Origin of the sequence: Pseudomonas sp. A2 (assembly GCF_023100865.1) — a bacterium.
GTDB lineage: Bacteria > Pseudomonadota > Gammaproteobacteria > Pseudomonadales > Pseudomonadaceae > Aquipseudomonas > Aquipseudomonas asiatica.
On record NZ_CP039127.1, the window covers coordinates 2741286 to 2968726 of the forward strand.

Genomic DNA, 227441 nt, shown 5'->3' on the forward strand with positions numbered 1-227441 from the left:
CGCTCGCCTCGGTATCTCCATCAAGACAGTGGAAAAGCACCTGCGCCTGGGGTTGGCTGCGTGCAGGCAACGGCTTGGGCGCGATGAGGTGCATCCATGACCAAGCAGCCCGAACAGGCGCCGCTGGACGAGGCACTGGGGCGACATCGTGAAGAGCTCAAGCAGCTGTTCCCCATGCCGCCGTCCAGGCCAGCGCCCTCCAAAGCGGTGAAGTCGGCCGGTATCACACTAGCGGTTGCGATCGCCTTTGCGGCCCTGGCGTGGCTGAACCCTGCCTACAAGAGCGAGCGTTTCGCTACCGCCATTGGTGAGCGGCGCGCTGTGCTGCTGAGCGATGGAAGCAAGCTGCTGCTCGACAGTGGCACGCATGTCGATATCAGTTGGCGTCTGCTCAGCCGCGAAGTCGACCTGCGCGCAGGGCAGGCGCTTTTCGATGTGTCCTCGGCCGTGTACCGCCCCTTCGTAGTGTCCGCTGGCCTGGCGAAAGTCGAGGTGCTCGGTACGCTGTTCAATGTCCGCCGGCTGGATAACGACGTGGTGCGTGTGACCCTGGCCCGTGGGCGCGTGGACGTCACCGCTGCTGCTGCAGCACAGGCGCCTGTCACCCTGAGGCCAGGGCAACAGGTCGACTCGATTGGCGGGCAACTGATGCCGGTTGCAAAGGCTGACGCCTCCAAGGCGATGGCATGGAAAGATGATCGCATCGTGTTCGAGCAGACGCCGCTGGATGAAGCGGTGTCGTTGTTGCGCCACTATCGCAAGGCCCCCATCGAGCTGAGCGACCCAAGCCTGGCCGCACTCAAGGTGACGGGGGTGTTCGAAGCGCGCAATGTCGACCTGCTACTGGATCTGCTGCCCAGCATCCTGCCTGTCGCCGTGCTGCAGGTAGGGGACGGCAGCGTCCGGATTCAACGCAAACCGACAAGAAAATAATTCTCAGGCGCAGGTAGGGTTTCTCGATCCCCATGGCGGCTACTGAAAAAGCCCAACCACAAAAAGGAACTCGAGAAGTGCATTTTCCCCTCCGCAGTCGCCAGCTACGCCTGTCATTGCTTGCCAGTAGCCTGCTCATCGCAATGTCGGCCCAGGGCCGGGAAAAGGTGAACGTGGATCTCCCCGCCGCACCGCTGGGCGATGCCATCAACGCGCTCGCACAGCAATCTTCGGTACAGATCATCTTCGCCAGCGATCTTGGTGCAGGCCGAAACGCGCCTGCGGTGAAGGGGCGGTTCACACCCGAGGAAGCACTTCAAACACTGCTAAAGGACAGTGACTTGCAGGTACAGGCCAAGGATGAGCGCACGTTCGTCATCGTCGCGCAGGGTGCCCCTGCATCAAGTGCTGGAATCCAGAGCGGACCCGTGGAAATGGCCCAGACGGAAATCACCGCCTCGCGCACCAGCAGCAGCCTGGTTTCCGCGACGCGGCAATCCACCATTCTCGAGCATGAACAACTGCAGGAGCTGCGCCAGGGGTCAGAGAGCCTGGCTACGGTACTGGCCAAGGCGGTTCCCGGCATGTCGGACTCCAGCCGCACCGTCACCGAGTATGGCCAGACCCTGCGCGGGCGCAGCATGCTGGTCATGGTCGACGGGGTGCCGCTCAATACCAACCGCGACTCCTCGCGCAACCTGGCCAACATCGACCCGGCACTGATCGAACGGGTCGAAGTCATTCGTGGCAGCAGCGCCATCTACGGCAGCGGCGCCACGGGGGGCATCATCTCCATTACCACACGGCCCGCGGGTGGTGAAAACCGCGCCGAAACCAGCCTCAGCGCGACCTCGCCGCTGACCCGCCTTGGCAGCGATGGCCTGGGGGGGCAGTTCCAGCAATATTTCGCGGGCTCTCAGGGTGCGGTGGACTACTCGTTCGACTTCGGTACCCGCCATATCGGTGCCTCGTATGATGCGCACGGTGACCGGATCGCCCCGGAGCCAAGCCAAGGCGACCTGTTCGATTCGAACATCTACAACATTGGCGGCAAGCTGGGGCTGCACATTGACGAGAACCAGCGAGTGCAGCTTGCAGTCAGCCACTACGATGCCCGCCAGGACACCGATTACGCTACCGACCCAAGCGTCGCGAAACTCCCTGCTGGCTCTGTGCCGGCCAATACGATCAAGGGCCTGGATCTTGACGAGCAGAACCGCATTCGCAACACGCTGGTGAACCTGGAGTATGAAAATCTCGACATCCTCGGGAGCCGGCTTTCTGCCCAGATGTACTACCGGGACTACTTCACACGCTTCACCCCGTTCGATGCCCGTGCCGTTGCTACCCGCGGCGGCAATGTTGACCAGATCATGCAAAACAGTGAAGTCTTCGGAAGCCGCCTGACCCTGCGCACGCCGATTGGCGACAGCGGCAGTACCGAACTGGTGTGGGGTGGTGACTATAACCAGGAGCGCAGCGACATGCCGCTCGATGTCTTCGACCCGGCGGCTTATGACGCCAGTGGCGGCCTGGTTTTCGACAAGACTGGCAAGCTCACGTACATGCTCCCGTTGAGGACGCGGAGCGCCGGTGCCTTCGCCCAGCTGCAGCATCGCTTCGATGAGCATTGGTCGGTCGACGGCGGCCTGCGCTACGAATACTCCACCGCCGAATTCGATGACTTCGTTCCGTTGTCCGAATCCACGTCTGCCTCCCCGGTGGCGGTGAAGGGTGGCGACATTCATTACGATGCGGTGCTGTCGAACCTGGGCATCGTCTACTCGCCGGTACTCGGCCAGGAAATCTACGCCTCCTTCAGCCAGGGCTTCCAGTTGCCCGACGTGGGCATCCAGCTGCGCAATGCGCGCCGTGGCTTCGACATCGGCGCATCGAACCTGGAGCCGGTCAAGACCAACAACTATGAGCTTGGCTGGCGAGGAGACCTGGGCAGCAACACCCTCGGCACCCTGGCGCTGTTCTACACCACCTCCAAATTGGGGGATGTGCAAAGTTTCAACAATGGCCTGATTCTGACCCGCACCAAGGAGCGTATCTACGGTGCTGAAGCCAGTGCCGATTGGCTGTCGGACGATGCTGTGTGGGGCGCAGGGGGGAGTGCGACCTGGATGCGCGGACGAGAAAAACCGGACGGTAAAGACTGGCAAGACATGACCGGCTATCGCGTTCCGCCGCTGAAGCTGACCGCCTACGTGCAATACAAGCCGACCCTGGATTGGAGCAACCGCTTGCAAGCCACGTTCTTCGATGCCAAGGACTACAGGCTCGATGGGGTGGACAGCTTTGGTCGACATCAGGTGAGCAGTTATACGACAGTCGACCTGGTCAGCCAGTACCAGATCTCCGCAGACGACAAGGTGAGCGTTGGCATCCAGAACCTGTTCAACCGCGACTACTACCCGCTCTACAGCCAGTTGCTGCGCAATAACAACAACACCAGCCACTTGCCGGCACCCGGCACGGTATTGACTGCCAGTTACACGCACAATTGGTAAGGTAGTGAAAAACCACCGGGCTCGATGTCGGCCCCGGTGGTCATTGTCATGTTTCACACCAATAGCTGGCCTGTAGGGTAGGGAGTCTACGATGGAACGGTCTTGCACCACTTATTATCTGGAAATGGTCTCGGCATCCGAGCTGAAGGAAAAAACACAGCCTCACGAACTCCGGATCATTGAATGTGAAGTGCCTCAGGCGGAATTCAATCGGTTTCTGTACAAGCTGGTAGGCACACCTTGGGAGTGGGGCGATCTTGACACCTGGGGGATTTCTGACTGGCAGGCACTCGTCGAACAGGATTGCCACCGTACCTGGGTTGCCTATTACCGTGGTGCGATAGCCGGCTATTACGAGCTCTATCGCCCCGATGGCAGTAACGCAGAGATACGCTACTTCGGGCTGGCACCTCAATTCCTGGGGTGTGGCTTCGGCGGAGCGCTCCTGAGTCACGCTGTTCGAGCAGCGTGGGAGTGGAGCGGTACAGAGCGGGTGTGGGTACATACCTGCACCTTCGACCATCCTGCCGCGCTTCTAAATTATCAGGCGCGAGGGTTCCGTATTTTCAAGCAGGAGGAGGTGGTGGAGGCAAGCCAATAAGCTCTTTGCGAGTGGCGTGATGGCGCTCTCGCTGCTTGCACAAACGAACTGGGTTGCCTGAATACCGATGACGCCGTCCACGCCATTGGCTCAGGCTGCAGCACGAGCTGAGCGATGCTGGGTGCCGGTACAGCGTTGGGGTTTTTCGCTGGCAATGGCAATCGAAGTGATGCAGCGAGGCGAGGCTGAATAGGGTCAGTGGTTGCCAAACTGCGCACGATACCTCATGGGCGCCAACCCCACGGTCTTGCGAAATGCTGCCCGGAAACTTTCCGCCGAGGCGAACCCGCAGCGTTCGGCGATTTGCTCATTGCTCAATGGGCTGCTTTCCAGCAACTCACGCGCCACGTTCATGCGCACCTGAAGCAGCCAGGTTTTCGGCGTGATGCCTGTCGCTTCGATGAAGCGTCGCAGGAAGGTACGTTCGCTCATCAGTGCCTTCGCTGCCAGCTGCTTGACCGTAAGCGGCCTGCCCACATGCAAGGTCGCCCACTCCAGCACCGCGGCAAGATCATCGCGAGGCTTCTGGGCAACGGGTGCGGGGAAGAACTGTGTTTGCCCTCCGGAACGCTGGGGTGCCATAACCAGGCGGCGGGCAACGGTGTTGGCAACCTGGGTACCAAAGTCTCGACTCACCAGGTGCAGGCAGGCATCTATACCGGCAGCGCTGCCTGCCGAGGTAATCAGCTGGCCGCAGTCTACGTAAAGCACGCCAGGGTCAACTTCAATGAGTGGATAGCGTGCCGCGAGTTCGTCCGTATAGCGCCAATGGGTGGTGGCACGCTTGCCGTCCAGAAGGCCCGCAGCCGCGAGCACGAACACCCCCGAACAGATGGAAAGCAGCCGCGCCCCGCGTTGATACGCTACGCGCAAGGCGTCCAGCAGCACCTGCGGCGGGCGCTCATCGCGGCTACGCCATCCCGGAATGATAATGGTATGGGCATCAACGAGCGACTCCAAGCCGAACTCGGCAATGACCTGCATGCCACCTGCCGCGTGCATTGGTGCGGGATCGACGGCGACGATGCGATGCGTGTACCAGGCGAATTCGAACTCCGGGCGTGGCAGCCCGAAGATCTCCACGGCAATGCCGAACTCGAAGGTGCACAGCCCGTCATAGGCCAGCACGGCGACCAAACCAGGGTTCGTGAGCATTGGCGGAAAACTACCGGTGACTGTCGAGTGCGCCACTGTAGCGATACAGGCGGGCTTCCTACAATGGGCGCACTTTCAACCGAGGAGTGAAATCCATGCCAAGCCTGGTCAGCGAATATCCTGCCGCAAGCCCATCCGATGCCGTGCTTCATTTCAGCCGCCATCTGGCGTTCGAGACGGATTGTTCGGATGTTGAACGTAGCCAGCGGTCGGGTGATGTCGACTATGTGCTGGTAGATGTAAGGAGCAGCGAGGCGTTTGCGCAGGGCCATGTGCCGGGCGCGATCAATATTCCTGGCCGCACCATCAGCGCAGAACGCATGGCTGACTATGCGCGCCAGACGCTTTTCGTTGTTTATTGCGCGGGGCCGCATTGCAATGGCGTACATCGGGCGGCGGTTCGCTTGGCTGAGCTGGGTTTCCCGGTGAAAGAAATGATTGGCGGGGTTACCGGCTGGCTTGACGAGGGTTTTTCGTTGGTGGGGGTGGACGTCGCTGCACAGGGTAACGGCGTTTCCTGTGCATGTTGAGTCGAGAGGGCACAGTTCGAGCGGCATCACCCGAGGACGCACCCAGCGTGATCGAGAAAAGGCGGCCCGAATGCAGCCGCATCGCCAAGATTTCCATCCACCATGAGGGTCTTATCCGAGCAGGACCAGGGCGACAACGCCCCGGTCCTGATTGCCGCTGTCACTGGAGGTGTTGCCTGATCGCCTGTGCAGCCTGGTCCATCGCACTTCGGGTGCCAGGGACTTCGCCGAGGACATTCAGCAGGCCGAAGTCGTGAATCATCCCGTTGTAGCGTACGGCGGTTACCGGAACACCGGCGGCATTCAACTTGCGGGCATAGGCTTCACCTTCATCACGCAGCACGTCCATTTCAGCAGTTTGTACCAGTGCCGGCGGTAAACCTTTCAGCTGATCCAGGCTGGCACGTAGCGGCGATGCGTGAATGTCGTCGCGCTGCTTCGAATCAGTGGTGTAATTGTCCCAGAACCACTGCATCATGTTGCGTGTCAGGAAGTGCCCTTCGGCGAATTGGTTGTAGGAACTGCTGTTGAAGTTGGCATCAGTCACGGGCCACAGCAGTGCCTGGAAGCGCAGCTTCGGAGTTCCGGCTTCCTTCGCCTTGATGGCTACCACTGCAGCCATGTTGCCGCCGACGCTGTTGCCAGCCACAGCGAGGCGGCTGCCGTCGACACCAATCTCCTTGCCATGCTCGGCGACCCAGCGGGTGGCGGCGTAAGCCTGGTTGATCGCTGTGGGGAACTTGGCCTCGGGCGATGGCGTGTAATCGACGTAGACCGCTGCCGCACGAGAGCCCACTACCAGGTCGTGGATCAGTCGCTCGTGGGTCGGATAATCGCCCAACACCCATCCACCACCATGGAAGAACATGAACACCGGCAGGTCACCCTTAGCGCCCTCCGGCCGCACTACCCGGATTTCCAGCGGCTGGCCATCGGCCTGGATGGTACGGCGCTCGACCTGAATACCGGACAAGTCGACCTTCACGCTTGCCTGGGCGCCTGTCAGCACTGACCGGGCGTCTTTCGGCGACAAGGTCTCAAGCGGCTTGCCGCCGCCTGCAGCCAGAGCCTGAAGGAAACCTTGGGTGGTGTGTTCCACGCCCGGGCTACCAGCGGCGAAGGCACTGTTGACAGCCAGAGCCAGCAGGCCGGCGGTGAGGGTACGGGGCAGTTTCATGATTGTGCTCCTAGGGTGTGGGCGGGTGTTCAGTTCTGGTTGGCTGCAAAGTCCGGACGGATGTAGCTCACCTTCTGCTCCTCGCCGTGGCTGTCACGGTAGGTCAGAGTTGCAATGCTGTTTGGGCCGCCGTTGCTGGGTGTGGCCTCCACAGAGACGATTTTGTCGATATCCAGATCCATTCCGTAGTGATACGGAGTTGCGGTCTGCGCAAAAGCACCAACATTGGCGCCGAGCGTAAGGGTGACGATGGCGAATGCTTTGGTAATGGTCATGATCGTTCTCCGGTGTCTCGTAGGTGTGAGCGGTTGCTTCGTACTTGGGGTTAACTTTGCGCGATAATAATTAGTGCGCAAAGTATATTTCCGCTATGGTCACGATTGAGTCAGTGCATCAGCGTCGGATAACCGCAGGCTCCGACAGCCAATGATGGGCGCCGTGCTTTGTCCTGGTAGCGCCATCAGAGAGCTCTCGCTGTCCGCCTGGTCGCGCTCGCACCCCGACGCGGCCGTCGAATGTGCACCTGAGCAGTACCAAAGGCTCTCCTCACCACCTGGCGTCATCAGCCATGGGCTGGGATAGGGTCCTACAACAGGAAGTCAAACGCTGAGGCCGCCCAGGAATTCATTCCAGGTACCACTGGGGCGCGCGCCTTTAATCGAAGAAATCACCTGATGGTGCTTGACCGGAGAGAACGATCGTTCTACATTGAATCCATGAGCAGACCAACGATAGATCACAGAGCCCAAATCCTGGCCACCGCCGAGAAACTCATCTACGAAAACGGGATTCATGCCACGGGCATGGACCTACTGGTGAAGACCTCTGGCGTGTCAAGGAAGGGTATCTACAACCATTTCGCTACCAAAGATGATGTCGCAGCTGCGGCCTTGAGCGCTCGCGACGTACGCTGGATGCAATGGTTCAGGACCGAATGCGACAAAGCGGCTACACCGTACGATCGAATACTGAGCATGTTTACTGTTTTGAAGGGCTGGTTCGAGACGGATGGTTTCCGCGGCTGTGCGTTCATTAACACGGCAGGCGAGGTAGGGGATCCCGATGACCCCATCCGCCAGATCGCAAAACTGCACAAGCAAAAGCTCTTGGACTATACGCTTGAACTGACTGAACAATTGAACACCGAGCAACCGTTGGTCTTAGCCAGGCAGTTATTTATTTTGATGGAAGGCGCAATCACCACGGCTCGTGTTATGGGTGATTATTACGCTGCTGATAATGCAAAGGAAGTTGCGCAGATGTTGCTGAAAGAGCTTGTGCCCTAAAGCTTGAGCGTCAGAGACGCTACTCACACTTTTCTATCCAACTAGGCTGGAGTCACCACCATGTCCAATGCCCAAACTCTCCCGCCACTTCCTCCGTTCACTCGCGAAACAGCGATTGAAAAAGTTCGACTTGCTGAAGACGGTTGGAACAGCCGCGACGCGGAAAAAGTCTCACTCGCCTACACGCTGGATACCAAATGGCGTAACCGCGCTGAGTTTGCTATCAACCGTGAAGAGGCCAAAGGTTTCCTCACCCGCAAGTGGAAAAAAGAGCTGGATTACCGTCTGGTCAAAGAGCTTTGGGCCTTTACCGATAACCGCATCGCCGTCCGTTACGCGTACGAGTGGCATGATGATTCCGGTAACTGGTTCCGCTCCTACGGTAACGAGAACTGGGAATTTGAAGCTGATGGTCTGATGCACCGTCGCTTCGCCTGCGTAAACGACATGCCTATCAAGGAAAGCGAGCGCAAATTCCACTGGCCGCTGGGCCGCCGCCCAGATGATCATCCCGGGCTGACTGAGTTGGGGCTGTAACTCCGGCACCACTGTAAATTCTTTCAAACACAGGGTGCTCGGCTAGGCAGAACGAAATTTAAATTCGATTGCCTACACTGCAGGTAGAGTACGAACGCTTTTAGCATAAGTATAGTTCTTATGATATTCCCCGGAAACATAGTTCCGAGGATACGTGCGCCTGCACCTATAGCATCTTTATTAATTGCGGCCACCTCCATCAAGGCGCGGCAATAGAGTTTAATTTAATGCTGTCGTTAGCAGTGCGATTCAACGTTCACAAATTGATAATTCAAGCGGCCTTGCTATAGGCCTGCGATTCACTGGCACTGGTTTACTCAATTATCCAATTAATCTGGAGGCACCACCATGTCCAATATCCACACTCGCCCACCACTTCCTCCTTTCACTCGCGAAACGGCGATTGAAAAAGTCCGACTGGCAGAAGATGGTTGGAACAGCCGCGACGCGGAGAAAGTTTCGCTCGCCTATACGCTGGATACCAAATGGCGTAACCGCGCTGAGTTTGCTACCAACCGCGAAGAAGCTAAAGGGTTCCTTACCCGCAAGTGGAAAAAAGAGCTGGATTATCGCCTGATCAAAGAGCTCTGGGCCTTTACCGATAACCGTATCGCCGTCCGTTACGCATACGAATGGCATGATGATTCCGGTAACTGGTTCCGCTCCTACGGCAACGAGAATTGGGAATTTGAAGCTGATGGCCTGATGCATCGTCGCTTCGCCTGCGTAAACGACATGCCTATCAAGGAAAGCGAGCGTAAGTTTCACTGGCCACTGGGTCGCCGTCCGGATGACCACCCAGGTCTGACCGAGCTCGGCCTGTAAGTCACCGTCAACCTGATCCTTTTGTCTTAAAGGATCAGGTTTTTTTCGTTCAGAAGCGATTCGTCATCCCTATTGCGGTTTGTGATACACATCAGTGCGCCGTCGGCGGCTAGAAAGCCAATAGAGGGCTTTCCTCTCCTTCCAGTCTCCGCTTCGTCGGTCAGGCAAAGCGTCATCGTTGCACTTTTCCTCTACCTTGGGCCCTGTTGCACACGCGCATCCTGCGGTCACGCAAAACCTCACTGATCAAGATCGCTGGATACTTCTTTAGCCAGTTCGAGGAAGACGCGCACCGCCGCGCTCAGAAAGGCGTCTTTGCGCCGCATTAGAACGGCTCGTCGCTCCAAGCGCTCCGGCTCCAACGTGATGGCCACCAGGTCGTCATGGGCCAACGCAATTCTGGCAGGCAATAAGGTCGAAAGATTCGTTCGGCGAACGATCTCGATCACTGCGCCTAGGGCATTGGCCTCCATCTGCACCTTAGGGTTAATCTCATATTTGCGGCAGTAGCGGTCGATTTGCTCGCGAGTGGCAAACTCTGTGCTGAGCAAGACTAAAGACTCAGCATTCAGGCCGTGCGAGGTAATGGAGCGTTCCTCGGCCAGGCGGTGTCTGCGGTTCATAACCAAAGCGAGCGTTTCGTTCAGCAAGGGGATGGCTTCGATGTCCGATGAATGTATTTCATCGAATGCGATCCCTACGTCCAACTCTCCCGCCAACAGCAGCTCCTCGATCCGTTCCTGGGAGATCTCTTTCAGGTTGACGGTGATCTTGGGGTATCTGAGGTGAAATGCCTCGATGAGTGGCCCCACCAGATAGCTCGTAAACGTCGGCGTTACGGCAACACGCAATGAGCCACGGCTGAGGTCGATGACATCATGTATAGCCCTTTTGGCTTCCTGCAATTCCTGATGCGCACGGCGCGCATAGAGAAGATAGACATCCCCCGCGTCAGTCAAACGCGTCGTGCGGCCTGATCGGTCAAACAACTGGGCTCCCAGGCTCTCTTCCAAGTGCCTTACTTGCTGCGAAAGGGCCGGCTGAGAGACATGCAGCGCCGCTGCAGCTTTCGTGAAACTGAGGTGCTCCGCAACGGCTAGAAAGTACTGGATATGTCGAGCGAGCATGTCTAAGCCCATAAGATAATCGAATCCGGCTCATAATAAATGAGACTTTTACCTTATGTCATGCACTGCTTAATCTTTGTCTCACACCCAGCGACATTGAGACAGCAACCATGAAAGCGATCATTGACGGATTTCTGAAGTTTCAAAAAAACGCTTTTCCTGAGCGGGTCAAACTGTTCAAGGACCTTGCCAATCAGCAGGCGCCGAAGGCTCTCTTCATCTCCTGCTCTGATAGCCGGCTGGTGCCTGAATTGGTCACCCAACGCGAGCCAGGCGATCTGTTTGTAATCCGCAACGCCGGCAATATCGTGCCGTCTTATGGGCCAGAGCCGGGTGGCGTTTCGGCTTCGGTCGAATACGCGGTCGCCGGACTTAACGTTGCAGACATCGTGATCTGCGGCCACTCCGACTGCGGCGCGATGACCGCCATCGCCACCTGCAAATGTCTGGATCACATGCCCGCTGTGGCCGGCTGGTTGCGGTACGCCGACTCGGCCAAGGTAGTTAATGAGGCCCGTCATCACCTGGATAAGCGCAGCAAAGTCGCCTCCATGGTGCGCGAGAACGTGATCGCGCAACTGGCCAACATACAGACCCACCCATCCGTTCGCCTGGCTCTCGAAGAAGGCCGCGTGACCCTGCATGGCTGGATCTATGACATCGAGACCGGACGTATCGACGCCTTTGATGGCAGTACCGGCACCTTCGTGTCTCTCGCGGAAAACCCGGAAGTCCACGCCGTTTCCCAGCAAGCCAGGCACGTCGCCTGAAACCTGTACCTGCACCTTTACTTACCCAGGAGATTCACCATGATCCAGACTCAAGCCACCCGCACCGCCCGCCAGGAACTGACCGAAGTTATCATTCTGGCCAAGGCTCGCAAGGACCTGTCCTTTGCGCAGATCGTTGACGGTACCGGCCTGTCCGAGGCCTTTGTCACCGCTGCCTTGCTTGGCCAACATCCGCTGCCTGAAAGCGCCGCGAAGGTCGTAGGCGATAAGCTCGACCTCGATGCTGATCAAGTTGCACTGCTGCAATCGATGCCGATCCGCGGCAGCTTCTTCGACGGAGTGCCGAGCGACCCTACCATCTACCGCTTTTACGAAATGATCTCGGTGTATGGAACCACCCTCAAAGCTCTGGTCCACGAGAAGTTCGGCGACGGCATCATCAGTGCCATCAACTTCAAGCTGGACATCAAGAAGGTCGAAGATCCGGACGGTGGCCATCGCGCTGTGATCACTCTGGACGGCAAGTACCTGCCTACCAAGCCCTTCTGATGTAGCTCAGCCCGGCGCCTGACTGCGCCGGGCCACACCCAATCGTTTATGACGACCGAGCACCGATTGGATGCTCAGGCCTTCTTACGCCCTCAGTACAGGTGATTACCATGAAACTGTTACTCGTTTTGTTCCTAGGCTGCCTTGGTTCTGTTGCTATGGCCGATGACCAAGGTACTCAAACTGCACAAATTACGGTTGAACCCTATCGCTACTCCCAGAACCTGGATATCGCGCACGTTGTGGCTGTTACGCCGGTGCCCGATGTCTGCGATGTTGTGCCGATGCAACTGACTTACGACGACTCCAAAGGCGAACGGCATATCATGGAGTACCGCATTGGGGGGAATGGGTGTTCTGACAACTGATGCGCGGTCCATACCTCCGCCTGACAGTGAGCTCCTGGGCATTAGGGGCGCTGCGATCGAAGCTTAATATTCTGCATGGAAGGGAGCCCACTCCGAAGATCGCTGTGGGCTCTCTGGCTTTCGACAGATGGAGATCCGCCCAAGCAAGCTACGAGCCTGCAATCTGACCAAGCTTCGCGTACGCGACATTGCTCATGGGGAGCACTGGCCTTGCAAACTGCTACGCGGAACCCTCGCTCGGCGTCCATGCTGATCGATACGTCGCAGCGAACATCCCGATGGTATTCGCGCGATGTCGCAAGATGATCAGTTTTTGATCTGGCGCAAAGTATTTACCCTCCATGGGCGTACTTTTTTTATTACCAAGACCTTTCGTTGCCACGCCGGAAATTTGCGCTCACCTTCACGTGTGTCAGTGTGTTTTTGATGAGTTTTTGTCTTTTTCATGCTTTCAAGGGAGCCCTATGAAAACCTCATATTTCGTGGCAGCGACAATCCTGGCCGCTTCTGCCATCGCATTTCATGCCAACGCGCAGACCCTCGAAAAGGTTGCCGATAGTAACAAAATCACCGTGTCTTACCGGGAGGCGTCGGTACCTTTCAGCTACTTGATTAGTCCCGGCAAAGCGGTCGGTTTCTCCGTCGATTTGACCGATGCCATCGTTGCTGATGTGCGTAGAAAGCTCAAGAAGCCGAACTTGGAAGTGGTTTACATTCCTGTGTCTTCGCAAACCCGCATTCCGTTACTGGTCAACGGCACATACGATCTGGAGTGCGGTTCCACCACTAACAACGCCGTGCGTGGGAAGGACGTGGCTTTTGCAATCAGCCATTTCTACACCGGCACACGCCTATTAACCAAGAAGACCTCCGGCATAAAGAGCTACGCCGATCTTGCAAGGAAGACTGTTGCCAGCACCGCCGGTAGCACGAACGAGAAGGTCCTCCGTCAATACAGTGCCGACCACAATCTAGACGTACAGGTCGTCCTGGGCAAAGACTATGATGACTCCTTGGCGCTGGTTGAGAATGATCGTGCCGTGGCGCTTGCCCTGGACGATGTCCTCCTGTTTGGCCTCATGGCGAACTCCAAAAATCCCGACTCGCTCGAAGTCGTGGGTGATGCGCTGCAAGTAGAACCCTATGGCTGCATGCTTCGAAAAGATGATCCTGAATTCAAGGAATTGGTCGATGGCACCATAACCCGTCTCATGAAGTCGGGTGAATTCGCAAGGCTATACACCAAATGGTTTCAATCACCGATTCCTCCAAAAGGGATGAATTTGAACATGCCGATGAGCGAACAGCTCAAAGCCAATCTCGAGGCGCGGAGTGACAAACCAGCGCTGTAAAGTTTGAGTGGTTGCAAACGTCTTCTTTGAAGCGCCTACAAGCATTTTGATGCGCGGGATGATGGCTGGACGAAGGTGGTGCTCAAGCCTGCTGCTTGATCCGTACACCGATGCTTCCAGGGAAGGAAGCTCGGCGAGCGAAGGTTTCGCCGTGTGTATTAACCGGCCCCTGTTTGAAACAAGCCCCGCACCATCTCCCTGATCCAGCGATTCCCGCTGTCTTGCTGGTACCGTGCGTGCCAGTGCTGCTTGACCGTGAAACCATCCACTGCAAACGGGCAATCGTGCACGTGCAAACCATGCATGTCGGCGAGTGTCTGGCCGATGTGCCGTGGCAACGTAGCCACCAGGTCGGTCGACCCGACAATCATCCCCAACCCCAGAAACGCCGGCAGCTCCAGCATGATCCTGCGTTCGATGCCGGCCCGCGCCAGGCCGGCCTCCAGTAACTTCTGCCCGGTCCCGGCACTGATTTGTACATGCCCCTCGGCCTGGTAACCCGCCACGCTCATGCCGTTGCTCAAACGCGGGTGTAGCGGGTTGCTCAGGCAGACCCAGTCCTGCTCGAACAACACTTGCTGATACATCCCCGCACCCAGCCAGGGCACGAAGCCGATGGCCAGGTCCGCCTCGCCCGACTCCAGCGCGCTCTCGGTATTGCCATCGATGCGTGCAGCTTCCAGGCGAATACCCGGCGCGTGGGTGCGCAGGTGGTTGAGGATGCTGGGCAGCAGGGTGATATGGCTGGCATCACTGACGCACAGGCGAAAGCGCCGCTGCGCCGTGGCCGGAACGAACTGCGGCTCCCAGGTAGTCAGGCGACGCAGCGATTCCAGCACCTCGCGGCATGGCCCGATCAGCTGGTCTGCCCGCGGGGTTGGCGCCATGCCCCCTGGCGTACGCACGAACAGTGGGTCGTTCAACTCTTCACGCAAGCGCCCCAACCAGATGCTCACGGTAGGTTGGCTCTGGCCGAGCTGTTCAGCACTGCGGGTGACGCTGCGGCATTGGTACAGCACATCGAACAGCTGCAGCAGCTTGGGGTCGGGCAAAGCGTCGAGCGCACTCATTATTGCGAAATCCAATAAGTGTATTGAGTCCATTGTATAGCCGAAATAAGGCTCGCTGCATAAGGTAGTCGCAAACCACAGGAGGTCAGCGATTTGAAAATCTGCATTCTGGGCGCCGGCGCCCTGGGTTGTGCCATCGGTGCGGCCTTGAGCGAAGCGGGGCACGAAACCTGGCTGTTGAACCGTGGCCATGCACATGTCGAGGCGATGAACCTGCACGGGCTGCGGGTGCAGGACGAACGCGGCGAGCGGCAGGTCCGGGTGAAGGCAGCCTGCGCCGCGGCAACCGTGGGCGTGGCCGACCTGGTGGTGGTGCTGGTCAAGTCATTCCACACCGGCGAGGCGATTGCCGGGGCCAAGGCGCTGATCGGGCCGCAGACGCTGGTGCTGTCACTGCAGAACGGTCTTGGCCATGAAGACATCCTGGCCGAGGCCGTGGGCCGTGAGCGGGTGCTGGCTGGCAAGACCTACGTCGGTGGCGTGCTGCTGGCGCCGGGTTCGATCCGCGCCGGCGTTGCGGGCAAGCAGACTTTCATCGGCGAGCTCGACGGCCAGAGGACGCTGCGTGTGCAGGCCATCGCCGAGGTCTTCAATGGTGCCGGGCTCGCCACCACGGTCAGTGACAACATTCTCGGCACCATGTGGGACAAGCTGCTGGTCAACGTCGCGACAGGCGCGCTCAGCGGCATCACCAGGCTCGGTTATGGCCAGTTGTACAGCGAGCCGCTGCTGGAAAGCACCGCCAAGGCAGCGGTGGCTGAAGCCATTGCCGTCGCTGAACGAGCAGGCATCCGCCTGAGCCTCACCAGCCCGGATTCTGCATGGCGGCTGGCCGCCGAAGGCCTGCCGGCAAGCTTCCGTACCTCGATGCTGCAAAGCCTGGAAAAGGGTTCGGTCACCGAGATCGATTTCATCAATGGCTCCGTCGTGCGCTGGGGCCAGCGCCATGGCGTGGCCACGCCGGTCAACGCGACCCTGGTGGCCTGCATCAAGGGCATCGAACGCGCCATGGCCGATCAGCAGAAGGGGAGTAATCCATGAGCCAGCCGAAAGCCTACCTTGAACACGTTGCGTTCTGGGTGCGCGACATCCAGTGGCACATCCGCTTTTTCAGCGAGGTGTGTGGCATGACCATGCGTGAAATACAGGGTGACGTCGAGCAGCCTGCACAGTACTGGACCCTTGGTGGCCTGCAGTTCATCCACCAGCCCGACTTTGCCGGCCCGGAAGGGCGCATGGCGCACCTGGGCATCATGTGCGAGGACCTCGAAGCTACCCTGGCCGCCGCACAGCGTTTCGGCGTGAGCGAAATGCCCCAAGGCCGCAACTGGCTGCGCCTGCCTGACGGCCTTGCGGTCGAGTTCATTCAGGCATCGCCGGCGAAATGCGTCGCCCAGGCACTGGCCATCGACCCACGTGCAGAGGTGGTGGCATGAGCGTAGTGGAAAGATACTGGGACGATGCCCGCGAAGGCGATGAATGCATCAGCCCCACCTACACGGTGACCCGCGAACGTATCCTGGCCTACGCAGACCTCACCGGCGACCACACCCCGGTGCATGTCGACGAGGCCTACGCCAACGCCAGTCATTTCGGCTGCCTGGTTGCCCACGGCCTGTTCGGCCTGTCGATCGCCGACGGCCTGAAGACCCAGTGCGAATACCGCTTTGTACCGGGCATGTCGCTGGGCTGGACCTGGGACTTCGTGCTGCCGATCAAGGTCGACGATGTGCTGCACGTGCGCATGCGCGTGGGGGCGATGCGCCCGAGCAACAGCCGACCGGGCTGGGGTATCGTGGTCTTGCCGTCGGAGCTGATCAACCAGCACGGCGAAGTCGTGCAGCGTGGCGAGCACCGGCTGATGGTGCCCCGGAGGGTGCAGGCATGAGCCAGGCATTGCCATTGGCAGGTATCCGCGTCATCGACTACAGCCACTTCCTCGCCGGGCCCTATGTGGGCCGCTGCCTGGCAGCACTCGGCGCCGAGGTGATCAAGGTCGAACGGCCGGGCAGCGGCGATGCCGGGCGCCAGCATGCATTTACCCTTGATGAGCAGCAGAGCGGTTACTTCCTGCAGCTGAACATGGGCAAGCAGGGCGTCAGCGTGAACATGAAGGACCCGCGTGGCAAAGCGTTCATGCAACGCCTGACCGACTCGGCCGATGTGTTCATCGAAAACTATCGCCCCGGCGCCCTGGACAAGCTTGGCCTGGGCTATGCCGAGCTGTCGGCGCGCAACCCGCGTCTGGTGTACTGCTCCATCTCCGCCTATGGCCATACCGGGCCGGATGCCCACCGCGCCGGTTTCGGGCTGATCGCCGAGGCCAAAAGCGGGATCATGCAGATGGTCGGCGTGCCGGGCGAAGCGCCGCCGTTGCTGCGCATTTCCCTTGGCGACATGTACACCGGCATTCATGCCGTTGCGGCGATCAATGCGGCATTGCTGGGCCGGGTGAACAGTGGTCGCGGCCAGCACATCGACATGGCCCTGTACGACACGCTGGTGTCGATGCATGAATATGCGGTGCAGTGCTACACCTTGTCCGATGGCACCGTCCTGCCCGAGCAGACCGGCCATGACATGCCCACCTCCACCCTGTACGGCGTGTTTCGCGCGGCCGATGGCGACCTGGTAATCGCCGCCCAGGTCGACGATGCCTGGCAGCGCTTTGCCGCAATGCTGGAAGCCAACGGTGGCCCGGCCGGGTTCGGCAGCGACAGCCGCTACCACAGCCTCAATGGCCGCAACGCCCATCGCCAGGCGATTCTGGCCGTGGTTCGCGACTGGGTCGGCGCGCGCCAGGTGGCGGATATCCTGCAGTTGCTCGATAACATCGACATCCCCAGCGCCAAGGTGCAGCGCATCGACGAGGTGGTGGCCGACCCGCAGATCCAGGCGCGCAACATGGTCATCGAGCAGCAGCACCCGCGCTACGGTACCTTGCGCCTGCCCAACCTGCCGTTCCGCTTTTCCGACTGCGACACCACGATCCACCAGGTGGCCCCGGACCTCGGTCAGCACAATGCCGAAGTGGCCGCCGGCCTAGGTTTCACCCCTGAAGAAATCACCGCCATGCAGGCAGACGGTGTGCTGTTCACCCACGGAGATGCACGATGAGCGACCGCTATGCAGTGATCGGCCGGCCGATCAACCACACCAAGTCCCCGTTGATTCATGGCCTGTTCGCCCAGGTTGCCGGCCAGTGCCTGGAGTATGGCGCGCTGGAGGGCGAGCTCGAGGGCTTCGAGGCTCAGGTACTGCAGTTTCGCAGTGATGGCGGGTTGGGCATGAACATCACCGCGCCGTTCAAGCTGCGAGCCTTCGAGCTGGCCGACCAGCGCAGCGAGCGCGCCCAGTTGGCGCGGGCGGCCAATGCGTTGAAGTTCGAGGATGGCCGTATCTTTGCCGAAAACTTCGACGGCATCGGCTTGCTGCGGGATATCGAGGAAAACCTCGGTGAGCCGCTGGCCAATCGACGGGTACTGTTGCTCGGCGCCGGTGGCGCGGTACGCGGTGCATTGCTGCCGTTCCTGCAGGCGGGGCCGAGCGAGCTGGTGCTTGCCAACCGTGACATGGCCAAGGCGCTCGCCCTGCGCAACGAACTGGATCATCCAAGGCTGCGCATCAGCCGTTATGAGGAGCTGGAGGGACAGTCCTTCGACATCGTGGTCAACGCCACCTCTGCCAGCCTCACCGGCGAGCTGCCGCCACTGCCTGAAGGCGTGCTGGGCGCGACGCAGCTGGCTTACGAGCTGGCGTATGGCAAAGGCCTTACGCCGTTCCTGCGCATGGCCCAGGCGCAGGGGGTGGTGCGCCTGGCCGACGGTGTCGGCATGTTGGTCGAGCAGGCGGCGGAGGCTTTCGCCTGGTGGCGCGGGGTACGGCCAGAAACCCGCGCCGTCATCGATCGCCTGACTATTCCGCTGGAGTAGGACCAAGGCCACTGTGGGAACGGGCATGCCCGCTTCCACAGTGGCCCTGCCTATCAGTACGGCGGCGCTGGCAGTTCGGCCAACAGTCTTTTGAGCCCGTCGCTCCACTGCCTGCGTATCTGCTCGTAATACACATCGTCGCTGGCGATACGCTGGCGTTTCGGTGTTTCCAGGCTGTCCTTCTGATACACCAGCAGGTCCAACGGCATGCCCACCGACAAGTTGCTGCGAATGGTCGAGTCGAACGAAATCAGGCCGCAGCGCAACGCTTCATCGAGTGGCATATGGTAGCCGAGGTTGCGGTCGAGAATCGGCCGCCCGTACTTGCTTTCGCCCAGTTGCAGGAACGGGGTGTCCGGCGTGGCCTGGAAGAAATTGCCCTGCGCATAGACGTTGTATATGCCCATGGGGCCGCCGGCAATCTGGCCGCCGACGATGAACGAACTGCTCAGGTCGATTCCGGCCGACAGCTTGCTGCGATCACGGCTGACCACCTCGCGCAAGGTGTCGGCGACCAGTACCGTTGCATCGTAGAGCGTCGCAACGTTCAACAGGTGGGGGCCGGGGCCCTTCGTACGTTGCTGGAGCAGGTTCACCACCGATTGCGAGGTCGCCAGGTTGCCGGCGGTCTGCAGGACGATCAGGCGCTCCCCCGGCACGCCGAACACGAACAGCTTGGCAAAGCTGGCGATCTGGTCGATGCCCGCATTGGTGCGTGAGTCGCTGATGAAGACAAGCCCGTCCGCCAGGTGCATGGCGACACAATAGGTCATGCTGTTTCCCTTGTTTTTTTCATGAACGGATGCCGCACCTGTCATTGGCGGTGCACGTGTACGCTGGCCTGCATCGATTCGGCGCCGCCCCCGCGGCGCACGCCCCTGACCGGGCAGGCATCGAGGTAGTCCAGGCCCACTGCCAGCTTCAGGTGGCGTTCTGGCCGGGTCAGGCGGTTGGTGATGTCGAAGCTGTACCAGGCGTCATCGACCCAGGCTTCCGCCCAGGCATGGCTGGCCAGGTGCTGCTCGTCTTCGGTACATAGGTAACCGGACACATAGCGTGCCGGAATACCCAGGCTGCGCGCGCAGGCGAGAAACGCATGGGTATGGTCCTGGCACACCCCGGCAGCGCCGCTGAACGCTTCGATGGCAGTGGTGCCCACCGATGTGGCACCGGGGCTGTATGGCATGTGCTCGGCCAGACCTTGCATCAGCCCGATCAGCGCGGCCCGGTCACGGTGCTCGCCACAATGTCGGCTGGCGAAGGCCTTGAGTGTGTCATCGGCCTGGGTCAGGTGGCTGCCGCGCAGGAAGGGCAGGGGTGAATGTTCGCCGGCCTCTTGCTCGCGATCCGGGTCGATTTCTACCTGGCCGCTGGCGGTCAGTGCCAGGTGGCCATGGGGTTTGTCCAGGGTCAATACATGCAGGATGTTGCCATACGGGTCGATCTGGCCGTTGACCTTGCAGGGCAGGTCGAGTTGCCATTCAGTGATGCGCTGGCGCTCGCTGCTGCGTGGCGTCAGGCGCAGGAACTGGATGCTGTTGCACACATCGCTTGCATAGCTGTAGGTAGTGTCGTGGCGAATGGACAGTTTCATACGACCTCCAGATAGGAGTGGTGGACCGCCTGGCCCAGTTGATTGATGCGCCCGATGAAGTCGCTCAACCACGGGTGCAACCCTGCTTCGAGTATTTCGTCGATCGCGGTGTAGCGAAGGCGAGCGTTGAGTTCGGCGGCCATGCGCTGGGCGGCGCGCCCGGTGCTGCCCGGCAGGCTGGCAAGGATCTGGTCCAGCTCCTCGATGCAGGCATGCAGCGAGCGGGGCACATCGACCCGCAGCAATAGCAGCTCGGACACCGGTCGTGCACTGGGTGCGGCACGATACAGTTCGTTGAAGGCTTCGTAGGAGGTCAGCGCGCGCAGCAAGGCGCTCCATTGGTAATAGCCGCGGGCAGAATCATCGCTGACTTCCTCGGAGGCCTCCCCGAACATTTCATAGCGTGCATCGAGCAGGCGCAGGGTGTTGTCAGCCCGCTCCAGGAAGGTCCCCAGGCGGATGAAACTGTAAGCGTCGTTGCGCATGATGGTGCCTGAAGTAGCACCGCGGAACAGGTGCGAGCGTTCCTTGACCCAGTCGCAGAACTGGCTGATGCCATAACGGCCGAGGCCATTGCTGGCAATGTTGCGCATCTCGATCCAGGTAGCGTTGATGTTCTCCCACATGTCGGCAGTGATGCGGCCACGTACTGCGTGGGCATTGGTCCTCGCCGCCTGCAGGCAGCAATAGATGCTGCCGGGGTTGGTCGCATCGAGGGCGAAGAAGTGCAGCATGCGCTCGGTGTCCAGCTCGGTGTGCCGGCGGCGGTAGTCGTCCAGCGTTCCGGATGCCAGCAGTGACATGGCCAGCTCGGCATGGCCGTCGCTGCGGCCAGCCTGGGGCATCAGCGACAGCGAATAACTGACCTCGAGCATGCGCGCAAGGTTCTCTGCACGCTCCAGGTAGCGCGACATCCAGTAAAGGTCGGAAGCAGTTCTCGAAAGCATGGTTCAGTCCTCCACCACCCAGGTGTCCTTGGTACCGCCGCCTTGCGACGAGTTGACCACCAGCGAACCTTCCTGAAGGGCCACGCGGGTAAGGCCGCCTGGCACCAGTCGGGTTTCACTGCCGGACAGCACGAACGGGCGCAGGTCGATGTGGCGCGGCGCGATGCCGCTGTCGACGAAGGTCGGGCATGTGGAAAGGCACAGGGTAGGTTGAGCGATGTAGGCGTGCGGGCGGGCCTTGATGCGGGCGCGGAAGTCCTCGATCTGTGCGCTGGTCGCCGCAGGCCCGACCAACATGCCGTAGCCACCGGAGCCCTGGGTTTCCTTGACCACCAGCTCGGGCAGGTGGGCCAGGACATGGGAAAGCTCTGCAGGCCTGCGGCACTGCCAGGTCGGGACGTTGTTCAGGACCGGCTCTTCGCTCAGATAGAAGCGGATCATGTCGTCGACATAGGGGTAGATCGACTTGTCGTCTGCCACCCCGGTGCCTACCGCATTGGCCAGCACCACGTTGCCAGCGCGGTACACCGAAATCAGCCCCGGCACGCCCAGCATCGAGTCAGGGTTGAACGACAGCGGGTCGAGGTAGTCGTCGTCCAGGCGGCGATAGATCACATCCACCTGTTTTGGACCAGCGGTAGTACGCATGTAGACGTGCTCGTCACGGATGAACAGGTCCGCACCCTCGACCAGTTCGATGCCCATTTCCCGGGCCAGGAAGGCGTGCTCGAAATAGGCACTGTTGAAGCGGCCAGGGGTGAGCAACACGGCAGTGGGGTTGTCCAGTGGGCTTGCGCTCTTGAGCGTGTCCAGCAGCAGGTTGGGGTAGTGGTCGATGGGAGCGATACGCTGTGCGGCGAACAGCTCGGGGAACAGCCGCATCATCATCTTGCGGTCTTCGAGCATGTAGCTGACCCCGCTGGGGGTGCGCAGGTTGTCCTCCAGCACGAAGTAGCTGCCATCCCCGTCACGGACCAGGTCGACGCCAGCGATATGGGCATAGAGCCCGCGGTGCAGGCCCAGGCCCTGCATGGCGATCTGGTAGCCTTCGTTGGCCAGCACTTGTTCCGGCGGGATGATGCCGGCCTTTAGGATGCGCTGGTCGTGGTAGATGTCCTGCAGGAACAGGTTCAACGCCTGAACCCGCTGGATACAGCCGCGCTCGACCATGCGCCATTCGCTGGCGCGAATGCTGCGCGGGATGATGTCAAAGGGGATCAGGCGCTCGGTATCCTCTTTGTCACCGTACAAGGTGAAGGTGATACCGGCGCGGTGAAACAGCAGGTCAGCTTCGCGTCGGCGTTGCTCCAGCAATTCCAGCGGGGTGTTTGCCAACCAGCGGGCGAACTCCTGGTAATGCGGGCGGCAACTTCCGTTCGTATCATACATTTCATTGAAAAATGCCCGGGACATACCCACTCCTTGCCACCGTTGCCGGCAGCTTCATTGCGGTTCATCTACGTGTTTCAGGGTGCGGCCTTGCGGGTCGGTGGGTGTTTTGTCTGCGGTGAGCCTCGAATCCGATCAATTGCTGTGCGTTGTGCACGCAAGAGGCCATTGCAATGAAGGTGCCGAAAGCCAGGCACAGCTCTGGAGTGGCAACGGGCTGGCGGTAACACCTTGAAAATTTTGGGTTTTATTGCTGAATTCGATGACTGCGCCGCATGCAGCCGTGCGGGAACGTCGGGAGGGGGGGCAGGCGCGCCTCAAAAAAAGGCGCGTTATGCACCGAGCTGCAGCTTTTGCTCCGAATTGGAGCGAGTCCATGGCGAGGCGACACTCCGGCCGCGCAAGCAAGGAGTAGTGCGTTTCGTTCCGAGTGTCAGGTTATGACGCAGTCACCGACGCAGAATACTCTGGACGTCGCTTGCAGATCGAAAACGGTCACTATCAATCAATGGATTTGGCCATTTCCGAGGTTCCAGCCGCGTCGTTCCAGGATGAAAATGCATTTCGTCGAGTGGGCGGAGGAGGAGTCGGCATGATGGACGACTCCTCCTGTAAACCGTGACGACGATCAGGCTTGTACCGCGTCGGCCCCGCCAGAGAGCACGGATTTTTTGCGTACCGCTTGATAGAGAAGGCTGGACACCATGAAGCCTGCAATGGCCAGCACGCTCATCAGAATGAACACATAGTTGTAGCCCTGTTGACCAGGGAAGTGGTCGAGGATCGCGCCATAGATGACGTAGGCAAACATGCCGGGGGCATAGCCGATCAGGCAACCGATGCCGAAGGCCGAGCCGGTGATGTGCTGGGGAATGCCGACTTCGCCCATGGGTGCCCAGAACACGCCGCGCATCGAGAAAACAATCAGCGCGAAGGATAGGGTGGCCGCCATCCCCGCATAGATGAAGCCCGGGCTTTTAGGAATCAGCATGATCACGGCCATCAGCGGCAATAGCGCCAGAAATGCCCACTTCAGGTAACGGCTGGTGCTCTTGAACTGCTTGTCGGCAATGAAACCGCCGGCAGGCCCGCCGAGGATTTTCAGGAAGTATTGATTGATGATGCCGTAGGCGCCTACCAACGCTACTGGCAACCCGTACATTTCCTTGAGGTAGGGGATGAAATAGGTCAGGCCGCAGTAGACGATGTAGACCATGAACACATTGAGGCTGACCAACCAGATACCGGGTACCTTGATAGCCTCCATCAGGTTTGCCAGACCGTTTTTCGGCTTGGTGGCCGATTGCGCGTTACCGCCCTTGAGCAGGACCCAGGTCAGGGTGCCAGCCAGAATGTCGATGACCGAGTAGAACAGGATCGCCGATTTCAGGCCGGCTTCCCCCGAGCCCATGGCGACGAACACGCCCAGTGCGGAAAAGGCCACCAGCGTATCAACCACGCCGCGCCCGCCTTCCAGCAGGCCGAACAACCGGCCTTGCTCCTGATCGTCACCCAGATTGCGGATGGCCTTGAGCAGCGATGGCCAGAACAGGCAGTCGGCACAGACGGCCAACAGACTGAACACGATCAGCAAACTGCTGAAGGGCGGAAAGGTCGCCAGGTACAACCCGAGGCTTCCGGTCCCGATCAGGCCGAGGGGTATCAGTTTGCGCGTGTCGTAGCGATCGGCGAGCAGGCCACCAACCACGAACAGTGCAGTCGCGATGATCGCGTTGGCACTCAACAGCATGCCGATTTCAGTGTGGCTCAGGCCCATGAATTCCTGCATGGGGACATAGAAGGCGTCCTTGAGATTCGCCAGCTTGTAAATGGTGCCGCCACCAAGGATGAGAATCAGGAATCTGAGCCATTTGGCCTTGTTTTGAGTTGTCATTATTGTTCTCCGGGCGTAATCGGGTCTTCAGGTTCAGGCGTTGGAAGGAGCGGCCAGGGTCAGTTCAGCCAAGGTGCGCAGTTCGCCCAGCAAACCTCGGACATAGGCCACCTGATTGTTCGCCCAGCGGTGTTCGTCGGCCAGCATGCGCTCGAGCGAGTAGCCTTTCGGGAGCGGCGTTTCGCTCATCTCCCGGTAAGCAATGAATGGATCGGCTGCTTCGAGGCTCTGGCGGAAGGCCGGGGCCACGTAGTGATTTTCCTGCTCGAGAATGAACGCGATCACTTGCGGGGTTGCTTCGCCCAGCATCAACAGTTCGAACAGCATGCGGGCGCTGGGCAGATCGTCTTCGTCGCTGCCTTGCAACACGCCGTAATGGCCGAAGCCGTTTTGTTCGGGGACGATGCGTACGCCCTTGAGGTGAGCCTGGCGGATGTGCGGCGCCAGGTTGTGCAGGGCCTGCAGGGGCTGTTCGCAGGCATTGATCATGTTGCCGAAGTCGAACAGGGCATGCAGGCGAGGGTGGTTGACACGGTTGAGCAGCTGCGCAATTTCGCTGCTCTTGAGTTCTTCATGCTGCTCGAAGTCAAAGTACAGATCGTTGGCATCGGCCTGTTGTGCGAGGTAGTGCAGGTCGGTCTCGATCACGTCCATGACCCGCGACAGCGGACCCTCGTAACGTGAGTAGACACGGATGTTGCGCACCCCCAGTTGCTTGGCGATGGCGATCACCTGGTCGACATCCTTTTTCAGCGTGCTGCTGATTTCCAGGTGCACATCCAGCCCCAGCGCCTTGGCCTTGCTGGCAAACGCCTGGAGCTGCTCTGGCGACATCTGGCTCAGGCTGTTTTCCTCGCCGTCGAGCAAATGCAGGCTCAGGCCTTGCAGCTCGTGGCGATAGGCGAAGTCCAGCATGTCCGCGGGTGTGACACGACCGTGGGTGAGGTTGGTCAGTAGCGGGTAGGCGTGGGCAAACAGGCGCAATTGCCCGAGACGCTCAAGCAGCCGCTGGGCCAGTGCCGCTGTCAGCACTGGAGCAGCCACGTGTTCGACCACCTTGTGGCTCAGCAAGGCGTTGAATCGTTCCTGGATCTTGTTGTTCATTAGAGTTGTTCCTGGTTCAGGCACCGGTCTACCGGCGCAGCCTTTATCGCGCCAGCCAGGAACTCTCGATAGATCCATTATCAATTAATTGATAAGGCCACTTTCCACGCATCAAGTGGTCGGCGGAAGATAACCCAGCGTGCGCAAAGCCTGGGCCAGCTCCTCGACACGCTCCCGGGCCTGCTTTTCAGGCGTGCCGGCAAAACCGATCAACAGGGCAGGCGGCAGGTCACGCTTGATGCGGTAGTCGCTCAAGGCGTAGGTGTGGATGTTGTGTCGGGCCAGTTGCCGGGCGATTTCAGTGTCACTGAGTTCGGGGGGCAGCCAGGCGATCAGGTGCATGCCGGCATCCGTCGGAGTGATCCTGAAAAAGCTGCCGATCTGCTTTTCAAGTTGTTCGATCAACGCCTGCTGGCGCGCCTTGTACAGTGCACGCATGCGGCGGATGTGCCCCAGGAAGTGGCCTTCGCTCATGAAGTCGGCCGTTGTGGCCTGAAGCAGTGTGGGCGGGCTGCGATCCATGACCGCGCGCAGGGTGCAGAAGGGCTCGACCAGAGCCTGCGGCAGAATCACGTAACCCAGTCGCAGTGACGGAAAGAGCACTTTGCTGAACGTGCCGACGTAGATCACCCGGGCCATCTGGTCCAAGGCATACAGTGCCGGGAGAAGTCGACCACTGTAGCGAAACTCGCTGTCGCAATCGTCCTCGATGATCCAGCTCTGATGCTGCGCAGCCCAGTCGATGAGTGCCTGGCGCCGCAGATAACTCAGGGTGACACCCAAAGGATGCTGACGCGAAGGCGTACAAAACACCAGGCGTGCATCAGGGCACTCGGCAAGGCCTTGCTGGACATCGATCCCCTGCTCATCAATACGCAACGGAATGATCTTGGCCCCCTGGGCTTGCAACGCAATTCGCGCGGCGATGTGCCCAGGGTCTTCCATCCAGACACTGTCCTGCGGATTGAGCAGCAGCATGCCCAGCAGGTTGAACGCTTGCTGCGCGCCGGAAACGATCACCACTTGCTCGGCATTGCAGTCGATACCCCGCGCATCGAAGACGTATTCGGCAATCGCTGTGCGAAACGCCTGCAAGCCTTGCAACTCGCCATAACCCAGAATCGCCTTGGTCGGCTTGAGCAAATGACGGTTCATCAGGCGCCGCCAGATGGCTTGCGGAAATTCTTCATAGGTGCTGTGACTGGGCAGGAAGGAGGTCGGCGTCGCCGGATCCCAGTCGGCATAGGACACCCCGCGAAAATGATCGCTGCGCAGCGACAGCATCGACTGGCTCAGTTCGGACAGGCGCGGCGGCTGGCGCGGTTGCTCGTCCTCGATACTCCGGTTTTCCCACTCAGTACCGACATACGTACCTGCACCCGTGCGCGAGGCCAGGAAACCTTCGGCAATCAACTGATCGAAAGCATTGAGGATGGTGATTCGCGACAGCCCCAGCTCGATGCTCAAGGTCCGCGTCGACGGCAGGCGCACGCCCCCCTGAATTCTGCCGTTGAGAATCTGTTTGCGAATTTGCAGATACAGTTGACGGTACAGAGGTATGGCACTGGCACGGTCCAGTTCGATAGCCGACAGCAGCAAACCTGTGGGGGATTTCATGACATGCTCGTCTGGGTGAAACGGGATTTGACCCGGGAACCGTCAGGCGACGGGATTTCAGGGTAGCGAGCGATACCCGATAAGTCATCTGTGCGGTGTCGATGTCCGGTACAGTCCGGGGCTGGATAATGAAAAGGACCGATTCACGTCAACTGGAAAGCGTCTGCTTTGGGCCAACAAACAGCGGGTTACGGCTGACCGCTATCGACCCAAGGCGGACACTGATCCAAAGCTCTGTAGTCAGTACCGGCCTCATCGCCGGCAAGCCGGCTCCCACAGGAATATCACCAGCCTTCAGGCATGCGCTGTACTTGTGGGAGCCGCGCTTGCCGGCGATGGGCCGCGAAGCGGCCCCGGTTACAGATGTCCGCTTTGGGTCGAAAGCGGTCATCCCGACCGGCAGCTTTCGACCCATTGCGGACACTGAGGCCCTTTGCTGAAGTCTAGACAGCTTGTCGCCCCCTAAACGCTCAGCCTAGTTATCAGCGTCCACTGTCGAGCCTAGGAGTTTCTCGGCAAGTCAGCTATCTGTCGTCGCCCTCACTTGCCCCCAAGGTTCGCCCGAGCCCATTGCTCAGCGGTGGTTACTGGAATCGACTGCTGTTCGTTGAAGGTTCCCGATTTAGGCCATGCCACACCTCTGCCCTGTGCGAACACAGCACGGTACTTTTTGATGTGATGGGTAGGGTCTTTTCTCAGCTCATCCATCAGGAACGGAACAGTCCACACGTTAGTTTTGAACGGGCGACCCAGCGCATGTTCGAGGATGTTCGCGACTTGTCCATACGACACCGTGTCGCCTGAGAGATAGACAATCTCGTTGCGGAAGCGAGGTTCGAAGAAGACGATTTCCGCCGTGAGAGCGCCGATGTCGTCTGGTGTAGTGAGCGTCACGCTGTTCTCAAGACTGCCGAGAGCGTTAACGGTGTCATTGTCGAAGTCGACGACCTCAAATACGGGCTCGAAAAGGAAGCTGGTGAACATGCCCGTCGAGATAATGACCCATTCAGTTTTGTCTTGCGCACGAAGCGCCTCGCGTACATCGAGTTGAGAATCGAAAAGATCTTGAGGGCTGCCCCGACCGATCACTTCGAAATCCACGCCAAACTGCCACGGGAAGTAGCGCTTCACCCCCGACCTTAGCGCTGCTGTTGCCAGTTTCATGGGGGTTTCTCGACCCGCGACCATGCCGGCACAGCCTATGACGGTATCGAACCGGGCGAACACTTCAGCTAACTGTTCAATTGAATCGTTCACCAGGTCCGCTGCGACCATCTGAATGCCCAGCCCGCGAAGCTCATCGATTTCGGCCTTTTTCTCCGGTATCTGGGTGTTGATGGTCGACTCTCGGAGAAGAACGCTAATTTGGGAACCGGGTGCGCGTTTTGCCACTCGCACGAGATTGCGCAAAACCGGGAGACCAAGCTCCCCGGCGCCGAGAACAAGAATGGATTGAGGGGAAAGTGGGGTTGCTTCGGTCATGATTCCTCCTGAGGCGTGATGCCTATAACATGAGCAAATGCTGGCATGATCAGGCAGTACTCGTAAGAAGGCACACGCGTGATACCTAGGAGGAACAAATGACCAATCAGGACGCTCTGAGCCAGGCAGAAGCCATCTGCCAAACGCTCCGAGAAGATGATGATGGCGTCAGGCGGGAAGTCCTCGCTCACGCAGGTAGCCGATGGTCATTGGGCATCCTGCATGCCTTGGGCGTGTACGGCACGATGCGCCACGCCGAGATAAAAAGGCAGATGACTGGGGTGACCCAGCGAATGCTCACCAAGACGCTACGCGCCATGGAGCGGGATGGATTACTGCTTCGACGGGAGTTCGAGGAAATTCCGCCGCGCGTCGAATACGAGCTGACGCCGCTGGGTATGGAGCTGTTGGTTCGGATGTCCCCCGTTTGGATGTGGGTGGTCGAAAACGCTGAGGAATTCCGCGAGGCGCGTCGCGCTTTCGACAATCAAGGTGAAAAGAAGCCCGCCTGGCAAATCCCCACCCCGGCACTCTTTGATCCAGAGTAATCGATAGCGTGCACCCTCATTCAGATAAGTAGCACTCGATTTGACCTAGCAAAAATCGAACGCATGCCTTTGGCCTACAGCCGCCCTTCGCGAAGGGCAGCTATGGGTCGGTAGCTGCCTTACGTGATATACAGCTCCATACCGAGACAAACCTGTTCTGATTCCGGCAATCCCGTCATGGAAGCACAGGTCGCCCCGCTTTTCGCCTCAGCAACTCCTGCAACTGCACGATCGATTCCCAGGCATGCGCCTTTGTTCGGCCACGTGCCTCCAAGCATGGGACGGCGTCGCACGCCGTGCTGACAGTGTTCGCCCAGAGCATGATGGGAACCGCTAAACCTGCTTACCCTGCCACCCTGTCAAAGGCGTAATCCTTGAAAACTAACCACCCGATCCCATGGGAGCACTGTAAATGTCTGTCGACTTCAGACCCGCTCAAGCCTCGGACGCGCACGATATTGCGCGCTTTTTTCAACTGACATCGGAAGGTATGGCCGATTACATATGGAGCAAGCTTGCCGCACCTGGAGAAGCATTGCTGAGTGTCGGCGCGTCTCGCTATGCCAGGGAGCAGGGAGACTTTTCCTATAAGAACTGCCTGATGGCCACTTTCGAAGGGCGCGTCATCGGCATGATGCATAGCTATGCCTTGCGCGAGACCCCTGACAGGCCTGTCGAGACAGACCCGGTGCTGGCGCCTTATTCCGACATGGAAATACCCGATACCTTGTACATATCCAGCCTGGCCCTGGACGAAGCCTGGCGCAGCCAGGGGCTGGGCGTCCAGTTTCTTCGCCACGCCCAGCAGCGCGCCGAGGAGTCTGGCCTGAATGGGCTATGCCTGATCGATTATGCAGAAAACCACGGTGCACGCCGCTTCTACGAGCGTCACGGTTTTCAAATTGTAAAAACCTGCCAGATCGTCCCGCACCCGATGCTGGGCGTGACCGGTGAAGCCTATTTGATGTACCGCCCTAACCACAACGTGCTCGAGAAAAAACCATGAACAAGAAACTGACCGTGTTCCGCGAACTGGATATTCAGCCGGTACGTGACCTTCCTTTTTTTGAAGAGGTCCTTGAAGGCACCCCTCATACGCTGACGTCCAAGTACTATCACGACGAACAGCAAGGTCGCATTTCCGGAGAATGGGAAGCCAGCACCGGGGCGTGGCGCATCGACTACAAGGTTTGGGAGTTCTGCCATGTCCTGAATGGACGCTGCGTCATCGAGCTTGAGGGATGCGCTCCCATCACACTGGCCGCTGGCGACACGTTCATTATCGAACCGGGCGCCAAGGGCAAATGGACCGTGCTGGAAGACATGAAAAAGAACTTCGTGATCCTCTTGCCCGCGAACTAAGGCTTGCGTTTCATCGAGCGCAGCGCAGGGTCAGTTAGCATGCTTGCCTGCTGGCGGCGCTCGAATGTTCTTTGGCAGGGAACAACAGTCCTCTGAACCTCATGTCTGCGCTGTCGCGCAGGGAACTGAGCCTTTGTGGGGACGGCCTTGTGTCGCGAAAGGGGCTCAGCACGGCCTCAGGATCTTGAGTCCGCCTCAAACTGCCAACCACCGATCGTCAGCTCCATCGACCTCCAGTCCTGCTGCCCGGTCAACCGGGAGACCCTAGGCCGCGATGGTGAACCAATGGACGTCCTTGCTGACAATGAAATGTCGACCCGTAGTCATGTGGTCGGGCAACTGATCGTGGTGTTTTCCTTGATTCTGCTGCTGGCCTTGTTATTGGGGCTGTTCTCCCTCTACCGCCTCGCCGAGGCGCTGGATGCCCGGCAAGTGCAGCAAAGCCGCTTCTATGCTGAATCCGCCATGGCCCAGTTGCAGAAAAACGACAAGACGTTCCTGCTGACCCATGCCAACTGGCAGGCCGCCTATGATCACTTGGGCGGGCAGGTCGATGCACATTGGGCATACGACGAGGACAACGTCGGCGCCACGCTCTATACCTCCGATGGGTACGAAGGCGTATATGTGCTCGATGACGACGGCACTCGGTACGCAATACTGGACGGTAAGCTCAGCCAGCAGGGCCTGGAGCATCATACTGTCAGTGCTGGCAAGATCCTGCAGGAGGCTCGGCAAGCAGCGCAGCACGATCAGGCGTCGTCAGGCTACCTGGTCTTTCGTGGCCAGCCGGCGGTGTACGTCGCTGCACTGATCCGCCCGCAGACCCAGCCGGCCCGCCCGCCGGGACCAACTGCGGTGTTGGTGTTCATTCGGGTACTATCGCCACAGGTGCTTTTGCCGCTGGGCCAGGCGGCGGGGTTGTCCGGCCTGGCCGTGGACGATTCGGCCGATCAGCGCCAAGGGCGCGGTGCCCTGCCACTCGAAGGCAGCGGCCACGCCTTGACATGGGGTATACCGCAGCCTGGCACCGAATTGATCCACACGGTAATCGCGCCCTTGGCTATCGCCGTTCTATTCATCGCGTTGAGCATGGCATTGTTTGCACGCTATGCGATTCGGGCCAGCACCAGGATCGATCGTAGCCACCGTGCTCTTATGACTTCCCGGGTTGCCCTGCAATCGAGTGAAGAGCGCTTCAAGGCAGTGGCCGAAGCCGCGTCGGACTGGATATGGGAAACTGATGTACTCCTTCGGCTGACCTACCTTTCGGACCGGTTCACCGAACTCACCGGGCACCCCGTCGAAGCGTGGCGACAGCGCCCGATTACCGAGTTGCTGTCGTGTGACACCAGTAACCTGCGGACCTCGCTGCACAGCCTGGCCGCGACAGGCTCTTCCGGCACGCTGCGCTGCCAGTACCAGGACCATCTCGGTCAACAGCGTATCTGCAGGATCGCATCTCGTGCGATCGTGGCCGAGGGCGTCTGTACCGGCTTTCGTGGCACGTGCAGCGACATCACCGACGAAGTGGCCGCCCATGCCCAGATTCAGCACCTGTCTTTGCACGACGCCCTGACCGGCCTGCCTAATCGCAACAAGCTGTTCCGTTTTCTCGAACAATCAACGCCTGGCGCCCAGCTGGCGCTGTTGATGCTGGACCTGGACAACTTCAAGCCCATCAACGACAGCCTTGGGCATCCAGCCGGCGACGCTGTGCTGCTCGAGGTAGCGAGCCGCCTCGGTCAAGCTACCCGTGACAGTGATCTGGTCGCCCGTCTGGGAGGTGATGAATTCATCGTCGTACTTACCCGGCCGGGCGATCACGAAGACATGGACCGGTTCTGCATGCGCGTGATCGAGGCGATCAAGCGCCCCATTCAGGTCGAAGGGCATGTCGTGCAAGTGGGGGTGAGCCTGGGTGTAGTCCTGTCGGCCGAATACCCCGGTACACCGAGCGACCTGATCCGGCACGCCGACGTGGCCCTTTACAGCGCCAAGCAGGCGGGCAAGAACACCTGGCGCTTCTTTTCGGCACAGATGAACGCAGCATTGATGGAGAAACGTGTGCTGGAAAGCGAGTTGCGCGAGGGTATACCGCGTGGCGAACTGGTGCTGCATTTTCAGCCGCGCTTCAAGGTCGATGGGGTCTCGATCGCATCGGCCGAGGCCCTGGTGCGCTGGCAACACCCTCGCTTGGGCCTGCTGCGCCCGGACCGTTTCATTCCACTTGCCGAAGAGTCCGACCTTATCGTGCTGCTTGGCAACTGGGTGCTGCATGACGCCTGCATCAAGGCGCGGGGCTGGCCGCAGGCGGTGATGGTCTCGGTCAACATGTCGCCGGCCCAGTTCAGCCGCAGCGATGTGGTCCGCGACGTCGGTAACGCGTTGCGCGCCACCGGGCTGCCAGCCCACCGCCTGGAGCTGGAAATTACCGAAAACGTCATGCTCAACGATGTCGAAGGCGCACTGCACACCATGCTTGCACTGAAGGAGCTGGGCGTGCGCCTGAACATGGACGACTTCGGGACCGGTTACTCCTCGCTGGGTTACCTGCGTACCTACCCGTTCGACAGCATCAAGATCGACAAGCGCTTCGTGCAGCACCTGGGCAAGAGCGGCAGCGACCGAAGCGTGGTCCAGGCCATCATCAACCTTGGCAATGCAATGGGCATGACGGTGACTGCCGAAGGTGTCGAGACCGCCGAGCAACTGGCCTTGCTCAGCGATGACCAATGCCATGAAGTACAAGGCTTTTTGCTCAGCAAACCGCTGGAAAACGAGGCACTGATGGGGATGATGAAAGACCAGGTGTCGTTAGCGCAATGACGCTTCGCAGAGGAGGGCAGTTTCATTCGGATGCAAACGACGGCCGTTCCGCGAACCATGCCACCGCCAGCTCCTTGAATGCCTCAGCCGAAGGCGTCAGCGGATAGCGCTGATCATGCGCCAGCACGATGCTGTGCGTTGGCAATTTCTCCTCGGTCGGCCGACATACCAGCGCTTGACCATCATAACTGCGGTCACCAAATGGCCGGGTGTAGATCAGCGCCACGCCAAACCCGTTGGCGACCAGGCTACGCTGCATCTCGAAGGTGCGCACACGGTGTACAGCGGCGGGCGAAAGATCGTAGAAGCTGAACAGGTCCAGCACATGCTGCCAGCTGTGGACCTGATCGGTGACTACCAGGGTGTATTCGGATAGCGCCTTGAGGCTGACGCGCGACTCCCTGGCCAAAGGGTGATCGGCAGCCAGCAGTACCTGAGCGGTCAGCTGACACAGCTGGGTGCATTGAGTGTTCGGCGGCAGACCCAGATCGTAGGTGATCGCCAGCTCTATCGCACCCTCACTCAGCCGCTTGCCAACATAATCGAAGCTGCCTTCGCGCATATCGACCGTGACCCTCGGGCAGGACTCCTGCATCCGTCGCACGATCTGTGGCAGGCAATAGGGCGCCAGGTCTTCAAAACATCCGACCACCAACTCTCCGACACACTCTCCTGCATTGGCATTGATCTCGGCAAAGGTCCGAGCCTCGCTCAGAACGCGGCGGGCCTGGACCATGACGGTACGCCCGAACGGGGTCAGCGATATGCCGAGGCCACGTTGGCGCACGAAAATAGATTGGCCCAGCACCTCTTCCAGTTCGCTGATGGCCGCCGAAATGGAGGGCTGCGAAACATGAAGCTCCATGGCGGCAGTCGTGAGGTTCCCGTGCTTGGCCGCTGCGAGCGCGTAGCGCAGTTGTCGCAGTGTGAACTTCATAGGTTTTTCCGTTGTGATACATCAGGACATATTATTTTATCCTTTTTTGAGGTTGTGAAATATTTCCTCTGTGCAGTGGCAACCGATCACAGGTGCCACGCCGATGCCGATTGCAAGGCTGATCAGCCAGTTTGGCGACCCTCTTTGGGCCGGATGCCCTCGACTACTGCAATCCATGTTCTTGTTTGGGAGCGTCACAATGAAAATTACAAAGGCTCTGCTGACCACCACACTATCTTTCGGGCTGCTGGCGGCCGCTGGTGCCAGCCAGGCGGCCGGCTGGTGCGAGTCTGGCAAACCGGTGAAATTCGCCGGATTGAACTGGGAAAGCGGGATGCTGCTCACCGACGTGATGCAGTTCGTGCTGAAAAATGGTTATGGCTGTGAAACCGACAGCCTGCCGGGTAACTCCATCTCCATGGAAAACGCCCTGAGCAGCAACGACATTCAGGTGTTTGCCGAAGAGTGGGTAGGGCGCAGCGAGGTCTGGAACAAGGCTGCGGCCGCCGGCAAGGTCGTTGGCGTCGGCGCGCCGGTCGTTGGCGCAGTCGAAGGCTGGTATGTGCCGCGTTACGTGATCGAAGGCGACCCCAAGCGCAAACTCGAAGCCAAGGCACCGAACCTCAAGACCATCGCCGATCTTGGGCAATACGCCCAGGTATTCAAGGACCCGGAAGAACCGGACAAGGGGCGCTTCTACAATTGCCCGGCCGGCTGGACCTGCGAGCTGGACAACAGCGAGATGCTCAAGCACTACGGCCTGGAAAGCAGCTACACCAACTTCCGCCCGGGCACCGGCCCGGCACTGGATGCCGCCGTGCTGTCGAGCTACAAGCGTGGCGAGCCGATCCTGTTCTACTACTGGTCGCCGACGCCGCTGATGGGCCTGGTCGACCTGGTCAAGCTGGACGAGAAGCCAGGCGTGGATAAATCCCTGACCATCAAAGTGGGCCTGTCGAAGGCCTTCCACGAGCAGGCGCCGGAACTGGTGGCGGTGCTGGAAAAGGTCAATCTGCCGATCGACCTGCTGAACCAGAACCTGGCGCGCATGAGCAAAGATCGCATCGAGTCGCCGGAACTGGCCAAGTTGTTCCTCAAGGAGCACCCCGAGGTCTGGCACAGCTGGGTCAGCGAAGACGCAGCCAAAAAGGTGGACGCGGCACTCTGAGCGTGTGGGCTCGTCCGGCTCCTGCCGGACAAGGCACGCGACAGTCCGTTTCATGCACTTGCTCGAGAGAATTCCATGTTTCCCAAGAACTTCACGTTTTCCATTGCCGACTGGGTCAATGGCTGGGTCGATGCGCTTGTAACCAACTACGGTGACGTGTTCCGGCACATCTCCGACACCCTGCTGTGGGCCATCGTCAACCTCGAAGGCCTGCTGCGCGCAGTACCCTGGTGGCTGATGCTGGCCATCGTCGCCGGTATCGCCTGGCACGCCACCCGTAAAGTCGTGACCACTGCCGTGATCGTCGGCTTGCTGTTCCTGGTCGGCGCGGTCGGCCTCTGGGACAAGCTGATGCAGACCCTGGCGCTGATGCTGGTCGCAACGCTGATATCGGTCCTGGTCGGCATTCCGCTGGGTGTGCTGTCGGCGCGCAACGATCGTCTTCGGGCGGTGTTGATGCCGCTGCTCGACATCATGCAGACCATGCCCAGCTTCGTGTACCTGATCCCGGTACTGATGCTGTTCGGCCTGGGCAAGGTGCCGGCGATCTTCGCCACCGTCATCTATGCCGCGCCGCCGTTGATTCGCCTGACCGACCTGGGCATTCGCCAGGTGGATGGCGAGGTCATGGAGGCGATCAACGCTTTCGGTGCCAATCGCATGCAACAACTGTTCGGCGTGCAGCTGCCACTGGCGTTGCCGAGCATCATGGCCGGCATCAACCAGACCACCATGATGGCACTGTCGATGGTGGTCATTGCCTCGATGATCGGTGCCCGTGGCCTGGGTGAAGACGTCCTGGTCGGCATCCAGACCCTGAATGTGGGCCGCGGCCTCGAAGCGGGCCTGGCCATCGTGATTCTGGCGGTCGTGATCGACCGTATTACCCAGGCCTATGGCCGACCACGGCATGGGGTGGGCAAATGAGCGCCAAACAGACAATGAACAAGATCGAAGTCAAGAATGTCTTCAAGATATTCGGTGCTCGCGCCGAAGATGCCCTGAAACTGATCCGCCAGCAAAAAGCCAAGGATCAGGTCCTGGCCGAAACCGGCTGCGTGGTCGGGGTCAACGATCTCTCGTTGTCCATCGGCAGCGGCGAGATCTTCGTGATCATGGGGCTGTCGGGCTCGGGCAAGTCGACCCTGGTGCGCCACTTCAACCGCCTGATCGACCCGACCAGCGGCCAGATCCTGGTCGATGGCGAAGACATTCTGCAGTACGACATGGACGCCCTGCGCGAATTCCGCCGGCACAAGATCAGCATGGTATTCCAGAGCTTCGGCCTGTTGCCGCACCGCACCGTGCTGGACAACGTCGCCTACGGCCTGAAAGTCCGTGGCGAGAGCAAGGCCAGGTGTGCAGAGCGTGCCCTGCACTGGATCAACACCGTGGGCCTCAAGGGTTACGAAAAGTCGTACCCGCACCAGTTGTCGGGCGGCATGCGTCAGCGCGTCGGCCTGGCCCGCGCCCTGGCAGCCGACACCGACATCATCCTGATGGACGAAGCCTTCAGTGCGCTCGACCCACTGAATCGCGCCGAAATGCAGGACCAGTTGCTGGAGCTGCAGAAGACACTGCACAAGACCATCGTCTTCATCACCCACGACCTGGACGAGGCGGTGCGCATCGGCAACCGGATTGCCATTCTCAAGGACGGTCGCCTGGTGCAGGTCGGCACGCCGAAAGAAATCCTCTACCAGCCTGCGGACGAATATGTAGATCGTTTCGTGCAGCGTCGCGTAGCTTCGCTTTAAGGAACCGGGTGTATGTCGTTTGCCGAAAGAATCATCATCGCCGACGCGCCAGTGCGTTGGCAGGACGTGGTGGCAGTGGCCCGGCATGGCGCGAAGCTTGAGCTGGCCCCATCGGCCTGGGCACGGATCGAGAACGCCCAGGCGATTGTCCAGCGCATCGTTTCCAGCGGTGACCGCGCCTATGGCGTCAACACCGGGCTTGGCGCCTTGTGCAATGTCTCGTTGCAGGACGAACAACTCAGCCAGCTGTCGCACAACACCTTGCTCAGCCATGCCTGTGGCGTGGGTACGGCGCTGTCGGACGAACAGACCCGGGCGATAATGTGCGCAGCGATCATCAATTTCTGCCAGGGCCGTTCCGGCCTGCAGCGCAAGGTGGTCGAGGCGCTGCTGACCTTGCTCAACCAGCGCATCACGCCGCAGGTGCCGAAGCAGGGGTCGGTGGGGTACCTGACCCACATGGCGCATATCAGCATCAGCTTGCTGGGCGTCGGCCAGGTCAGCTATCGCGGCCAGATCATGCCGGCGCAGCAGGCCTTGGCCGAGGTCGGCCTGGCGCCGGTCAAACTGGGTGCCAAGGATGGCCTGTGCCTGGTCAACGGTACCCCTTGCATGACCGGCCTGAGCTGCCTGTCCCTGGACGATGCCACGCGGTTGAGCCAATGGGCGGACGTTATCAGCGCCATGAGCTTCGAGGCACTGCGCGGCCAGCTCGATGCCTTCGACCCTGAAATCATCGCGATGAAACCGCACCCCGGCATGCAGCGCGTGGGCAGTAACCTGCGGCGCCTGCTCGACGGCAGCGAAATCATCGCCAGCAGCCAAGGCATTCGCACCCAGGACGCGTTGAGCATTCGCTCGATTCCGCAGGTTCATGGCGCCGCGCGCGATCAGCTGGAACACGCTGCGCGGCAGATCGAAACCGAACTCAACTCCACCACCGACAACCCTATGCTGCTGGGTACGCCCGAGTCGTATCGGGTAGTTTCCCAGGCGAATCCGCACGGCCAGTCGGTGGCCATGGCGGCTGACTTGCTGGCCATCGCGGTGGCCGAGATCGGGGCGATTGCCGAGCGTCGTCTCGATCGCCTGATCAACCCGTTGGTCAGCGGCTTGCCGGCTTTCCTGGTCAGCCAGCCGGGAGTTAATTCGGGGATGATGATTGTCCAGTACGTGGCTGCTTCACTGTGTGCAGAAAACCGTCAGCTGGCACAACCGGCAGTCGTCGACAACTACGTCACCTCCGGCCTGCAGGAGGACCATCTGAGCATGGGCACCAATGCCGGGTTGAAGCTGCACCGCGCCCTGGAGAACTGCACGCAGATACTCGCCATCGAATACCTGTTGGCGGCCCAGGCATTCGAGTTCCTCAAGGAGCAGCGCTTTGGCGCGGGTACCAGCGTTGCCTGGCGGTTGCTGCGCGAACGGGTCCCGGCGTACGCCCAGGACCGTTGGTTGGCCCCGGATATCGCCAGCAGTGCATCGATCCTGAAGGATCCGGGCCTGCTTGGCGCTGCATTCCCCGAGCTGCTATGACCGATGCAAGGGCCACTCATGGCTTCGGCTCGTGAGGGGCAGGACCTGTGCAATCGGGGGGGGCAAATGCCCCCTTGATTGTGAACGACCAATATTCAGAAAAAAGGCCAGGGTGCCATGCACCCTGGCCGAGCTCATTTCAAGTTAGCGATTTTCGCTGCCACGACCGCCGCCGTGGCTGTTCTGTCCGCCTTTACGTCCAGCCTCGGAGGCGCGTTCTCTGTCGTTGGCAAAATTGCCCCCAGAGCTTTGTCCGCCTTTGCGACCTGCCTCCGACGCCTTCTCACGGTCATTGGCAAAATTGCCTGGATTGTTCTGGGCGGTACCACCTTGGTGGCCACGATTGCTTTGGTTGTCAGCCATGATCTTTCACCTCATGTCGTCACACAGGAAAGTCTGTGTTCAACTCTGACGTCAGGCAGAGGGGCGTTTGCTCTACTGCATTTTGCTCGGCCCGACGGGTTGCGCGAAAGAACCCGTGCGGGCGCCTGTGGTGCAGCAGAGCTTTGTTCGCCAACCTTTGGGAAGGATCGGGCTTGCATCGACTTTGACGGCACGGTCGTTCAGCTCCTGCGTCGTGAATGGGTGATTGCAAAACCTACGATCATTCCAAGCGCCGCTGCGCCGATCAGTAGTGGCGTCTTGTCTTTTGACTTCCTCCAACCCCCGTCGATACTCCTCCTGCCACTCGGCGGCTCAAAGAGGTTGCCTGATGATGTTTCGGCTTTCGGGCTGCGGTTTATCCCGCGACGCGTCAGCCACCCCGATAACAGAGGCAGGCCTGGTACCAGGTAACTGGCCAGATGCGCCAGGCGGGCCGTGGCACCGACCGTGGTGTGAGCGCGTGGTGAGATTGCACAGGCCACCATGGCCTTCGCCACAAGTTCGGGATCATATACAGGGCCCGGAGGCGTCAGCGCATGGCCTGTGTAGTTGCCGCCGTCTCGGAAGCCCGGTGTGTCCATGACGGCCGGATAGATATCGCAAACATGGATATCGGGAAACTCCGTCAATTCCCCCCGCAGCGCCTCGGTCAGGCCACGCAAGCCGAACTTGCTCGCCGAGTACGCGGCTGCATAGGGTTGGGCCACCCAGCTGCCCAGTGACAGCGTGTTGATCAGGATGCCGCTGCCCTGGGCTTTGAAGAGGGGGAGGGCTACGAACGCACCGCGCAGGTAACCCATCAGGTCGGTCTGAATGACCTGCTCGTGGGCCTCCAGCGGTGTTTCCTCGAAATTGCCGACCGCCCCAACGCCTGCGTTGTTGATCCAGATATCGATTCGCCCGTGGCCGAACTCTGCTGCCTGTGCGGCCAGCGCTTGCACCTGGTCGTTGTGGGTGACGTCGGTCGTGATTGCTATGGCATCGGTACCGCAGTCGGTGCATTCATCCAGTACCTCGAACAACGCCTCTTCATCGCGCGCAGCGAGCACCAGGCGAGCACCCTTGCAGGCAAATGCGTGCGCGGCGGCCCGGCCGATACCGCTGGAAGCACCAGTGATCACCACGACTTTGCCGCGCAGTGGCCCTCTGCTCTGAACGCCCCCGCGGGGCGCTTCCTGTTCTGTGCCAGATTTCTTGTGGTCGTCAAGTGGCGCGATCGTTTCGCTGGCCTCGATCCGAGAAAGCTCAAGAGCGGTGCCATCGACCAGGGTCAACCTCAGCCCTTCAATCGTGCCAGCCTCACGGTTCGGAAACACGGGTTCACCCTCGGCATCCACGCTGTCGTAGATGAAGCGCGTGCCTTCGATCCACCCCACGGCGGTCAAAAGCTCAGGGCCGAGATAATACTTCCCGTCTTGAAAGAAGCCAGGGAATTGATGAGCCCGCTCCACGTTTTCCACGCGATAGCGTTCACCTGGTTTCATACCTGTCGCTTGATCGATCATTTTGCGAACCCCTGTAGTTGGACCTCGGAAATGCCAGCCTTTGCTGTGCTAGTCAGAAGCAGGCCCGGTGCGCTTGACGCCGCGCGGGCCAGCCACGCTCCGGATACCAAAGCGCTCGTTGGCACCTGCCCGGCAGGCGCATCTTTGCGTGTTGGATATTCAGGGGAAGCCAGGGCGGACGGCAAAGTTCAGACCAACAAGTCCGGTGGTACCAAACGGTGCTTCGCTGCATCCGTGTGTCACTGGATGATGTCCTGAACCGCCGCGCCCGTATTTCCGCTGGTTCCTCGGCCCTGGGCAGTAAACGCTGTGCTATCACTACCTGCATGGTTTTCGCCATAGGGGCCCGGGGATTTCATGATGAAGCGCCTTTATTGCCTGCTGTTGATTCTTTTCACCCTGCAGCCCTTGGCCGGGCACGGTATCGACGTTGCAGGCAGTGCCACAGATGGCGTACCCGGTGAACCGGCCGAGCTGACCATCGCCAATCGCAGCATCTTCATCTTCCACGCCACCTTGCTGGGGGAAACGCCGGCGGCGCGGGTGCAACGGGCCACAGCCGTGATCGAAGAGGCATTGCGCGGGACTGATGAGCTGAAGGTCAGCGTCGACCCCATCCTGAATAGCCACCTGGTGCTATTGGGAGAGCGGCGTGCCTTCATCATTGCGCCGCAGGACCTGGGCCTGGCCGGTGGCGATACTCGCGAAGCCGCCGAGCAGGCAGCCGCTATGCTGCGCCTGGTGGTCGACGAGACCGGTCAGGCCCGCAGCCTGCGCTTTCTGCTCAAGGCAGCAGGCTACTCGGTGGTGGCCACGTTGATCTACGTGGTGCTCATCAAGGGCACCAACCTGGCTCGGCGCAGGCTCCAAGGCCTGTTGCCGCAGCTGATGCGCGAGCGCGCCCGGCAGATACGGCTCGGGCAGATGCCACTGTTGGACATGCAGCTGGTCTACACCGTGATCGAACGCCTGTTGCGGCTGCTGCACTGGGGCGTAGTACTGTTGCTGAGCTACCAGTGGCTGAGCTTCGTGCTGTCGCAATTCCCCTACACCCGGCCTTGGGGGGAAAGCCTCAACGTCCACTTGATCGACCTGTTACGTTATATGCTCGACGGCATTTTGCAGGCAATTCCCGGCATCGCCGTGGCCATCATCATTTTTTTCATCGCCCGCGGTATCAGTGGCTTCAGTCGGCGCCTGCTGGAGCGCATGGCCCGGCCGGGCACCCTCAAGTGGCTGACCGAGGAAACCCTGCAGCCAACCACACGCCTGACCTCGCTTGCCATCTGGCTGTTCGCCCTGGTGATGGCGTACCCGTACCTGCCGGGTTCCGGCACCGACGCCTTCAAGGGGCTGTCGGTGCTGCTTGGGCTGATGATTTCTCTCGGCGCCTCCAGCATTGTCGGGCAGGCGGCAGCGGGCCTGATCCTGACCTATTCACGCACCTTGAAGGCTGGCGAGTATGTGCGGGTAGGTGACCACGAGGGCACGGTGACCGAAGTCGGCATGTTCAACACCACGATCCGCACTGGACTGGGCGAAGTGTTGACCTTGCCCAACTCGATGATCACCGGCTCGGTGACACGCAATTTTTCACGTGTTGTACAGGGGCAGGGCTACATCGTCGATACTGTGGTCACCATCGGTTACGACACGCCGTGGCGCCAAGTGGAGGCGATGCTGGTGGAGGCGGCCAAGCGTACCGACGGCATACTGGAAAAACCCAGGCCGCAGGTGTTTCAGACCGGGCTTTCGGATTTCTACCCCGAGTATCGCCTGGTGGCGCAGGCGGTGCCGAGTGAGCCACGGCCTCGGGCAGAACTGCTGAGCCTGTTGCACGGCAACATTCAGGATGTGTTCAACGAGTACGGGGTGCAGATCATGTCGCCGCATTACCTGGGCGACCCCGCGCAGGAAAAGTGGGTGCCGCACGAGCGCTGGTTCACGGCACCTGCGCGGAAACCTGATGTTGGCCAGCAGGGGGAATAGCGTCATAACCGGCGATCACGGGGTCGCCATGCTGCCGACGGTGCTCCCGAACCCGCGTTGGCCAGGCCGTTGCCTTCCTGGCCGGCTTCGTTGCGGGCACGCCTCTTCAGGTTGCTGATACAACCTCATATCAAAAGCCCCAGCCACATTGCGCCGAGGATGACCAGTTGGCCGGGAACAAGGTATCTCCCGAAGCTGCAGCCGCCGCTACCGAGGGACAGAATACATTTGGTCAATGTATTGCCGGTCAATGCCAGTAAACCGGGTACTACCAGGCCATCTACACCGAGTCTACCGGCAACGACCAGTGAGGCGACCGACGCTGTCGCTACGTGAGCATCGGCCAATCCGCTGATGAAGGCCGCGATACTGACCCCGTTGTGGCCCAGATGGTGAAGTAGAAATGCACAGAACAAGGCGATTCCGGTCAGCGCGACGGTGATGATCAGGGCTGTGAAGAGATCGAAGGCACCATCGCCCTGATGCGCTGTTGACGTGCCTTGGTCGCTGCGCCAGGGCGCAAGCAACAAAGTGCCGTAAACCACCGTACCCACGGTACCGAGCCCGATCGAGGCCACGAAAGGCTTCAACAGGTGTCGGTCGACGATGCCTAGCACCAGGGCGAATTGCGCGATGCTGGCGAGGTTCGACAGTATGGCAGCGGCGGCCAAGGGCCTCACGGCTGTGACTTGCCGACGTGCCTCATGGGCAAGCAGCGCAATGGTTGCCGTGCCGGAGGCGAAACCTGAGGCGATCGCGCTCAGGGGCAAGCCGTAGCGTGGGCCCACCAGACGCAAGGCGATATGCCCCAGTGCACCGACGGTCATCAGCAGGACGACCAGCGTACAGATGGTGCGAGGGTTGAGTGCGCCATACGGCCCCATGAACCTGTCCGGTGTCAACGGTAGCACCACCAGCGCTACCGTCAGCAGCATCAAACCATCGCGCAGCTCTTCCTCGCTCAGCTGCTGGAGCACGAAATGGTGCAGCTCGCGGCGCAGTGCCAGCAGCACGGTCAGCACCACGCCGACCGCCGTGGCAAGTTCTGGCTCGTCAAGGCTCAGTGCGCCCAGCGTCAGCACCAGTAGCAGGGCGATTTCGCTGGTGACTTCAGGGTCTTTGTCGGCGTGTTTGCGGTAATGCATACACAACATCAGAACCAGGCCCAGGCTGGCGACCCCGACCAGCACCGGCCCGGCCAGCAACATGCTGACGTAGCCCAGCAGGGCGGTGATGGCGAAGGTCCTAAGGCCAGCAGCGGCATGATCTTCATTGCGGCCTTTCTTGCGCTCGCGCTCAAGCCCCACCAGCATGCCGATGCCCAGCGCGACGGCACCGTGGCTGACATTCACCGCGTCGAGCATGGCGCCTTCGGGGTGTCCTTGGGGGTGACTTCCGCGCTGCCTTGCTCGAGGGCTATCAAGGCTGGCAAATCGAGTATCTCGACAAGCCTGCCACGCATGCTGACGATGCCCAGCGCGCGCAAGCGGGCGACCGAGCGACACACGGTTTCCAGGCGCAGGCCCAGGTACGAAGCCATGTCTTCCCGGGACATGCGCAGCATGAAACCGTGGGCAGAGTAACCGCGGCTGACGAAGCGCTGTGACAACCCAACCAGGAAGCTTGCCAGGCGCTGTTCGGCGGTGAGGTTGCACAGCATCAGCACCCGCTCATGCTCACGCACGATTTCTCGGCTCATCAAACGGTTCAGGCTTTGCTGCAGGACGGGAAAGTCACGCGCCAATGCCTGCAGCCGGCGATAGGGGACAGGGCACACCTCGCTGTCTTCCAGGGCAATGGCATCGCATACGTGATGTTCGGTGGCGATGGCGTCGAGCCCAAGTACATCGCCCGGCATCCAGAAATTGATCACCACTCCCTGGCCTTCGGCGCTGTTCAGGCTGGTCTTGAAGCTGCCACAGCGCACGGCATAAAGCGTCGTCAGCGGATCGTTGGCGTTGAACAGCGCGGCGCCTTTGCGAATTCGCATGCGCGGGCCGATCAGTGCGCCCAGGCAACTGTTGTCATGCACGGGCAGACCGGTGGGCAGGCACAGCCCGCTGACACGGCACTCTGTGCAAAGGGTCGTCAGCGGTTTCAGGTGAATCGGTGTTGCCGGGCTCGACGCTGCAGGTTGGTCGAGCAAGGTCACTTTCAGTAGGCCAGTCATTTTCAGGCCTCCTTCGCGCATCGGAGACCTGCCTGGGCTACCATCCCTGCATTGGTTTTGCCAACGCTGCCCATACCTGGGCGTGGTGACCAGTCGGCGAGCATGTCCCGCGAGTGGGGCGCGTTGAGGCGCGCATTCAACCGGTCGACAAAGGCTTGCGCTTCGGCGGACGTAACGAAGCTCACCCGGCAGTCGTCCATGCGGACCCACCAGCGGTTCTGCTGAGGGCTATTTTCGACGTAGATGTTCATGGAAGCCTCCAAAAGCATGCATGAGCAAACCAACTGCAAATCCATGCGAAAACGAAGGCATCCCTGCCGGCAACAGGGGTGTTCAGGGCGTGATGGCGATTTTCATCGCACTATCGCGCTGGTTGGCGAACGACCATAGGCGACGTTCGATGGTTTTCATGAGCGCCATGGCACGCCTCCGGGGCATTCGATGATTGTTGTTGGTGTGGGGTCAGATTGCTCCGTTAACGGCCAGGAGCTTTGACCAGCATCAAATTTCCGCGCAGCGGGCGTTGCCGTTTGTCCGCCCAGTGGTTCAGTTGATAAACATCAAATCCGCCAGGTGCGGGTGATGGATGATCCAGGAACACTTCCCAACCGCTGAGGTGCGCCATGGACAACCCGCAAAGACTCCTGCTGATCGCCTCGCCGCTGATGCGGCGCACCCCGGTCTACGACCGTGCGGCTGCGCTGGCCAAGGCCAAGGGCATGGCCCTGCATATCGTTGCTTTCGACTATCTCGAAGGCCTTGCCACGGCGGGCCTGGTCAACGACCAGGCACTGGCTGTGATGCGTGAAGGTTATGTACAGCAACACCGTGGATGGCTTGAAACCCAAGCGCTTTCGATGCGCCGTAACGGGGTCACGGTCACCACCGAAGTGGTATGGGTGCAGCATCCGCTGGACGAGATCCTCGTCCACCTGCGCGAGCAGCCGTTCGCCATGCTGATCAAGGCCTTCGAGCATGAGCCCTGGTGGGCGCGGGCGATGTTCACCTCGCTCGACATTCAGTTGCTGCGGGAAACCCGCATCCCCCTGCACCTGGTGCATCAGGCCAGCCACGCGCTGCCGCGCAAGATTCTGGCTGCCGTGGACCTGTCCCGCCCCGAGGACCAGTTTGAGGGGTTCAACGACCAGATCATCAGTGAAGCGCTGAAACTGGCATTACAGTGCAACGCCCAGATCGAACTGCTATATGCCTACGACCTGGGGTCCATGTACCTGGACTCAGGTGGCAGCCGCGAGCATTCGTTTCTGTTCGACTCCAACCTCGCCCAGACGTTGCACGAGGCGCAAAGCGAGGCATTCCAGGCACTGGCCGAACGCAACGGTATCGCCGCCGAACACCGCCACCTGCGGCTGGGAGACCCGGCCAAGGTGCTGGCGCTGTTCATGGAGAACAATGATATCGATGTGCTGGTCATGGGCAGTTACCACCATCGCGGCATTGGCTGGTTCATCGGTAGTACTGCGGAGCGGGTATTGCATCGGTTGTCCAGCAGCGTGCTGGTGATATCACCAGAGCATTCCCAAGGCTGAGAGACAAGGCCCGAAAGGGCCTTGCTTTCAGGCGTGAAGGTCGAGCTCGTGAAGGATTTCGCTGACATCGCCACCCAGGTAGCGGGAGGTGAACCCCAAGGTCTTGGTCAGCCGGTGCATGGCGTAGTTGTTCGCCAGGTCCCTGGAGATCATGCAGTGGAAGCCATTGCGCTTCGCGGCCGCGATCAGGTGCTGCATCAGCAGCCGGCCCAGCCCCTTGCGTTGCCATTCTTCATTTACGGCTACCGCGCATTCGCACTGGAGGCTGCCGGGAACACTGGCATACCGGCTGACCCCGATCTGGCGCAACTGGCCATCTGCATGGACCAGGGCAACGTAGGCTTCGCACTGGTGATGATCCACCGGCATATGCTGCGCATCCAGGTTCGGCACACCGCCACAGAGCCCGGCAATGAAGCGGAAACGCCGGGCCTCGTAGGCGATCGTGCTGAGAAAGCGGCGGTCCCTTTCGCGGTCTTCCTCGCGCAGGGGGCGGATCAGTACGGCAGAGCCATCAGAAAGCTTTTCGATCCAATGCTCGCACGCGTCTGGCTTTTCAGTCTGCTGCCTGTTCATGTCGCCTCCCGGTCACCTGGTCGATGCTTGCCAGAGCTGTTGTACCGTGCTGGGCGGCGCCGGTTCTGACAATCGTCAAGTTCCGGCTCGGATGGTGGTTTTCTGATCTGCATCAAGCGCGAACAGGCCTGCTTTCGGACAATCGCCTACATCATCACGCCAGCCGCGCAAGCCCGGAGGTTCGCCATGGGTCAATATCGACAACTGCTGGTGCTGCTCACCGAGCTCGATCCGCATTCGGCCGCGCTGCGCCGGGCCCTGGCCCTGGCGCATGTCAGTGGTGCCAGTGTGCATGTACTGGGCTTGTTCGAACCGACGCAGGAGCACCTGCTGCGCGAAGAGCGATTGAACGAGGCCGATATCCAGCGTCAGTTCGACCACTACGGTTTGCGGCTGGCGGGGTTGGTCGAGCGTCACCGTGGCAGCGGCATCGCTCTGACGGTCGACACCTTGCAGGCAGATGACATCCGCAGCCAGGCCATCGACTACATCAGCGAACTGCACCCCGATATGGTCATCAAGGACAGCGAAGTGACGCCAACCATGGTGCGCCTGTTCAGCACGCCCCTGGATTGCGCGTTGATGCGGGGCTTGAAGGGCATCACGCACTTCGTACCGGAGGCGGCGGTGTCGCTGCCCCGGCGCGTGCTGGTCGCCGTGGACACCTCCTTCAGCGAAACTCCCGAGGACCAGGCGTCCTTCAACCGCAGGCTGATTCGTGCCGCGCAGGCGCTGGCACTGCAATGTGATGCACAGCTGCACCTGCTCTCGGCCTACAACCTGGCGGGCGTGTTCGCCTCGGACATGAACGTTACCCAGGCGTGGATCGATGAGATGCGCAATGCCTTGAAGGAGCCGTTCGACACCTTGGCGGATGCCGAGGGGGTCCCGGCCGATTGCCGCCACTTCCTGGAAGGTGGCCCGGTTCAGGTGATTCGCGAGCAAGTCGCTGCGCTGGATATCGACGCGGTGGTCATGGGCGTCGTGCAGCCAAAGGGCCTGGACAAACTGCTCGGCGACACCACTGAACGCATCGTCAGCCGCCCGCCGTGCAGCGTCCTTGCGGTTCACCCTCAAGCGGCCGAAACCTTGGAGCCCTAGCCATGCAACTGACATTCCTCGGTGGTACCGGGACCGTGACGGGCAGCAAGTTCCTGTTGACCCGCGACAGCAGCCGCGTGCTGATCGACTGTGGGCTGTTCCAAGGCTACAAGCAACTGCGCCTGCGCAACTGGGAACCGTTATCGGCGGCGCTGCGCGCGCTCGATGCCGTGGTGCTGACCCACGCCCACCTCGACCACAGCGGTTATCTTCCGGTGCTCGCCAAGGAAGGCTATACCGGGCCGATCTACGCAACACCGGCCACCTGTGCCTTGGCCGAAATCCTGTTGCTCGACAGTGCCCGGCTGCAAGAAGAGCAGGCAGAGCATGCCAACCGGCACGGCTACTCGAAGCATTCGCCGGCACGCCCGCTTTACACCGAACAGGATGCAAAGCGTGCCTTGGCATTGTTGCGCCCTGTGGAGTTGCATCACCCGACCATGATTGCGCCGGGGATGGAGCTGCTGTTGCGCACGGCTGGGCACATACTCGGCGCGGCGACGGTACAGATCAAGGTCGACGGCCAGACCTTGGTCTTCTCTGGCGACCTGGGCCGGCCACAAGACCCGATCATGCGCGCGCCGGAACTGATCAGGACGGCAGACGTGCTGCTGGTGGAGTCCACCTATGGCGATCGCCAGCATCCAAGCGAATCGACCGAGCAGTTTCTGGCCCAGGTCATCAACCAGACTCTCCTGCGCCACGGCATCACCTTGGTGCCCTCATTCGCGGTTGGCCGGGCCCAGTTGCTGATGTATTACCTGTACAAGCTCAAGCGCGATGGCCTGATACCCGACATTCCGGTCTACCTCAACAGCCCGATGGCCACAGACGCAACCACCCTTTACCAGCAGTTCCGGAGCGAGCATCGCCTGACGTTGGCGGAATGCGCCGAAATGTGCAGGGGCACGCATATCATCCGTACCGTCGATGAGTCCCGGCATCTGGATCAGCTGCGTGAGCCCGCGGTCATTATCGCCGCCAGTGGCATGGCGACCGGTGGACGTGTCTTGCACCATCTCAAGGCACTGGCCCCCAACCCGCGCAACAGCATTCTGTTCTCTGGTTTCCAGGCCGGAGGTACGCGCGGCGCCGACATCGTCGCGGGTGCGCGCAGTGTCCGCCTGCACGGTGAAGACGTGCCTATCCGGGCCCAGGTGCATGCGATGGATAATCTCTCTGCGCACGCCGATGCCGACGAGATCATGGAGTGGTTGCGCGGTTTCGCCCGCCCGCCACGCCAGACCTATGTCATCCATGGTGAGCCGCACGCCGCCGACACGTTGCGGCGGCGGATCAGCATCGAGCTCGGTTGGCAGGTATACGTACCCGAGTACCACGAAACGGTTGCTATTGACCCAGTGCGCTAGCCTGGGCCGGGAGGCTGTCATGGATACACAAGCAAGGGCGAAACTCCGGGCCTGGATGCATCGGCCACGGGGTAGCCTGGGGTTTATCGTGGCAATCTTCGCACTGCTCGTCGTGGTCGCTGCCTACCGGTCGTTGAACCCGAACTGGCGCCTGCCGATGCAACATCCACTTATGCTGCTGGCCTTGCTCGCCCTGTGCGTGGCGTTGGGGTGGGTGGTGCAGCGTGGCGTGAAACGCACGGTAGGCAAGACCATATTCAACGGCCAGGCCACGGGCTGGCAGGCTCGGCTTGCCTTCCTGCGCTCGGTCACCCAGGAGTCGAACGTGCTCTTGGGCATGTTGCTGTTCCTGACGTTGCTCGCTGGCGGCACGGTTTGGCTGGCGGGGCGCTCGGTGGACCGAATCGTGGAGAATTGCACAGACAGCCTGCAGGCCCGGGTGAACACCCCTGAGGATGAAAAGCTCACGGCATTGGTCGGCAAGCCGGTGTGTACCTGCCTGGCGCAAACGTTTCTGGACCGTAATGGGGTGATACGCCTGGCCTTGTTCGAAACGCCGATGCGGGAAGTGAGCGCATACAAGGCGTTGACGGCAGACGATGAACAGCGCTGCCTCGAGCAGTTCGACCTGCTGCCTGAAGAGGCCCGGGCGATGCTGCCTTGAATGGCGGTAGTGCTTGCCAGTAGCTGAAACGACAGGCGCCCGATGTGGCGCGGGAGGTTTCCATGTCGCATGATCTTGCTCGTCGCACCCTGTACCCCGACCGTGCTGAAGCCGGTCGCTGCCTGGTGGCGTCGTTGAGCCGATATGCCGGACGGGCTGATGTGATCGTGCTCGCCTTGCCACGAGGCGGTGTGCCGGTGGCTTACGAGGTCGCTACCGCCCTCAAGGTTCGCCTTGACCTGCTGGTAGTGCGCAAGCTTGGAATACCGTCGCACCCTGAATATGCCATGGGTGCGATCGCCGGGGGCGGGGTGAAGATTCTCAACGACGATGCACTGCGGGCTTACCCGGTCGATCGCACCTTGCTGGAAAGCGTGGTTGCCAGGGAAACCCAGGAACTGATACGTCGTGAGCGCGCCTATCGAGGTACCCGACCACCGCTTCGGCTCAAGGACCAGACCGTAATCCTGGTTGATGATGGCCTGGCAACCGGGGCCTCGATGATGGCGGCCATTCAGGCGACACGAGCGTTGTCCCCTTTGCGTATCGTGGTCGCGGTGCCAGTCGCGCCACCGGAAACGCTGGAGGCCATGTGGGGCGAAGTAGACGAGGTGGTCTGCCCGCTGGTGCCTGAGCGGATGGTTTCGGTCGGCTACTGGTACCAGGACTTTCCCCAGACGTCGGACGAAGAAGTCATCGCGCTGATGGACAAGGCCGGGCTCGCGGAGTCCTCCAGGGCGCGTGCCGGGGAGGCTGAAGATGACCATGCTCGCTAGTCGCGGCCCCCAAGCCTCTTCTCTTGAGGCTTGCAGGCCGGATATTCAGACACCGAACGGATAGGTTTCGTCTTCCGGTTCGAGGTGCTGTTGTTTCGGTAGTGGCAGGGCGTTGACCGGCTGGGTCTGTTCGATCCAGAGCATGGCATTGAATTGCTCGGCCAGCACTGCTTCGAAGTAATGGCTCAGCCGTTCGCTTTCCGGTCGGTAGATGACGCCGATCGCGCGCTCGAGCAGTGGCATGGACAAGATGCGACGCAACTCCTTGCGCTGAGGGTCTCGCCAGTCGGTCAAAGAAGCCGGTACGCCTGCCAGGCGGAACTGGTGCTCCCAGCTGTCCGACCGCGAAGGGCGGACGTCCTTGATCAGCATGTCGCCATCCCAGTCACTGGCGGCGGCCACTTGACCGCGGTCAGTAGTCATGCCGATCAGCACAGCCTCCTGGCCAAAGGCTTTACGGCACAGTTGGCCGATGTTGAACTGGCCTTTCCAACCCATTTCCGTGGCATCTGCGTTGCCGATGTGGGAATTGTGTGCCCAGACCACGGCTTTGGCGTGTGGCCCGCGATGTTCCAGCAGTGCGCGCAGGGTATCGAACATATGCCGGTCGCGCAGATTCCAGGAGGCGGTCGAGCCTCGATAGATCGCGCGGTAATATTGCTCCGCAGCGATGATCACCCGTGCGTTCTGGGTGGCATTGAAGAACGCTTCGTCATTGCGGATCAGGCCCGACAGCTGTTCGGCCAGCATCACATTCAGTTGTTCTACCACAGGCTGCTCGCACGGCATGACGCCACCGCGCTCGACGAAGTGGCCGTACAGGGCCGGGTCATCCTGCCAGGGCGTCAGGCAACCATAACGGTGGCGCGCTTCGCGGGCCAGGTGCGGATCTGCCCGGTCCAGAAAGGCCAGCACTTCATGGATGGAGTTGCGCAGGCTGTAGACGTCCAGGCCTCTGAACTCCACGCGGCGCTCGACGGCCAGCAGGCGATTGTGTCCATGCAGCCAGTGGGCGAATGCCTTGACCTCGCTGTTGCGCCACATCCAGGTTGGGAAACGGCTGAAAATATGGCGCTTCCATGCCGAATGGGCCAAGCCCCGCACGTACTGGTCGACGTGCCCGGCATCCGGCCAGTCGGCTTCGACGGCCACGATGTTGAAGCCGTGCTGTTCGATCAACCGGCGGGTAATTGCCGCGCGGGCGCGATAGAACTCGCTGGTGCCATGGCTTGCCTCGCCCAGCATCACCACACGGGCGTCGGCGTAGCGGTCGAACAGCGCAGCGAAAGCGGGGGAGTCCAGGTCAGGCAAGGGTTCGGCGAATTGATGCAGCAGGGGGGCGATCTCAGCGCTGTCGACCTGGTATTGCTTGCCGTAGAGCTTTTCCATCAGTTTCCGCGAATTACCGTTCATGGATACCCTCCTCGTGCGGATAGGGCCGGAGGTCGTGGGGTTTGCAGCGGGCGGGGCAGCACGGTGGCTGCCCCAGGCGCTGGCGCAGCGGCGCTTCAGGTCAGATTGAGGCGATGGATGACCTGGGCCGGATCATCCGGATCGGTAGTGGTGGTGAATCCTGCCGCCTTGGCCAGGTCGCGCATCGCCAGGTTGGCGGCTGAGTCGATCGAGTACATCTGCCGCAGGCCCTTTGCCCGGGCATGATCGGTCAGGTGCTTGAGCAACAGGCGGCCCAGGCCATGGTGCTGCCAGCTGTCGAGTACTGTCACGGCGCATTCGCATTCATCCTTGCCGGCAATGGCGGCATAACGCGATATGCCCACCTCCTGCAGCTCGCCGTCCACATGGGCGAGGGCGACATAAGCCGCTTGTCGGTCCTGGTCGACCGCCATCAACTGGTCGAGCATCGCCTCACCGGGCTCTTTGATCTGGCACAGGAAGCGAAAATGCCGCGACTGCGGTGACAGCCGTTCGATGAAGGCCCTCTCGCGCTCCCGGTCCTTGGCTTGCAGCGGCCTGATCAGTACATGGGTGCCATTGTCGAGGGCTTCGATCCAATGTTCGCCCGCAGGCTTGGGAAACGAGGGGGCGGTATGTTGACGGGAAGTATCAGCAGAAGCCATGGCAGTATCCTCGTGTGATTGAGATGGGGCGGTTGGGCGCTTGAATTTGCACTCCAGTTAATGCCATTGATGTTTTATTTCCAGCCATTGACTGTTTGAGAGCCATTTGTCTGCAGCTGGAAAGAATATGTTTTCCTCCGATTCCATGTGGTCGTAATATTTCTCGATATAGTCATCGACAGTGTCAGCGATTACTTTCGTGTCTTTTGCCGTAGCCGCTAATGTCTTCAATTGCCCAGCAATGCGCGCAAATGCCTGGTGATCTCGCTCGATATCCAGGATCCGCGGGTGGATCGGCGCCTCCGTGGCCAGCAAGGCTCGCCGTATGCTTTCTTCATTCTCATGGTGGTGCCGCTCTGCATTGCTGTGCAAGGCCTCCAACATTTCGAACAAAAGCTTACAGTCATCAGTGGCATCGGGTTCATGCTTTAGCTTTTTCAGCAACTTCCTGATCTGGCTTATCTTATTGGCCATGTCATGATGATAGGCGTGAAGTTCGTTCAGTAAGGTATTCATGACACATCCTCTTCACGTTACCAGACAATGCAGATTTATAAGGCCCAGGGGCCTTCAGACAGGAACACGGGTTGAAGGCTATCTAAGTCGAGCATGAGGGCAGCGCACTGGCCTGACTTGATCTTGATCAAGCTTTAGTGGGGCACAGCCATGACCCTTGGTCAGTTGCCTCAGAAACTTCGGGCGAAGCGGCTAGCGTTTATAGAGCCCGCAAGAAAAAGCGGAGACATCGTCATGTCAGGCCCTGAAGATATGGGTATAAAGCCCCAGGTAAAGTGCCTTGCGTGCTCTTTGAGCCGACTTTGCCTGCCCGCCAGCCTAAGCGTCGATGAAGTGGAAAAGCTGGAGCGTATCATTCGCCGTAACCGCCCTTTGAAGAGGGGCGAGTATCTGTTCAAGGCCGATGAGCCCATGGGGCATGTGTTTGCCCTGCGCTCAGGGGTCATCAAGAATTTTCTGATTGATTCCGAGGGCAACGAGCGGGTCACCGGCTTCGTTCTGCCGGGCGAAATCTTGGGGCTGGACGCTATCGGGGCAAGTCATTATCGGAGCTATGCATTGGCGCTGGACGTTTCGCTGGTCTGCTCGATCCGGCTGGACCAGTTGGTTGATCTGTCGGGGCAGATACCCGGATTGCGCTATCAACTGTTGCACATGCTCAGCCTGGGTATTCAAGGCAAGGACGAACACCTGCGCTGCTGCCACGGGCGAGCCGAGCAGCGCCTTTCGCTTTTCCTGTTGGGCATGGCGGCGCGTTATCAAGAAAGAGGTTTGCGTGCAGACGTCCTTAATCTGCCCATGTCGCGAGGAGATATCGCAAACTACCTGGACCTTACCCTGGAAACTGTCTCCCGGCTGTTCAGCCGGTTCAATCAGGCTGGGCTCCTGCAATGCGTTGGCCGGGAAGTCCGACTCATCGATCAACAAGGCCTGCTCAAGCTCAGTCGGATGGAGGAGCCGAATTGAGGGCCTCGAGAATCCTGTCATAACGTTGCACAGGCCCATTCAGAGGAAATTGACAATTCCAGGATGGACGCGACACATGGTCTGCCCGCAACCAGATACGCTGTATCGGGACCCCTTTTTGCCAACAGATGCGCGCGGCATGCCTTGCCACCAAGGATGGCGCGCAGCAGTAGACAGTGTCCGGCTTGAAATCCTCCAGCTGTTCAGTCAGTTGACTCCAAACGCTTCTGCTGTTGCGCGGCACCGAGGTAAACGCTGAGATCCATGGCTTACATTCAGCGGGCAGGTGCTCCTGCTCAAAGCTTTCGTGCAACAGCCTCACCTCTACCCAAGGTAGCCAACAGCGAACCTCATCCAGTGTGCAAAGTAGCGCCAAAACCCCCTCACCGTGAGTGATAGCCAGCAGTCGCACACTCTGCAAGGGCACCGGCCATGCGCTGCCCAGAGGGCCTGAGTACTCGAGCAGATCTCCGACCTTCAATGCCAGGACGCTGCGGGTGGCGACAATGAACCGACCTGCTGCGCCAGGCATGCTGATGTAGTTGCAGGTCCAGCGCTGGGTTTGATTCGTCAGTTGGCAATACTGGCCTGGCATCGCCTCGCTGCGTTGCGGGTTGCACAGCATCAGGCGAAGGTACTGTATGCCGGGCCCCGGCAATGTTTCCAGCAAACGGACACACTCACTGTCATCCTGGTCCATATGCGCCTCGAACAGGTTTGGGCGGGCCACGTTCCATATAAGCTAAGCCCCTGCGATGGCAACACTTTGATCAGGATCAAACTGACAGAGGATGGTGGCCGCATCCTGATTGATAAAGGTCAAACGGGTGCTTGCCTGCCAGCGCAATATCGAGGCGTCTCCCAGGGAGGCATTACTCATTAGAGGAGGTCGCCATGTCCGAAACAGCGAAGAAAGTACCTGTCACTTCCGCAACCACCCAACCTGCCAAGGCTACGCTGCCAAGTACCGAGCCATCGGACCTGTGGCGCCCATTCCAGCAGTTGCGGCGTCAGATCGACAGCCTGTTCGACGATTTCGGTCGCCGGCCATTGCGCATGCCGTTCAGCCATACCCCGTTCGATGTCGAGCCATTCTGGCGGCGTGAACTGTTCAGCCATGGCATGCCGGCGATGGATATCAGCGAACTGGCCGATGAGTTTCGCATCAGCGCCGAACTGCCTGGTGTGGACGACAAGGACATCGAGATCAAGCTGGTCAATGGCAACGTTGTGATCCGCGGCGAGAAGCAGGAAGAGGTTGACGAAAAACGCAAGGAGTACCACTTGTCAGAGCGGCACTACGGCAGCTTCGAGCGGGTTTTCCAGCTACCCCGTGAAGTAGATGCGGAAAAGATTAATGCACAGTTCGCCAAGGGCGTGCTGCTGGTGCATCTGCCCAAGCGTGCAGAAGCGATTCACCCTGAGAAAGTGATTCCTATCAAAAGCAGCAAGTGATTGACCTGACCGATTTCAGGAGCAGGGACGCTCCGTCTTCGCATTCCAAAAAGGTGAAACATCATGTCCATCGGCAAATACTGCAACCGGGATGTGGTCACTGCGCTCCCCAGCATTTCGATCTTCGCCGCAGCGCGGATGATGAGTCGGTACCACGTCGGTGACCTGGTGCTGGCCGAGCCTGTCGATCGAGACCGTTACCGGCCTATCGGCCTGATCACCGACCGTGACCTTGCGCTGAGGATCATCGCCTGCAACCCTCCTGACCAGGAAGACCTCCAGGCCATCGATGTCCTGCCACGCCCATTGATTACCGCAAACCAGAATGAAGACCTGTTCGATGTGATTCTGAACATGCGACGGGCCAACATCAGGCGGATCCCGGTGGTCGATGACTTTGGCCTGTTGGTCGGCATTGTCACTGCAGACGACCTGGTGGGGCTGTTGGCCGACCACCTGCACGAGCTGACCTTGCTGATCCGTCAGCAGAGCCGACGGGAAGAAGATATCCGCGCCGGGGATATCTGAACGCGTACACATACGCGTGCGCGCCATCGACAGAGAGGGCGATCATGAACGATTATCCAGGTACCGAGGAACTCGAATGGCTGGATGCCTACTGGCGGGCCGCGAACTACCTTACCGTTGGCCAGATCTATCTCCAAGGCAACCCCTTGCTGGCCACCCCGCTGAAGTTGGCCGACATCAAGCCTCGGTTGCTGGGGCACTGGGGCACATCGCCGGGGCTGAACCTGATCTACACCCATCTGAACCGGCTGATCCGCCATTACGATCTCAACATGCTCTTCGTCACCGGCCCTGGCCATGGCGGCCCGGCCATGGTTGCCCAGGCGTATCTGGATGGTACCTATACCGAGCTGAACCCTGCGATAGAACGCAATGCGCAGGGGATGGCACGGTTGTTTCGTCAGTTTTCATGGCCGTATGGCATTGGCAGCCATGTCGGCCCGCATGTCCCGGGTTCTCTGCACGAGGGTGGCGAGCTTGGCTATGCCCTGGTCCATGCCTATGGCGCTGCCCTGGATAACCCGCAGTTGATCGTGGCCTGCGTCATAGGCGACGGCGAAGCGGAAACCGGCGCGCTGGCGGCAAGTTGGCATTGCAACAAGTTCCTCAATGCCGCGCGCGACGGTGCGGTACTGCCGATCCTGCATCTGAACGGCTACAAGATCGCCAACCCGACGGTGCTGGCGCGGATCAGCGAGGACGAGCTGACCAGCCTGATGTATGGCTATGGCTATGACCCCTATTTTGTCGAGGGCGACGAACCGATGGAGGTTCATCGGGCGTTGGCCAGGACGCTTGATGTGATCTACGAGAAAATCTGCCAGATCCAGCGCCTTGCCCGGCACACCGAATCGGGCGTAGCCATCGACCGGCCGTTGTGGCCAATGCTGGTATTGCGCACCCCCAAAGGCTGGACGGGGCCGAAATTCGTCGATGGGCAGCGGGTAGAAGGGACCTGGCGCTCCCACCAACTGCCCCTGGGTGATCTTCGCAAGCCGCTGCACTTGCAGCAATTGCAGCAATGGCTGGAAAGCTACCGCCCTCATGAGCTGTTCGATGCCCAGGGCTCGTTGTTGCCGGAACTGGCCGCACTGGTCCCGACCGGACGGCGGCGCATGAGCGCAAACCCTCATGCCAATGGCGGGCTGCTGTTGCGGGCGCTCGACCTTCCGCGCTTCAGCGATTACAGCGTGAAGATGGACGCACCTGGACAGGTGCGTGCAGAGGCGACCCGGATTCTTGGCAGTTACTTGCGTGACGTCATGAAGAACAGCCTGGTGTCCCGCGATTTCCGCCTGTTCGGGCCTGACGAGACGGCGTCCAACCGGCTGGACGCCGTGTTCGAGGCGACCAGCAAGGTCTGGCTGGATCCCCACGGCGTCGAAGATAACCACCTCGGGCCAGACGGCAGGGTAATGGAGATACTCAGCGAACATATATGCGAAGGTTGGCTGGAAGGCTACCTGTTGACCGGTCGGCACGGCCTGTTTTCCTGCTATGAAGCATTCATTCATATCGTCGATTCGATGATCAACCAGCATGCCAAATGGCTCAAGACCGCCGCCGAAGTGCCTTGGCGCAAGCCGATCGCCTCGCTGAACATCCTCCTGACTTCGCATGTCTGGCGCCAGGACCACAACGGCTTCTCGCACCAAGACCCAGGTTTCCTCGACCTTATGGCGAACAAGAAGGCCGATCTTGCGCGCATCTACCTGCCACCGGACGCCAACTGCCTGTTGTCCGTGGCTGACCATTGCTTGCGCAGCCGTGACTACATCAATGTGATCGTTGTCGGAAAACAGCTGGAATGGCAGTGGCTGGATGGGCAGGCGGCGAATCTGCATTGCCAGGCCGGCATCGGGCGTTGGGCATGGGCCAGCCATGACGATGACCTGCCGGAGGTGGTCCTCGCCTGCGCAGGCGATGTGCCGACGCTGGAAGTGTTGGCGGCCGTGACCCTGCTTCGTGATTACGTTGGCGATCTGCGGGTGAGGGTGGTGAACGTGGTTGACCTGATGGCACTGCAATCACCGCAACAGCATCCGCACGGGTTGCCCGACAGTGACTTCAACGCGCTGTTTACCGAAGAGCAGCCGGTGATCTTCGCCTTCCATGGTTATCCTGCCCTGATTCACCGCCTGATCTACAAGCGTGCCAACCCGCAGCGCTTCCATGTGCATGGTTTCCGTGAAGAAGGGGCAACCACCACGCCGTTCGACATGGCAGTCATCAACAACCTCGACCGCTACCAGCTGGTTCTCGATGTGTTCGAACGCGTGCCTCGCCTGCGAGCGCAGGTGGAGCAGGCGCGAACCCGCTACTGGTCGACCATGGAAAGGCACAAGCTGTACCTCATCGAGCATGGCGAAGACATGCCTGAGGTTGCGCAATGGCACTGGACGCCACACCCAGACGCCTGAACAGGCGCTATTTGGCTTTCCAGTATTTCTGCATTTCGAGGAACAGGAACGACGCGGTCCAGGTGATCAGCACCAGGCCTGTCAACGCTTGCAGGCCGGTGAGGTACTTCAGATGGCCGTTAGGCGCGATGTCGCCAAAGCCTATCGTGGTGTAGGTGGTGAAGGAAAAGTACACGCAATCCAGGAAGCTGCCGTCGAAGTTGCCACTGAGCGTGCCCCAGCCTTCGGCGTGAATCATCAGGTAATACACCAGGGCGAAACACCAGACCTCCAGCGCATGAGCCAGCAGCGCGCCGAATACGCCTGCGACGATCCGGAATCGGCTCCACAGTTTCAGCCGCGGTAGCCAGTCGTTCAGGCGCAGTAGGCATTCGTAGTGGATGATCACCACCAGGATCACCACCAGCATGTTGATCAATGTGACGGTGAGCATGGTCGGTACTCGGACTGGATCGGAGTGTCATTTGGCCGCATCGACCAGATTATAGGTGGCAGGGTCCTTGGCCACCGGCAGCAGCGCCGGGAATTCTTCCGGGGTGATGGTTTCCCTGGCCAACAACAGGCGTGCCCCAGTGTCCAGGTCGGCGCGTCGTTGCTCGAGCAAGGTCCGGGCACGGGCGTAAGCGTCTTCCAGCAGGCCTCGAATACCCAGGTCGATTTCGCGCGCGGTCTGCTCTGAGTAGTCCTTGCGCTCCTGGCGCAACAACGATTCGCCCAGGTAACTGGCCTGTTGGCGCTCCAGCACTGCCTGGCCCAGTTCCGTGCTCATGCCGAAGCGGGTGATCAGCTGGCGGGCGATGTCGGTGGCGCGTCCCAGGTCGTCGGCAGCCCCGGTGGACACCTGGCCGAATACCAGGCTTTCGGCGGCTCGCCCGGCCATCAGCACGACGATCCGGTCGCGGAGCATCTGCGCGCTGATCAGGTAGCGGTCATCGGTCGGCCGTTGCAGGGTGAACCCCAGCGAGCCAGCGGCCCTGGGGATGATCGACACCTTATGCACCGGGTCCATCGCCGGCAGGCTGCTTGCGGCCAGCGCGTGGCCCATCTCATGGTACGCCACGACCTGGCGTTCATCGTCGCGCAGCACGTTGCCCTTGCGCTCCACGCCTGCCACCAGGCGCTCGACGGCAGCGGTGAAGTCCTGCAGCTCGACCCATTGGCTGGCACGTCGGGTGGCGACGATGGCGGCCTCGTTCACCAGGTTGGCCAGGTCGGCGCCGGTCAGGCCGGGGGTGATGTCGGCGATACGTTCGCAGTCCAGATCGTTCTTGTAGACGATCTTGTGCAGGTGCACCTTGAGGATCGCCAGGCGACCCTTGCGGTCAGGCCGGTCGATCAGGATCTGCCGGTCGAACCGTCCGGCTCGCAGCAGCGCGGGGTCCAGTATCTCAGGGCGGTTGGTCGCCGCCAGCAGCACGACGCCTTCGCGTGGGTCGAAGCCATCCAGTTCGGCCAGCAGTTGATTGAGCGTCTGTTCCTTCTCGTCATTGCCACCCAGGCTGCCGATGCCACGCATCTTGCCCAGGGCATCCAGTTCGTCGATGAAAATGATGCAGGGCGCGGCGCGTCGGGCCTGGTCGAACAGGTCGCGAACCCGCGCCGCGCCCACGCCGACGAACATCTCGACGAACTCGGACCCGGAGATCGAGAAAAAGGGTACCGCCGCTTCGCCGGCGATCGCCTTGGCCACCAGGGTCTTGCCGGTGCCCGGGGGGCCGACCAGCAATGTGCCCTTGGGCACATGCGCCCCCAGACGGGCATAGAACGCCTGGTTCTTGAGGAAGGACACCACTTCGGTGAGTTCGCCCTTGACGTCGTCTATGCCCGCCACATCGGCGAAGGTGACCTTGATGTCACGCTCGACGTAGACCCGGGCGCGCGACTTCCCCACACCCATCAGACCGCCCAGGCCTTGTTTATCGGTTACCCCACGAAACAGGAAGAACCACAGCGCCAGCATCATTATCAGCGGCATGAGCCAACCCACCATGGCAGCCAGGTTGCTGTCCTCGGCAACTCCGGTGAAGGTCACGCCCGTGCGGCCCAGTTGCTCGCTCAGTTGCGGGTCGATCCGCACCGTGGAGAACATCGAGCGGCCGGCGATGGGTTCCTGCAGCTTGCCCAGGATACGGTCGTGTTCGACCCGAAGGTCGCTGACCTTTTGCTGCTCCAGCAATTGCAGGAACTGGCTATAGGAGATGGTCTGCACGGCCGCACGGTCGAATAGACCGAACTGAATGGCGGCGAGCACGGAAAGCCCAATCGCCAGCAAGTACAGCTTCCAGGGCTGATCTTTGTTCATGACCATATCTCGTGGTGGGCAGCCGGGTCAGGCGATCAACAAAAAGTCTTCGACCTTGCTCACGCCCGGCACCGCCCAGGCGGCGCGCTCGACCAACTCCCGTTCGCGAAGCAAATGCACCTTGCCTTCCAGCCTGACCACACCACCGTTGACGGTGACGCGAATGCCTTCGGCCTGAATCTCGGCGCTGCGCTTGAGTGCCTGTTCGATGTGGTGGCGAATATCGCTGGCATCGGCCCGCGCCTTCAAAGTGATGCGGTTCTGCACGCTGATCACGCCCGACAGACGCCACACCTCCTGTTCGATCACTTCCTTCTGGTATTGCCAGTCCAGTTCGCCTTCCAAGGTCACCGTGCCTTTGTGAACGGTGACCTTGATGCCCTCGACATTGGCATCCGAGCTCCAGGCGATGATCTTCAGGGCACGGCTGGCAATGGTATCGTCGGCGGTGCCTTCGAGTTTGTTCAGCCGGACTTCGATTTCCTCGGCCAGCCCACGCACGCCTTTCATGGCTTTTACGGTGCGCTCGGCACTGATCTTCTGGGCATAACTGCTGACATGGCCTGACAGTGTGACCACACCGTCCTGCACCGTCACACCGATGCTGGCGGCATTGATGTCAGGTTGAAACGCCAACTCTTCGAGCACCAGGTCGCGCAAATCAAGGTCGTTCATGATGGTCTCCGCTATCCATTGGAAAGGTGGGCTGAGATGTTCTCAGCCCATGTTTCTACCCCCCAGCGGTATTACGTGATTGACAAAGGTCAAAACCGGCGCGCTATCGCACGCTGGGCGAGATTGATAAATGTCAGGCTGCGCTGAGTGGCGATGCCGATACTGAGGGTGTCTTGGGCATGCGCGAGGGCACCAACATGCAACGCTATCTGCTTGCCGGATTGTCCAGTCTGCTGCTGGCATCGGCTTCGGGCTGTACCCCTTGGCACGCTGAAGAATACGACGCGCGCCTGGAGTCGGCCGAGAACAACGCGGCTACCGCCCGTTTGCGGGCCGACCAGGTGTGCTACCGCATCGACCTGGTCGAGCAGACCGCCAACGAGGCACTGCGCAGAGCGACCCAGGCCCAGGAACAGGTCCAACAGTTGCTGCAGCAGGCCAAGCGCAAGTGACCGCCATGTCACGTCGATGGCTGGACCCAAGCCTGTTGCTGGTCTGCGTCCTGGCCTTGCTGCTCGGAGGGCTGGCCTATGCGGCGCAACAGCCGACCTGGGCTGCGCTGATCTGGGCCGCCGGCAGCGCGATCATGGCAGCGGTGCTGGCGGTGGAAATGGCCCGGCGCCTGGCCAGGCGTGAGGCGGGCATTGACCTGATCGCGCTGATGTCGATTGGCGCGGCCCTGGCCCTTGAGCAGATGCTGGTAGGCGCCGTGGTTGCGCTGATGCTTGCCTCGGGCCGTACATTGGAGACTCTCAGCTTGCGTCACGCCGAGCGCGAGTTGCGGGCACTGATCGACCGGGCCCCTCAGCGGGCCTGGATTCAAGAGCAGGATGGTTTGCGTGAGGTACCGGTGGACGAGGTCCGCGCTGGGCAGAGTGTACTGGTGCGCCTGGGTGAGATCGTGCCGGTGGATGGGTGGTTGCAATCCGAGCAGGCGACCCTGGACGAAGCTGCGCTGACTGGCGAATCGTTACCGGTTACCCGCCATGCCGGTGAGCCGGTGGCCAGTGGGGTGACCAACTCCGGTGCGCCGCTGCTGTTGCTGGCCGCGCAAACCGCGGCGCAAAGCACTTACGCTGGCATCGTGAAGCTGGCCGAAGCGGCACGTCAGTCACGGGCACCTTTCATGCGCCTGGCCGACCGCTATGCGCTGGCGCTGATCCCGCTGACATTGCTCATTGCTGCGCTGGCGTGGTGGGCCAGTGGCGATGTGCAGCGAGTGCTTGCCGTGCTGGTGGTCGCCACGCCTTGCCCGCTGATACTGGCGGTGCCAATTGCCATCATCTCGGGTATTTCGAGGGCTGCACGGCGCAACATACTCGTGCGTGACGGCGAGGTGCTTGAAGCCCTGGCCGGCATCCGCCAGGTGTTCCTCGACAAGACCGGTACCTTGACCAGTGGTCATGCCCAGTTGCAGTCGATCGAACTGAAGGGGCAAGGCGCGCCGTTGCAGATGCTGCAGTTGGCCGCTTCGTTGGCCCAGTCATCGACCCATCCGATTGCCCAGGCCATCGTTCATGCTGCCCGCCTGCGCAACCTGACGCTGACCGCGCCCGAGCAGGTGCAGGAAAGCCCCGGCCAGGGGCTTGCCGGGATCGTTCAAGGCAAGGCTGTACGCTTGGGCGCCCTGGCCTATGTGCAGAACGAGAAGGACGATGGCCAGTGGGCACAGGCACGTTTGCAGCAACTGGACTACCTGGCCAACAGCGGCAGTTTCGTGGCGGTTGACGGTGAGTTGAAAGCGGTACTGCGGCTGGCCGATGACTTGCGCCGGGAAACCCCCCAGACACTGCGCCGCCTGCGGGCGCGCGGGATCGAAAAGGTCGTCATGCTCACCGGTGACCGCCCGGAGACGGCGGAAATGGTTGCGCTGGCGGCGGGTATCGATGAGCTTCGCTCGGGGCTCTCGCCAGTCGACAAGATTCGCCTGGTGCAGGACGGCTGCCGCATGGCGCCCTCGCTGATGGTCGGCGATGGCATCAACGATGCGCCAGCATTGGCGGCGGCCGATGTCGGGGTTGCCATGGGCGCTTCTGGCGTCACGGCCTCTGCCCAGGCGGCCGGTGTGGTGTTGCTGGTCGATCGTCTCGATCGATTGGTCGATGCCTTGGATATCGCCCGGTACGCCGTGTACATCGCCCGTCAGGGGGTATGGGTGGGCATGAGCCTGTCGTTGCTGGCCATGCTGGTTGCCGCCGCCGGCTACCTGCCCGCGCTGCTGGGGGCGGTGTTGCAGGAAGGTATCGACCTGTTGATCATCGTCAACGCCTTGCGTGCGCTGGGCCCCTTGACGCCCGGGCGACGCAGCGGGCTTGCCGTCGAGGACCTGGATCGGTTGCAGGATGAGCATCGGCAACTCGACGGGTTGCTGACGGAGCTGAGCCAGATGGCCTGCGATTTCGCCAAACGCCCCATCGAGCAGGCGCGGGACGACCTGGGCAAACTGGTCACCGGCCTGCATGACCTTCTGGAGCGCCACGAGCGCGATGACGAGCGTCGTTTGTATCCGCTGCTGAGCCGCTTCATGCAGGGCGAAGATCCGCTCTCGGCGATGAGCCATACCCACCGGGAAATCTTCCGCCTCATCCATCTTCTCTCCTGCATGAGCCAGGATTTCAACCGGGCGGCAGCGAGCCCGAGCCCTGATGACATCCAGCACCAGCTGATACGCCTGGACACCTTGGCCAAGTTGCATTTCGACCAGGAAGAAGCCCTGTACCGGTACCTGGATCAACGCTGAGCGCGGCGTTCAGCGCCCTGTAGGATTGATAAAAATCAAGCACCCAACACGGTGCAGCGGGATGCTGGCAGCAGTTGTTCTCTGCCCTGGCCTGAACGGGAGGCAATACCATGCCCCACAGCAAAATCCTGTTTCGCTCCGCAGCGCGGGAGAAAATCCTCAGTGGTGCCACCCAGCTCGCCGATGCCGTGCGCGTTACGCTAGGGCCCAAATCGAAATCGGTGCTGATGCAAAGCAGTTGGGGTAAACCGACTGTCTGCAACGATGGCGTGACCATCGCCAAACGCGTCTTTCTGCAGGACCCGGAGGAAAACCTCGGCGCACAGATGCTGCGCCAGGCGGCCGAGCGCACTGGTGAAGCGGTGGGTGATGGCACCAGTACCGCAACTGTGCTCGCTCACGCGATCCTGGCCGACGGCGTGCGCAACGTGGTGGCCGGAGCCAGTGCCATCGATCTCAAGCGAGGCCTGGACAAGGGCTTGGCGCTGGTCATCAAATCGTTGCTGGCGCAGTCACGACAGGTCTGCACTGCCAAGGAAAAAGCACAAGTGGCGACGTTGTCAGCGCACAACGATCCGTTGATTGGCCAGTTGGTCGCCGATGCCCTGGAAAAGGTTGGCGTGGAAGGTGTGGTCAGCATCGAGGAATCCAAGACCACCGAAACCAAGGTCGAGATCATGGATGGCATGCGCTTCGACCGAGGCTATGTGTCGCCTTACTTCGTCACCGACACCGAGAAGATGCAGGTCGAACTGACCGATGCCTGTGTCTTGCTATGCGATCACAAGATCGGCGCACTCAACGATCTGCTGCCCCTGCTGGAACAGGTGGCGAAAAGCGGTCAGCCGCTGGTGGTTATTGCCGAGGACATCGACGGCGAGGCCCTGACCACGCTGGTAGTCAACCAGATCCGCGGCGTACTGCGCGCGGTGGCGGTGAAGGCTCCTGGGTATGGCGACCGGCGCAAGGAAATACTTCAGGACATCGCGGTGCTCACGGGGGCTACCCTGGTGTCGGCAGAGCTTGGCGTCACGCTCGATCAGTTGCAGCTGTCCCAGCTTGGCCAAGTGCACCGTGCGGTGGTGTTGAAGGACAGCACCGCGTTGATTGGAGGCAGTGGCACGCAGCAAGCGGTGGCTACCCGCGTTGCGCATATCCGCGCCCAGATCGAGGCCAGCACCAGCGATTATGATCGGAAAAACTGCACGAACGCCTGGCCAGGCTTGCCGGCGGTGTGGCAGTGATACGTCGGGGCACCCTCCGAGGCGGAGATGAAAGCGCGCAAGGACGCATTGGACGATGCCCTGGCCGCCACCCGTGCAGCCATCGCCGAAGGCATCGTGCCTGGCGCCGGCTTGGCTTTGCTGAAGACTGTGTCGGTGTTGCTCGCTGAAGAGGCGAACAGCGAAGGCGATATGCGTACGGGCCTGCAGATACTGCGCCGTGCGCTGGAGGCCCCGGCGCGGATGATTGCCGATAATTCCGCGGTGGACGCGGGTGTGGTGGTGGCACGCATGCTTGCCGAAACGGGCAGTATCGGGTTCGACGCGGCGGCCAACACCTATGTCGACCTGTACGAGGCCGGCATCATCGACCCCACCAAAGTGGTGCGCATCGCCCTCGAGAATGCTGTTTCCGTCGCCAGCATCCTGCTGCTGACCGAGGCAACCATGACCGATATCCCGGAAAAACCAGCACCTTTGATGCAACCCCCAATCCCTGAGTGATCAGGCGAACCGATCATTGGAGGCTACCATGAGCCACTATCAACGCCTGTTGCTGATCCTGCGCCCGGCATTGTGCCAGTCCTGTGCCTTGGAGCAGGCTGCCGCCCTGGCCAGGTCAAGTTCGGCAAGCCTGCACATAGTGGGTTTGCTGGAGTCGCTGGACAAGCTCAGGTTCCTGGAGACAGGTGACCCTCGGAGCGAGCGGCAGGCTTACCTGCAATCCCAGCAAGACCAGCTCGAGGCCCAGGCCAAGGTGCTACGAGCCTCGGGTGTGCAAGTGACGACGGAAGTCGCCTGGAGCAGCGATCTGCAGGCGGATATTCTCGAACATGCCCTGGAGATGCAGCCGGATGTACTGCTCAAGCAGGTCGAGCACGAGCCGGTGCTCAAGCGGGCCTTCTTTACCCCGTTGGACTGGCAGTTGCTGCGCCATTGCCCGATCCCGGTCTACCTGTTGGGCGCCGCCAGACCGGCCTTGCCTCGCCAGATCGTCGCGGCGGTGGACGTGGCCGATCAATCGCCCGAGGGCCAGGCGCGCAATAACAGCATCGTCCAGCAGGCCAATGCGCTGGCCTTGCAGACCGGCGCGCAACTGGACCTGCTGTTCGCCTGTGACCTGACCATGGCCTACATGGGCGACATGGGATATGGCGCCTGGGCCATTGGCGACGTCGGCGAGTCCTTGCGCCATGCCCTGGAGGACGATTTCAAGGCGCTGGCCGATCGCTGCGGTGCGCCGGCCGAACGCAGGCACTTCCTGCTGGGCCGCCCGGTCGCGGTGCTGAGTGAATATGTCGAGACCCACCCGGTGGACGTCATCGTCATGGGCAGGCCGCTTGCCCGTGGGCTGGACCGACTGTTCGGCAGCACCACGGAGCATGTGTTGTACCAGATACCCTGCAATATCCTGGCGGTGTAGGGCGATGTCTGGGGTTCATGCGCCCCAGCCCCGGCGGTTGGCAAGCAACTTGGCGACCAGGGCGCTGGTATCGACGATATCCAGCTGCTGCAGGCATCGCACGGGCAGGCGAAAGGGCGCGATGCTGTCGGCCACCAGTACCCGTTCGAATACCCCGCTGTCGAATAGCTCGCCACCAGTGGTGAACAGGCCATGGGTGGCAGCGGCCAGCATGCGGCTGGCTCCGGCCTGTCGGCAGGCCTGGGCTGCGCGCAGCAGCGTCTGCCCCGTGCTGATCAGGTCGTCGAACACGATGACAGTGCTACCTGCCACGTCACCCACCAGGTGTTCGCCGCTCAGGCCCGCCTGCTGGCGGTGCTTTTCCATCATGGCCACAGATACCGGGCGCCCGAGCAGGTCCGCCAGAACCTGGCGAAACTGCTCGGCGCGTTTGATGCCGCCAATATCCGGCGACACGACCGTGACTGTCTGCTCACCGAGCAGTGGGGCCAGGTGTTGGGCGAACAGCTCGGTGCATTGCAGGTTCCAGCTCGGGATTCGGTAGGCGTTGTCGAAGGCGCTGGGGTTGTGTACGTCCAGCGCCACCACGCGGTCGACACCGATGCTTTCCATCAGGCAAGCCACATGGCGGGTGATGGTCGCATCCTGAAACTCCACCTTGCGGTCCTTGCGGCCATAACACAGGTAAGGCGTGACTGCTGTCACCTGGCTGGCACCGGCGTCCTTGAGCGCACCACAGAAGAACAGCAACCGGCACAGCTTGTCGTGTGCGCTGTGGTGCGCGTCGCCATAGAGCGAGTGAAAGACGATGACCGATCGACCGTCGACCGATTCGCCAGGCCAGCATTTGTGTTCTCCGTCCTCGTAGTCACGCTCTTCATGAGCTGACAGTGTCCAGCCCAGGCGTTGCGCCACGGCATTCCCATAGGCCTGGCTGCCTCGCAGGGCGAACAGTAACGGCGGTGTGTCATTCATGCCCTGCGCTCCATTGGTCGTACATAGCAACATAAGCTGAGTTGGACTGTGGGGTTTGACGTTTATCAAGTCGAGCATAGCCAGCAGGCGGACACTGGGCAGGTCAGAGCATGCCAAGGCCTGCGCACCTATACCCTGCACGGAGAGTACGCCAATGGACAAATACCAGAAAAGCCACAAGGACAAACTGTTCAAGCCACACCCGTTCGACCCCTATGCCACGCCGCTTCGTTCTGGCGGCAGCGCGCGTTGTCCGCAATGTGGCGTTGTCTACCACGGAGGGGAGTGGCACGCCTATGGGGCGATGGGGCCTGGGCCGGTGGATTCGATTGTCTGCCCCGCATGCCGACGTATCGAGGACCGTGCCGCTGCCGGACAAGTGCGGGTGTCGGGCCGTTTTCTGGCAGCGCACGAAGAGGAGATTCGCAAGCTCATGCATAACGTGGAGCAACAGGAAAGGCAAAGGCATGTTCTTGAGCGCTTGATAGCCATCGAGTACCAGCAGGATCAACTGGTAGCAACTACCACTGGTACCCACCTGGCCAACCGCATCGGTCATGAGCTGGAGGCCGCCTACGATGGAACTTGCAGCTACCGTTACAGCGACAGCGATGTGTACTTGAGTATCGATTGGCATCGCGACTGAGGTCAGTTCGCCTGGTTTCACTCCAGGGAGAAGGTGAAACCAGGCAGGTGATCGTTCAACCGTGGATCGCCAGAATGCTGGAGTGAACCTTGTACAGGGTTTGCTCTGTAGTACTGCCAACGACCTTGCTCACCCCCTCGTGGTAGAGCGTACCCATCACTACCACATCGAAGCCATGCTTGTTCGCGTAGTCGCTGACCACGTTACGGGCAGCGCCTCGCACCAGGTGCAGATGATCTGGCTTGATGCCGTAGCGGCCGCCGAACGTCGCCATGCGCTCGCGCGCGCGACCAGATATTTCCTCTACCAGCTTGTCAGTCCAGGCCACGGGTGCGGCGGCATAGGCAACGAAGCTGGTGCTGGGTTCATAGGCCTGCAGCAGGTGCAGTTGCGCCTTGCATCGCTGTGCCAGTGCCTGTGCCGATTGCAGGATGTGGTCGTTGAGCCTGTCGATCACCGGGTCGTGCTCGACAAGATCCACGGCGACAAGGATGCGCGCTGGCAGCTTGGTTTCAGCCTGGGCCACCAGGTGCATCGGGATCGGGCAACGGCGCAGCAGTTGCCAGTCCAAGGGGGTGAGCAGGGCACGGCTCAAGGCGGTTTCGTGCCTGATGTCCTTGATCACCATCTCCACCCGGTGCAGTTGGGCCAGCCGGATCAAGTCCTTGAGCGGGTCTTCATCGTCCAGTGTCTCGGCGTAGGCGGTAATGCCCAGTTCGCCCAGCGCCTTCACCTGGTCGGCGAGCCAAGCCTTGCGGTGCTCGGCGTCCTGCTTGCGGGCATTACTGCGCAGCACCTGGTCCAGGGTGGCCAGTCGTGAGGGCAGTTGACTGAGCACCACCAGGTGCAAGGTGGCGCCTGTCGTACTGGCCAGCGCCTGAGCACGCGTCAGGGCAGGCGAGGGGTGCAGGTCTGGATGGCAGATCAGTAGCAGTCGCGAGTAAGTGTTCATGATGGCCTCCACGGCGATGGCAGCCTCGATGAAGGCCCACCGGTACAGGCCAAGGGTGACGCACCGGGGCTTGATGGCCTTGATATTTATCAAGATTGGCTGAGCGGCAGCTTCGATAATGACAGCGGTGCGGCACCCCATATTCGCGCCAGGAGGTGGCTGATGAGCCCGTACCGCCGGATTCTTCTGGTCATGACCAAGGTCCAGGCCCATGCCGCGATGCATCGGGCCATGGCATTGGCTCGAGCGTCAGGTGCCTTGTTGCACGTACTGGGCATCCACGCCACCACTGAGCCTGGCCTGCCCGAGCCAGGGCAGCAAGTTTCACAACCTTCAGCCGCGTTCGCGCATTTCAGTGCCGGGCTCAAGGCATTGCTCGACGAGCAGGCGCCCGCAGGGTTGCACACCACCTTCGAAGCGCTGGAAAGCTCCATGGCGCGTGACCTCGTACCGGCGTGTATTGCACGCTTTGCGCCTGATTTGGTGATCAAGGGGCTACCCGCCAGTCGGGTACCTGGCCTGAACGACAAATCCTCGGTTGACCATGTGTTGCTGCATACCAGTAAGGTGCCATTGCTGCTCGTGCCTGCCGAGGCCAGCGCCATGCCCGCGAACATACTGGTGGCCGTGGATGTGGCCAAGGCGGACCTTGCGCAGCAAGCGCTGAACCATGCGCTGGTGGAGGCAGGCCGGCAACTGGCGAGCCCATGCAACGGCCAGGTCCATCTGCTGTCGGTCTACGATCTGCCGTTGGCCATGCTGGCCAATCCCGACCTGGCAGCGCCATGGGCGGAGCAAGTGCGCGAGTCACTCCAGCTACCATTCGATGAACTGGCCGATATCCATGGCATTCCCTATGCGCAGCGCTACTTTATCGAAGGTGCGCCGCTACGCGTCATTCAGTCTCTCGTCCCCACGCTGAAGATCGATGTGGTGGTGGTCGGCGTGGTGCAGCCCAGACGTTGGGCCAAGCTGATCGGCGATACTACCGAACGGCTCGTCAATCATGCCCCGTGCAGCGTTCTGACAGTCAGGCCCCCGTCAGCCGATTGATTCAGGCGGTATCGCCGGCTCGGCCGTGGCGAATCACTTCCACGCTGAAATCCGCTTCGAAAGGCGGCACATGACATTCGACGATGTCCTGCTCGGCGACTTGCAGGTGTATGCCCACGATGTGTGCATGCACGGGTTGGCGGCAGGCGTGACGGTCAACGAGCACCGCGCTGAGTACCCGTCGCGCCCCAAGCTCAGCCAGGTAAGCGCAGGTGCGCAGCAGGGAGTGCCCTTCGTACAGCACGTCATCGACCACCAGCAAGGTGGTTTCGGCCAGATTCAGGTTGGCCAGCTCAGGGTTCTCGGTGAGCTGCGTATGGGCATGCAGGAGGCTGAGGTCGTCGCCGTAGCGCTTGACCTTGATCGGGTAGAGCGGCAGTGGCGCGGCACTTCCGGTCAGTTGCTGCAGGTGCAATTGCAGGCGCCGCGCCAAAGGCTCACCTCGGCGTTGAATTCCCACCAGTACCAGGGGCTGCGCAGGCATCAGCGCCAGGGCCTGATACGCCATTGTACGCAGCACGCTATCGAGATCTTGTTCGTCATACAGGCGAACGCGTGAGGGAGCGGGGCGGTTCATGATTCTTGTCCGTAGCCGGCCAATGGTCATTGGCAAATTACGCTGCCACCGCCAATTGGACTTGATAAAAGCCAAGCACAGGTCAGTTCCATGACAATGCTTGCGGTCGATGTCGAGGGCATTGGGGCTGGCACCGCCCGATGCGCAGCGGTCTTGCAGGTTAATTACTTCAACTGTTGACCTAAGATAACTTCTGCCGCCTTTTGGATCGCCGCGCCACGGACGCAGTGGTAGCGTTTTTATACAGTCGTGTCGATCACGGTGGGTTGTCATGTATCAGAATCTGGCTGTCCTGGCTGCCTTGCTGGTGCTTTACGCCAACCTGGCCGGCGCGCTCGAATCCAGACCCGTCAACGGGCCCCTGTTGTTCCTGCTGGCGGGCCTGGTGGCCGGCCCGGCCGGGCTCGGGTTACTGAACCTTTCCCTGGACCGCCATGACCTTCGGCTACTGGCCGAGCTTACCCTGGCGATCGTGTTGTTCAGCGATGCTGCCCATGCTGATCTGGCTCAGTTACGCCGCAACCGGAGCCTGCCGCTGCGCCTGCTGGCGATCGGCTTGCCGCTGACCCTGGTCGCCGGTTGGCTAGCTGCGTGGCTGATGTTTCCACGCATGCCCTGGCTGGAAATGGCCCTGTTGTCGACCATCCTGGCCCCCACCGATGCCGCCCTTGGCAAGGCAGTGGTGACCAACCCCCTCGTGCCAGCCAACGTGCGTGAAAGCCTGAATGTCGAAAGCGGGTTGAACGATGGCATTTGCGTGCCGGTGCTGCTCTTGTTGCTGGCATTGTTGATGGAGAGCCGCTCGACGATGCCCTTTGCCCTGGGGGGATACTTCTTGTTTGAGGAGTTGGGTATCGGCGCACTGACGGGGGCTGTGCTGGCGCTGATGGTGGGAGGGTTGTTGCGTCTTTCGCAGCGCCGCTGCCTGCAGGTGGAATCATGGCAACAACTGGTAATGCCCGCCTTGGCGTTGCTGAGTTTCGCCAGTGCCCAGGCAATGGGCGGAAGCGGTTTCATCGCGGCATTCTGCGCAGGATTGCTTACGGGGTACCTGTTCAATCGGGAAACGCAACTGCTGCTCAAGACCGGCGAATCCTGCGGTGAAGCGCTTTCGCTGCTGACCTGGGTGGTGTTCGGTGCCTACGTTGCGCCCAAGGCCTCGCAAATCCTGTCGCCCTCGGTATGGTTCTACGCGCTGTTGAGCCTGTCGCTGGTGCGTATGGTGCCTGTCTGGGTCAGCCTTGCCGGGAGCGAACTGACTGCCGATAGCCGTCTGTTCATTGGCTGGTTCGGGCCGCGTGGTCTAGCGTCTATCGTTTTCGCTGTGCTGGTACTCGATGCACGGTTGCAAGAGGGCAGCACGATCATCGCCACGACTATCGCTTGCGTCGTGCTCAGCGTGGTATTGCACGGCATAAGCGCTGCACCTGGGGCCCGTCGGTTGGGACGCAGCGTTGGAAAGTGACGATCGGTTCTTCGACAGGCTTTCGCGGAGGTTGCCGCCATGCGTGAAAAAGCAAAGAAAATGGGCCTGGTCGGACTGACGACACTGGTCACGGTAAACATGATGGGGTCCGGCATCATCATGCTGCCGGCGAGCATGGCGCAGATCGGCGCTGTCTCGCTGTTGTCCTGGGTGATCACGGCCATAGGCTCGATGGCTATCGCCTACTGTTTCGCGCAATGCGGCATCTACTGCACGCAATCGGGTGGCATGTCTGCCTACAGTGAACAAGCCCATGGCAAGTCTGCTTTCTTTCTGTGCTCCTACCTTTACTTTCTGTCACTGATGATTGGCAACGTGGCCATCGCCATTTCCGCCGTGGGCTACCTCACGCCTTTCATTCCCTGGCTTGGCAGTGGCGGCGGGCCGCTACTGGCAGGAGCGGTGACGTTGATCTGGTTTACCACCTTGTCCAACCTGGGTGGCGCCGAGGTTACCGGTCGTATTGGCGCGGTCAGCGTGTGGGGTGTCATCGTCCCGGTTGCCGGCTTGAGCTTGATCGGCTGGTACTGGTTCAGCCTCGCAACCTTCCAGGACGCCTGGAACCCTGGTCAAATGCCGGTGGCTCAGGCCATAACCAACAGCATTCCACTGACCTTGTGGGCGTTTCTGGGTATGGAATCAGCTGCGCAGAACTCCGACGCGGTGGAAAATCCGAAGCGCAATGTGCCTCTGGCATGCTTGCTCGGCACCCTTGGCGCGGCCGTGATCTATATCCTCTCGACCAGTGTCATCCAGGGCATCGTGCCGAATCCGGAGCTTGCCAACGCCAGCGCGCCCTTCGCCATGGTCTATGCACAGATGTTCAACGACTCCGTCGGCAACGTGATCATGGCATTGGCGGTGATCGCTTGCGTCGGTTCGTTGCTTGGCTGGCAGTTCACCTTGGCTGAAACCGCCAGGGTCACCGCCGGGCAGGGGCTTTTCCCAACGCTGTTTACACGCACCACGGCCCGTGGCGTACCACTGGCGGGCATGCTGACCTGCGCGGTGCTGCAGAGCCTCATTGCCCTGTCGACGCTCTCGCCCAATGCCAGCGCCCAGTTCAGCAAACTGGTGAACCTGGCTGCCGTGACCAACATCATCCCCTACATCACCTCGCTGACCGGGCTGTTGGTGATCATGTACAAGGCCCAGGTACAGGCAGCCATTTTTCGCCGTAACAGCGCAATCATGGTGGTCGCGGTTTGCTATTGCTTCTACGCACTGTACGCCTCGGGCCTGGAAGCCGTATTCGGTGCGGCACTGATCATGGCGCTGGGTTACCTGCTGTTCGGCTTCATTGCCAAACGTTTCGTCAAGGCGCTGGACATGATCGGAGGTGCGCCATGAAGCGCGGATCGAAAGTGACCGGTTGGTGTCTTGTCAGTTTGCTGTCGTGCGCGTCAGCGGACAGCACCGTCGCCGCCGTCGACACGTTGGGCCGGTTACGCCAGGAGCAGGTGCTGAACCTCGGATTCATGGAGGGGTTCGCACCTTTCTCATCAGGCAGCGATCAGGCTCCGGAGGGGTATTCCATCGACCTTTGCCAAGCAGTCGTCGCACGTATTCGGGAATTGCCAGGGCTCGCTGGCTTGCAGGTGCGCTGGCACTCACTGGCAGAGCCAGAGGCTGTTCGGGCCGTGGGCAACGGGCAGGTCGACCTGCTGTGTACACCGATGGTTGAAACCAAAACCAGGCGAGGCACGTTGGATTTTTCCATTCCGGTGTTTACCTCCGGCCTCGCGGCTTTGGTCAGGCGCGATGCACCTGCCAGCTTGCTCAGCCCCCTCAGCGGTAGCACGGACAATACCGGCCCGCGCTGGCGCGCGACGATCAATGCAGGGCTGAGCAAGCACAGTTTTGCCGTATTGCGTGGCACCTTGAGCAGCCGCTGGGCCCATGAGCGGATTCGCCAGCTTGGCTTGCAATCCACGCTCGAGGAAGTGTCGACGTACGAGGAGGGGGTTCAGCGGGTGGCCGACCGCAAGGTCGACGCGTTCCTCGGAGACAGGGTGGTCCTGCTGGCCCACCAGGCCCGGCAAGCCGAACGCGACCAGCTGTGGGTTCCGGATCACCTGTTCGTCATGAGCCGGGTGGCGTTGTCGATGCCAAGGGGAGATGTAGATTTTCGCTTGTTGGTGGATACCGCCTTGAGCCAGGCCCTTTCGGGGCCGCAAGGTGAGGCGCTGTTCGTTCGCTACCTAGGTCCACAGTCCGCACAGGACCGCTTGCTGCAAAGCCTGTATCCGCTGCCGGACTAGTTGGCGGGGATGGTGATGACTGGTGTTTCCGGCGCGACGCCGGTTTCGGCAAGGGACAAGAGCACAAGGATGAACAGAAACTCGGACTTGGACCTCAGGTCGCGATCGTCTATCCAGAACCAGTGATCGCGATAGCGCACGGCCGCATAGGCATTATCTGGCTTGTGCTCGCTTGAGAAGATACGCACCAGTGGCGCGTCCCACTCGCTGGAAACCACAGGAAGGGCGGGCGCGGGGTTTGCCCGCCCTTCTTGCACATGGATGGGCGGGGCGTCGATGGTGGCGGCAATTTCCGAGAAGATCTCCGACATCGAGCGCGTCAGCAAGGCCACTTCGGAATCGTTCCGCTGCACCGAGCCGAAAGTGAGGTGCAGTACCTCCGCATCGGGTCGAAGGTGCAGCGACTGACGCACCAGCTGGCGGTCTTTTTCGACGATCTCCGACCTGGTGTCGGCAATCAGCAGCAACTCACTGTCAGCCCCGGCACGTTGACTGATCCGCATACCCAGCTTTTCCGAACGCTGAATCCGCCGAAGTGCATCCAGCACCGCATAGAACTCAGGGTCTGCTGAACGTAACCGAGACGGGGAGGTAGACCTGTTGTACAAGCCGTTTGCGGCACGCGTGGTCAGGTGCAGCACGCGATCGACCGGATAGCCCGCCTGAATCAGCGAGAATATCGCCGCTGGCGAAAGCGGCGTGAGCAGATAGCGGGAAAAGCGTTCACCGGATAGCGGTGTGTAGCTGATGGTAGGGCGATCCGTATAAAGGCCGGAAGCGCCCAATGTCTGGCTGTTACCCTCGGCTGGTGAACCACTGAACCAACTTGCGGAAAGGTTTACCTGGCTTTGGATGGCCGTGGAACTGATCACCGAAGACACCTCCAGATACACAGGGGCATCGGCGTAGCGCAACTTGACGATGTTCAACAGGGTCTGTTCTTTCCAGGTCGTGGCTATGACGGTCGCGTAATCGCTTCTATCGCGCTCGATAGTAGAGGGGCCGAGCGTGGAACAGGCGGTCAACATCAGTGTGGCCGCGACGAGAGCGGTTCTGTTGAAACGGAAGGAGCTTGAATGCGCAGTGGAAACACGATTTTCATTCATCTTCTTGAATCCAGATAAATGCAGTTGGGTCACTCCCGGGCATAGGCCATGGCAGTGCTCAATCGTCTTCCTCGCGAAACGCTTTTATCCTGCCTTTTTTCTCGGCGTTGACCAGCGCCGCGTAGTCTTTGGCATTCTGCTCGGCATAAGCCAGGGCAAACTTGCCAAGGGCCTGATCGAAGGCGTCCGACTTGCCGAGATATCCGCTGATCAGTGCTGCGTCCCCTGACTTGGCATGCGCCCGCGCCAATGTCATGCCGCACACCTGCGCATACATGTTCATCTGCTCGAAAGACGCACCTTCCACCGGCAATGACATCTTCATATCGCGCAGTTGTCTGACGAAAAACTGCCGGCCCTTGCTGCTTTCGGTCCAGCCCAGAAAAATGTCGCTGGCGGACTGCGAAAGGCGCTGGCCGGTAACCACGCGCTGACCTTGATTGGCAAATTCGCTCTTGCCGGCATAGGGCGCCAGCACTGATGGGCAGGCTTCCTTGAATTGCAGCAGCAGCGGATGGTTTTCGGCCGAAAAGAACAAGCCAACGAAGCAGAACGTGCCCACGCTGCCGATGCCTACGGCTTTTACTGCAAAGTCCTCGAGGCGATAACGGTCGTAGAGAAATCTGCGCTCGGGTAGCAATGAACTGCGGTAATCCTCAAGAGCCAGCTTCACGCGCTTGGCAAAACCGGCTTCATGGATATGGAACAGGATTGGCGGCTGGTCGACCAAGCGCCGCCTACCGCCCACTTCATCACTGATCTGGGGATACAGGTAGTCCCCAATGCGCGTTCTGGCCCTGGCTATCAACTCTTGCCGCGCTTTGCGGTATTTCATGCTGGGTGCCATGTCGATGATCGCTTGAGCGTCCAAGCGGTCGTACCAGACGTCAAGCGGACTCATCTCCGACAATTCACGCATGCGTTTGCGGTAGGCCTGCACGCAGGCCATGGCCAGTTGTCCTGCCTCCTTATCGTTCAGCCGATTGTCTTGGGCGGCGACGGCAAAACTGACCGCCAACCGTTTGATGTCCCATTCCCAAGGTGCAGGAAGCGTCTCGTCGAAGTCGTTGATATCGAAGATCAAGTTGCGTTCAGGGGTGGCGAACAAGCCAAAATTGAGCAGGTGGCAATCGCCGCACGCCTGGACGCGTATGCCGGTGCAAGGCAGTGTGGCGAGGTCGCGTGCCATCAGGCCGGCCGAGCCGCGCAAGAAGGTGAATGGACTGCGCAGCATTCGCCCGTAACGCACAGGCACCAGTGCCGGATGTCGGTCACGGTTGGACAGTTCGAGCAAACCGACAGGATCACGCTGCCTGGGCTTGCATTTCCAAGTTGCATGAGCCGCCCGCGGCACGACATCTCGTAGACGTTTGCCGGCCTCCAGTCTCTCCTTGAGCGAGTGAAAATTCTTATCTTCACGGATGTCGTCTATTACCCTGGACAACCGTTTGGTTGAACGCTTCTTGAACTCAGCCATGTCGGCACCTTGGATGAGCAAAGGGTGGGCCCGACCGACAACGGAACTCGTCTGTGATGAATCACTGATGCGGCGTCGAATATTCCCGGACAGCTTCTGAAAAGCGTAGCAGTAATTCACTTATCCCAAATTGGCCGTGCAGCTACCAGTCTGTTGAGGCGGGCAGTGGCGTGACAAGGAGCGGTAATTGCCTTCGACACTGTGTTCAATGCTGTGGTGTTGTTGTTTGTCGTGCCTGCGCCGCTGCTGGTTTGCATCAAAGTGGTATTGGCGCGCAGGGCCAGAGGCGCACAAAGAAGCCCTGGCCAACATTGAGCCAGGGCCGCCAATTACCTTCAGGCGATAAGGTCCACTGCCAGCTGGAAGGCTACCCATAACGCCAGGCCAGTGGCGAATGCCAGCGCAATGTTTTCGAACCAGTTGTTGCGGTACGCCTTGCCCAGCAGCGACTTCTGGTTGGACATGATCAGCAGGCCCAGCGAGATCACCGGCAGGCCGATGATGTTCAGCGCGCTGACACCGATGGTAAGGGTCACGAAGTCGGGCATGCCCGGGATCGACCAGAGCAGTGGCGTCACCAGGATGAACAACATGAACCACTTGTGCATCGGGTCGTTGTGGAATTCCTTTCCATAGCGTTCGCGCCGTTCGGGCTTCACATGTTGGAAAGCGTCGGTGATCAGCATGGGGAACGCAGTGGTCTTGCCAGAAATGCTGGCGAACAAAGTGGCGAATACGCCTACGAAGAAGATGTACCAGCCGATCGGGCCGAAGAACAGTTCCAACGCCTTGCCCAGGTCGCCGAGCGTTTTCACCTCGATGCCGTTGGGCCGCAGGATTTCCGCGCCGACGATCCAGATCGCCAGGTTGATGACGATACCGACGAATACCGCGAACAGCAGGTCGTTGCGCTGGATGCGTTTGTGTTGCGGGCCGACCCAGCCTTTTTCACGCATGACATAAGGGTGCACGAAGTTGGCTACCGAACCTGCCACGGCACCGATCACCGATACCGCTACCAGCAGTGCGCCGTGAACGCCTTCATCGGCTGGAATGCTGAAGCCGAAGTGAAGGGGCAATCTCAAGAGGGTGGGCCGAGACGACACCGAGAGGCTTCCTCAAATAGTGAGGGAAGGCCGCATTTGTCGCGGCCTTTACTCGTTAGACTTGCGCCTGGCCACCGTCGACGAACAGTTCGGCCCCGTTGACGAAGCTGGCGTCGCTGGACGCCAGGAACAGAGCGGCTTTGGCAATCTCTTCAGGCTCGCCGACGCGCCCCAAGGGAATCTGCGATGCCAGGTAGTCCAGCAGGCCTTGCTGCTGAGCTGCGTCCGGGCCGGCGAGGTCTACCAGACCCGGGGTGCGAGTCGCGCCGGGGCTTATGGTGTTTACCCGGATGTTGCGATCTTTCAGGTCGAGGATCCAGTTACGGGCGAAGGCACGTACTGCAGCCTTGGAGGCCGCGTACACGCTGAATGCGGGTGTGCCCGAGCTGGCCGCAGTGGAACCGGTCAAAATTACCGAAGCGCCTTGGGCCAGAAGTGGCAGCGCTTTCTGAACCGTGAACAGCGTACCTTTGACGTTACGATCAAAAGTGTCGTAGTAGTGCTCTTCAGAAATGTCTCCCAGAGGCAGCATCGATCCACCCCCTGCGTTTGCGAACAACACGTCAATACGCCCGTGCTCTGCAGCGACCTGCTGGTACAGGGCATCGAGTTCGTCCGGCTTGGAAGAATCCACTCGAACCCCGACTGCGCTACCAATCTGTGCGACGGCGTTGTCCAGCTCCGCCTGGCGGCGGCCAGTGATGAATACTCGTGCGCCTTGTTGAGCGAAAAGCTTGGCAGTTGCCAAGCCGATGCCCGAAGTTCCGCCAGTCACGATTGCGATTTTGTTTTCAAGCTTGCCAGTCATGATCTTCTCCAGTGTTTGTGATGTTGCGTTGGGAGAAGCGTATCGACGACCGGAAAAAACCAAAATAGAATTGTTGTAAACTCATCGTTGCAGAAATGAAATGAGCAAACTTCCGGATTTTGAAGGGTTGGCGATGTTTGCCAAGGTAGCTGAGGAGGGTTCGTTCGCAGCCGCCGCCAGAGTCATGGGCGTTTCAGTGCCCACAGTTTCCAGGGCGGTAGCACGGCTGGAGGAGCGACTGGGGGGGCGCCTGTTCAACCGCACGTCTCGACAACTTTCATTGACCGAGTTCGGTCAGAGCATGGCGGGCAGGGCTGGGGAAATCTACCGACAGGCCGAAGAGGTGGAAGGCGAGGCGATGGAGCTCTCCGTTCGACCTCGCGGCCTGGTTCGCCTCGCGATCCCCATGTCGTTCGGCTTGAGATGGGTCGCGCCCTTGATGCCCCAACTCATTCGGCAGTATCCAGAGCTCTCGGTAGACCTCCATTTGTCCGACGCTTCGGTCGACCTGATCGCGGATGGTTTTGACGCGGCCTTGAGGATCGCTGCATTACCCGACTCCTCATTGGTGGCTAGAAAACTGTGTGCCGTGACCCAGTTTCTTGTCGCCTCACCGGCCTTCCTCAATCAGCACGGTAGGCCGAAGCACCCCCGAGAGCTGGCAAGTATGCCTTGCCTTAGCTACGCCTACCGTGCTCGGACGCAGGTCTGGAGATTCACTCATACATCTGGAGTAGAAGAGGATATCGTGCCTACCGGGCCTTTGCGTGTCACTAATTCGGAGGCGATGATCCCAATGTTGCTAGAAGGGATGGCCATCTCTGAACTGCCTGAGTTCATCGCGAGTGAGTACCTGACGGATGGGCGCCTGGAAAGAATCTTCCCGGAGTGGAGTATGACTCGGGGCGGCTTGTATTTCGTGACACCGTCTGCGCGAACCCGGCCAGTGAAGATCAGAGCTGTTTCCGATTTCTTCTTTGAACACCTGTCCGCGCCGACGTGGCGCTGGACGCCGGGGTATGAGTCATCAGGTGATATTCAGCGAGCAGGGCTGGAGTAAGGTTGGTTGATCTACGGAGAATGACATGGATAGTCAACTTCCAAAGGCCCTGGCCCATGAGAAACGCCGGAATCAGAAAAATTTTCCCCAAAATACCCTTTGATACTCCAGCAGCCTATGGCTGGTGCTTGCCAGCGCCGTAGCGCTTCTTGCGGGATCAGTATCCGCGCTGCTTCTGTTCTCCCTCGATCACGCGGCCCAATGGCGTGCAACCCACCGCTGGGCCATCTGGCTGTTGCCTCTGACCGGCTTTGCAGTGGGGCTGGTTTATCACTTGATCGGCGAGCCGGTGAACGCAGGCAATAACCTACTGATCGACGAGATTCACGCCTCGAAGAAAACCGTTCCGCTGCGCATGATGCCTCTGGTGTTTGCGGGCACGGTTATATCCCACTTCTGGAACTATCGTGCTGTTTCAAACAGCCGATTTTGTCATTTTACGATCCCTCTCCAAGCACCATTGAGCTGCATAAATCAACGGTTTCCGGGCGCGTCGGGATTTCTCGCAAAAAGCGATGATGGCACGTTGACTCTCCCCTTAGGGGGAGACTTTAGACTCCCGGCCCTCGATATATCTGGCCTGAAAACAGCATTTTTTGGCCCGATGAATTTATTCATTCAATGCGGCTTTTGTAGGGAAACAATCAATGAACAATCCCTTGGAATTGGACAGCGTTATCAGCAGTACACAGGAGATTCTTGCGCAGTTGCTGGTGTTGGACCGGGCCGACGTGGCAGAGCACAGCAGTATCGTTGACGACCTCGGCGCCGACTCGCTGGACATCGTCGACTTGAGCTTCCAGCTGGGCCGTCAGTACGGTTGCACCTTGCCGAAAACCAGCGTGCTGGATCACGCGGTAGCGGTGTTCGGCGACGCCAACCGGTTTGTCGAAAAAGGCCGAATCACGCAGGACGGCGTGGCCTTGCTGGAGCAGAGCCTCAGCGCTTATGCGCCGGGCCAGTTGCACGCGGGCATGCAGCCGGGCGATGTCTTCTCGGCCACCACCGTGCGTAACTGGGCGCAGCAATGCCATAACGTTTTCAACTACCTCCCCGAGACCTGCCCTGAGTGTGGCGCGGTGCATGCCCAACTCAACGAACGCAAACAAGTGGTGTGTGGCGGTTGCAGTGCTCGTCTGACCCCTCTGGACGGTGACTCGATCTCGCGTCTGTTGGTTGAGCAGTACGCGGCCACCCAATTGAAGGCTTCGGCGTAGGGGTTGCCTTGATGCAGGCCCGAGAGGTTCTGGTCACCGGCTATGGCCTGGTGGCTCCCACGGCACTGGATGCAGCCTCGCTGTTCACGACGATCAGCGAAAACCGTTCCTGCATTCGCCAGCACCCGGCGTTTGTCGAACTGGGCTTTGCGAATCCGGCGGCCGGGTTTATCGATGAGCAACAATGGCAGGTGATCGCTGCGGCCTTTCCGGGCGATCTGCAGACCACCTCCCGCCAGGAATGGCTGGCGCATTACGTGGCCCGTCAGGCGTTGGCCCATGCCGGGTTGGCCGACGGCGCATTTGCCCGAGTCGCCAGCGGTATTTTCGTCGGGGCCAATAAATACTGCATGAGCGGTGATTTGCGGGACGCCAGCCGTTACATGGACGATCAGGGGCGGGTCGATCTTGACCAGTACCTGGATAACCACACCCTCAGCGGTGGGGCGTTCGCCCGGCGGGTTGATCAGCAAACCCGCCATCTCGCCGAATGGCTGGGTGTACGTGACCATATCTCCACACATTCCGATGCCTGTGCCGCCGGCACCATGGCCATCGGCAGCGCCTATCGAGCGATCGCCCGTGGCGAGATCGACCTGGCGTTGTGTGGCGCGGTGGAGTTGATGGCCCATGAATTGTCCTACTACAGCTTTGATGGGCTGGGCGCACTCTGCCAGCGAGTGGACTTTTCCCCACAAGAACAGAGCCGGCCGTTCATGCCAGACCGCTGCGGTTTTGTGCTGAGTGAAGGGGCGGCGCTGTTGGTGCTGGAATCCCGCGAGCATGCCGAGCGTCGTCAGGCCCACTCGCTGGGCCGGGTGCTGGGTTACGCGAACCTGTGCGAGGCAGAGAAAATCACCTCCAGCAGCCGCGATGGCAGCAAGTACGCCGCCTGCATGGCCGCGGCCCTGGCCGATGCCGAACTGCCCAGTGCGGCTGTGGACCATGTGAATGTTCACGGTACGTCGACACAGGCCAATGACCGTTGCGAGGCCCTGGGCCTGGCGCAGGTGTTCGGCGAAACCCTGGAGCAGATGACGTTCACCGCCAACAAATCTGCCGTAGGGCATTCGTTGGCCGGCAGTGGTGCCATTGAGGCGGTGCTGTCGTTGATGAGCATTCAGTCGGGCGTGGCCTTGCCGACCCTCAATTTTCAGCCGGAAAAATCCGAATTTCCGGAGTTGAAATTCCTTTGCGAACCGTTGCAGCAACCGATCAATGTCGTGCTCTCAAACTCCTTCGGGTTTGGTGGCGTGAACAGTTCGTTGGTGCTGGGCAGGGCATGACATGACCAGATCCAATTCAACTGCTGTTTATATCACTGCAGCGTCGGTACTCAACGCCGCCGGTACTGAATGTGCGCCTCGTGACAGTCAACCTCAGGCCGCGCAACCGCTGGATTTCGACCCGGCACGCCTGGCCCGTTGTGTTGCAGCGCCCGCCTTGCCGGCTGGTGTGTACGACCGCAAATTGTCCCGCAGCCTCGAGCCTCAGGGCGCCCGCCTGCTGTATTGCGCCGGCCGTCTCGCCGAGGCCTTGCGTGGGCTGGAACTGCCCGATGAGCGGATCGCATTGACCGCTGCCATTCCGGAAGTGGATGGCCCCAGCTCGTGCTGGGATGCCGTGCAGGCCATTGGCGCACAACCGGCGGATCTGTTGGCGCAATTCTTTGCCCACACACCGCCGCTGCATGCGCTGATGATGCTCAACAGCAGCGTCATGGCCCACGCGGCTGAGGCCTTGCATTGCAAGGGCCCCATGGGCGGTTTTTGCTCCCAGGGCAATGCGGGGCTGGATGCTTTGATGGAGGCCGCCGCCCATCTGAGCGAAGGCCGTGCCGATGCTGCCGTCGTGGTCAGTAGCAGCCCGAACATCACCCCGGCATTGTACCTGCGTGACGCTACACACCCACCTGTGAACCCCGGCCCGTGGGTTTTCGGCGAAGGTGCTGCGGCACTGTTGCTGACGACCAAACCGGGCCGCGGTGCTCAATCTGCGTTGCGCATTGCCGGGTTTGCCCGTGGTTACAGCGCGCAACCCGAGCGTGGGCTGGCGGTTGGTCGCGACGTCATCGAGCGTGCTTTGAGCAACGAAAAACTATGCCTCAGCGATGTCGGGCAAGTCGTCGCCGATGCACAGGACCCGCAAATTGCCGCGTTGTTCACCCTATCGGGGCACACCCTCGAACACTCCAGGGCGTTGGTAGGTGCCTTGGGCGCCAGCGCCTTGCTCAGCGAAATCGCTGTGACCTGGGCACTGGATTGCAGCCGTTACACGCTGTTGCTCGAACATAGCCGAGGTGGGCATTGGGGCGCGGTGCTGCTGGCCAGAACGTCGTCGGACACAGAGACAATGGAGAGTTACCCATGAGCCCCAGACGGATCGTGATCACGGGTATGGGCGCCGTCACCGGCTTCGGTTTCGAGTGGCAGTCCATGTGGCAAAGAATGTTGGCCGGCGAGCATTGCATTCGGCCATGGCAACCGGAAGGCGTCGAGGCGGGTGCGTTCCCCGTGCGTTACGCTGCGCCCGTGGATATGGGCTTGATGCCGGCACACTTGAAAGACCATCCGGCCTGGGGGTTGTCGCTGGAAAAACGCACCCGTTTTGGTTGGGTCGCGGCCACCCAAGCCATTTCCGACAGTGGCCTGAGCCCCGAACAGTTGCGTGGCGCGGCGGTATTGTCAGCGTCCGGCGCACCTGCTCATCGTTTGCAGGACATGCTGCTCAGCCTGGCGGATGACCCGGCGCAGGCACCGTCCTGGGCTCAGTTGATGGCGCGACAGGCGCAGGTCGATCCTGACAGTTCACTGTGTCAGAGCAACGATCGCCTTGCGCGGGTGATTGCCGATGGCATCGGCAGTGAAGGCCCGGTGATCAATATCAGCAGCGCTTGCGCGGGAGCATCCCAGGCCATCGGCAATGCATTCCAGATGATCCGTCGCGGCGAGGTCGAGCTGGCCATTGCCGGGGGCGCCGATTCGGTGCTGAGCCTGGACACCATGACCGCGCTGTATCTGCTCGGCGCCGCCAGCAGCGAGCAGCGTTGGGGCACCGAACTGTGTCGGCCGTTCGACCGCCATCGCAGTGGCTTGATTGCGGGTGAAGGCGGTGGCTTTGTCGTGCTCGAAACCCTCGAACGGGCGCTCGCCCGAGGGGCAACGCCGTACGCCGAAGTGCTGGGTTTCGGCAGCAGCCTGGATGCCTACAAAATCACCGCACCCGACCCGCAGGGCCGGGGAGCGGTGCTGGCGATGCAGGCGGCCCTGACAGATGCCGGGCTGGAGCCGCAACAGGTCGATCTGATCAATGCCCACGGTACGTCGACACCCCTCAACGATGCCGCCGAAACCCTGGCGATCAAGACCCTGTTCGCCGAGCGCGAACATTATCGGCGGTTGTTGGTGACGGCCAACAAATCCCAGTTCGGCCACCTGATTGCGGCCGCCGGAGCACCAGAGTTCATGCTCACGGCCCTGGCCTGCCGGGATGATCGGGTCACGCCGACCCTGAACCTGCATGATGCCGACGAACAATGCGACCTCGACTACTGCGCCCATCAAGCGGTCAAGCGCAAGGTCGACGTTGCCCTGAGCAACTCCTTCGGTTTCGGCGGCCTCAACACTTCACTGGCGCTGGGCAAGTACCGGGAGGCGCCGCGATGAAACAGGCGGTCGCGATTGCCGGTGCGGGTTGCGTGTTGCCCAGCGGCTGGGGTGTCGAATCTTTCTGGGCGGCTGCGAACGAGGGGCGCAGTGCAATTACGGCGCTGAACGCCCGAAGGTTCAGCAGCGAACGCGTGGTGGCGTTCGGGCAAATTCAGGATCAGGACCACCAACGCAGCCGACAAGACCTTGCGCAAAACCTTCAGCGTTACTGCACGCCGGCAGTGATCTGGGGTGTCAGCGCGGTACGTCAGGCGTTGGAAGAGGCAGGCCTTGCCGATGAGCAGCCAGATGTCCGTTTCGGTTTGTATTGCTGTCAGGGCGGCTACACCCATCCGTCTCTGGAATCCTATGCCGAGTTGTTGCTCGGCTGTCGGCAGGACGGCGTCGCCGACATGGCGGCGTTCGCCAAACGGATCCTGCAAGACCGTGCCCAGGACCCTTTTCTGGTGCTCAAAGGCTTGAGCAACTGCTTGCTGGGTGTCACCAGCCTGGCGCTGAAACTGGTGGGTGAGTGCAACGCCTATATGCAAGGTGTCGCCGGCAACCTGGCAGCCTTGCGTGAGGCTACGGCCGCTTTGCAGGATGGCCGAATCGACGCGGCGATCGTTGTCGGTGCGGGCAGCGAGCTGGATGCCCTGGCGCTGTCCGGGTTGGTTCAGGCGGGGGTCATCAGCGCCAACGGCTCGAACACTCTGCTGCCGTTTGACCTTCGGGGCACCGGCGGCATTGCCGGGGAGGGCGCGGCAGCATTGGTGCTGCGCCGGCGCGAAGACCTGCCGGCCGGCCCTCAGGCGTGCCTCGCCGACATGACGGCCCATGCCACCCTCGGTCGCTTGAGCCTGCCCGACAGCCCAACCGATCTGTTGGTGTGCAGCGGCACCGGCGATGCCCACAAAGACCGCGTGTTGTGCCAGACGCTGGCCCTTGCGCGCGCCTCGCACATCACCAGCGGGTTGGCGATAAACGGTATTCTCAGCGCAGCGCCGAGCCTGGTGGATCTGATGCTTGCGCGTTGCGCATTGCAGGCCCAAAGCGTGCCGCCGATTGCCGGTTTGCAGCAGCCAGTGGCAAACCTGCCGTTCATTCAGGGCGCGCCCCACGCCGCGAGCCTTGAGCATTGCCTGGTGCTGAACCGCGACGACAACGGATTCAGCGCCGCCTACCAAGTGCTCTACAGCGCAAAGGTCACTCAAGACTGACGCTGACTACCGCCTATTTTTTACTTTCAGGGATATGACAGTGATGGATTATCGCGATTTCGTTCGGCCCAAATTCGTCGGCCTGCTCCAGGCACTGGGCCTGGAGTGTGAGTTTCAGCGCGCCCTCGGTAGCCAGTTGTTCTACCGCAACCCCAAGGGCGACATGGTCACGGTCACCGACTTTCTCGGCGGTTACGGTGCGGCACTGTTCGGCCACAACGACCCACAGTTTGTCGATCAGCTCTGTGCGCTGCTGCGCAGCGACGTGCCGTTCAACGCACAAATGTCGATCCGCGGTGCGGCCGGGCAATTGGGGCGAGAGCTCAGTGACGCCTTCAATCGCGAACTGAAGAACACCGAACGTTACATTTCGACTTTCTCCAACAGTGGCGCAGAGGCCGTGGAAATCGCCGTCAAGCACGCGGAGTTCCGTCGCCAGAAGAGCCTGCAAAAGCAGTTCGACGACATCGATTTCACCCTGGCCAGCCTGACCGCCAGCGAACGCGCTTATCGCGAGCTGGATGTGGCCGACCTCGACCTGCCTGCAGGTGTCCTGCCAGCCACTCTGAACAGCGTGACCTTGCGTCAGGTGGTTGAAGCCGTTCGCCAACACAACCTGGCGCAGCTGCATATCGAACCGGTATTCATCGCCCTGCGCGGCAGCTTCCACGGCAAATTGGTCAATACCGTGCAACTGACCTATGGCCGTCAGTACCGCGCGCCGTTTGCCCGTTTTGGTCTGAACGTCGAGTTCATCGACCCCCAGCAGCCCCATCAGTTGCAGGAATTGCCCGCCCGGCACACGCACCATTGGCTGAGCCTGCAATGGGACGGCGAACATTTGAACGTGCTGAAACTACCGTTCAGCGCGATTACCGCCGTGTTGATGGAGCCGATTCAGGGCGAAGGCGGTATCAACGAGTTCGCGGCCGAGTTCTACCTGGGGCTGCGCAAGCTGTGTAACGAGCAACAATGCCCGCTGGTGATCGATGAAGTGCAGTCAGGTTTTGGTCGCGCCGGGACGTTTCTTGCCAGCAGCCAGTTCAACCTGCAAGGCGACTACTACTGCCTGTCCAAGGCCCTCGGCGGCGGCTTGATGAAAATCGCCGCGACGGTGATCCGCAGCAGCCACTACGAAGGCGAGTTCAGCTACATCCACAGCTCGACCTTCGCCGAGGACGATCCGTCCTGCCATATCGCGCTGTCGGCATTGCGCCGGTTGTTCGCCAATGACGACGCGATGCTCAAAGACATACGCACCAAGGGCGCCTACCTCAAAGCCTCGCTCAATGAACTGAAGATGGCCTATCCGGATGTGATCGCCGATGTGCGCGGGCGCGGCTTGCTGGTAGGTTTGGAACTGCACGACCTGAGTGTCAGCAGCTCGCTGGTACAGGCGTCGGCCCAGTACAACGATGCCTTGGGTTACTTGATCGCCGGCTACCTGTTGCAATTCGAAGCGTTGCGGGTAGCACCGTCGGGCAGCAACTCCAACGTGATTCGCCTGGAGCCGCCAGCCTGTATCACCCTGGGCGAAATCGACGGGCTGATCGGTGCCCTGCAACGGGTCTGCGACATGCTGCGCCGTGGCGATGCGTTGCCGTTGGCGGCGGGTATCTGCGCGGACTCGATTCCCGCCGTGCCAGCCCGCCAGGACGATTTTCGGGTGGCCGAGCCCGTTGAAAAAAACGATGCCAAGGTCGAAGTCGTCGCCCGGGTAGCGTTCATCAACCACCTGATCGATGCCGATATCCTCGGTGACGTCGATCCCTCGCTGGCAGCCCTGAGCCCGGAACAGAAACGCACATTCATCAACCGCACCAAGCCTGAACGCCGCGCTGCGCCAGTCGGCCCGGTGATCATTCGGTCGCGCCTGGGCATGGCGGTAGAGTTCACGTTGTACCCGCTGTGCATGGATTCGGATGCCATGGCCGAGTACATCCTCAGCGGTGACCTGGACAGCATTCGCGAAGAAGTCGGCAGGCGTGTCACCGATGCCCGCGCCGATGGCTGCAGCATCGCCGGCCTCGGGATGTACACCTCGATCGTCACCAACAATTGTCAGGCGCTGAAGATTGCCGACATGGCGCTGACGTCCGGCAATGCCCTGACCATCGGCATGGGGCTCGAAGCCATCGAGCAAGGCTGTGTACAGCAAGGTCTGGCACTGCGCGAGCAAACCGCTGCCGTTGTCGGCGCCGCCGGTAACGTTGCGTCGACCTATGCCTCGTTGCTGTCCGCCACTGTCGATCACCTGATACTGATTGGCAGCGGTCGTGACGGCTCGGTTCGGCGCCTGGAGAAAACTGCGCAACAGATTTACGCCGACGCGGCCCGTTCGATCCTCAAAGGCACGGCCGAACATGACCGGTTGGCGCAGCGACTGCTGGCCCTTGATGGTTTTCGTGGCTTGTTGCACTCACATGGACAAAAAGCCGACCTCGGTTTGCACATTGCCCGTCTGGTAGATGAGCGCCTTGGCGCGAACGCCTTCATCACGGTCACCAACGATCTCGAAGCCCTCAAGGGTGCACGGATTGTCCTGTGCGCTGCCAATGCGCCTCAGCCGTTCCTCGGCGCCGAACATTTCGCCGAGCGCAGCTTGATTTGCGATATCGCCGTGCCGCTGAACGTTCATCAAGACATGCCGAGCCAACGCGAAGACGTGCTCTACATGCACGGCGGCATCGTCCAGACGCCGTTCGACGACGGCCTGGCGCCCAACGTGCGGGCCTACCTGAAAAAAGGTCAGCTGTATGCGTGCATGGCCGAGTCGGTGTTGATGGGCTTGTCTGGCATGAGCCAGCACGGCTCCTACGGCGATATCAGCCGTGAGCAAGTTCAGCAGGTCCGCGCACTGGCCGCGACCCACGGCTTCACCCTTGCGCAATTCAAAACTCAAAACTCGCTTTAAGGAGCGGTCATGACTCAGAAAATAGCCGTCGTGACCGGCGGCAGTCGCGGCATTGGCAAGTCCGTCGTGCTGGCCCTGGCCGGCGCGGGTTATCAGGTTGCCTTCAGTTATGTCCGTGACGAGGCGTCAGCTGCTGTCTTGCAGGCACAGGTCGAAGGGCTCGGCCGGGAGTGCCTGGCTGTGCAGTGTGATGTCAAGGATGCGCAGAGCATTCAGGCGTTTTTTGAACGGGTCGAGCAGCGTTTCGAGCGTATCGACTTGTTGGTCAACAACGCCGGTATTACCCGTGACGGTTTGCTCGCCGCGCAATCGTTGAGCGACATCACCGAGGTTATCCAGACCAACCTGATCGGCACGTTGTTGTGCTGTCAGCAGGTGCTGCCCTGCATGATGCGCCAACGCAGCGGGTGCATCGTCAACCTCAGTTCGGTGGCCGCGCAAAAGCCCGGAAAGGGCCAGAGCAACTACGCCGCGGCCAAAGGCGGAGTAGAAGCATTGACGCGCGCACTGGCGGTGGAGTTGGCGCCGCGCAACATCCGGGTCAACGCGGTGGCGCCCGGCATCGTCAGCACCGACATGAGCGAAGCCCTGGTCGGCGCCCATGAGCAGGAAATCCAGTCGCGGCTGTTGATCAAACGGTTCGCCCGGCCTGAAGAAATTGCCGACGCGGTGCTGTATCTGGCCGAGCGCGGCCTGTACGTCACGGGCGAAGTCTTGCCCGTCAACGGCGGATTGAAAATGCTATGAGCCAGGCACGCACGATTGTGATCACCGGCGCGGCCAATGGTATCGGCCGCGCCGTCGCGGAAAATTTTGCAGCCCAGGCCGAGCACCTTTTGATCTTGCTTGATCGGGATCTGGCAACCTTGCAGCGGTGGGTCACCGAGGGCGAATTTGCTGCTCGCATCGAAACCCATCAAGCGGACATCGCCGATCTGGCCAGCCTGCAACTTCTGTTCAAGGGCCTGGCCAACCGGGTCGGCTTTGTCGATGTGCTGGTCAACAGCGCCGGGGTCTGCGACGAGAACGAGCCCGAAGACCTGGACAACTGGCACAAGGTGATTTCGATCAACCTCAACGGCACTTTTTACGTCACCTCGTTGTGCCTGCCACTGATGGCGGATGGTGGGCGGATCGTCAACATGTCTTCGATCCTCGGTCGAGCGGGCAAGGTCCGCAACACCGCTTACTGCGCCTCCAAGCACGGCATCATCGGCATGACCAAGGCCTTGGCGCTGGACCTGGCGCCACGGCGAATCACCGTCAATGCCATCCTGCCCGCCTGGATCGATACACCGATGCTGCAAGGCGAATTGGCGGCTCAGGCGCGGATCGCCGGGATCACCCACGAGCAAATCCTGCGCAATGCCAAGAAGAAGTTGCCCCTGCGGCGCTTCATTCAGGGCGACGAAGTGGCGGCCATGGTCCGTTATCTGGCGAGCCCGCAGGCGAGTGGTGTCACAGCGCAAAGCCTGATGATCGACGGCGGTGCCGGGTTGGGAATGTAGCCATGGCTCGACTGGGATTGAACCGCGGCCTTTTGGCCGCGCTGGTCAGCCTCGGCTCGCCGGTAGCGATCGCCGAGTGGTTGCCGGAGCATCATGAAGCGGAGATCGGCGTAGCCACGGCCGTGCGTCTGCACGGTGACGACCAGGTCACGCAAAAGGCCGTGTACCTCAAGTTCAGCCTGGAGGATGCCTGGGACAGCGGCTACTACAAGGCCAAGGGCCGAGCCCGTTACGACTTCCGTTATGACGGCAACAACCCCTACAGTGCGCAAGCCCGGGACGATTACCGGGCGACCGCCGATTGGCGGCACCTTTACTGGGGGCTCTACGTCGGTGACGGCGAGCTGACGGTGGGCTGGCAGCAGGTGGTGTGGGGGCGTGCAGATGAATTACGGGTGCTCGATCAGATCAACCCGCTGGACTATCGCGAGGGGGTGATCGGTCTGTTGGAAGACAGCCGCATCGCGGTGCCGATGATTCGCCTGGTGCAGCCGGTCGGCGAGTGGGAGCTCGAAGCGCTGGTGATCACTGATTTCGTGAAAAACCAGGCGCCGGCCGTCGGCAGCGAGTTCGATGCACCGATCTTTGCCACACCCGATCCGCAGATGTTTGTGGTCGATTCGCGGCCCGGTTATGACGGTCACAGTGGCTTCGGTTATGGCGCCAGTGCCAACGGCAGGATCGGCACGGTGGATGTCAGCTTCGTTGCCCTCAACGCCCGCCAGCAGGACCCGGTTTACGCCGTCGAAGGCCAGACCGAAGAGGGCCTGATTCGCCTCGAACGGCAATTCCCGCGCTATTCCATGGGCGGCGCCAGTGTGGCCATCGATGCCGGTCACAGCATCGTGGTACGCAGTGAAGTCGCTTACTTCGACAATTGGCGCGTCACCAATCCTTACCGCGCTTACGGCAGCGACCAGACGGCGATGACCAAGTCGCTGCTGGGCGTCGATTACCTGTTGCGGGACTGGCTGATCTCGACGCAGTGGCAACATCAGCGGCTGCTCGACTGGCAGCCCGGCATGGTCCAGGACAAACGCGACGACCTGTTCACCGTGTCTGCCGAAGGCTCGCAGTTCCAGGATCGCCTCAAGACCCGCCTGGTTTTCGGCATGTCGCCGCCAGCGCAGGACGACAGTTTCGTTCAGGGGATCTTCACCTACAAACCGGTGGACTGGCTCAAGTTGGGGCTCGAAGTCGATGTGTTCTTCGGCAAGCCCGACCGCCAGTTCGGTGCTTACGCCAACCGCGATCAGGTGCGCTTGTCCGCGGGTTATCTGTTCTGACCACACCGGTGCCGGTGTGCGAACCACTCAAACAATGAAAAGGAAATCGCGATGTTGCCCATCTTCAAGACCCTGACTGTAAGCGCACTGTTGCTGAGCGCCGCTGCCGCCATGGCAGCTGAACCACGCACGGCCGACGACATCATTCGCCAGGCCCGGGACCGCGATGACGGCAAGAGCTTCATGTCCCAGGTGTCCCTGATCCTGATCGACAAGCAAGGTAACAGCCGCGTCCGCGAGTTCAGTTACCTGCAAAAGGATTACCCGGACAGCGACAAATTCACCATGTATTTCTCCGCGCCGAGTGATGTGCGTGACGTCGCCTTCCACATCGAAAACCCGCGCGAGGCCCTGGGCCTCGAAGACAGCCAATGGATGTATTTGCCGGTCAGCCGACAGACCCGAAGGATTTCCACCACCGACAAACGCGGGGCGTTCATGGGTAGCGACTACTCCTATGCCGACCTCGACAAGATTCGCGCCGAAGACTATCGCCAAACGCTGGTTGGCGAAGAGCAGTTGCAGGGCCGCGATTGCTACGTGATCGAGCGTGAGCCGGCGACGCCTGCCGTGCTGGCCAAGACCGGCTACAACAAGCTCAAGGTCTGGGTTGACAAGAAAAACTCACTGGTGCTGCGCCAGGACTTCTTCGATGTAAAAGGTGTGATGTTCAAGCAGATGCGCACTCTGAAGACTGAAACCATCGACCAGATCGACAGCATTACCTTCAGCGAAACCGAAGACTTCATCGCCGGTACGCGCTCTCAGCTGCGCTTCAACCAGTTGCAGTACAACGTCGCGCTGGACGACCGCCTGTTCACGCAGACCGCGATCAAGCGTGGGCTGAAAGCCGGCGACTTGCCGGAATACGCCGTGTCTGCCCGCTAAGCGCCGCTCTCGATTCATCTGGAACCCTCATTCATGGAAAGATACCTGAACTTCGTCGAGCGCTATGCGCGGGCAATTGTGTTCGTGCTGGTGGCGATCACCGCCTACTTCACCTACACCCTCGGCGCGCTGATGTCGGACACCAATCCGTATCTGCTCAAGGACACTCACCCGGCGCGCAAGACGATCATTGATTTGCAGCGCGAGTTCACCGGCACATATGACTCGGTCATGGTGGCGCTGAGCAACCCCGAGAGTGTCTTCAACACCACGTCGCTGAACGCGCAGTTCGAGTTGTCACAGGCCATACGCCGGCTGATGCTGGCGAACAATGAGGACCGTGTGGAACTGCAGCGCATCGTTGGCCTCCACAGTGGCGATCCCGATGCCCAGGCCTTGCTGGTGCAGATCCTCGCCGAAGGTTTTTCGCAGAACGATTACGCTGCCGCCAAAGCGCTGCGCGACCATGGGATTGCCCGGCACTGGGACAGCCACGACCTGCAGTTCCTGAGCTTTCTTGCCGAGCGGCTCAACCCGATCCAGGAAATGGCCTCGATGGCTGACCTGGAAAACATCAGCTTGAGTGCCGATGGCGAGTTGTGGATCCACAAGACCCTGCACGCCCTGGATATGGACCCGAGCAAGGTCGAAGCGCAGATCATGGGCAACGAGCAGATGGTTGGTGGCGTCGTCTCGGCGGACAAGAAAGTCGCCATGGTCGTCGCCGAACTGGGCACCAAACAGGACGACGCTCAGGCCCAGTTGCGTGCCTATCACCAGGTCCGCGAGATCATCGCGAAGTACCAGGCCGCTCACCCGGAGTTCACTGATGAGGTGTTCATCGCCGGCATGCCGATCTTCATTGCGGCCCAGCAGGAGATCATCGATCACGACCTGGCGATGCTGTTCCCGATCGTGTTCCTGTTGGTGACTTCTCTGCTGGTTTTCTTCTTTCGCAAACCACTTGGCGTGGTGCTGCCGCTGTTCAATATCCTGTTCTGCACCATCTGGACCCTTGGCCTGATGGCGCTGCTGCGTGTACCGATGGACTTGCTCACCAGTGTGTTGCCGGTGTTTCTGTTCACCATCTGTTGTGCCGACGCGATCCACGTCATGGCCGAGTATTACGAACAGCTCAATTCGGGCAAGTCTTTCCGCGAAGCCAACCGAGAAACCCAGCGCCTGATGGTCACGCCCGTCGTTCTGACAACGGTCACGACTATTGCGACGTTCTTGATTTCCACCACCAACAACATTGTCAGCATCCGCAACTTTGGCGTGTTCATGTCCATCGGCCTGACGGCGGCGCTGATCATTTCGTTGCTACTGATCCCGGCGTGGATTTCGATCTGGGGCAAAGATGCCGTCCCGCGCAAGGTGCAACTCAAAGAGTCGCTGATCTCCCACTATCTGGTGGTGTTCTGTGCCTGGCTGATTCGCTGGCGCAAGCCGGTATTGCTGGTGAACCTGCCGTTGTTGGCGATGATGACGGTGTTCACGTTCAAGGTGGATATCGAAGACTCGGGCATTGCCTACTTCAAGAAGGACAGCCCGGTGCGGATGTCCGACGAGTTCATCAACCGGGCCGGGGTCGCGGGTACCTCGCCGGGCTGGATCGCTTTCGACACCAAGACTCCGCGTGGCGCGCTGACCACTGAAACCGTGCAGTTCCTGGAACGTCTGGACCAGTTCATCAGGGCCCAGCCGAACGTGAGTTACACCTATTCGGTGGCGACCTACATCAAGCGCATGAACCTTGTGCTCAATGACATGAACCCTGCTTTCCTGCGGGTGCCGCAGGCGGTGGAGCAGGTGACGGTGGTCGATGATGACGGGAAACCGGAGACCTTCGATGTCGATGGCAACTCGCTCATCGAACAACACATCATGATGTTCGAGAACGGTGGCGGCACCGACTTGCAGAACGTGCTCAATGCCGATTACTCGAAGGCGGTGACGCTGTTCACCATGACCTCCTCTGTGGCGGGCGATTACCAGGCGATGCTCGATAAACTGGACGCCTGGCTGGCGATCAATAAACCGGCCAACCTGCAAGTCACCCATGCCGGTACGCCGTACATATGGACCGGGGTGTTGCAGGAAATCACCCAGGGTCAGGTGCTGAGCTTCTCGCTGGCGTTGCTGGCCGTGACCTTGATGATGATGTTCTGGCTCAAGTCAGTACGCCTGGGCATCCTCGGCATGCTGACGTTGCTGACCACGTCGGTGACGGTGTACGGCAGCATGTACCTGTTGGATATCGAGTTGAACATCGGTACCACACTGGTGACGTTCCTGGTGGTGGGCGTCGTGGATTACGCCGTTCACCTGCTGTCACGGATCAAGATGCTGGTGCAGAAGGGCGCCGAGATCGACGAGGCCATCCTGGCGGCCATGCAGGGCGTCGGGCGTTCGACGGTGGTCAATGTCGTGATCTTCTCGATGGGCTTTGTCGCGCTGCTGTTCTCCGCCTACAAACCCGTCATTGACCTGGGTGTACTGGTGATACTGGCGCTGTCATCCAGTGGCTTCATGACCATTTTGTTGGTCACGCTGATTTCGCCCTGGTTCTTTGCCTCGATTGTGCCGCAACCAGCAGTGCAAGAGGGCGAGCAGCCGCGGGGTGAGGCTGTGCCAGGCTAAATCGCTGGGGCGCCTGCGTGTTGAAAACGGCACGGGGCGCCATGGCCGTTCAGGGGCCGCGGTGCGGATTCAGCGGGCTTTTTCCAGGTGTTCGAACTGGCATTGCATCTGAGCATCTTTGAGGCTCAGCTCAAACTCGACCAAGCCGTCATGCACTTTCTGCAACGCCTGGATCTGCCCCATCAATTCCTGTTTTTTGTTATCGATGGCCTGCATGGCCAGATCCCAGGGCAGCTCCTGGCCGCGATGATCCTGCAGAATGGCCTGCATTTCCTTGAGCTTGAAACCGAGTTGCTGAGCACATTTGATGAAGGTCAGCAGCTCTACGCTTTGCTGGCTGTAGATGCGGTACTTGCCTTCGCGTTGCGGGGGGGGCAACAGGCCGATTTCTTCGTAATGTCGAATGCTTTTGACGGTGGTGCCCGACAGCTGGGCGGCTTTGCCGATGTACATGAAAATCCCTTTTTGACGCATCAGAAGCGAAAAGATGTCGCGCGCTCGCACAGGCGCGCGACATCTTTGCACAAGCGTCAGGGGGTTGGAAGCCAAGTTGGACAAGGTGTCGCAGCAGGGATGCTCGGCTGGGCAGTGCAGGGGCACGGCACGACCGGGGCCGATCAGCGGCTGGCGACTGCCTGGACTTGTTTGAGCCAGGCTTCACGCTGTTCCGGCTTGGAGCCCAATACCGGACCGAAGGTCAGGGTTTTCAGGGGCTTTATGCCGCAGAACTCCAGGGTGGTCTTGCGCATTTGGTGCAGGCCCGGCATGCGATACACCCACCGGTAGTACCACGGCGGCGTGTCCATGGTCACCAATAGGTGAGCCGTGCGGCCCTTGAGCAGCTTGTCCGGGAAGGGCGAGCCCTTGCGGTACTTGAAGGCAAAACCGGGCAGAAACACGCGGTCGAAGAACCCCTTGAGCAACGCCGGAATGCCGCCCCACCAGATCGGATACACAAATGTCAGGTGTTCGGCCCAGGTAATGTCGTTCTGTGCGGCGATCAGATCGGGCTCAAGCAACTGGACCTGGTTATAGCCATCGTGCAGGACCGGATCGAAATCCAGGGTGTCCAGGCGCAGCAAGCGCACCTCATGGCCTGCTTGCGTGGCGGCCTCGACGTAACGTTCGGACACAGCGCCGCAAAAGCTGTCGTTCGAAGGGTGGCCGAGGATTACGAGCATGCGTTTGCTCTTCATGACAAACTCCAGGTAATGAAGTGCCAAGGGTAAAGTCTGCCCCTTACGGTAGAGTCAAGCGTTGCCGGTTAGCGGTAATGTTGGGCCTGCCCCGTGACAACGGACGCCAAGAAGCGATACTTACATCGCTATCTTGGAGGTTGTCATGTACCCAACCACTCGCCGTAATTATACCGATGAGTTCAAGATTCAGGCCGTTGCGCTGGCCGAAACGCTTGGCAGGACGGAAGCTGCTCGCCAGCTGGAGATGTCTGTGAAAACGTTGGACAACTGGGTCAACGCTTCCCGCAATGGCCAGCCGTTGAGCTCTCCTGACCGTCGCGCAATCACCAGAGAGGACAGCGAGTTAGCACGATTGCGAGCCGAGAACGCCGAGCTGAAATTGGAGCGTGAAATCCTAAAAAAGGCGGCGGTATTCTTTGCCAAAGAGTCCAGGTGAGATACGCCTTCGTCGCTGAAGAACGGGCTCAGTTCCCGGTGCGTCTGTTGTGCCGGGTAATGGGCGTTTCAGTTTCAGGCTTTTACGACTATCAGCATCGCCAAGGCCGTCCAGATCCGGATGCACAAATTCGCATCGATCTACACAAGGTTTACGCGGCTAGCCGCAAGACCTATGGCCGACCACGGCTGGTCGAGGCACTGAGGCAGCAGGCCCACGCGGTAGGTCATAAGCGCATCGACCGACTGATGCATGAAGAACACATACAGGGCCGATCCAAGGGCGGTTTCAGACCGTGCACCACCGACAGTCACCATGCGCTGCCAGTGGCGAGCAATTTATTGGATCGTCAGTTCTCCGTTCAAAGCTCAACCCCAGCCTGGGTCAGCGATATCACTTACATCGCTACGAAAGAGGGCTGGCTTTATCTGGCAGTGGTACTGAGCATCCAAACCCGCCAGGTGCTGGGTTACAGCCTGGCGGACAGGATGCCTGACGACTTGGTCGAGCGCGCTTTTATGAACGCCTGGAACGCATGCCTGGGCGCTTATGGAGTGATTTTCCACTCCGATCAAGGGCGCCAGTACGCGAGCAGCAGGTTTCGTCTCGCTTTGGCCAAGAAGGGCTTCGCGCAAAGCATGAGCCGGAAAGGAAACTGCTGGGATAACGCCGTAGCTGAAAGTTTCTTCGCTACATTGAAGAGGGAGGAAGCCTGCACGGTCTACCCCACCAAGAAACAGGCTCACCTGGCAATTGCCAGCTACATCCATGGGTTTTACAACAGCTGTCGACTGCATTCAGCACTGGGTTACCGTTCACCGAACGAATACGCAAAAGGCTTAAGGCAGTTGGCTATGTAGCCAGCTTCTTGGCGTCCGCTGTCACGGGGCAGGACCATGTACCCCCAGAAATACCCTTCGATACCCTCAGAATGCGCGATCGAGAACGGCTATTTCTCACAGTTTTCGAACAGGCCCTCGCTGGACTTTAGTGTACCTCCACGGTTGTGTGGCCGATAACGGGGCAGGGCTGGGTCCGTTTGGGAATGCATTCACGAACGGCTGCTATCGACCCATTGCGGACATAGCGTTTGTCGCTGACTTGGACAACTCAGCCAACAATCCTTGAGATTCCTCCTTGCCATTGGCATACCCCACCGTCAGGATGGATGCTTCATCAGGCTTAAGGAGAGAGCCGTGTTTCCAATGAATGTGTGGTTTGCCTACACTGCTGCCTGCGTGCTGTTGGTATTGGCGCCGGGCCCTGACAACCTGTTGGCCATTGGCCGTGGTCTCAGCCAGGGCAAATTCGCAGCGGCCGTATCCGGCATGGCGTCAGGCGCGGGTATTCTGTTTCACGTCGCAGCCGCTTCGTTAGGGTTGACCCTTCTGATGCAAACCTCGGCGGTCGCTTTCTGGGTGATCAAACTCATCGGTGCTAGCTATCTGCTCTGGCTCGGCATCAAAGTCTTGCGCGCGCGCAGTTTGATCAGCTTTCAGCCGGCGTCCCGGCAATCGTTGCCCAGCATTTTTCTAACGGGTCTGCTTTCGGCTGCGCTCAACCCGAAACCAGGCTTGTTCGTGTTGGCATTCATTCCCCAATTCGTCGATCCAGCTCGCGGATCGGTCAGCGTGCAGATGATGGTTTACGGGGTGTGGTTTGCTGTACTCACAGCCTTGGGTTTTGCCTTGATGGGCATTTTCGCCACGGTGTTATCTCGCTACCTGTACCAGCGGCCGCGGCTGGTAAATGGGCTAAACGTGGGCGCTGGCCTCACCTTTGTCGCATCTGGTGTTTCGATTGCGGCTTTGAGTCAAAGGTAGTGGGTAGGGAAAAGCGGCGGGGCTTCGGATGAGCCCCGCGTTGTCATCAAGATGCTGAAGGTTCGTTGGCAAGCTTCGCATGGGTGGCCAGTTCTTCACTGATGAAGGCCGAAATCATTGCCCGGTAGACCTGCTCCACGACCTCAGCCGAGGCACCAGTTTCCTCAGCCATTTCACGAACCTTCCTTATCACTTGCTCAACCCGAGCAGGCGCACGCACATCATCTGTGGTTTTCTTGAAGGCAGCTGCTTGCGTCACAAGCCGGCCCCGTTTGGCGAGAAGCGAAACGAGGTTGCGGTCGATTTCATCGATCCCTTGGCGGACTTCGTCCAGAGAGGTGCAAAGTACATCCACTTGCTTGACTTCCTTTTCATGAGCCTGCGCTTGATTAGGGCAGGCAGTTGCTGATGGTTTGGGGCTTTATTGTAGCCTCTGGTGGATGTCCGCAATGGGTCCAGGCTGTGTGAAAAAGCAAACGGATCGCTGAAGAGCGCGAGCGTACGTGAAATCTGTAATGGCTTGGTTATTCAGCTAACACTGATTTCGCGCAGGAGCGCGGAATCCTGGTTGTTCTCTAACCCACCGGATCCCGTCGAACGTTTTCACACAGCCTGGACCTAAAGCGGATAACTGTCCAATCCTCTGTGGTCAGTACCGGCCTCATCGCTGGCAACAGCGGCTGCCACCGGTACCGCACAGGAATGGCAGCCGCTCAGGGGATTGCAGCCACGCCGTCATTGTTGCACCCTCATCACTCATTCTGGCACGGGAGGGCAGCATGGACTGGAGTGACATGCGGATCTTCCTGGCGATTGCTCGCAGTGGCTCGTTGGGAGGGGCCGCCAGGGCGCTGGAGGTCAGTCACCCGACGGTCGGGCGACGCTTGCAGGTGCTCGAACAGGCCAGTGGGCAAGCGTTCTTCCTGCGCACTGCCCAGGGGCTGGTGCTCACCGACAATGGCGAGCGGATTCTCGACCTGGCGCTGGCCATGGAGCACAGTGCGCTGGCCATCGAACGTCGCCTGGCGGGGCATGGCGATCAGCCGGAGGGGCTGTTGCGCATCTCCTCGGCCGACTGGTTCGCCTGCCATGTCCTATCGCCGGTGCTGGCCGAACTGGCACGACGGTATCCATTGATCGTGCCCGAAGTCATTGCCGGGCATCGGCTGTTCGACCTTGCCCGCCGCGATGCCGACATCGCTTTCCGGATCGTGCCCTTCACCGAGCCTGACATCGTCCAGCGCAAGTTGACGACCTTGCCGTACGGGCTCTACACCGCAGTGCATGCCCCAGCGCCACACCCGGACGGCGAGGGCCTGGGGTTGATCCTGATGAACATTGCCCAGGCCCATTTCCCGGATGTGCACTGGCTGCAGCAGCGTTACCCGCAGGCCCGCACCGTGTTCACCAGCAGCAGCCGGACGGTTCAGGCACAGATGTGCGCGCAAGGGCTGGGGGTCGCCGTGTTGCCACGTATGCTCGGCGACTCGGTACCCGGCCTGCGGCTGCTGGACGAGCACCAGCCACCACCGGGGCGGGACATCTGGATGGGCTATCACCGCGACATGCGTCAACTGGACCGGCTGCGTGCACTGGCCGACCTTGCCTCCAGCATGATCGGCGCAGGGTAGCAGGTTGCCGCCGCTCAGCTCGGGCGCATCGACGCTGCCTCCGCCAGCGGTGCCGGCTGCCGCACCAACGTCAGGCTCAGCGCAACCCCTACAGCCAGGCAGGCGGCCATGCACAGCACGGCGACCGTGAAGGCGTGGCTGATGCGGGCTGCGGTTGCCTGCTCCCCCAGCACGGTATAGAACACGCCACCGATGACAGCCACGCTCAGCGAGGTGCTGATCTGCAAGGTCGCGCTGGTGATGCCTGCGATCATCCCGGCATACGCCGGTGCGACTCGGCCCGTGACCAGGCGCATCAACGTCGGCAGGGCCAGGCCCTGTCCCAGCCCGATCAGGAACAGGATGACCGCCAGGGACGTGAAGGGCGGGGCAAGGCCAGGGGGAGTCACTGACATCAGCCAACCCAGCCAGAGCAAGCCGATGACCTCCAGCGCCATGCCTACCGGGTTCACGTAACCGCCGAGCACGCGCCTGAGCAGGGGAACCGAGAGCGGTCCGATCAGGAAGCCGGCGCCGAACGGCAGGAAGACCAGGCCGGCATGCAGTGCGGTCATATGCAGTGCACCTTGCAGGTAGATCGAAAACAGCAGGAAGAACACGCCAATGGCGTAGAAGCACAGCGCTATGGATAACGCCCGGCCCAGCCCGGGGGCTTGCAGCGCGGCCGGTGCCAGCAAAGGGGTTCCGCCGGTGCGGTGCAGGCGCGCCTCGTAGCGCCAGAACAACGCCCCCAGTACAGGCGCAGCGGCGAGCGACAGCCACGCCCACCACGGCCATCCCGCTTCGCGGCCCTCGATCAACGGCACGACCAAGGCGCCGAGGGCCAGCATCGACAACGCCGTACCCACCAGGTCCAGTTTGCTTGCCTGCAGCGCACGGGTGTCCTTGAGCACGGGGATACCGAATGCAATCACCAGCAGTGCAATTGGCAGGTTGACCAGGAATATCGCGCGCCAGCCCATGCCGAAGAGGTCGAGCGCGATCAGCACGCCACCCAGCGCCTGGCCGATCACTGACGCCAGGCCAAACACAGCCCCGTACAGGCTCAGGGCCAATGACTTTTCCGCTGCCGGAAAAATCGTCTGTACCGAGGCGAGTGCCTGCGGCGCCATCACGGCAGCGCTAACGCCCTGCAAGGCGCGCCCGAGCACCAGTACCCATGGCGCAGTCGCCACGCCGCACAGCAGCGAGGCAGCGGCGAAGCCCAGCAGGCCGACGAAGAACATCCGCCCGCGCCCATACAGGTCGCCAAGGCGCCCGCCAGTGATCAGCGTCACGGCATAGAGCGTCGCGTAGGATGCGATCACCAGCTGCTCGGCAGAGGCACCTGTGCCCAGGTCGGCCTGTATCGAGGGCAGCGCGACGTTGACGATGAAGAAATCCAGCGGAGGCAGAAACGCACCGACCAGCAAGATGGCGAACATCAACCAGCGCCGGGGTTCGCTGGCTTCGTTTTCGATTCGAGACATGACAGGCATCCTGTGTGGCAACTCAGGTTCGATACGCGTGCAGGCCAGGTTTCCTGGAGCAGGGTTGTCGCCCCGCTCGTGCCTGGCCGATGGGCCACACTCTAGGGAATCACATCCCGGCGCGCGCCTTACGAAACTGCACGGGCAACGTTCATTGCTGTCAGTCTCGCTGGCACCTCAGCGTGGGGTAGGGTGGTTGGGCTTGCGCTCATCGCGGCTGGCTTGCCGGGCCTCGGCGCGTACCACCAGGCAGATGCCGACCGCCGATAGCGCCATCCCCGCTGCCATGGGCCAGGACAACGGCTCATCGAACATCGCCCAGGCCCAGAGCAGGGTGATCGGCGGGCTGAGGTACAGCACGCTGGCGACGCGGGTGGCCGAGGACCTGCGCAGGCAGACCCAGTACAACCCATAGCCGCCAAGCGTCGACAGGACTGCGGTCCACGACACGCTCAGTGCAAAGCCTGCGCTGGTAACCGGTGCCAGGCTGCGTTGGCTGCCTTCGAGGGCGGCGAAGGCGAAACTGGAGACGAAACACTGCAGCGAGAGGTTGGGCAACAAGCCCATCGCCTGCACCTCGCTGCGTTTTTGCCACAACGTGGCGACCGCCAGCGAGCACATGCCGGCCACGAGCAGGCCATAGGCCCACACCGGTGCAGTGCCCAGCATCAGCGCATCGTGGGTCACCCACAGCACCCCCAACAGCCCGACGATCAGGCCGACCCACACCTGCAGCGGCAGGCGCTCGCCCAGTACCAGCGCTGCGAGCAGCGCCATGCCCAGTGGCAACAGGTCGGCACATAACGCGGCCAGGCCGGCGGGCACACCCAGGGCAATGCCCTGCGTCACGCCGGTCAGGTAGCCCGCCATGGCCAGCAGGCCGATGCCCGCGTGGCTCAGCAACACGGCAAACGGCGTATGGCGCAGGGCGCGCCAGACGAACGGGAACAACAGCAGGCTCACCACCAGGCAGCGCCAGAACACCACCAGCAGGGCGGGGGCATGATCGATGGAAAAGCGTGCACCGATGAACCCGGAACTCCAGGTCAGCAGCCGCGCGGCTTCAAGCAAGTGCAGCGGCAAGGCCCGCTGCCAGGGGCGACGGGTCGGCGTGGCGGGCGGGATCGGCGGGTGCTGGTTCATACCCCGACACATGATCAGGTGCGGGCAGAGCTGCACGGGCCGGATCTGGCCGGGCGTATCACGCTCGGTGTCCCTGACGAATACGCGGCTCATGTGATTCGCGATATCTTGCCGATGTTCAGCGCTGCCTGGCCGAATGTGGTGCTCGAACTCAGGACCGGGCCGAGCCATGCCCTGAGGGAGCTGGTGCAGCGCGGCAAATTGCAGGCAGCAGTGGTCGCCCAGGCCGAAGGCACGCTCGGGCCCGATGCCGAGCGACTGCTGTCGACCACGCCGGTCTGGGTCGGGCCGATGAACGCGGCGGCGGTCCTGCGCGACCCGTTGCCGCTGGCTGCCCATGCCTTGCAATGCCCCTACCGTGAGGCCATGGTCGAATCACTCAAGGCCTCGGGACGCCGCTCGCGCATTATCCTTGAAAGCCACTCCAACCAGGCCGTCAAGGCCTGTGTGGAGGCCGGCTTGGCCATCAGTGTGATCGACCGGGCCAAGGTCACCGAGCGCATGCAGATCCTCGAGGGGCTGCCGGCCATTCCCGACCACGACATCCTGTTCGTGCGCAGCCCGGCATCGGGCGGGGACGGCGCCGTGACTTTGCTGGCGCGGGCGATGCGGCAATCGTTTCGGTTGTAAGCAAGGGGTGGACGCTTCGATGCGCCGCCAGCGGGTATTGACTTATCGAAGAATCTCGATATCCTCGCGTCATGGAATTGCTAGAAGTCTTCAAAGCCCTGTCGAACCCGATACGCCTTCAGATACTGAAGGGGTTGAAGGATCCCGCAAAGAACTTCCCTCCCCAAGACGAAGGGGACGTTCTGACGGTGGGCGTGTGCGTCAGCAGTATCCAGGAAGGCATAGGGCTTTCGCAGTCTACGGTGTCGAGTTACCTCGCAACGCTGCAACGGGTGGGTTTGGTTGATGTCCGGCGCATAGGCCAGTGGACATATTACAAACGCAATGAAGCCGCCATCAGCGCGCTTGCCGAGATCATCGGGAAAGACCTGTAACTTTTTTTGCTGCATTATATCGAAATATCTCGATATCCCTTATTCCAGATATGGAGGTTTACCGTGAAGGCGATGTTGCTCAAATCCTACGGCGGGGTAGATGCCTTCGAGCTCTGCGAGGTGCCGAAGCCTGTACCGCTGGCGGGACAGGTGCTGGTCCGGGTACACGCAACATCCATCAACCCGTTGGATTATCAAGTCCGCCGTGGTGACTATCACGACCTTGTGCAGCTGCCCGCAATTACCGGGCATGATGTGTCGGGGGTTGTAGAAGCCGTTGGTGCGGGCGTGACGGCCTTCGCTCCAGGCGACGAAGTCTGGTACACGCCGCAGATATTCGGCGGGCCGGGGAGTTATGCCGAGTACCACGTGGCAGCCGAAAGCATTATCGCCCGGAAGCCTGCGTCACTGAGCCATCTGCAGGCGGCTAGCCTGAGCCTGGTCGGTGGCACGGTGTGGGAAGCACTGGTCGTGCGTGCGGCGCTTCGAGTGGGGGAAAGCATCCTCATACACGGCGGTGCAGGGGGCGTCGGTCATGTGGCGATCCAGCTGGCAAAAGCCATGGGCGCACGGGTGTTCACCACGGTGCGCGAGACCAACGCTGAATTCGTACGTGGGCTGGGCGCCGACGTGGTCATCGATTACGAAAAAGAAGACTACGTTGCTGCCGTGATGCGGGAGACTAACGGACAAGGTGTCGATGTGGTGTTCGACAGCATCGGAGGCAACACCTTGGCAGGTAGCCCTGATGTGCTTGCACAACTGGGCCGCGTCGTGTCGATCGTGGATACGGCACAACCACAGAACCTCATCCAGGCCTGGGGCAAGAACGCCAGTTACCACTTCGTGTTCACCCGCCAGAACCGCGGCAAGCTCGATGAGTTGAGTGCGTTGGTGGCGCGTGGGCAACTGCGGCCGCATATCGGCGCCGTCTACTTCCTTCGCGACATAGCGCTGGCCCATGCCCGTCTGGAGAGCCCCAATAACGGTATCCAGGGAAAGATCGCCATCGCCGTTGTCGAGGAATTGCCATGATCTATGAAATCGCTCTGCTTCCCGTTCATTCGCAACACATCCAAGCGTTCAGGGAGGCATTTGCCGAGGTCGCGCCTTTGCTCACTCGCGCCAAGGGCTACGGCGGGCACATGCTGGCGCAGGGGGTAGAGACGCCACACGTATTCAACCTGATCGTGTATTGGGCGTCACTTGCAGACCACACGCCTGGTTTCGAAGCCAGTGAAGACCATCGCCTGTTCATGCTGGGGCTGGCGCCGTACTTGTCGGAAGAACCGCAGGTTTATCATGTCGACGGTGCCGGCTTTCCCACGGGTGTTTGATCGACTTACAGGGGGGGCGAGCAAGGCCGTCGGGTCAGGACGCACTTGGTTTTTTCTCGAATGCGGCCTCCAGTACTTGCTCGATCTCGGCCAGCTTGTGTTCGGTGCCTGCCACCACGACCGCAGTCTGATTGGCGCAATTCACCAGTAGCTCCAGTGTCGCCGGATGGTGATCGCCCGGAAATTTCCGGAGCACGAAATGAACCGTCGCATGACTACGCCAGGTGGCCTGATCCATGGACCAACGAGGGTCGGCGAATGCAAAAATGACCGCCTGGGTTTGCCTATCAAGGAGCGAGGGCACATACACCCATTGGCTGTTGCGCGCTTCCCAGGCGGCGACCTTGACCGCGAATCTGCCGCCTGGGGCGATGATTTTTTCCATTTCTTCCATTTGCCACAGCTCCTGGGGTAGGTTGTTCAGCGTCTGGAGGTAGGCTGCGGCAATTAGCCGGCAATGGATAGCGAAGCCGTAGAATTGCTGGCCTTTGCAACTGTCCGCTTTCGACCCATACCGGCCGTTCACGAATGGCTACTATCGGACATCAGTCGCTAATGATTGACCTCCGTCTGGAGCCACCGGCCGAAATGTTTGCACACGGCCTCGTGATCAAACTTGTCCTCTCCACGCCAGCATGCAGCCGCTTCCGACCAGTCGCTTCTGCTGTGAATAGGCCGTTCGAAAGACGCTGGTTTGAGCACGCCCAAGTGCGCCAGGACGTCGATAATCACCCGCCGCTCGTTCTTTGAAGACTTCACCACGTCTGCCAACCGCTTCTCCAAACTGCCGGCGTGGTCGCCAGGTTTGCTTAGGTCGATGATCCCAAGGATCGCTCGGAGAATTGCTAAATCCTCTTCCGTCGGATTGGGGATGTCGTCACGCAACAGTTCTTGGAGGTCGAACCATGTGTAGATCAATTGGCCGTGGCGGACTCCGCCCCATTTTATGCGCTCGAAATTAAGGACGTTGAGGTCCACATCCGTGTATTGATCTTCCCCGACCGTGAGGCCGGGGACCACATCGCGGCAGACCGCGCACGTATAGCTTGTGGTCGTGACCGTACCGTCGGGAAGGTAACTGTGACCACAAACAGTAGGCGTGTACTGATGAGGAACCATCTGGCAGGCGAGATGATATGAAGCCACGCCAGACCGCCAGTCCAGTCTCCTTCTGGAAAGGCTGGCTACAAACGCGCGGGCGGCCTTGGCTGGGGGGATTCGCTTGATCATATCCAGTACCTCGTCTAAGCACTGGTCATGGCCGATGCTGGCGGGTTCAAACATCAGGCCCTGCGCTTTTGCATACGCGAAATCTTGAGGATCCGTCTTCGGGGCAGGAAGCCAGCCATTGCTACCCCAGTATGTTTTGAAAAGTATATTTTTAGCCTGCTTGTCCATGTGCGCTCCGCTTTTCCAGTGCTGCGATGGCATACCCCACCGTCAGGATGGATGCTTCATCAGGCTTAAGGAGAGAGCCGTGTTTCCAATGAATGTGTGGTTTGCCTACACTGCTGCCTGCGTGCTGTTGGTATTGGCGCCGGGCCCTGACAACCTGTTGGCCATTGGCCGTGGTCTCAGCCAGGGCAAATTCGCAGCGGCCGTATCCGGCATGGCGTCAGGCGCGGGTATTCTGTTTCACGTCGCAGCCGCTTCGTTAGGGTTGACCCTTCTGATGCAAACCTCGGCGGTCGCTTTCTGGGTGATCAAACTCATCGGTGCTAGCTATCTGCTCTGGCTCGGCATCAAAGTCTTGCGCGCGCGCAGTTTGATCGGCTTTCAGCCGGCGTCCCGGCAATCGTTGCCCAGCATTTTTCTAACGGGTCTGCTTTCGGCTGCGCTCAACCCGAAACCAGGCTTGTTCGTGTTGGCATTCATTCCCCAATTCGTCGATCCAGCTCGCGGATCGGTCAGCGTGCAGATGATGGTTTACGGGGTGTGGTTTGCTGTACTCACAGCCTTGGGTTTTGCCTTGATGGGCATTTTCGCCACGGTGTTATAGTCGCTCAAAACGGCCATTTGAAGGACCTACGCAAACAGACCCGATTCATGACTTTCGACTTCGTTCTGAGGCACCATATCCCCTAGGAGTGCAACAGCTCGCAATGCAAATAAGGAAGAATGCCTTTGGACTCGAACAACTTCTCGCAAAACACCCCCGCAAACAGCAACCGCATCCGCAACCTAATGGCGATCACACTGATTATTGTGATCGGAGCATTGGGCACTGCAGCAGTAATCCAGAATCGCGGGCTCAAGGTCGAGGCACAGGCCGATCGGATAGGCGTGACACTCCAGCCGGCCGAATATCCGACCCCGCCCATTGCCACCTATACAGATGCCTCTCCCATCGTCACTGCGCCTGATGCACAAGTGGAAGTGCATGTCACAGGGCCTACTAATCCGACCTCTGCGCAAGCCTCTAGGAAAGATGGCTTGTCCACCCACGGCGCTGCCTCGCCGATCGTGACCGGACAAGGTGCTGTTGTGAAAGCCACAGTCGATACCCGCCCATGATGGCGCAAAGAAGTTACCGCTCGATAGTGATGCTTGCGGTGCTATCGCTGCCCCAGCTGGCTATCGCAGGATCACCGAATATGCAGACGACAGATCCTTGCTCGGCGATCGTCACTGGCGCGGGTGCATCGGTGACTAGCTACTGCATCGGGATCACCAAAGAAGCATTAGAGCGCCTCACCGACATCACTGCCTCGAGTCGTGGCCGTAGGCTCTTTGTGTCAGACGCTTGGTTCAGCCCAACGCCCATGTTCGGACGACCGAGCGGGGAGAAAAAGTCTGTAAATGAGCAGGTCTACTTATCGGTACGCGCGACAAATATCACATCGGCCATAATCGTCCTGACAGCAGCCAAATGGGAGATAGTTCAGGCGAGAAATCTATCGAAAGGCGGTGGCTCATATGGTGGCAAAAACCTTTTGTGGCCTGCGCTCTCAGTTAACAAGCCAATCAAGATTGAGCCCGGGGAGCAGGTGGAAATCAAACTTGGTGAAGGATTGGAACTCCATGGCATGGCTAGCCGCCTTCGCAAGAATCATGATCTAGACACCGCCTATACAGTGCCCGCACTCGAACCTGTGCGCATCAACGGCGATATGTATATCAATTGGTTTGCCGAACAGATGGGCCTGTTGTATGGGATAAAGGCAAAGCTGCGCCTCACGCTCTATGAAGGCGACTACAAACCTATCGCCAGCCTGTCCTTGCCTCTTGCCCAGGGGGTGGACTTCTTCTACCACGGTGAAGCAGTGGATCAGAACGGAAGTGTGCAATACGCCCCCCGCTTGGCGTACGACGCCTTCCTGGGGCAGTACTTGGAAATGCGTGAAAAAATGGAGCCCGGCTTTCGTATCAACCGGCCACCGACGATGGTGATTGAGGTGACGCCAGACCCTACAGTGTGGGGTAAGCAAAGGTATCGAAGTCCCGGTGTTCAAGAGCAGTCGGAAAAATGAATCGTCGCTGTTTTCGTAGGTCCCTTAGATGGCCGTTTGCGCGATTGGTCGATGGCCGCTACAGGTTGTCTAAAGTCTCGGCCATAGGGATCATCGATGGTGCAGAAGCGGCCATTGCTGAGTGTCCGCTTCTGGCCCAGAGTGTGTAAAAACAGATGTTCAGCCGGTGTCAGGCAGACAAGCTTCCCGCAGAAGGATTTTGGAAGGTACGTCCGCGCGGCGCTTGTGTTTCCAGGTGGGACTGGCGAAATTTCGCTTGGGATCGTTTAGCCGAAATCTACATCTGATGCGAGCGTTGGGTACTCAACCTTCATTTCGGTAAGGCATTCATACATGAGCCTCGCATCCTCAGGTAAGCGCTTGGATAGCATGTTCCACCCTGAAATTTTCAGGTGCTCGGGCATTTCCACTAGACCCGTTATAGCATCCCAGAAAGCATCCCAATTACAGCCATACCAGCCAGGAAAACCGAGCGCATCCTTCAAGACACAATGGAGTTCCTCAGAGCTTGAAACTCCACTCAGGTCAATGGTTACCGTGTGCAATCGGCTCATCGTCATTACCTCAAAAAGACTGTTAACGGGCAAACGCATACCAGCGGCTGAATCAGAATGCTTTTGCTATCATTTTTAGCGTGATCAACTCGGGGTCGGCACTGAAGCGCTTCATTCAAGGTGGACATCGAGGCCAAAGCACTTTGCTTCCCGAAAGCCTCGACGACTACGTCAGCGATACCAATCCGGTGCGCGTGGTTGACGTGTTTGTCGACGAACTGCGCAGAAATGAGCTTGAACGTGCTCGCCTACAACATGAAGCGCGTTATGAAAATCCTTGGCACCATCAGCTTGATGAAGGCGTTGTCGGCCTGAAAGGGTTGGCTTCGTTGCCTACTTGGCTCGCCAGAAGCCACACTGAAGCCTCCACGCCCCCTCGTGACGCCCCATAAGCTTGCTGCGAGCGACTACGCGGATAACAACCGTCGGCGCTGCGCGCCGACATTACACCACCGCGTTTTTAAACACTCTGGACCCATTGCAGACGCTCACGGAAAGGGGCACTGCAAACCGAGGCCTCCGATCGCCATTGCTGCTGGCTCTGGCTTGACAGCACTTTTCAAATTGACTGCAATGACAAGCGTTTGGGACGAACCAAGGAACCAGCCATGGGCAAGACGCCAGCCTTTTCCCGGGGAGACATCCTCCGTGCCTCGGTTTTCATTCCGGTGGGCTTATTTCTGCTCTGCCTTACATTTTGGTTGGTTGAAGACCGCTTGGGCTTTGTGGCTCACGCCCAACGCGCCCAAGGCAATGTCAGCGCTGTGAACGCGGGCGGCAGTCATCCACAAATCGACTTTAGGGACGCCACTGGCAGAGTGATCAGCTACCCCGAAAATGGGTTGATCTTCGGCTACGCGATAGGCGACCGGGTTGACGTGTTGTATCGCCCTGAAGCGCCCGCTACGACCGCAATCATCGATGACCGAGATGCGCTGTGGGGAGCGAGCCTGCTAGCAGGTCTGTTCGCTTGCGTATTCGCGTTGGGAGGTAGCTACCACCTGGCCGCATGGATTTACCGACGCCGGATGGCGCAACTCGTATAAGGTATTCGATGCGATTCCACTATTCCTCGGCGTAAGCGGCTGGCCGTACTGGAAATCAGCCTGTGCGAGTGGCACTTCGGTGTAGCCAGACACGCCCATTACCAAGCGCTGTTCATCAAGGTAAAGAAATCCAGGCGGTGGTGGGGCTTCGCAATTATGACTGAACTGCGCTCGCATTAACTCTTGGCTTTGATCTTGCTCGCAGCAGGCGCCAAAGCCTTCCAGATCGTGACGCCTGCTGAACTGGCATCAGCCCCAGAAAAACAGATAGATTTTGCACAAGATGATGATCGTCATCGTCCCCAGCACCAGATAGGCCATCCATGGCTTTTCGCTCGGTGGGCCATCCGGAAATTCGTCCGAACGCGTGGCCGGCATGGCCCCGTTGCGTTGTAATCGCATCTCTTCCAAGCGCTTACGCATAGCCCGATGCTTGTTGCTATTGAGGACCAACAACCCCGCAAGAGACATGAACAGGACGCTCATTTGAACGGCACCGGCATACCGCGTGCCGAATAAGCCAACAGCCGCGATTGCCGGGCCCAACAAGCTCGGAAGTACCAACCATACTCCCCAGCGAAAACCTCGAATCAGTGCAATTTGACCTACGCAGATCAGGAAACACAGGGTCAGCAGCGCCGCAAGTGCATACGTTTGGCTATCCGGTACACCGCGCAGGTAACCGTGCTGCCACATGGAAATGCCGCCACCTCCTGCAAGCATGCACAAAAGGCTGCCACCCATGAAGGTCGGAAAATAGCGGGTCATGAACGCCTCAAACTGCTCGTCCGATAGCCGTCCTCGATACTTCATGTCAACGCTCCTTGTCATATTTCAGATTCCATGGCCCCAGCCAATGAACGGCTACGCAATGGAGACCCCCCTTCGAGGCAGGGCAGTACCTTAGCAGATACCGAAGCGTCCTATGAACAGCAGGACCTGCTCAGCAATCGCGGAAGTTCAGTGCCCTGGCGGATGTTGGAAATCCGTGTTCACCTGTTGCAGAATCCACTGCCGTTTGCGAGACCTGGCATTGGGCTGTCTGCACGGTAACTCTCATGGAGAAGCACTGCATCGGTTTTCAAGGAGTGAAAAGACATGGACAAAATTATCCTGAAACAGCAAGACAAGGGCTTTGGTCACATCGGCGGTGGCGCCTATCTCACCGACCTCAAGCTGTGGCCGTCTAACCCCAAGACAGGCGAGCTATTGACCCCTCTGGTCACCACGACCGAGCGCTTTTATGCCGGCTATCAGTGCGTACCTCCGGGTATGGCCCTTACTGTATTCATCGCAGCCCAGCAGTACCAGAGCGGCGGCTTTAACGCCGCGCTCCAGCGCCGTTACACGGTTCATCAGCAGTCAGAATTGCAGGAGCAGATCAAGAACGGCTTTGCCCGGGTCATCCTGCACGATCTTGCACCCGAACCCATAGTCCCCAGCAATCCCCCGCTGCTGCTCACCCAGGCGTTCATCGACTTCGAAGAGATGACCGAGGACGAATTCGATGTGGAAATCGGCGGTGAGTTCGTCGGCATCGAGATGAGCAAATCATCTGGCACGCCCAGTTGGTTACAGGACCCCGTCTACGAATTAAGTCCTCGCTACATGTTCCATCTGCAACTGCTCGATGCAGACATTGCCGAGATCAACCCCGACCATGAGGGCATTTTTGCTGATGGCATCGGCTATGTCTTCATCGACCATCGAGCCCGGCGCGGCAAGGAAGGTGATGAAGCCGGATACTTCTACATCCAGTACACCTGACGATCGTCGGTAAATGGCTATCACAAATAGGGAGGATGGATGAAAAGCGTTAATTGGCCACGGTTGCTGTTACTAGGATTGATGAGCGCTAGTGCGTCGTCGGTATCGGCGGGCAATGTTGCGCTGACGCCAGGGCAATATGAGGGGTTGATGGTTGCAATTACGCCGGACCATAAGGTTGAGGGTTATTTCTCCGAAGAGCTTGGCGAGGGGGTAAGCCGGCGCTGCGCATTCTACCTGCAGGGACAACTCGATGACGCCTCGCCGATGCGGGTCACCACCTGGAGCCACCAGGCATTTCCCGGCAGTGTAGCGGCGACTGCTGATGGCATCGAGTTGAGGGTGCCCAAAGGGCAGGAGCACCCTGGCTGCGGCAGTGTGCTGGGGCCTATGATCAGCACCGGGCTGGCGTTGAGCCGCACCGCCAGCAAGCACTGGATCGGCCTGGCTACTGTTAGCGCCGAGAGGGCCTATCTGCAAAAAAATCGAGGCGAGGATGGCTCAAGGGGGCCCTACATCATCAAAGGCGATGTTGTTGGCTTGTTGGCCTACCAGCCAGGCTGGGCGCATGTCGAGTTTACTGGCGACGATGAACGCTCCCATATCGGCTGGATTCGGCAGGATCAGATCAATCCCCTGAAGCCGTCTGACTCATTGCGCTAGTGTGCCTTGCATACTTATGGCCAGACCTGCTCCCGGTCAGGTCGAGGGTGAACGCAGCCCAGTCGAATGTCCGCAATGGGTCGACAGCGGTCGGTCGGAGTCGATGATGCCTAGGTTGAGTATGGTCGACTGGCCGGCATTGAGCGCGGCCTGTGCCGCAGAAAAACCGCCGCACCTGACGATCGTGGTGAATACCCTGAGCAGTTTGAGGTCGACATCGTGCAGTTGGATCACCGTAGCCTCCCGGCCGCGATGGCGGCGCCCGCCACTTCGCCGATTGCCTGCGCGAGATCCGCAGACTGTCGCCGGGTATCCAGCTGGAAACCCTGGTGCCGGATTACCGTGGCCGTATGGACGTTGCTCTGGACATCACGGCGCAAGAGCCGCCAGACGTATTCAACCACAACCCGGAAACCGTGCCGCGCCTGTACCGGGCGGCACGGCCGGGCTCGGACTTCGAGTGGTCGTTGGACCTGCTGGAGCGCTTCAAGCAACGCCTGCCGGCGGTACCGACAAAGTCCGGCCTGATGCTAGGCCTGGGCGAGACCGATGCCGAGGTGGTCGAGGTGATGCAGCGCATGCGTGAGCATCAGGTTGACATGCTGACCCTGGGACAGTATCTGCAACCGTCCCGCAGCCACCTGCCGGTACAGCGCTTCGTGCACCCTGACACCTTCGCCATGCTTGCCGAGCAGGCCTTGGCGATGGGGTTCAGAAACGTGGCCTCCGGGCCGCTGGTGCGCTCGTCTTACCACGCTGACCGGCAACTGCAAGCAGTTTAAGGGTTCAGATCACCATCATTCGCGGTAAGTGCCTTTTTGCTTGGCGGCGTGAACCGCGAGTGCATCCATGGGGCGACAAGCAGTCGTAAGGTTCCAGGCCAAGTTCACGCAGACGCTCGCGAATTGCCGCCATCTGTGCCGGTGGCGTGCCGCTTTCGATAATCGAGGACACGAAAGCGGCAAATGCCAGGATGAGGCCTTAATTCACCATCACTTCGTCCAGTGCCTGCTCGAGGGTGCTGACCGTGCGCTCGATATTGTGCAGTTTTTCGAGCCCGAACAGACCGATGCGGAAGGTCTGGAAGTCGGCCGGCTCGTCACATTGCAACGGCACTCCGGCGGCTATCTGCAGGCCGTGCTCGACAAATTTCTTACCGCTCTTGATATCGGCATCATCGGTGTAGCTCACCACTACGCCCGGGGCCTGAAAGCCGGCTGCGGCCACGCTCTTGATGCCTTTGCCGGTCAACATGGCGCGCACCCGATCGCCCAGAGCCTGTTGTTCGCCGCGGACCTTGTCGAAACCGTAGGCTCGCATCTCGTCTATTACTTTGCTAAATCGCGTGAGAGAGTCGCTGGGCATGGTCGCATGGTAGGCATGCCCGCCCTGTTCGTAGGCCTGCATGATCTGCAGACACTTTTTCAGGTCGCAGGCGAAACTGCTGCTTTGCGTCTGCTCGATGCGCTCCAGGGCCAAAGCACTGAGCATCACCAGGGCGCAGCAAGGGGAGGCGCTCCAGCCTTTCTGTGGAGCGCTGATCAGCAGGTCGACTGCGCACTTTTGCATATCAACCCATATCGTGCCTGAGGCGATGCAGTCGAGCACGAACAGGCCGCCCACCGCATGTACAGCGTCGCCGACGGCCCGCAGGTAATCGTCGGGCAGGATAATCCCGGATGAGGTTTCAACGTGGGGGGCGAAGACAATCTGCGGCTTGTGCGCCTTTATCGCCGCCAGCACTTCGTCCAGAGGGGGCGGAGCGTAGGCAGCCTGGCGACCAGTGTCGACCGGTCGGGCGTTCAGCACTGTGGTGGCCGCCGGGATGTTGCCCATCTCGAGGATCTGGCTCCAGCGATAACTGAACCAGCCGTTGCGTATCACCAGGCATTGCTGACCGGTGGCAAACTGGCGCGCTACCGATTCCATGCCGAATGTACCGCTACCGGGCACTACCGCAACAGCCTGGGCGTTATAGACCTGTTTCAGGGTACTGGAAATGTTCTTCATCACGCCTTGAAACGTCTGCGACATGTGATTGAGCGAGCGGTCGCTGTACACCACCGAGTACTCGACCAGCCCCTCAGGATCAATGCTGGGATAAAGCTTCGACATGGGTGACTCCTTTGGCAGAGATGTCATTGGTATCGACCCTGTCCTTCGCCTTGTCAAATCGCAAGATTGATCGGGACTGATGAAATACATGTAATACCGCGGCGCCTGCTTCGCGGCTGAAGCCGCTCCCACAGGGGGGCGTGGCGTTCTTGCCGGCCAAGCGTGAAAGCCTTGATCCATAGCGCCTGGGCCATTTGCGCGATGAGGTGTTGGGGATCGTGCTCAGAGACTGTCCGGGTCCCCGAAGAACATCTGAATCCGCGACCGCAACCACCGCTCCGCCGGGTCATTGTCCTGCGCCCCGCGCCAGGCCATGTGCAGTTCGAAACTGCGCACATCCAGCGGCAGATCCTCGGCCCGCAACCCACCCGCCGCGGTCAACGCATCCGCCGTGTAGTCCGGCACCGTAGCGACAATGTCGGTGCCCGCCAGCAAGCTCCCCAGCCCGTTGAACTGCGGCACCGCCAGCACCACATGGCGCTTGCGGCCAATCTCTTCCAGCGCCTCGTCGATGAACCCCGACAGGTCCCCGGCAAACGACACCAGCGCATGCGGCCGCGCGCAGAAGTCGTCCAGGGTGATGGCGCCGGGCACGCTGTCGGCGCGCAGCAGTTTCGGCATGCTGCGGCGCAGCACCTTGCGCTTGGCGTTGGCTGGCAGCTCGCTGGTGTAGCTGACCCCCACCGAGATCTCGCCCGAGGCCAGCAGCGTCGGCATCAGCAGGTAATTGACCCGGCGCACCACCAGCACGATACCCGGCGCTTCGGCGCGAATGCGCTTGAGCAACTGCGGCAGCAGGGCGAATTCGGCGTCGTCCGACAGGCCGATGCGGAACACCGCATTGCTGGTGGCCGGGTCGAATTCGGCGGCGCGGCTGACGGCGGTGGAAATCGAGTCCAGCGCCGGGGACAGCAGGGCGAAGATCTCGTGGGCCCGGGCCGAGGGCTCCATGCTGCGGCCGGTACGCACGAACAGCGGGTCGTCGAACAGGTTGCGCAGGCGTGACAGCGCCGCGCTGATGGCGGGCTGGCCGAGGAACAGTTTTTCCGCGGCACGGGTCACGCTGCGTTCGTGCATCAGCGTTTCGAACACGATCAGCAGGTTGAGGTCTACGCGACGCAGGTCGTTTCGATTCATCGGTGAGCTTCGCCTGAAGTGGGGCAGAGGTGAATCTTAAGGCCAAAGGCTGGTACCCTGCACGGGTTTAGGGGGACCAATCGCAGGGAAAGTCAGGTGCCCAATCGATGACAGGCATGTCGACTATTAATGACCACTGATGGTCTAACCGGCAAAGCCCGGATAAAGTCCGTGGTAATTAGAGGTTCACAAAGGCGAGGTATGCGATGTCCCGCATGATCCGTTTCCACAAGTTCGGCGCTGCCGATGTGCTCCGTTGCGAGGAGCAGGCCGAACCGTCACCTGCTGCCGACGAGGTGCAAATCCGCGTCGAGGCGGTTGGCGTCAGCTGGTATGACGTGCTCTGGCGCCAGAACCTGGCACCGTCCCAGGCGCGCCTGCCGGCGGGGATCGGCCACGAGATGGCCGGGGTGGTGACCGCGGTCGGTGAAGGGGTCGAGGATATTGCGGTGGGTGACCGGGTTGCCAGTTTCCCGGCCACCAGTGCCAACGACCACCCGGTGTATGGCGATGTCATCGTGCTGCCGCGTTCGGCCATTACCCGTTATCCGGATGTGCTTACCCCGATCGAGGCCAGCGTGCACTACACGCCGCTGCTGATCGCGTATTTCGCCTACGTCGACCTTGCCCGGGCGAAAGCCGGGCAGACGGCGCTGGTCACCGATGCCAGCCACTGCGCGGGCCCTGCCTTCGTGCAACTGGGCAAGGCCCTGGGGCTGAAGGTGTTCGCCGCCACCAAGGAGCCGGAACAGCGTGAGTACCTGCTGGGCCTGGGCGCCGACAAGGTTATTGTCACCGAAGAGCAGGACCTGCTGCTGCAGGTTGGCAAGTACACCGATGGCCGTGGTGTGGACATGGTCCTGGATGGCATGGGTGGGCCGCAGATGTCGCTGCTCGGCGATGTGCTGGCACCGCGCGGCAGCCTGGTGCTGTATGGCCTGCAAGGCGGCAATCAGACGCCGTTCCCGGCTTGTGCGGCGTTCCAGAAGAACATCCAGTTCTATGTGCACTGCATCGGCAACTTCACCGGCAAGCCGGAGCTGGGTATCAGCCAGGACCAGGTGGCGCTGCAGCGCGCCTTGCGCGATATCAACCAGTTCACTGCCGACCAGTTGCTGACACCACAGATCATCAAGGTTTACCCGTTCGAGCAGGTGGTCGAGGCGCATCGCTACATGGACCAATGCCCATGCGGCGGGCGCGTGGTGCTGGACATGGCGCAACACTGACAGCGGTCTGCGTCATCAGGAAGCCCGGGCAGAGTCCCGGGTTTTTTGTGCCTGGTACATCATGATTGATGTTCAAAAAAGGAAATTTCCTACAATAAAAAGAGAAGCGGATTATATTTAAGCTATCGCTCGGAGGTTGGTCGTAATATTCCGCCAAGCTTTTTGCCTTGAATTGTTATTCCCTCGCGGTCAATGTGTTTTCTCACTTCTTCTGAATGGTTTTTTTACCCTGATCTGTATCTTCTATTCGCCTTGCATCCCTCGATAATGGCTCAATGATAGTTTGCGCAAGGAGCGTGGAATGAGCATGGCTATGCCCAGGCCAGGGCGGTGTATGGCAGCGGCGGGGCGTCGCTACGATGCGTTCTTCTCGATGTCTTGGCGACAGTGACTGGTTACGTCATTACTTCCAATTAGTTGTAGGAAATTTCTTCTGGAAAAGTTCAGGGCATGTTGATGTTCAGGTTCTCTGATCAACGTGCGCTGGCTGTATGAAGTTGATGAGGTGATTTCGTGACTGCTATTCACGACCAGGCAATGCACTATATCTACCAGCAAGTACTCGAGCGCTTGCTCAGTCATATGTCACAGGCGCAGCGTGCTTCCTTGCAGTTGTTGATACAACGGCTGCTGGTTGCTGCAGGCGGGCCAGAATACATCGGCACCTACCGCTTGCTGGTGCTGCAAGGCAACGATCACCGCAGTGCCCGGCTGCTGGCGATGCTGCGTGCCGCACAACTGAGTATCGCCCTGCGTGCGCCGGTAACCTTCCAGCTGCGGGTGCTGGTAGTGAGCCTGCCCGTGGCTGACAGTGCCACGCTCGAATGCCATGAGCGCGGCTTCAATGCGCTGTTCTTGCAGGATGACCCGCGGGTGCAACTGCAGATGATCAAGGGGCGTGAAGTAGTGCCGTTCAGCCGGCATGCCCCTGCCGCGCCCGAAAGCTGGCTTTTGGCGAGGGACGCCATGCTGATGTTCGGTCACCTGGTCGACGCCAGCCCCGAAGCGCTGCTAGGGAGTCGCCTGCACCTGGAGTTGGCGGCCGCGGTGGGCTTTGCGCTGCAGGCCCATACCCCTGCGGATGTATTGATCACCGCCATCCCGGCGTGCCAGCGCCGCCGGTACCTTGCCTGGGCACGGCGCAGCTTGCGCCTGGCAGGGGAGCGGGGGTCGCATGCGGTGCACCAGTGCCTGGCGACGCTGGCACAGGGGCTCAGTCGCCTGCACGGCAGCATCGGGGGCCCATCGAGCGCCCTGGCGGAACCGGCCGTGGGGGCGGCGCCGCAGAACACGCCGGTGCGGTTGATTGCCATTGACGACCTGCTGCCGCCGTTGCTCGAAGAACAGCAGCTTGACCTCATGCTCGGTTGCCGCTTCGAGGGGGGCCAGGACGCCCGGCCATTGGCCGCGTTCGTCGAGCCGTTGGCCCCGGCGCAGTTGCAGCAACTGCACGCGCGTAGTCTCGAACCGCAGGCAAGTCGCCCGGCATTGCGGCTGGCTGGCCAGCCGGGCGCCAACAAGCGGCGCGATGTGCATCAACTGCAGTTCGGCAGGGCATACGGCATCAACCAGATCCAACAGGTGTGCCTGCTGTTCAGCCCGTTTGCCAGGCAGGGGAAGAACCTGGAGCGTTTTCTGCAGTGCTGGCATGCCGACATGCTGGTGGCGCTGCCATACCTGCATCGGGCCTTGCAGGGTAAACCCTGCCCTGAAGCGGTGAAAAACTGGCTGGTGAACACCAGCGGCCTGCCGCTGGGGCAACTCAGGTTGATCTATGGCGGGGGCCTGCCGCTGGCCTCCTGGCGCCTGATGAGCCATCTGGCCCGTCGCGATGTACAGCTGAGGTTGCTGCCGCGGCGGGCAGCGGGGCGGCGGCGTGGTCATGCGGGGCCGCCTTGATGGAGCAATCGGGCGCCGGAGAGTTCGCCTATCGCAAGGTCTATCGCTACCTGGAAGCCCTGATCGACCAGGCTCCACGAAGTGGCCCCTGCCGTTTGCCGTCGTTGCGCGAGTTGGCCCGGCGGTTGCGGGTGTCATTGGCCACCGTACAGAGTGCCTACAGCCTGCTGGAAGAAGAGGGCCGCGTGCAATGCCTGCCCAGGTCGGGCTATTACGTACAGGGCACTGCCAAGGATGCTGCCGCGGCCATGCCTCTGCAGGCACCCCTGCCGGCACAGCCGATGCTGGAGCGAACCCTGCTCAGCCACGAACGGCGCCTGGCACGTCAGCGCACGCACAATGGTGCCCCTTGGGACGCGCCCGGCAGCGCCCGCCTGCGCAATGCCGTCGCAGAACGCTATACCCGTTCCTCCAATCGGTACTGGCGTGCCGATGACGTTCAGTTGGCTCCGGATGTGCAGGCGTTGCTGGAGACCTTGCTGGCGGCCTTGGCCGTGCAAGGAGGAACCGTGGTGGTGCACTCGCCCTGTTGCTGGCAGGTACTGCGCGCGTTGGCCCGCGCCGGCATGCGAGTGTTGGAGGTACCACTGGATACCTGCGGCAACCCGGACCTGCGCGCCCTGGCCTGGCTACTGGATAGCGAGCCGGTGTGCATGCTCGTGATGCCGTCGTGCCTTGGCATGCCGCAGGGGCGGCTGGTATCACCGCACTATCAGCAGCAGCTTGGCCAGATGCTTGGGCAGCACTCTGTATGGGTGCTGGAAAACGACCTGGACAGTGACCACTGTTACAGCGGGCCGCCGAATATGCGCCTGCGCGATTGGGTCGACCCCCGCTGGTTATTGGTGATGGGGGCGTTCGATGCCGCAGTGGGGAGCGAGGCGCCCTATGCCTACTTGCTGGGCCATGATGCCGGGCTGGCCAAGGCTTTCGCGGAGCGTGCGTTTCGGCTTGCACCGCTTCGCCTGCAAGCGCTGGCGCACATGTTGGGCAAAGGCGAGATCGAGACGCAACTAGTGCGGCTACGCACGGACCTGCAAAAGCGTATGCAATGCCTGGCGCGTGAGCTGCAGCTGCAGTTTGGCCAGCGGGTGGCATTGGAAATGCCGGAGGGCGGTCGGACCCTGTGGGTGCGCTTTCGCCAGCCGCTGCCATGGGCGGATATTGCCGCGTCGTTGGCGGGTTCAGCGCTGCATGCAATGCCGGGCGAGCAGTTCAGCCTGCAGGGGCGCTACCAGCAGTGCCTGGCGATGGCGTGGCTGGGTAATCACCCGGGTGAGCTGCAACAGGCGGTAGAGCGCCTGGCCCAGGTGCTGGAACTGCGCTGTGGCCGGCCCGCCGGGGTTACACCTTGAGCCGTCGGGGGATGTCGGGCTGTGCTGTGCGCAAATAACAGATATCGCTCGCCTGACGCATCCTTTGTAGGAGCAGCCTTGTGCTGCGATGAGGCCGACACCGCGATGTAGTCGAACAGGGCAATGTTCTGCACGTATTCGCACAGGGCGACACCGCCGCCGTGCGGGCCAGTTCGCCGGGGCTGCTGCGCAGCCCATCGCGACACAAGGCCGCTCCACAGGCAGCGCCACCGAACTGACCCACGGCACTTGCCAGGCTTACTGGTCTGTATGTATAACCAGTATCCATTCCAGCCGCCTGACCCCAGCCCGTGATCGCCCATTCCGTCGTCGACCCGTTCTACTACCTGCACAACTTCCGCCAGGTGCTGCTGTGGGTCGAACAGCGCTACGAAGACCTGCTCGACGATCAGGAACTCGCTTTCATCCGCACCTTCGGCCAACTGGACGCCCCGGCACAGGCCCTGATGGTGCGCATGGTCATGCGCAAGGGCGAGCTGTTTCGCAGCGACCGCCTCGACTATGCCGAAATCGGCGATACCGGGCAGGCCCTGCAGCCGTTGCTGGCCCTCGGCTGGGTACGGGAGCCCGCGCAACTGGAACTGCAGCAACTGTTCGCCCTGTTGCGCAAGGACGAATTTGCCCGTTGTTTTGCCCCACAGCTGAGCCGCCCTCGCGCCGCCAAGCATGACCTGCTTGCACAGCTGCAACCTCTGGGCCTGCAAGCCCGTTCACTGGCCGAGTGGTTCCCGGACAGCGGCATGCGCATCCTCCATTGGTGCCTGCAACCCTTGTGCGACCGCATGCGCCTGCTGTTCTTCGGCAACCTGTACCAGGACTGGTCGGACTTCGTCCTCGCCGACCTCGGCTTGTTGCGCTACGAACAGGTGCCGTTCAGCCCCGATTCGCGTGCCCTTCAACAACGTGCCGAAGTCGACCTGGCCATGGCCTTGCACCGTTGCGCCGAGCGCCTTGAGCAAGGCGACGACCCGCAGGCGATCCTGGCAGCCATGCAGGGCCTGCACAGCGACAACCCATGGCTGGCCCGGCGCCATGCGCGCCTGCAATTCGCCTTGGGCCAGCAATGCGAGCGTCTGGGCGACTGGGCGCAGGCCATGGCTGTGTACACGCAGTGCAGCCACGCCCAGGCGCGCATCCGCCAGGTGCGGGTGCTGGAGCGCAGCGAGCAGTGGCACCAAGCCCATGCGCTGGCGCTGCAACTGGCCGCGGCACCGGCCAACGCTCTGGAAGTGCAGGCGCTGGAACGCATGTTGCCACGCCTGGCACGCAAGCTCGGTGGCCCGCCACAGCGGCGCCAGCGTGTCGCGCCGCTGGAACTGATCGAGCTGGAGCTGCCCCGGGAACAGGCAGCGCTGGGTGTGGAGGAGGCGGTACGCCAGTACCTGGCCGAAGCCGGTGGGCCGGTGCATTACGTGGAGAACACGCTGTTCAACAGCCTGTTCGGCCTGCTGTGCTGGGAGGCGATCTTCGCCCCGGTGCCTGGCGCCTTCTTCAACCCATTCCAGGCCGCCCCGCAGGACCTGCACGACGGTGATTTCCAGCAACGCCGCAGTGCTCTGTTCGACCGTTGCCTGGGGCGACTCGACGATGGCAGCCATCACAGCGCGATTCTCGACTGCTACACCGCCAAGCAAGGCCTGCAGTCGCCGTTCGTGTTCTGGTCCGTGCTCAGTGAAGAATTACTTGAGCAAGCCTTGGCCTGCCTGCCGGCGGCCCATTTGAAACAGTGCTTCCTGCGCCTGCTGCAGGACATCCGCAACAACCGCGCCGGCATGCCCGACCTGATCCAGTTCTGGCCCGAACAGCGCCGCTACCGCATGGTCGAGGTCAAGGGGCCCGGCGACCGCCTGCAGGACAACCAGCTGCGCTGGCTGGAGTTCTGCCGGGCGCACGGTTTGCCTGTCGCGGTGTGCCATGTACGCTGGAGCGAAACGCCTTGAGCTATAGCGTGGCGGTACGGGCCTTGTGCGAGTTCAGCGCCAAGGTTGGTGACCTGGACCTGCGCTTCACCCCATCACCCACCGCCCAGGAGGGGATCGAGGGGCATCGGCGGGTGGTGGCGCGACGCGCTGCGGGCTATGAGTCGGAAATTACCCTCGAAGGCCAGTTCGAAACCTTGAAAGTACGTGGCCGCGCCGACGGTTACGACCCCACCTGCAACCGCCTGGAAGAGATCAAGACTCACCGTGGCGACCTGTCGCGCCAGCCGGCCAACCATCGCCAGTTGCACTGGGCGCAGGCCAAGGTCTATGGCTGGTTGATGTGCCAGGCTCGGCAACTGCCGAACATCGAGGTGGCGCTGGTGTACCTGGACGTGGACAGCGATGGCCAGACGCTGATCAGTGAACACTGCACGGCAGCCGAACTGCAGGCCTTCTTCGAAACCCAGTGCCAACGCTTTCTGGCTTGGGCACAAGGGCAGGAACAGCGCCTGGCCGAGCGTAACCAGGGCCTGGAAGCGCTGGGCTTCCCCTATCCGGCGTTCCGCCAGGGCCAGCGACAACTGGCGGAAACCCTGTACAAGGCCGTGAGTACCGGCCGTTGCCTGATGGCCCAGGCCAGTACCGGAATTGGCAAGACCCTCGGTACCTTGTTCCCCCTGCTCAAGGCCATGGTGCCGCAGCAACTGGACAAGCTGTTCTTTCTCACGGCCAAGACCCCGGGCCGGGCCCTGGCCCTGGATGCCATGCGCCAGATCACCGATGCCACGCCGCAGCCGGCCTTGCGCACGCTGGAGCTGATCGCCCGCGACAAAGCCTGCGAGCACCCCGACAAGGCCTGCCATGGCGAATCCTGCCCCTTGGCCGCAGGCTTCTACGACCGCCTGCCGGCCGCGCGCGCTGCGGCGGCAGCGTTGCCCATGCTTGACCGCGCCCAGCTGCGCGAAGTGGCCTTGGCGCACCAGGTGTGCCCGTATTACCTGGGCCAGGAGATGGCACGCTGGGTAGACGTGCTGGTGGCGGATTACAACTACTACTTCGATGCCCATGCCTTGTTGTTCGGCCTGACCCAGGCCAACCAGTGGCGGGTCGCGGTGCTGGTGGACGAGGCGCACAACCTGGTCGAGCGCGGCCGCGGCATGTACAGCGCCAGCCTCGACCAGGGGCAGTTGTTGGCCCTGCGCCAGAGCAAACCGCCCGGACTTGTCAGTGCGCTGGACCGGCTGAACCGGCAGTGGAACGCCCTCTACAAGGGGCAGCGCGCGCCGTACCAGGCCAGCGAGTCGCTGCCAGATGCTTTGCTGCGTGCCCTGCAGCAATGCATCGGGCTGATCCAGGAACAGATGAACCAGGCACCCGCGCAAATGGACCCGCAGGTGCTGCAGTTCTTCTACCAGGCGTTGCAGTTCAGCCGGGTTGCCGAGCTGTTCGACGAGCACTTCCTGTTCGACATCAGCCAGCGCCAGGGGCCACGCAAGCGGCGGCTGGCCACCCTGTGCCTGCGCAATGTCACCCCGGCACGCCTGTTGGGCCCACGCATGCAGGCGGCGCGCAGCGTGACGCTGTTCTCTGCAACCCTGAGCCCACGGCATTTCTACAGCGACCTGCTGGGCATGCCGGCCGATACCGCCTGGCTGGAAGTGGCCGCGCCGTTTCGCGCCGAACAGCTGGAAGTGCGCATCGCCGGCCAGGTATCCACCCGCTACCAGCAACGCCAGGCTTCGTTGGCGCCGATCGTCGAGCTGATTGCCCGGCAGTACGAGCGGATGCCGGGTAATTACCTGGCGTTCTTCAGCAGTTTCGAGTACCTGCAACAGGTGGCCGGGCTGCTGGCCGAGCGACATGCGCAGATACCCATGTGGGTTCAGGAACCAGGCATGGACGAAGCGGCCCGCCAGGGCTTTCTCGATCGCTTTGTAGCGGATGGCCGTGGGGTGGGCTTTGCGGTGCTGGGTGGTGCATTCGGGGAGGGGGTGGACTTGCCGGGCACACGGCTGATCGGCGCGTTTGTCGCCACCCTCGGGCTACCCCAGGTCAACCCGGTCAACGAGCAGTTCAAGCAGCGCCTGGGGCGGCAGTTTGGTGCGGGGTTCGATTACGCCTATCTCTACCCGGGCGTGCGCAAGGTTATCCAGGCGGCAGGCCGGGTCATCCGGGGCGACCAGGACCGTGGCGTTCTGGTCTTGATCGACGAGCGCTTCGCCGAACCCCGAGTGCAGCAGATGTTCCCGGGGTGGTGGCCGGCGCCGGGAGGTTAACGCGGCCCCGGCGATGGGCCGCAAAAGCGGCCCAATCTAGGCATCAAGGCTAGCCCGGCATACCGTCAGCCCGTGGCCGCAGAAGGATGGGCAGGTAGTGGCGCAGGAACAGCAGCAGCGCCAGGCTCCAGCACACTACTGAAAGGCTCACCCCCAGCGACGTGAACAGCGGCAGCACCACCCGCGCCAGCGTCGCCAGTTGGATCAAGGCAAAGGCCCAGGCAATGCTGGTCGGCACCTGCAGCGGCCTGCCGGTGTGGCCCAGGCTGACCCGTGCCATCATCGCCAGGATCAAACCGCTCATGGCGCCCACGGTCAGGGCGTGGGTCACCAGGCTCGGGCCCAGCGCCACCCCGGCATGCCACAGCGTCATGCCCAGGCAGGCAATGGCAATCCAGGCATAGGCCAGATGCAGCGACCACAGCAGGGGTACACGCCATAGGCCGCGGTCATGCCACAAGGTCAGGCGGGCCGTATGCAGGGCAAACAAGGTGCCGAACAGCACGGCCAGGCCGATACGCGGCGTATCGGCCAAACCCGAAGCAAAGGCCAGCGGTACCGCCACGCTTAGCAGCAGGCAGGCCCGGTCCAGCCAGGGGCGGGCAGGGGCCGGTGCCATGTCGCCCAGGCCGCGCCGGGTGAAGAACGGGATCACCCGCCCGCCAAGCACGGTCATCATCGTGGCCACCAGCCACAACCCGGCAAACACCCCGCGGCGCTGCCACAGTTCGTCCTGGCGCAGCCAGCCGACCAGGGTCAGCCACTGGCAGGCGGCGATCAACAGCACCAGGCCGACGATCGGGTAGTTGTTACGCAAGCGCCGTTGCACGATCGGCCGTGCCAGCGCCAGCGCCACCAGCGGCAGGAAGCTTCCCTCGATCACTACCAGCACGCTGCCCGGTAGTGGCAGGAACCAGCTCACCCGGCCCAGCAGCCAAAGCAGGAACAAACCCTGTAGCGGGCGCCCGTTCAAGCCTGGGATGCCGCTCCAGTTCTGCACGGCGGTCAGCAGGAAACCCGCGATGATGGCGGCAGCAAAGCCATAGAGCATTTCGTGGCGGTGCCAGGCGAGCATGCCACCGGGGGGCGTGGGCTCCAGCGCACCGGCCAGTACGCCGCCCCACAACAGCAAGGCGAGCAGCGCAAACAAACTGCCACCCAGGAAGAATGGGCGGAAACCCAGGCCCCAGACGGCCTGGCGTGGGCGTGAATCGATCGGCTGCACAAGCATGGGCTGACCTTCGTTCGTTCAGTGGGCTCAATTGGGGTAAGATCACGATCCGTGCCAGCTCCGAACCCCTTGTATATCAAGGTGATGGCACTTCTCCGGGTCCGAATGACATGTGTATTCCGCTGTTATTTGGACCTGCTTGTATGTCGTATTGACTTGCTTCAGGGTCTGGCCGGTTCGCCGCTGGCCAACGCTTCGCTACAGGATTCACGTTTTGTCCGACCTCTCGAAAAATCCGCTGCTGCAGTACATGGCCCGCCTGGCCCCATCCAGCCAGCAAACCATGCGCTACATCCTTCAGGACGCCGCCGATCGGCTGGGTTTTGTCGACTGCAATATCGTCGATGTGCCCTGGCATCGGCTCGAGCCCGGCCATGTGATCGCCCTGGTGGCGGCGCTGCGTGCGGATGGTTACGCCCCCAACAGCTCGTCGCTGTACGTCAACGCCATTCGCGGTGTGATGAACGAAGCCTGGCGCCAGGGCCTGATCGATCACGAGCAGTTGCTGCGCATTCGCGAGGTCAAGCCGGCCACCGGCAGCCGCCTGCCGCCGGGGCGCAACCTGCGCCGCAGCCTGATTCGCGAGCTGATGGATGTGTGCGCGGCCGACCCACGGCCGCAGGGTGTGCGTGACGCGGCCATCATCGCCTTGCTGTACGGCACCGGCATGCGCAAGTCGGAATCGGTGGACATCGACCTGGACCAGGTCGACTTCGAGGCGCGCAGCCTGCAGGTGCTGGGCAAGGGCAACCGCCAGTTGATCAAGTACGCCCCGCCATGGGCGTTCGAGAAGTTGCAGGCGTGGCTGGACCTGCGCCGCCAGGACTTGCCCGCAGGGGCCGAAGACGACCCGTTCCTGTTCAACCGCATCCGCCGTGGCAGCCATATAACCCGGGCGCGTATCACCAAGCATGCCATTTACTACATCGCCCGCCAGCGTGGTGCGCAGGTGGGCGTGAAGATCATGCCGCACGACTTCCGTCGCGCGTTCATCACCCGGGTGATCGAAGAGCACGACCTGTCCATTGCGCAGAAGCTGGCGCATCACGCCAATATCCAGACCACGGCCATCTATGACCGGCGTGATGACAACGAACGCCGGCGTGCGGTGGACCGCTTCGATTACTGAGGCCTTGTCGATGTATAAAGGGCTTGCTCTAACCCTGTGGGAGCGGGTTCACCCGCGAACACGGGCGAAGCCCGTGCCATGCACTGGGTTGGATTCTTCGAGGGTAAACCCGCTCCCACAGAGGCCGTGTCGCAGCATCGGGTAATTTTTGCCTTGAGATCCCAGCACCGAAACAGGGCCGAAGCACGCCCCTGCCTTGTGCGCCATCTCCCTCTATGCCCGATGCCAGAGCGGCCATGGCAAATCCTTCATCTTCGTTCACCTGCGGAGTTGGCCCGCAACCTGCTATATCCAGCCTGCGAATTTGATCGAGTGGTCAGGGCGCGCACGCCATAGCCGTGCGTGCTTGCCACTCTAAACGGCCAGCAGGCCACGGATTTCAGGGGCCGCAGGATGTCGCTCGCGGAGCAGATCGAACAACAACACGACGATGCCGGCTGGAGCGCTCACCTGCAGTTGCGCTTCGTCAAACGCGACAAGGTGACCCGCCTTGGTGCGTGGCGGCATTTCGGACCTCTTTTGGTGCAGCGGCCATTCTATCCCGAAGGTGCACCGTGCCATGTCTACGTGCTGCACCCTCCTGGAGGGATCGTCGCTGGCGACCGCCTGGAGCTGGATATCCAGCTGGAGCCGGGCAGCCACGCGCTGCTGACCATGCCCGGCGCAAGCAAGTTCTACCGCAGCATCGGCCCGACCGCGCGGCTGGTCCAGCGTTTTCACCTGGGCGCCGACAGCACCCTGGAGTGGCTGCCGCAGGACAGCATCTTCTTCTCCGGCGCCCGCGCCAGCCTCGACAGCCGTTTCACCCTCGAACCAGGGGCGCGCCTGCTGGCCTGGGAAACCCTGTGCCTGGGGCGCCCGGTGATGAACGAGCGTTTCGAGCAGGGTGCCCTCGACAGCCGCCTGCACATCGAACTGCCCGACGAAGTGGGCCTGCACGAGCGCCTGCGCGTCGAAGGCGGGCGCCTGAGCAAGCTTGGCGGGCATCCGCTGCTGGCCACCTTCTGCGCCGCACCCGCCGACCAGTCCGTGCTGGATCTGGTGCGCCCGCTGCTCGACGAGATGGCCAACCCGGCCGGCGCGACCCTGCTCGGGTCGTTGCTGGTGATCCGCGTGCTCGACCATGACAACCAACACCTGCAACGCACCCTGCAACGCCTGTGGCATGTGCTGCGCCCGGCCGTCCTCGGCCTGCCGGCCTGCCCGCCGCGTATCTGGGCCACCTGAGAGAGCGCCATGGAGCTGACCCCGAGAGAGAAAGACAAACTGCTGCTGTTCACCGCCGCGCTGCTGGCGGAGCGGCGCCTGGCCCGTGGCCTGAAACTCAACTACCCGGAAGCGGTGGCGTTGATCAGTGCCGCCGTGCTCGAAGGCGCCCGTGATGGCCGCACCGTCGCCGAGCTGATGAGCCTGGGGCGTGAAGTATTGAGCCGCGAGCAGGTAATGCCTGGCATCGCCGAAATGCTCCACGACGTGCAGGTTGAAGCGACCTTCCCGGATGGCACCAAGCTGGTGACCGTGCATGACCCCATCGTTTGAAATTGCCCAGGAGCCCCGCATGATCCCAGGTGAAATCCAGGTCGCCGCCGGCGACATCGAGCTGAACAGCGGCCGCGCGACAGTCACTGTCAGCGTGGCCAACCATGGCGACCGGCCGGTGCAAGTCGGCTCGCACTACCACTTTTACGAAGTCAACGAGGCGCTGGTGTTCGAGCGCGCGCCTACGCTGGGCTTTCGGCTGGACATCCCCGCGGGTACCGCCGTGCGCTTCGAGCCTGGTCAGGCGCGTACCGTGCAACTGGTCGCATACGCCGGCAAGCGCGAGGTCTACGGCTTCCAGGGCAAGGTGATGGGCGCGCTGGAGGGCAGGGCATGAGCCGCATTTCCCGCCAGGCCTATGCCGACATGTTCGGCCCCACCGTGGGCGACCGCGTGCGCCTGGCCGACACCGCGCTGTGGGTCGAGGTGGAGCACGACTTCACCATCTATGGCGAAGAGGTAAAGTTCGGTGGCGGCAAGGTCATCCGCGATGGCATGGGGCAGGGCCAGATGCTGGCTGCCGAAGCCATGGACCTGGTACTGACCAATGCCCTGATCATCGACCACTGGGGCATCGTCAAGGCCGATATCGGTATCAAGCACGGGCGTATCGCGGTGATCGGCAAGGCTGGCAACCCCGATGTGCAGCCGGGCGTGAACGTGCCAGTGGGCCCCGGCACCGAGGTGATCGCGGCCGAGGGCAAGATCGTCACCGCCGGTGGTGTCGACTCGCACATCCACTTCATCTGCCCGCAGCAGGTGGACGAGGCGCTGAACAGCGGTGTCACCACCTTCATCGGCGGCGGCACCGGGCCGGCCACCGGCACCAATGCCACCACCTGCACGCCCGGCCCCTGGTACCTGGCGCGCATGCTCCAGGCCGCCGACAGCCTGCCGATCAACATCGGCTTGCTGGGCAAGGGCAACGCCTCGCGGCCGGAAGCGCTGCGCGAGCAGATCGCAGCCGGCGCCGTGGGCCTCAAGCTGCACGAAGACTGGGGTTCGACACCAGCAGCCATCGACTGCTGCCTGGGCGTGGCCGAGGAAATGGACATCCAGGTGGCGATCCACACCGACACCCTCAACGAGTCCGGCTGCATCGAAGACACCCTGTCGGCGATCGGCGACCGCACCATCCACACCTTCCACACCGAGGGTGCTGGTGGCGGTCACGCCCCGGACATCATCCGCGCGGCAGGCCAGGCCAACGTGTTGCCTTCCTCGACCAACCCGACCCTGCCGTACACGGTCAACACCGTGGACGAGCACCTGGACATGCTCATGGTCTGCCACCACCTGGACCCGAGCATCGCCGAAGACGTGGCCTTTGCCGAGTCGCGCATCCGCCGCGAAACCATCGCCGCCGAGGACATTCTCCACGACATGGGCGCCTTTGCCATGACTTCGTCCGACTCCCAGGCCATGGGCCGGGTTGGCGAGGTGGTGCTGCGCACCTGGCAGGTGGCCCACCAGATGAAGCTGCGCCGCGGGCCACTGGCGCCGGACACCAGCTACAGCGACAACTTCCGGGTCAAGCGCTACATCGCCAAGTACACCATCAACCCGGCACTGACCCACGGCATCGGCCACGAAGTGGGCTCGGTGGAAGTCGGCAAACTGGCCGACCTGGTGCTGTGGGCGCCGGCGTTCTTTGCGGTCAAGCCGGCCCTGGTGATCAAGGGCGGAATGATCGTCACCGCGCCCATGGGTGACATCAACGGTTCCATCCCCACGCCGCAACCGGTGCATTACCGCCCGATGTTCGGCGCCCTGGGCGCGGCGCGGCATGCCACGCGCATGACCTTCCTGCCCCAGGCGGCGATGGATCGTGGCCTGGCCGAGGAGTTGAACCTGCGCAGCCTGATCGGCGTGGCCCACGGCTGCCGCCGGGTGCGCAAGCCCGACATGGTCCACAACACTTTGCAGCCGCTGATCGAGGTCGATGCGCAGACCTACCAGGTGCGTGCCGACGGTGAACTGCTGGTCTGCGAACCGGCCCGCGAACTGCCGCTGGCCCAGCGTTACTTCCTGTTCTGAAGGAGCACCGATGATTGTCTTGACCCGCCGTATCACCGAGCCCGGCACGCTGGGCGAAACCGGCACCGTTACCCTGGACGTGGACAGCCGCATCAAGAGCCGCCTGCGGGTGACCCTGGATGATGGTCGCGAGGCCGGGCTGATGCTCGAACGCGGCCACCTGCTGCGCGGAGGCGAACTGCTGGCCGATGCCGAGGGCACCCAGCTGATCCGTGTGCTGGCGGCGCCCGAAGCGGTGTCCACGGTGCGTTGCGCCGACCCGCACCTGCTGGCCCGCGCGGCCTATCACCTGGGCAACCGCCATGTACCGCTGCAGATCGAACCCGGCCTGCTGCGCTTCCAGCACGACCACGTGCTGGACGACATGTTGCGTGGCCTGGGCCTGACGGTAGAGGCCGAACAGGCGCCGTTCGAGCCTGAAGCGGGCGCCTATCAGAGCGCACCGCACAGCCACAGCCACAGCCATAGCCACACCCACGGCCACGATCACCCGTTCGTGCGCCTGCCTGCCCATTCCTGAACTGCCTGGAGCAACCGATGAAAAAGACTTTCGCCCTGTTTCTGCTGATGCTGGCTCTGCCTGCCTTCGCCCACCCCGGGCACGACGCCAACCCGCTGCAGGACGGCCTGCTGCACCCGCTGACCGGTCTTGACCACCTGCTGATGCTGCTGGGCACCGGTGCGCTCGCCGCGCTGACCCGGCGCAACCTGACGCTACCCCTGGCAACCCTGGCGGCGATGTTTGGCGGCGCGGTGTGCGGCCACCTGTTCGGCGATGTACTGGGCATGGAAACCCTAATTGCCGTGTCGCTGCTGGTGGCTGCCGGTGCCGTGCTGCTGCCCAGCCGCCAACTGCTGCTGGCAATGGCCATGCCGGTGTTCGCCCTGTTCCATGGCTGGGCCCATGGCGTGGAAGCCACGCCAAGCGCGTTCTGGCAGTTCAGCGCCGGCTTCGTCACGGTCAGCGGCCTGTTGCTGGCGGCCGGCTTTGCGGTCGGTTGCCTGTTGCGCAGGCACAGCGGCCTGCAGAAGGCCTTTGGCGGCGGCCTGCTGGCCGGCGCCGCGCTGGTACTGGCTGGTTGATGGACAGCGATCTGGCGCTGTTGCGCCTGCTGCAGCTGGCCAGCCCTGGCTTGCCGGTGGGTGGCTTCACCTACTCGCAAGGCCTGGAGTGGGCGGTCGAGGCGGGCTGGGTACGGGACGTGGATGGTTTCGCTGCCTGGCAGCGCGAGCAGATCGACGACACCCTGGCCTGCCTCGACTGGCCGGTGCTGGCGCGCTTGTACCACGCCTGCCAGGCCGAGGACGCCGAAGCCTTCGGCCACTGGAGCCGCTTTCTGCTGGCCAACCGTGAAACCGCCGAGCTGCGCCTGGAAGAACAGCAGCGCGGCGCGGCGCTGGCACGGCTGCTGGACGGCTGGCAACTGGGCCAGGCGCCGGCCTGGCGGGCCAGCCTAGAACTCACCCAGCTGGGCGGTATGGCCTGGCTGGCTGCGCATTGGGCGATCCCACTGCGCCAGTTGGCCCTGGGCCATGGTTTTGCCTGGCTGGAGGGCGCGGTAATGGCCGGGGTCAAGCTGGTGCCGTTCGGCCAGCAGGCCGCCCAGACCTTGCTGCGCGACCTGGGGGCAGGGCTGCCCGCGGCCCTCGACCAGGCACTGGGCCTGGGCGATGACCAGCTTGGCGGCGGCCTGCCGTTGCTGGCCATTGCCTCATCGCGACACGAAACCCAATACACCCGTTTGTTCCGTTCCTGAGGACTGCCTGCATGCAAAGCTATCAACAACCCCTGCGCGTCGGTGTCGGCGGCCCGGTCGGCTCCGGCAAGACGGCGCTGCTCGAAGCCTTGTGCAAGGCCATGCGCGACCATTACCAGATCGCAGTGGTCACCAACGATATCTACACCAAGGAAGACCAGCGCATCCTGACCGAAGCCGGGGCCCTCGAGCCGGAGCGCATCGTCGGCGTGGAAACCGGCGGCTGCCCGCACACGGCGATACGTGAAGACGCCTCGATGAACCTGGCGGCGGTCGAAGCACTGGCGCGCAAATTTGGCAACCTCGAGGTGATCTTCGTCGAAAGCGGCGGTGACAACCTGAGTGCCACTTTCAGCCCTGAGCTGGCCGACCTGACCATCTACGTGATCGACGTGGCCGAAGGCGAGAAGATCCCGCGCAAGGGTGGGCCGGGGATTACCAAGTCGGATTTCCTGGTGATCAACAAGACCGACCTGGCGCCCTATGTGGGGGCTTCGCTGGAGGTGATGGAGCGCGATACCCAGCGCATGCGCCCGCAGCGGCCATGGACCTTCAGCAACCTGAAGAAGGGCGAGGGGCTGCAGGCGGTGATCGACTTCATCGTCGAGCGCGGGATGTTGGGTGTGCGCGGCTGAAGACTATGTGCTGCACTTGAGGATGCTTGGACGCTGCGCGGCCCTTGTAGGAGCAGCCTTGTGCTGCGAAGAGGCCCGTACTGGCTATGCAGATCTGTTGCCTGTACCGGCCTCTTCGCAGCACAAGGCTGCTCCTACGAAGGACGTGCCAAGCGAGTGACAAGCGATATGTATTGCCTCTCGTTATTTGTGGCAGCAGTTGGGCTTGTCCGGCTGCCCTTCATAACGGTCGTGGTGCCGCACCCAGTCCATGGTCCCAGCCTCGTTGCGCCCCAGTGGCGCGATGTCGAGGAAGTTGTAGGTGTTGACCAGGATGTCCAGCCCGCGGGCATAGGTTGAGTAGGTGTGGTACACGCTGCCGTCCGGCTCGCGGTAGAACGCACTCAGCCCGGGAAGCTCGCTTTCATCGCCCTCATATGGCTCATAGTTGTACTGCCGCTGGCCCTCGCTGCCGACGCTGACGCCAAAGTCCTCGTTGAAGCCGCTGCCATGTGACGAATACCAGGGGAACTGCCAGCCCATGCGTCGGCGGAATGCCTGGAACTCGGCATACGGCGCACGCGACACCGCCACCAGCGACACGTCGTGATGGGCCAGGTGCAGGTTGGCGCCGTCAAAGTGGTCGGCCAGGAATGAGCAGCCGTGGCAACCTTCGCTCCAGCCTTCGGCGAACATGAAGTGGTAAACCAGCAGTTGGCTGCGGCCTGCGAACAGGTCGGCCAGGCTGAGTTCGCCGTCCGGCCCCTGGAAGCGATAGTCGTGCTCCACCTTGACCCAGGGCAGGGCGCGACGGGCTGCGGACAGCGCGTCGCGGTGGTGGGTGAAGGCCTTTTCGTGCAGCCACAGCTGCCGGCGGGCCGCCAGCCACTGGCTGCGGGAAACCACCGGGTGCCTGCTTTCGCTCGTGCTCATGGTGTTATCTCCACATTGGGGGGATTCACACACTAGTCGAGCACGGGCGGGTTGAATCGACAGGTCGCGGCGGCCCGGCGATGAGTGGTACCGTTCAGCCCGAATGGGCGATATGCCCTTCGGTCAGCTCATCCGCTGCTTCGTCCTCCCCTGGCAGTGCGGTTATCACACTGAAGTCGCTGATTTCCACCTGACCACCACCATAGCCCAGCAAATGGAAGGAAAACGCCTTGCGCGCGGTCGGGTTGTCGAAGCTGAACTCCATTTCCAGCGGCTCGTCGGCGGTGACTTTCACTTCGTAAGGCAAGCCCAGCGGTACGTCCTGCTCCAGCTGTTTGGCCTTGAGCTGGATATAGGCTGCGCGCTTGGGGTCCAGCGAACGTACCTTGACCCGTACGCGGGTATGCGAACCCTCGGGCATTTCCAGGTACTGGGCGCCGATCAGGTTGTCGGCCCAGTCATCTTTGATGCGCTTGCGCAGCTGGATCGGCGATGGGCCGCCGAACTGGTAACGCAGGTTGAGCGGTGTCTGCAGCAGGGACTGGTCGAGCACCCCCGCGAGGGCACCGATCTGCTGGCCCAGCAGGCTGTCGCCCAGCCCAAGGTAACGTGCTTGGTCGGCGATGAAGCCCTCGCTGGCGTAACGCCGGCAGCGCTGCTGGAAATCGCATTCGGTGAACACACCCCGGCCGTCGTGATAGCGCAGCATGCCGTTGGTGTAGGAGATCATTTCACGACCGCTGTCGTAATCGCGGTATAGCGAGCGACCGCCGAGCGCCATGGGGATGGGCAGCGCAAAATAGTCGAGCAGGGAGGTGGCCAGGTCGATATGGCCGTAGGTACCCCGCTTGATCCGTGGCAACTGCGCCTGCTCCGGCGCCAGGGTGAGGTTGAAGCCCCAGGACGAGGCCAGGCGCACACCGTCGATGCCGTGGGACTCGTCGGAAGTCACTACCACCAGGGTATCCTTGAGTACGCCCTGGCGTTCGAGGTTGTCGAGGAATGCACCGAGTGCATCGTCCAGGTAGGCGACTGCCGCCTGTTTCGGCGTGTCGTAGCGCTCCATGTACTCGAACGGCGCCGAGTAGGGCTGGTGTGTGCCCACGGTGAGCAGGGTCAGCATCCATGGCTTGTCCTGCTTTTGCAGCTGGCCGACGTAGTCCAGCGCACCCTCGAAGAAGGAGCGATCATCCTTGCCCCAGGGGAAGTCCAGGTAGTTCTTGTTGCGGAACCACTCCTGGCCGTGCACCGAGTCAAAGCCGATGTGCGGCATGATGCGGTCCTTGGCCATGAAGCGCAGGCCGGCACCCTGCAGGTAGTGGGTAGTGAAACCGGCCTGGCGCAACTGCGCCGGCAGGCAGGCCTGGTTGCGATCGTTCTGGGTCAGCAGCTCCATGCCCTTGGGTGTGCCGTTGGCCAGCTTGTCATAGTCACCGCAGAGCATCGCGTACAGGCCACGGATGGTCTGGTGGGTATGCAGCACGTAGTCCGGGGTGTTCATGCCGCGCTCGGCCCACTGGCTGAGCTTTGGCATCAGCTCTTCGTCGAAGCGGCTGTGCAGGGCCTGGCGGTTGGGCCGCAGGTAGGCCCCGGGGATGCCTTCCACGGTGATGATCAGCAGGTTGCGGGCGTTGCCTGGCCCGGCGAGCAGCCGCTGGCCATGCAGGTCGGACTGGGTCAGGCCGGTACTGGCCAGAGGGGTGAAGGTTTGTGTGCGGCCCATCCAGCCTTCGACCTGGCGCTGCAGGTTGCCGGCCCCGGCCGAAAGCAACTGGTGGGTGAGGTTGTATTGCCGCCATTGGTCGGCGTCGGAAGGTACCAGTTGCTGGCTGCCCCAATGGGCGCCAAACAGCAGCAGCGGAATGGCCCAGGCCTTGCGTGGCAGCGGCTGGCTGCGTTGGCTACGGCTGCGCCAGGCGATGGCCAGCCAGCCCAGCAGGCCGGTGCCCATGGTCCAGGGCAGCCAGGCATGGGCCAGGCCGCCACCGGTCGAGTTTTCCATGAACTGCGGGTCGAGCAGGTATGTCAGGTCAGCGCTGGTGGGCAAACGGCCAACCGCGCTGACCAGTTCGGCCGAAGCCACCCAGAGGGCCGCCCAGGCCAGCAATACGGGGAGCGCCAACCACCACGGCCGACGGTGCAGCAGCAAGACCAGCAGGCTGCCGAGTGCGAGGTCGGACAGGTAACCGAGCGGGTTGGACCAACCCAGCATGGCGCGCGTACCCAGTGGGATCACCAGTACCAGGGTCGCCAGGGCGACAAGCCGGGTACGTGGGTGGTCTGACAGGTTCTTCACGAAAACATCCCTTTTGCCATTAAATCGTCATGCAACTGTGCTTGATGATAACAGGCCGTGGCATGGAAGGCGGTCCGGGACAAGACTGGTAACCAAAGCCGGGCCCCTTCGCGCGGGCCCGGCCGAGGGCAAGTATCAGAAGTAGTAGGGGAATTTCAGGCTGAAGGAAAAGTCCGGCGCGTCATCGGTCAGACCAATGGACAGGTTGGGCACGATGGTCAGGTTGTCGGTGGCGGCGAAGGTCATGCCGATGTTGAAGTTGGCTGCGTTGTAGTCGCTGTTGGAGATCGACTGCCAGTCACCGCCATCCGGCTTTATCTTGCTCTTGCGGGCGAATTGGTCGGACACCGAGAACGACATGCTCATCTTCTCGTTCAGGGCAAAGGCGATACCGCCGCCGATCTGCCAGGAGTCGCCCAGCTTCACGTCGCCGGGCACCTTGCTGTTGACCTGTGGGCTGATGTCGCTGAACGAGTCTTCCATGTTGTAGGTGTACGACAGGCTGCCGAACAGCACGGCCGGGTCGAACGTCTTGACCAGCGAGATGCCCGGCGTGATAGACCAGACGCCGTTGCCGGTCGGCAGGCTTTCCGGTACCGACAGGTTGTCGTTGCCCTCGACCTGGCGCAGTTTGATGCCATACGGGTCTTTGCCGGTCGGTGCCTTTATACGCAAGGTAGCGACGGCGTCAGGCCAGGTCTCGTCTTCGTCGAGGAACTTGTAGGCGACGCCGACGTTGACGTCGCCAATTTCCGGGTCGCGGGTTACGGTTTCGTCCGAGGTGGTCGCCCCGGCTCCCCCCGCACCGCCGGAAGAATAAGTGGATTCGCGGTACACCACCGGGACGTTGATGTCGAACTGCCAACGCTGGGCGAGGTTGTAGCGGGCAGTCATGTCCAGGGTCCAGTTATCTGCCTTCACCCGGTCAAGGTTGATACTGCCGAGGAAGATCGAGTCCAGTGCCAGGAAGCCGTTGAGCACCAGCGCCCGAGTATCGTAGTGGGTATAGGTGACACCGGTCTCGAAGCTGAACTTGCCGCCGCCGAAGAAGCCGCTGGCCTCGTCATACAGGTTGGACACGCTCTGTGCCGGTTCGGCGTCGGCAGTCAGCGCCTGACCATAGGAGCTGCCGGTGGTGCCCGGTGCACCCGATGCCACTGTCTGTGCGCCCTTGACCCCTTCGGCCGGGGACCTGACCAGGCGTTTGGGCGGTGGTGCTGCCGGGGTTTCCTCGACCTGGCGTACGCGCTGCTCCAGCACCATCAGCGCTTGCTGCTGGGCTTCGTAGCGACGTTTCAGTTCCATCAGTTCCTGCTTGAGAGCCTCAACCTGTGGGTCGGAGGCGGCGTAGAGCAATGTGGCCGGGGCCAAGGTGGTCAAACACACAAAAGCTTTGAGCGATAAAGATCGGTGCATGGAATTGCCGTCCCTGCCGACTACTTTTGATGAGACTGAGCGTAGATCAGTATCCGAATGTGCGAAGACCTTTGAGCTGATCGAGGCTACCGTTGAGCGACGCGGCTGTAGGCACGCTTTCACGCATCACCACATTGAGCGTGGTGACGTTGTTCACCCGGTTGCCATTGCCCAGCAGCGTCGAGTTCTGCATCAGGCCACCCTGCGCCAGGCGCTGTACGCTGCTGCCCTGGTTGTTGCTGGCATTGATATTGAACTGCACCCCTACGCCGCTGGCAGACACACTCAGCGCACCTGCGCCGTTTTCGCCCGTCAGCGTCTGGCCGTTGGCCAGTGCCTGGCCCTGTGGCTGCGCGGTGGGCGCCTGGTTGGCCTTGGAGACATTGATGGCGACATCGTTGTAGGCGGTGTTGTTGTCGCCAGCGGCGCGTACCACCTGGGTAACACCCTCTGTGGTGTTGAGGCCGGCACCGCCCGTGACGGTGCCGGTACCTGGTGCGGTGGATCCAGCTGACGCTGTGCCAGTGCCGCTTTCGTCGATCAACGACACATAGAATTGCGGTTTGATGGTCGACTGCTGAATCTGCATCGTGCTCGTGGCACCGATCACGTCCCCTTTGGCATTCTGCCAGGTGCTGGACATGACAATGCCGAAACTCACGATCCGCCCCGGCATCACGTAGCGGCCACGCAGGGTCGCCAACTCATGGTCCTTCAGCTCGATGGGCTTGAACGTTTCGGCATGGGTGGGAAGGCTGACAGCCAGGCATGCGATCGCGAGCCAGAATGGGTTCTTCATTGGGGTGCTCCCCGGAGCCTCGTGCTCCTTGTCGTTGCAAGAGTCGTTAGAAGAAGTCGCTTTTGATGAAACCGAAGTCCAGCAGCTCTGCATCCTGCACCGGGGTGAAGTTGTTCACCCGGCCCTTGGCGGTCAGCGGCAGGGGCGGGTCGAGCAGGATGTTGTTCTTGTCGTAGCCTTGGCCGATGACGGCGAAGATGATGCCGTTCCAGCCCTTGAGAAAATCTTCGACCTTGTAGCGCTTGTGGCCCAGTACCGGGTCACCGATATACACCCAACCCTTGTCGACCTTCTGCATGACCACGAAGTGCTTGTAGCCGCGCACGTCCATCAGCACCACGACCGGGATGCGCACGCTGTGCAGGGTCTCGGGTGCCACCCGGTAGCCGCGGGCACGCATCCCCAGGCTTTCCACGTAGCGTTTCATGTCGAGCATCGAGAAGCCTTGCGTGCGCACCAGGTCCTGGTCGGCGTGGGCCAGCATGCCTTCGATGATCTGTTGCTCGTCCACATCCAGCCAGTAGGCCTGGCGCAGGATGGTGGCCAGCGCGGCGGCGCCGCAACTGAAGTCGGTTTTCTGTTGCACCAGGTCGGCGAACTTGCGCTCGCGTATGCTCTGGATGGGCTTGAACACCACGGCGCCGCCCGGCAGGACGGACAGCGGCATTTGTGCAGCTTCGCTCATGCTGGCCAGGCACAGCAAAAACGCCAGGGCAATGATGCGCATGATCGGATGCCTTCCGGTTCTGTTGAAGAAAGGCCCCCCGAAGGGGGCCTCAAGTACAGCGATCAGAACGAGGTGTTGGAGATGGCCAGCGAGTTGCTCTGCTGGTTGCCCACACCGGCTGCCACGTTCACGCCCAGGTTGCCACTGCCGCCATTCACCGAACCACTAAGGGTTGCAGTGTTGGTAACAGGGTTTGCCCAGCCGGTCGGGGTCAGCACTTGGAAGGACACGGTATTGCTCAAGTCGTAGGCACTGCTTTCGCTGTAGCTCTTCGACACGTCGTTCGACGATTGAGACGATTTCTCGCCAGACTTTTCAAACGCCGATTCCGATGCATTGGCATAGGACGACTCGTGAGCCTTCTCATACGAGGAGTCGCGAGACTTCTCGTAGCTCGATTGGCGAGCCTTGTCATACGACGAGTCGAATGCCTTCTCGAACGACTTGTCGTAAGAGCTTTCCCGCGAGTGGTCGACATCCACATTGAGCGATGCATTGAGCGAGGCATCGAAGCTGTCGGTGCGAGTGCGCTCGTGACGGCCGAAATCGGTGGTCGTGGTGCGGGTCGCATCGGCTGCCGCGGCCAAGGAGGCGCTCAGGCTGGCACTGCTGGACGAACTGGAGTTGCCGGCCATCGAACCACTGGCGTTCCAGCTGTTGGAGCCGCTGGCAGTGGAACTGTGCGAGCCGCTGGCGTTCATGCTGCTCGAACCGCTGGAGTTCCAGCCACTGGAGCCACTGGAACTGGCACTTTGCGAGCCGGCCACGCTGAAGCTCGAGGACGAGCTGCGGTCGTCGGTCGAATTGAACGTGCCCTCACGCGAGCTGGAACCGCTCTTGGTGGTGGTGATGGTCAGCGTGTCCACCCGGTAGGTGCGGTCGGCGCCGTTGTTCACCGTCAGGCCTGGGCCGTTCTGGTCGGCAGAGGCGGTGGCAGTGGCATTGCCCAGCGGGGCACCGGTGTTGGCGATGGCCATGGTGTTCTTCTGCTGGTTCAGGTCGCCGCCAGCGATGTTGATGCCGACGTTGCCCTCGGCACCATCGGCCGAGCCGGTCATGACTGCCGAGTTCTGGGTGGACCAGTTGTCGACACGGTTGTTGTTGCTGAACTGGCGAACGTCAGCAGTGGCTTCGGCGGTGCCGAACACGAAGCTGTTGTCCAGGCTGGACTCGGACGATGCATTGGCAATAGCCGCAGCATTGTCCTGCTGGTTGCCGTTACCGGCTGCCACGTTGACACCCACGTTGCCGCTTGCACCCGTGGCCGAGCTGCTCATTTCGGCTTCGTTGATGGTGCCTTGGTTGGTGATGGTATTACCCGTGCTGCGTTGGCTGTCCATGGCGTTGGCTGTGGCATACACAGGAATCCGGGTGGGAGGAGGGGTGTGATGCCCGTTATTGTGGTGACCATTGTGGTGCCCGCCACGCCGGTCGTTCTGATCAGCTTGTACAGCAACAGCCATGACCGCAGCAATTGCGAAAACCAGAGGCTTGATTGCCATCGAGGGTTTCATGGTGATTCTCCGTACTTTTAGGTTAAGTGTTGTTCTTAACTGGATGGGTCAATCCGCGACCCGGATGCTCAAGGTGTTGGCCATTCGGTTTCCCACCCCGGCACTCTGGTTCAACTGAATCACTCCACGGCTACCGGTGAATGCCTGGTCACTGGTGGTGACCTGGCGATGGCCAGTTGAAGTGTCAATCGGACCGGAGTTGTTGAGCAGCGCCACGTTCTGTTGCATGAGTACGCTGTCGTCGATGCTTTGCGGCTGGGCACCGAGGCTGATGCTCAGTGCGTTCGCTTGCTGGGTGTTGGCGCCGGCGCTCTGGTTGACACCCAGGGCGCCGCTACCGTTGCTGAAGGCGTCGCCCTGTATGGTCGAGCGCGCGTCCATCGCGGAAGTTGCGGGGGCGTTCAGCCGTTGGCGGATCTGCGTGGCGGCGCCAGCCTCGGGCCCTGCGGCGAAGGCGCGCGCGTTGGCCTGTTGCTGTTGGTCGCCGGCTGCCTGGTTGACCGACAGGTTGCCCTGGTAACGGCTGCCCGAGCTGTCGATGTCGGCGTTGTTGATCACGGGGACCGGGGATTGCGCGAAGGCCGATGTACTGCACAGCGTGACCAGGATCAGCAGCGTGTGCTTCATCTCACTTGCCTCCGGTCAGGATCTGCAGCGGCGCCAGGCCGCGCTGCACACTCGAGTTGACCATGTTCGAGATGCCATTTCCCGAGCCTGTACCGCGGCCACCGGCCAGGTTGGGCAGTTGGGACTGGTTATTGAGATTGCCGCCCAGGTTGTTGGTCTGCTGGGTAATCAGGGTGCTGATGCCCGCACCGCTGCTGATGTTGGCGAAGTCGCCATCACTCAGTTCGTTGGTTTGCTTGAGGATGTGAGCGGAAGGATTGGCATTGACGGTGGTGGGGTTGGGGTCGGGTCTTAACGGCGGGACCACAGCGTTGCGTGTCTGCACATCACGGGTTATCACGATGATGCCGTTGTCGGCCTGGGCCGTCAGGCTCAACGAACCCAGCACATAGCCCATCAGCAGCAGGTGATAAAGGCGTTTGTCAGTTTTCCTCACGACGGCAACTCCTTCAATGAGCGCTGGCCCTGTTCAGCGATGCGAACGAGGGAGCAGAAGGTGTGCCGCTTTTGAGAAGCGTTTTCAGATCAAAAGCTTAAGATGAGTACCATGCCAAGCTGCGGCGTATTCTGTCTCAGGGGTGAAACATGCAGCGGCGAGCGATGCAGGCAAAGCCAGTGTTGGCCTTGATTGGAAGGGTTTTTGCAGAAGTGTATCAGCAGCTTGACACTACCTTTGACGCAAGGAAAGACCCCATGTTTTCAGGGCCTTCGCCTAAAAGGGGTGTGTCGGTGAATTAACACTCGGCGGGGCAGGGTGGCGCATTGCTACCAATGAGCTTAGCTACTGTTTGAAGTGCCAGCAGCTGGCGTTGTGGCCAATTGCCCTCAATTATTTTGTACGCTTGCTCATGCCGTTGCAGCCAGTGCAGGCTGTCGTCGAAAAAGCGCTGGCGGTCGCGCAGTTCGGGCTGGCTGCGCTGGCCATCGGCAACCCAATCCACGCCTTGCGGGCTCAGCAGCAGGTGCAGGTGGTAATGCCGCGCCAGCAATGCCTGTTCCAGCCAGGCCGGGCAGTCGCCGAACAGGGCGTGGCTCCAGAGCATGTTGCTGAGCAGGTGAGTGTCGAGAATCAGCAGCGACGGTGCCTGCTCACGGGCCTGGTCTTCCCAGGCCAGCTGACCACGAGCGATGGCAGGGATATCGGCATAGCAGGTGTCGCGGCGTTCCTGATCGATGAAGTGGCGCACGTATTCGGCCACCACCACGCCGCCGAAATGCGCCTGGATCACACCGCTGAGCCAGCTTTTGCCGCTGGATTCCGGGCCGCATAGCACCAGTACTTTCATGGATTGTGCCGCGCTCATGGCTGCACCAACGCCGGGTCACGGCGCCATTCCAGCCAGCCGCGCACGGCGATCAGGGTGAGCACGGCGAAGAAACCGGCGGTGAAGTACAACTGCTGGTGCAGGTACTGGCCCACGTAGACGATATCTACCACTACCCACAGCGGCCAGCACTGCAGGCGCTTCTGCGCCATCCACAGTTGTGCCACCAGGCTGAAGCCGGTCAGGGTGGCGTCCAGCCAGGGCAGGGCGGCGTCGGTCCAGGTGGCCATCGCCGCGCCCAAGGTGGCGCTCAACAGCACCCCGCCGGCCAAACCGACGAGCCATGCCGGGCGCCGCAGGCGGGTGACCTGGCGGGCGTCTTCAGCATGGCCCGGGCGCTTCCATTGCCACCAGCCGTAGACCTGCAGGATGGCATAGGCCAGTTGCAGCAACATGCCGGAGTACAGCTTCACCTCGTAGAACAGCCAGCCATAGATCAGCACCATGACCAGGCCGATGGGCCAGCACCAGGCATTCTGCTTGACCGTGAGCCAGACAGCGGTGACGCCGAGGACGGCGGCGATGAGTTCAAGGCCGGACATCGGCGATCCTTGGAGACTACGGGGGAGGGGCGCGATTGTAGCTGGTCGGCCGGGGAAGGTGTAGGGCGTTGGGGCCTTTGGGGCCACTCCCATAGGACTGCACATAACTTTGAGTCAGCAGGGATCCTGTGGGAGCGGCTTTAGCCGCGAACACCGGCGCAGCCGGTGCCAAGCACTGCGCTGGGTTCTTCGCGGCTAAAGCCGCTCCCACAGGGTACGCGGATTGCTTGCAATTTCAGTTATCTAGGCGACAGCGCAGCCCAAAGGGCTTGGCCATCTCCCACTGGGGCTTGGCCTTATACGCGGAACTGCCGCAACAGCTGCTCCAGCTCTTCGCTCAACCGCCCCAGCGCCATCCCGGCATCGCTGGACTGCCGCGCCGCGTCGGCGGTCTGCTGAGACAACCCGGCAGTATCCAGCACGTTGCGGTTGATCTCTTCTACCACGTGCGACTGCTGCAAGGTGGCGCTGGCGATGGAGGCATTCAACGCCGTGAGGTTGTTCAGTGATTGGTTGATGGCCTCCAGGCTGGCACCGGCCTCGCGGGCCTGCTCGACCGTCTGGCGCGAGGCCTCGCTGCTGGTATCGATGGCTTTGACCGCGGCGTCCGACTGGCTTTGCAGGTGCTCGATCATGGTATGGATCTCGGCCGTCGACTGCGCCGTGCGCTGGGCCAGCAGGCGCACCTCGTCGGCGACCACGGCAAAGCCACGGCCCTGCTCGCCGGCCCGCGCCGCCTCGATGGCCGCGTTCAGCGCCAGCAGGTTGGTCTGTTCGGCGATGGAGCGGATCACATCCAGTACACCACCGATGCGCGTGCTGTGCCCTGCCAGTTCACGGATCACCTGCACGGCCTGGTCGATGGTCAGCGACAGCCGGTCGATCTGCGCCAGGCTGCCGTGAATGGCCTCCTGGCCGTGTGCCACCTGCTGTTGCGCGGTGCGCATTTCACCAGCGGCCTGCTCGGCGGTCTTGGCCACGTCATGCACGGCGTAAGTCACTTCGTTGACCGCGGTGGCCACCTGGTCCATCTGCAGCGATTGCTGGGCGCTGTGCTGCTGCGCGGCACCGGCGTTGTCGCCGACATGCCCGGCGGACCGGGCCAGGGCATGGGCCGCGCCTTGTAACTGGCCGACCACGCCCTGCAGCTTGCCATTGAAGCGGTTGAAGTGCTCGCCCAGGTGGGTGATTTCGTCACGGCCGTGAGTGTCCAGGCGTCGAGTCAGGTCGCTTTCTCCACTGGCGATGTTGCCCATGGCCTGCACTGCTTCCTGCAACGGGCGGGCGATGCTGCGCGCAATCAGCATGACCACCAGTGCCATCAGCAGGGCGATGGCCACGCCCACCAGCGAGGCGTCGCGCAACTGGCGGGTGAATTCGGCCTGCACGTCATCGACGTACACGCCTGAGCCGATGATCCAGCCCCAGGGCTTGAACAGCTGGATGTAGGACGTCTTGGCCACCGGCTCGCTGGCACCGGGCTTGGGCCAGCGGTAGTTGACCGGCCCGGCGTCCTGCTGCCGAGCCAGGGCGACCATCTCGTTGAACACGGCAAAGCCGTCGGGGTCGCGGATGGCCGACAGGTCCTGGCCGTCGAGCTTGGGGTTGGCCGGATGCATGATCATCTTCGGCCCCAGGTCGTTGATCCAGAAGTAGTCGTTCTGGTCGTAGCGCAGCGCGCGTACCACTTGCAGCGCCTGTTGCTGGGCCGCTTCACGGCTGAGTGTGCCGGCTGCCTCCAGGCCTTGGTAATAGGCCAGCACACCGGCTGCGGTCTGTACCACGTGGCGGGTCTTTTCCGCTTTGGCCTGGTACAGGTCACCGTGGATCTGGCGCAGCATCAGCAGGCCCAATACCACCAGCATGGCCACCGCCACCAAAAGGATCAGCCACAGACGGCGGCTGATAGACATCGATCTCAGGGTTTTCATACCACAGCTCCCGCATTGTTCTTTTTATTCAGGCGCATCCAAGCATGCTTTGCGCGAGGCCCCCACACGACTAATGGCTAAGTGCTATCCATTCAATAGTCTGCAGCAGTTTGTACAAGGTGATTGCGAAGGCGCTCTGCTAGGATTTCGGCCGCGCAAGATGAAACCTTTAGGCGGCGTGAACTTTTCTACTGGCATTACGCCCAACAGTCGCTGTAAAACAGCCGGGCCGCGCGCGGCAATTTCAAGCAAATCAAGAACAAGGGGCCTGCAACGAGCAGTGCTCCATCGGGGGAACGATGGATTTTTGGACTGCCTTCCAGGCAATCATCTTAGGCGTGGTCGAAGGGCTGACGGAGTTTCTGCCAATCTCCAGTACCGGTCACCAGATCATCGTCGCCGACCTGATCGGGTTTGGTGGCGAACGGGCCATGGCTTTCAACATCATCATTCAGCTGGCGGCGATCCTGGCGGTGGTGTGGGAATTCCGCGGCAAGATCTTCGACGTGGTCTTCGGCTTGACCAGCCAGCCCACGGCGCGGCGTTTCACGGGTAACCTTTTGCTGGCGTTCCTGCCGGCAGTGGTGCTGGGCGTGCTGTTCGCCGACCTGATCCACGAATATCTGTTCAACCCGATCACCGTGGCGGCTGCGTTGGTGGTGGGCGGGGTGATCATGCTCTGGGCCGAGCGTCGCGAGCACCGTGTGGAGGTGGACCACGTGGACGACATGCGCTGGAGCCACGCGCTGAAGATCGGCTTCATCCAGTGCCTGGCGATGATCCCGGGCACTTCGCGCTCCGGTTCGACCATCATCGGTGGCCTGCTGTTCGGCCTGTCGCGCAAGGCAGCGACCGAGTTCTCGTTCTTCCTGGCGATGCCGACCATGGTCGGTGCGGCAGTGTATTCGGGCTACAAGTACCGCGACCTGTTCCAGCCTGGTGACCTGCCGGTATTTGCCATTGGCTTCGTGACTTCGTTCATCTTTGCCATGATCGCCGTGCGTGGCCTGCTCAAGTTCATTGCCAACCACAGCTACGCGGCGTTCGCCTGGTATCGCATTGCCTTTGGCCTGCTGATTCTGGCGACCTGGCAGTTCGGCTGGGTTGACTGGGCGACGGCCCATGGCTGAGGTGGCACGGGGGCAAAGGGTGGAGGGCGTACGTAATGTGCGCCTGAAGCTGCTGCTGTTGGGCCTGCTGTGCCTGCTGCCCGCCCTGGGCGCGGCGCGCATGGCCTGGGTCGACCAGGCCTGGTGGCCGCTGGCGTTGTACCCGGCAATGAGCCTGATCAGCCTGCTGCTGTATTGGCAGGACAAACAGCAGGCGCGTACCCAGGCCTGGCGTACGCCCGAGAAGGTGCTGCATGCCAGTGAGCTGCTGGGCGGCTGGCCTGGGGCACTGCTGGCGCAGCAGCTGTATCGACACAAGACTCGCAAGGTTTCGTACCAGCTGGTGTTCTGGGGGATTGTGCTGGTGCACCAGGTGTTCTGGGCGGACTGGCTGTTTCTTGGCGGGCGGTATCTGCCCTTCAGTTGATATGTGACTGTGCCGGCCCTTTCGCGGGTAAACCCGCTCCTACAGGTACAGCACAAGACTTCAGACCAGTGGAGAACCCTGTGGGAGCGGGTTTACCCGCGAAAGGGCCGGCACAGGGAATTCACATTAGCAATCCCACCTGCAACCGCTTCGGCAACCGCCGCACCACCAGCTGGTGCGAGCGCTGCAACAGATCACACAGCTCCTCACGCCCCATGGGGTAGGGCGATGCCATGCTGATCCACCGCGCCCGTGCCAGATACGGCGCAGGCCGCACCCCCGGGCGGTCGCAGTAGCCAAGAAACAGTTCGTCGGCCACTTTGAACGACAACCCCGCACCCGCCAGGTCGAGCACCGCGAACATCTTGTTGCCCGCCACCGAGAACACCCGGATGCCGCCCCATTTGTAGTCTTCCCGCGCACCCGGCAGGCTCAGGCAGAACGTTGCCACCTGGGCTTCGCTCATGTTCCGCTCAGACATACTTTTCTCCACAGGCCTCGAACGACGCCGCCAGGTGGTCGATCCATACCCGTACCGCAGGCAGCAAGCCGCGCCGGTGCGGATACACCGCCTGCAGGTAGCCACCCGGCAGCGACCAGTCCGGCAGCAGGCGCACCAGTTCGCCGCGCGCCAGTTCTTCTTCACAGAACATGCTGGGCAGCGCGGTAAACCCGAGGCCTGCCCGTACAGCAGCATTACGTACTACGAAATCATCGATGGCAAGGCGCGGTTCCAGGGCGATTTCCTGCTGTTTGCCGTGGGGGCCGAACAGGCGGAAGTGTACCAGCCGGTCCGCCTCGGCAGCGCCCAGCACCGGCAATGATGCCAGTTGGCCCGGTTCGCGGATGTGGTCGGCGAAACCGGGCGCTGCAACCAGTTGCATCTGCGCCTGGCGCAGGCGGCGGGTGACCAGGGCCGGGTCTTCATCGCCCAGGTCGCGTACCCGCAGGGCCACGTCGATACCTTCGGAAATCAGGTCGACCCGGCGGTTGAGCAGCACCATGTCCAGTTGCACCAACGGGTACTGCGCAAGAAAGCGGCTGATCACATCCGGCAGAAAGGCGTGGGCCAATGCCACCGGGCACGACACCCGCAAGCGCCCGCGCGGTTCGCTGCTCATGCTGGCCACGGCTTCGTCGGCGGCTTCGGCTTCCAGCAGCATGGCCTGGCAGTGATGCAGGTAGCGCTCGCCCACCGCGGTGAGCTTCAGTTGCCGTGTAGTGCGTTGCAGCAGGCGCGTGCCCAGGCGTTCTTCAAGCTCGGCGATACGCCGCGACAGGCGCGACTTGGGGATGCCCAGCTGGCGGCCGGCTGCGGCGAAACCGCCGGCTTCGACCACGCGGGCGAAGTAGAAAAGGTCGTTGAGGTCTTGCATGGGAATGTCTCACTGTTCCACCAGTAGGACAAACTAACGCATTTTTGCTGCCTTATCAGCCATTGTTGATGTCGGTAGGATTCTCCCCATCGTGATCGCCCAATGTCGCGGTCTTCATTCACAGGAGAATCCCATGAAACTGTTGCACATCGATTCGAGCATCCTGGGCGACAATTCCGCCTCCCGCCAACTGAGCCGTGAAGTGGTTGAAGCCTGGAAGGCCGCCGACCCGAGCGTGGAAGTGGTGTACCGCGACCTGGCCGCTGACGCCATCGCCCACTTCTCCGCGGCTACCCTGGTAGCGGCTGGCACCCCGGAAGACATGCGCGACGCAGCCCAGGCCTTCGAAGCCAAGCTGAGCGCGGAAACCCTGGAAGAGTTCCTGGCTGCCGATGCCGTGGTGATTGGTGCGCCGATGTACAACTTCACCGTGCCGACCCAGCTCAAGGCCTGGATCGACCGCGTTGCCGTCGCCGGCAAGACTTTCCGCTACACCGAAGCCGGCCCGGAAGGCCTGTGCGGCAACAAGAAGGTAGTGCTGGTGTCCACTGCCGGTGGCCTGCACGCTGGCCAGCCGACTGGCGCCGGGCATGAGGACTTCCTCAAGGTATTCCTGGGCTTCATCGGCATCACCGACCTGGAAATCGTCCGCGCCCATGGCCTGGCCTATGGCCCTGAGCACCGCAGCCAGGCGATCGATGCTGCCCAGGCGCAGATTGCCAACGAGCTGTTTGCTGCTGCCTGATCGAAGGTACGCGATCGAATGTAGGAGCGGCCTTGTGTCGCGATGGGCCGCGAAGCGGCCCCAGAATTCTCGGCATCAACGCTGAAATCCTGGGGCCGCTTTGCGGCCCATCGCGACACAAGGCCGCTCCTACAATGATCGCGTCGGCCTGGTGTCAGGCCACTGGAATAGCCGGGTCAGCCGCTGCCAGCGCCGCAGCACGTTCGGCCGCCGGCGGATAGATCCACACTGTATTGATCTGCGCCTTCAACACCTTGGCTTCGGCCTTGTCCTCCGGTGGCGACACCGTGCGTTCCCACCCTTCGGTATACACCGCCCCCCAGGCCCCAAGGTCCAGGCAGGTCACGTACTTGGGCTGGCTGTAGGTCTTCGGTGCCACGCCAATCAGCTCGGCCGCCGCATTGTTGCCCGCATGACGCCCCAGCGGAATCGCATGCTGGCAGGACATCACCGCATGATTGCCAGCCTCGTCGCAGGCGGCGTAGGCCACATCACCCGCCGCGTACACGGCATCATTGCCTTTCACCTTGAGATTGCCATCGACATGCAAGCGGCCCTGGCGGTCGCGCTCGCCACTGATCTGTTCGGTGAGCGGGTTGGCCTTGAAGCCCACGGTCCAGATCACCGTGCTGGCGTCGATGCGCTGGCCGTTGTCCAGCACCACGCCGGCAGAATCGACCGAGGCTACCGTGGCACCACAGATCCACTCCACGCCAAGGGCCTCGGAGGCCTGTTCGATGGCGGGGCGGATGCCTTCACCCAGGGCCGCGCCAATCCTCGCGCCACGGTCGACCACCACCACGCGCAACGCCGCGTCCTCGCCGAGGATTTCGCGCAGGCGGGCCGGCAGTTCGGTGGCGGTCTCGATGCCGGTAAAACCACCACCGGCCACCACCACGGTATTGCGCGCCGGTGTGTCGGGCAGGTTGGCCAGTGACTTCAGGTGGGTTTCCAGGCGCGCGGCGCTGTCGAGCTTGTCGACATCGAACACATGCTCGATGCCGACCATGTCGGGCCGGTTGAGCACGCTGCCGCAGGCCATGATCAGGCGGTCGTAGGGCAGGGTGCATTGGGTTCCGCTGCGGGTGCGATAGCCCACACGGCGGGCCGCTTCATCTATATGAAAGGCCGTGCCCTGCACGAAGCGCACGTTGGCGGCATCGAACAGCTCCTGCAACGGCGCGGCCATGGTATGTACGTCGGGTTCGTAGAAGCGCGGGCGCACATGCAGCTCGGCCTGGGGTGCAAGCAAGGTGACCTCGACATCCTTGCGGCCATGGAGGTCAAGCTGGCGGGCGGCGCTGAGCGCGCTCCACAGGCCGGCAAAGCCCGCGCCTATGATCAGGATCTGCTTCATGGTTGTGCTCCTCTAAAGTTCGGTTAACAAGGTAGACCCTGTTGCTGGATATTGGGGAGCGAGCATGCTTCAGAATGTTGGCGGCGTGATCACCCAGATCACCACGGCATCGACTTCACCGGGGTTGCCGTAGCGGTGCGGTTCCTGGCTCGAGAAGCTGAAACTGTCCCCTTCACCCAGCTGGAAATGCCGCTCGCCCACCCACAGCTCGAAGCTGCCGCTGAGGATGTAGCCGGCCTCTTCACCGTCGTGGCTGTAGCTCTGTTGGCTGTAGCTGCCCGGAGGGAAGCGCGAATGCAGGATTTCCAGCTGGCGGTTGGGCTGGGGCGTGAGCAGTTGATCGACGATACCGTCTTCGTAATGCACGCTCAGGCGGCTGTTGCGTCGTACCACATAGCCCTGGTCTTCGGGCGCAGTGATGGCTTCGCTGGCGAAGAACCACTGGATGGTCACCCCCAGGCTGCGAGCGATGTTGAACAGCGCCGGAATCGATGGATAGGAGAGGTTGCGCTCCAGCTGGCTGATGTAGCCGGCGGTCAGCTCACTGTGCGCGGCCAGCTCCGCCAGGGTCATGCCACGGCGCTTGCGCAGGCCTCGAATGCGGCTGCCGAGAAACTGCGGCGCGGCGCCCCCGGCTTCGCTGGCGGGGGGCTGGGGGAGTTGGCTCATGCACGTCGGTCCATCGTAAAAGCCGCAGTATGTACAGCCTCAGAGCGCCCAGGCAACCGTCAGGCCATCGTGAATCGCTTCTTCGGCGGTACGCGGCGCCAGGCAGTCGCCAATGCGGCGCACCTCGACCAGGCCGGCCAGCTCCGTTGCCAGGCGGTCTTCCGGTTGATGGCCCTGGCACAGTACCAGGGTGTCGATGCCTTCGAAGATCATCGGCTCGCCGCTGGCGGTGTGCTGCAGGTACACCGTGTTGTCGTCGCAGCCATACAGGCGGGCATACGGTGTGATGGGAATACCCAGGCGATGCAGCTCGCCGGCCAGTTGGTCGCGCACGTACAGCGGCAGGCTTTCGCCGCAATGGGTGCCATTGACCGCCAGCTGCACCTGGTGGCCGTCGCGTACCAGGCGTTCGGCGATGCCGGGGCCGATCCAGTCGCAGCGCCAGTCGATCACCAGTACCGAGCGGCCCGGTTTTGCTTCACTGCGCAGTATTTGCCAGGCATCCACCACCTGTAGATCACCGGTGCGCTCGAAGGCCGGCCAGTAGGGGGTGGCACCGGTGGCGGCGATCACCAGGTCGGGGCGTACCCGTTCGACCAGTGCGCGGTCGACTCGAGTATTGCGCACCACTTCCACGCCCGCCAGGGCCATTTCCCGTTGCAAGTTGGTGCTGGCGCCACCGAACTCGCTGCGCCGTGGCAGCAACTGGGCCAGCAGCACCTGGCCACCGAGCTGCGGGCCAGCCTCGTACAGCGTGACCTGATGCCCGCGCGCAGCGGCCACGGCGGCGGCTTTCATGCCGGCGGGCCCGCCACCGGCCACGAGGATGCGCTTGGGGCGGGTGGTGGGTGGCAGTTGCTCGTAATGCAACTCGCGGCCAGTCTCCGGTCGCTGGATGCAGGAAATGGGCAGGCCGCGGTGGAAATGGCCGATGCAGGCCTGGTTGCAGGCGATACAGGCACGTACGTCCTCGACCTGGCCATGCTCGGTCTTGTTGGGCATCTGCGGGTCGCATATAAGCGCGCGGGTCATGCCGCAGACGTCGGCCTGGCCACGGGCCAGGATCAGTTCGGCTTCCTGAGGCTGGTTGATACGCCCGGTGACGAACAGCGGGATGCCCAGGTGTTGTTTGAAGGTGCCGGCCTCACGGGCCAGGTAGGCCGGTTGAATGGCCATCGGCGGCACGATATGCACGGCGCCGCCGAGGGACGCCGACGTGCCGGCAACGATGTGCAGGTAGTCGAGCTGGCCTTGCAAGGCAACCGCTGCGGCCAGCGATTCATCCTCGCTCAGCCCCTGGCTGTCGCGCTCGTCGGCACTGATGCGCAGGCCGATGATGAACTGCTCGTCGGTAGCCGCGCGTACGGCGGCCAGCACTTCGCGCAGGAACCGCAGGCGCTGCTCCAGCTCACCGTTGTAGCCATCCGAGCGCTGGTTTACCCGCGGGTTGAGGAACTGCGCAGGCAGGTAGCCATGGCTGGCCACCACTTCAACGCCATCAAGCCCGGCCTGGTGCAGGCGGCGGGCAGCGCTGGCATAGCCCTGGACGATCTCGTCGATCATTGACTGGTCCAGCGCGCGCGGCATCACCCGGAAGCGTTCATTGGGTACCGCGGACGCCGAGTAGGCCACCGCCAGCAAACCGTCCGCCGATTCCATGATCTCCCGCCCGGGGTGGAACAGTTGCGACAGCACCACGGTGCCATGCTCATGGCAGGCTTCGGCAAGCTGGCGGTAGCCGTCGATGCAGGCATCGTCGGTGGCCATCAGCACATGCGAGGTGTAGCGAGCGCTGTCATGCACCCCGGCCACCTGCAGCACGATCAGGCCGACGCCACCGGCGGCGCGGGCGCGCTGGTAGGCGATGAGCTTGTCGTTGACCAGGTTGTCGGTAGGCAGGCAGGTGTCGTGGCCGGTGGACATGATGCGGTTCTTCAAGCGTTTGCCGCGGATCTGCAAGGCTTCGAACAGATGAGGGAAGGCGGTCTGCATACAGGCGGCTCCGGTGCGATGTTGTTCTTGTTTTTTTATAAAAGTGTAGCGCCAGTAAAAAATCAACTTGTTTTTTTACTGGTCGGCGACTAGGTTTTTCTCACCCTCGTGGCGAGGGCGTGACCTCACAACAACAAGAAAACGGGCCCCTCGGGCACCGGCAGGAGGCAACTACGATGCAGGTATTCCCACGTGTAAGCAGCCTTTGCGCAGCGTTGCTGGCCATGGGCCTGGGCAGTGCGCAAGCGGCACCGCAGATGGTCGTGGTCGGCTATGGTGGTGCCGGCCAGAAAGCTCAGGACGAGGCGATCTTCAAACCGTTCAGTGCCCAGGATGGCAGCAAGCTGATCCAGAGCGAGTACAACGGCGAAATGGCACGGATCCAGGTAATGGCCGACACCGGCAATGTCGACTGGGACGTGGTGCAGATAGAAGGGCCTGACCTGATGCGCGGCTGCGACGAGGGCGTCTACGAGCAGTTGGACTGGCAGCGCATGGGCCATGCGGATGAACTGATTGCCGATGCCGCACAGGCCTGCGGCTCGGCCGCACTGGTATGGAGTGTGGCGATTGCCTATGACCGCAGCAAGCTGGCCCAGGCGCCTGCGTCGTGGGCCGACTTCTGGGACGTGAACAAGTACCCTGGCAAGCGCGGCCTGCGCAAGCGTGCGGTGTACAACCTGGAGTTCGCCCTGATGGCAGATGGGGTGAAGGTCGAGGATGTGTACCAGGTACTGGCCACCCCGGCAGGGGTCGAGCGTGCCTTTGCCAAGCTCAGCGAGCTCAAGCCGTATATCCAGTGGTGGGACGCCGGCGCCCAACCTGCCCAGTGGCTGGCGGCGGGAGACGTGGTGATGACCTCGACCTATAGCGGGCGCATCGCCGTCGCGGCCCAGCAGGGCAGCCCGCTGGCGGTGGTCTGGCCTGGCAGCCTGTATGGCATGGATTACTGGGCGATCATCAAAGGCTCGCGGCATGTCGACCAGGCCAAGCGCCTGATTGCCTACGCCAACCAGCCGGACACCCAGGTGCGTTATGTGCAGCAGATTCCCTATGGGCCGACCAACACCCAGGCGGCGGCGAAGCTAGACCCGTCCCTGGCCAGCTGGGTGCCTACTTCGCCGCAGAACCTGCAGGGGGCGTTGGCGATGAATGTGGAATTCTGGGTCGACCATGGCGAAGAGCTGGAGCAGCGCTTCAATGCGTGGGCCAGCAAATAGCGTACTGCAAAGGTATGACGATGATGACCACAACGGAACAAAGCCTGCGCCAGGAGCTGGCCGCCTGTTATCGGCTGATCGCCCATTTCCGCATGAGCGACCTGATCTTCACCCATATTTCCCTGCGCCTGCCGGGGCCGGAGCACCACTTCCTGATCAATCCGTACGGCTTGCTGTTCGATGAGATCACGGCCTCCAGCCTGGTGAAGATCGACCTGCAGGGCCGGCCGGTTGAAGCGACGCCGCACCCGGTCAACCCGGCCGGTTTCGTCATCCACAGCGCCATCCATGCTGCCCGCGAGGATGCCCATTGTGTGTTGCACACCCACACCCGGGCAGGTTGTGCGGTGGCGGCGCTGGAATGTGGGCTGCTACCGCTCAACCAGATGTCCATGGAGTTTTATGGCAAGGTGGCATACCACGCCTATGAAGGGATTGCGCTGGACATGGATGAGCAGCGAAGGCTGGTAGCCGACTTGGGCGACAAGCCAGTGATGATTCTGCGCAACCATGGCCTGCTGACTACCGGGCGCAGCGTGGCCGAAGCGTTCCTGCGCATGTACTACCTGGAGAAGGCGTGCGAGATCCAGTTGGCGGCACAGAGTGCCGGGCAGGTGATTTTACCGCCAGCCGAAGTGTGCGCGCATACCGAGCGGCAGTTCAATGAGCCTGGACGAGGGTTGAAACAGGGCGAACTGGCGGATCCGGATGCGTTGCAGCTGGCATGGGCGGCATTATTGCGGATGCTGGAAAAGGTCGCACCTGGATACCGGAGCTGACGCGCTCCACCAATCACCTCGGCAACCCTTGCACGATAACAGTCACTGTTGCGCACCTCTGGGCCGCAACTGTGCTGGTCCCTGTCAAAGGAATAGCCTTATGCTGTAACGAAATATGTCTAGAAAGTTTGAAGAAGGATGTCGCAATGCCACTCAAGGATCTGCTCATCGCCCTGGTGGTGATTGTCGCCTGGGGAGTCAACTTCGTGGTCATCAAGGTTGGCCTCGATGGCTTGCCGCCGATGTTGCTGGGGGCATTGCGCTTCTTGCTGGTGGCGTTCCCGGCGATCTTGCTGGTCAAGCGGCCGAAGTTGCCCTGGCGCTGGCTGATCGCCTACGGCGCGACCATTTCGTTGGGCCAGTTCGCTTTCCTGTTCCAAGCCATGTACAGCGGCATGCCGCCAGGGCTGGCCTCGCTGATCCTGCAATCGCAGGCGTTCTTCACCCTCGGCTTCGCCGCGTTGTTCCTTGGCGAGCGGCTGCGCCTGGCCAGCGTACTGGGGCTGCTGGTGGCCGCCAGCGGCCTGGCCCTTATCGGCAGCGAAGACGGCGGCCATGTGCCGATGTTGGCGCTGGTACTGACCCTGTGTGCCGGCGCGATGTGGGGCATGGGCAACATCATCACCCGGCGCTTTGGCTCGGTTGACCTGGTGGCGCTGGTTATCTGGGGCGGGCTGATCCCGCCACTGCCGTTCCTTGCGTTGTCCTGGTGGCTGGAGGGGCCGGAGCGCATCGGCCACGCCATTGCCAATATCAGCTGGAGTTCGGTATTGGCCCTGGCTTACCTGGCGTTTGTCGCCACCATGCTCGGCTACAGCCTGTGGAGCAAGCTGCTCTCGCGCCATCCGGCCGGCAAGGTTGCGCCGTTCTCGCTGCTGGTGCCTGTGATTGGCCTGAGTTCGTCGGCGTTGTTGCTGGGCGAGCGTCTGACCGCGACCCAGGGCTGGGGCGCATTGCTGGTGATGGCCGGGTTGCTGGTGAACGTGTTTGGCGCCCGCATTGGCCAACGGCTGCGCGCGGTTAGCGCGTAGTTGATCCTTCAACCACTGCCCGACTGAAAATCGCAAGCCAGCGCAATCCCTGTGGGAGATTGCCCAGCCCTTTTGGGCTGCGCTGTCGCGCAGAGAACAGATATCGCTCGTCTGACGCGTCCTTTGTAGGAGCAGCCTTGTGCTGCGAAGAGGCCGGTACAGGCAACAGACAGGCTTTGTCAGTAGCGGCCTCTTCGCAGCACAAGGCTGCTCCTACAGAACCTCGCCGAACCAATGAGTCATGTGTTGTTCTGTGGGAGCGGGCGTGCCCGCGAACACGGGCGAAGCCCGTGCCAACCACCGCGGTGCCTGCTTCGCGGGCACGCCCGCTCCCACAGTGACTGCATATCTGCGAGTGGATTTGCGCTCTGTTAGAATCGGCCTCTTTTGCCAGGCCAATGGAGCGCACCCCATGATCATTTCCACCACCAGCCAGCTCGAAGGCCGCCCGATTGCCGAATACCTGGGTGTGGTCAGCTCCGAATCGGTGCAGGGCATCAATTTCGTGCGCGATTTCTTTGCACGTTTTCGTGACTTCTTCGGTGGCCGTTCGCAAACCCTGGAAAGCGCACTGCGCGAAGCCCGGGAGCAGGCCACCGAAGAACTGAAGGCGCGGGCACGCCAGTTGCAAGCCGATGCGGTAGTGGGGGTGGATTTCGAGATCAGCATGCCGTCGGTACAGGGCGGCATGGTCGTGGTATTTGCTACCGGTACAGCGGTGCGCCTGAAGTAGAGCGTCTGCCGCTGGTCGGGTCCAAGGCTTCGGTCTGGGCGGTCCGCAAATGACCAGCTAGTCTCACTTTCACAGGTCGCGTTTGGTAGAGCAACTGTTCTGGTTGCCGACGCGTCCGCCACTGGAGGGAGACAGGGCATGAGCGAATCCTTTTTCGAAGACCTGAACGACGCGTTCCCGATCAACAGCCAGGTGCGTTGCGGCCAAGCGGCATTTCGCCTGGGCTTCGCCCACATGACGCTGGATGATTCCGAACAGCTACAGCCTGCACACCTGCAGCGCAGCAAAAAAGGCCGCTTCATGCCGCGGGTTCCGCTCAAGAAGTGATCCCGCTCCAGCAAAACCCCGCCGAATGGCGGGGTTTTTATTGCCATTTCTTGATCCGCCTCATGGCATTGCCGGGTAGCACTCGCAGGATGGCAAAGGCTGTGGTTTTCTTGCGCGGCATTCCAGCAACGGAGGATTGAATGCTCATGCGAGTCAGGGAAGAGACCTATTGGCAATGGGCCGACGCACAGCTGCACAGCCGCTGCCACGACGAAGCACTCAGTGACGGCACCACGCTCGACGTGCAGGTGCGCCTGTCGCGCCTGGGGGCGACCCAACTGTTTTTGGGGTTGTACGCCGGTGATGGGCGAGCGTTGCTGGAGGAGTATTACCCCGCACGCCCAGGCGAGACCATGACTCGCGCCCTGGTGTGGGGTGTAGACCGCGCTCGGGCGATGGCAACCGGCGCCTTGCCGCTGCCGGAACCCCGCAGCCAGCGGCGCCAGGCATGAAAAAGCCCGGCCTGTGAGGGCCGGGCTCAGGTAAAGGTGGGAACCCTCAGTTGAGCGGTTCGATCACCTTGACTGCCTGCTGCTCACGGGCAGCGGGCCATTCTTGTTGCAGGGTCTGCAGAACGCGGCCGACGAACTCGGTGTCGGCGGCGGCCTTCTTGCCGACGTAGCCTTGGCCACGGCGGTAGACCTTGAAGCGGGCACGCATGCTGGGCAGGTGCTCTTCGAATTCATCTTCGACGGTGTTCGGTGGCAGGCGGTCGAGGCGCACTTCACCGGTCTGGCTTACCCACAGCAGATGGTCGTCAAGGCTGTCCTTGCGTACGGCGAACAGCTGGGCCAATTGGTCGATAGTCGGATTGTTGTTCAAGTTCATCATAAAGCCCCCATTACCCATTCGTAGGTGATTTTTCACAGTTGGCGCTACCACGGTGTAGCGCACTACCAAGGCTGCTACAGCAGCATCGCAACAGGGGCTTTCTCACGCTGCCTTTTGGACAGTTTCCCTCTCCACGGACGGCCTGCGTTACCGCGCAGGCCGTCTGGAACACCCTTGCCACCGCTCCCGATCAGGGAGACGGCTTCATCATGCCCAAGGGCGATGAACGGCGTCAACCATTTTGTAGTGAATATTTTTGCTCACTACATTGTGTCGTTTTGTTCGACAATCGCTGCCCGCACTACAGCCCGGAGAGAATGTCGAAGGCTGCGCGCACCCGGGCTTCGTTCGGGTAGTTTCGGTTGGCCAGCAACACCACGGCCAGTTGTTCGGCGGGCACGAACGCGGCGTAGGCGCCGAAGCCATTGGTCGAGCCGGTCTTGTTGTACCAGGCTGCCGACAGCGGCGGCACGGCTGGTTGCAAGCGTGTGGTTGCCTGCGGTTCACGGATTAGCTGCGGGCCGTTGCCATCGATCAGTGCGGCCAGCGTGACCGGGTAGGGGTAACGCTCCCAGCCCAGGCCCTGGGTCATGGCGCCGACCTGGAAGTAGCCCCGCTGGGTGATGGCCGTGGCTTGTGCCAGCGCCGGTGGCAGCCCCTCTGGCTGCATGTGCAGGCGCACATAGCGCAGCAGGTCGCTGGCGCTGGTCTTGATGCCGTAGGCTTCGTCGGCGTAAGGGCCGGGGCCGACACGCACCGGCTTGTCGGCACTGTCGTAGCCCTGGGCATACAACCCCTGGGCGCTGGCCGGGACCTGCAGATAGGTGTTTTCCAGGCCCATCTGTTTCAGCAGGCCCTCGCTCATCAGCGTGGAAAACGGCTGATGCTGCGCTCGGGCGGCCAGGTCACCGAACAAGCCCAGGCTGGGGTTCGAGTAGCAGCGCTGGGTGCCGGGTTTGGCGCGGGGTTGCCAGTGACGGAAGAAATCGACCACCTGCGGCGGCGTCTGCACCGCATCCGGGAACTGCAACGGCAGGCAGTCGGCACTATAGGCGCCCAGTTCCAGCACGCTTGCGTCGCCGATGGGGGAGCCGGCGAGGGCAGGGTGATAGCGCTTGGCCGGGGCATCGAGGTCCAGTTTGCCTTCGGCACTGGCCAGTGCGGCCAAAGTGGCGGTGTAGGTCTTGCTCAGCGAGCCGATCTCGAACAGCGTGTCGCGGCTGACCGGCACATTGTCTGCCTTGCTGGCCACGCCATAGCTGAAGTAGTGCGCGTGGTTGCGAGCATAGATAGCCACGGCCATGCCGGTGATGCCTTGCTCCTGCATCAGCGGGCGGATGATCTGGTCGACCTTGGCCTGCAACTGGTCGTCGGCCTGGGCGGCACTGTGGCCCAGGGTGAGAGTGATGGCGGCTGCAAGTGCAGCCAGGCGGGAGAGGGGCATGAGCGGGTCCTGTGCTGGAGCGTGTCCGTTGAGCGACACCGGTGGGGGTTCCGGCGTTAGCGGCGAAAAACCGAAGACCTTATCGTCTGCCCTTGCACAATGACAAGACGGAAACTGTGATGAAGTATTTGCGCATGTTATTCGACAATTTCACCCTGGCCTTGCTCGGGGTGGTGCTGATTGCCACCGTGCTGCCTTGCTCGGGCGACGGCGCGGTGTATTTTGGTTGGCTGACCAACCTGGCCATCGGCCTGCTGTTCTTCCTGCACGGCGCCAAGCTGTCGCGCGAGGCGATCATTGCCGGAGCGGGGCACTGGCGCCTGCACTTGCTGGTGTTCTCCTGCACCTTCGTGCTGTTCCCGCTGCTGGGCCTGGCGTTCAAGCCACTGTTCGTGCCGCTGGTGGGCAACGAACTTTACCTGGGCGTGCTCTACCTGTGTGCCTTGCCGGCTACCGTGCAGTCGGCCATCGCCTTCACTTCGCTGGCGCGTGGTAACGTTCCGGCGGCCATTTGCAGTGCGGCGGCATCCAGCCTGCTGGGTATCTTCCTCACGCCGTTGCTGGTAATGATGTTGCTGGGGGCCAGCGGTGATACTGGTTCTGGTCTGGATGCGGTGCTGAAGATCACCCTGCAGCTGCTGGTGCCGTTCGTGGCCGGGCAGGTCGCCCGGCGCTGGATCGGTGCCTGGGTCAAGCGCAATGCGCGCTGGCTCAAGGTGGTGGACCAGGGTTCGATCCTGCTGGTGGTCTACACCGCGTTCAGCGAGGCGGTGGTCACCGGGCTGTGGCACACGGTATCGCCGCAGCACCTGGCCGGGTTGTTTGCCGTGTGCGGGTTTTTGCTGGCAGTGGTGCTGTACGGTACACGGCTGCTCGGCAAGTTGCTGGGCTTTGACCTGGAGGACCGCATTACCATCCTGTTCGCCGGTTCGAAGAAGAGCCTGGCTACCGGGGTGCCGATGGCGCAGGTGCTGTTCGTCGGCAGTGGCATTGGCGCGATGATCCTGCCGCTGATGCTGTTCCACCAGATTCAGCTGATGGTCTGTGCAGTGCTGGCGCAACGTTATGCCAGCCGTGAGCAGGTGGCTGAAGAAGCTTCGGCGGCGTCCTGACACCTGGTTTGGCCACTGATGCGGTCGCCATGTAGGAGCGGCCTTGTGTCGCGAAAGGGCCGCAAAGCGGCCCCGGCAATATTTGCTCCAAGCTGAAATCGAGGGGCTGCTGCGCAGCCCTTTCGCGACACAAGGCCGCTCCTACACGGCGACCGCGCAATGACCAGGAATTATCTGGCCTGCCCTGAACCACGCTCGCGCAGCGCCTTGCCTACCTCGGCCTCGATCTTGTAGGCCGGCGCTTCCAGGTCGTCGTAGTTGCGCGTGTAGCGCCGGGCGAACTCTTCTACACCCAGCTGCTGATACTGCTGCACATGCTTGAGCTCATGTGCCCACAACGCCACGTTGTCCTCGGCATCGGCGGGGCGGCGGAAGATGATCGTGTCGATCAGCGTCACGGCGTTCACATCGGGGTTCTGCAGCAGCGCATTGGCCGCGCTCATCTGCTGTTCGTCACCCACCCGGAAGCGCGCCGCGTCGAGCACGGCAAAGTCGTACCAGGGTTCGAGTTGCGCACGGATATGCAACGGGATCGGCTCGACGCCGCTGGCGGTGGCTTCGTCGCGGGCCTGCTGCAAGGCGTAGGTCAGGCTGGACGAAGCCAGTACTTCCACGTCCTTGAAAATCTGCCCGGCCTGGCCGGGGTCGATAGGCGCACAGAAACATCCCATCAGGCACACCTGGTATTGCCCTGGCGGGCAGGCCTGTTCGGCGAGTGCAGGCAAGCTCAGCAGTAGCCCCAGCAGTAGACTAATTCGCTTCATGCAGGGCCTTCTCGACAAAGTGGCGGCTGGCGTCCAGTACCTGCGACTGCACGCTTTCCGTGGCCAGCATGCGCCCGACCAGCAAGGCACCGACGCACTGGCTGATCAGCACCCAGGCCAATTCGCTGTCTTCCAGGGTCGCGCTCCAGGCCTGGTGCAGCTCCACCAGCCAATGCTCGGCCACGGCGCGCACGGGTGCTTCGGCCCGGGCAATCTCCACCCCCAATGGCGGCAGCGGGCAGCCACCTTCGGCATTGTGCAGGTGGGCCAGGCTCAGGTACTGCTGCAGGCAACGGCCCAGGCGTTCGCGACTGGCGCCCTGGTTTGCCAGGCGCGCCAGCGGGCTGTTGCACAATTCCTGCCGCACTACCTCGGTGAACAGGTCGTCCTTGGACGGGAAGTGGTTGTAGAAGGCTCCGCCGGTCAGGCCGATCGCCTTCATCAGCCCGGCTACGCCGGTGCTGGAAAAGCCCCCGCGTTTGGCCAGCGCGCCGCTGCTGGCCAGCAGCCGCTCGCGGGTTTGCTGCTTGTGTTCGTTGGTGTAGCGCATTCAGTTGCCTCTGCAGGCGGGCTTGACGGTGGCGGCGATCATAACATAGCGTTCGTTTACTAAACGATCATTCACCAATGGAGACAGGCATGACAGAACAACAAAAAGTGGTGCTCGTGATTGGCGCGGGGGATGCTACCGGCGGCGAGATCGCCAAGCGCTTTGCCCGCGAGGGCTACATTGCCTGTGTTACCCGGCGCCAGGCTGACAAGTTGCAGCCGCTGCTGGACGAAATCCGTGCTGCCGGCGGCCAGGCCCACGGGTTTGGCTCCGATGCGCGCAAGGAGGAGGAGGTGGCGGCGCTGGTCGAAACCATCGAGCGTGATATCGGCCCGATCGAAGCGTTTGTGTTCAATATCGGTGCCAATGTGCCCTGTAGCATTCTTGAGGAAACCCCACGCAAATACTTCAAGATTTGGGAGATGGCCTGTTTTGCCGGTTTCCTCACCGCCCAGGCGGTGGCCCGGCGCATGGTCCAGCGCGAGCGTGGCACCATCCTGTTCACCGGCGCCACCGCTGGCACTCGTGGCGCGGCGGGCTTTGCGGCATTCGCCGGGGCCAAGCACGCTTTGCGCGCCCTGGCCCAGAGCATGGCGCGCGAGCTAGGGCCGCGGAACATCCATGTCGCCCACGTGGTGGTTGACGGGGCCATCGACACCGCCTTCATCCGTGACACTTTCCCCGAGCGCTACGCCCTCAAGGACCAGGATGGCATCCTCGACCCGGCCCACATCGCCGACAGCTACTGGTTCCTGCACGCCCAGCCCCGCGACGCCTGGACCTTCGAGCTGGACCTGCGCCCCTGGATGGAACGTTGGTAAGCCCCTTTCACCGAGCAAGGACCGTAACCACATGAACAAGACTGTCGATTTCTTTTTTGACCTGGGCAGCCCGGCCAGCTATCTGGCCTGGACCCAACTGCCTGGCCTGTGTGCGCGCCAGGGTGCCACGCTGCGTTACCGGCCGATGCTGCTGGGCGGGGTTTTCCAGGCCACCGGCAACGCCTCGCCGGTGATGATCCCGGCCAAGGGCCGCTACATGTTCACCGACCTGGCGCGCTTCGCCGAGCGCTACGGGGTACCGTTCGGGTTGCCGCCGGGGTTCCCGGTCAATACCTTGACCCTGATGCGTGGGGCAATGGGCACCCAGCTGCGTTCGCCGGAGCGGTTCGAGGCGTTGCTGGCGGTGCTGTTCAATGGTCTGTTTGCTCAGCGCCGCAACCTGGGCGACAACGCCGTCCTCGACGACACGCTGAGCCAGGGCGGCTTCGACCCGCAGGCATTTCGCGCGCTGGCGGGTGACGACGAGGTGAAGTCCGCGCTGAGGCACGCGACCGAAGCTGCAGTGGAGCGCGGGGTGTTCGGCGCGCCGACCTGTTTTGTCGGTGACGAGATGTTCTTCGGGCAGGACCGTTTGGACTTTGTCGAAGAGGCCCTGCGTCAGGGCGCCGGCAGCCCTACCTGAAGGCGCCTCTCCCACAGGGTTGGCGCGTTTCCTGTGGGAGCGGCTTCAGCCGCGAACACCGGCAAAGCCGGTGCCATCTCAATGCATAAAGCAGTCAGAAGTTCGCCGGGGTGTTGGCGCTGATGATTTCGGCCTCGTCCGGGCCGATGTTCTTGAAACTGTGCGGCAGGGTAGTGGGGATGTAGTAACCGTCGCCCGAGTTGAGCACGCTCACCTGGCCATCGACCCACAACTCGACGGTGCCGCGTGTGACCAGGCCACACTCCTCACCCTCGGCATGCACGATCGGCTCGCCCGAATCGGCACCCGGTGCATACAGTTCACGCAGCATGCGCATCTGCCGGCCTTCGACGCTGGCGCCAACCAGCAGCATGCGCAGGCCGTTGCGGCCCAGATCTGGCTGCTCGCCGCCACGGAACACGTAGCGCTCTTCGCGCACCGGCTCGTCGAAACTGAAGAACTCCGCCAGGCTCATCGGAATGCCTTCGAGCAGTTTTTTCAGGGAGCTGACCGAAGGGCTGACGCGATTCTGCTCGATCTGCGAGATCGTCGAATTGGTCAGCCCGCTGCGGCGGGCCAGTTCCCGTTGGGAGAGGTTGTTGCGTTCACGCACCAGTTTGAGTCGCGTCCCCGTGTCCATAGCCGCCTTGTAATCAGAGGTGTCAATAATAATGAGCGATGCGCATTAAAACACACTCTGCGCGCTTGCGCGCTGTGCTTGTCAGGCCCGCTGATCGCGCGGCATCGGCCATGACCCGACCAGCAGCAACAGCGCCGCCACCGCCAGGAATGGCAAGCGAGGATCGACGGCATATACCAAGGTGCCGGCCAGCGGCCCGATCACTGCACCCATGCCCTGCGCAGCACCGATGGACCCGGCCGTGGCGCCTTGCTCGGAGGCGTGCATGGCATTGGCCGCCAGCGCCGAAAACGCCGGGAAGACAAAGCCCATGCCCGCCGCCGCGACAAAGTAGCAAGCCCACAGCCAGGGCGCCGTGGTGGCCAGCGAGCCGCAGGCAAAGCCCAGGGCCGAAACCGTGGCGCCGACCCGGATCATCTTCAACGGCGGCCATTCCAGCTGGCGCAGCAGCACCTGCGCCAGGATCAGCGCCACACCCACCGTGGTCAGGGCGATGCCAGCGGCCTGCGCAGCCTCGGCAGGGCCCAGGTGCAGGCGGTCGAGGGCAAAGAAACCGACGATGATCTGCGATACCGTGACACTGAGCATGGCGCTGAACGCCACCAGCAAGGGCCGACGCAGGCGCGGGTCGTTCAGCCGCACCGGGCTGGGGGCATGGCTGTGCGGCAGCGCCTGCGGCTTGAGGGTGAACAGCAGGACCAGAAAGGCACTGGCCGGCAGCAGCGACATGATATGGAACGGCAGGCTCAGGCTATGCCGCGCCAGCAGCGCTGCCAGCGCCGGCCCCACCACCAGGCCGACGGCGTTGGCCGCCCCCAGCGAGGCCATGGCCCGGGCCCGGCGTTGCGGTTCGACATGGTCGGCGATCAGCGCATTGCAGCCCACCGGGATGGCAGCATAGAAGGCGCCGATACAGCCGCGCGCGATCATCAGGCCGAGGAAGGCCAGGGTCGCCCCCGGTAGCCAGCGCAGCGCACCTTCTACGAACAGGCACAGCAGCCAGTAGGCAAGGGTGAAGCCGGCGCTGCCCAGCAGCAGGATGCGCCGACGGCCCAGACGGTCTGCGGCGCGCCCCCAAGGCCGGGCCAGCAGCACCCAGACCACGCCCGCCACGGTCACGGCGGCACCGGCTTGCCAGGTGGCCATGCCGAGCTGGCGGGCGATCGGGCCGATCAGGGCGACGAAGGCCATCATCGACATGGTGCAGGCCATGTTGGCCAGCAGCAGGGGGCGCAAGTCCAGGGTACTGGCGGGTGCGAGTGTGGCAGGATCCTTTGCGACATTCATAGGGCAGTCCAGGGCGGTACGGCAAATAGAAAGCCGATCTTGTTGTGAATCGTTATCGGTGTCGAGCCCCCGGCCTGCCGAGCGTCATTGGCTGCGGCGCAGCGGGCCAGGCCACATGCTACGCAACACGCCATCGCGGCGCACCCACGCGTGCATCAAGGCCGCACCTACATGCACCAGCACCGTGGCGAACAGCAAGTAGCCAGCCCAGCCATGGGCCTGGCGCAGCACTGCATACAGTTGCAGGTCATGGGGGGCAATGGCCGGCAAGCCCAGGGGGCGGGGGTAGCCACCGGCCGATAGCATGGCCCAGCCCAGCAGCGGCATGGCAAGCATCAGTCCGTAGAGCACCAGGTGCGAAGCCCCGGCGGCCCAGCGTTGCAGTGCAGGCAGGTCGCGCGGCAGGGTTGGGTGGGGCAGGGCCAGGCGAACGGCGATGCGCAGCAGCACCAGCACCAGCAGGGCCAGGCCGGTTGCCTTGTGCAACCCGATCAGCATGGGGTGGCGCGGCGACAGGTCGGCGACCATGCTCACACCGATGAACAACATGGCCAGGATCAGCACGGCCATCAGCCAGTGCAACAGGCGGGCGAGGGGGTGGAAGGCGTCGGTTTTCATGGGTGGGCTCCGGTGTCGAGCGATTCGCGGCTGCGGCGGTTGAAGGATTCCGAGTAGGCGGCCGAACGGGCGGCGAGAATCGGGTCGGCAGAGGCCTGGATGCCCCGGGGTAGAATCAGCGGGTCGAAGTTGATGTCGCGGCAGGCCCCTTGCTCGGGGCCGTCGACCTGTTCCAGTACCAGCGTGCCGGCGTCCACGCTGCGTCGGTCGGCAGGCCACGGGCTGGCAGGGTCGTCCACTGCATCGCCGGGTTCCGCCAGTACCAGGCGCAGCGTCCAGCGCAGCGGGGCCTGGGCCAGCCGTTGCTGCAGGTCGTGCTGCAGGAACTGTTTGTCATCGACTTGGGCAGGCAGGGCGGCAAACGCTGTCTGCGGCTCCAGTTGCCAACGCACGGGGTGGGACGCGCCGCTTGCGTCGATCAGGCGGAAGGCGTTGATGCTGTGGTACTGCGTGCTGGCGAAGCTGTTGCTGGGCTTGTACCCCGCCGCCCATTGGCGAAACGCCGCGCTTTCCGGGTGGGCGGCGAAAAACGCCTGCAGTTTGCCCGGGTCCGGTTTGCCGGTGGCCGGGTCGGGTGCCCCCGCCAGTACCTGTTCATAGAAGGCTTGTGGCGTGCTTACCGCCAGCACCGGCGGGTTGTTCATGCCGGTACGCCAGACTTGCCCGTCGTCGGTGCTCAACTCGATGGCCAGGCTGCGCACCGGTATGCCGGTATCCGGCGCGAACGGGTTGGCGCCGCCGATGGCGAAGCGGCCGATCACTGGCACCCGCGGCTGGCTGAACGCCCGCGCCGTGGACAGGCTGACGGCCTGCCCGCTGGGCTGGAAGTAGCCGCTGACGCACAGGCCCTTGGCGTGGTTCTTACGGTAACCCGGGTAATGCCCGGCTTGGGCTTCGAAGGTGTCGATGATGCGTTGTGGGGTCAGGCGGGTATCGCCAACCCAGCCGGCGGCATAGGCAAAGGCGGCGCCCGCGCCCAGCATCACGACGCCGATGGCGGCCAGGCGCAGGGCCTTGGCCGGGCCGTGCAGGGGTGAGTTCATGGTCATTGTCCGGTTCAGTGAAGGTGCCGGTACGACGGCGCAGAGAAAAACTTATTCCCTTGCCGGGAATAGATTTTCCTCGCAGGCGTCTGCCTCTTACACTGACAACCCCAGAGGCCGGGACCTTGCCATGCATGATCTGGACGACCACCAGTGGCGCGAGCTGCTGGCCCGCCTGCGCCGCTTTGCCGTGTGGCTGACCCGCGAGCCGGGCAGCGCCGACGACCTGGTACAGGCAACGGTCGAGCGGGCCTTGAGCCGGCGCGACCAGCAACGTGATGCCGATGCCCTGCGGGCCTGGCTGTTCACCATCCTTTATCGGCTGTTCCTCGACGGAAAGCGCCGCGAGCGCCTGCACGCGCGATGGCTGTCCTGGTTCGGCCGCGGCGAGCGCGATGACGAGCCGGTTGGTGGCAACCTCGAGGCCATTGTCCTGGCCCAGGCCGACCTGCAGGCTTTCGCCCGGCTCACGGCAGAACAGCGTGCGTTGTTGCTGCTGGTCAGCATTGAAGGTTTGAGCTACAAGGAGGCCGCCCAGGCCCTGGGCATCCCTATCGGCACTGTGATGTCGCGCCTGTCGCGCGCCCGCAATGCCTTGCGCGAACTGACCGAGGGCAGCCCCCAGCCCCCGGCCTTGCGGAGACTGAAATGACGCGCCTGATCCCCAGCGAAGACGAACTGCACGCTTATGTCGACGAGCGCCTGGAGCCTGCGCGCCGGGCCGAGGTTCAAGCCTGGCTGGCGGCCAACCCGCAGGCTGCGGCCAAGGTCGAGGGTTGGCGTGCCGACGCCCGCCGCCTGCGTACGGCGCTGGCCGGGTTTGGCGAAGTGCCGGCGCAGCTGGACCTGGGGCAGTTGCGCAGGCAAGTGCGCCAACGCCGCCAGCGCCGCTGGGCTACGGCGGCGGTGCTGCTGCTGGCGTTTGGCATAGGTGGCCTGGGAGGTTGGCAGGTGCGCGATGCGACCTTGGCGCGTGCCGAGCTGCCGATGGCCGATGCCGTCCAGGCGCACCGCTTGTTTGCCGGTAGCCAGGCGTTGGATATCCAGGCCAGCGACCCAGGCCAGTTGCGCGACTGGCTGGGGCGCCACTTCAGCCGCGTTGGCCACTTGCCGGACCTGGCGGGCTACGGCTTCAAACCGGTGGGCGCGCGCCTGCTAAGCAACGAGCAGGGGCCGGCGGCATTGCTGGTGTTCGAGGATGGCAAGGGCCAGCGCATCAGCCTGTTCCTGCGCTCACCAGGTGATCATTATCGGCGCATGCCGGACGGGCAGCGCGTGGACGGGCAGCTGGAGGCGCGGTACTGGTCGCATGGGGCCTACAACTTTGCTCTGGTCAGCGCGGTGGACGATTTGCGTGGGGCGGGGGTGGGGGAGGCGTTGCGCTTGGGTTTGTGAGCCCGCTCTCGCCGGGATCGCGCGTGGATGCTTTGGTGATCCTGTGGGGGATTGCCCAGCCCTTTGGGCTGCGCTGTCGCGCAGAGAACCAATATCGCTCGTCTGACGCGTCCTTTGTAGGAGCAGCCTTGTGCTGCGAAGAGGCCGGTACAGCCAATAGACAGGCTTTGTCAGCCCCGGCCTCTTCGCAGCACAAGGCTGCTCCTACAGGACCTCGCCGAACCAATGAGTCATGTGTTGTTCTATGAGAGCGGGCGCGCCCGCGAAGAGGCCTCGCCAGGCCACACATTCCTGCCACTTTTCCCTGCTCACTCGCCCAACCGCTGCTCACGCGACGGCGGGTAGCCAAAGTAAGCCGCATAGCATTTGCTGAAGTGCGACACCGAAACAAACCCGCAGGCCACTGCCACTTCCATCACCGACAGGTCGGAATACTGCAGTAGGCGGCGGCTTTTGGTGACGCGCAACTCCATGTAGTAACGCCGCGGCGAAGTGCCCAACTGGGCCTGGAACAGGCGGTCGATCTGTCGGCGCGAGCGCCCGCTGTAGGCGGCCAACTGGTCGAGGCTGAGGGTTTCCTCGAGGTTGTTCTCCATCAGCTCGACGATTGTGCGCAGGTGCAAACTCATGGACTTCTTCGCGCCCGGGCCGACCTGACGATAGCGGGCACCGGAGAACGACAGGATCTCCTCGACGCCTTCGGCCAGGCCGTCGCCATACAGCCGGCGCACCAGGCCGAGCATCAGCTCCATGGCACCATTGGGGCTGGCAGCGCTGAGGCGGTCGCGGTCGAGAGTGAAGCTGGCCGGGGTGATCCGCGTCTGCGGGCTGCGCTCGGACAGGCTGGCGCGTTGCTCGGGGTGGATACTGCAGCCATAGTCGTCCAGCACCCCTGCGCGGCCGAGGAACCACGCGCCGTTCCACAACCCGCCCAGGGCCATGCCGTGGGCCGCGCAATCGCCCAGCAGGCGGTCAAGCTCGGGGTACTTCAATGGCGTGCGCAGGCCGCCGCAGATCACCAGCAGGTCCAACTCCTTCAGGGCCTCGGCGGATAACTCGGTAGCCACCAACTCCAACCCCAGGTCGCTGAGCACGCGGTCGCCTGCAAGCGACAGTGGGGTGAATCGAAAGCTGTCGGCGCGCAGCAGGTTGGCCGTGACCAGAACGTCCATGGCCACGGTGAAGCTGGCCATGGAGAAGTGTTCGAGCAATACGAAATCGACCCGATAGGGGGCTTGGGCATTGGCGCTGGTGGACTTCAGCCGCAGCATGTTGCTGGTACTGGTCTTCTTGCTGAACTGGCGTGGGGTGGGCACTCTGGACTCCGCTTCCTGGCTGGCCTTGAGAGTGTGGCGGGTGGCCGGGGGAAAGACAATCTCCCGGGTGGCCGTGTCGTATTCCAGGTCGTGTTCAGGCAACCTGTCTGGCTTGGCCCATTGCCGCTATGCTGATGCTCCTGTCACTGAGGATACCTTGATGAAGTACGCCGCTGCCCTGTTGCTTTGCCTGATGCCATTGTTGGCCAATGCCCTGGAGCAGGGCGACAAGCTCGCCCCGTGGACGCTGCTCGACCAGTACGACCAGGCCTATAGCCTCGCCGCCGGCACGCACATCCTGCTGGTGGCGCGCGACATGGATGGTGCAAAGCTGGTGAAGGCGGCGTTGGCCGAACAGCCCAAGGGTTACCTGGAGGCGCGCGATGCGGTGTTCGTTGCCGACATCCAGCGCATGCCGGCGCTGATCAGCAAGCTGTTCGCCATCCCCGCCATGCGCGATTACAACTACCGCGTGCTGCTCGACCGCGACGGGCGCGTGGCCAGTCGTTATCCAGGGCAGGATGGCCAGGTGCAGTGGTTGCAACTGGAGCAGGGCAAGCTGGTGAGCCAGCGGGCATTTGCCGATGCGCCGGCATTGAAGGCGGCGTTGGAGGCTGCACCACGGCATTGAGGGCCGTCACTACTCCCTGTAGGAGCGGCCTTGTGTCGCGATGGGCTGCGCAGCAGCCCCAGGATTTTTGCCCTACGAAAGACCGCAGGGGGCTGCTTTGCAGCCCATCGCGACACAAGGCCGCTCCTACAAAGGGCCGTGGTGCCATGCCGCCAGCCAAATCAATCTGAACCCTCGGCAGCCTCTGCAACCCAACCCATTACATGCCAAATGGGAGAGCGCTCATGGAAATAGGAACGATCTGGATCATCGTCGCGGCCTTTGTGATCCTGCTGGAAATCTGGGCCATCTGGCACATCATCGGCAGTGACCGGCGCGCCGAGCGGAAGATGCTGTGGATCGTCTTCGTGGTCTACGCACCGTTCCCCGGCTTGCTGTTCTGGGCCTGGCGCGGGCCTCGGGCGGTGAAGGGCAGGGCGGTACTGCAGGAAAAATGATGGAGAACGGCCTCAGGCGCGGGGGCGCCTGAGGCCGTCGATGTTCACTTGGGCAGGATATCGAAGCGAATGGCTGACCCCAGCCCGTCCACCATCAGGCAACCGTAGAACTTCACGGTCGACAGCACACACAGATGCTTGAGCGCTTCATGGATGTAATCGTGAAGCCGCTTTTCGGCATCGCGCCTGCGGTCTGCGAGCGTGGTGCTGCTGAGAGTGATCACCCCGAGCAAGGTGGTTTCAATGTGTTCGACGGTGTCCAGGCCAATTTTTTCGCGCAGGTGCAGGCGCGCCTTTGCCGCATCGTCTTCATCTCGTGCGGTTTTGGGCTTGATGGTATAAGCCAGCTGAAAATCATATTTGCTCATCGCTTTATCCTTGATACGTGCAGGCCTCCATGCCGGGCCTCGCAATCTAGCGCCTGGCAGCCACCGCGTATACAAACGCGTGGTTCACGCAAGCCATCGCGCTGTGCGAAACGTCCTACGCAGGCAAGCCCGTTTTCACGATGCATGCTTGACCTCGAGTTAACTCAAGGTTCGATACTCCGTCCCTCTTCCAACTGATCGAGGGTTTACCGTGAGCCATTCAACCGCGTTCCAGCTGAGCAACCCCGAAGGCCTGTACGACCCCAGCGGCAATGCCTACTCTCATGTCGCCGAGGTTCATGCCGACAGCCGCCTGTTGTTCATCGCCGGCCAGGGCGGAGAGGACCGCAACGGGCAGCTGTCGCCGCTGTTCGCCGAGCAGGCGCGCCAGGCACTGGCCAACCTTGAGATTGCCCTGGCGTCGAAAGGCGCCAGCCTGGCCCAGGTGTTCAAGCTGACCCTGCTGATCGTCGAGCATTCCGAAACGCGACTGCATGAATGGGTAGCCGAGGCTGACAGGGCCTGGGGCCGTTGCATGAAACCGACCTGCACGCTGATACCGGTACCCCGGTTGGCGCTGGACGGCATGCTGGTGGAGATCGAGGCAGTGGCGGCTGTATAGGTCCGGGCGATTCGGTGGTGGCGGCAGATAAACACTATGTTGTATATCGGTGCTGGCCCAACCAGCATGGCCGCTATAACAACAATTGACCTCAAAGGTGACCACACCATGAGCACCGGCACCACCACGCTTACCAACCCCAAGGCCCGGGCCTGGGTCTGGCCCGCACTTTTCAGCCTGGTGGCCTTCGCTGCCAACTCGGTATTCTGCCGGCTCGCGCTGAAGGATGGGGCCATCGACCCAGCCTCCTTCACCGTGGTGCGCCTGGCCAGTGGTGCACTGTTCCTGCTGCTGTTGATCCGCCTGCGCAAACCCGCGCTTGCCATGAGGGGTAGCTGGCGCGGCGGCTTGGCCCTGTTCCTCTATGCATTCCTGTTTTCTGCGGCATATCTGCAACTGGGCGCAGGCGCGGGTGCGTTGCTGCTGTTCGGCGCGGTGCAGATCACCATGTTCGGCTTCGCCTGGTACAAAGGCGAACAAATCACCGCGCGGATGCTGCTGGGCATGTTGATCGCCTTCGTCGGCCTGCTGGTGCTGCTGTTGCCCGGTACTGCGGCGCCACCTTTTGCCAGTGCCTTGCTGATGGCCCTGTCTGGCGTGGCCTGGGGCGTTTACACGCTGCTGGGCAAAGGTTCACCCAGGCCGCTGGCCGACACTGCCGGCAATTTCACCCGGAGCCTGCCGTGTCTGGTGCTGCTGGCGCCGATGCTATTGCTGGGCGCCGACTTGCACCTGAGCCCGCTCGGCGTGCTGTATGCGCTGGGTTCTGGTGTGCTGGCGTCCGGTGCTGGCTATGCCGTGTGGTACAGCGTGGTCAGGCAAGTCAGCGCGCAGCAGGCGGCGACCATGCAGCTCAGCGTCCCGGTGATCGCGGCGTTGGGCGGGGTTGGCCTGATCGGCGAGCCATTGTCGTTGCGCTTGCTGGTGGCCTGCGTGGTGGTGCTGGGCGGTATCGCCCTGGCGCTGGCGTCGCGCCGTTAAAAGAAACGGCGTTGCGCCTTGAGCGTGACCATGCTGTCGCAATAGGTGTTGATGCCCGAATACGCATCACACCCGCCACCACTGAGGTTTGAGTTGCTGTAGACCAGGTTCAGGTCGATGCCGAGCCAAGGCCGGGATAGTTCCAGCGACCAATCGGAAAAGGCATTCACCTCGCTGCCATCACCAATGGTGAATGGCGTACCTAGGCGGTGATGGGCGAGCTTGACGCTCAGGTCGACATCAAACAGCGGCAGTTGGCCGAAGTCGGCGAATAGCGTGGCGGTGCGGTTGTCGGGATTGTCGCGCAGCGCTCCACCGAAACGGCTGCCCAGCACCGAAACACCACCGTACAGGGCATAGCTGTCGGGGCCCGCAACGTTTGGCTGACTATAATGGATCAACCCCACCTCGTAGCCCAGGCTACTGTCGAACCGGTGCTTGTAGCCCAGGTAACTGTCCAGCCGCAGGGTGGAGTCGGGCGTCACGCCCATGCTCGGGGCATACTGGCCAAGGTACCAGCCGCTGGGGTGGCTGAAGTCGAGGCCACCGTGGAACGCACCGATGGCGCTGGGCGATATCAGCCCCTGGGCCATACTGCGTGAGGGGGTGGTGCCGAGTGTAAAGTCGAAGTCGCCCAGTTCGCGTTTGATCTGTTGGGCCAGCAGCATGGGGCTGAACAGCAGTGCAGCACTCAGCAACAGAAGGGGCCTGGTCATGGTCTCCGTCCTGGAAGGCTTGCGGTTGAGCGGTAAAGCATACCTGTGCAGGTAACGGGAGGGAACCGCCGGCTAGCCCATTCAGCCTTTGGTCGAACGGTCGGCGTCTGCGGCTTCGGTCACCACGGGCAGGTTGCCGGCACGCTGGATTACCCGCCGTTGCTGCTCGTAGTCGTCCAGCGACAGGCCACGGCGTTGCAAGGCTTCCAGTTGCAGTTGACGGGTTTCTTCGGCGGTGTAGGGACGCAGTTCGGGGTGGCCGGCACAGCCGCTGGTTATGGCGATGGCAATGACGGCAAGGGTGGCGGACAGCAGGCGGGCCAAGGTGTTCATCAGGTAGCTCCAGGGGCCGGTGTGGTGGGCGGCGAGTCGATGGAGCTAGGTTATTCGGCCATGTCGTTCGGCAGAAATTGCCATTCTCGATAGTGACTATCGATGGTTCCTGGGAGGGTGCGATGGGGCAAGACGAGCAACCGCGAAAATGGGGCGCGCTGGAACCGATCGACCGGATCACCGAAGTCATCTTCGGCCTGTTGATGGCGATGACCTTCATCGGCTCGCTGAGCGTGGCCACGGCAGGGCGCGAAGACGCGCGGCTGATGCTGATTGCCGCGCTCGGCTGCAACCTGGCCTGGGGCCTGGCCGATGCCGTCATCTACCTGCTGCGTACCTGGACCGAACGCACCCGCAGTCGGACCTTGCTGGCCCGCCTGCAAGCAGGTGATATCAACCAGGGGCGCAGGCTGATTGCCGATACGCTGCCAGAGCGCATCGGCCTGGCACTGGATGAAGACGGGCTGGAGATGCTGCGCGGGCGCATGCTGCGTGATGCTGGCCGCCCGCTGCCGGCACGCCTGGGGCTGGATGATTTCAAGGCTGCCCTGGCCACTTTCCTGCTCGTGGTACTGGCAACTTTCCCGATGGTCATTCCGTTCCTGCTGATCGAGACCACCGGTACGGCCATCCGTGTATCGAACCTGGTCGCCCTGGCCATGCTCTTCCTTGCGGGCTGGCTGCTGGCACGCTATTCCGGTGGCCGCACCCTGTTGACCGGCGTGGTTCTGGCGGTAGTCGGGGCGTTGCTGATCGTGGCGATCATCGCCTTGGGCGGTTGAGCACCGCCCGCTCAGTATTTTATGTCGCGGGCGCGCTCACGGCCTTGCTGTGGATACGGCCTTGTGCATGCGCCGGCCTCTTCGCGGGCACGCCCGCTCCCACAGGATCACCACAGGTTTGAACATTGTGGAGTACCTGTGGGAGCGGGCGTGCCCGCGAAAGGGCCGGTACAGTCAATTACAGATCTCAGCCCAGCCCTGATATAGATTCAAAAGCAGCAACCACCCCACCCTTAGAGCGCGAAAAGTTTGCGCCCCCGTATCTGGCCAAAAGCAGCGCCATTGCTACCCTTAACCCACGCGGCCTGATCTCACGGAGAGATGCGATGCGCATGCCATTGTCAGCGGTCCTGTCGGTGATCCTGTATCTGAGTGCCACGCCCGGCCTGGTGCTGGCAGAGGATGTACCGGCCCCCGACCCGGCACCACAAACCGACACGGTCGCGGCCAAGGACCCGGTGTTCACCCAGGAGCAACTGGATCAGATGCTGGCACCCATCGCGCTGTACCCCGATGCGCTGCTGGCACAGGTATTGATGGCCTCCACTTACCCGGGGCAGGTGAGCGAAGCTGTGACCTGGTCCAAGGCCAACCCCAAGGCCACCGGCGACGATGCCGTCAAGAAGGTGGCGAACCAGCCCTGGGACCCGAGTGTACAGGCGCTGGTGGCCTTCCCGCAGGTACTGGCGACCCTGGGGCAAGACCCGGTCTGGGTACAGCGCCTGGGTGACGCCTTCCTTGCGCAGCCCGACGATGTCATGGGCGGCGTGCAGCGCCTGCGCCACCAGGCCCAGGCCGCCGGCAACCTGCAGAGCAACCAGTACCAGAACGTGACCGTGCAGACCGCCCCGGCACCGGCCTCCAGCGGCAGCAGTACCCAGGTGGTTACGGCCAGTAGCCCGCCCACCACCATCATCATCGAGCCAGCCGACCCGCAAGTGGTGTACGTGCCCAGCTACAACCCGACCACCAGCTACGGCACCTGGGCCTACCCGGCCTCGCCGCCGGTGTATTACCCGCCACCGCCCATGTATTACCCTGGTTCTGCACTGGTGGCGGGCCTGGCCTTTGGTACCGGCGTGGCGATTGTAGCCTCGCTGTGGGGCGACTGTGACTGGGGCAACAACGACATCGACATCGACGTCAACCGCTACAACAACATCAACGCCAACAACCGCATCACCAACAACCAGAACAAATGGCAGCACAACGCCGCCAACCGCGACGGCGTGCCGTACCGCGACTCTCGCAGCCGCCAGCAGTACGGTCGCCAGCTGGACGGTGCCACCCAGCGTACTGCCTTCCGCGGTGACGACGCCCAACGCGCCCAGGCGCGGGACAAGGCCCGGGCGTCGATGGACCGGGCCGGCATCGAACGTCCGGCCACCAGCAACCGCCAGGCACGCCAGCAGATGCGCGAGGCGCAGGCAGGCAATTCGGTCGGCAACCGCATGCAGCCTCGTAGCGACAACCCCAGGGCAACCGACCGTCGACAGGAAACCCGCAACACCCAGGCTCGCCAGCAGAACAGCCAGGTGAACCAGCGCAGGCAGGGCGAAGGCCAGGGGCGGCAGCTGGCACAAAACCGGCCTTCCAATACCGCTGGCCGTGCGCGTAACAATGCCTTCGACGGCGTGCGTTCACCCTCGCGCACCAGCGTGCAGGCCAGCCGTGGCCGCACCAGCCAGTCGTTCGCCCAGCGACCGAGCGCATCACGTGCCGCCGGGCACCAGATTTCCCGGCCCAGTGCGCCCGCACGCCGCGGGGGAGGTGGCCGTCGATGAACCGTCAAACGATAGCGGCACTGGTAATCGCAGCCGGTATGACATGGTCATCCCTGGCCGCTGCGCAGGAAGCCTTCCCGACACCGGAGAAGGCCGTGGAATCCTTTGTTGCGGCGCTGGGCGAGGAGAAACCTGATGAAGCCCGCCTGGCCCGGTTGCTGGGTGATGACTGGCGTGCCTACATACCGCGCGGTGGTGTGCAACGCAGTGATGTGGACACGTTCCTTGCGCAGTATCGCGCGCAGCACAGCATCAACCTGTCGGGTACAAACAAGGCCATCCTCGCGGTGGGCAGTGATCACTGGACGTTGCCTATTCCGTTGACCAAAGGCGACCAGGGTTGGCGTTTCGACCTCAAGGCCGGCAGCGCCGAAATCCGCGCGCGGCGTATTGGCCGCAACGAGCTGGGTGCCATGCAGTCGATGCTGGCCTATCACGATGCGCAAATGGAGTACGCCACCCAGGACCACAACGGCAACGGTGCGCTGGAATACGCGCAGAAGATATTCAGCGAGCCCGGCAAGCATGACGGGCTGTACTGGGACGACGACGGCGATGGCCAGGTCAGCCCGCTGGGCCCGCTGTTCGGCCAGGACCGGGTTGGCGACGACTGGTATGGCTACCACTTTCGTATCCTCGATGCTCAGGGCCCATCCGCCCCTGGCGGTGCCTACAGTTACCTGATCGGCAACCAGATGAGCCGTGGCTTCGCCATGGTTGCCTGGCCGGCCAGGTACGATGACACCGGGGTGATGAGCTTCATGATCAGCCATGACGGCGAGGTGTTCGAGAAAGACCTCGGGCCGCACGGTGACAAGCTGGCCAAGGAGATGAAACGCTTCGATCCGGATGACAGTTGGAAGGTGGTGGATGTGCCGGCGGATGACTGACTCTGCATGGCCTTTGAGCAGCATCGTTTCGTTTGCGAGTATGGAAGCCGACGACTGAAACTGCGCTGCGCAGAAGGTGGCGCTCATCTGATGGGGCTTCGTTCCTATGGGCTGCAAGGTAGCCCTGGCTTTCATACCGCCAGTTGGCGTTTCACGAAAGCCGTACCTGTCATTTCTGACAGTTGTTTGATGGGGTTCGACGCGAAAATATGGCTACCTCATCCACGGGAGCCAGATATGACCTCGCCAATGAAGTACACGCGCTTTTTCATGCAGCACGACAGGGTTCATACCGCTTTGTCAGGTGACGCTGCCGTGGTCTGCATGAGAGGGCAGGCAGGCGTTCTGGCAGAAACCAGGCTGGAGCAGGAAACAGCGCGCTCGGCATTACTGGCTGCAGACAGCGGGGATTCAGTGGTAGGCGTCCGATCTCAGGGGCAGCCGGAGGCGGTGACCTACAATGCCTATGGGTATCACAATCCTAATGACATTCCCTTGCATCGACCGGCGTTCAATGGCCACCTGCTGCTGTGGTATCTCTATTTACTCGGGAATGGTTATCGTGCGTTCAATCCGGTCTTGATGTGTTTTCAGAGTCCCGACAGCCAAAGCCCATTTGGTGCGGGGGGCTTGAACTGTTATGCCTATTGTGCGGGTGATCCGGTCAATTTCAGTGATCCCAGTGGGCACGTACGCTCAAGGTCGTCCAGTCCGCCTAGAAGTATGTCGCCAGCAACCCAAGAACGAATAGTATTGGATGCATTGAACTCCCAGCCAGGCTGGAATCCCGCAGGCGTAAAACGGCGAAGATTATCGTCAGCAACCGAGGAGAGAATAGTACGGGAAGTATTGAATACCCAGCCGGGTTGGAATGCCTTGGTTGCGCCAGTGCAAAGTGGTTCGCAGCACGATTTGGCATTAGCCTCGGTTCAAGGTGAGCCTTTGCCTGGTGCAAGCTCTAACATTTATTCGGCCGAATTATCGTCGGCGGCACCAAGTGTGCTGCGCTCAAAGGATTCCTGGATAGGGCGTCGTGCCCCTCTGTCCTCTGCACGTGTTAAATTTCTTGAAAGTTATAACGAGAGAAATGAAGTTCCTATTAAGGGTTATGATATTCTTCGGACTAGAAGATTGTTTGAAGTTGCAATAAGTGCTATTGCTGAAGGTGGTAATTTACGTGCATCTCTTAGGGCTGCGGAAACAGGTATTACAGATAATGCGGTGTATAATATTCGGAGTAGGATTAGGACTGAGCTCAAGATGTTCAGGCCAAAGCGGAGATAGCTCTATTTCAGTGTGAGTTGTCTTTTTGTGAGTCTTTCGAAGCATCTCAGGGCTAATTTTTACTATTAATATATCAGTAACTGCGGCGAGATATATGTTGTCAGTGTGGTTCCTTCGCAGCATCTGGCTGCTCCTAGGGGCGCTGAATCTTGAATCAGTTTCTGTTCCATTTGGGCAGTCCTGCACCGCGGTGGGCTGCAAGGTTGCCAGACTCTCATGTTGCCAAACTGTCTTTTGTCTTTTTGCGGAAAGGATACCTGTGGTTTCTAACAGTTGTTTGAACGGGCCCGACGCGAAAATATGTCTACCTCATCCACGGGAGCCAGATATGACCTCGCCAATGAAGTACACGCGCTTTTTCATGCAGCACGACAGGGTTCATACCGCTTTGTCAGGTGACGCTGCCGTGGTCTGCATGAGAGGGCAGGCAGGCGTTCTGGCAGAAACCAGGCAGGAGCAAGAAACAGCGCGCTCGGCATTACTTGCTGCAGACAGCGGGGATTCAGTGGTAGGCGTCCGATCTCAGGGGCAGCCGGAGGCGGTGACCTACAATGCCTATGGGTATCACAATCCCAATGATATTCCCTTGCAGCGACCGGCATTCAATGGCCACCTGCTGCTGTGGTATCTCTATTTACACGGGAATGGTTATCGTGCCTTCAATCCGGTCTTGATGTGTTTTCAGAGTCCCGACAGCCAAAGCCCGTTCGCCGCAGGTGGCTTGAACTGTTATGCCTATTGCGCGGGTGATCCGGTCAATTTCAGTGATCCCAGCGGGCACGTACGCACAAGATCGCCCAGTCCACGCAGAAGTATGTCGCCAGCAACCCAGGAACGAATCGTATTGGATGCATTGAATTCCCAGCCCGGCTGGAATCCCGGAGGCGTAAAACGGCGAAGATTATCGTCAGCAACCGAGGAAAGAATAGTACGGGAAGTATTGAATACCCAGCCGGGGTGGAATGCCTCGGTTGCGCCTGTGCAAAGTGGTTCGCGGCACGATTTGGCATTAACTTCTGATCAAGCTCAGCTGTTGCCCAGTACAAGCTCTGCTGTTTCTTCGGTCGCGTCCTCGTCGGCGGCGGCAAGTAGGGAGGGTTTAAGATCGGATCCCTGGAAGTACAGGCGTATGCCTCTGCATCCTAATGATATTAAATTTCTTGTTGAGCATAACAATAATAATACTAGGCCTATTGGCAAACTTGACGTTGATGCTAGTAAAGCAGTGCGCAAGGTTATAATAGAGGCTCTTCGTATGAATTCTAATGTGCAGGAATCTATCAGAAAGGCAGGGGCTAATGTTAGTCCCAAACAGGTGGCTAATGTGCGAAGAGCAATGCTGCAGGCGCTCAAGCTGCATCGGTCGTAGTCACCTTCTTCCAAAATTCTGCCCTTTCTATGTGTCTGGTGAAGCTTGTTAGCTGTGCCTGTCATTTCTGACAGTTGTTTTATCGGGTTCGACGCGAAAATATGGCTACCTCATCCACGGGAGCCAGATATGACCTCGCCAATGAAGTACACGCGCTTTTTCATGCAGCACGACAGGGTTCACACCGCTTTGTCAGGCAACGCTGCCGTGGTATGCATGAGAGGGCAGGCAGGCGTCCTGGCAGAAACCAGGCTGGAGCAGGAAACAGCGCGCTCGGCACTACTGGCTGCAGACAGTGGGGATTCAGTGGTAGGCGTCCGATCTCAGGGGCAGCCGGAGGCGGTGACTTACAATGCCTATGGGTATCACAATCCCAATGACATTCCCTTGCATCGACCGGCATTCAATGGCCACCTGCTGCTGTGGTACCTCTATTTACTCGGAAATGGTTATCGTGCCTTCAATCCGGTCTTGATGTGTTTTCAGAGTCCCGATAGCCAAAGCCCATTTGGTGCGGGGGGCTTGAACTGTTATGCCTATTGTGCGGGTGATCCGGTCAATTTCAGTGATCCCAGTGGGCATATGCTCAAACGAAAACTTCCTTCACCAAGTCACACTCTTAGCAAGCGTCCGGCATTAGGCCAGAGTGGAAGACCCTCACCTCAAGAAGTGATTGATAAAATGTATGCTCATCCAGGCTGGGACCTGGCCTACGCACCTGAACGAGAAGCTGCGCCAGCTAAGCACTCGACGCGGCCTGATCAGGTATTGAATACGATGGTGACCCCCCGGGATCGTGCAATGACGACTCATGTTGCAGAGTTGTCTTCATCCAATGCAGGAACTCCTGTGGCGTCAAGCATGCGTCTGCCTGAAAATCACCAGGGGAGACCTGTTATAAAGGCTAATCCAGCTGGTTTGGCTAGGTTCACCGAGCTGAACCAGGTAAACGAGTATACGTTTCCGGGTATGACGATTGAAGAAAGTAGACAGGCGCGTCAACTGGCAATGTTCGCGAGGCAGAGCGGAGCTAGTATTGCGGGTACATTAAAAACAGTTTTCCCGAACATTACGCTGGGTACAATTGATAATATCAGAAAAGGGGCGAGAAAAATAATTAATAAATATTCATCCAATGAATAATTTGTATTGGTTAATTAGTTTATTCGCGAGTCGTGCCACATTTCATATTGCCCTTTGAATAAAATTTTATTGCGGACTATTTTCCAGCATCTGCCGTACCAGCCACTGCCCCGCGGGCCCGAGCGCGCGCCGGCTGGACCAGGCCACGTCCATATCCACCCGCCGTGGATAGCCCGCCACCTGCAACTCCACCAGCCCACTGCCAAACCGTGCCACCAGCGCCCTGGGCAGTTCGGCCCAGCCGAACCCGCGCACGGCGAACTCCAGCAGGGTAAGGTAGTCCGGTGCCGACCAGGCCTGGCCACGACCGTGGTGCAGGCTGGGAGCATAGGTCTTGATATACAGCTGCCGGACGTTCTCCAGGTGCTGCGTCTGCACCTGGGGCAAAGCCGCCAACGGATGCCCGCTGGCCACGTACACCCCAAACTCTGCCTGCTCGGGCAAGCGTGCCACGGCAACGTCAGCGGGGTAGCTGGGCTGGGTGGCAAGAATGCCAACGTGTGCCAGGCCCTGCTGGATCAGTTCGATCACATCGGCATCTTCCGACGGGCCGCAGCGCAGCTCGGTATGCGGGTAGTGCTGGGCGAAGCGGGCCATCACCGCGCCCTGGAAGGTCACGCTGTAGCTGTCCGACATCACCACCGAGACCAGTGCCTCGATGTTTTCCGCCAGCCGCACCGCCAGGGCATCGAGCTGGGCGCTGGCATCGAGAATCGCCTCCACATGGCTCAGCACCTGCCGCCCAGCCTCGTTCAGAGTAGGGTGGCGACCGCCACGCTCGAACAACGGGCAACCCACATCGGCCTCGAAATTGGCGATGGCAATGCTGATGGTGGACTGGCTTTTGCGCAACTTGCGCGCCGCAGCGGAGAACGAACCCAGCGATGCGGCTTCGACAAAGGCGACCAGAGCTTCGGGTGAGTAGCGCATGGTATTGATAAAACCGATGGTAGCTATGTCGCGAGTATCAGTTCTATCAAAGAAAATAGGAAGCACGACTCACGCACTGGATGGAATCTGCAATGAAAAATGTCTCTTTCACCGAACGCCTGGTTCACGCCGTCGGCTATGAAGTGTTCGCCGTGCTGCTGTGTGCGCCGCTGTTGTCCTGGATCATGGGCAAGTCGCTGGCGACGGCGGGGGCGCTGGCGGTGACCCTGTCGGTGATCGCCATGCTGTGGAACATGGTCTACAACGCGCTGGTCGACCGCTACGTGCAGGTCGAGCGCATCCACTGGAAGGCCAGCGCACGCTTTGTGCACGGCCTGGGCTTCGAAGCCGGGCTGGTGGTGTGGTGCCTGCCGGTGGCGGCGTGGATGCTGGAGATTTCGTTGCTGCAGGCGTTCATGGTGGAGTTGGGCTTCTTCGTGATCATCCTGCCCTACACCGTGCTGTACAACTGGGCCTTCGACAAAACCCGGCACCTGCTGATGCAGCGTCGCCTTGCATGAAAACTACCAGCCTGCGCTGCTCCTCGATTTGTGCATTGTGCGGATATCCTGGGGCTGCTTCGCAGCCCTTTCGCGACACAAGGCCGCTCCTACAGGGGCGGCGCAGGCTTCAGGCTTGCGCTGTCCCTGTGGGAGCGGCTTTAGCCGCGAACACCGGCGCAGCCGGTGCCATCTATAGTTGACCGCGTCAGCCCATAAAAAAACGGGGCATGCCATCGCTGGCATGCCCCGTCTTTCAAACCGTTAAAGCGCCTCAGGCAACCTTTACGATCCAGCCAGCCGGTGCTTCCACGTCACCGCTCTGGATACCGGTCAGCTCGTTGTAGAGCTTCTGGGTAACCGGGCCGACCTTTTCCAGGTCGTGGAACACGTGCAGCTTGCCGTTGTACTCGATGCCGCCGATCGGGGTGATCACCGCAGCGGTACCGCAGGCGCCGGCTTCGATGAAGCGGTCCAGCTTGTTGATTTCCACATCGCCTTCGATCACGGTCAGGCCCAGGCGCGATTGCGCCAGTTCCATCAGCGACAGGCGGGTGATGCCTGGCAGCACCGAAGCCGATTTCGGGGTGACGAACTCGTTGTTTGCGGTGATGCCGAAGAAGTTGGCCGAACCGACTTCCTCGATCTTGGTGTGGGTCAGCGGGTCGAGGTAGATGGCGTCGGCGAAGTTGGCTTTCTTCGCTTCTGCACCCGGCTGCAGGCTGGCGGCGTAGTTGCCACCGACCTTGGCCGCGCCGGTGCCTTGCGGGGCTGCGCGGTCGAAGCTGGAGATCTGGAAGTTGTGCGGCTTCATGCCGCCCTTGAAGTACGAGCCAACCGGGATGGCGAAGATCGAGAAGATGAACTCGGGGGCGGTGCGCACGCCAATGTTGTCACCGGTGCCGATCACGAACGGGCGCAGGTAGAGGGCGCCTTTACCATGCGGTGGCACGAACTTCTCGTTGGCCTTGACCACTTGCTTGCACGCCTCGATGAACACATCGGTCGGCACCTGCGGCATCAGCAGGCGGGCGCAGCTGCGCTGCATGCGGGCGGCGTTCTGGTCCGGGCGGAACAGGTTGATCGAACCGTCCTTGCAACGGTAGGCCTTGAGGCCCTCGAAGCACTGCTGGCCGTAGTGCAGGGCAGTGGAGCCTTCACTGATGTGCAGTACGTTGTCTTCGGTCAGGGTGCCCTTGTCCCACTCGCCATTGCGCCATACGGACAGGTAGCGTTTGTCGGTCTTGATGTAGTCGAAACCCAGCTTGTCCCAATTAATGCTTTCGTTGCTCATGACACCCTCATTGTCTTGCAAGTGCCCGATTGCTCGGGCTGCTGTTATATGCGCACCACGCCACCATAATACATCCGTGGCAGATCGGGAACGGCCAGTCACGAATTGATAGCCTGCAATGCATTTATTGCGGCACGGCGCGGGTATTGCAGTGGGGCTGCGAGGTGCTCGCCACAACATTTTCAGGGCCTGTGAGATCGAGCGCCGCCCGCGCGGCGCTCGATCTCACAGGCGCTACAAGAATCGAGGCGAGCCAATGGTTGACCACCCGCCAGCCACTGCGTAGCCTTGCCACTTCGAGGTTCTTCGGCCAGGCCGAAGCTAAGACGGGAACGCGGTACAAGCCGCGGCTGCCCCCGCAACTGTAAGCACCGACAACGGATCGACACAGCCACTGCGCCCGCGCGCGGGAAGGCGTCATCCCGCCAGCCCGCTGCACCAGCGGGTACATGGAACGGTGCGAGCCAGGAGACCTGCCTCGTCACGTTTTCGACTTTCAACCGGGCGGGGTGATCCGGTGGCGAACAAGCCCGGCCGGCCTGGCCTGCGGCTGTCGTCCTGCATGCCCGCGCCAATCTGCCAAGGGCAATGCGACATGAAAACACTGGCCAAGCTCCCCGTCACCATCGTCACCGGCTTCCTCGGCTCGGGCAAGACTACCTTGCTGCGCCACATGCTCGACAACGCCCAGGGCCGCCGCATTGCGGTAATCGTCAACGAGTTCGGCGAGCTGGGCATCGACGGCGAAATCCTCAAGCAGTGCAGCATCGGTTGCACCGAGGAAGAAGCCACCGGCCGCGTCTACGAGCTGGCCAACGGCTGCCTCTGCTGCACCGTGCAGGAAGAGTTCTTCCCGGTGATGCGCGAGCTGGTGGCACGCCGTGGCGACCTGGACCATATCCTCATCGAAACCAGCGGCCTGGCCCTGCCCAAACCGCTGGTGCAAGCCTTCCAGTGGCCAGAAATCCGCAATGCCTGCACCGTCGACGCGGTGATCACTGTGGTCGACAGCCCTGCGGTGGCCGCCGGCACCTTCGCCGCCTACCCGGACCAGGTCGATGCCCAGCGCAAGCTCGACCCCAACCTGGACCACGAGTCGCCACTGCACGAACTGTTCGCCGACCAGTTGGCCAGTGCCGACCTGGTGGTGCTGAACAAGGCCGACCTGATCGACGCCGAAGGCCTGGCCAAGGTCCGCACCGAGGTGGCCGAAGAACTGCCTCCGGCGGTCAAGGTTGTCGAGGCCAGCAGCGGCAAGCTGCCGCTGGAGGTGCTGCTGGGTGTGGGCGCCGAGTCCGAGGCGCACATCGATGGTCGCCGTACCCACCATGATTCCCACCATGACGGCGATGACCATGACGATCATGACCACGACGCCTTCGACTCCATCTCCATCGACCTGCCCGAAGCCGACGAAAGCCTGCTGCTCGACGCCCTGACCCAGTTGGTGGTGGAATTCGGCATCCTGCGTGCCAAAGGCTTCGCTGCCATCCCGGGCAAGCCGATGCGCCTGCTGGTACAAGGCGTGGGCACCCGTTTCGACAAGCACTTCGACCGCGCCTGGCGCGCCGACGAACCGCGCATCACCCGCCTGGTGCTGATTGGCCAGGACCTCGACGCCGCCCAGCTGGAAGCGCGCCTGCGCCAGGCACTGGGCGCCTGACCCATGCACCTGCTGCGGACCCAGCCCGGCGGCTTCGTGCCGGATGACAGCATTGCCGACCTCGGCCAGACGCCCGCCGAGCTGGTGATTCTCTGCAGCGGCGATTCGCACCTGGCATTGCTCGCCGATACCGCCGAGCAATTGCCCGAGGATTACCCCAGCCTGCGCCTGGCCAACCCGATGCAGGTACAGAACCATGCCTCGGTCGACCTGTACGTCGACCAGGTGCTGCGCCATGCCAAGGTCATCCTGGTGTCGCTGCACGGTGGCGTCGGCTACTGGCGCTATGGCGTCGAGCAGTTGGTCGAGCTGGCCGGCCGTGGCGTGCAGCTGATCCTGGTGCCGGGTGACGACCGCCCGGACCCGGAGCTGACCAGCCTGGGCAGTGTCAGCGGCGAGCAGGCCGAACGCCTCTGGCACTACTTGCGCCAGGGCGGCAAGGCCAATGCCATCAACCTGTTCAACTGCCTGGCCAGCCAGTGGCTGGGCCGCGACTATGCCTGGGACGAGCCGCAGCCGCTGCCGCGCACTGCCGTGTATCACCCGGCCAAGGGCAGCGCCACGCTGGAGGATTGGTACCCGCAGTGGCATCCCGAACAGCCGGTGGCGCCACTGCTGTTCTACCGCTCGCACCTGCAGGCGGCCAATACCGCGTTCATCGATGTGTTCTGCCAGCGCCTGCAGGCCGCCGGGCTCAACCCGTTGCCGATCGCCGTGGCCAGCCTCAAGGAAAGCGCCTGCCTGGAGCAGGTCGAAGCCTGGCTGGACGAGGTGGGGGCCGAAGTGCTGGTCAACACCACCGGCTTTGCCCTGTCCAGCCCCGAGCGCCCCAACCTGCGCCCGTTCCGTCGCGACATCCCGGTGCTGCAGGCCATCTGCGCGCAAGACAACCAGCCCGGCTGGGAAGCCAGCGAGCAGGGCCTGGGGGCGCGTGACCTGGCCATGCACATCGCCTTGCCCGAACTGGACGGGCGCATCATCACCCGCCCGGTCAGTTTCAAGGACATGGCCTGGCGCAGCGAGCGCAGCCAGTCCGATGTGGTCTGCTACCGCGCCCACCCCGAGCGCATGGACTTTGTCGCCGAACTGGCCCGCCGCTGGGTCGAGCTGGCGCGCCTGCCGAATGCGCAGAAGCGCGTAGCCCTGGTGCTGGCCAACTATCCGACTCGGGACGGCCGTATTGGCAATGGCGTTGGCCTGGACACGCCAGCGGCCGCGCTGAACATACTCAAGGCCCTGCAGGCCGAAGGCTATCCGCTGGCCGACTTGCCGGGCAGCGGCACGCAGCTGATCCATCAGTTGCTCGGTGGCGTGACCAACGACCTCGACCAGCTGGACCTGCGCCCCTGCGCGCAGAGCCTGAGCCTGGCCGACTACCAGGCCGCCTTCGAGCGCCTGCCAGAGGCAAACCGCCAGGCCGTGCTGGAACGCTGGGGGCCGCCGCAGCAGGACCCGATGTACCGCAGTGGCCGGCTGATGGTGGCCGGCCTGCGCTTTGGCTTGACCTTTGTCGGCATCCAGCCGGCGCGCGGTTACCAGGTGGACCCCAGCGCGGTGTACCACGACCCGGACCTGGTACCACCCCACGGCTACCTGGCATTTCACTTCTGGCTGCGCCATGCCTTTGCCGCCGACGCGGTGATCCATGTCGGCAAGCACGGCAACCTCGAATGGCTGCCCGGCAAGGGCGTCGGGTTGTCGGCGCAGTGCTGGCCGGACGCCTTGCTCGGCCCGTTGCCGAACATCTACCCGTTCATCGTCAACGACCCGGGCGAGGGTGCCCAGGCCAAGCGCCGCACCCAGGCGGTGATCATCGACCACCTGATGCCGCCGCTGACCCGTGCCGAAACCTACGGCCCGTTGCGCCACCTGGAGCAATTGGCCGACGAGTTCTACGAAGCGCAGCTGCTCGACCCGCGGCGCGCTCGCGAGTTGCAGCGCGACATTCTCGAACTGGTCAAGGCCAATCACATTGACCGTGAACTGCAGCTGGAAGGCCAGCTGGACGATGCCGCCGTGTGGCTGCCACGCCTGGATACCTACCTGTGCGACCTGAAGGAATCGCAGATTCGCGATGGCCTGCATGTGTTCGGCCAGTCCCCGGAAGGCCGGCTGCGGCTGGATACCTTGCTGGCGCTGTTAAGGGTCGAGCGTGGCGACGGTCGCGGTGGCAATGCCAGCCTGTTGCGGGCCCTGGCCAAGGCGCTGGTGCCAGGCTTCGATCCGCTCGATTGCGAACTTGGCCAGCCGTGGCAAGGGCCACGTCCGGAACAACTGCAGGCCATGAGCAGCGAGCCTTGGCGCACCTGTGGCGATACCCGCGAACGCCTCGAACTGTTGGCGCTGCAGTTGATCGACCAGGCGCTGTGCGGCACCGTGCATTTACCTGCCCAGAGCGAATGGCAGCCGGTGCACGATGTGGTACGGACGCTGCGAGAATCGGTGGCACCCAGCCTGGACGCCTGCGGCAGCGCCGAAATGGATGGCCTGCTGGCGGCGCTGGCCGGGCGTTTCGTGCCCGCCGGCCCCAGTGGCGCACCCAGTCGTGGTCGCCTGGACGTGCTGCCCACCGGTCGCAACTTCTATACCGTGGACGTGCGCAACCTGCCCACCACCACCGCCTGGCGCCTGGGCTTCGCCTCCGCCAACCTGATCCTGGAGCGCCATCTGCAGGACCACGGCGATCACCTGCGCCAGCTCGGTCTTTCGGTGTGGGGCACGGCAACCATGCGTACCGGCGGTGATGACATCGCCCAGGCCATGGCGCTGATGGGCGTGCGTCCGGTGTGGGCCACGGGCAGCCAGCGGGTAGACGATTTCGAGATCCTGCCACTCAGCCTGCTCGACCGCCCGCGGGTGGACGTGACCTTGCGCGTTTCCGGCTTTTTCCGTGATGCCTTCGGCAACCTCATCCGCCTGTTCGATGCCGCAGTGCAGGCCGTGGCCGCGCTGGATGAGCCCGACGATCTCAACCCCCTGGCTGCCCGCGTGCGTAGCGAGCGTGCCGCGCTGCAGGCGCAGGGCGTGGACCCCGAGCAGGCTGCGCGCCAGGCGGGTTGGCGGGTGTTCGGTGCCAAGCCCGGGGCCTACGGCGCCGGGGTGCAGAACGCCATCGACGGGCGCCTGTGGCACAGCCGCGACGACCTGGCCGAGGTCTACCTCAATCACGGCGGCTATGCCTACGGCGCCAGCGACGACGGAACCCCGGCCCGAGCCCAGTTCGCCCAGCGCCTGGCCAAGGTGCAGGCGGTGCTGCAGAACCAGGACAACCACGAACACGACCTGCTCGATTCCAACGACTACTACCAGTTCCAGGGTGGCATGCTGGCGGCGTCGGAAACCTTGTCCGGTGCGGCAGTTGCCAGTTATCACGGCGACCATAGCCAGGCCGACCGGCCGCGCATCCGTACCCTCAAGGAAGAGCTGAACCGGGTCATCCGCGCCCGAGCGCTGAACCCGAAATGGATCGACGGGGCCAAGCGCCACGGCTACAAGGGCGCCTTCGAGATGGCGGCGACGGTCGACAACCTGTTCGCCTTCGACGCCACCACGCAACTGATAGACGACCATCATTACCAGGCGCTGGCCGATGCCTACGTGCTCGACCCGGCGACCCGCGACTTCATGCGCGAGCACAACCCCGAGGCCCTGCGCGACCTTACCGAGCGTTTGCTGGAGGCCCAGCAGCGCGGTCTGTGGCAGGCACCGGGTGACTACCGCGAAGCCCTCGAGGAACAACTGCTCGACGGCGAGGAACAGGCTTGAAATGAGTGAACCCGTGCAATTTCCACTGGCAGCCGTGGTCGGTGCCGATGACCTGAAACTGGCGCTGTGCCTGACCGCAATCGACCCGAAGATCGGCGGCGTGCTGATCGAGGGGCCACGTGGCATGGCCAAGAGTACCCTGGCCCGTGGCTTGGCCGACCTGCTCGGTGAGGGCCCGTTCGTGACCCTGCCACTGGGCGCCAGCGAAGAGCGGTTGGTCGGCACCCTCGACCTGGATGCCGCACTGGGGCAGGGCAAGGCGCAGTTCTCCCCAGGAGTACTGGCCCAGGCCGATGGTGGCGTGCTGTACGTCGATGAGGTGAACCTGCTGCCCGACACCCTGGTCGACCTGCTGCTCGATGTGGCAGCCAGCGGCACCAACCGCATCGAGCGCGACGGCATCTCGCACCGGCACAGCGCCCGCTTCGTACTGATCGGCACCATGAACCCGGAGGAGGGCGAACTGCGCCCGCAGTTGCTCGACCGCTTTGGCCTCAATGTGGCCCTGGAAGGCTTGCCCGAGCCTGAGGCGCGCCAGCAGATCATTCGCCGCCGTCTGGCCTTCGACAGCGACCCGCAGGCCTTTTGCGCGCAATGGGCCGAGGCCCAGGCGCAATTGCGCGAGCGCTGCCAGGCGGCGCGTCAGGCCCTGGCCGGCATTGCCCTGGACGACCAGGCGCTGGCCTGGATCACCGAACGCTGCTATGCCGCTGGGGTCGACGGGCTGCGCGCCGATCTGGTCTGGCTGCGCGCCGCACGCGCCCACTGTGCGTGGCGTGGTGGCGAGGCCATCGAGGAGGCCGATGTCGATGCAGTGGCCGAGTTCGCCTTGCGCCATCGCCGCCGCGTTTCGCCCCAGGCCAACCCGCCTGCGGCGCCGCAGCAGCCTGAACAGCAACCCGGTCGACAAGACGCGGGCAACCCTGGCGAACAGGGCGGGCAGGGCGACTGGGGCGCAATGCCGGCGCAGCCTGTGGCCAGCGGCGCGCGCCGCGAGGTGCCGAACTGGGCAAAAAAGCCCTGAGCATCCCCCAGTCACCTGCCAAAGGGGCGGATGCCAAAGCAGGCGCAGGTAAGCAATACGGTGCCAGCCGAGGCCGGGCGCGCAGTGCTGCGGCCGGGCGGGTGGCCTGGCTGCCGACCCTGCTCAAGGGCCGGCCCCGCCAGCGCCAGGACCTGTGCTGGCAGCAACGCCAGGCCAGGCCCGCAGAACTGTGGCTGGTAATCGTCGATGCTTCGGCCTCGACCCGTCGCCACCAGGCGTTGGCGCAAACCAAAGGGCTGCTGGCGGCGCTGTTCGACCAAGCCTACCGCCAACGTGCCCGGTTGGCCCTGCTTACCGCCAGCGGGCGCTCACCGCAGTGGCAGCGCCACGGCCTGAAGGCCTCGGCCGCCTTGCAACCGTGGCTGCAAGCCTTGGGAGCTGGTGGTGGCACGCCGTTGATCGCTGCACTGGAGCAAGCTCGGCACTGGTTGCAGGATCGGCAACGGGCCCACCCCGAAGAAGCGTTACGCTGCCTGGTGTTCACCGACGGTCGCCTGCAACACTGGAATACCGTGCAGCCGATGCCGTGCGCCACTCTGTTGGTGGACATGGAACTGGCGCCGGTGCGCCTGGGCCGTGCGCAGCGCCTGGCGCAGCAACTTCAGGCGGATTACCAGCACCTGCAACAGTTCAGGTTGGTGGATTGAAAAAGCACCGGTGCGACACTATGCCGCAATAAGAAAAGTTGCCAGAACAGCAACCCGGAAGTTGTACAAGTGCGTGGCGACGCACGCACTTGGTTTGCCGGCCGATATTATTTCGGCATTGACCACGGTTGCAGGTCGTAACCTTTTTCGCACAGTTCGGCGCGCACTTCCTCGATCAGGCTGGCCCACTGGGCCGGGTCGGAATAGATGCGGGAAGACACTTGCTTGCTGCCGATGCGGGTGCTGGTCCGGTCGATCACTGCCAGGCTCAGTTCACCAGTACCGTTGGGTGCATCCCAGGCTACGCACTGGAAGGGTTCGAAGGCGTGGTCGGCAATCAGCAGTGCTTCGTTGACACGGAACGGGGCATTCATGGTTCGGTCTCTCTATGGTCCCAAACATCCAGATAAAGTCCGCGTTGCTTCGAAGTCGCCTCGGTTATCGCGAAGTGCAGCGCGGGGTTATGTGTACTGATGCTCGTTGTCCGGGGGCGAGTCACACATTGGTTGTAAAAAAATTTGCCAGGGTCGAATCCGTTCTTGCCCATGCCGCCATGTGATGTCGATAAAGTGCGAAAATTCCCGTCACGCATTGTAAAAAAATGATTCGGCAGACAGACGGTACTGGGAACCGTCAACTTAGTTGCTACTGTTAATCGGGCGCCACAACTTACTGTTTTATTTCAAAAAACTGAAAACTGGCGCCAAGGATTGGTCATGCAGCAGCCTGCCGCCCAACGCCGTTTGCTCATCGTCGACCCCTGCGATGACTGCCATCGTTTGTTACCCGGATTGCGCAGCGCAGGCTGGGATGTGCACAGCTGCATGCTCGGCGCCGCGTTGGATCATCCCTGCGATGTGGGCCTGTTGCGCTTGCAGGCATCGCACCTGAGGCGCCCGGACGGGGTCAAGGACTTGATCAAACGCAGCAACACCGAATGGATTGCCGTGCTCAGCGCCGAACAATTGCGCATGCCGGCCGTCGGCGATTTTGTTTGTGAATGGTTCTTTGACTTCCACACCTTGCCGTTCGACGTTTCCCGCGTTCAGGTCACGCTGGGCCGGGCCTTCGGAATGGCGCGCCTGCGCGGCAAAGGGATGGCGAGGGTGGATGAAACAAGCCACGAACTGCTCGGTGATAGCCGCCCGATCCGCGAACTGCGCAAGCTGCTGGGCAAGCTGGCGCCCACTGAATCGCCGGTGCTGATCTGTGGTGAAAGCGGCACCGGCAAGGAACTGGTGGCCCGCACCCTGCATCGCCAGTCGCAACGCAGCGAGCAACCGTTCATTGCCATCAACTGCGGGGCAATCCCCGAGCACCTGATCCAGTCGGAACTGTTCGGCCATGAAAAGGGCGCTTTCACGGGTGCTCATCAGCGCAAGGCCGGGCGCATCGAAGCGGCCCATGGTGGCACGCTGTTTCTCGACGAAATTGGCGATTTGCCGCTGGAGTTGCAGGCCAACCTGCTGCGCTTTCTGCAGGAAAAGCACATCGAGCGCGTGGGGGGCAGCCAGCCGATCCCGGTGGATGTCAGGGTGCTGGCGGCTACCCATGTGGACCTGGAAAGGGCCATCGAGCAAGGGCGCTTTCGCGAAGACCTGTATTATCGCCTGAACGTGTTGCAGGTAGTGACCGCACCATTGCGAGACCGGCATGGCGACCTGGCGATGCTGGCCAGTCATTTTGCCCATTTCTACAGCCTTGAAACCGGGCGTCGACCGCGCTCGTTCAGCGAGCATGCCCTGGCGGCCATGGGCCGGCATGACTGGCCGGGCAATGTCCGCGAGTTGGCCAACCGGGTAAGGCGCGGGCTGGTGCTCGCAGAAGGCCGGCAAATCGAGGCACAGGACCTTGGTTTGCAGCCCCTGGACCAGGTACAGCAACCGCTGGGCACGCTGGAAGAGTACAAGCACCAAGCCGAGCGCCAGGCGCTGTGCGATGTACTCAGCCGGCACAGTGACAACATGAGTGTGGCGGCCAAGGTGCTAGGTATATCGCGGCCGACTTTCTATCGGTTGCTGCACAAGCACCAGATTCGCTGAGCAGCAGCCCTCGGCTGTGCTCGAGCCTTTGGGAGCAGGCATGCCCGCGAAGCAGGCGCTGCGGTGGATGGCACCGGGCTACGCCGGTATTCGCGGGTAAACCCGCTCCCACAAGAGGCCGTGTTATTCGTCCAGGTCTGCCGCTGCATGCCGCTCCGGCACCTGGCTGGCCTCATCCCCCCAGGTCCGGTTCACCCGTGTGCCACGCTGCACCGCCGGGCGCAAGGCAATCTCCTCGGCCCAGCGCTGCACATGCTTGTACTCGTCCACCGCCAGGAACTCCGCCGCGCCATACAGGTTGCCGCGTACCAGCTGGCCATACCAAGGCCACACGGCAATGTCGGCGATGCTGTATTCCTCGCCGCCCAGGTAGCGGCTTTCGGCCAGGCGCCGGTCGAGCACATCCAGCTGACGCTTGGCTTCCATGGTGAAGCGGTTGATCGCGTACTCGAACTTTTCTGGCGCATACACATAGAAGTGGCCAAAGCCGCCGCCCAGGTATGGCGCCGCGCCCATTTGCCAGAACAGCCAGTTCAGGCTTTCGGTGCGTGCAGCTGGCGCTTTCGGCAGCAAGGCACCGAACTTTTCCGCCAGGTACAGCAGGATCGAACCCGACTCGAACACCCGCACCGGCGGCTCGACGCTGCGGTCGAGCAGGGCGGGGATCTTCGAGTTGGGGTTTACCTGGACAAAGCCGCTGGAGAATTGGTCGCCCTCGCCAATGCGGATCAACCAGGCATCGTACTCGGCCCCAAGATGGCCCAGGGCAAGCAGCTCTTCGAGGGCGATAGTGACCTTCACGCCATTGGGCGTGGCCAGGGAGTACAGCTGCAGCGGGTGCTTGCCCTGCGGCAGGTCCTTGTCGTGAGTCGGGCCGGCAACCGGGCGGTTGATGCTGGCGAACTGGCCACCGGACGCGGCGTCGTTGCGCCAGACCTTGGGTGGCACGTAGGCGGGCTTGCTCATGCGTGAATCTCCTTAAATGGCGCGAAACGGTCACGTAGAGACGTGGACCTGCATCTATGCCACGGGTTCGACGAAAAGCGCAAATGCATAGGGCGCGGGCGTGAAGTGCATGACTTCGGTTTCATTCAGGTTTCATCCTGTGCAGCCCAGGCCGGTTCTATGCTGGGCTATCTCTTCGCCCTGCAAGGAACCGCCGGCCGATGACTCTTTCTCGCTGCATGCTGGCGCTGGCCCTGCTCGGTAGCCTTCTGGCCCATGCCGAGGCCGCACCCTGGGTTGTCGGCCTGCATCACATGACTCTGGCCGACCCGGTCGATGCCCGGCCCATGCAGGCGCTGGCGTTCTACCCGGCCATTGGCAAGACCCGCAGCAGCCGGATAGACGGCTACCCGGTCGATGTGAGTGAAGAGGCGCCGGTAGCATTGGGCCAGTTCCCGTTGCTGGTGCTGTCCCACGGCAATACCGGCAGCCCGCTGGCCTTGCACTACCTGGCGACGTCGCTGGCGCGCCAGGGTTTTATCGTGGTGGCGGTGGTGCACCCCGGCGACAACGCCCGCGACCACAGCCGCCTGGGCACCCTGAGCAACCTGTACGGCCGGCCGCTGCAAGTGAGTGCCGCAATTACGGCCGCCCGCGATGATGCGTTGCTGGGGCCTTACCTGAACGGTGGCAAGGTTGGGGTGATCGGCTACTCGGCCGGTGGTGAAACTGCCTTGATCCTCTCAGGCGCGCGCCCGGACCTGGACCGCCTGCGCAAGTACTGCCTGGAGCGCCCTGACGACGCCGACGCCTGCAAGACCCACGGTGTACTGATTGCCGACCGCAGCGAGCTGGTGCCAGAGGCCGACCAGCGGGTGGGGGCCGTGATGCTCATGGCGCCGCTCAGCCTGCTGTTTGGGCGCCATGCCCTGGCCGGGGTGCAGGTGCCGGCGCTGATCTACAGTGGCGACAGCGACCAGCTGGTGGCGGTGGACCGCAACGCCGAAGCCCTGGCCCGCAAGTTGCCGGTGACACCGGACTATCGCCTGCTGGCCGGCGCCGGGCACTTCGTGTTCATGGCCCATTGCGATGCCGAGCAGTCCGTGCGGATGCCGGCGTTGTGCAAGGACGCCGCAGGTGTGGATCGTCGGCACATCCACCATTCCCTGCAGCAGGAAGCCGCGGTGTTCTTCAGCCAGGCGTTGGGCGCGCCGGAGCCGGCCGAGCGTTCAGCGGCGAGTGGCGCGCCGCGCCAGCAACAGCGTTAGGCCGACACCGGCCAGGGCGAGCAGGGCGGCCACACAGAAGATCGAGGCATAGCCCAGATGTGCGGCCACTGCGCCCATCACCGGCCCGGCGATGGCCAGGGCCATGTCGAAGAACACGGCGTAGGCTCCCAGCCCTGCACCACGGCTGCTGCTGGGTACCTGCTTGATTGCTTCAACCCCCAGCGCCGGGTACACCAGCGATAGCCCGAAACCGGTAAGCCCGGCACCGACCAGCGCCCACGGCGGCGACGGTGCCAGCCACAGCAGGCTCAGGCCGAGCACTTCGGTGGCCATGCACGCGACCGCCACGTTGTAACCACCAAAGCGGTTGACCGCATTGACGAACAGCAGCCGGGAAATGATGAAACACACGCCAAAGGCACTCAGGCACCAAGCTGCGCCCACCCAGCCGCGCTCCAGGTAATACAGGGTGACGAAGGTGGTCAGGGTACCGTAGCCGATAGAGGCAAGGGTCAGGCCCAGACCGCACGGTGCGACCCGGCCGAAGGCCGACCAGAAGGGCAGGCGCTCGCCACGTACCACCACCACGTCCGGCCGCTTGCGCAGTACCAGCAAGGCAGATATCGCCAGCACCAACAGTGCCGGCCCCAGCACGCTGAAGTCCAGCCCGTCGACGGCCAATACACCCAAGGGGGCACCAATGGCGATGGCGCCATAGGAGGCGATACCGTTCCACGAAATCACCCTGGCGGTGTGTTCGGGCCCGACCTGACTGATGCCCCAGCTCAGCGTGGCCACGCCGATCAGCCCTTGGGCGACGCCCAGCAGCAGGCGCCCGCCGAGCAACAGCGCCAGGCTCAGCAGCGGTAGCGTCAGGGTCCAGGCCGAGAGCAGGGTCAACACCCCGCAGCCGGCAATCCCCAGCAAGCCGAAGCGAATGGCCTGCTTGCCCCCCAGGGTATCGGCCACGCGCCCGGCAAACGGGCGGCTGAGTAGCGTGGCCAGGTATTGCAGGCCAATGGTCAGCCCGGCGACCACCGCACCAAACCCCAGCTGGTCGTGCACATGGCTGGGCAGCACGGCGATCGGCAGGCCGATGCAGAGGAAGGCGATGAAGGTGTAGAAAACGATCGACAGGATCTGCAGGGTGATTTGCAGCGTGTTACTGGCGGGGGCAGGTTGTTGCGCGGTCATGGGCTCGTTCGCGGGCGGGCGGTTGGGCGTGGCCCCATCATGGCCGTTGCGCGAAGGAAATGAAAGCAGGCTAACGAATTATTCGTCGGGCAGTGCCAGCCCGTGGGGTCGGCGGTGAATTCTTCGCGGGCTCGCCCGCTCCCACAGGGACTGCACAGAATTCAAGGCCTGTGCAGTCCCTGTGGGAGCGGGCGTGCCCGCGAAGAGGCCGGCCCAGCCATACAAGATGGCCAGGCCGCCCCATCAATCAGACCAGCACACCCTGGCTACGCAGGTAGTCGTCGTAGGTACCGCTGAAGTCCACCACGCCATCAGCCGACAGCTCGATGATGCGCGTGGCCAGCGAAGACACGAACTCACGGTCATGGCTGACGAACAGCAGGGTGCCCGGGTAGTTCTCCAGCGCCAGGTTCAGCGCTTCGATCGATTCCATGTCCAGGTGGTTGGTCGGCTCGTCCATCACCAGCACGTTCGGCTTCTGCAGGATCAGCTTGCCGAACAGCATGCGGCCTTGCTCACCACCGGAAATCACCTTTACCGACTTGAGGATCTCGTCGTTGGAGAACAGCATGCGCCCGAGGGTGCCGCGGATCACCTGCTCACCGGAAGTCCACTGGCCCATCCAGTCGAACAGGGTCATGTCGTCTTCGAAGTCGTGGGCGTGGTCCTGGGCGTAGTAGCCCACTTCGGCGCTGTCGGTCCACTTCACTTCACCCTTGTCCGGGGTCATTTCACCGACCAGGGTGCGCAGCAGGGTGGTCTTGCCGATACCGTTGGGGCCGATGATCGCCACGCGCTCGCCAGCCTCGATGGTAAAGCCCAGGTCCTTGAACAGCACCTTGTCGTCGAAGGCCTTGGCCATTTTTTCGACGGTAACAGCCTGGCGGTGCAGTTTCTTGGTCTGCTCGAAGCGGATGAACGGGCTCACCCGGCTCGACGGCTTGACCTCGGCCAGCTGGATCTTGTCGATCTGCTTGGCCCGCGAGGTGGCCTGCTTGGCCTTGGAGGCGTTGGCCGAGAAGCGGCTGACGAAGGTCTGCAGTTCGGCGATCTGGGCTTTCTTCTTGGCGTTGTCCGACAGCAGCTGCTCGCGGGCCTGGGTGGCAGCGGTCATGTACTCGTCGTAGTTGCCCGGGAACACGCGCAGCTCGCCGTAGTCCAGGTCGGCCATGTGGGTGCAGACACTGTTGAGGAAGTGCCGGTCGTGGGAAATGATCACCATGGTGCTGTTGCGCGCGGTGAGGATGTTTTCCAGCCAGCGGATGGTGTTGATGTCCAGGTGGTTGGTCGGCTCGTCGAGCAGCAGTACGTCCGGATCCGAGAACAGCGCCTGGGCCAGCAGGACACGCAGCTTCCAGCCCGGAGCCACCTCGCTCATCGGGCCGAAGTGCTGTTCCAGCGGAATACCCAGGCCCAGCAGCAGTTCACCGGCGCGTGATTCGGCGGTGTAGCCGTCCATCTCGGCGAATTCGGTTTCCAGCTCGGCGACGGCCATGCCGTCTTCCTCGGTCATCTCCGGCAGCGAGTAGATGCGATCGCGCTCGGCCTTGACCTTCCACAGCTGGCCGTGGCCCATGATCACCGTGTCGATCACGGTGAATTCCTCATAGGCGAACTGGTCCTGGCGCAGCTTGCCCAGGCGCGTGTTCGGCTCGAGCATGACCTGGCCGCCGGACGGCTCCAGGTCACCGCCGAGGATCTTCATGAAGGTCGACTTGCCGCAACCGTTGGCGCCGATCAGGCCGTAGCGGTTGCCGTTGTTGAATTTGACGGAAACGTTTTCGAACAGCGGCTTGGAGCCGAACTGCATGGTGATGTTGGCGGTAGAAATCAAGTGCTTGTCCTGCGGGGGTTCCAGAGGTGTATTTAGGCCCTCTCGTCAGTTTTGGGCCAATTTTGGGCCAATTCGACTCGGGGCGGCAGCTTCTCCAGCTCCCTCCAGTCCGAGGAGGAGCTGATCCATTTCGCGTAGGTAGAAAGCAACATCTCAACGCTGTGACCAGGCTGGTTCACGATGAACGCGGGGTTCATCCCAGACATCAGGCACATGGTGGCGTAGGTGTGGCGGGTGTCGTACTGACGGCGTTCACGGATGTTCAGCGCCTTGAGCGCCGATTTGAAGTGGCGGATTGTAACACTTGGCTCGTTGATCCACAGCCCACCTTTGCTCGGTTGGAACACAAATGGGCTGACCGGGTGCGCTGACCTGGATACCACGCGCCGGAGCGTTGCCATCCTCTGGGCCTGCTGGATGGCATTCAGCGCGCTCGTTGAGCAGCACTGATCTGCGAATATTTCTAAGCGTCGCATAGAGGCGCGAGATATCATCGTCAGCGCTTTGCTCAGGGATGATCACCACTAGCTGAAGGGATTGCTTACATGGAAAGAAGCTATTTCGTAACGATGCTTGCACTGATTCTTCATCAAATAGATGCTGCGTATTGGCACGAGTGGGAGATGTTTTTCCTACCTGGTGGGGTACAGGGCTTTCTCCTGTTCAATATCTTGGCAATACCAGTGTTGCTGGTTGGTTATCGAAGCGTGTTGCTGGGTACGGTCAACGCGGTGTTTTTCGCCAAAGTTTGTGTTGGCCTAGGCCTGATCACGTTCCTTGTCCATGCCGGCTTCGGATTGGCTGGATATCACCAGTTTCACCTGCCTGCTTCGATCTCCATCCTCATTCTGTGCTTGGCCAGCTCTGTATGGCTGATGGCAGGGATACGATCCTCATCGCAATGATCGCAGGCGCCGCGCTTACGATCCTGCATCGCTGCACATTTAAATAACACTCCGGTGCAGCCTGCGATGGGGAGCAGGGCATCGGGCAGTTAACGTCAGGCTGAAGTGATGCTGGTTGTTCGGGCTACTAAGCGGCCACCGATGGGTGGTAGCGGCTCAGCGCGTCGATGCAGCACACGGTGCGCCACTGGTGGTGCAGGTTTTTACGTGCTCTCCATTCTTCCCGGGCGGGAAGATAGACGGCAATTCGGTGAAATGCGCTTTGCCCCTGAGCACACCGTTGGAGCGCGCAGGCCATTCCATCGTCATGGATGCTCCAAGCGTTGGCCTCATCGGGGAGGCGTCATTGTTTGAAAGGGGGTGATATTCTCCCCCCGCTTACCAAACAGGGAGATTGGTAATGGATTTTTTGCGAAGGTTCAGGGCGTTTGGCTTACGAATAAAGCCGACTGGATCTCCAACGGCAGCGTTCGTATGGCTTGCGATTTGGATAGCGATCCTGCGATATGGGGACCCATCCGCGTCATTTATCATGTATTCGGTGCCTTTCGGCATTGCTCTGATCGCGCTGGGGCCGCTGGAGCTGCTGCCAGAAAAGTGGCCCAGGCTCAATTTTCTGGCGAATGCCCTGGCCAGCGGTTTCTTCTTTGTCAGCATCATGTTCGCTGGCGTGGCACTATCTTATGAAATGCCATTGGAGAGTGGCGGAAGAACAACGTTCTGCCTTGGCCTCTGGGCTTTACAGCTGTTTATTTTGCACAAGGCTCAGCCCTGGATAAAGCAGTCACCTTTTCGTCGACTTGGCGAGTATCGCATGGCGTACTCCCCTCCGGAGGCCAGCCAAAGAGCCGAGCGGGATTGACGTTGGTGCTGGGGGAATGAGCAGTAGCCCAAAAGTGGTGATCGGCCCGTGGTATCTGTCCAAGCTGTTCAAACGGGTTCCGTACAGGTCGATTTCTGATACCAAAGCGCGCGGAAAGGATTTGCCTCCATTCACTGAAGCGGGTTCATCAGCTCGGCACCTTGGTTACGCACATTCCCCACGGCGATACCCACCCGGTACCACTCGAAGGCTTCGGCCGGCTCACCCAGGTTGAGCACCAGTTGTTCTGCGCGCTCGCTCGGCATTGCTGCCGCGATCCACTCGTACGCCAGTTCTGGCGACAACACGACAGGCCGGCGGTCGTGAACGTCGACCATTCCGCCCTGAGCGTCGGCGGTAATGATGACGAACCCGTCGTGCTCTGTGCCGGTGAACTGGCCGATCGAGGCGCAAAGGGCAGGGCGCCCATCCTGGCGGCGGATGTAGTACGGCTGCTTCTTCGGCCCACCTTCATCAACCCATTCGTACCAGCCGTCGATTGGGGTGATGGCCCGGTGCGGCCAGATCGCCCGGAAGAATGGGCCATGCGCCACCTTCTCGACGCGGGCGTTGATCGGCGCAGCGCGATCGGTCGCCCAGTGCGGCCGCCATCCCCACTTCACCAGGTCCGCTCGTGGGCATGCATCATCCATCCGCAGTACTGCCACCGGCGTGGTCGGCGCGATGTTGTACCGGCCAAGCGGCTGGTCGCCGACGTTGTTCCGCCAGGCCTCTGGCAGGCTCAGGGTTTCAACGAAGTCATGTATGCCACGGTACTGGCTGAGCCTTCCGCACATACGCCCTCCTACCGAAACCTGAAGGATAGCCGTTGGCTGGTAGTAGTGCCGGCAGTCATACGGAGACGGCCAGGCACCCAGCATGCCACGATGCATGACCAACGGATTTCAGCACCTGCCCGCAACGGGGTCAGCCTGCCGTTGCGGGCGATGGCTGCAGGCTGCCTGCCTGCTCGGGAACCCTGACGAACACGCTGTATCTGCCACCTTCCATTTCTTCGAAGGCAATCAGTTTTTTCACCAGCGCACCGTTCAGTACCTTGCCGGCATTCAATAGCAGCATGCCATTGTCGGCATTTAGGTTGCGGGCCAGTATCATGCCCTCTGCCAGTTCGTGCGTGCTCAACACCTTGATCGCCGGGTCGGTCAAGGTAATGTCGCGCATGTACGCGGCACAGACATTGACGAAGTCTTCCACCAGATCTGGGTCATACAGCTTTCCAGCATGCTTGCGTATGTAGAGCAGTGCCTCATCGCTATTGAGCTGGCGATCCAGAACCAGTCCGCGCTGCAATTCGATGAAATCCACAGCCATTTTCAACCAGCGGGCGCCCAGTGGAATTGCCACTCCCTTCAGGTGATCCGGAAAACCGCTGCCATCCCAGGCCTCCTGGTGGTGAAGTATGAGTTGTGCAGCCTCTTTTATTGGCTCCAGGGTCATGACCAGCGCTTCGCTCTGTTTCGGGTACGACCGGTACAGTTCGCGCTCTTGTGAAGGTATGAGATCGGCGGGGCAGGTGAGCATGTTGTCGGTCCAGCTCATCTTGCCGATGTTGTAGAGGGCTGCAGCCATGGTCAGGTTGCGACAGGTACCTTCGTCCAGTCCATGGCTGGTGCAATACACCCGTATCAATTCTATGACTTGCCGGTTGGTCTGCTTGGCCTTGGGCAGACGCATGTTGCCCAACTGCGAAAAGAACTCGGTGGTGGTCACGTAACTGCGCTTGAGTTCTTCATAGGCAAGGTCAAGCATGTCGGCAGTTTGCTGCAGTTCGGCGGTGCGCGCCGCTACACGCTGTTCAAGGCTTTCGTTAAGCGCCTTGAGTTGCGTGATCTGAACCTGAGTCAGCTGTTCCAGGCGTTTTCGCTCGCTTTCCGAATGTTGGTGGGCCAATGCCTGGCGCAAGGTGACCAACAGCTCTTCATCATTCCAGGGTTTGCTGATGTAACGATAGATGTGCCCATCATTGATGGCTTTTGCGATGGTGTCCGTGTCAGCGTACCCCGTAAGCAGAATGCGCAACGTGTCGGGAAAACGCTCATGTACGTGGGCCAACAGTGTTGCCCCGTCCATGTTTGGCATGCGCGCATCACTCATCACCAGATTGATCGGGCGTTGTTGGAGCAGTTGCAGGGCGTCGGCACCGCTTTCGGCAAGGAGGAGTTCGTAGGGTTGGTTGCGAAGTAGACGACGAAGGCTGCTGAGAATCGAGGGCTCGTCGTCAACCAGAAGTATCACCGGCTTGTCTGCTGCGCCATCGGTAACGGGTAGCTCCATGGGTCCCTCCCTGCCGGTCTCGGCCAGACTACTCCCTGGCCACAGCCTAGATGATATTTGCCCCCGCCGTTAGCTTTTGTCTGTTGGCCTCACTATGCTCGGAGGCAGGTGCATCTCGCCAGGGAGGGTTGTGCTGTGCCGACTTGTCTGCAGGTTCGCATCGTTGCCTCGATACTTGTGGTTTTGCCGGCATGGGGGCTGGCACAGAGCATTGGTGGGCCGCTCACGCCATTGCCGGCGGTGCCTGAGCTTGACCCTGCCCGGGTGGAACTGGGGCGCAAACTGTTCAATGACTCGCGTTTGTCCCTCGATAACAGCCAGTCCTGTGCTGATTGCCATCGCCTGGATCGTGGTGGCGCAGACGGGCAGGCGCGCTCGCCTGGTGCAGATGGCAAACCCTTGCCAGTTCACACACCCAGCGTCTTCAACGCCAGCCTGAACTTCCTGCAGTTCTGGGATGGGCGCGCGCAATCGTTTGACGGCCTGGTGCACCTGGCAACCGGTAATACGGACGGCAAAGAAGATGGCTGGGCTACCGTGGTTCAACGAATTGCTGACGATCCGGCTTACCAGACGGGGTTTGCCGAAGCCTATGGCAAGCCGGTGACCACCATTGATGTCAAAGATGCCCTGGTTACGTACCAGCGCACGCTGCTCACACCCGATTCACGCTTCGATCGCTATCTGAAAGGAGATACCAGCAGCCTCAGCCTGGAAGAGAAGCATGGCTATCAGCGCTTCCAGGAATACGGCTGTATAGCCTGCCACCAGGGTGTGAATATCGGCGGCAACATGCTGCAGAAGTTCGGTGTTTTCGATGATTATTTCACCAACCGTGGCAGTGTTACCGTGGCAGATCAGGGGCTCTACAACGTGACAGGTGATCCGGACGATATCCACCTGTTCAAAGTTCCAAGCCTGCGAAACGTGGAGGTGACTGCCCCTTACTTTCATGACGGTTCGGCGCCCACCTTGGAAGCAGCCGTCGATGCCATGTTTCATTATCAGTTGGGACGTACGCCGAGCGACGATGATAAAGCGCTGATCATCAAGTTTCTCCAGACCCTCACCGGCCAATGGGAGGGTAAACCGCTATGAGGTTGAACGCTCGCCGCAGTCTGCTGCTGTTGGCTGCGTGCGCCATGTCGCTGGCTTCCGTGCTGGTCTACCTGTACTGGATGTCCAGGTCCGATGAGAGTGGCAACTACGCCCAGGCGCGCGATCTGATTCGCCAGATCAAGCAGTACGATGCACAGTGGGAGGGGGCAGTGCTCAAGGCGCGCACCACCACCAATTACAACTACGACCCGCTGGTGCTGCCGTTGATTGAAATGAAGCGCCTATGGCGGGAGTTCGGCACGCTGGAAGGGCGTCATCAAAAAACAGAAATGCTCGCTTGGCAAAAGGCTTTTCGCGATTACCAACAGGCCTTTGACGACAAGGTCCTGCTGGTCTCGCGCTTCAAGACGCACAATGCGATCCTGCGAAATTCCTTGGCTTTTCTCCCGGCTGCGGCCGATGTGATACAGGTGCACCTTCGTCAATTGGTTGATGCCGATACAGTGCGTTTGCGCAGAATCACCAGCGATACCTACGACCTGATGCTGAGCAGCCTTGAGTTTGCCCATGCCACAACAGATGAAAAAGCTGCCGACATCCTTGTCGGACTGAACAATCTTTCGGTCAACAAGGAGCGCTTGCCTGTCAATTTTCAGGTGCCCATCGATACCATCAGCAAACACATTGAGTTGATTCTTCGTGAGCAACCCAAGGTCGATCAACTACTTGAAGCGATCGAGGCGGTTCCGATCGCCGAGAGTCTGGACGCCATTGCGCTGATGCTGGACCGCGACGAGCAAGCAGCAGCGCTGATGGCTCAGCGATACCATTTCTACCTGTTGGTGTTTTCCACCCTGCTGGTATTGCTATTGCTGTACATGGGGATGTGGCTGATGCGTAGCTACGCCGAAATAAACCGTGTAAACCGAGCGCTGGTGAGTGCCAACGACGAATTGGAACAGCGGGTCGAACGGCGTACCCAGGCACTTACCCAAGCCAGCGCAGCACTGCAGCGCGAGGTGGATGAACGCCGGTTGCTCGAGAACCAGTTGGTCCAGTCCGAAAAGCTCGCCTCGCTCGGTCAACTGGCAGCCGGCGTAGCCCATGAAGTCAACAACCCGATTGGGTTTGTCTCTTCCAACCTCGGTACACTGGACGACTATTTCGGCCGTTTGCAGGACATGCTGAAGGCATATGCTGACGCGGAAAATACCCTGGTTCCGAACGCGCTCGGCGCGGAGCTGGCGAAGTTGCGCACGGAAATCGAGCTGGATTACTTGTTGGAGGATATTCCGGCGCTGATCCGCGAATCCAAGGACGGTATCAGCCGCGTTGCGCGGATCGTCAAGGACCTCAAGGACTTTTCGCGAGTAGAGACCAGCCATGACTGGCAAGTGTCAGACTTGCATCAAGGCATAGAGTCAACGCTGAACATTGTTGCCAGCGAACTCAGGCACAAGGCGGACCTTGTCAAGGATTACAGCCCATTGCCGCTGGTCGAATGCCTGCCTTCACAGATCAATCAGGTAATCATGAATCTGCTGGTCAATGCCACCCAGGCGATGGGGGCCGAGCGTGGCAGAGTTACCCTGCGAACCGGTGCCAGTGACAAGTGGGTATGGATCGAAGTCGCAGACAATGGTTGTGGCATTCCTGGCGAAAGCCTGCAAAAGATCTTCGATCCGTTCTACACGACGAAGCCCATCGGCCAGGGCACCGGGCTGGGATTGTCACTTTCGTACGGAATCATCAAGCGTCATGGTGGCGAAATCCGCGTAGACAGCGAGGTGGGCGTCGGTACGACATTCAGGGTCGAACTGCCCATCCATCAGGCCCGGTCGGCCTGAGAGCACCAGGGAAGTGGAATGCAAATTGCTGCGACCCTGGGGCATCGATCATGCGGAGTACGCAGAAATGACTCAGAATGACCGCTACTACATGATCTTCGTTGTGGTTGCTGTGCTGGTCCTGGATCTGGCAGCGACATTTGTGTTTCTCAAGGCCATCGCCTGACCCCCATTTGTGGGCCTGGTTGTACCCGAAATCGGGGTCATCTGCAGAGTGACTACCCGGTTTTGGGACAAATTTTTGTCCGCCCCCTGTCTGGTTCATGGCCACATGGCGCTGCACGTCCTTTGAGTCGACCGCCAGCTGAACTCTTGCCCGCAAGATCACCAGCGGCGTACCTCTGCCTGAACATCCCACCTTTGTGCGGTCCAACGTAAGCAAGGCTTGGTTTCGCCTGGCCGGAGGTACGCACATGAAACGCAAGACTGTATGGGTCGTAGTGTTGTCAGGGTTGCTGCTGCTCGGTGGTTGCTGGCCATATTGTCACCACGGTGGGCATCACGGCGGCGGCCATCACCGGCATTTCAACGACGGCTACCATGGTGGTCAGGACTACCGCCGCTATTGATGCCTTCCGCTTGCGGCCACGCCTGTGCGAACACACTGCAAGGCAGCGCATGCTCGCCCAGGCTGGCTTGCCTGCAACTTGCCCGCTGATCCATGAACGAAGTTTAACTTCGCGGATAAAGCCCGCCCTGGAGCCGATATAGCAAACAAGCATATTGCCCGGCTAAAATTGAGCAGTAACATGGTCAAACCAAAACAAAAAAGGGGCATGCAGTTCGGCAACACTTCCCAAGTTACTCGATGGGGTGGCAGGAGCGTGTCGCGTGAAAAGTTCAAGATCGGTAGCAGGTGCAATACTGATGTCCACCTTCACCACACTGTTCATGACAGGCTGTGCGCATGACCGCGATGTGCGTCAAGGCCATGGGTATGCAGCCGGGGCCACGGAAAGAAGTACGCCGGCGTACCTGGGGTGCGTCAAAAGCGAGCTTCAAGGGAATGTGAAAACCTACCAGGTCGATGGCGATAACTCGGTCAGGCTGTTTGTCGATAGCACCGACCCCGACACGGCGGGTGGCCTGGTCGAGGTGCGGGGCACGGGAGCCCGGCGCGAGTTCGCGGCCTATCAACGTGATGCCTGGTACGACCATGGCAGGCTTCTGGACGCCGCGCTGATGTGTTCAAAAGCATGATCATCTGACCCTTGATGCAAAAGGCCCGCCCTCGAGAGCGGGCTTTTTGCATTTGCCGACCCCAGCCGCAATAATCCGCTCATTTGAACGGAGAACACCAAGTTGGAAACAAGAAGCGTTGTTGCTGAGATGTTCATTGGGATGCCCACGCATTTCTGGGTGTTGCCCGTTGCCGGCCTGATCGCCTGGTTCGGCCTTAAATGGGCCGAACAGTCCGATAGCCACGCTAGCATGCTGCGGGCCGTGACCTACCTGCTGCTCATTGCGTTGGCGGTGTTGCCCAACGGTTTTTATGCGCTGTTTCCCCCTTCGCCCGACATGCCCGAACTGTTGTTGAATCGTGAGCCGCTGCCCAACTACGAAGGGCGCTTCTACCTGGATGCGTTCTACGTGTTCAGTGGGTGGGCACTGAGCAAGGTGGCCAAGCTCAAGTTCAATTAGAGCAAATACTGAACAAGCCGCTCGATGAGTAATACATGCCGGTATCTCGTCTCGGGGCGGCTCGGTTTCCAAGTCGTTCGCCGCGATTTTCTCATCTCCATTGCCGGCGAGTTTACATGCCCATGTTCAATTGGATGGGTCGGCAGTGGAGTGTCATCCAATCGCATCTATCAAAATGGGTAAGTTACTCTCCATTCGTATTAATCCAAACAAGATTCTACTTTCGATCAAGAAATCAATTGCGACTGGCGTTCTCGTCAAAGTTGGGAGGGCTCGCAAGTTATTTGTAAAAAACCGGCTGGCGTTTTATGAGCGGCGTGCTATTTCTGGAGATATGAGCGCGACCGCTCAGTCGTGCTGTAGACAAAAGGACTGTCAGGTATGTCGATTCAGGCCAAGGTATCTCCCCTCGCTCAAAGTGTTACTTCTGCCGCCCCCATCGCAATCCCCGACAACGGAATCCTGACTCTTACCCAGAGCAGCAACATTGTTCTGGACATTGCTCCGGAAGGTGTGTCGGGCTACACGAAGAGCGGTGCCGATCTGATCGTACAGCTGAAGACTGGCGAAAGCCTGCGCATTGCCAACTTCTATGTCGAGGGGCAGCCTGCAAGCCAGTTGTACCTGGTAGACCGGGACAAGCTGCTGGCCGTCGACTTGCCGCCGGTCGCTGCCGATGGGCCGCTGGTGGCAGGTTATGTACCCCAGGAAACGCCGGCCGGGTTCGAGTCGCTCACTGGCGCCGACAGCACCATTGGCGGGCTCAGCCCCGGTGCTGCACTTCTGGCTGGCGCTGCGATCATTGGTGGCGGCGTCGCGATCGCCAACAGCAATGGCGGTGGTGGCGGTGGTGGTGGCGGTGACAGCAGTGTGCCGCCCGATACCTCGGCCCCGGCGCCGGCCAGCGGGTTGCAAATTGCCCCGGATGGCAGCAGCATCAGCGGCACGGCCGAGCCGGGCGCCACCGTGGGTATCGACAGCAATGGCGATGGACAAACCGACGTCAGCGTGGTCGTCGGCCCCGACGGCAAATTCCAGATTCCGCTGAATCCGCCACTGACCAACGGCGAAACGGTTTCCGTGGTGGTGACCGATCCGTCCGGCAATAGCAGCCCGCCCGCTACCGTGCAGGCCCCTGACTTCCCCGATGCGCCGCACATCAACCCGAGCAACGGCTCCAGCCTCAGCGGTACCGCCGAGCCGGGCAGCACCGTGCTGCTTACCGACGGCAACGGCAACCCCATCGGCCAGACTATCGCCGACGGCAACGGCAACTGGTCGTACACACCCGATAGCCCACTGCCCGATGGCACGGTGGTCAAAGCGGTGGTCGTGGATGCAGCCGGTAACAGCGGCCCGCCCGCCAGCACCATTATTGATGGTGTGGCGCCAGCGGCACCCGTGATCAATCCGAGCAACGGTACCGAGCTTAGCGGTACCGCCGAGCCGAACAGCGCCGTGACCATCACCGATGGCAGCGGTAACCCGATCGGCCAGGTGACTGCCGATGGCAACGGCAACTGGAGCTACACCCCGGCGACACCGCTGCCAGACGGTACCGTGGTCAACGCCACCGCGACCGATGCGGCCGGTAATACCAGCGGGCAGGGCAGCACCACCGTGGATAGCGTGGCGCCGGGCGCGCCCACCATCAACCTGAGCGACGGTAGCAGCCTCAGCGGTACAGCCGAGCCAGGCAGTACCGTGGTCCTCACCGACGGCAACGGCAACCCAATCGGCCACGCTACAGCCGATGGCAATGGCAACTGGTCATATCCCACGGATACCCAACTGCCTGATGGAACAGTGGTCAATGCGGTGGTCACGGATGCCGCCGGCAACAGCAGCCCGCCCGCCAGCACCGTGATCGATGGCGTGGCACCTTCGGCACCCACGATCAATCCGAGCAACGGCACCGTGATCAACGGTACTGCCGAGCCGAACAGCACCGTGACCCTCACCGACGGCAGCGGTAATCCGATCGGCCAGGTAGTAGCCGATGGCAGTGGCAACTGGACCTATGTCCCGACCACGCCGCTGGCAAACGGGACTGTGGTCAACGTGGTGGCGCGGGACGCAGCCGGCAACACCAGTGCTCCATCGACCACCACAGTGGATTCGGTAGCCCCGGCGGCTCCAGTGGTCGAGCCCAGCAACGGCACCGTAATCAGCGGCACCGCCGAACCGGGCAGTACCATCACCCTGACCGATGGCAGCGGCAACCCCATCGGCCAAACCACCGCCGACGGCAGCGGCAACTGGAGCTACAGCCCTGGTGCGCCGCTGGCCGACGGTACCGTGGTCAACGCCACGGCGACTGACCCGGCCGGCAATACCAGCGGGCAGGGCAGCACCACCGTAGACGGCGTGGCGCCGGGTACGCCCACCATCAATCTCAGCAACGGCAGCAGCCTCAGCGGTACCGCCGAGCCGAACAGCACCGTGACCCTCACCGACGGCAGCGGTAACCCGATTGGTGAAGCCACTGCCGACGGCAGCGGCAACTGGACGTTCACCCCAGCCACACCACTGCCCAATGGCACCGTGGTCAATGCGACGGCGAGCGACCCGGCTGGCAACACCAGCCCGGCAGCGACGGTCACGGTCGACTCCAGCGCGCCGGCTGCACCGGTAATCGATCCTAGTAACGGGACGACCATCAGCGGTACTGCCGAAGCGGGTGCTACCGTCACACTCACCAATGGCAGTGGCAACCCGATCGGCCAGGTCACCGCTGACGGCAGCGGCAACTGGAGCTTCACCCCCGGCTCGCCGCTGGCCAACGGCACCGTAATCATCGCCACGGCAACCGACCCGACCGGCAACACCGGTCCGCAGGCCTCCACCACAGTGGATTCGGTAGCCCCGGCGGCGCCATTGGTCGAACCGAGCAACGGCACCGTAATCAGCGGCACCGCCGAACCTGGCAGTACCATCACCCTGACCGACGGCGGCGGCAACCCCATCGGCCAAACCACCGCCGACGGCAGCGGCAACTGGAGCTACAGCCCTGGTACGCCGCTGGCCGACGGTACCGTGGTCAACGCCACGGCTACCGACCCGGCCGGCAATACCAGCGGGCAGGGCAGCACCACCGTAGACGGCATGGCGCCGGGTACGCCCACCATCAATCTCAGCAACGGCAGCAGCCTCAGCGGTACCGCCGAGCCGAACAGCACCGTGACCCTCACCGACGGCAGCGGTAACCCGATTGGTGAAGCCACTGCCGACGGCAGCGGCAACTGGACGTTCACCCCAGCCACACCACTGCCCAATGGCACCGTGGTCAATGCGACGGCGAGCGACCCGGCTGGCAACACCAGCCCGGCAGCGACGGTCACCGTCGATTCCAGCGCGCCGGCTGCACCGGTAATCAATCCCACCAACGGCGCGACCATCAGTGGTACCGCTGAAGCGGGCGCCACCGTCACCCTGACTGATGGCAGCGGCAACCCGATCGGCCAGGTCACCGCCGACGGCAGCGGCAACTGGAGTTTCACCCCCGGCTCGCCGCTGGCCAACGGCACCGTAATCATCGCCACGGCAACCGACCCGACCGGCAACACCGGTCCGCAGGCTTCCACCACAGTGGATTCGGTAGCCCCGGCCGCGCCATTGGTCGAGCCGAGCAACGGCAGCGAAATCAGCGGCACCGCCGAACCGGGCAGTACCATCACCCTGACCGATGGCAGCGGTAACCCGATTGGGCAGACCACCGCCGACGGCAGCGGCAACTGGAGCTTCACCCCTGGTACGCCGCTGGCCAACGGCACAGTGGTCAACGCCACGGCTACCGACCCGGCCGGCAATACCAGCGGGCAGGGCAGCACCACCGTAGACGGCGTGGCGCCGGGTACGCCCACCATCAATCTCAGCAACGGCAGCAGCCTCAGCGGTACCGCCGAGCCGAACAGCACCGTGACCCTCACCGACGGCAGCGGTAACCCGATTGGTGAAGCCACTGCCGACGGCAGCGGCAACTGGACGTTCACCCCAGCCACACCACTGCCCAATGGCACCGTGGTCAATGCGACGGCGAGCGACCCGGCTGGCAACACCAGCCCGGCAGCGACGGTCACCGTCGACTCCAGCGCGCCGGCTGCACCGGTAATCGATCCTAGTAACGGGACGACCATCAGCGGTACTGCCGAAGCGGGTGCTACCGTCACACTCACCAATGGCAGTGGCAACCCGATCGGCCAGGTCACCGCTGACGGCAGCGGCAACTGGAGCTTCACCCCCGGCTCGCCGCTGGCCAACGGCACCGTAATCATCGCCACGGCAACCGACCCGACCGGCAACACCGGTCCGCAGGCCTCCACCACAGTGGATTCGGTAGCCCCGGCCGCGCCATTGGTCGAGCCCAGCAACGGCAGCGAAATCAGCGGCACCGCCGAGCCGGGCAGTACCATCACCCTGACCGATGGCAGCGGCAACCCCATCGGCCAAACCACCGCCGACGGCAGCGGCAACTGGAGCTTCACCCCTGGTACGCCGCTGGCCAACGGCACAGTGGTCAACGCCACGGCTACCGACCCGGCTGGGAACACCGGCCCACAGGGCACCACCACCGTGGATTCGATCGCACCTGCCGCGCCGGTGGTCAATCCTAGCAACGGCACCGTGATCAACGGTACTGCCGAGCCGAACAGCACCGTGACCCTCACCGACGGCAACGGTAATCCCATTGGCGAGGCCACCGCTGACGGCAGCGGTAACTGGACGTTCATACCCAGCACGCAACTGCCCAACGGCACCGTGGTCAACGCTACGGCGACTGATGCCGCCGGTAATACTGGTGCCCCTGGTAGCACTACCGTGGACTCGTCGCTGCCGTCGATTCCGCAGGTGGATCCGAGCAACGGCTCGGTGATCAGCGGTACCGCGGATGCGGGTAATACCATTACCCTCACCGACGGCAACGGCAACCCGATCGGCCAGGTCACCGCCGACGGTAGCGGCAACTGGTCGTTCACGCCCGGTATACCGCTGCCGGATGGCACTGTGGTCAACGCTGTGGCACGCAACCCCGGTGGGACCGATAGTGCGCCAGCGGTCATTACCGTGGACGGCGTTGCGCCGGCCGCACCGGTGGTCGAACCGAGCAACGGCGCGGAAATCAGCGGTACCGCCGAAGCCGGGGCCAAGGTGATCCTCACCGACGGCAGCGGCAACCCGATCGGCGAGACTACCGCCGATGGCAGCGGTAACTGGTCGTTCACACCTGGCATACCGCTGGCCAACGGCACGGTGATCAACGCCGTGGCCCAGGACCCGGCCGGCAATACCAGCGGACCGGCCAGCGTCACTGTTGACGCAATCGCCCCGGCTGCACCGATCATCAACCCGAGCAACGGGGTGGTGATCAGTGGTACCGCCGAAATAGGGGCCAAGGTGATTCTCACCGACGGTAGCGGCAACCCGATTGGCGAGACGACGGCCGACGGCAGTGGCAACTGGGCCTTCACGCCTACAGTTCCGCTGGCGAACGGCACGGTGATCAATGCCGTGGCCCAGGACCCGTCCGGCAATACCAGCGGGCCGACCAGCGCCACCGTTGATGCCATCGCCCCGGCCGCACCGATCATCAACCCGAGCAACGGGGTAGTGATCACTGGTACCGCTGAAGCCGGGGCCAAGGTGGTCCTCACCGACGGCAGCGGCAACCCGATCGGCCAGACGACCGCCGACGGCAGCGGTAACTGGACTTTCACACCTGCGACTCCGCTTGCCAACGGCACGGTGATCAATGCCGTGGCTCAGGACGCCGCCGGCAACACCAGCACCCCACAGGTCAGCACCACGGTTGATGCCGTAGCCCCAGGCCAGCCGACGATCGAGCCGAGCAATGGCACCGAGATCAGTGGTACCGCCGAAGCCGGAGCCAAGGTGATCCTCACCGACGGCAACGGCAACCCGATCGGCGAGACGACCGCCGACGGCAGTGGCAACTGGACCTTTACGCCTGCGACCCCGCTGGCCAACGGCACAGTGGTCAACGCCGTGGCCCAGGACCCGGCCGGCAATGCCAGCGGGCCGAGCAGCGTCACCGTTGACGCTATCGCCCCGGGCGCGCCGACCATCGAGCCGAGCAATGGTGTGGTCCTCACGGGTACCGCTGAGCCCGGCGCCACCGTCATCCTCACCGATGGTGGCGGCAACCCGATCGGCCAGACGACCGCCGACGGCAGTGGCGACTGGAGCTTCACCCCGGCCACGCCGCTGGCCAATGGCACGGTGGTCAACGCGGTGGCCGAGGACGCCGCCGGTAACACCAGCGGTCCGGCCAGTACCACGGTCGACACGGTGGCACCGTCGGCGCCGCTGCTGAGCATCAGTGCCGATGGTGCGCTGCTGACTGGTACCGCCGAGCCGAACAGCCAGGTACGCCTCGTGATCGACGGCGATACCGCCAACCCGATCACGGTAAATGTCGACGGTAGTGGCAACTTCAGCCTGCCGTTCGCGCCACCGCTTATCACTGGCGAGTTGATCAGCGGGGTCACCGCTGACGCTGCCGGCAACCTCAGCGGCCCGGCGACGATCAATGCGCCGGACCTGGCGCCGCCGACGATCAGCGTGCCGGAGGCAGCCGATACCTGGATCAATGCTGCCGAGATCAGCGACGGCATCCAGGTCGACGTGACGATCCGCCCGACCATGCAGGTCGGCCAGGTGATCACGGTCGCCTTCGCCGGGCAGAACGGCTACGAGACGCAGGCAACGCACACCATCACCGCCGGCGATATCCTGGCCGGCAGCGTCACCGTGACCATTCCCCCGGGCAGCGGCATGGGGCCATTCCCGGAGGGCGCCTCCACCGTCACCGCAGACATCAATGGCGGTACTGCCTCGACCCCGGTGCCGTTCACTGTCGACACCATCCCGCCTTCGACCCCGGTGTTGTCGCTGGTGGGCAGCATCCTGACCATCTCCGCCGATCCGGGAACCGAACTGACGGTCGAAGTGGACATCGGCGGCGTCACCGCCACCGCCACGGTGACTGCCGACAACAGCGGGCTGGCTTCGCTGAACCTGCTCACCGACCTGGACATTGACCTTACCCTGGACCAGTTGCTCAATGCCCAGGTCTCGGTGACCGGCGAGGATCCGGCCGGCAACCCGAGCAATGTGGCGACCATTGGCGTTGGCGGCAGCATCGAGCAGCCAGTGACCATCGGCAACTTAGGCGTCGATGTCAGCCTCAACCCGCTGAACCCGCGGTTCGGTTTCAGCGGCACCACCGAGCCGGACTCCAGCGTGGTGATCCGTGTCATCACCCCGGCGCTGAACGTCGAGCTGCTGCCGATTCAGGCGGACAGCTCTGGCAACTTCTCGCTGAACCTGTTGAGCCCGACCGTCCTCACCCAGTTGGGGTTGAACATCACCGATATCCTCAACCTGGGCTCGCAGATCTCGTTCAACGTTGTCGCCACCGACACCAACGGCAATGACAGCTCGGCCTACGGCATCACCCTTGCCCCTAACGGGCTGTCGCTGAATATCGGCCAGATCGACGTCAACGGCACCTCGGGGGACGATGTCATGTCCGGGGCGGACGGCAGTTCGGAGCACATCAATGGAGGCGATGGCAGCGACCTGATCTTCAACGTGGGGACCGGCGATCAGGTAGTGGCAGGCGATGGCAACGACGCCATCCAGATCACCTCGACCGACTTCACCAGCATCGACGGCGGTGCAGGCTTCGACACCCTGATCCTGGCCAACGGCATCGACCTCGACTACAACGCCGTCGGCGTCGGTACGCTCTCCAACATCGAGCGCATCGACCTCGGCAAGGGCGACTCGGGAAGCGTGCTGACATTGACTGCGGCGGAGGTCGACGCCATCACCGATGGCAACAACATCCTGCAGATCACTGGCGAGAGCAACGACACCCTCAACGTGGTGGGTGCCGTGAACACAGGAACCACCCAGCAGGTCAACGGCATTACCTACGACGTCTATAACTTTGGCAGCAGTACCCTGCTGATCGAGGACAACACGGTACAGGTCGTGGTCTGATGCGCGGCCTGTCCGTGCTCAAGGGAAGGCGCCGTGGCGCGGGAGCCCTTTGGCTCCTGTGCTTCGGGCTGCCGCTGTCCGCGCCGGCCATCCCTCTCGACCAAGCGGTGCGGGCGGGGTTGGCGATCCACCCGCAGGTGCGTTCGGCGATGGCCGAAGCGGACCGTGCGGGTACCGAGGTAGAGATCGCCAAGGGTGGTTACTACCCCTCCGTCACCGTGTCCGGGGGGCCGCAGGAGTTCGACGTTGGCGAGGTCGTCTACGACGTCACCGTATCGCAGATGCTGTATGACTGGGGAAGGGTGACGAGCAAGGTCGACAGCGCCAGCGCCACCCGGCGCAAACTGTCCGAGGCGGTGCTGGTGGCGCGCGACGATGCTGCGCTGGACATCGTCGAGACCTACCTCGATGTGCTTGCCTCGGAGCGCCGGGTGGAGACGGTGCGCCAGCACATCCAGCGCCTCGACGGCATCCGTGAGATGACCCAGGCGCGCGGCAGCGATGGATACGCCGACCGCAGCGAACTGGACCGCGCCAACCTCGAACTGTCACGTGCCCAGGAACAGCTGTCGCTGGAGAAGGGCAACCTGCAGGACGCGCGCAACCAGTACGCGATCCTGGTTGGCCAGGACCCCTCCGAACTGGTGGAGCCAGAGCCGATGTCGCTGCAGCGCTACCTGGCTGCCAGCGACGTGGCGCGGGTGATCCGTGAGTCGCCGTTGCAGCGCAAGGCGCTGGAGGACGCCAATGTCGCCGAGGCGCAAGTCCGCGAGGCCAAGGCTTCGTTGCTGCCGCAGTTGAATCTGGAGGCCTCCGCGTTGCGCCGGGAGATCGGCGGTCGTCCGGAAAGCGACTCGGTGATGTCGCTGCGCTTTCGCATGGATACCTTCCAGGGGCTTTCCAACTTCCGTCGGCCGACTGCTGCGCAACAGCGTCTGGAGTCGGCGCAATGGACGGCCGATGCGATGCAGCGTGACATCCGCCGGCAGTTGCAGACGCTGTTCGACAACGGTGACACGCTACGGTGGCGGGAACAGTCCCTGAGCCAGCAGGTGACGGAGTCGGAGCAGGTTGGTGAGCTGTACCGCGAGCAATTCGAGGTCGGCCGGCGCGACGTGATCGACTTGCTCAACGTGCAGCGCGAACGCTTCGAGGCCGAGCGGCAGTTGATCAATCTGCACATAGAGCGCAAGCGTATCGAGTATCGAGCGGCCGCGCAGGTCGGGCTGTTGGGGGCATTACTGGAGAATCGGTTGAATCATGGAAGTTGAACAATCCCCGGACAATGTCGTGACCCTGAACCACGACGACCCGCTGCGCCAGGGCCTGCTGCTGCTGTGCCGGCAACTGGGCCGGCCGCTGGGCGACGCCGAGCTGGTCGACGGCCTGGCGCTGGAGCACGGACGCCTGCCGCTGCGCCTGGTCGCCCGCGCCCTGCGCCGCGCCGACATCACTGCCAGGGTCGCGGAGCTGCCGTTGCGGCAGATGGACGCCTATCTGCTGCCGGCCCTGCTGTTGCTCGACGATGGCCGCAGCCTGCTGCTGGTTGGCATCGAGGGTGAGCAGTACGAGGTGCTGGTGCCGCAGAGCGACGGCGGCCGTGAGTGCCTGGGGCTGCCCGCTCTGGAGGCGCTTTACAGCGGCACGGCGGTGTTCGCCAAGTGCCGCTACCGCCACGATGGGCGGGTGGGCGACTACGCCAGCGGCCTGCCGGAGCACTGGTTCTTCGGGCCGCTAAAGCGGCTTTGGCGCTCTTATGCGGAAGTCACGGCGGCGGCCCTGGTGGCCAACGTCCTGGCCGTCGCCTCGGCGCTGTTCGCCATGCAGGTTTACGACCGAGTGGTGCCCAACGCAGCCTTCGATACCCTATGGATACTCGCCAGCGGCGTGGCCCTGGCGATCATCGTCGACGGGGTATTGCGGATCCTTCGCGGGCACCTGCTGAACGTTCTCGGCAAGCGCCTGGACCTGCAGTTGTCGAGCCTGCTGTTCGCGCGCGTGCTGAGCACCCGGATTGCCGCCAAACCGGCGTCGATGGGCGCATTCAGCACCCAGGTGCGTGAGTTCGAGTCGGTCCGAGAGTTCTTCACTTCGTCCAGCGCCGCACTGATCAGCGACCTGCCGTTCGTGGCGATCTTCCTGTTGATCATTGCCGTGATCGGCGGCCATGTGGTCTGGGTGCCGCTGGTGGCCTGTGTGCTGATGCTGCTGCCAGGGCTGCTGACCCAGCGCCTGCTGGGGCACCTGTCGCGGCAGAACCTGCGCGAGGGGGCGCTGAAGAACAGCGTGCTGCTGGAAGTCTTCGAACACCTGGAGACGGTCAAGGCCGCGCGTGCCGAAGGCCGCTGCCAACAGCAGTGGGAGACGCTCACCGGGGAACTGGCCGGTACTGCAATGAAGACCCATGCATTGGCCTCGACCCTCAGCTATTCGGCGAGTATCGTTCAGCAGCTGTGCTATGTCGGGGTGGTGGTGTTCGGCGTCTACCGGATAAGCGACGGCGCGATGACCGTCGGTGCCCTGGTGGCCTGTTCGATCCTGGCCTCGCGGGCCATCGCACCACTGTCCCAGGCTGCCGCCATCCTTGGCCGCTGGCAACATACCAAGGTGGCGCTGGAGGGGCTCGACCAGCTGATGTCCGCCGAGCAGGAGCGGCCCGCCGGCAAGCGCTTCGTGCACCGCGACCGGCTCCACGGGCATTACCGCCTGGAGGCGCTGCGCCTGGCCCATGGCGACAGCCCACCGGTGGTCGACGTGCAGGCGCTGAATATCCAGGCCGGCGAGCGGGTAGCGCTGCTCGGTGGCAACGGCGCCGGCAAGTCGACCCTGCTGCGGCTGCTCAGCGGCCTGCTCGAAGCGCAATCCGGCCGGCTGCTGCTGGACGACATCGCCCTGAGCCAGCTCGACCCGGCCGACCGCCAGCGCGGCATCGGCTACTTGCCGCAGGATGTGGCGCTGTTCCACGGCAGCCTGCGGGAAAACCTCAACCTGGCCAACGCCGCGCTGGGCGACGAGGAATTGCTGGAAGCCCTCGATGGCGTGGGGCTGGGCACTTTCGTGCGCGCCCACCCGTTGGGCCTGGACATGCCGATCCAGGGCAATGCCAGCCTCTCCGGCGGCCAGCGCCAGGCGGTGGGGTTGGCCCGCGTACTGTTGCAGGACCCGCCGATCCTGCTGCTTGACGAGCCGACCGCGGCCTTCGACCAGAACAGCGAGAAGCAGGTCATCGACTACCTGCAGAAATGGCTGGGCCGGCGCACCCTGATCATCACCACCCACAAGAAAAGCGTCTTGGCGCTGGTGGACCGTGCAGTGGTGCTGCGCAACGGCCAGGTGATCATGGACGGCCCGCTGAACCAGGTGGTGCTGGGCAACCAGGTACAGGCGCCGCAGGTCGCCGAAGGAGCCGGCCATGGCAGCTGAAAAAAGTTCTGTAGTGCTGCGCCGGCAACTGGCCGATCCCTTGCTGGCGACCACTCACCCGGTCTATCGCCCGCTGCTCTGGACCCTGCTCGGCAGCGTCTTGCTGTTCGTTGCCTGGGCTGCCTGGGCGGAGCTCGATGAAGTGACGCGCGGCGATGGGCGTGTGGTGCCGTTCAGCCGCATCCAGAAGATCCAGAGCCTGGAAGGGGGCATTCTCGACCGCCTGCTGGTGCAGGAGGGTGACCTGGTGGAGGTCGGCCAGCCGCTGCTGCGCCTGGACGAGACGCGCTTTCTCACCAATTTCCAGGAGTCGGCCAACCAGGCCGGCGTGCTGCGCGCGGCCATCGCCCGGCTTGACGCCGAGGTGTTGGGCAAGGCGGCCATCGAGTTCCCGCCGGACATCGACCCGCAAGGGCCGCTGGCGCGTTCCGAGCGCGAGCTGTTCAAGTCGCGGCGGGACAAGCTGCTCGAAGGCAGCCAGGCGATCCAGAGGCAGATCAGCCTGGCCCAGAGCCAGCTCGACCTGGTCCGCCCGCTGGTGGCCAAGCGTGCGGTGAGCCAGATGGAGGCGCTGCGCCTGAGCCAGGACATCGCTACCCTCAACGGCAAACTGACCGAGCTGAAGAGCAGCTACTTCCAGGATGCCTATACCGAACGCTCACAGCGCAAGGCCGACCTCAGTGCCCTGGAGCCGATCGTCCAGCAGCGCCAGGACCAGCTGCGCCGCACCGGGATCGTTTCGCCGGTGCGTGGGCGGGTGAACACCGTGCTGATCAACACCCGTGGCGGGGTGATCCAGCCCGGCGAAGCGATCATGGAAGTGATCCCGGTGGAGGACCGCCTGCTGGTAGAGGCCAGGATCAAGCCGCGCGACGTGGCCTTCCTGGTACCGGGCATGCCGGCCAAGGTGAAGATCACCGCCTACGATTTCAGCATCTATGGCGACCTCAAGGGCACCCTGGAGCAGATCAGCGCCGACACCATCGAGGAGGACACGCCCCACGGCAAGGAGTCGTACTACCAGGTGCTGATTCGCACTGACGGCAGCCAACTCAAGCGCGGCGAGGAGGTGCTGCCGATCATCCCCGGCATGGTTGCCGAGGTGGATATCCTCAGCGGCAAGCGCAGCGTGCTCAATTACTTGCTGCGCCCACTGATCAAGGCCCGTCTGTACTGAGTCGGAGCGTCAGGCCATCAGTACGGATGCCAGCAGCTTGATTGCCGAGGTGCGGTGATGGCCGGCACTGTAGGCCAGCACTATGTCGCGGCAGTATCTTGGTTCTTCGCTCAGAATCCGGGCGTTTGGCGATTGCTCCAGCAATGACGGCCATTGCGGTACCAAGGAAACGCCTTGCCCCAGCGATACCAGCAGGCTGATGGCTTCGAGCGCATCAAGGTCGCAAGCCACGCTTGGCGCGAGGCCCAGATCGTCCAGATAGCGCTGGGTTATCAGGCCGCCCCAGGAATCGACGGCATATCGGATATAGGGCCCGGTGGCCAGCATTGCCTGCGCTTCAGCCCGGGAGGCCGCGGCAGGTGCCAACAAGCACAGCGGTTCGCTGCGCAACGTGAGCGTTCTCAACGATTTTGCGGTCTTGAAGGGGGGCGCGACCAGGATTCCCGCATCCAGTTCCTGATTGATCAGCTTGTCATGAAGCAGTTTCGAGTCACCGGGCGTGATGGTGAGCTTGAGGTTGGGCGCGGAGGAAGACAAATGCTCCAGTGCTGCCGGTACAAGGCCGGTGAGGGCGGTTGATATGGCGCCAATGCGCAGTTCCCCGGTCAGCGTGTCGGCGTTGAGGTCGTTCCTCAGCTGATTGGCATGCTCCACGATGCAACGTATCCGTGGAATTAATGCCAGCAGCTGTTCTGTCGGCCTTATCGCGTGTGCCTCTCTATTGAAGAGAGTGCAGCCCAAGTGTTTCTCCAAATTTCGAATACGCAAACTTATTGCAGCGGCTGAAACATTTGCTTTCTTTGCTGCACCCGCAATGGAGCCGCATTCCACAACAGATATGAGGCTTTCCAGATTTTGAATGTCCATAAGTAATGCTTATGCTCAGGCCAAGTGTCAGTTGGTGTACATGAGTGCCGGGCGGTGTGAGGATAGTGGCTCCGTTCGAGGAGTACCATCATGTTGACACCCTTTCATGTTGCTTATCATGTCAGCGATCTGGATGTGGCAAGAAAATTCTATAAAGAAGTTCTTGGTTGCGTCGAGGGACGTAGCACTGAGACCTGGGTAGACTTCGAGTTCTTTGGTCACCAGATATCTCTGCATGTGGGCAAGCCCTTTGAAACCAGCCGCACTGGCAAGGTCGGCCCGCACCTTGTACTGATGCCCCATATCGGGGTGATATTGCCTCTGGATCGCTGGCAGGCCTTGGCTGAGCGCCTTGGAGTTCTGGGCGTGCAGTTCGAAATCCCGCCGGTCGTTCGTTTCGAGGGTGAGCCTGGCGAGCAGAGGACGATGTTTTTCCTGGATCCCAGTGGTAACCCGATCGAGATCAAGGGGTTCAAGAATTTGAGTGCAGTATTTGCTTCCTAGTATTTTATAAAAACAGAGATCAGTCCTGTGAGAATAAAAATAAATTTAATCACGCAAATTGCAATTGGTCTGGCTGTCGGTATATGCGTTGGCGTGTTGTTGAATCATTTTCCCGATTACAAGGGGTGGTGGATCGAACAAGTGCTACAGCCGGCGGGCGACGCGTTTATAAAACTGATGAAAATGATCATCGTGCCGCTGGTGTTTTCCTGCATGGTGGTAGGCATAGCCGGCTCTGGCAAACGCGCATTGGGGCGGGTGGGAACAAAAAGCCTTGTCTATTTCTTTGTTGTCACCGAGGTCGCAATCATTTTCGGTTTGTTGATCGGTAATGTGCTCCAGCCAGGCGCCGGTGCGGGCTTCGCCGTTTCATCGGCGAGTGAAGCAGTGCCACCGGTGCAAAATGGTTCGGCAGGGCTCGGCAAGGTACTGTTGGGCATCATTCCTGATAACGTAGTGGCCGCAATGGCAGAGGCGAAGCTGTTGTCGGTACTGTTCTTCGCAATCTTGTTCGGGGTGGCACTGTCTACGCTGGATGAACCCAGGAGGCAGCCTTTGGTTGCGGTGCTGCAGACGGTAGTGGATACCATGTTCAAGGTCACTCATATGGTCATGGCCTACTCACCGATCGGCATCTTTGCCCTGATCGCCGTCACCGTGTCCACCTTCGGGATTGACTCACTGCTGCCGTTGGCAAAACTGATTGCCATCACTTATGTGGCGGTACTGTTCTTTGCAATTGTCGTGCTGGGGCTTGTTGCCAGGGCTGTTGGAGAGAATATCTTCGAGATCATCAAGGCCTTCAAGGGTGAACTGATACTGGCGTTCAGCAGCGCGAGTTCTGCCACCGTCATGCCGCAATTGATGGCCAAGACCGAAGCAAGGGGTATACCGCGTACGATCACTTCGCTGGTGATCCCATTGGGTTATTCATTCAACCTGGATGGCGCGTCGCTGTTTGCGGGCCTGGGTACACTGTTTATCGCGCAGGCTTACAATATTGAGCTGGCCTTGGCAGACCAGGTCATGCTGGTATTCATCATGGTATTGACGTCCAAAGGCGCTGCCGGAGTGCCCGGGTTCATGTTCGTGATTCTCACTGCAACCCTGACGGCGGCAGGTTTGCCTTTGGAAGGCGTGGCCTTGATTGCAGGGGTATATCGATTGATGGACATGCCCGTTACGGCACTGAATGTGCTCGGCAATGCGCTGGCGCCGATCGTGATTGCAAAATGGGAAAGCCTTTCTGGCTCTCTACCGGCTGAATCGCGTGTTCATGGCGGTGATGTCGTGGTTATGGAGCAACCATCTCGATAAAAGAGGGGCAGGTTCGTTCAGCGAGGCGTCAGGAACGGGAATTGCAGTATCCCTGCAAACCTGCCGATTCGGGGATACGGCCATGCTTCCTGAAGATCTTTATTTCATGTTTCTCTTCGCCATTGGCGTGCTGGCCCTTGATGTGGCAGCCATCATGCTCTATCGGAGTGCCAAGCCTTGACCCGTGTTTGGGGACTTTCACCCTGAACCGGGTTTCGGTCTAAAGTGCAGGGACGTCTCTCGTGTAAGGAAACAGCTATGGCAAAGCGTCGATGGGCAGTTATCGCTACCTCGATCGCGCTGGCAGTGGGGCCGGCGCTCACTTATGCCGACCCGGGTAATGGTAAAGGGCAGGGCCACGGCAAGGACAAGGGCCAGCATGGTCAAGGTCACGGAGGCTCGTATGGTGGCCCGTCGATAAACCGTGGGGATGTGCTTGGCATTCTTGACGGGCACCGTGGCTACTGGAGTGCAGGGCCGGCGCTGCCCCCCGGCATTCAGAAGAACCTGGCCCGTGGCAAACCTCTACCGCCAGGTATCGCCAAGAAGCTGGATGGCAGGCTGCTGGGGCAACTCCCTCATTATGATGGCTATGAGTGGATGCAGGCGGGGGCGGACCTGATCCTGGTAGCAGTCGCTACGGGGATCATCTACGAGGTGTTGAACGGCGCACTGGATTGAAGCCTGGCGCTGGTGTCAGCCAGCGCCTTCATTCTTGTCATCCTTGCCGCTACTATTTTCCAGAACGTTAAGTACTGAGCCTTTGTCGTCCGTCACCAGCAGTTCGCTCGAGTGCGTGCCCTCTGTTTGTAGTTCGGCCAGTGGCATATCTGCATTACGAAAAATGCTGCGACCTTGTTCACCAACACTCAAGGTGATGAGTTTTCCATTCTGATAGAAGAAGTGCGTGCGGTCGGTGTTCTTTTGCATGGTGCGTGCTCCGAAGGCTATTGGCAGGGTTCACTTTCCCAGCCTTCACGCACCCAGGCTACTGGCAGAAATATCAGGTGGGCCTGTGCTGCGAGACTTTGGTTGATTGGTAAGCCAGTACAACCCCCGTTAGAATGCAGCGTATCCTTGATGGCTAATTGCAAATGTCTATGTTTCGTATCTTTCTCTTCGCCGTGCTGGTCACCGGTGTTGCCGGCTGCGCAACCCCTGGCAAACCCACTGCCAGCAAACTGACTCACAAATCGCCCCAGCAATACGCCGCCTGCGTACTACCCAAATGGCAAGCACTGGCGCCTCAAGCCACGCAGAAATCGATCGCCCACGGCTACCGGCTGACGGCACCCAGCCCCGTGGCATCCGATGATGTGCTGGACGTAGTCGATTCCCACGAGGGCAGCCGCGCGACCTTCTACAAGGGCAGCTTCCTGTCTGGCGACAAATTGCGCCAGGCAGCAAGGGAATGCCTGGACTGACTCAGTAACCCGATCCGCTAGAGCCGCCCATGCTGGGCAGGCGGGCCCTGCGCTGAGCATTGCTCCACTCGGCGCAGGTCATGAAAGCGGTATTGTCCACTTTGCCGGTGCCGTCGAAACTTACGCTGTAGGGCTGCCGGTTGTCGGCCTTGGTCAGCATGTAGTCGAAACAGGTGCCGGGCACCACGGTGCGTTCGGTCTCGGCATCGGGCTTGCCGCCTACCTGCATGACTTGGTCTCTGCTCATGCCGTTGGTGACTTTCGCCACCAGCGGCTGATCGTGGTACAGCGTGGAATTGGACGAACAGGCAGACAGCGCTGCCAGTGCAAGGATCAGCGCGTGAAAGGGTTTGTTCATGGCAGTGCTCCGGTAGAGGACGCCGACCGGCGATATCAATTCGCTCGGCTTTCAATCATACGCCTGCACTGCCTCACCCGCAGTAACGTGCCCCCATGTGGGAGCGGCTTTAGCCGCGAACACCGGCGCAGCCGGTGCCATGCACCGCGTTGCATGCTTCGCGGCTAAAGCCGCTCCCACAGGGTCCGCGGACTGCTTGCGAATTCAGTTCTCTACGTGGAAGCGCAGCCCAAAGGGCTGGGCGATCTCCCACAGGGATCGAGCAGGGCTATTGCTTGTGCGATCAGCCTGCATCACCGCGCTTGTTCATCTGCTCACACTGCGTCTGCGCAGCCGTCCTGCTTGGATAACTGGGCTTGAGCCGCTCCTTCGCTTGGTTATCGTAGATGTCGAAACCTCCACATACGGTAGCGGCGTAATAGCGGCTACCCACGCGGAACGACTCCTTTTCGATCGGCACAGCGGGAACGATAACGAATCTTGGTTGCATTTTTCGTGCCTCCCCAGGCAGAGACTTAAGTATTAGTCTGACCATTGGCAAGCATCAAGGAGGCTCATGAATAAAACACGGTTTTCGTGATCGGCAGGTCGACACTCGTACTGTCATCAAATGAAAACCCGCTGTCGTCCGATGCGAAGCACCCCACACACCAAGGGCATACAGTCCAATTACCCAGAACTGACGCCATGCGTCCAGATCGATGATTGGAGAGACAAGCATGTCCAAAGTCGTACGTTTCCATCAGACCGGTGGCCCCGAGGTGCTGCGCTACGAGGACGCCGAGGTCGGCGAGCCCGGCCCGGGGCAGGTGCGTTTGCGCCAGGTGGCTGTGGGCCTGAACTACGCCGATACCTATTTCCGCAACGGCACCTACCCGATCCCGCTGCCCAACGGCATTGGCGTGGAAGCGGCCGGGGTGGTCGAGGCACTGGGCGAGGGTGTGACCCAGGTGGCAGTCGGTGACCGGGTCACCTACACCGGTTTCCTCAACACCCTGGGCGCCTATTGCACCGAGCGCCTGATCCCCGCGGCCGCGCTGATCAAGCTGCCCGATACCATCGCCTTCGAAACCGCCGCTGCCATGACCATGCGCGGCCTGACCGCGGCCTATCTGCTGCGTCGGCTGCATGACTTCAAACCCGGCGACAGCGTGCTGCTGCATGCCGCTGCTGGCGGGGTCGGCCTGATCGTCGCGCAGTGGGCGCATCTGCTGGGGCTTAACGTGATCGGCACGGTGTCCACCGAGGCCAAGGCCGAAGTGGCTCGCGCCCATGGCTGCAACCACGTCATCAACTACAGCGTCGAGGACGTTGCCACGCGCGTGCGTGAGCTGACCGACGGGGTGGGGGTGAACGTGGTGTTCGACAGCGTTGGCAAGAGCACCTTCATGGGCTCGCTCGATTCGCTCAAGCGCCGCGGCCTGATGGTTTGCGTCGGCACGGCGTCGGGCACCATCCCGCCGTTCGACCCGCAGTTGCTGGCGATCAAGGGCTCGCTGCAGCTCACCCGCCCGGCACTGGCCGACTTCATCGCCGACCCGGCGGAAAAGGCCGACCTGGCCGGTGAGCTGTTCGATCACGTCGGCAGCGGGCGCATCCGTATCGAGATCAACCAGCACTACGCACTGCAGGATGCCGTCCAGGCCCACCGTGACCTGGAAGCGCGCAAGACCACCGGCTCGTCGATCTTCGTCATCTGAAGAGGGCAACAGCATGCACATCGAACAACTGACCTGCGCGATCGGTGCCGAGGTAAGTGGGGTCAACCTGGCCGACGCGATCCACGACGACGACCTGTTCGCCCAGCTTCGCGCGCAGTTGCTCCGGCACCGTGTGCTGTTCCTGCGCGACCAGCACTTCAGCCGCGCCGAACACGTGGCGTTCGCCCGCCGCTTCGGCGACCTGGAGGACCACCCGGTGGCCGGTAGCGACCCGGAGCATCCGGGCCTGGTACAGATCTACAAGCGCCCGGACCAGCCCAACGACCGCTATGAAAATGCCTGGCACACCGACGCCACCTGGCGCGAGGCCCCGCCGATGGGCTGTGTGCTGCGCTGCATCGAATGCCCGCCGGTGGGCGGCGACACGATGTGGGCGAACATGGTGCTGGCCTATGAAAACCTGGCAGGCGATGTGAAGGCCAAGATCGAAGGCCTGCGCGCCCGCCACAGCATCGAGGCGAGCTTTGGCGCCGCCATGCCGCTGGAAAAGCGCCTGGCGCTGAAGGCGCAGTTCCCCGATGCCGAGCACCCGGTTGTGCGCACCCACCCGGAAACCGGCGAGCAGGTGCTGTTCGTCAACGCCTTCACCACCCATTTCAGCAACTACCACACCCCGCAGCGGGTGCGCTTCGGCCAGGACGCCAACCCCGGCGCCAGCGACCTGCTGCGCTACCTCATCAGCCAGGCCTACCTGCCGGAGTACCAGGTGCGCTGGCGCTGGAAGCCCAACAGCGTGGCGATCTGGGACAACCGCAGCACACAGCATTACGCCGTCATGGACTACCCGCCGTGCCATCGCAAGATGGAGCGCGCCGGGATCAAGGGCAGCCCCACGTTCTGAGTTCGTCGCCGTCGCTGGCGGCAACCGCACAATAACAATAGCGAGGACTACAGCATGCAATTCTTCGACGATTCGTTGCACCCGGAAAACATGGAAAAGGTGGTGATCACCGTGGCCCCCTATGGCCCGGAGTGGATGCCCGAAGACTTCCCTGAAGACATTCCCCTGACCATGGACGAGCAGGTGCAGAAGGCTGTCGACTGCTTTGATGCAGGTGCCACCGTACTGCACCTGCACGTGCGCGAACTGGACGGCAAGGGCTCCAAGCGCCTGTCCAAGTTCAACGAGCTGATCGCCGGGGTGCGCGAAGCGGTGCCGGACATGATCATCCAGGTTGGCGGATCGATTTCCTTTGCCCCGGAAAGCGAGGGCGAGGCGGCCAAGTGGCTGTCGGACGACACCCGGCACATGCTCGCCGAGCTGACGCCACGCCCCGACCAGGTGACCGTGGCCATCAACACCACGCAGATGAACATCATGGAGTTGCTGTACCCCGAGTACCTGGAAGGCA

217 protein-coding genes, 8 pseudogenes and 1 riboswitch (2 of these 226 cut by a window edge) are annotated in these 227441 nt (G+C 61.6%); of the genes and pseudogenes, 136 read left to right on the forward strand and 89 right to left on the reverse strand.

The window, feature by feature from the left end:
- The 4 genes from E5221_RS12715 to E5221_RS12730 form a co-directional block, all read left to right on the forward strand.
- Positions 1-100, forward strand: partial view of an RNA polymerase sigma factor gene (locus tag E5221_RS12715; RefSeq protein ID WP_182328737.1) — the final stretch only. The gene continues 425 nt to the left of window position 1, outside the view; only the last 100 of its 525 coding nucleotides appear in the window; its start codon lies off the left edge, out of view; it ends in the stop codon at positions 98-100.
- Positions 97-933 (forward strand): FecR domain-containing protein, encoded by an 837-nt coding sequence (locus tag E5221_RS12720; protein ID WP_247847583.1) that lies wholly within the window; start codon positions 97-99, stop codon positions 931-933. Before E5221_RS12715 ends, E5221_RS12720 begins: the two co-directional genes overlap by 4 nt.
- Positions 934-1010: 77 nt before the next feature.
- Positions 1011-3449, forward strand: coding sequence for a TonB-dependent receptor (locus tag E5221_RS12725; RefSeq protein ID WP_247847584.1), 2439 nt, complete (start codon positions 1011-1013; stop codon positions 3447-3449).
- Between the two features lie 91 nt (positions 3450-3540).
- A complete protein-coding gene (locus E5221_RS12730) occupies positions 3541-4050 on the forward strand; it encodes a GNAT family N-acetyltransferase (RefSeq protein ID WP_061550727.1) in 510 nt (169 codons plus the stop codon).
- A 195-nt stretch (positions 4051-4245) separates the two neighbouring features.
- Here the strand turns inward: E5221_RS12730 and ftrA are convergent, their stop codons facing one another.
- Complete coding sequence (ftrA, locus tag E5221_RS12735; protein ID WP_182328739.1) at positions 4246-5205, reverse strand: transcriptional regulator FtrA; 960 nt, start codon at positions 5203-5205, stop codon at positions 4246-4248.
- A gap of 95 nt (positions 5206-5300) precedes the next feature.
- On the opposite strand from ftrA, the gene E5221_RS12740 reads away from it, so the two are divergent.
- The gene (locus E5221_RS12740; protein WP_247847585.1) at positions 5301-5735 is read left to right on the forward strand and encodes a rhodanese-like domain-containing protein; all 435 of its coding nucleotides are present in this window, start codon (positions 5301-5303) and stop codon (positions 5733-5735) included.
- 160 nt (positions 5736-5895) lie between these two features.
- Here E5221_RS12740 and E5221_RS12745 read toward each other — a convergent pair whose 3' ends face one another.
- Entirely contained in the window at positions 5896-6912 is a 1017-nt protein-coding gene (locus E5221_RS12745; RefSeq protein WP_182328740.1) for an alpha/beta hydrolase, read from the reverse strand.
- 29 nt (positions 6913-6941) lie between these two features.
- Positions 6942-7187, reverse strand: coding sequence for a DUF2790 domain-containing protein (locus E5221_RS12750; protein ID WP_003256777.1), 246 nt, complete (start codon positions 7185-7187; stop codon positions 6942-6944).
- 441 nt (positions 7188-7628) lie between these two features.
- On the opposite strand from E5221_RS12750, the gene E5221_RS12755 reads away from it, so the two are divergent.
- From E5221_RS12755 to E5221_RS12765, 3 genes are all read left to right on the forward strand, one after another.
- A complete protein-coding gene (locus tag E5221_RS12755) occupies positions 7629-8198 on the forward strand; it encodes a TetR family transcriptional regulator (protein WP_061550799.1) in 570 nt (189 codons plus the stop codon).
- Positions 8199-8258: 60 nt separating this feature from the next.
- On the forward strand, positions 8259-8735 hold the full coding sequence (locus E5221_RS12760; protein WP_247847586.1) for a nuclear transport factor 2 family protein: 477 nt from the start codon (positions 8259-8261) through the stop codon (positions 8733-8735).
- 348 nt (positions 8736-9083) lie between these two features.
- Positions 9084-9560, forward strand: coding sequence for a nuclear transport factor 2 family protein (locus E5221_RS12765; RefSeq protein WP_023660568.1), 477 nt, complete (start codon positions 9084-9086; stop codon positions 9558-9560).
- Between the two features lie 239 nt (positions 9561-9799).
- Here E5221_RS12765 and cynR read toward each other — a convergent pair whose 3' ends face one another.
- The gene (gene cynR, locus E5221_RS12770; RefSeq protein ID WP_247847587.1) at positions 9800-10687 is read right to left on the reverse strand and encodes a transcriptional regulator CynR; all 888 of its coding nucleotides are present in this window, start codon (positions 10685-10687) and stop codon (positions 9800-9802) included.
- Between the two features lie 110 nt (positions 10688-10797).
- Between cynR and E5221_RS12775 the strand changes: the two genes are divergently transcribed.
- The 4 genes from E5221_RS12775 to E5221_RS12790 all read left to right on the forward strand — a co-directional run bounded on the left by E5221_RS12775 (position 10798) and on the right by E5221_RS12790 (position 13687).
- Complete coding sequence (locus E5221_RS12775; RefSeq protein WP_061552109.1) at positions 10798-11457, forward strand: carbonic anhydrase; 660 nt, start codon at positions 10798-10800, stop codon at positions 11455-11457.
- A 39-nt stretch (positions 11458-11496) separates the two neighbouring features.
- Positions 11497-11967 (forward strand): cyanase, encoded by a 471-nt coding sequence (cynS, locus tag E5221_RS12780; RefSeq protein ID WP_003256785.1) that lies wholly within the window; start codon positions 11497-11499, stop codon positions 11965-11967.
- Between the two features lie 110 nt (positions 11968-12077).
- Entirely contained in the window at positions 12078-12335 is a 258-nt protein-coding gene (locus E5221_RS12785; RefSeq protein ID WP_061552110.1) for a DUF2790 domain-containing protein, read from the forward strand.
- Positions 12336-12799: 464 nt separating this feature from the next.
- Positions 12800-13687 (forward strand): transporter substrate-binding domain-containing protein, encoded by an 888-nt coding sequence (locus E5221_RS12790; RefSeq protein WP_061552111.1) that lies wholly within the window; start codon positions 12800-12802, stop codon positions 13685-13687.
- 158 nt (positions 13688-13845) lie between these two features.
- Here the strand turns inward: E5221_RS12790 and E5221_RS12795 are convergent, their stop codons facing one another.
- Positions 13846-14757, reverse strand: a complete 912-nt coding sequence (locus E5221_RS12795; protein ID WP_247847588.1) for a LysR family transcriptional regulator — start codon at positions 14755-14757, stop codon at positions 13846-13848.
- Between the two features lie 93 nt (positions 14758-14850).
- Between E5221_RS12795 and E5221_RS12800 the strand changes: the two genes are divergently transcribed.
- Genes E5221_RS12800 through aroE form a run of 5 tightly spaced genes read left to right on the forward strand, consistent with a single transcriptional unit; the run spans position 14851 to position 18689 of the window.
- The gene (locus E5221_RS12800) at positions 14851-15798 is read left to right on the forward strand and encodes a ketopantoate reductase family protein (protein WP_061302402.1); all 948 of its coding nucleotides are present in this window, start codon (positions 14851-14853) and stop codon (positions 15796-15798) included.
- A complete protein-coding gene (locus E5221_RS12805; RefSeq protein ID WP_015270100.1) occupies positions 15795-16193 on the forward strand; it encodes a VOC family protein in 399 nt (132 codons plus the stop codon). Before E5221_RS12800 ends, E5221_RS12805 begins: the two co-directional genes overlap by 4 nt.
- On the forward strand, positions 16190-16645 hold the full coding sequence (locus tag E5221_RS12810; protein ID WP_003256790.1) for a MaoC family dehydratase: 456 nt from the start codon (positions 16190-16192) through the stop codon (positions 16643-16645). Before E5221_RS12805 ends, E5221_RS12810 begins: the two co-directional genes overlap by 4 nt.
- Positions 16642-17874, forward strand: coding sequence for a CoA transferase (locus E5221_RS12815; protein WP_247847589.1), 1233 nt, complete (start codon positions 16642-16644; stop codon positions 17872-17874). Before E5221_RS12810 ends, E5221_RS12815 begins: the two co-directional genes overlap by 4 nt.
- Positions 17871-18689, forward strand: a complete 819-nt coding sequence (gene aroE, locus E5221_RS12820; protein ID WP_054573807.1) for a shikimate dehydrogenase — start codon at positions 17871-17873, stop codon at positions 18687-18689. The genes E5221_RS12815 and aroE overlap by 4 nt, the downstream gene beginning before the upstream one ends.
- Before the next feature lie 53 nt (positions 18690-18742).
- On the opposite strand, the gene E5221_RS12825 is transcribed toward aroE, so the two are convergent.
- The 8 genes from E5221_RS12825 to E5221_RS12860 all read right to left on the reverse strand — a co-directional run bounded on the left by E5221_RS12825 (position 18743) and on the right by E5221_RS12860 (position 28716).
- A complete protein-coding gene (locus E5221_RS12825; RefSeq protein ID WP_015270103.1) occupies positions 18743-19462 on the reverse strand; it encodes a proteasome-type protease in 720 nt (239 codons plus the stop codon).
- A gap of 41 nt (positions 19463-19503) precedes the next feature.
- Complete coding sequence (locus E5221_RS12830) at positions 19504-20283, reverse strand: transglutaminase family protein (protein WP_085719790.1); 780 nt, start codon at positions 20281-20283, stop codon at positions 19504-19506.
- Positions 20280-21230 carry an alpha-E domain-containing protein gene (locus E5221_RS12835; RefSeq protein ID WP_015270105.1) on the reverse strand — a complete coding sequence of 317 codons (951 nt, stop codon included), beginning with the start codon at positions 21228-21230 and terminating at the stop codon, positions 20280-20282. Before E5221_RS12835 ends, E5221_RS12830 begins: the two co-directional genes overlap by 4 nt.
- A gap of 3 nt (positions 21231-21233) precedes the next feature.
- On the reverse strand, positions 21234-22643 hold the full coding sequence (locus tag E5221_RS12840; RefSeq protein WP_015270106.1) for a circularly permuted type 2 ATP-grasp protein: 1410 nt from the start codon (positions 22641-22643) through the stop codon (positions 21234-21236).
- Between the two features lie 604 nt (positions 22644-23247).
- The gene (locus E5221_RS12845) at positions 23248-24513 is read right to left on the reverse strand and encodes an MFS transporter (RefSeq protein WP_023660577.1); all 1266 of its coding nucleotides are present in this window, start codon (positions 24511-24513) and stop codon (positions 23248-23250) included.
- 33 nt (positions 24514-24546) lie between these two features.
- Positions 24547-25617, reverse strand: coding sequence for a TIM barrel protein (locus E5221_RS12850; RefSeq protein WP_061552114.1), 1071 nt, complete (start codon positions 25615-25617; stop codon positions 24547-24549).
- A 111-nt stretch (positions 25618-25728) separates the two neighbouring features.
- Positions 25729-27234: a PLP-dependent aminotransferase family protein gene (locus tag E5221_RS12855; RefSeq protein WP_247847590.1), complete on the reverse strand. Its 1506-nt coding sequence runs from the start codon at positions 27232-27234 to the stop codon at positions 25729-25731.
- 540 nt (positions 27235-27774) lie between these two features.
- The gene (locus E5221_RS12860; protein WP_182328744.1) at positions 27775-28716 is read right to left on the reverse strand and encodes an aromatic alcohol reductase; all 942 of its coding nucleotides are present in this window, start codon (positions 28714-28716) and stop codon (positions 27775-27777) included.
- A gap of 98 nt (positions 28717-28814) precedes the next feature.
- On the opposite strand from E5221_RS12860, the gene E5221_RS12865 reads away from it, so the two are divergent.
- The 4 genes from E5221_RS12865 to E5221_RS12880 all read left to right on the forward strand — a co-directional run bounded on the left by E5221_RS12865 (position 28815) and on the right by E5221_RS12880 (position 33455).
- On the forward strand, positions 28815-29264 hold the full coding sequence (locus E5221_RS12865) for a helix-turn-helix domain-containing protein (RefSeq protein ID WP_247847591.1): 450 nt from the start codon (positions 28815-28817) through the stop codon (positions 29262-29264).
- A 412-nt stretch (positions 29265-29676) separates the two neighbouring features.
- Positions 29677-30270, forward strand: coding sequence for a GNAT family N-acetyltransferase (locus tag E5221_RS12870; protein WP_189121008.1), 594 nt, complete (start codon positions 29677-29679; stop codon positions 30268-30270).
- Positions 30267-30626 (forward strand): cupin domain-containing protein, encoded by a 360-nt coding sequence (locus E5221_RS12875; protein ID WP_247847592.1) that lies wholly within the window; start codon positions 30267-30269, stop codon positions 30624-30626. Before E5221_RS12870 ends, E5221_RS12875 begins: the two co-directional genes overlap by 4 nt.
- Before the next feature lie 285 nt (positions 30627-30911).
- A complete protein-coding gene (locus tag E5221_RS12880; protein WP_247847593.1) occupies positions 30912-33455 on the forward strand; it encodes an EAL domain-containing protein in 2544 nt (847 codons plus the stop codon).
- Between the two features lie 22 nt (positions 33456-33477).
- On the opposite strand, the gene E5221_RS12885 is transcribed toward E5221_RS12880, so the two are convergent.
- Positions 33478-34392: a LysR family transcriptional regulator gene (locus tag E5221_RS12885; RefSeq protein ID WP_039612881.1), complete on the reverse strand. Its 915-nt coding sequence runs from the start codon at positions 34390-34392 to the stop codon at positions 33478-33480.
- 199 nt (positions 34393-34591) lie between these two features.
- Here E5221_RS12885 and E5221_RS12890 point away from each other — a divergent pair, with 199 nt between their 5' ends.
- The 4 genes from E5221_RS12890 to hutH all read left to right on the forward strand — a co-directional run bounded on the left by E5221_RS12890 (position 34592) and on the right by hutH (position 38853).
- On the forward strand, positions 34592-35560 hold the full coding sequence (locus E5221_RS12890) for an ABC transporter substrate-binding protein (RefSeq protein WP_015270114.1): 969 nt from the start codon (positions 34592-34594) through the stop codon (positions 35558-35560).
- Between the two features lie 75 nt (positions 35561-35635).
- A complete protein-coding gene (locus E5221_RS12895) occupies positions 35636-36487 on the forward strand; it encodes a proline/glycine betaine ABC transporter permease (RefSeq protein ID WP_015270115.1) in 852 nt (283 codons plus the stop codon).
- Positions 36484-37317: a glycine betaine/L-proline ABC transporter ATP-binding protein gene (locus E5221_RS12900; RefSeq protein ID WP_247847594.1), complete on the forward strand. Its 834-nt coding sequence runs from the start codon at positions 36484-36486 to the stop codon at positions 37315-37317. Before E5221_RS12895 ends, E5221_RS12900 begins: the two co-directional genes overlap by 4 nt.
- Before the next feature lie 12 nt (positions 37318-37329).
- On the forward strand, positions 37330-38853 hold the full coding sequence (hutH, locus tag E5221_RS12905) for a histidine ammonia-lyase (RefSeq protein ID WP_247847595.1): 1524 nt from the start codon (positions 37330-37332) through the stop codon (positions 38851-38853).
- Positions 38854-38997: 144 nt separating this feature from the next.
- On the opposite strand, the gene E5221_RS12910 is transcribed toward hutH, so the two are convergent.
- Positions 38998-39216, reverse strand: a complete 219-nt coding sequence (locus tag E5221_RS12910; RefSeq protein WP_003256807.1) for a general stress protein — start codon at positions 39214-39216, stop codon at positions 38998-39000.
- A gap of 200 nt (positions 39217-39416) precedes the next feature.
- Positions 39417-40742: an SDR family oxidoreductase gene (locus E5221_RS12915; RefSeq protein ID WP_247847596.1), complete on the reverse strand. Its 1326-nt coding sequence runs from the start codon at positions 40740-40742 to the stop codon at positions 39417-39419.
- Positions 40743-41102: 360 nt separating this feature from the next.
- On the opposite strand from E5221_RS12915, the gene E5221_RS12920 reads away from it, so the two are divergent.
- Complete coding sequence (locus E5221_RS12920; protein WP_247847737.1) at positions 41103-42731, forward strand: mechanosensitive ion channel domain-containing protein; 1629 nt, start codon at positions 41103-41105, stop codon at positions 42729-42731.
- Between the two features lie 125 nt (positions 42732-42856).
- Here the strand turns inward: E5221_RS12920 and E5221_RS12925 are convergent, their stop codons facing one another.
- The 3 genes from E5221_RS12925 to E5221_RS12935 are packed head-to-tail and all read right to left on the reverse strand — an operon-like array spanning position 42857 to position 45152.
- A complete protein-coding gene (locus E5221_RS12925) occupies positions 42857-44095 on the reverse strand; it encodes a DUF4010 domain-containing protein (RefSeq protein WP_247847597.1) in 1239 nt (412 codons plus the stop codon).
- Entirely contained in the window at positions 44080-44901 is an 822-nt protein-coding gene (locus E5221_RS12930) for a helix-turn-helix domain-containing protein (RefSeq protein ID WP_023661500.1), read from the reverse strand. Before E5221_RS12930 ends, E5221_RS12925 begins: the two co-directional genes overlap by 16 nt.
- 2 nt (positions 44902-44903) lie before the next feature.
- Positions 44904-45152 carry a hypothetical protein gene (locus E5221_RS12935; protein WP_247847598.1) on the reverse strand — a complete coding sequence of 83 codons (249 nt, stop codon included), beginning with the start codon at positions 45150-45152 and terminating at the stop codon, positions 44904-44906.
- 372 nt (positions 45153-45524) lie between these two features.
- Between E5221_RS12935 and E5221_RS12940 the strand changes: the two genes are divergently transcribed.
- Complete coding sequence (locus E5221_RS12940; RefSeq protein WP_047932520.1) at positions 45525-46451, forward strand: universal stress protein; 927 nt, start codon at positions 45525-45527, stop codon at positions 46449-46451.
- A gap of 27 nt (positions 46452-46478) precedes the next feature.
- On the opposite strand, the gene E5221_RS12945 is transcribed toward E5221_RS12940, so the two are convergent.
- Positions 46479-47027, reverse strand: coding sequence for a GNAT family N-acetyltransferase (locus E5221_RS12945; protein WP_247847599.1), 549 nt, complete (start codon positions 47025-47027; stop codon positions 46479-46481).
- 186 nt (positions 47028-47213) lie between these two features.
- On the opposite strand from E5221_RS12945, the gene E5221_RS12950 reads away from it, so the two are divergent.
- The 4 genes from E5221_RS12950 to E5221_RS12965 all read left to right on the forward strand — a co-directional run bounded on the left by E5221_RS12950 (position 47214) and on the right by E5221_RS12965 (position 50938).
- Entirely contained in the window at positions 47214-48128 is a 915-nt protein-coding gene (locus tag E5221_RS12950) for a universal stress protein (protein WP_247847600.1), read from the forward strand.
- Positions 48129-48130: 2 nt separating this feature from the next.
- Positions 48131-49498, forward strand: a complete 1368-nt coding sequence (locus tag E5221_RS12955; protein ID WP_023661504.1) for an MBL fold metallo-hydrolase — start codon at positions 48131-48133, stop codon at positions 49496-49498.
- Positions 49499-49553: 55 nt separating this feature from the next.
- Complete coding sequence (locus tag E5221_RS12960; protein WP_247847738.1) at positions 49554-50162, forward strand: hypothetical protein; 609 nt, start codon at positions 49554-49556, stop codon at positions 50160-50162.
- Between the two features lie 62 nt (positions 50163-50224).
- Positions 50225-50938, forward strand: a complete 714-nt coding sequence (locus E5221_RS12965; protein WP_003256832.1) for a phosphoribosyltransferase — start codon at positions 50225-50227, stop codon at positions 50936-50938.
- Positions 50939-50983: 45 nt separating this feature from the next.
- Here E5221_RS12965 and E5221_RS12970 read toward each other — a convergent pair whose 3' ends face one another.
- The 3 genes from E5221_RS12970 to E5221_RS12980 all read right to left on the reverse strand — a co-directional run bounded on the left by E5221_RS12970 (position 50984) and on the right by E5221_RS12980 (position 53532).
- Entirely contained in the window at positions 50984-52351 is a 1368-nt protein-coding gene (locus E5221_RS12970; protein WP_247847601.1) for an erythromycin esterase family protein, read from the reverse strand.
- 95 nt (positions 52352-52446) lie between these two features.
- On the reverse strand, positions 52447-53016 hold the full coding sequence (locus E5221_RS12975; protein WP_015270127.1) for a GNAT family N-acetyltransferase: 570 nt from the start codon (positions 53014-53016) through the stop codon (positions 52447-52449).
- 57 nt (positions 53017-53073) lie between these two features.
- Entirely contained in the window at positions 53074-53532 is a 459-nt protein-coding gene (locus tag E5221_RS12980; RefSeq protein WP_182328766.1) for a hemerythrin domain-containing protein, read from the reverse strand.
- Between the two features lie 234 nt (positions 53533-53766).
- Between E5221_RS12980 and E5221_RS12985 the strand changes: the two genes are divergently transcribed.
- A complete protein-coding gene (locus tag E5221_RS12985) occupies positions 53767-54498 on the forward strand; it encodes a helix-turn-helix domain-containing protein (RefSeq protein ID WP_247847602.1) in 732 nt (243 codons plus the stop codon).
- Here E5221_RS12985 and E5221_RS12990 read toward each other — a convergent pair.
- A complete protein-coding gene (locus E5221_RS12990; RefSeq protein WP_085719826.1) occupies positions 54473-55198 on the reverse strand; it encodes a hypothetical protein in 726 nt (241 codons plus the stop codon). The two genes, E5221_RS12985 and E5221_RS12990, sit on opposite strands and share 26 nt — an antisense overlap.
- Before the next feature lie 194 nt (positions 55199-55392).
- On the opposite strand from E5221_RS12990, the gene E5221_RS12995 reads away from it, so the two are divergent.
- From E5221_RS12995 to E5221_RS13005, 3 genes are all read left to right on the forward strand, one after another.
- Positions 55393-55953, forward strand: a complete 561-nt coding sequence (locus tag E5221_RS12995) for an Hsp20/alpha crystallin family protein (protein ID WP_247847603.1) — start codon at positions 55393-55395, stop codon at positions 55951-55953.
- A gap of 63 nt (positions 55954-56016) precedes the next feature.
- Positions 56017-56481: a CBS domain-containing protein gene (locus tag E5221_RS13000; protein ID WP_003256840.1), complete on the forward strand. Its 465-nt coding sequence runs from the start codon at positions 56017-56019 to the stop codon at positions 56479-56481.
- 44 nt (positions 56482-56525) lie between these two features.
- Positions 56526-58901 carry a phosphoketolase family protein gene (locus E5221_RS13005; RefSeq protein ID WP_182328769.1) on the forward strand — a complete coding sequence of 792 codons (2376 nt, stop codon included), beginning with the start codon at positions 56526-56528 and terminating at the stop codon, positions 58899-58901.
- 7 nt (positions 58902-58908) lie between these two features.
- Here E5221_RS13005 and E5221_RS13010 read toward each other — a convergent pair whose 3' ends face one another.
- From E5221_RS13010 to E5221_RS13020, 3 genes are read right to left on the reverse strand one after another with little or no spacing between them, the layout of a single operon-like run.
- The gene (locus E5221_RS13010; RefSeq protein WP_003256841.1) at positions 58909-59334 is read right to left on the reverse strand and encodes a potassium channel family protein; all 426 of its coding nucleotides are present in this window, start codon (positions 59332-59334) and stop codon (positions 58909-58911) included.
- Between the two features lie 27 nt (positions 59335-59361).
- The gene (gene ftsH / locus E5221_RS13015; protein ID WP_046613744.1) at positions 59362-61203 is read right to left on the reverse strand and encodes an ATP-dependent zinc metalloprotease FtsH; all 1842 of its coding nucleotides are present in this window, start codon (positions 61201-61203) and stop codon (positions 59362-59364) included.
- A gap of 27 nt (positions 61204-61230) precedes the next feature.
- Positions 61231-61878: a BON domain-containing protein gene (locus E5221_RS13020; RefSeq protein WP_247847604.1), complete on the reverse strand. Its 648-nt coding sequence runs from the start codon at positions 61876-61878 to the stop codon at positions 61231-61233.
- A gap of 197 nt (positions 61879-62075) precedes the next feature.
- Here E5221_RS13020 and E5221_RS13025 point away from each other — a divergent pair, with 197 nt between their 5' ends.
- The 4 genes and pseudogenes from E5221_RS13025 to E5221_RS13040 all read left to right on the forward strand — a co-directional run bounded on the left by E5221_RS13025 (position 62076) and on the right by E5221_RS13040 (position 67264).
- A complete protein-coding gene (locus tag E5221_RS13025; protein WP_024086880.1) occupies positions 62076-62330 on the forward strand; it encodes a hypothetical protein in 255 nt (84 codons plus the stop codon).
- Between the two features lie 5 nt (positions 62331-62335).
- Entirely contained in the window at positions 62336-64618 is a 2283-nt protein-coding gene (locus tag E5221_RS13030; RefSeq protein WP_247847605.1) for a heavy metal translocating P-type ATPase, read from the forward strand.
- A 110-nt stretch (positions 64619-64728) separates the two neighbouring features.
- A pseudogene (gene groL, locus E5221_RS13035) lies at positions 64729-66345 on the forward strand (chaperonin GroEL).
- A 28-nt stretch (positions 66346-66373) separates the two neighbouring features.
- Positions 66374-67264: a universal stress protein gene (locus E5221_RS13040; protein ID WP_247847606.1), complete on the forward strand. Its 891-nt coding sequence runs from the start codon at positions 66374-66376 to the stop codon at positions 67262-67264.
- Positions 67265-67279: 15 nt separating this feature from the next.
- Here the strand turns inward: E5221_RS13040 and prs are convergent, their stop codons facing one another.
- Complete coding sequence (gene prs, locus E5221_RS13045; RefSeq protein WP_247847607.1) at positions 67280-68239, reverse strand: ribose-phosphate diphosphokinase; 960 nt, start codon at positions 68237-68239, stop codon at positions 67280-67282.
- Positions 68240-68393: 154 nt separating this feature from the next.
- On the opposite strand from prs, the gene E5221_RS13050 reads away from it, so the two are divergent.
- Positions 68394-68885: a BCAM0308 family protein gene (locus tag E5221_RS13050; RefSeq protein ID WP_023662714.1), complete on the forward strand. Its 492-nt coding sequence runs from the start codon at positions 68394-68396 to the stop codon at positions 68883-68885.
- Positions 68886-68940: 55 nt separating this feature from the next.
- Here the strand turns inward: E5221_RS13050 and E5221_RS13055 are convergent, their stop codons facing one another.
- Positions 68941-69930, reverse strand: coding sequence for a universal stress protein (locus tag E5221_RS13055; RefSeq protein WP_247847608.1), 990 nt, complete (start codon positions 69928-69930; stop codon positions 68941-68943).
- A 69-nt stretch (positions 69931-69999) separates the two neighbouring features.
- Between E5221_RS13055 and E5221_RS13060 the strand changes: the two genes are divergently transcribed.
- Positions 70000-70890, forward strand: a complete 891-nt coding sequence (locus E5221_RS13060; RefSeq protein WP_061552135.1) for a universal stress protein — start codon at positions 70000-70002, stop codon at positions 70888-70890.
- Between the two features lies 1 nt (position 70891).
- Here the strand turns inward: E5221_RS13060 and E5221_RS13065 are convergent, their stop codons facing one another.
- Positions 70892-71467, reverse strand: coding sequence for a phosphoribosyltransferase family protein (locus tag E5221_RS13065; RefSeq protein ID WP_247847609.1), 576 nt, complete (start codon positions 71465-71467; stop codon positions 70892-70894).
- Between the two features lie 271 nt (positions 71468-71738).
- Here E5221_RS13065 and E5221_RS13070 point away from each other — a divergent pair, with 271 nt between their 5' ends.
- From E5221_RS13070 to E5221_RS13080, 3 genes are read left to right on the forward strand one after another with little or no spacing between them, the layout of a single operon-like run.
- The gene (locus tag E5221_RS13070; protein WP_247847610.1) at positions 71739-72932 is read left to right on the forward strand and encodes a cation:proton antiporter; all 1194 of its coding nucleotides are present in this window, start codon (positions 71739-71741) and stop codon (positions 72930-72932) included.
- Positions 72933-72971: 39 nt separating this feature from the next.
- A complete protein-coding gene (gene potE, locus E5221_RS13075) occupies positions 72972-74303 on the forward strand; it encodes a putrescine-ornithine antiporter (protein WP_039612910.1) in 1332 nt (443 codons plus the stop codon).
- Entirely contained in the window at positions 74300-75214 is a 915-nt protein-coding gene (locus E5221_RS13080; RefSeq protein WP_247847611.1) for a transporter substrate-binding domain-containing protein, read from the forward strand. Before potE ends, E5221_RS13080 begins: the two co-directional genes overlap by 4 nt.
- On the opposite strand, the gene E5221_RS13085 is transcribed toward E5221_RS13080, so the two are convergent.
- The 4 genes and pseudogenes from E5221_RS13085 to E5221_RS13100 all read right to left on the reverse strand — a co-directional run bounded on the left by E5221_RS13085 (position 75211) and on the right by E5221_RS13100 (position 79711).
- Positions 75211-76320: a hypothetical protein gene (locus E5221_RS13085; RefSeq protein WP_061552137.1), complete on the reverse strand. Its 1110-nt coding sequence runs from the start codon at positions 76318-76320 to the stop codon at positions 75211-75213. The two genes, E5221_RS13080 and E5221_RS13085, sit on opposite strands and share 4 nt — an antisense overlap.
- 58 nt (positions 76321-76378) lie before the next feature.
- A complete protein-coding gene (locus E5221_RS13090) occupies positions 76379-77797 on the reverse strand; it encodes a DUF2252 domain-containing protein (RefSeq protein ID WP_082810614.1) in 1419 nt (472 codons plus the stop codon).
- 335 nt (positions 77798-78132) lie between these two features.
- Positions 78133-78861, reverse strand: a pseudogene (locus E5221_RS13095) (divalent metal cation transporter); the annotation flags it as partial.
- Positions 78862-78958: 97 nt separating this feature from the next.
- Positions 78959-79711, reverse strand: coding sequence for an SDR family oxidoreductase (locus E5221_RS13100; protein ID WP_023662722.1), 753 nt, complete (start codon positions 79709-79711; stop codon positions 78959-78961).
- A 100-nt stretch (positions 79712-79811) separates the two neighbouring features.
- Between E5221_RS13100 and E5221_RS13105 the strand changes: the two genes are divergently transcribed.
- From E5221_RS13105 to E5221_RS13165, 13 genes are all read left to right on the forward strand, one after another.
- Positions 79812-80771, forward strand: coding sequence for a LysR family transcriptional regulator (locus E5221_RS13105; RefSeq protein ID WP_247847612.1), 960 nt, complete (start codon positions 79812-79814; stop codon positions 80769-80771).
- A gap of 124 nt (positions 80772-80895) precedes the next feature.
- Positions 80896-81528: a hypothetical protein gene (locus E5221_RS13110; RefSeq protein WP_247847774.1), complete on the forward strand. Its 633-nt coding sequence runs from the start codon at positions 80896-80898 to the stop codon at positions 81526-81528.
- Positions 81419-81988: an acyl carrier protein gene (locus E5221_RS13115; protein WP_247847613.1), complete on the forward strand. Its 570-nt coding sequence runs from the start codon at positions 81419-81421 to the stop codon at positions 81986-81988. The genes E5221_RS13110 and E5221_RS13115 overlap by 110 nt, the downstream gene beginning before the upstream one ends.
- Positions 81989-81999: 11 nt before the next feature.
- Positions 82000-83274, forward strand: a complete 1275-nt coding sequence (locus E5221_RS13120; RefSeq protein ID WP_247847614.1) for a beta-ketoacyl-[acyl-carrier-protein] synthase family protein — start codon at positions 82000-82002, stop codon at positions 83272-83274.
- Between the two features lie 157 nt (positions 83275-83431).
- On the forward strand, positions 83432-84358 hold the full coding sequence (locus tag E5221_RS13125; RefSeq protein ID WP_247847739.1) for a beta-ketoacyl synthase: 927 nt from the start codon (positions 83432-83434) through the stop codon (positions 84356-84358).
- Entirely contained in the window at positions 84355-85653 is a 1299-nt protein-coding gene (locus E5221_RS13130; RefSeq protein WP_039612915.1) for a beta-ketoacyl-[acyl-carrier-protein] synthase family protein, read from the forward strand. Before E5221_RS13125 ends, E5221_RS13130 begins: the two co-directional genes overlap by 4 nt.
- On the forward strand, positions 85650-86855 hold the full coding sequence (locus E5221_RS13135; RefSeq protein ID WP_232880895.1) for a beta-ketoacyl synthase N-terminal-like domain-containing protein: 1206 nt from the start codon (positions 85650-85652) through the stop codon (positions 86853-86855). The genes E5221_RS13130 and E5221_RS13135 overlap by 4 nt, the downstream gene beginning before the upstream one ends.
- 43 nt (positions 86856-86898) lie before the next feature.
- The gene (locus tag E5221_RS13140) at positions 86899-89769 is read left to right on the forward strand and encodes an aminotransferase class III-fold pyridoxal phosphate-dependent enzyme (protein ID WP_247847615.1); all 2871 of its coding nucleotides are present in this window, start codon (positions 86899-86901) and stop codon (positions 89767-89769) included.
- Between the two features lie 9 nt (positions 89770-89778).
- Positions 89779-90516, forward strand: a complete 738-nt coding sequence (locus tag E5221_RS13145; protein ID WP_247847616.1) for a 3-oxoacyl-ACP reductase family protein — start codon at positions 89779-89781, stop codon at positions 90514-90516.
- Positions 90513-91277, forward strand: a complete 765-nt coding sequence (locus tag E5221_RS13150; protein ID WP_232880901.1) for an SDR family NAD(P)-dependent oxidoreductase — start codon at positions 90513-90515, stop codon at positions 91275-91277. Before E5221_RS13145 ends, E5221_RS13150 begins: the two co-directional genes overlap by 4 nt.
- A 2-nt stretch (positions 91278-91279) precedes the next feature.
- On the forward strand, positions 91280-92563 hold the full coding sequence (locus E5221_RS13155; RefSeq protein ID WP_247847617.1) for a DUF1302 family protein: 1284 nt from the start codon (positions 91280-91282) through the stop codon (positions 92561-92563).
- 51 nt (positions 92564-92614) lie between these two features.
- Positions 92615-93451: an outer membrane lipoprotein-sorting protein gene (locus E5221_RS13160; protein ID WP_182328798.1), complete on the forward strand. Its 837-nt coding sequence runs from the start codon at positions 92615-92617 to the stop codon at positions 93449-93451.
- 33 nt (positions 93452-93484) lie between these two features.
- Complete coding sequence (locus E5221_RS13165; protein ID WP_247847618.1) at positions 93485-96094, forward strand: MMPL family transporter; 2610 nt, start codon at positions 93485-93487, stop codon at positions 96092-96094.
- A 69-nt stretch (positions 96095-96163) separates the two neighbouring features.
- Here E5221_RS13165 and E5221_RS13170 read toward each other — a convergent pair whose 3' ends face one another.
- Positions 96164-96547 (reverse strand): MerR family transcriptional regulator, encoded by a 384-nt coding sequence (locus tag E5221_RS13170; protein ID WP_003256870.1) that lies wholly within the window; start codon positions 96545-96547, stop codon positions 96164-96166.
- Between the two features lie 164 nt (positions 96548-96711).
- Entirely contained in the window at positions 96712-97290 is a 579-nt protein-coding gene (locus E5221_RS13175; protein ID WP_039612922.1) for an NAD(P)H-dependent oxidoreductase, read from the reverse strand.
- A 145-nt stretch (positions 97291-97435) separates the two neighbouring features.
- On the opposite strand from E5221_RS13175, the gene E5221_RS13180 reads away from it, so the two are divergent.
- From E5221_RS13180 to E5221_RS13190, 3 genes are all read left to right on the forward strand, one after another.
- Positions 97436-97729, forward strand: coding sequence for an IS3 family transposase (locus tag E5221_RS13180; RefSeq protein ID WP_023661668.1), 294 nt, complete (start codon positions 97436-97438; stop codon positions 97727-97729).
- A complete protein-coding gene (locus E5221_RS13185) occupies positions 97726-98589 on the forward strand; it encodes an IS3 family transposase (RefSeq protein WP_247847619.1) in 864 nt (287 codons plus the stop codon). Before E5221_RS13180 ends, E5221_RS13185 begins: the two co-directional genes overlap by 4 nt.
- Positions 98590-98925: 336 nt before the next feature.
- Positions 98926-99552 carry a LysE family translocator gene (locus tag E5221_RS13190; protein WP_247847620.1) on the forward strand — a complete coding sequence of 209 codons (627 nt, stop codon included), beginning with the start codon at positions 98926-98928 and terminating at the stop codon, positions 99550-99552.
- Between the two features lie 46 nt (positions 99553-99598).
- On the opposite strand, the gene E5221_RS13195 is transcribed toward E5221_RS13190, so the two are convergent.
- Complete coding sequence (locus E5221_RS13195) at positions 99599-99907, reverse strand: chorismate mutase (protein ID WP_247847621.1); 309 nt, start codon at positions 99905-99907, stop codon at positions 99599-99601.
- A gap of 424 nt (positions 99908-100331) precedes the next feature.
- Between E5221_RS13195 and E5221_RS13200 the strand changes: the two genes are divergently transcribed.
- Positions 100332-101183, forward strand: a complete 852-nt coding sequence (locus E5221_RS13200) for a LysR family transcriptional regulator (protein ID WP_247847622.1) — start codon at positions 100332-100334, stop codon at positions 101181-101183.
- A 14-nt stretch (positions 101184-101197) separates the two neighbouring features.
- On the opposite strand, the gene E5221_RS13205 is transcribed toward E5221_RS13200, so the two are convergent.
- Entirely contained in the window at positions 101198-102652 is a 1455-nt protein-coding gene (locus E5221_RS13205; protein WP_247847623.1) for an MFS transporter, read from the reverse strand.
- 177 nt (positions 102653-102829) lie between these two features.
- A complete protein-coding gene (locus E5221_RS13210) occupies positions 102830-103795 on the reverse strand; it encodes a DMT family transporter (RefSeq protein WP_247847624.1) in 966 nt (321 codons plus the stop codon).
- On the opposite strand from E5221_RS13210, the pseudogene E5221_RS13215 reads away from it, so the two are divergent.
- The 4 genes and pseudogenes from E5221_RS13215 to E5221_RS13230 form a co-directional block, all read left to right on the forward strand.
- Positions 103778-104425 (forward strand): annotated as a pseudogene (locus E5221_RS13215) (LysR substrate-binding domain-containing protein); the annotation flags it as partial. The gene E5221_RS13210 and the pseudogene E5221_RS13215 overlap by 18 nt on opposite strands.
- Before the next feature lie 71 nt (positions 104426-104496).
- The gene (locus E5221_RS13220; protein WP_247847625.1) at positions 104497-104799 is read left to right on the forward strand and encodes a metalloregulator ArsR/SmtB family transcription factor; all 303 of its coding nucleotides are present in this window, start codon (positions 104497-104499) and stop codon (positions 104797-104799) included.
- Positions 104800-104862: 63 nt separating this feature from the next.
- Positions 104863-105834, forward strand: a complete 972-nt coding sequence (locus tag E5221_RS13225) for a zinc-dependent alcohol dehydrogenase family protein (RefSeq protein WP_247847626.1) — start codon at positions 104863-104865, stop codon at positions 105832-105834.
- Positions 105831-106136: an antibiotic biosynthesis monooxygenase gene (locus E5221_RS13230; RefSeq protein ID WP_085719867.1), complete on the forward strand. Its 306-nt coding sequence runs from the start codon at positions 105831-105833 to the stop codon at positions 106134-106136. Before E5221_RS13225 ends, E5221_RS13230 begins: the two co-directional genes overlap by 4 nt.
- A gap of 34 nt (positions 106137-106170) precedes the next feature.
- On the opposite strand, the gene E5221_RS13235 is transcribed toward E5221_RS13230, so the two are convergent.
- Both E5221_RS13235 and E5221_RS13240 read right to left on the reverse strand, forming a co-directional pair.
- Positions 106171-106530 carry a hypothetical protein gene (locus E5221_RS13235; RefSeq protein ID WP_085719870.1) on the reverse strand — a complete coding sequence of 120 codons (360 nt, stop codon included), beginning with the start codon at positions 106528-106530 and terminating at the stop codon, positions 106171-106173.
- 158 nt (positions 106531-106688) lie between these two features.
- Positions 106689-107534 carry a hypothetical protein gene (locus E5221_RS13240; RefSeq protein ID WP_247847627.1) on the reverse strand — a complete coding sequence of 282 codons (846 nt, stop codon included), beginning with the start codon at positions 107532-107534 and terminating at the stop codon, positions 106689-106691.
- An 88-nt stretch (positions 107535-107622) separates the two neighbouring features.
- Between E5221_RS13240 and E5221_RS13245 the strand changes: the two are divergent.
- The 3 genes and pseudogenes from E5221_RS13245 to E5221_RS13255 form a co-directional block, all read left to right on the forward strand.
- A pseudogene (locus tag E5221_RS13245) lies at positions 107623-108126 on the forward strand (LysE family translocator); the annotation flags it as partial.
- Positions 108127-108260: 134 nt separating this feature from the next.
- The gene (locus E5221_RS13250) at positions 108261-108650 is read left to right on the forward strand and encodes a hypothetical protein (protein WP_247847628.1); all 390 of its coding nucleotides are present in this window, start codon (positions 108261-108263) and stop codon (positions 108648-108650) included.
- Positions 108651-108730: 80 nt separating this feature from the next.
- Positions 108731-109606, forward strand: coding sequence for a hypothetical protein (locus E5221_RS13255; RefSeq protein WP_232108992.1), 876 nt, complete (start codon positions 108731-108733; stop codon positions 109604-109606).
- A 266-nt stretch (positions 109607-109872) separates the two neighbouring features.
- Here the strand turns inward: E5221_RS13255 and E5221_RS13260 are convergent, their stop codons facing one another.
- The gene (locus E5221_RS13260) at positions 109873-110160 is read right to left on the reverse strand and encodes a barstar family protein (RefSeq protein ID WP_247847629.1); all 288 of its coding nucleotides are present in this window, start codon (positions 110158-110160) and stop codon (positions 109873-109875) included.
- A gap of 101 nt (positions 110161-110261) precedes the next feature.
- Between E5221_RS13260 and E5221_RS13265 the strand changes: the two are divergent.
- A pseudogene (locus tag E5221_RS13265) lies at positions 110262-110381 on the forward strand (hypothetical protein); the annotation flags it as partial.
- A 387-nt stretch (positions 110382-110768) separates the two neighbouring features.
- Complete coding sequence (locus tag E5221_RS13270; protein WP_247847630.1) at positions 110769-111206, forward strand: DUF3592 domain-containing protein; 438 nt, start codon at positions 110769-110771, stop codon at positions 111204-111206.
- 249 nt (positions 111207-111455) lie between these two features.
- Here the strand turns inward: E5221_RS13270 and E5221_RS13275 are convergent, their stop codons facing one another.
- A complete protein-coding gene (locus E5221_RS13275) occupies positions 111456-112019 on the reverse strand; it encodes a hypothetical protein (protein WP_247847631.1) in 564 nt (187 codons plus the stop codon).
- A 285-nt stretch (positions 112020-112304) separates the two neighbouring features.
- On the opposite strand from E5221_RS13275, the gene E5221_RS13280 reads away from it, so the two are divergent.
- Both E5221_RS13280 and E5221_RS13285 read left to right on the forward strand, forming a co-directional pair.
- Positions 112305-112973 (forward strand): hypothetical protein, encoded by a 669-nt coding sequence (locus E5221_RS13280; protein ID WP_196184988.1) that lies wholly within the window; start codon positions 112305-112307, stop codon positions 112971-112973.
- A 39-nt stretch (positions 112974-113012) separates the two neighbouring features.
- The gene (locus E5221_RS13285; protein ID WP_247847632.1) at positions 113013-113636 is read left to right on the forward strand and encodes a hypothetical protein; all 624 of its coding nucleotides are present in this window, start codon (positions 113013-113015) and stop codon (positions 113634-113636) included.
- Between the two features lie 123 nt (positions 113637-113759).
- On the opposite strand, the pseudogene E5221_RS13290 reads toward E5221_RS13285, so the two are convergent.
- A pseudogene (locus E5221_RS13290) lies at positions 113760-113870 on the reverse strand (LysR family transcriptional regulator); the annotation flags it as partial.
- A gap of 14 nt (positions 113871-113884) precedes the next feature.
- Here E5221_RS13290 and E5221_RS13295 point away from each other — a divergent pair.
- Positions 113885-114418, forward strand: a pseudogene (locus tag E5221_RS13295) (lipoyl synthase); the annotation flags it as partial.
- 15 nt (positions 114419-114433) lie between these two features.
- Here E5221_RS13295 and E5221_RS13300 read toward each other — a convergent pair.
- The 3 genes and pseudogenes from E5221_RS13300 to E5221_RS13310 form a co-directional block, all read right to left on the reverse strand.
- Positions 114434-114602: pseudogene (locus E5221_RS13300) on the reverse strand (glutathione-dependent formaldehyde-activating protein); the annotation flags it as partial.
- Between the two features lie 15 nt (positions 114603-114617).
- The gene (locus E5221_RS13305) at positions 114618-115751 is read right to left on the reverse strand and encodes an aminotransferase class V-fold PLP-dependent enzyme (RefSeq protein WP_247847633.1); all 1134 of its coding nucleotides are present in this window, start codon (positions 115749-115751) and stop codon (positions 114618-114620) included.
- Between the two features lie 222 nt (positions 115752-115973).
- Entirely contained in the window at positions 115974-116888 is a 915-nt protein-coding gene (locus tag E5221_RS13310) for a LysR family transcriptional regulator (RefSeq protein ID WP_013972367.1), read from the reverse strand.
- A 206-nt stretch (positions 116889-117094) separates the two neighbouring features.
- On the opposite strand from E5221_RS13310, the gene E5221_RS13315 reads away from it, so the two are divergent.
- The 5 genes from E5221_RS13315 to E5221_RS13335 all read left to right on the forward strand — a co-directional run bounded on the left by E5221_RS13315 (position 117095) and on the right by E5221_RS13335 (position 125590).
- Positions 117095-118117: a zinc-dependent alcohol dehydrogenase family protein gene (locus tag E5221_RS13315; protein WP_015270146.1), complete on the forward strand. Its 1023-nt coding sequence runs from the start codon at positions 117095-117097 to the stop codon at positions 118115-118117.
- 513 nt (positions 118118-118630) lie between these two features.
- On the forward strand, positions 118631-120016 hold the full coding sequence (locus E5221_RS13320; RefSeq protein WP_061552161.1) for a hypothetical protein: 1386 nt from the start codon (positions 118631-118633) through the stop codon (positions 120014-120016).
- Positions 120016-121371: an aminotransferase class I/II-fold pyridoxal phosphate-dependent enzyme gene (locus tag E5221_RS13325; protein ID WP_247847634.1), complete on the forward strand. Its 1356-nt coding sequence runs from the start codon at positions 120016-120018 to the stop codon at positions 121369-121371. The genes E5221_RS13320 and E5221_RS13325 overlap by 1 nt, the downstream gene beginning before the upstream one ends.
- A gap of 311 nt (positions 121372-121682) precedes the next feature.
- Positions 121683-123332 carry a VRR-NUC domain-containing protein gene (locus E5221_RS13330; protein ID WP_247847635.1) on the forward strand — a complete coding sequence of 550 codons (1650 nt, stop codon included), beginning with the start codon at positions 121683-121685 and terminating at the stop codon, positions 123330-123332.
- Entirely contained in the window at positions 123329-125590 is a 2262-nt protein-coding gene (locus E5221_RS13335; RefSeq protein ID WP_247847636.1) for an ATP-dependent DNA helicase, read from the forward strand. Before E5221_RS13330 ends, E5221_RS13335 begins: the two co-directional genes overlap by 4 nt.
- A 49-nt stretch (positions 125591-125639) precedes the next feature.
- Here the strand turns inward: E5221_RS13335 and E5221_RS13340 are convergent, their stop codons facing one another.
- On the reverse strand, positions 125640-126821 hold the full coding sequence (locus E5221_RS13340; protein ID WP_247847637.1) for an NnrS family protein: 1182 nt from the start codon (positions 126819-126821) through the stop codon (positions 125640-125642).
- A 214-nt stretch (positions 126822-127035) separates the two neighbouring features.
- Between E5221_RS13340 and E5221_RS13345 the strand changes: the two genes are divergently transcribed.
- From E5221_RS13345 to ureG, 9 genes are all read left to right on the forward strand, one after another.
- Positions 127036-127950 carry a tyrosine-type recombinase/integrase gene (locus E5221_RS13345; protein ID WP_015270152.1) on the forward strand — a complete coding sequence of 305 codons (915 nt, stop codon included), beginning with the start codon at positions 127036-127038 and terminating at the stop codon, positions 127948-127950.
- Between the two features lie 393 nt (positions 127951-128343).
- Positions 128344-129177, forward strand: a complete 834-nt coding sequence (locus tag E5221_RS13350) for an urease accessory protein UreD (protein ID WP_247847638.1) — start codon at positions 128344-128346, stop codon at positions 129175-129177.
- A gap of 9 nt (positions 129178-129186) precedes the next feature.
- Entirely contained in the window at positions 129187-129489 is a 303-nt protein-coding gene (locus E5221_RS13355) for an urease subunit gamma (protein WP_003256923.1), read from the forward strand.
- 19 nt (positions 129490-129508) lie between these two features.
- Positions 129509-129826 (forward strand): urease subunit beta, encoded by a 318-nt coding sequence (locus E5221_RS13360; protein ID WP_003256924.1) that lies wholly within the window; start codon positions 129509-129511, stop codon positions 129824-129826.
- The gene (gene ureC / locus E5221_RS13365) at positions 129823-131526 is read left to right on the forward strand and encodes an urease subunit alpha (RefSeq protein WP_013972449.1); all 1704 of its coding nucleotides are present in this window, start codon (positions 129823-129825) and stop codon (positions 131524-131526) included. Before E5221_RS13360 ends, ureC begins: the two co-directional genes overlap by 4 nt.
- Before the next feature lie 10 nt (positions 131527-131536).
- Positions 131537-132046 (forward strand): urease accessory protein UreE, encoded by a 510-nt coding sequence (gene ureE, locus E5221_RS13370; protein WP_039612953.1) that lies wholly within the window; start codon positions 131537-131539, stop codon positions 132044-132046.
- A gap of 17 nt (positions 132047-132063) precedes the next feature.
- Positions 132064-132609, forward strand: coding sequence for a HupE/UreJ family protein (locus tag E5221_RS13375; RefSeq protein ID WP_061552167.1), 546 nt, complete (start codon positions 132064-132066; stop codon positions 132607-132609).
- Entirely contained in the window at positions 132609-133283 is a 675-nt protein-coding gene (locus E5221_RS13380; RefSeq protein ID WP_039612955.1) for an urease accessory UreF family protein, read from the forward strand. The genes E5221_RS13375 and E5221_RS13380 overlap by 1 nt, the downstream gene beginning before the upstream one ends.
- An 11-nt stretch (positions 133284-133294) precedes the next feature.
- Positions 133295-133918, forward strand: coding sequence for an urease accessory protein UreG (ureG, locus tag E5221_RS13385; RefSeq protein ID WP_010953755.1), 624 nt, complete (start codon positions 133295-133297; stop codon positions 133916-133918).
- Between the two features lie 183 nt (positions 133919-134101).
- On the opposite strand, the gene E5221_RS13390 is transcribed toward ureG, so the two are convergent.
- The 11 genes from E5221_RS13390 to mcpP all read right to left on the reverse strand — a co-directional run bounded on the left by E5221_RS13390 (position 134102) and on the right by mcpP (position 146007).
- Positions 134102-134830 carry a thioredoxin family protein gene (locus E5221_RS13390; protein WP_061552168.1) on the reverse strand — a complete coding sequence of 243 codons (729 nt, stop codon included), beginning with the start codon at positions 134828-134830 and terminating at the stop codon, positions 134102-134104.
- A gap of 94 nt (positions 134831-134924) precedes the next feature.
- Positions 134925-137126: an LTA synthase family protein gene (locus E5221_RS13395; protein WP_247847639.1), complete on the reverse strand. Its 2202-nt coding sequence runs from the start codon at positions 137124-137126 to the stop codon at positions 134925-134927.
- Between the two features lie 135 nt (positions 137127-137261).
- Positions 137262-138542: a transporter gene (locus E5221_RS13400; protein ID WP_039612958.1), complete on the reverse strand. Its 1281-nt coding sequence runs from the start codon at positions 138540-138542 to the stop codon at positions 137262-137264.
- Between the two features lie 46 nt (positions 138543-138588).
- A complete protein-coding gene (locus E5221_RS13405) occupies positions 138589-139341 on the reverse strand; it encodes a hypothetical protein (RefSeq protein ID WP_182328805.1) in 753 nt (250 codons plus the stop codon).
- 46 nt (positions 139342-139387) lie between these two features.
- Complete coding sequence (locus E5221_RS13410; RefSeq protein WP_013972457.1) at positions 139388-140068, reverse strand: C39 family peptidase; 681 nt, start codon at positions 140066-140068, stop codon at positions 139388-139390.
- A 62-nt stretch (positions 140069-140130) separates the two neighbouring features.
- Complete coding sequence (locus E5221_RS13415) at positions 140131-141582, reverse strand: heme utilization protein (RefSeq protein WP_247847640.1); 1452 nt, start codon at positions 141580-141582, stop codon at positions 140131-140133.
- A gap of 48 nt (positions 141583-141630) precedes the next feature.
- Positions 141631-142209, reverse strand: coding sequence for a hypothetical protein (locus E5221_RS13420; RefSeq protein WP_061552172.1), 579 nt, complete (start codon positions 142207-142209; stop codon positions 141631-141633).
- Position 142210: 1 nt separating this feature from the next.
- Positions 142211-142645 (reverse strand): hypothetical protein, encoded by a 435-nt coding sequence (locus E5221_RS13425; RefSeq protein ID WP_015270165.1) that lies wholly within the window; start codon positions 142643-142645, stop codon positions 142211-142213.
- Between the two features lie 298 nt (positions 142646-142943).
- The gene (locus E5221_RS13430) at positions 142944-143513 is read right to left on the reverse strand and encodes an AAA family ATPase (protein WP_061552173.1); all 570 of its coding nucleotides are present in this window, start codon (positions 143511-143513) and stop codon (positions 142944-142946) included.
- Complete coding sequence (gene pnuC / locus E5221_RS13435) at positions 143510-144076, reverse strand: nicotinamide riboside transporter PnuC (protein ID WP_247847641.1); 567 nt, start codon at positions 144074-144076, stop codon at positions 143510-143512. Before pnuC ends, E5221_RS13430 begins: the two co-directional genes overlap by 4 nt.
- A gap of 296 nt (positions 144077-144372) precedes the next feature.
- On the reverse strand, positions 144373-146007 hold the full coding sequence (gene mcpP, locus E5221_RS13440; RefSeq protein ID WP_247847642.1) for a methyl-accepting chemotaxis protein McpP: 1635 nt from the start codon (positions 146005-146007) through the stop codon (positions 144373-144375).
- A 299-nt stretch (positions 146008-146306) separates the two neighbouring features.
- Here mcpP and E5221_RS13445 point away from each other — a divergent pair, with 299 nt between their 5' ends.
- Together E5221_RS13445 and E5221_RS13450 are read left to right on the forward strand one after the other, a co-directional pair.
- Positions 146307-147137, forward strand: a complete 831-nt coding sequence (locus E5221_RS13445; protein ID WP_003258998.1) for an undecaprenyl-diphosphate phosphatase — start codon at positions 146307-146309, stop codon at positions 147135-147137.
- Complete coding sequence (locus E5221_RS13450; RefSeq protein ID WP_023660800.1) at positions 147130-147543, forward strand: DUF1294 domain-containing protein; 414 nt, start codon at positions 147130-147132, stop codon at positions 147541-147543. Before E5221_RS13445 ends, E5221_RS13450 begins: the two co-directional genes overlap by 8 nt.
- Before the next feature lie 121 nt (positions 147544-147664).
- On the opposite strand, the gene E5221_RS13455 is transcribed toward E5221_RS13450, so the two are convergent.
- Together E5221_RS13455 and E5221_RS13460 are read right to left on the reverse strand one after the other, a co-directional pair.
- Positions 147665-148024: an MmcQ/YjbR family DNA-binding protein gene (locus tag E5221_RS13455; RefSeq protein WP_247847643.1), complete on the reverse strand. Its 360-nt coding sequence runs from the start codon at positions 148022-148024 to the stop codon at positions 147665-147667.
- Positions 148017-148919: a LysR substrate-binding domain-containing protein gene (locus E5221_RS13460; RefSeq protein ID WP_013972466.1), complete on the reverse strand. Its 903-nt coding sequence runs from the start codon at positions 148917-148919 to the stop codon at positions 148017-148019. The genes E5221_RS13455 and E5221_RS13460 overlap by 8 nt, the downstream gene beginning before the upstream one ends.
- A gap of 133 nt (positions 148920-149052) precedes the next feature.
- Between E5221_RS13460 and E5221_RS13465 the strand changes: the two genes are divergently transcribed.
- On the forward strand, positions 149053-149664 hold the full coding sequence (locus E5221_RS13465; RefSeq protein WP_003258995.1) for an FMN-dependent NADH-azoreductase: 612 nt from the start codon (positions 149053-149055) through the stop codon (positions 149662-149664).
- A 154-nt stretch (positions 149665-149818) separates the two neighbouring features.
- On the opposite strand, the gene E5221_RS13470 is transcribed toward E5221_RS13465, so the two are convergent.
- The 3 genes from E5221_RS13470 to E5221_RS13480 form a co-directional block, all read right to left on the reverse strand.
- Entirely contained in the window at positions 149819-151021 is a 1203-nt protein-coding gene (locus E5221_RS13470; RefSeq protein ID WP_247847644.1) for an NAD(P)/FAD-dependent oxidoreductase, read from the reverse strand.
- A gap of 69 nt (positions 151022-151090) precedes the next feature.
- Entirely contained in the window at positions 151091-151690 is a 600-nt protein-coding gene (locus E5221_RS13475) for a cupin domain-containing protein (RefSeq protein WP_015270174.1), read from the reverse strand.
- A 39-nt stretch (positions 151691-151729) separates the two neighbouring features.
- Positions 151730-153682: an FAD-dependent oxidoreductase gene (locus tag E5221_RS13480; protein ID WP_247847645.1), complete on the reverse strand. Its 1953-nt coding sequence runs from the start codon at positions 153680-153682 to the stop codon at positions 151730-151732.
- A 176-nt stretch (positions 153683-153858) separates the two neighbouring features.
- On the opposite strand from E5221_RS13480, the gene E5221_RS13485 reads away from it, so the two are divergent.
- The 6 genes from E5221_RS13485 (at position 153859) to E5221_RS13510 (ending at position 158224) form a co-directional block, all read left to right on the forward strand.
- Complete coding sequence (locus tag E5221_RS13485; RefSeq protein WP_182328811.1) at positions 153859-154902, forward strand: ABC transporter substrate-binding protein; 1044 nt, start codon at positions 153859-153861, stop codon at positions 154900-154902.
- A 23-nt stretch (positions 154903-154925) separates the two neighbouring features.
- On the forward strand, positions 154926-155681 hold the full coding sequence (locus E5221_RS13490; RefSeq protein WP_061302371.1) for a class II aldolase/adducin family protein: 756 nt from the start codon (positions 154926-154928) through the stop codon (positions 155679-155681).
- A 146-nt stretch (positions 155682-155827) separates the two neighbouring features.
- A complete protein-coding gene (locus tag E5221_RS13495) occupies positions 155828-156712 on the forward strand; it encodes an EamA family transporter (RefSeq protein ID WP_003258991.1) in 885 nt (294 codons plus the stop codon).
- A 412-nt stretch (positions 156713-157124) separates the two neighbouring features.
- A complete protein-coding gene (locus tag E5221_RS13500) occupies positions 157125-157445 on the forward strand; it encodes a YbjQ family protein (RefSeq protein ID WP_003258990.1) in 321 nt (106 codons plus the stop codon).
- Positions 157446-157583: 138 nt separating this feature from the next.
- On the forward strand, positions 157584-157772 hold the full coding sequence (locus E5221_RS13505; protein WP_003253897.1) for a hypothetical protein: 189 nt from the start codon (positions 157584-157586) through the stop codon (positions 157770-157772).
- Between the two features lie 140 nt (positions 157773-157912).
- Positions 157913-158224: a hypothetical protein gene (locus tag E5221_RS13510; RefSeq protein WP_023663278.1), complete on the forward strand. Its 312-nt coding sequence runs from the start codon at positions 157913-157915 to the stop codon at positions 158222-158224.
- A gap of 46 nt (positions 158225-158270) precedes the next feature.
- Here E5221_RS13510 and E5221_RS13515 read toward each other — a convergent pair whose 3' ends face one another.
- Together E5221_RS13515 and ampC are read right to left on the reverse strand one after the other, a co-directional pair.
- Positions 158271-158603 (reverse strand): hypothetical protein, encoded by a 333-nt coding sequence (locus tag E5221_RS13515; RefSeq protein WP_003253895.1) that lies wholly within the window; start codon positions 158601-158603, stop codon positions 158271-158273.
- A gap of 301 nt (positions 158604-158904) precedes the next feature.
- A complete protein-coding gene (gene ampC / locus E5221_RS13520; RefSeq protein WP_247847646.1) occupies positions 158905-160047 on the reverse strand; it encodes a class C beta-lactamase in 1143 nt (380 codons plus the stop codon).
- A gap of 119 nt (positions 160048-160166) precedes the next feature.
- Between ampC and E5221_RS13525 the strand changes: the two genes are divergently transcribed.
- Positions 160167-161159, forward strand: a complete 993-nt coding sequence (locus E5221_RS13525; RefSeq protein WP_182328813.1) for a bile acid:sodium symporter family protein — start codon at positions 160167-160169, stop codon at positions 161157-161159.
- Positions 161160-161329: 170 nt separating this feature from the next.
- Here E5221_RS13525 and E5221_RS13530 read toward each other — a convergent pair whose 3' ends face one another.
- Positions 161330-161923 carry a DUF4157 domain-containing protein gene (locus tag E5221_RS13530; RefSeq protein ID WP_043935589.1) on the reverse strand — a complete coding sequence of 198 codons (594 nt, stop codon included), beginning with the start codon at positions 161921-161923 and terminating at the stop codon, positions 161330-161332.
- Positions 161910-162473, reverse strand: a complete 564-nt coding sequence (locus tag E5221_RS13535) for a TetR/AcrR family transcriptional regulator (RefSeq protein ID WP_247847647.1) — start codon at positions 162471-162473, stop codon at positions 161910-161912. The genes E5221_RS13530 and E5221_RS13535 overlap by 14 nt, the downstream gene beginning before the upstream one ends.
- An 89-nt stretch (positions 162474-162562) precedes the next feature.
- On the opposite strand from E5221_RS13535, the gene E5221_RS13540 reads away from it, so the two are divergent.
- Positions 162563-163294: an SDR family oxidoreductase gene (locus E5221_RS13540; protein ID WP_013972478.1), complete on the forward strand. Its 732-nt coding sequence runs from the start codon at positions 162563-162565 to the stop codon at positions 163292-163294.
- A 31-nt stretch (positions 163295-163325) separates the two neighbouring features.
- Positions 163326-163937 carry a 2-hydroxychromene-2-carboxylate isomerase gene (locus E5221_RS13545; RefSeq protein WP_247847648.1) on the forward strand — a complete coding sequence of 204 codons (612 nt, stop codon included), beginning with the start codon at positions 163326-163328 and terminating at the stop codon, positions 163935-163937.
- Between the two features lie 94 nt (positions 163938-164031).
- Here E5221_RS13545 and E5221_RS13550 read toward each other — a convergent pair whose 3' ends face one another.
- The 4 genes from E5221_RS13550 to E5221_RS13565 form a co-directional block, all read right to left on the reverse strand.
- Positions 164032-164577 carry a cupin domain-containing protein gene (locus E5221_RS13550; RefSeq protein ID WP_003248033.1) on the reverse strand — a complete coding sequence of 182 codons (546 nt, stop codon included), beginning with the start codon at positions 164575-164577 and terminating at the stop codon, positions 164032-164034.
- An 81-nt stretch (positions 164578-164658) separates the two neighbouring features.
- Positions 164659-165864: an MFS transporter gene (locus E5221_RS13555; RefSeq protein WP_247847649.1), complete on the reverse strand. Its 1206-nt coding sequence runs from the start codon at positions 165862-165864 to the stop codon at positions 164659-164661.
- An 84-nt stretch (positions 165865-165948) separates the two neighbouring features.
- Positions 165949-166482, reverse strand: a complete 534-nt coding sequence (locus E5221_RS13560) for a cytochrome b (RefSeq protein ID WP_247847650.1) — start codon at positions 166480-166482, stop codon at positions 165949-165951.
- A complete protein-coding gene (locus tag E5221_RS13565) occupies positions 166479-167531 on the reverse strand; it encodes a catalase family peroxidase (RefSeq protein ID WP_013972483.1) in 1053 nt (350 codons plus the stop codon). Before E5221_RS13565 ends, E5221_RS13560 begins: the two co-directional genes overlap by 4 nt.
- Before the next feature lie 124 nt (positions 167532-167655).
- Here E5221_RS13565 and E5221_RS13570 point away from each other — a divergent pair, with 124 nt between their 5' ends.
- The gene (locus E5221_RS13570) at positions 167656-168177 is read left to right on the forward strand and encodes a sigma-70 family RNA polymerase sigma factor (protein ID WP_013972484.1); all 522 of its coding nucleotides are present in this window, start codon (positions 167656-167658) and stop codon (positions 168175-168177) included.
- Complete coding sequence (locus E5221_RS13575) at positions 168174-168920, forward strand: anti-sigma factor (RefSeq protein ID WP_247847651.1); 747 nt, start codon at positions 168174-168176, stop codon at positions 168918-168920. Before E5221_RS13570 ends, E5221_RS13575 begins: the two co-directional genes overlap by 4 nt.
- Before the next feature lie 308 nt (positions 168921-169228).
- On the opposite strand, the gene E5221_RS13580 is transcribed toward E5221_RS13575, so the two are convergent.
- Positions 169229-170236, reverse strand: a complete 1008-nt coding sequence (locus tag E5221_RS13580; protein WP_013972486.1) for a GlxA family transcriptional regulator — start codon at positions 170234-170236, stop codon at positions 169229-169231.
- 160 nt (positions 170237-170396) lie between these two features.
- Between E5221_RS13580 and E5221_RS13585 the strand changes: the two genes are divergently transcribed.
- Positions 170397-170867 (forward strand): hypothetical protein, encoded by a 471-nt coding sequence (locus tag E5221_RS13585; protein ID WP_013972487.1) that lies wholly within the window; start codon positions 170397-170399, stop codon positions 170865-170867.
- Between the two features lie 224 nt (positions 170868-171091).
- On the forward strand, positions 171092-171304 hold the full coding sequence (locus tag E5221_RS13590) for a PLDc N-terminal domain-containing protein (RefSeq protein ID WP_013972488.1): 213 nt from the start codon (positions 171092-171094) through the stop codon (positions 171302-171304).
- A gap of 44 nt (positions 171305-171348) precedes the next feature.
- Here E5221_RS13590 and E5221_RS13595 read toward each other — a convergent pair whose 3' ends face one another.
- Positions 171349-171672 (reverse strand): hypothetical protein, encoded by a 324-nt coding sequence (locus tag E5221_RS13595; RefSeq protein ID WP_247847652.1) that lies wholly within the window; start codon positions 171670-171672, stop codon positions 171349-171351.
- Positions 171673-171883: 211 nt separating this feature from the next.
- Here E5221_RS13595 and E5221_RS13600 point away from each other — a divergent pair, with 211 nt between their 5' ends.
- A complete protein-coding gene (locus tag E5221_RS13600; protein WP_013972490.1) occupies positions 171884-172294 on the forward strand; it encodes a RidA family protein in 411 nt (136 codons plus the stop codon).
- A 108-nt stretch (positions 172295-172402) separates the two neighbouring features.
- Positions 172403-173275 (forward strand): DMT family transporter, encoded by an 873-nt coding sequence (locus E5221_RS13605; protein ID WP_247847653.1) that lies wholly within the window; start codon positions 172403-172405, stop codon positions 173273-173275.
- On the opposite strand, the gene E5221_RS13610 is transcribed toward E5221_RS13605, so the two are convergent.
- Both E5221_RS13610 and E5221_RS13615 read right to left on the reverse strand, forming a co-directional pair.
- Positions 173272-173991 (reverse strand): TorF family putative porin, encoded by a 720-nt coding sequence (locus E5221_RS13610; RefSeq protein ID WP_023663023.1) that lies wholly within the window; start codon positions 173989-173991, stop codon positions 173272-173274. The two genes, E5221_RS13605 and E5221_RS13610, sit on opposite strands and share 4 nt — an antisense overlap.
- An 81-nt stretch (positions 173992-174072) precedes the next feature.
- The gene (locus E5221_RS13615) at positions 174073-174324 is read right to left on the reverse strand and encodes a hypothetical protein (protein ID WP_247847654.1); all 252 of its coding nucleotides are present in this window, start codon (positions 174322-174324) and stop codon (positions 174073-174075) included.
- 122 nt (positions 174325-174446) lie between these two features.
- On the opposite strand from E5221_RS13615, the gene E5221_RS13620 reads away from it, so the two are divergent.
- From E5221_RS13620 to E5221_RS13645, 6 genes are all read left to right on the forward strand, one after another.
- Positions 174447-175106 (forward strand): VIT1/CCC1 transporter family protein, encoded by a 660-nt coding sequence (locus E5221_RS13620; protein ID WP_247847655.1) that lies wholly within the window; start codon positions 174447-174449, stop codon positions 175104-175106.
- 326 nt (positions 175107-175432) lie between these two features.
- A complete protein-coding gene (locus E5221_RS13625) occupies positions 175433-176890 on the forward strand; it encodes a DUF3300 domain-containing protein (protein WP_247847656.1) in 1458 nt (485 codons plus the stop codon).
- Complete coding sequence (locus E5221_RS13630) at positions 176887-177780, forward strand: DUF2950 domain-containing protein (RefSeq protein ID WP_061552191.1); 894 nt, start codon at positions 176887-176889, stop codon at positions 177778-177780. The genes E5221_RS13625 and E5221_RS13630 overlap by 4 nt, the downstream gene beginning before the upstream one ends.
- Positions 177781-178017: 237 nt before the next feature.
- Positions 178018-179064, forward strand: coding sequence for an RHS repeat-associated core domain-containing protein (locus tag E5221_RS13635; RefSeq protein ID WP_247847657.1), 1047 nt, complete (start codon positions 178018-178020; stop codon positions 179062-179064).
- Between the two features lie 340 nt (positions 179065-179404).
- Complete coding sequence (locus E5221_RS13640; RefSeq protein WP_247847658.1) at positions 179405-180433, forward strand: RHS repeat-associated core domain-containing protein; 1029 nt, start codon at positions 179405-179407, stop codon at positions 180431-180433.
- Between the two features lie 129 nt (positions 180434-180562).
- Positions 180563-181576 (forward strand): RHS repeat-associated core domain-containing protein, encoded by a 1014-nt coding sequence (locus E5221_RS13645; RefSeq protein WP_247847659.1) that lies wholly within the window; start codon positions 180563-180565, stop codon positions 181574-181576.
- 66 nt (positions 181577-181642) lie between these two features.
- Here E5221_RS13645 and E5221_RS13650 read toward each other — a convergent pair whose 3' ends face one another.
- The gene (locus E5221_RS13650) at positions 181643-182506 is read right to left on the reverse strand and encodes a LysR family transcriptional regulator (RefSeq protein WP_247847660.1); all 864 of its coding nucleotides are present in this window, start codon (positions 182504-182506) and stop codon (positions 181643-181645) included.
- Positions 182507-182598: 92 nt separating this feature from the next.
- On the opposite strand from E5221_RS13650, the gene E5221_RS13655 reads away from it, so the two are divergent.
- The gene (locus E5221_RS13655) at positions 182599-183027 is read left to right on the forward strand and encodes a multidrug/biocide efflux PACE transporter (RefSeq protein WP_182329257.1); all 429 of its coding nucleotides are present in this window, start codon (positions 182599-182601) and stop codon (positions 183025-183027) included.
- A gap of 253 nt (positions 183028-183280) precedes the next feature.
- Here E5221_RS13655 and E5221_RS13660 read toward each other — a convergent pair whose 3' ends face one another.
- On the reverse strand, positions 183281-184300 hold the full coding sequence (locus E5221_RS13660; protein WP_013972500.1) for a branched-chain amino acid aminotransferase: 1020 nt from the start codon (positions 184298-184300) through the stop codon (positions 183281-183283).
- Between the two features lie 282 nt (positions 184301-184582).
- Positions 184583-184796, forward strand: a riboswitch (cobalamin riboswitch).
- Between the two features lie 99 nt (positions 184797-184895).
- On the opposite strand from E5221_RS13660, the gene cobW reads away from it, so the two are divergent.
- From cobW to E5221_RS13680, 4 genes are all read left to right on the forward strand, one after another.
- Entirely contained in the window at positions 184896-185963 is a 1068-nt protein-coding gene (gene cobW / locus E5221_RS13665) for a cobalamin biosynthesis protein CobW (RefSeq protein ID WP_013972502.1), read from the forward strand.
- 3 nt (positions 185964-185966) lie between these two features.
- Positions 185967-189728: a cobaltochelatase subunit CobN gene (cobN, locus tag E5221_RS13670; protein ID WP_247847661.1), complete on the forward strand. Its 3762-nt coding sequence runs from the start codon at positions 185967-185969 to the stop codon at positions 189726-189728.
- Position 189729: 1 nt separating this feature from the next.
- Entirely contained in the window at positions 189730-190752 is a 1023-nt protein-coding gene (locus E5221_RS13675; protein ID WP_015270206.1) for an AAA family ATPase, read from the forward strand.
- A gap of 101 nt (positions 190753-190853) precedes the next feature.
- Positions 190854-191420: a VWA domain-containing protein gene (locus E5221_RS13680; RefSeq protein ID WP_013972505.1), complete on the forward strand. Its 567-nt coding sequence runs from the start codon at positions 190854-190856 to the stop codon at positions 191418-191420.
- Positions 191421-191527: 107 nt separating this feature from the next.
- Here the strand turns inward: E5221_RS13680 and E5221_RS13685 are convergent, their stop codons facing one another.
- Entirely contained in the window at positions 191528-191794 is a 267-nt protein-coding gene (locus E5221_RS13685; RefSeq protein ID WP_247847662.1) for a hypothetical protein, read from the reverse strand.
- 342 nt (positions 191795-192136) lie between these two features.
- On the opposite strand from E5221_RS13685, the gene E5221_RS13690 reads away from it, so the two are divergent.
- Positions 192137-193462 (forward strand): sigma-54 dependent transcriptional regulator, encoded by a 1326-nt coding sequence (locus E5221_RS13690; protein ID WP_123085618.1) that lies wholly within the window; start codon positions 192137-192139, stop codon positions 193460-193462.
- A gap of 123 nt (positions 193463-193585) precedes the next feature.
- Here E5221_RS13690 and yghU read toward each other — a convergent pair whose 3' ends face one another.
- Complete coding sequence (yghU, locus tag E5221_RS13695; protein ID WP_013972508.1) at positions 193586-194428, reverse strand: glutathione-dependent disulfide-bond oxidoreductase; 843 nt, start codon at positions 194426-194428, stop codon at positions 193586-193588.
- Between the two features lie 200 nt (positions 194429-194628).
- On the opposite strand from yghU, the gene E5221_RS13700 reads away from it, so the two are divergent.
- On the forward strand, positions 194629-195675 hold the full coding sequence (locus E5221_RS13700) for a hypothetical protein (RefSeq protein WP_015270209.1): 1047 nt from the start codon (positions 194629-194631) through the stop codon (positions 195673-195675).
- On the opposite strand, the gene E5221_RS13705 is transcribed toward E5221_RS13700, so the two are convergent.
- The 3 genes from E5221_RS13705 to E5221_RS13715 all read right to left on the reverse strand — a co-directional run bounded on the left by E5221_RS13705 (position 195637) and on the right by E5221_RS13715 (position 199065).
- Complete coding sequence (locus tag E5221_RS13705; RefSeq protein ID WP_061552197.1) at positions 195637-196830, reverse strand: MFS transporter; 1194 nt, start codon at positions 196828-196830, stop codon at positions 195637-195639. The genes E5221_RS13700 and E5221_RS13705 overlap by 39 nt on opposite strands.
- 247 nt (positions 196831-197077) lie before the next feature.
- Positions 197078-198664 (reverse strand): ABC-F family ATPase, encoded by a 1587-nt coding sequence (locus E5221_RS13710; RefSeq protein WP_013972511.1) that lies wholly within the window; start codon positions 198662-198664, stop codon positions 197078-197080.
- Between the two features lie 32 nt (positions 198665-198696).
- A complete protein-coding gene (locus tag E5221_RS13715) occupies positions 198697-199065 on the reverse strand; it encodes an integrase (protein WP_247847663.1) in 369 nt (122 codons plus the stop codon).
- Between the two features lie 144 nt (positions 199066-199209).
- Here E5221_RS13715 and E5221_RS13720 point away from each other — a divergent pair, with 144 nt between their 5' ends.
- Positions 199210-199569, forward strand: coding sequence for a DUF6713 family protein (locus E5221_RS13720; protein WP_061552408.1), 360 nt, complete (start codon positions 199210-199212; stop codon positions 199567-199569).
- Between the two features lie 532 nt (positions 199570-200101).
- The gene (locus E5221_RS13725) at positions 200102-200431 is read left to right on the forward strand and encodes a hypothetical protein (protein WP_247847664.1); all 330 of its coding nucleotides are present in this window, start codon (positions 200102-200104) and stop codon (positions 200429-200431) included.
- 131 nt (positions 200432-200562) lie between these two features.
- On the opposite strand, the gene E5221_RS13730 is transcribed toward E5221_RS13725, so the two are convergent.
- Entirely contained in the window at positions 200563-201228 is a 666-nt protein-coding gene (locus tag E5221_RS13730) for an SOS response-associated peptidase family protein (protein WP_247847665.1), read from the reverse strand.
- A 130-nt stretch (positions 201229-201358) separates the two neighbouring features.
- Positions 201359-202726: an HD domain-containing phosphohydrolase gene (locus E5221_RS13735; protein ID WP_247847666.1), complete on the reverse strand. Its 1368-nt coding sequence runs from the start codon at positions 202724-202726 to the stop codon at positions 201359-201361.
- Between the two features lie 171 nt (positions 202727-202897).
- Here E5221_RS13735 and E5221_RS13740 point away from each other — a divergent pair, with 171 nt between their 5' ends.
- The 9 genes from E5221_RS13740 to E5221_RS13780 all read left to right on the forward strand — a co-directional run bounded on the left by E5221_RS13740 (position 202898) and on the right by E5221_RS13780 (position 219898).
- Complete coding sequence (locus E5221_RS13740; protein ID WP_182329347.1) at positions 202898-203824, forward strand: cytochrome c peroxidase; 927 nt, start codon at positions 202898-202900, stop codon at positions 203822-203824.
- A complete protein-coding gene (locus E5221_RS13745) occupies positions 203821-205632 on the forward strand; it encodes a DAHL domain-containing protein (protein ID WP_247847667.1) in 1812 nt (603 codons plus the stop codon). The genes E5221_RS13740 and E5221_RS13745 overlap by 4 nt, the downstream gene beginning before the upstream one ends.
- A 413-nt stretch (positions 205633-206045) precedes the next feature.
- Positions 206046-206201, forward strand: a complete 156-nt coding sequence (locus E5221_RS13750; protein ID WP_247847668.1) for a hypothetical protein — start codon at positions 206046-206048, stop codon at positions 206199-206201.
- Between the two features lie 298 nt (positions 206202-206499).
- Positions 206500-206832, forward strand: coding sequence for a hypothetical protein (locus tag E5221_RS13755; protein ID WP_247847669.1), 333 nt, complete (start codon positions 206500-206502; stop codon positions 206830-206832).
- A 129-nt stretch (positions 206833-206961) separates the two neighbouring features.
- Complete coding sequence (locus E5221_RS13760; protein WP_039614856.1) at positions 206962-207273, forward strand: hypothetical protein; 312 nt, start codon at positions 206962-206964, stop codon at positions 207271-207273.
- A 381-nt stretch (positions 207274-207654) separates the two neighbouring features.
- Entirely contained in the window at positions 207655-215298 is a 7644-nt protein-coding gene (locus tag E5221_RS13765; RefSeq protein ID WP_247847670.1) for an Ig-like domain-containing protein, read from the forward strand.
- Positions 215298-216569: a TolC family protein gene (locus tag E5221_RS13770; RefSeq protein ID WP_247847671.1), complete on the forward strand. Its 1272-nt coding sequence runs from the start codon at positions 215298-215300 to the stop codon at positions 216567-216569. Before E5221_RS13765 ends, E5221_RS13770 begins: the two co-directional genes overlap by 1 nt.
- Positions 216559-218721, forward strand: coding sequence for a type I secretion system permease/ATPase (locus E5221_RS13775; RefSeq protein ID WP_247847672.1), 2163 nt, complete (start codon positions 216559-216561; stop codon positions 218719-218721). The genes E5221_RS13770 and E5221_RS13775 overlap by 11 nt, the downstream gene beginning before the upstream one ends.
- Positions 218711-219898 carry an HlyD family efflux transporter periplasmic adaptor subunit gene (locus tag E5221_RS13780; RefSeq protein ID WP_061302352.1) on the forward strand — a complete coding sequence of 396 codons (1188 nt, stop codon included), beginning with the start codon at positions 218711-218713 and terminating at the stop codon, positions 219896-219898. The genes E5221_RS13775 and E5221_RS13780 overlap by 11 nt, the downstream gene beginning before the upstream one ends.
- A gap of 9 nt (positions 219899-219907) precedes the next feature.
- Here E5221_RS13780 and E5221_RS13785 read toward each other — a convergent pair whose 3' ends face one another.
- Complete coding sequence (locus tag E5221_RS13785; protein ID WP_247847673.1) at positions 219908-220765, reverse strand: LysR family transcriptional regulator; 858 nt, start codon at positions 220763-220765, stop codon at positions 219908-219910.
- Positions 220766-220855: 90 nt separating this feature from the next.
- On the opposite strand from E5221_RS13785, the gene E5221_RS13790 reads away from it, so the two are divergent.
- The 3 genes from E5221_RS13790 to E5221_RS13800 all read left to right on the forward strand — a co-directional run bounded on the left by E5221_RS13790 (position 220856) and on the right by E5221_RS13800 (position 223267).
- Positions 220856-221269, forward strand: coding sequence for a VOC family protein (locus E5221_RS13790; protein ID WP_039613503.1), 414 nt, complete (start codon positions 220856-220858; stop codon positions 221267-221269).
- A gap of 27 nt (positions 221270-221296) precedes the next feature.
- Positions 221297-222586 carry a cation:dicarboxylase symporter family transporter gene (locus E5221_RS13795; RefSeq protein WP_247847674.1) on the forward strand — a complete coding sequence of 430 codons (1290 nt, stop codon included), beginning with the start codon at positions 221297-221299 and terminating at the stop codon, positions 222584-222586.
- 258 nt (positions 222587-222844) lie between these two features.
- Positions 222845-223267: an anti-virulence regulator CigR family protein gene (locus E5221_RS13800; RefSeq protein ID WP_015270222.1), complete on the forward strand. Its 423-nt coding sequence runs from the start codon at positions 222845-222847 to the stop codon at positions 223265-223267.
- Between the two features lie 15 nt (positions 223268-223282).
- On the opposite strand, the gene E5221_RS13805 is transcribed toward E5221_RS13800, so the two are convergent.
- Entirely contained in the window at positions 223283-223516 is a 234-nt protein-coding gene (locus E5221_RS13805) for a hypothetical protein (RefSeq protein WP_247847675.1), read from the reverse strand.
- Between the two features lie 164 nt (positions 223517-223680).
- Here E5221_RS13805 and E5221_RS13810 point away from each other — a divergent pair, with 164 nt between their 5' ends.
- Positions 223681-224010, forward strand: a complete 330-nt coding sequence (locus E5221_RS13810) for a hypothetical protein (RefSeq protein ID WP_038409613.1) — start codon at positions 223681-223683, stop codon at positions 224008-224010.
- Position 224011: 1 nt separating this feature from the next.
- Here E5221_RS13810 and osmE read toward each other — a convergent pair whose 3' ends face one another.
- Together osmE and E5221_RS13820 are read right to left on the reverse strand one after the other, a co-directional pair.
- Positions 224012-224368 (reverse strand): osmotically-inducible lipoprotein OsmE, encoded by a 357-nt coding sequence (gene osmE / locus E5221_RS13815; protein ID WP_003258803.1) that lies wholly within the window; start codon positions 224366-224368, stop codon positions 224012-224014.
- A gap of 283 nt (positions 224369-224651) precedes the next feature.
- Positions 224652-224858, reverse strand: coding sequence for a hypothetical protein (locus E5221_RS13820; protein ID WP_003258802.1), 207 nt, complete (start codon positions 224856-224858; stop codon positions 224652-224654).
- A 229-nt stretch (positions 224859-225087) separates the two neighbouring features.
- On the opposite strand from E5221_RS13820, the gene E5221_RS13825 reads away from it, so the two are divergent.
- The 3 genes in view from E5221_RS13825 to E5221_RS13835 are tightly spaced (at most 54 nt apart) and all read left to right on the forward strand, a layout consistent with a single transcriptional unit that may run on beyond the window.
- The gene (locus E5221_RS13825; RefSeq protein ID WP_247847676.1) at positions 225088-226068 is read left to right on the forward strand and encodes a quinone oxidoreductase; all 981 of its coding nucleotides are present in this window, start codon (positions 225088-225090) and stop codon (positions 226066-226068) included.
- Positions 226069-226081: 13 nt separating this feature from the next.
- Positions 226082-226930 carry a TauD/TfdA family dioxygenase gene (locus tag E5221_RS13830; RefSeq protein WP_247847677.1) on the forward strand — a complete coding sequence of 283 codons (849 nt, stop codon included), beginning with the start codon at positions 226082-226084 and terminating at the stop codon, positions 226928-226930.
- Between the two features lie 54 nt (positions 226931-226984).
- Positions 226985-227441, forward strand: partial view of a 3-keto-5-aminohexanoate cleavage protein gene (locus tag E5221_RS13835; RefSeq protein WP_024087049.1) — the start only. It continues 596 nt past the right edge of the window; 457 of the gene's 1053 nt are visible here — the first part of the coding sequence; it begins with the start codon at positions 226985-226987; the stop codon falls past the right edge of the window.

Excerpts from the sequence above, each read along its gene's own strand:
- E5221_RS12720 (WP_247847583.1), top strand. The coding sequence starts at position 97 with ATGACCAAGCAGCCCGAACAGGCGCCGCTGGACGAGGCACTGGGGCGA.
- E5221_RS12730 (WP_061550727.1), top strand. The coding sequence starts at position 3,541 with ATGGAACGGTCTTGCACCACTTATTATCTGGAAATGGTCTCGGCATCC.
- ftrA (WP_182328739.1), bottom strand. The coding sequence starts at position 5,205 with ATGCTCACGAACCCTGGTTTGGTCGCCGTGCTGGCCTATGACGGGCTG.
- E5221_RS12740 (WP_247847585.1), top strand. The coding sequence starts at position 5,301 with ATGCCAAGCCTGGTCAGCGAATATCCTGCCGCAAGCCCATCCGATGCC.
- E5221_RS12745 (WP_182328740.1), bottom strand. The coding sequence starts at position 6,912 with ATGAAACTGCCCCGTACCCTCACCGCCGGCCTGCTGGCTCTGGCTGTC.
- E5221_RS12750 (WP_003256777.1), bottom strand. The coding sequence starts at position 7,187 with ATGACCATTACCAAAGCATTCGCCATCGTCACCCTTACGCTCGGCGCC.
- E5221_RS12755 (WP_061550799.1), top strand. The coding sequence starts at position 7,629 with ATGAGCAGACCAACGATAGATCACAGAGCCCAAATCCTGGCCACCGCC.
- E5221_RS12760 (WP_247847586.1), top strand. The coding sequence starts at position 8,259 with ATGTCCAATGCCCAAACTCTCCCGCCACTTCCTCCGTTCACTCGCGAA.
- E5221_RS12765 (WP_023660568.1), top strand. The coding sequence starts at position 9,084 with ATGTCCAATATCCACACTCGCCCACCACTTCCTCCTTTCACTCGCGAA.
- cynR (WP_247847587.1), bottom strand. The coding sequence starts at position 10,687 with ATGCTCGCTCGACATATCCAGTACTTTCTAGCCGTTGCGGAGCACCTC.
- E5221_RS12775 (WP_061552109.1), top strand. The coding sequence starts at position 10,798 with ATGAAAGCGATCATTGACGGATTTCTGAAGTTTCAAAAAAACGCTTTT.
- cynS (WP_003256785.1), top strand. The coding sequence starts at position 11,497 with ATGATCCAGACTCAAGCCACCCGCACCGCCCGCCAGGAACTGACCGAA.
- E5221_RS12785 (WP_061552110.1), top strand. The coding sequence starts at position 12,078 with ATGAAACTGTTACTCGTTTTGTTCCTAGGCTGCCTTGGTTCTGTTGCT.
- E5221_RS12790 (WP_061552111.1), top strand. The coding sequence starts at position 12,800 with ATGAAAACCTCATATTTCGTGGCAGCGACAATCCTGGCCGCTTCTGCC.
- E5221_RS12795 (WP_247847588.1), bottom strand. The coding sequence starts at position 14,757 with ATGAGTGCGCTCGACGCTTTGCCCGACCCCAAGCTGCTGCAGCTGTTC.
- E5221_RS12805 (WP_015270100.1), top strand. The coding sequence starts at position 15,795 with ATGAGCCAGCCGAAAGCCTACCTTGAACACGTTGCGTTCTGGGTGCGC.
- E5221_RS12810 (WP_003256790.1), top strand. The coding sequence starts at position 16,190 with ATGAGCGTAGTGGAAAGATACTGGGACGATGCCCGCGAAGGCGATGAA.
- E5221_RS12815 (WP_247847589.1), top strand. The coding sequence starts at position 16,642 with ATGAGCCAGGCATTGCCATTGGCAGGTATCCGCGTCATCGACTACAGC.
- aroE (WP_054573807.1), top strand. The coding sequence starts at position 17,871 with ATGAGCGACCGCTATGCAGTGATCGGCCGGCCGATCAACCACACCAAG.
- E5221_RS12825 (WP_015270103.1), bottom strand. The coding sequence starts at position 19,462 with ATGACCTATTGTGTCGCCATGCACCTGGCGGACGGGCTTGTCTTCATC.
- E5221_RS12830 (WP_085719790.1), bottom strand. The coding sequence starts at position 20,283 with ATGAAACTGTCCATTCGCCACGACACTACCTACAGCTATGCAAGCGAT.
- E5221_RS12835 (WP_015270105.1), bottom strand. The coding sequence starts at position 21,230 with ATGCTTTCGAGAACTGCTTCCGACCTTTACTGGATGTCGCGCTACCTG.
- E5221_RS12840 (WP_015270106.1), bottom strand. The coding sequence starts at position 22,643 with ATGTCCCGGGCATTTTTCAATGAAATGTATGATACGAACGGAAGTTGC.
- E5221_RS12845 (WP_023660577.1), bottom strand. The coding sequence starts at position 24,513 with ATGACAACTCAAAACAAGGCCAAATGGCTCAGATTCCTGATTCTCATC.
- E5221_RS12850 (WP_061552114.1), bottom strand. The coding sequence starts at position 25,617 with ATGAACAACAAGATCCAGGAACGATTCAACGCCTTGCTGAGCCACAAG.
- E5221_RS12855 (WP_247847590.1), bottom strand. The coding sequence starts at position 27,234 with ATGAAATCCCCCACAGGTTTGCTGCTGTCGGCTATCGAACTGGACCGT.
- E5221_RS12860 (WP_182328744.1), bottom strand. The coding sequence starts at position 28,716 with ATGACCGAAGCAACCCCACTTTCCCCTCAATCCATTCTTGTTCTCGGC.
- E5221_RS12865 (WP_247847591.1), top strand. The coding sequence starts at position 28,815 with ATGACCAATCAGGACGCTCTGAGCCAGGCAGAAGCCATCTGCCAAACG.
- E5221_RS12870 (WP_189121008.1), top strand. The coding sequence starts at position 29,677 with ATGTCTGTCGACTTCAGACCCGCTCAAGCCTCGGACGCGCACGATATT.
- E5221_RS12875 (WP_247847592.1), top strand. The coding sequence starts at position 30,267 with ATGAACAAGAAACTGACCGTGTTCCGCGAACTGGATATTCAGCCGGTA.
- E5221_RS12880 (WP_247847593.1), top strand. The coding sequence starts at position 30,912 with ATGGACGTCCTTGCTGACAATGAAATGTCGACCCGTAGTCATGTGGTC.
- E5221_RS12885 (WP_039612881.1), bottom strand. The coding sequence starts at position 34,392 with ATGAAGTTCACACTGCGACAACTGCGCTACGCGCTCGCAGCGGCCAAG.
- E5221_RS12890 (WP_015270114.1), top strand. The coding sequence starts at position 34,592 with ATGAAAATTACAAAGGCTCTGCTGACCACCACACTATCTTTCGGGCTG.
- E5221_RS12895 (WP_015270115.1), top strand. The coding sequence starts at position 35,636 with ATGTTTCCCAAGAACTTCACGTTTTCCATTGCCGACTGGGTCAATGGC.
- E5221_RS12900 (WP_247847594.1), top strand. The coding sequence starts at position 36,484 with ATGAGCGCCAAACAGACAATGAACAAGATCGAAGTCAAGAATGTCTTC.
- hutH (WP_247847595.1), top strand. The coding sequence starts at position 37,330 with ATGTCGTTTGCCGAAAGAATCATCATCGCCGACGCGCCAGTGCGTTGG.
- E5221_RS12910 (WP_003256807.1), bottom strand. The coding sequence starts at position 39,216 with ATGGCTGACAACCAAAGCAATCGTGGCCACCAAGGTGGTACCGCCCAG.
- E5221_RS12915 (WP_247847596.1), bottom strand. The coding sequence starts at position 40,742 with ATGATCGATCAAGCGACAGGTATGAAACCAGGTGAACGCTATCGCGTG.
- E5221_RS12920 (WP_247847737.1), top strand. The coding sequence starts at position 41,103 with ATGAAGCGCCTTTATTGCCTGCTGTTGATTCTTTTCACCCTGCAGCCC.
- E5221_RS12925 (WP_247847597.1), bottom strand. The coding sequence starts at position 44,095 with ATGCTCGACGCGGTGAATGTCAGCCACGGTGCCGTCGCGCTGGGCATC.
- E5221_RS12930 (WP_023661500.1), bottom strand. The coding sequence starts at position 44,901 with ATGACTGGCCTACTGAAAGTGACCTTGCTCGACCAACCTGCAGCGTCG.
- E5221_RS12935 (WP_247847598.1), bottom strand. The coding sequence starts at position 45,152 with ATGAACATCTACGTCGAAAATAGCCCTCAGCAGAACCGCTGGTGGGTC.
- E5221_RS12940 (WP_047932520.1), top strand. The coding sequence starts at position 45,525 with ATGGACAACCCGCAAAGACTCCTGCTGATCGCCTCGCCGCTGATGCGG.
- E5221_RS12945 (WP_247847599.1), bottom strand. The coding sequence starts at position 47,027 with ATGAACAGGCAGCAGACTGAAAAGCCAGACGCGTGCGAGCATTGGATC.
- E5221_RS12950 (WP_247847600.1), top strand. The coding sequence starts at position 47,214 with ATGGGTCAATATCGACAACTGCTGGTGCTGCTCACCGAGCTCGATCCG.
- E5221_RS12955 (WP_023661504.1), top strand. The coding sequence starts at position 48,131 with ATGCAACTGACATTCCTCGGTGGTACCGGGACCGTGACGGGCAGCAAG.
- E5221_RS12960 (WP_247847738.1), top strand. The coding sequence starts at position 49,554 with ATGCATCGGCCACGGGGTAGCCTGGGGTTTATCGTGGCAATCTTCGCA.
- E5221_RS12965 (WP_003256832.1), top strand. The coding sequence starts at position 50,225 with ATGTCGCATGATCTTGCTCGTCGCACCCTGTACCCCGACCGTGCTGAA.
- E5221_RS12970 (WP_247847601.1), bottom strand. The coding sequence starts at position 52,351 with ATGAACGGTAATTCGCGGAAACTGATGGAAAAGCTCTACGGCAAGCAA.
- E5221_RS12975 (WP_015270127.1), bottom strand. The coding sequence starts at position 53,016 with ATGGCTTCTGCTGATACTTCCCGTCAACATACCGCCCCCTCGTTTCCC.
- E5221_RS12980 (WP_182328766.1), bottom strand. The coding sequence starts at position 53,532 with ATGAATACCTTACTGAACGAACTTCACGCCTATCATCATGACATGGCC.
- E5221_RS12985 (WP_247847602.1), top strand. The coding sequence starts at position 53,767 with ATGTCAGGCCCTGAAGATATGGGTATAAAGCCCCAGGTAAAGTGCCTT.
- E5221_RS12990 (WP_085719826.1), bottom strand. The coding sequence starts at position 55,198 with ATGGACCAGGATGACAGTGAGTGTGTCCGTTTGCTGGAAACATTGCCG.
- E5221_RS12995 (WP_247847603.1), top strand. The coding sequence starts at position 55,393 with ATGTCCGAAACAGCGAAGAAAGTACCTGTCACTTCCGCAACCACCCAA.
- E5221_RS13000 (WP_003256840.1), top strand. The coding sequence starts at position 56,017 with ATGTCCATCGGCAAATACTGCAACCGGGATGTGGTCACTGCGCTCCCC.
- E5221_RS13005 (WP_182328769.1), top strand. The coding sequence starts at position 56,526 with ATGAACGATTATCCAGGTACCGAGGAACTCGAATGGCTGGATGCCTAC.
- E5221_RS13010 (WP_003256841.1), bottom strand. The coding sequence starts at position 59,334 with ATGCTCACCGTCACATTGATCAACATGCTGGTGGTGATCCTGGTGGTG.
- ftsH (WP_046613744.1), bottom strand. The coding sequence starts at position 61,203 with ATGAACAAAGATCAGCCCTGGAAGCTGTACTTGCTGGCGATTGGGCTT.
- E5221_RS13020 (WP_247847604.1), bottom strand. The coding sequence starts at position 61,878 with ATGAACGACCTTGATTTGCGCGACCTGGTGCTCGAAGAGTTGGCGTTT.
- E5221_RS13025 (WP_024086880.1), top strand. The coding sequence starts at position 62,076 with ATGCAACGCTATCTGCTTGCCGGATTGTCCAGTCTGCTGCTGGCATCG.
- E5221_RS13030 (WP_247847605.1), top strand. The coding sequence starts at position 62,336 with ATGTCACGTCGATGGCTGGACCCAAGCCTGTTGCTGGTCTGCGTCCTG.
- E5221_RS13040 (WP_247847606.1), top strand. The coding sequence starts at position 66,374 with ATGAGCCACTATCAACGCCTGTTGCTGATCCTGCGCCCGGCATTGTGC.
- prs (WP_247847607.1), bottom strand. The coding sequence starts at position 68,239 with ATGAATGACACACCGCCGTTACTGTTCGCCCTGCGAGGCAGCCAGGCC.
- E5221_RS13050 (WP_023662714.1), top strand. The coding sequence starts at position 68,394 with ATGGACAAATACCAGAAAAGCCACAAGGACAAACTGTTCAAGCCACAC.
- E5221_RS13060 (WP_061552135.1), top strand. The coding sequence starts at position 70,000 with ATGAGCCCGTACCGCCGGATTCTTCTGGTCATGACCAAGGTCCAGGCC.
- E5221_RS13065 (WP_247847609.1), bottom strand. The coding sequence starts at position 71,467 with ATGAACCGCCCCGCTCCCTCACGCGTTCGCCTGTATGACGAACAAGAT.
- E5221_RS13070 (WP_247847610.1), top strand. The coding sequence starts at position 71,739 with ATGTATCAGAATCTGGCTGTCCTGGCTGCCTTGCTGGTGCTTTACGCC.
- potE (WP_039612910.1), top strand. The coding sequence starts at position 72,972 with ATGCGTGAAAAAGCAAAGAAAATGGGCCTGGTCGGACTGACGACACTG.
- E5221_RS13080 (WP_247847611.1), top strand. The coding sequence starts at position 74,300 with ATGAAGCGCGGATCGAAAGTGACCGGTTGGTGTCTTGTCAGTTTGCTG.
- E5221_RS13085 (WP_061552137.1), bottom strand. The coding sequence starts at position 76,320 with ATGAATGAAAATCGTGTTTCCACTGCGCATTCAAGCTCCTTCCGTTTC.
- E5221_RS13090 (WP_082810614.1), bottom strand. The coding sequence starts at position 77,797 with ATGGCTGAGTTCAAGAAGCGTTCAACCAAACGGTTGTCCAGGGTAATA.
- E5221_RS13100 (WP_023662722.1), bottom strand. The coding sequence starts at position 79,711 with ATGACTGGCAAGCTTGAAAACAAAATCGCAATCGTGACTGGCGGAACT.
- E5221_RS13105 (WP_247847612.1), top strand. The coding sequence starts at position 79,812 with ATGAGCAAACTTCCGGATTTTGAAGGGTTGGCGATGTTTGCCAAGGTA.
- E5221_RS13115 (WP_247847613.1), top strand. The coding sequence starts at position 81,419 with ATGAACAATCCCTTGGAATTGGACAGCGTTATCAGCAGTACACAGGAG.
- E5221_RS13120 (WP_247847614.1), top strand. The coding sequence starts at position 82,000 with ATGCAGGCCCGAGAGGTTCTGGTCACCGGCTATGGCCTGGTGGCTCCC.
- E5221_RS13130 (WP_039612915.1), top strand. The coding sequence starts at position 84,355 with ATGAGCCCCAGACGGATCGTGATCACGGGTATGGGCGCCGTCACCGGC.
- E5221_RS13135 (WP_232880895.1), top strand. The coding sequence starts at position 85,650 with ATGAAACAGGCGGTCGCGATTGCCGGTGCGGGTTGCGTGTTGCCCAGC.
- E5221_RS13140 (WP_247847615.1), top strand. The coding sequence starts at position 86,899 with ATGGATTATCGCGATTTCGTTCGGCCCAAATTCGTCGGCCTGCTCCAG.
- E5221_RS13145 (WP_247847616.1), top strand. The coding sequence starts at position 89,779 with ATGACTCAGAAAATAGCCGTCGTGACCGGCGGCAGTCGCGGCATTGGC.
- E5221_RS13150 (WP_232880901.1), top strand. The coding sequence starts at position 90,513 with ATGAGCCAGGCACGCACGATTGTGATCACCGGCGCGGCCAATGGTATC.
- E5221_RS13155 (WP_247847617.1), top strand. The coding sequence starts at position 91,280 with ATGGCTCGACTGGGATTGAACCGCGGCCTTTTGGCCGCGCTGGTCAGC.
- E5221_RS13160 (WP_182328798.1), top strand. The coding sequence starts at position 92,615 with ATGTTGCCCATCTTCAAGACCCTGACTGTAAGCGCACTGTTGCTGAGC.
- E5221_RS13165 (WP_247847618.1), top strand. The coding sequence starts at position 93,485 with ATGGAAAGATACCTGAACTTCGTCGAGCGCTATGCGCGGGCAATTGTG.
- E5221_RS13170 (WP_003256870.1), bottom strand. The coding sequence starts at position 96,547 with ATGTACATCGGCAAAGCCGCCCAGCTGTCGGGCACCACCGTCAAAAGC.
- E5221_RS13175 (WP_039612922.1), bottom strand. The coding sequence starts at position 97,290 with ATGAAGAGCAAACGCATGCTCGTAATCCTCGGCCACCCTTCGAACGAC.
- E5221_RS13180 (WP_023661668.1), top strand. The coding sequence starts at position 97,436 with ATGTACCCAACCACTCGCCGTAATTATACCGATGAGTTCAAGATTCAG.
- E5221_RS13200 (WP_247847622.1), top strand. The coding sequence starts at position 100,332 with ATGGACTGGAGTGACATGCGGATCTTCCTGGCGATTGCTCGCAGTGGC.
- E5221_RS13205 (WP_247847623.1), bottom strand. The coding sequence starts at position 102,652 with ATGTCTCGAATCGAAAACGAAGCCAGCGAACCCCGGCGCTGGTTGATG.
- E5221_RS13210 (WP_247847624.1), bottom strand. The coding sequence starts at position 103,795 with ATGAACCAGCACCCGCCGATCCCGCCCGCCACGCCGACCCGTCGCCCC.
- E5221_RS13220 (WP_247847625.1), top strand. The coding sequence starts at position 104,497 with ATGGAATTGCTAGAAGTCTTCAAAGCCCTGTCGAACCCGATACGCCTT.
- E5221_RS13230 (WP_085719867.1), top strand. The coding sequence starts at position 105,831 with ATGATCTATGAAATCGCTCTGCTTCCCGTTCATTCGCAACACATCCAA.
- E5221_RS13235 (WP_085719870.1), bottom strand. The coding sequence starts at position 106,530 with ATGGAAGAAATGGAAAAAATCATCGCCCCAGGCGGCAGATTCGCGGTC.
- E5221_RS13240 (WP_247847627.1), bottom strand. The coding sequence starts at position 107,534 with ATGGACAAGCAGGCTAAAAATATACTTTTCAAAACATACTGGGGTAGC.
- E5221_RS13255 (WP_232108992.1), top strand. The coding sequence starts at position 108,731 with ATGCAGACGACAGATCCTTGCTCGGCGATCGTCACTGGCGCGGGTGCA.
- E5221_RS13260 (WP_247847629.1), bottom strand. The coding sequence starts at position 110,160 with ATGAGCCGATTGCACACGGTAACCATTGACCTGAGTGGAGTTTCAAGC.
- E5221_RS13270 (WP_247847630.1), top strand. The coding sequence starts at position 110,769 with ATGGGCAAGACGCCAGCCTTTTCCCGGGGAGACATCCTCCGTGCCTCG.
- E5221_RS13275 (WP_247847631.1), bottom strand. The coding sequence starts at position 112,019 with ATGAAGTATCGAGGACGGCTATCGGACGAGCAGTTTGAGGCGTTCATG.
- E5221_RS13280 (WP_196184988.1), top strand. The coding sequence starts at position 112,305 with ATGGACAAAATTATCCTGAAACAGCAAGACAAGGGCTTTGGTCACATC.
- E5221_RS13285 (WP_247847632.1), top strand. The coding sequence starts at position 113,013 with ATGAAAAGCGTTAATTGGCCACGGTTGCTGTTACTAGGATTGATGAGC.
- E5221_RS13305 (WP_247847633.1), bottom strand. The coding sequence starts at position 115,751 with ATGTCGAAGCTTTATCCCAGCATTGATCCTGAGGGGCTGGTCGAGTAC.
- E5221_RS13310 (WP_013972367.1), bottom strand. The coding sequence starts at position 116,888 with ATGAATCGAAACGACCTGCGTCGCGTAGACCTCAACCTGCTGATCGTG.
- E5221_RS13315 (WP_015270146.1), top strand. The coding sequence starts at position 117,095 with ATGTCCCGCATGATCCGTTTCCACAAGTTCGGCGCTGCCGATGTGCTC.
- E5221_RS13325 (WP_247847634.1), top strand. The coding sequence starts at position 120,016 with ATGGAGCAATCGGGCGCCGGAGAGTTCGCCTATCGCAAGGTCTATCGC.
- E5221_RS13340 (WP_247847637.1), bottom strand. The coding sequence starts at position 126,821 with ATGCTTGTGCAGCCGATCGATTCACGCCCACGCCAGGCCGTCTGGGGC.
- E5221_RS13350 (WP_247847638.1), top strand. The coding sequence starts at position 128,344 with ATGTCGCTCGCGGAGCAGATCGAACAACAACACGACGATGCCGGCTGG.
- E5221_RS13355 (WP_003256923.1), top strand. The coding sequence starts at position 129,187 with ATGGAGCTGACCCCGAGAGAGAAAGACAAACTGCTGCTGTTCACCGCC.
- E5221_RS13360 (WP_003256924.1), top strand. The coding sequence starts at position 129,509 with ATGATCCCAGGTGAAATCCAGGTCGCCGCCGGCGACATCGAGCTGAAC.
- ureC (WP_013972449.1), top strand. The coding sequence starts at position 129,823 with ATGAGCCGCATTTCCCGCCAGGCCTATGCCGACATGTTCGGCCCCACC.
- ureE (WP_039612953.1), top strand. The coding sequence starts at position 131,537 with ATGATTGTCTTGACCCGCCGTATCACCGAGCCCGGCACGCTGGGCGAA.
- E5221_RS13375 (WP_061552167.1), top strand. The coding sequence starts at position 132,064 with ATGAAAAAGACTTTCGCCCTGTTTCTGCTGATGCTGGCTCTGCCTGCC.
- E5221_RS13380 (WP_039612955.1), top strand. The coding sequence starts at position 132,609 with ATGGACAGCGATCTGGCGCTGTTGCGCCTGCTGCAGCTGGCCAGCCCT.
- ureG (WP_010953755.1), top strand. The coding sequence starts at position 133,295 with ATGCAAAGCTATCAACAACCCCTGCGCGTCGGTGTCGGCGGCCCGGTC.
- E5221_RS13390 (WP_061552168.1), bottom strand. The coding sequence starts at position 134,830 with ATGAGCACGAGCGAAAGCAGGCACCCGGTGGTTTCCCGCAGCCAGTGG.
- E5221_RS13400 (WP_039612958.1), bottom strand. The coding sequence starts at position 138,542 with ATGCACCGATCTTTATCGCTCAAAGCTTTTGTGTGTTTGACCACCTTG.
- E5221_RS13405 (WP_182328805.1), bottom strand. The coding sequence starts at position 139,341 with ATGAAGAACCCATTCTGGCTCGCGATCGCATGCCTGGCTGTCAGCCTT.
- E5221_RS13410 (WP_013972457.1), bottom strand. The coding sequence starts at position 140,068 with ATGCGCATCATTGCCCTGGCGTTTTTGCTGTGCCTGGCCAGCATGAGC.
- E5221_RS13415 (WP_247847640.1), bottom strand. The coding sequence starts at position 141,582 with ATGAAACCCTCGATGGCAATCAAGCCTCTGGTTTTCGCAATTGCTGCG.
- E5221_RS13420 (WP_061552172.1), bottom strand. The coding sequence starts at position 142,209 with ATGAAGCACACGCTGCTGATCCTGGTCACGCTGTGCAGTACATCGGCC.
- E5221_RS13430 (WP_061552173.1), bottom strand. The coding sequence starts at position 143,513 with ATGAGCGCGGCACAATCCATGAAAGTACTGGTGCTATGCGGCCCGGAA.
- pnuC (WP_247847641.1), bottom strand. The coding sequence starts at position 144,076 with ATGTCCGGCCTTGAACTCATCGCCGCCGTCCTCGGCGTCACCGCTGTC.
- mcpP (WP_247847642.1), bottom strand. The coding sequence starts at position 146,007 with ATGAAAACCCTGAGATCGATGTCTATCAGCCGCCGTCTGTGGCTGATC.
- E5221_RS13445 (WP_003258998.1), top strand. The coding sequence starts at position 146,307 with ATGGATTTTTGGACTGCCTTCCAGGCAATCATCTTAGGCGTGGTCGAA.
- E5221_RS13450 (WP_023660800.1), top strand. The coding sequence starts at position 147,130 with ATGGCTGAGGTGGCACGGGGGCAAAGGGTGGAGGGCGTACGTAATGTG.
- E5221_RS13455 (WP_247847643.1), bottom strand. The coding sequence starts at position 148,024 with ATGTCTGAGCGGAACATGAGCGAAGCCCAGGTGGCAACGTTCTGCCTG.
- E5221_RS13460 (WP_013972466.1), bottom strand. The coding sequence starts at position 148,919 with ATGCAAGACCTCAACGACCTTTTCTACTTCGCCCGCGTGGTCGAAGCC.
- E5221_RS13465 (WP_003258995.1), top strand. The coding sequence starts at position 149,053 with ATGAAACTGTTGCACATCGATTCGAGCATCCTGGGCGACAATTCCGCC.
- E5221_RS13470 (WP_247847644.1), bottom strand. The coding sequence starts at position 151,021 with ATGAAGCAGATCCTGATCATAGGCGCGGGCTTTGCCGGCCTGTGGAGC.
- E5221_RS13475 (WP_015270174.1), bottom strand. The coding sequence starts at position 151,690 with ATGAGCCAACTCCCCCAGCCCCCCGCCAGCGAAGCCGGGGGCGCCGCG.
- E5221_RS13480 (WP_247847645.1), bottom strand. The coding sequence starts at position 153,682 with ATGCAGACCGCCTTCCCTCATCTGTTCGAAGCCTTGCAGATCCGCGGC.
- E5221_RS13485 (WP_182328811.1), top strand. The coding sequence starts at position 153,859 with ATGCAGGTATTCCCACGTGTAAGCAGCCTTTGCGCAGCGTTGCTGGCC.
- E5221_RS13490 (WP_061302371.1), top strand. The coding sequence starts at position 154,926 with ATGACCACAACGGAACAAAGCCTGCGCCAGGAGCTGGCCGCCTGTTAT.
- E5221_RS13495 (WP_003258991.1), top strand. The coding sequence starts at position 155,828 with ATGCCACTCAAGGATCTGCTCATCGCCCTGGTGGTGATTGTCGCCTGG.
- E5221_RS13500 (WP_003258990.1), top strand. The coding sequence starts at position 157,125 with ATGATCATTTCCACCACCAGCCAGCTCGAAGGCCGCCCGATTGCCGAA.
- E5221_RS13505 (WP_003253897.1), top strand. The coding sequence starts at position 157,584 with ATGAGCGAATCCTTTTTCGAAGACCTGAACGACGCGTTCCCGATCAAC.
- E5221_RS13510 (WP_023663278.1), top strand. The coding sequence starts at position 157,913 with ATGCTCATGCGAGTCAGGGAAGAGACCTATTGGCAATGGGCCGACGCA.
- E5221_RS13515 (WP_003253895.1), bottom strand. The coding sequence starts at position 158,603 with ATGATGAACTTGAACAACAATCCGACTATCGACCAATTGGCCCAGCTG.
- ampC (WP_247847646.1), bottom strand. The coding sequence starts at position 160,047 with ATGCCCCTCTCCCGCCTGGCTGCACTTGCAGCCGCCATCACTCTCACC.
- E5221_RS13525 (WP_182328813.1), top strand. The coding sequence starts at position 160,167 with ATGAAGTATTTGCGCATGTTATTCGACAATTTCACCCTGGCCTTGCTC.
- E5221_RS13530 (WP_043935589.1), bottom strand. The coding sequence starts at position 161,923 with ATGAAGCGAATTAGTCTACTGCTGGGGCTACTGCTGAGCTTGCCTGCA.
- E5221_RS13535 (WP_247847647.1), bottom strand. The coding sequence starts at position 162,473 with ATGCGCTACACCAACGAACACAAGCAGCAAACCCGCGAGCGGCTGCTG.
- E5221_RS13540 (WP_013972478.1), top strand. The coding sequence starts at position 162,563 with ATGACAGAACAACAAAAAGTGGTGCTCGTGATTGGCGCGGGGGATGCT.
- E5221_RS13545 (WP_247847648.1), top strand. The coding sequence starts at position 163,326 with ATGAACAAGACTGTCGATTTCTTTTTTGACCTGGGCAGCCCGGCCAGC.
- E5221_RS13550 (WP_003248033.1), bottom strand. The coding sequence starts at position 164,577 with ATGGACACGGGGACGCGACTCAAACTGGTGCGTGAACGCAACAACCTC.
- E5221_RS13555 (WP_247847649.1), bottom strand. The coding sequence starts at position 165,864 with ATGAATGTCGCAAAGGATCCTGCCACACTCGCACCCGCCAGTACCCTG.
- E5221_RS13560 (WP_247847650.1), bottom strand. The coding sequence starts at position 166,482 with ATGAAAACCGACGCCTTCCACCCCCTCGCCCGCCTGTTGCACTGGCTG.
- E5221_RS13565 (WP_013972483.1), bottom strand. The coding sequence starts at position 167,531 with ATGACCATGAACTCACCCCTGCACGGCCCGGCCAAGGCCCTGCGCCTG.
- E5221_RS13570 (WP_013972484.1), top strand. The coding sequence starts at position 167,656 with ATGCATGATCTGGACGACCACCAGTGGCGCGAGCTGCTGGCCCGCCTG.
- E5221_RS13575 (WP_247847651.1), top strand. The coding sequence starts at position 168,174 with ATGACGCGCCTGATCCCCAGCGAAGACGAACTGCACGCTTATGTCGAC.
- E5221_RS13585 (WP_013972487.1), top strand. The coding sequence starts at position 170,397 with ATGAAGTACGCCGCTGCCCTGTTGCTTTGCCTGATGCCATTGTTGGCC.
- E5221_RS13590 (WP_013972488.1), top strand. The coding sequence starts at position 171,092 with ATGGAAATAGGAACGATCTGGATCATCGTCGCGGCCTTTGTGATCCTG.
- E5221_RS13595 (WP_247847652.1), bottom strand. The coding sequence starts at position 171,672 with ATGAGCAAATATGATTTTCAGCTGGCTTATACCATCAAGCCCAAAACC.
- E5221_RS13605 (WP_247847653.1), top strand. The coding sequence starts at position 172,403 with ATGAGCACCGGCACCACCACGCTTACCAACCCCAAGGCCCGGGCCTGG.
- E5221_RS13610 (WP_023663023.1), bottom strand. The coding sequence starts at position 173,991 with ATGACCAGGCCCCTTCTGTTGCTGAGTGCTGCACTGCTGTTCAGCCCC.
- E5221_RS13615 (WP_247847654.1), bottom strand. The coding sequence starts at position 174,324 with ATGAACACCTTGGCCCGCCTGCTGTCCGCCACCCTTGCCGTCATTGCC.
- E5221_RS13620 (WP_247847655.1), top strand. The coding sequence starts at position 174,447 with ATGGGGCAAGACGAGCAACCGCGAAAATGGGGCGCGCTGGAACCGATC.
- E5221_RS13625 (WP_247847656.1), top strand. The coding sequence starts at position 175,433 with ATGCGCATGCCATTGTCAGCGGTCCTGTCGGTGATCCTGTATCTGAGT.
- E5221_RS13630 (WP_061552191.1), top strand. The coding sequence starts at position 176,887 with ATGAACCGTCAAACGATAGCGGCACTGGTAATCGCAGCCGGTATGACA.
- E5221_RS13635 (WP_247847657.1), top strand. The coding sequence starts at position 178,018 with ATGACCTCGCCAATGAAGTACACGCGCTTTTTCATGCAGCACGACAGG.
- E5221_RS13640 (WP_247847658.1), top strand. The coding sequence starts at position 179,405 with ATGAAGTACACGCGCTTTTTCATGCAGCACGACAGGGTTCATACCGCT.
- E5221_RS13645 (WP_247847659.1), top strand. The coding sequence starts at position 180,563 with ATGACCTCGCCAATGAAGTACACGCGCTTTTTCATGCAGCACGACAGG.
- E5221_RS13650 (WP_247847660.1), bottom strand. The coding sequence starts at position 182,506 with ATGCGCTACTCACCCGAAGCTCTGGTCGCCTTTGTCGAAGCCGCATCG.
- E5221_RS13655 (WP_182329257.1), top strand. The coding sequence starts at position 182,599 with ATGAAAAATGTCTCTTTCACCGAACGCCTGGTTCACGCCGTCGGCTAT.
- E5221_RS13660 (WP_013972500.1), bottom strand. The coding sequence starts at position 184,300 with ATGAGCAACGAAAGCATTAATTGGGACAAGCTGGGTTTCGACTACATC.
- cobW (WP_013972502.1), top strand. The coding sequence starts at position 184,896 with ATGAAAACACTGGCCAAGCTCCCCGTCACCATCGTCACCGGCTTCCTC.
- cobN (WP_247847661.1), top strand. The coding sequence starts at position 185,967 with ATGCACCTGCTGCGGACCCAGCCCGGCGGCTTCGTGCCGGATGACAGC.
- E5221_RS13675 (WP_015270206.1), top strand. The coding sequence starts at position 189,730 with ATGAGTGAACCCGTGCAATTTCCACTGGCAGCCGTGGTCGGTGCCGAT.
- E5221_RS13685 (WP_247847662.1), bottom strand. The coding sequence starts at position 191,794 with ATGAATGCCCCGTTCCGTGTCAACGAAGCACTGCTGATTGCCGACCAC.
- E5221_RS13690 (WP_123085618.1), top strand. The coding sequence starts at position 192,137 with ATGCAGCAGCCTGCCGCCCAACGCCGTTTGCTCATCGTCGACCCCTGC.
- yghU (WP_013972508.1), bottom strand. The coding sequence starts at position 194,428 with ATGAGCAAGCCCGCCTACGTGCCACCCAAGGTCTGGCGCAACGACGCC.
- E5221_RS13700 (WP_015270209.1), top strand. The coding sequence starts at position 194,629 with ATGACTCTTTCTCGCTGCATGCTGGCGCTGGCCCTGCTCGGTAGCCTT.
- E5221_RS13705 (WP_061552197.1), bottom strand. The coding sequence starts at position 196,830 with ATGACCGCGCAACAACCTGCCCCCGCCAGTAACACGCTGCAAATCACC.
- E5221_RS13715 (WP_247847663.1), bottom strand. The coding sequence starts at position 199,065 with ATGGCAACGCTCCGGCGCGTGGTATCCAGGTCAGCGCACCCGGTCAGC.
- E5221_RS13720 (WP_061552408.1), top strand. The coding sequence starts at position 199,210 with ATGGAAAGAAGCTATTTCGTAACGATGCTTGCACTGATTCTTCATCAA.
- E5221_RS13725 (WP_247847664.1), top strand. The coding sequence starts at position 200,102 with ATGTATTCGGTGCCTTTCGGCATTGCTCTGATCGCGCTGGGGCCGCTG.
- E5221_RS13730 (WP_247847665.1), bottom strand. The coding sequence starts at position 201,228 with ATGTGCGGAAGGCTCAGCCAGTACCGTGGCATACATGACTTCGTTGAA.
- E5221_RS13735 (WP_247847666.1), bottom strand. The coding sequence starts at position 202,726 with ATGGAGCTACCCGTTACCGATGGCGCAGCAGACAAGCCGGTGATACTT.
- E5221_RS13745 (WP_247847667.1), top strand. The coding sequence starts at position 203,821 with ATGAGGTTGAACGCTCGCCGCAGTCTGCTGCTGTTGGCTGCGTGCGCC.
- E5221_RS13750 (WP_247847668.1), top strand. The coding sequence starts at position 206,046 with ATGAAACGCAAGACTGTATGGGTCGTAGTGTTGTCAGGGTTGCTGCTG.
- E5221_RS13755 (WP_247847669.1), top strand. The coding sequence starts at position 206,500 with ATGTCCACCTTCACCACACTGTTCATGACAGGCTGTGCGCATGACCGC.
- E5221_RS13760 (WP_039614856.1), top strand. The coding sequence starts at position 206,962 with ATGTTCATTGGGATGCCCACGCATTTCTGGGTGTTGCCCGTTGCCGGC.
- E5221_RS13765 (WP_247847670.1), top strand. The coding sequence starts at position 207,655 with ATGTCGATTCAGGCCAAGGTATCTCCCCTCGCTCAAAGTGTTACTTCT.
- E5221_RS13770 (WP_247847671.1), top strand. The coding sequence starts at position 215,298 with ATGCGCGGCCTGTCCGTGCTCAAGGGAAGGCGCCGTGGCGCGGGAGCC.
- E5221_RS13775 (WP_247847672.1), top strand. The coding sequence starts at position 216,559 with ATGGAAGTTGAACAATCCCCGGACAATGTCGTGACCCTGAACCACGAC.
- E5221_RS13780 (WP_061302352.1), top strand. The coding sequence starts at position 218,711 with ATGGCAGCTGAAAAAAGTTCTGTAGTGCTGCGCCGGCAACTGGCCGAT.
- E5221_RS13785 (WP_247847673.1), bottom strand. The coding sequence starts at position 220,765 with ATGGACATTCAAAATCTGGAAAGCCTCATATCTGTTGTGGAATGCGGC.
- E5221_RS13790 (WP_039613503.1), top strand. The coding sequence starts at position 220,856 with ATGTTGACACCCTTTCATGTTGCTTATCATGTCAGCGATCTGGATGTG.
- E5221_RS13800 (WP_015270222.1), top strand. The coding sequence starts at position 222,845 with ATGGCAAAGCGTCGATGGGCAGTTATCGCTACCTCGATCGCGCTGGCA.
- E5221_RS13805 (WP_247847675.1), bottom strand. The coding sequence starts at position 223,516 with ATGCAAAAGAACACCGACCGCACGCACTTCTTCTATCAGAATGGAAAA.
- E5221_RS13810 (WP_038409613.1), top strand. The coding sequence starts at position 223,681 with ATGTCTATGTTTCGTATCTTTCTCTTCGCCGTGCTGGTCACCGGTGTT.
- osmE (WP_003258803.1), bottom strand. The coding sequence starts at position 224,368 with ATGAACAAACCCTTTCACGCGCTGATCCTTGCACTGGCAGCGCTGTCT.
- E5221_RS13820 (WP_003258802.1), bottom strand. The coding sequence starts at position 224,858 with ATGCAACCAAGATTCGTTATCGTTCCCGCTGTGCCGATCGAAAAGGAG.
- E5221_RS13825 (WP_247847676.1), top strand. The coding sequence starts at position 225,088 with ATGTCCAAAGTCGTACGTTTCCATCAGACCGGTGGCCCCGAGGTGCTG.
- E5221_RS13830 (WP_247847677.1), top strand. The coding sequence starts at position 226,082 with ATGCACATCGAACAACTGACCTGCGCGATCGGTGCCGAGGTAAGTGGG.